This is a genomic window from Streptomyces sp. NPDC005435 (assembly GCF_040703155.1).
Lineage (GTDB): Bacteria > Actinomycetota > Actinomycetes > Streptomycetales > Streptomycetaceae > Streptomyces.
Genome location: NZ_JBEXEQ010000004.1, coordinates 1 through 230686, shown reverse-complemented (window position 1 = coordinate 230686; position 230686 = coordinate 1). Strand labels below are relative to the sequence as shown.

Below are 230686 nucleotides of genomic sequence, written 5' to 3'. Positions count from 1 at the left end.
GGTGGGCAGACCGGCCTTGGCGAAGAGGTCCTTGCGGTAGCAGACCGCCATCGGGCCGGTGTCGGTGCCGACGCCGATGAGCTTGCCGTCCTTGGTGGTGGCCTGGGCGAGCTTCCAGTCCAGCCACTGGGACTTGTCGACGTCCTTGCCGAGGTCGACGAACTTGTTCGCCTGCGTCTGCACGGCCTCGGTGATGTTGCCGACCTCGATGGCCTGGATGTCGTCCGTGCCGGCGCCCGCCTGCAGGCGCGTGAGCACCTTCGGCCAGTACACGTCGGTACGGGTCGTGACGTTCTCCTTGATGGAGATGTCCGGGTGGAGCTTCGTGTACTCGTCGTACAGGCCGGCCTGCTTGTAGCCGAAGACGCCGAAGGTGCCGACGGTCAGCGTGATCTTGCCGTTGCCGCCGTCGTCCGCGTTCGACGAGGTGTCGTCCGAGTCCTTGGAGCAGCCGGCCAGCAGCCCCGTGGTCAGCGCGGCGGCGGCCAATAGGGCCACCGTTCCGCGAGACCTGCGGATGCTCGTGCGCATTGCGTCCTCCTGTTGCCTGACGTGCCGACCCCCCGGCCAACTGCATGGAACTACTGCTGGAGCTGGGCCCGTTCGTACGCGCTGCGGCTCGGGCGGGGAACGTGCGGGATGTGTAGGTGTCAGGTACCGTGGGAGCGCTCCCACGAGTGATGTGTTGAAGGGTCGTCCGTCCGGCGCGGGGTGTCAAGGGAGTGCGCACGCCCAAGTCCCTTCAGTTATCGGGCTGTTAATTAGCGCGGTACGGCGAGGCGGAACAGACCCGGTGGCGGTGTCGCCGGGCACTGTTACATTCCAGGCCGGGGGCAACGTACGGGCCGCTGACGGGCGTTCGGGTGCGGATACGGGTACGGCGGGAAAGGCGGAGGCCATGGCGAGCCACGGAGCGCGGGGCGGCCGGAGCGGGGGGCGGCCCACGCTCGAAGAGGTGGCCGCGCGTGCCGGGGTGGGCCGGGGCACGGTCTCCCGGGTGATCAACGGCTCGCCCCGGGTCAGCGACGCGACCCGCGCCGCCGTCGAGGCCGCCGTCGAGGAGCTGGGCTACGTCCCCAACACCGCCGCCCGCGCGCTGGCCGCCAACCGCACCGACTCCATCGCGCTGGTCGTCCCCGAGCCGGAGACCCGCTTCTTCGCGGAGCCTTACTTCTCCGACATGCTGAGCGGGGTCGGCGCCGAACTGGCCGACACCGAATGGCAGTTGCTCCTGATCTTCGCGGGCAGCGACCGCAAGCGGCAGCGGCTCGCGGACTATCTCTCCGCCCATCGCGTGGACGGCGTCCTCCTGGTCTCCGTCCACGCCGACGACCCGCTCCCCGACCTCCTCGACCGCCTGGAGATCCCGGCCGTGATCAGCGGCCCCCGCTCGGCGGGCGAGACCCTCACCTCGGTCGACTCCGACAACTACGGCGGGGCCCGCTCGGCGGTCGCCCACCTCCTTGCCCGGGGCCGCCGCCGCATCGCCCACATCACCGGCCGGCCCGACGTGTACGGCGCGCAGCGACGGGTGGACGGCTACCGGGACGCGCTGCGGGAAGCGGGGGTGGGGGTGGACGAACTCCTCCTGGAACCCGGCGACTTCACCGAGGGCGGCGGCCGCCGCGCCATGACCGCCCTCCTGTCCCGCCGCCCCGGCCTGGACGCGGTCTTCGCCGGCTCCGACGTCACGGCGGCGGGCGCCCGCCAGGTCCTGCGCGAGGCGGGCCGCCGCATCCCCGAGGACGTGGCGCTGGTCGGCTACGACGACTCCGCCATCGCCCGCCACATGGACCCGCCCCTGACCAGCGTCCGCCAGCCGATCGAGGAGATGGGGCGGGCGATGATCGGGCTGCTCCTGGAGGAGATAGCGGACCGCCGTCCGGCGGCGGCGCGGGGGCTGGAGCGGCGGCATGTGGTGCTGCCGACCGAGCTGGTGGGCCGGGAGTCGGCGTAGCCGCGGAGTCCACCGGATGCGGCCGTCCCGTCAGGCTGTCCCGGGCTTACGGGCCAGCAGACAGGCGTGGGGCCGCTTCGCGCGTCCGCCGGGCTCCTGCTCCAGCCGGGCGGTGACGACGAGCCCGGCCCGCTGCAGCAGTTCGGCCACGCGGTCCAGGGGGAGGAGGTACGACTCGTAGGACACGGGACGGCCGTAGCCGTGGGTGGGCCGCAGCCGCTCGTCGCCGGTGTAGCCGCCCCAGAGCAGGTGTCCGCCGGGTGCGAGCGTGCGGTGGAACTCGGCGAACACCTCCGGCAGCCATCGCGGGGGCGTGTGATGGGTGGAGTACCAGGCCAGGATGCCGCCGAGCTCCCCGTCCCCCGTCTCCAGCGCGGTCATCGAGCCCTCGGTGAACCGCAGACACGGATAAGCCTGCCGGGCCAGCGCGACCATCTTCGGCGACAGATCCACCCCGAAGGCGGACACCCCCAGCCCGGCCAGATATGCCGTCACCTTCCCGGGACCGCACCCCAGATCCGCGACCGGCCCCGGCCCGGCCGCCCGCACCAGTTCGGCGAACCCCGCCAGCATCCCGCGCGACAGCGGGTCCAACTCGGCGGGCGACGGGACGAGTTCGGCGTAATCGGCGGCGACCGTGTCGTACGACTCGCGGACGGCGGTCAGAAAGGGGGGCTCGGCCATGCGGGCGACCTTAGACCGGCAACCGGCCGTCCCGCCGCATCTTCGGGACTCAGGGCTTCTCTGAAGTGGCCTGTGCGAGAAGGCCGTTGACGAAGGCACGGAGGGCTTCCGAGTAGGTGTCCCGGGCTGCCAGCTCCGGCCAGCGGTCGCCGACTTCGGAGAGGCGGGGGAGCCGGGCGGTGTCGATACCGCTGAAGAAGTCGGCCTCCTCGGTGAGTTGAGCATCATCCGGTCGCCGGTGGGCCGAGTGGGCGCGGACCAGGATCTCGCCCGCCGTGTAGTACCAGATGCTCCGGAAGAGGCCGACGGCCTGGTCGAGCGTGCACCCGCAGTCGACGGCCGCCGCCACGATCGTCTCGACCGCCTGGAGGGACGCGGGCCCGAGCCGGGCGAGGAAGCCGTCCACCGTGAGGATCTCGGCCGCCCACGGCCAGGCGGCGAGGGAGTCGTGGATCGCGGTCGCCGCCGCGATGATCCGCTCGCGCGGCTCGGCGGGGAGGTCGGGGCGCAGAGTCCGGTCCACGTGCTCGTTGAGGAGCTGGACCAACAGGTCTTCCCGGTCCCGGACATGGTGGTACAGCGTCGTCGTCCCGATGCCCAGCTCCGCCGCCAGTCTGCGCACGGTCAGCTTCTCCCAGCCGTCCCGCTCGATGACGCGGCGCGTCGCGTCCAGGATCTCGGCGCGGGAAGTGGCCGGGGGGCGGCCGCTGCGGCCGGGCGATGTGTTGCTTCGGGGCACCGCTCCATCATGCCGTTTCCCCCTTTGTGCTCGACAGCGGCGGCCGTGCGGAGTAATTTCGGAACATGTTCCAAAACCTCGGGGGAGCCGCGTTTCCGGCAGCATGGAGGAACTTGTGACGAAGACAGTCGGGGAGTCGGACGGGGCGGTCGACGTGGTCGACGGGGGAGTGGGGGCCGCCCGGCCGGGGCTCACCCTCGCCGCGGTGGCCGTGGTGCAGTTCATGGTGTCGCTCGACCTGTCGGTGGTGAACGTAGGACTGCCGGAGATCGCCGACGGGCTGAACTTCTCTGGTGTGGGCCTCACTTGGGTGATCCACGCCTACGCGCTCACCTTCGGCGGGCTGCTCCTGCTGGGCGGCAGGACGGCGGACCGGTACGGCCGCAAGCGGGTGCTGCTGGCGGGCCTCGCCCTGTTCGGCCTGGCGTCCTTGGCCGGCGGCTTCGCCGAGTCACCCGGTCAACTGGTCGCCGCCCGTGCCGTCCAGGGCATCGGAGCCGCCGCCCTCTCCCCGGCCGCGCTGGCCCTGCTGACCACGACGTTCCCCACGGGCCGCGCCCGCGTACGGGCCTTCGGCGTATGGAGCGCGATGAACGCGGCGGGCGGCGCGCTGGGCGTCCTGATCGGGGGCGTCCTCACGCAGTACGCGGGATGGCGCTGGGTGATGTTCGTGAACGTGCCGATGGCGGCGGGGGCGTTGCTGCTGTCGTGGCGGGGCGTCGGCGCGGACCGGGTACGGCCCGGCGGTGGCCGACCGGACATCCTCGGCGCCTTCCTGGTCACCTCGGGGATGCTGCTCCTGGTGTTCGGCGTCGTCCGCACCGACCGGTACGGCTGGGGCTCACCGGTGACGCTGACGACCCTGACGGCGGCGGTCGCGCTGCTGGCCGCCTTCCTCCAGGTCGAGCGCACCACGCGCCGCGAACCCCTGGTCCGGCTGGGCCTGTTCACGAACCGCTCGGTCCTCGGCGCGAACGCCTTCAACCTCCTGGCCGGTGCCGCGATGGCCTCCGCCTTCTACTTCATCTCCCTCTACCTGCAAGGCGTCCTCGGCCACGGCGCCGCCCGCACCGGCCTCGAATTCCTCCCGCTGGCCCTCGGCGTCATCACCGGCTCGGTCCTCGCGGTGAAGCTCGGCTACCGGCTCCTGCCCCGAACCCTCCTGGCCCTCGGCGGCACCCTGACGGCCGTGGCCTTCGCCTGGGCCGGCCTGATCACCCCGAACGGCTCCTTCACCACCGACATCCTCGGCCCGGCGATCCTCGCGGGCACCGGCTTCGGCTTCTGCCTGGCCCCGGTGGTCTCCCTGGCCACCGAAGGCGTGGCCTCTTCCGAGGCAGGCACCGCCTCCGCCCTCCTGAACAGCTCCCGCCAGATCGGAGCCTCCCTCGGCCTGACAGCCCTGGTCACGGCGGCGGCCCACCACACCGGGCCCGTGGTCACGGCCGAGAGCCTGACCGAGGGGTACGCGCTGGGGCTGCGGCTGGGGGCGGGGCTGCTGGCGGCGGGGGCCGTGGTGGCGGTGGGGGTGTTGCGGGGGCCTCGGGGCGAGTGACGGGATGCGCGGCGCGAAGGCCGTTTGCGCGGGTGAGGGGTGCCGGGCGTCGTTCGCCCGGCCGGATCGCCGCTCGGCCCATTGCTGCGGGCGACCCCAGGGCCTCCTACTCTCCCCCGTCGGCGGAACGGAGCAGGAAGTCGACGACGACGCAGCCGACCTGGCCGTCATCGGTGCGGCCGATCCAGACGGGGTAGTCCCCGTCGCCCCGGCCGGCGCGGAAGGCGATGACGTTCGGCTCGGACTCCGTGCCGGGCAGTTCGACGCTGAAGACGGATTCGCTGTCGAGGGCCATGAACACGTCCTCGTCCAGCCGGTCTTCGGGCACCGTCCCCGTCGCGTCCAGGAAAGCCGCTGTGCCGGTGTCCACGCCGACCCCGTAGAACTGGCCCTCCCTGAGCAGTCCGAGGTCCTCGTCGGGCCGGAGGACCATTTCCCACTCGCGGGGCGGGACGTCCAGGAACGTCACCCTGGCCGCGGCGACACCGGTCTGGCGTGCCGTGCGCACCAGCGACAGCGTGACCGGGAACTCGCCCGGTGGCACCGCGACGGCCCGGGGGTCCTCGTCGATCCAGCCGGGGTCCGAGATCACCAGCCGCCCCGACGTGATCCGCAGCAGGCCGGCGTCGACGGGCTCGACGACGGCGGGCCCTTCCAGGCTGTCGCATTCACCCGGACTGAACAGCTGCTCGATCTCGGTGGCGCGCAGCGGTCCCGACCCTTCGTCCACCGACACGTCGTTCAGGACCACGGTCGTGGCGGGCTCGTGGCCCTGCTGGGCGAGGAGCGGTACGAACACCTGCCAGTCGCCGAACTCCGGTACGGGACAGAGGAAGTCTTCGACGGGCGCCGGGAACGGTCCGGATGTGCCGGCGTGCGGTGGCTCCGCCGACGCTCCCCTCGGCCCGCCGGACTCGGACCTCACCTCGACCTGCCCGTCGGCCGAGACGGTCGTGGTCTCCTGAACGTCCCACGTCCCGGACGAGTGCTCCCGCTCGCCCGAGAACTGCCATCGGATGCTCCGGTGAGCCAGCAGCATCCCCGTGCCGTGCGGCTTGAGGTCGATCATCTGCATGCGCCAGGACCTGTCGTCGAACAGATACAGCCGCCACGTCCCGCGCGGCCAGCGTTCGACCAGTGCCAGCGGTCGCTCCTCCGCGGACAGCAGAACCGCGTAATACATCCCGGCGGCATGTCTGCGTGCCGCGACCGCGCTCGGCATCGGGTCCGGATGGGCCATTCCCACATGGGAACCCCACATCTCGCCGTACGACACATCAAGACCGTCGAATTTCACAGCAGCGCGTCTCCCCCCGTGGCACCAGCCACCCCCTGAGCAGCGGCACTCGACGGGTGCCCCCGCCGCATCACGCTGCCCTTCCGAAGCTTTGTGCCGTCAGTCTGCCACCGGGGTCTGACACGGGGGCCGCAGTGCCCAACCGCCGCAGATCGACCTCCACTTGGCGGCGTTCGAGCAGCTCCGCGCCATGGCCGTCCACAGCCCCGACGCCTAGCGGCTCTCCTCCACGTGCGTCAGCCTGTCGTCGGTCAGGTGCCAGTACCGCTGGTGGGGAGTCAGGCGCCAGGTTTCGGTGGCGGTGAGGCCCTGGGTGAGCCAGGCGTGGAGCTGGGGGAGGGCCTGGTCGCGGAGGAGGGTGCGGGTGGCGGCGCGGCGCGCGGCGGGGACGGTGTGGACGTCCACGTAGAAGCCGACCGACTCCGGGTGGACGCCGCCGCCGTAGGTGCGGGAGGCCGGGGCCACCCAGTAGGCGTCCAGGACCATGGTCCCGCTGTCGTGGCCGCTGAGGAAGCGCAGATCTTTGACATGGGCCATGAGCGGGCCCAGGTGCTCGGTGATGTCGGTCGTGGTCAGGGGCCAGGCGTGGCCGCGGGGCAGGCGGCGGTTTCGTGCGGACATGACAGGGAGGGTGGCAGAGAGGGTGCCCGGTGCGGAAACGACTTTGGGCCGATCCGTCGGAACGGATCGGCCCAAAGTCCATCAGGGTGAGTGACGGGACTTGAACCCGCGACATCCTGGACCACAACCAGGTGCTCTGCCAGCTGAGCTACACCCACCACGACCGGCGGTTGAACTTGTCGTTCCCCGACCGGCCGAGAAGAAGTCTACAGGGTTCTCGGGGGTGCTCGCGCACACGTTTCCGTGTGGGGGCTACGAGCGGGGCAGGACGTACTTCGCCGCGATCGTCTTCGCCGTCTCGGAGTCCGGTCCCGGCTGGGGGACGAAGACCGCCTCGCGGTAGTAGCGCAGCTCGGCGATGGACTCGCGGATGTCGGCGAGGGCGCGGTGGTTGCCGTTCTTCTCCGGGCTGTTGAAGTACGCCCTCGGGTACCAGCGCCGGGCCAGCTCCTTGATCGAGGAGACGTCCACGATGCGGTAGTGGAGGTGGCCCTCCAGCGTCGGCATGTCGCGCAGCAGGAAGCCGCGGTCGGTGCCGACGGAGTTGCCGCACAGCGGGGCCTTGCCCGGCTCCTTGACGTGCTCACGGATGTACGCGAGCACCTGCTCCTCGGCGTCGGCCAGCGTCGTGCCGCCGGCCAGCTCCTCCAGCAGACCGGACGCGGTGTGCATCTGGCGCACCACCTCCGGCATCGTCTCCAGCGCGGCCTCCGGCGGACGGATGACGATGTCCACGCCCTCGCCGAGCACGTTCAGCTCGGAGTCGGTGACGAGGGCGGCCACCTCGATGAGCGCGTCGTCGGACAGCGAGAGGCCGGTCATCTCGCAGTCGATCCACACCATGCGATCGTTCATGTGTCTCACCTTACGGTGACCCGACCCCACCTGAACCCGGCCGTGCGCGAGGTATGGGGGAGGGGAGGAGGCGTGTGACTTCCGCCTCCTCCCCTCCCCGACATCCCTACGGGAACCCGTACGGCATCCCCTACGGCATCCCGTGCGGGTCAGACCCCGCCCCGCGCCCCCGGCAGCAGACTCACCGCGCCCGCCGCGTGCCTGCGGCTCTGGAGCGGGACTCCCCCGTCACGCTCCGAGTGCAGTACGGCCGGCACCTGCCCGACCACGCCGTGCCCGGCCAGGCCGACCGGCGCCGCGCCGGACACACCGGACGGCGGCAGCGGTGACTCCTGCTCGACCGGACGCTCGCCCTGCGGCCTGCGGGCCCGGTAGGCGGCCCGGTAGGCGGCCGGGGACGAGCCGAGCTGGCGGCGGAAGTGCCCGCGCAGCGCGACCGGTGAGCGGAAGCCGCAGCGGCCCGCGACCTCGTCCACGGAGTAGTCCGAGGTCTCAAGCAGCCGCTGTGCCTGGAGCACCCGCTGGGTGATCAGCCACTGCAGCGGCGCACTGCCCGTGAGCGAGCGGAAACGCCGGTCGAACGTACGGCGGCTCATGTAGGCGCGTGCCGCCAGCGTCTCCACGTCGAACTGCTCGTGGAGGTGTTCCAGCGCCCAGGCGACGACCTCGGCCAGCGGGTCGGCGCCGATCTCCTCGGGTAAAGACCTGTCGAGATAGCGCTCCTGACCGCCACTGCGGCGCGGCGGGACCACCAGGCGCCGGGCGAGCGCGCCCGCCGCCTCGTTGCCGTGGTCCGTCCGCACGATGTGGAGACAGAGGTCGATCCCGGCCGCCGTCCCCGCGGAGGTCAGCACGTCGCCGTCGTCCACGAAGAGTTCCCGTGGATCGACGTGCACCGACGGATAGCGCTTGGCCAGCGTCGGCGCGTACATCCAGTGGGTGGTCGCCGGACGGCCGTCCAGCAGGCCGGCCGCGGCCAGGACGAACGCCCCGGTGCACAGGCCGACGATGCGGGCCCCCTCCTCGTGTGCGCGGCGGAGGGCGTCGAGCGCTTCCTCCGGCGGCGGGGAGGTGATCGAACGCCAGGCCGGCACGACGACCGTGCCCGCGCGGGAGATCGCCTCCAGGCCATGCGGCGCGGTGAGTTCCAGGCCCCCTGTGGTCCGCAGCGGGCCGTCCTCGCCCCCGCACACCAGCAGTCGGTAGCGCGGTACTCCGGCGTCCTGGCGGTCGATCCCGAACACCGAAAGCGGTATGGAACTCTCGAAGATGGGGCCGCCGCTGAACAGCAGCACCGCGACGATCTCCTTGCGGCGTCGCCCGGCGAGCTTCCGGGCTGCGGCATCCGGCGCTGCGGTGGAGTCGTGGCTCATACTGCTAAGCCCCCCTCGGTGGTCGCGGCTCCTCGGTTGTGTCGCTCCTGCACGTTTCCCCTCGGTCCTGCACGAGTCCCCCGCCGTAAGACAGTCAAGATCGAATCTACTGGCTGCCGTGGTCTGCCGGTGGCCAGTTCTCCACGTCACGCATTGTCGACATGACAACTTGGCGTGAAGCATTCGATCACGAAGGGTTGCACTCGTGGGCCGCGCAGGGAAGTACGCCTCGGCGTGGTGGCCAAACCGCATAGGGTGCGTGGGGTCTCGTGGACCCTGTTTGTGCAGGTGGAACGGGGGATGAGGGGTGGTTGCGCCCCCTCCGGAGCGATATTCAGAAGTTGGCTGAAAAGCAGCGTTCCGAGGTACGGAAACCGGTCAGTCAACCGGTGTCCGCCGTTCCGCTCCGGCCGAGGCGCGCTCGAAGTGGCGCAGCAGCGCCCAACAGGTTCCGGTCACGGCCGCGAGGCCCAGTCCCGCGCCGGCGGCGGTGACCGGCGGGGTGCCGCACCACAGCAGGACGACGGGCACGAGCAGACACCCGAACACACCCCAGCCGATCACGTCACGCACGGTGTCCGGCGCGGAGCGCGCGGCGCGCGGGGACGGCGGTGCGGCGGGGGGCCGGGCTGCGGGCATCGGGGCGCTCCCTGGGGGCTGCGGTTCAGGGGGTTCAACGCGGCCGCGTCCGCTCGGTCACCCCTGAATCCCGCACAAAACCGCGTGTACGGGGCAGCCACCATTGCGCCCCGGGCGCCGCTCGTGCATTCTCCGGGGAACCCCCTGGGGCACCCCGGAGGGCCGCTCACGGAGCGTGCGGGAGATCTGGGCCCGGGAGGAGTGCCGCCGTACCCTTGGGGGTATGGGCTTGGGAAGACGAATCCCGGACACAGCTCCGCCGCACGATGTCCCCCTCCCATAAAGGATCCCCACGCCGAGACAGCCATGGCCGGTCACGAATTCTTCGAACCCGCGGACCGCAAGCGGCCGGTTGCCGAACCGACGGCGGCCGACCCCCTGGCGGCGGAAGAGGCACGCCCTTCCCGCGATCCCGCCTTCCAGCACGGAGTGGTCGTCGGCTTCGACGGCTCCACCTCCAGTGAGCGCGCCCTCGCGTACGCGATCGGCGTGGCCCGGCGATCCGGCTCCGGCCTGATCATCGTCCATGTGGCCAACCGGCTGCCCACCACCGTGTGGGCGGGCTGCGAGCCGCCCGTCTTCGTCGACGTGCCCGACCACCGCACCGAGGTCCTCGGCCTCGAACTGGCCTGCGCGGAGCATCTCGCCGAGGTGCCCTGGATCCTGGTCGAGCGCGGCGGCGACATCTGCCATGAACTCGAGGAGGTCGGGCGGGAGTACGAGGCGGACGCGATCGTGGTCGGCTCGACCCACGGCCTGGTCGGCCGGCTCTTCGGCTCGGTGGCGGGACGGCTCGCCAAACGGGCCCGCCGTCCGGTGATCGTGATCCCCTGACGTCCCGTAAGGGGCGCGCCCCGAGGCGTACACGACCCAACGCGCCTGCCGGTGCGCCCGGTTGACCCTTGAACCAGGTGTCCGGAAGCCCCCGGCGGGGCATGTACCCCGCCGGGGGCTTCGGTGCGTGTCGCAAGCGCCGGCGGGTGACGGCCGCCGGCCGAGGGGGCGGCACGGAATGGACCCCCACGTGCGGCACGTAGGGGTCCGTTCTCCGAAGGGGGCGGGTGGACTACTCCACCGTCACCGACTTGGCCAGGTTGCGCGGCTTGTCGATGTCGCGGCCCAGGGCCTTCGCCGCGTGGTACGCGAGGAGCTGGAGCGGGATGCCCATGAGGATCGGGTCCAGCTCGTCCTCGTTCTTCGGGACGACGACCGTCTGGTCGGCCTTCTCCTGCGGCTGGTGGGCCACCGCGAGGATCTTGCCGCTGCGGGCCTTGATCTCCTCCAGGGCGGCGCGGTTCTTCTCCAGCAGGTCGTCGTCCGGGACGATCGCGACCGTCGGCAGGGCGGGCTCGATCAGGGCCAGCGGGCCGTGCTTGAGCTCGGAGGCGGGGTAGGCCTCGGCGTGGATGTAGGTGATCTCCTTGAGCTTCAGGGAGGCCTCACGCGCGACCGGGTAGCCCCGGACCCGGCCGATGAAGAGCATCGAGCGGCTCTCGGCGTACTCCTCGGCCAGCGCCTTGATCTCCTCCTCCTTCTTGAGGATTTCGGAGATCTGGGAGGGCAGCCTGCGCAGGCCCTCGATGATCCGCTTGCCGTCGCGCACCGACAGGTCGCGGGTGCGGCCGAGGTGCAGGGCGAGCAGCGCGAAGGCGACCGTGGTGTTGGTGAAGCACTTGGTGGAGACCACGCACACCTCGGGACCGGCGTGCACGTAGATGCCGCCGTCGGCCTCGCGGGCGATGGCGGAGCCGACCACGTTGACCACGCCGAGGACGCGGGCGCCCTTGCGCTTGAGCTCCTGCACGGCGGCCAGCACGTCGTACGTCTCACCGGACTGGGAGACCGCGACGTACAGCGTGTCGGGGTCCACGACCGCGTTGCGGTAGCGGAACTCGGAGGCCGGCTCGGCGTCGGCGGGGATGCGGGCCAGCTCCTCGATCATCTGGGCGCCGATCATGCCCGCGTGGTACGAGGTGCCGCAGCCGAGGATCTTCACGCGGCGGATGCGGCGCGCCTCGCGGGCGTCCAGGTTGAGGCCGCCGAGGTGCACGGTGGAGAAGCGGTCGTCGATGCGGCCGCGCAGCACGCGGTCCACGGCGTCGGCCTGCTCGTGGATCTCCTTGTGCATGTAGGTGTCGTGGCCGCCCATGTCGTACGAGGCGGCCTCCCACTCCACGGTGGTGGGCTCGGAGCTGGTCCGGGTGCCCTCGGTGGTGTAGGTGCGGAAGTCGTCGGCCTTCAGGGTGGCCATCTCGCCGTCGTCCAGGGTGACGACCTGGCGGGTGTGGGTGACCAGGGCGGCGATGTCCGAGGCGACGAACATCTCCTTCTCGCCGATGCCGAGCACGACCGGGGAGCCGTTGCGGGCCACCACGATGCGGTCGGGGAAGTCGGCGTGCATGACGGCGATGCCGTAGGTGCCCTCGACCACGCGGAGCGCCTCGCGGACCTTGTCCTCCAGCTTCTCGGCCGACGAGCGGGCGATCAGGTGGGTGAGGACCTCGGTGTCGGTGTCCGAGAGGAACTCGACGCCGTCCGCCTCCAGCTTGCGGCGCAGGTCGGAGGCGTTGTCGATGATGCCGTTGTGGACGACGGCGACCTTGTCGTCGGCCGACATGTGCGGGTGGGCGTTCACGTCGGAGGGGGCGCCGTGGGTGGCCCAGCGGGTGTGGGCGATGCCGGTGGTGCCCTTGAAGCGCGCGGGGACCTTGGCCTCCAGGTCACGCACCCGGCCCTTGGCCTTGACCATCTTCAGCGCGGCCGACTTGGGGGAGGAGACGACGATGCCCGCCGAGTCGTAGCCCCGGTACTCCAGGCGCTGGAGGCCCTCAAGGAGGAGGGGGGCGACGTCACGCTTACCGATGTATCCGACAATTCCGCACATATGAAGTCTTCCCTCACCCTGGTGTCGCTCAGCCGTAGACCATGCGGCGCAGTTGCCTGAGCGTCAGCTCCGGCGGCGCCACGGCCCGGTATTTCAGGTCCGCCTCGATCTGGTCGAAGATCGCCGTGTTCCGCAGGCCCTCGGCCTGCAGTTCGCGGTGGCGGCGACGGACGTACTCCTGGGTCGTCTCGTCGAAGTAGGCCAGCACGTCCTGGATCACCCGCAGCGCTTCGCCCCTGTTCAGCGGGGTGGAGCGCGTCAGATGATCGACAAGTTCCTCGTGCACCCGGTAGATCCTGGGGCACGATCGCGACTTTCGCAAGAATCTTGCCCGAAATCGGGCAAGCGCCTGTTGGGGATCCGATGGGGTGCTGTTGGCCGGGAATCCACCCGGCGTCCTGAGCGGCGTCGCCCGGGGACGGCACCTTCTGGTGACATGGACATTCCTCGTATGGGCGTACCCGAGAAGCTGGCCGGGCGCATGACCATGGCCGAGCAGCACGAATATCTGCGCACCAGGTTCTCCCGGCGGACCATGATCAGAGGCGGCGCCGTGACGGTGGGCACCGTCGTCGGCGGCGCCTTCGTCTCCGGCGCCACGGCCCAGGCGGCCGCCACGGCCCCGGCCACCGCCGCCGCGACGAGCGCCGCCCACCGCCCCGCCGAGACCGTCGACGGCGCCCTCGTCGCCCCCTTCGGACGCCATCTGGCCTGGGGCAACGACCCGCGCACCGAGGTCACCGTCTCCTGGCAGGTGCCCGTCGCCGTCAAACGGCCCTTCATCCGGATCGGCGCCCACCCCTGGGACCTCTCCCGCAAGATCCATGCCGAGGTCCGCACCCTCTACACCCCGGCCGGCGTCGGCGCGAGCGGCGACCACACCCAGTACTACGTCCACGCCAGGCTGACCCGTCTGCGCCCCGGCCAGACCTATTACTACGGCGTCGGCCACCAGGGCTTCGACCCCGCCGCGCCCCATCTGCTCGGCACCCTTGGCACCTTCACCACCGCCCCCGCCGGGAAGAAACCCTTCACCTTCACCGCCTTCGGCGACGAGGGCGTCGGCTACCACGGCCTGGCCAACAACGCCCTGATCCTCGGCCAGAACCCCGCCTTCCATCTGCACGCGGGCGACATCGCCTATGGCGACCCCTCCGGCGCCGGCAAGACCGCCGACACCGGCTTCGACTCGCGCACCTGGGACCAGTTCCTGCACCAGACCGAGTCCGTCGCCAAGCAGGTCCCCTGGATGCCCGCCTACGGCAACCACGACATGGAGGCCTGGTACTCGCCCAACGGCTACGGCGGCGAGGAGGCCCGCTGGACCCTGCCCGACAACGGCCCGGACCGCAGGAACCTCCCCGGCGTCTACTCCTTCGTCTACGGCAACACCGCCGTCATCTCGCTCGACGCCAACGACATCTCCTACGAGATCCCGGCCAACCTCGGCATCTCCGGCGGCACCCAGACCAAGTGGCTGGAAGCCCAGCTGAAGAAGTACCGCGCCGCGAAGGACGTGGACTTCGTCGTGGTCTTCTTCCACCACTGTGCCTACTGCACCTCCACCGCCCACGCCTCCGAGGGCGGGGTGCGCCAGGAGTGGGTGCCGCTGTTCGAGAAGTACACCGTGGACCTGGTCATCAACGGCCACAACCACCAGTACGAGCGCACCGACGTCATCAAGGGCGACAAGGTCGTCAAGAAGCTCCCCATCGGCGGCACCGCCTACCCGGAGACCGAGGGCGTCGTCTACGTCACGGCGGGCGCGGCCGGGCGCAGCCTGTACGCCTTCACCGCGCCCGACTCCTACGAGGGCCACGAGCACGAGGTCGAGTCCGTGGCCTCCTTCGTCAACCTCAAGGACGGCAAGCGCGACGAGTCCGTCACCTGGTCCCGGGTGCGCTACCTCGACTACTCCTTCCTGCGCGTGGACGTCACGCCCGCGCCGAAGGGGCACACGGCGAAGCTGACCGTCTCGGGCATCGCGGAGACCGGCAAGCGGATCGACCACTTCACGGTGGCGCGCAGGGCGAAGTAGTCCTTCGAGCGGCACGGAAACGGGCACCCCGGAGGACCGTACTCCGGGGTGCCCGTTCGTCTATATGTCCCTCAGAACTCCGCGAGCGGGTTCCGCAGGGTGCCGATGAGCTGGAGCGCGCCGGAGGGGTCGGCGAGGTCCACCATCTGCTTGTTGTTGCGCAACTGGAGCCGGTTCAGGCAGGACAGCGCGAACTCCGGCGCGAACATGTCGTACTGCGCGAACTTCTCCGCCAGCTGCGGGTTCGCCGCCTGGTACTCCCGGGTGACCTCCGCGACCGTGCCCCAGAACTCGTCCTCGGTCAGGATGCCCTCGGCGGCCAGGTTGGACGCCAGGAAGCGGAAGAAGCAGTCGAAGACGTCCGTGAAGATCGACAGCAGCTTCGTGTCCTCGGGCACCTCGACCCGGATGCGCCGGACCTCGGGCGGCAGTACCGCGGCCGGGTCCATGACGGCGATCTCCTCGGCGATGTCCTTGTACACCGCGCGCCGGACCGCGCCGTCCTGAAGGACCAGGATCACGTTCTCGCCGTGCGGCATGAACACCAGGTCGTAGGCGTAGAAGCTGTGCAGCAGCGGCACGTAGTACGCCCGCAGATAGCCGCGCAGCCACTCGACGGGCGCGAGCCCCGAGCGCTCGATCAGCGCGCCCGCGAACGTGGCGCCGTCCTCGTCGACGTGGAGCAGCGAGGCCATGGTCGCCAGCGACTCGCCCTCCGCCAGCCGCGCGACCGGGCTCTCGCGCCACAGCGCGGCCAGCATCTTGCGGTACGGCGAGTAGCGGTCGGTCGCCTGCTCGTACTCCAGGTGCCGGTAGCCGACGGCCGCCTGCTCGCGGATGATCGTCAGGCCCGTGTCCCGCAGGACCGGGTCGCTCTCGATCAGCTGCGCCAGCCAGTCGTTGATCGCCGGGGTGGCCTCCATGTACGCGGCCGAAAGCCCGCGCATGAAGCCCATGTTGAGGACGGACAGGGCCGTCTTCACATAGTGCTTCTCCGGGTGCGAGGTGTTGAAGAAGGTCCGGATGGACTGCTGGGCCAGATACTCGTCCTCGCCCTCGCCCAGGCACACCAGATGCCGGCGGGCCACCTCGGCGGCGAATGTCACGCTGAGCTTGTTCCACCACTGCCAGGGGTGGACCGGGATCAGCAGATAGTCGTCCGGGTCGAGACCCTGTCCGGTGAGGACGCCCCGGAACCGCTCCAGGGTGGCCTCGCCCAGCTCACGCCGGAAGAACTCCTCGTACTCGACGCCCGCCCCGGCCGTGAACGCGGCGCGCGAGCGGTGCGCGGCCAGCCAGACCAGCTTCAGCGGGCTCGCCGTCTCCGGCGCGTACGCCAGATACTCGTGCACGCCGAAGCCCAGCCGCCCGTTGTTCGCGACGAAGCACGGGTGGCCCTCGGTCATCCCGGTCTCGATCTCCTGGAACGAGCCGGCCGCCAGCTCCTTCGCGGTGACGCGGGGCTTGGCCAGCTTGTAGCAGGTGCCGGACAGGGTGGAGGAGATCTCCTCCAGGTACACCGGCAGGATCTCGTCGCTCAGGCCGAGCGACTCCTTGAACTCGATGAAGAAGTCCAGGGCGGCGAGCGGGAGTTCGGTGCCGTCGCGGTGCCGGGTGATCGAGTCCGCGTCGATCTGCCAGTGGTCCAGGCCCCGGCGGACGGCGGAGAAGCGGTACGAGGTCAGCTTGTCGTCCGAGCGGACGACGTACTCCTCGCCCTCCGCTTCGGGCGTGAACAGCTGCTCGTGGGCGAACTCGGAGAGGGCCTTGCGGATCAGCAGGCGGTTGGCCTGCTCCCAGCGCTCGGGGGAGAGGTGGGCGACGGAGTCGGCGAGGTTCACGCGGCCACCCCCGTCGCCGCCTCGAACCGCTCCCGCGTGCAGAAGCTCAGCAGGGCGCGCTTCTCGGGCTTCTCTATCTCGCGCTCGGCCTCGAAGCCGACGGCCTCGTTGAGCACGTGCACGGCCTTGTTCCGCACGTCCGGCTCGACGACCACGCGCCGGGTCGCCGGGTCCGCGAACAGGTGCGCCATCACGGCCGTGATCACCGACCGGGTGAACCCGTGCACGGGCGTGTCCGTGGGCGGCACCAGGAAGTGCATCCCGACGTCCCCCTCCTCGGGCTCGTACAGCCCGACCAGCTCCCGGTACACCGGGTCGTAGCTCTCCATCAGGAAGACCGGCACCCCGGCCTCGTCCAGACCGAGGAAGGCGTGGTGATGGGCGTCGGCCGCGATCTCCATGTAGGCACGCTCGACGTCCACGAGCCGCGCGTCCTGCATCATCCAGAACGCGGCCTTCGGGTCGGTGACCCAGCCGTGCACGAGGCTCGCGTCCTTCAGGGGGTCGAGCGGGCGGATGGTGAAGGTCATACGGCGAACTCCTGGAAAGCGATGGTCTTCTCCACCGGGTAGATCTCCCTGCCGAGCATCTCCCGGATGATGGAGGCGTTGCGGTAGGGGCCCATGCCCAGGTCGGGGCTGGTCACACTGTGGGTGTGGACGCCGGCGTTCTGGAGGAAGACGCCCCGGCCCGTCACGTCGATCGCGTAGTCGCGGCCGATGTCGAAGTTGCCGTGGGAGTCGTAACGCAGGCGGTCGCGGACGGGCTTGAGGAACTCCGGCTCGCGGTACTGATAGCCGGTGGCGAGGACCAGGCCGTCGCTCTCCAGCTCGAAGTCCTTGCCCTGCTCCTCCTGGCGGAAGCCGAGGGTGTAGCTGCCGTTCTCGTAACGGGCGCCGGTGAGCGAGGAGTTGGTGAGCAGACGGGTGGGGACCGGGCCGCCGAGGTTCTTCTGGTAGAGCAGGTCGAAGATGGCGTTGATCAGCTCGCCGTCGATGCCCTTGAACAGGCCCTTCTGCGCGGTGGCGAGCCGGTAGCGGGTGTCCTCCGGGAGCGCGTGGAAGTAGTCGATGTACTCCGGGGAGGTCATCTCCAGCGTGAGCTTGGTGTATTCCAGCGGGAAGAAGCGAGGGGAGCGGGTGACCCAGTTCAGCCGGTAGCCGTGGACGTCGATCTCGCTGAGCAGGTCGTAGTAGATCTCCGCCGCCGACTGGCCGCTGCCGACCAGGGTGATGCAACGCTTCTTCTGCAGCTCCGCCTTGTGCTGGAGATACCGGGAGTTGTGCAGGAAGTCGCCGCCGAGGTCCTGGCACGCCTCCGGGATGTACGGCGGGGTGCCGGTGCCGAGGACCAGGTGCCTGGCGCGGTAGGTGTCGCCGGCGTCGGTGTGCACGGCGTACACGCCGTCCTCGTAGGTGACTTCGGTGACCGTGGTGCTGAACCGCACGCTGGTCAGCTTGTTGGCGGCCCAGCGGCAGTAGTCGTCGTACTCGACCCGCAGCGGGTAGAAGTTCTCGCGTATGTAGAACGAGTACAGCCGGCCCTTCTCCTTCAGGTAGTTGAGGAAGGAGTACGGCGAGGTCGGGTCGGCCAGGGTGACCAGGTCCGACATGAACGGCGTCTGGAGGTGGGCGCCTTCGAGGAACATCCCGGCGTGCCACTCGAAGTCCGGCTTGGAGTCGAGGAAGACGCCGTTCAGCTCCTCGATCGGCTCGGTGAGGCAGGCCAGGCCGAGGTTGAAGGGGCCGAGGCCGATCCCCACGAAGTCAAGGACGGGGCTGGCTTCAGGAAGCGCGGTCAAGGGACTCTCCCAGGTACTGCTCGGCGTGGCCGGCGATCAGATCGAGGACGGCGGCGATGTCGGCCGCGGTGGTCTCGGGGTTGAGCAGGGTGAACTTCAGATAGTGGCGGCCGCCGACCTTGGTGCCCGCGACGACGGCGTCACCGGAGGCGAACAGGGCCTTGCGGGCGTAGAGGTTGGCGCGGTCGATCTCGGCCGGGTCGGTGACACCGGACGGGATGTAGCGGAAGACCAGGGTGGACAGGGTGGGCTCCACGACCACGTCGTAACGCGGGTCGGTGGCGAGCAGCTTCCAGCCCTCGCGGGCCAGTTCGCAGACCTCGTCGAAGAGTTCGCCGATGCCGTCGGCGCCCATCACGCGCAGCGTCATCCACAGCTTGAGCGCGTCGAAACGGCGCGTGGTCTGGAGGGACTTGTCGACCTGGTTGGGGATGCGCTCCTGGACCATGCGGCGCGGGTTGAGGTACTCCGCGTGGTAGGTGGCGTGGCGCAGGGTGGCCACGTCGCGCACCAGGAGCGCGGACGAACTCACCGGCTGGAAGAAGGACTTGTGGTAGTCCACGGTGACCGAATCGGCGCGCTCGATGCCGTTCAGGCGGTCGCGGTGCTTCAGCGAGGTGAGCAGTCCGCAGCCGTACGCGGCGTCGACGTGCATCCACACGCCGAACTGCTCGCACAGCTCCGCGATTTCGGGGAGCGGGTCGATGGAGCCGAAGTCGGTGGTGCCGGCGGTGGCGACGACGGCCATCGGGACCAGGCCGTCCTGGACGGCGCGCTCCAGCTCGTGGGCGAGCGCGACGGTGTGCATCCGCTTGTCGTGGTCGACGGGGATGGTGACGACCGCGTCGGGGCCGAGGCCGAGCAGTTTCGCGGACTTCTTCACGCTGAAGTGGCTCACCTCGGAGGTGAACACCCGCAGTTTGTCCAGGGATTCGGCCTTGGCCTCCTCGCGGGCGAGCAGCAGGGCCTGGAGGTTGGACTGGCTGCCGCCGGAGGTGAAGACTCCGTCGGCGTTCTCGCCGAGGCCGATGCGCTCGGTGGTCCAGTCGATCAGTTTCCGCTCGATGAGCGTGCCGCCGGCCGACTGGTCCCAGGTGTCCAGGGAGGAGTTGACGGCGGAGAGTACGGCCTCGCCGAGCACCGCCGGTATGACGACCGGGCAGTTGAGGTGGGCGAGGTAGCGGGGGTGGTGGAAGTAGACGGCGTCGCGGAGGTACAGCTCCTCCAGCTCGTCCAGGACGGCGGCGGTGTCGCCGAGGGGGCGGTCCAGGTCGACGGCGTCGATTCGGGGGGTGAGATCGTCGACGGTGACGCCGGTGAACGGACGTTCGGTGGTGGCGAGTTTGGCCGCCACCCGCTCTACTCCTTCGGTCACTGAGCGGCGGTAGTGCTCCGCCGTGAGGCCATTGAGCAGGTGCGAGCGCATGTGGGGGTCCTCCGAGGGGACTGTCCGTGCGGGAACTCTGGTGGGACGGGGGTACACGAGCGGGAGCGAAGTTCCGCGGACTTCGACTTAGGTAAGCCTAACCTGAGTTGCACTCGGGTGATCACGCCCCTCCCCGTGACGGCCGTCACTCAGTGCCTCGTGCGCGTCAAGTGCTGGACTGGCGTGGGCTGTTGAGCGCCGCTCATCGGCGGCACGGCCGTCCGGCCGGGAGGGGGAGGGGAAGGGTGCCCGTACTGAAGTCACCCCAAGAAGTGGACGCCTGGCTGGCGGAGGCCGGGTGGCATCCGGGGCGCCGGTGTGACGGCCTCGCCGCCGCGGAGGTGGCTCGCGCCGTGCGGGACTTCCGTGCGGACGGCGGCGGTCTCGACGTCATCGCGCCCGCTGTCGCGTTCCTGCGCGAACACGTGGGTCTGGTGGCGCCCCGGCACGCCGCCACCGGCGACAGGGTGGAGTTCAATCCCCGGCTCATGTACCGGGGCGCGGCGGAGGACGTCCAGGAGCTCGCCGGCGCGCTGGGGCGGAGACTCTTCCCGGTCGCGCACGACACGTACGACGGCGGAACGGTCCTCATGGACGAGGCGGGGCGGTTCTTCTATCTGCATCAGAGCGGCGAGTATTTCCTCGGCGACGACAAGTACGCGGCCCTGATTGGTTATTCGCGGGGACATCCGCTCGAACCCGCGGAGGATCACTGTGCCTGAGCGCATTTCCGGTGACCGCGCGGCAGCGGAGTCGGAATCGCCCGGCGAAGTCGGTGGGGACTTCGCCGGGCGCCCGGTGTGGTTCAGCAGGGGGTGCGGGCGCGTCAACGCCCGTACGCCGTCAGGAGGTTCAGCCGACCTTCTTCGCCGTCTCGATGGCCTTCGCGAGGTTCTCGAGGAGCGGGGCGCACTTGGCGTAGGACAGGATCGGCTCGGCGGAGCGCGGGATGACCTGGCCGGCCTTGACGGCGGGGAGCTTCTTCCAGGTGGCCTTGGTGATGTCGGCGGGCTGGAGGGCCGAGGAGCGGTCGTCCATCATGATGATGTCGGCCTTGTACTTGTCGACGTTCTCCCAGCTCAGGGTCTCGAACCAGCCGCCGGTGGCCTTCTTGGCGGACTCCGAGGGCTCGACGAAGTTCACGCCGAGGGACTTGAAGTACTCCAGGTCGGCGGAGAGGTTCGTGCCGGAGACGTAGAAGACGGTCGGGGCGGCGGAGCCGGCCATGACCTTGATCTCCGGGCGGGACTTCGCGGCCTTGCGCAGCCGCTCGGAGGCGGCCTCGAAGCGCTTCTTCGCCTCGGTCACCTTCGCGGCCTTCATGTCGGCGCCGAGCGACTCGGCCAGCTCCCACACGCGCTGCAGCGGCTGGGACAGCGGGCGGTCGAAGACGGAGATCGCGACGCTGGGCGCCAGCTTGGCGATCTTCGCGGCGGACGCCTGCGGCACGTACCACAGGGTGCCCTTGGCGTCGAAGGTCGTGGAGATGAGGACCTGGGGGCCGAAGGCGGCGTACTTCTCGATGTTGAACTGGTCCCAGACGTTGCCGAAGACCGTCAGCTTCTTGACGTCCAGGTCGCCGGCCTGCACATCGGCCTTGCCGTCCTTCGTCGTGGTCGGGCCGAAGACGCCGTCGACCTTGACGCCGTAGTCGTGCAGCGCGGCGGCGATGCCGGTGAAGGCGACGATCTTCGTCGGGACGCTGTCCAGCTTCACGGTGGTGCCGCGGTCGTCCTTGTAGCTCCACGAGCCGGACTTGCCGGGCTTGGCCTGCCCCTCGGAGCCACCGCTCTTGCCCTTGTCGTCCCCGCAGGCGGCAAGCGCGACGCCGAGCCCGAGAGCGCCGCCCGCGGCGAGCAGACCGCGACGAGTGAGGGTGGTACGCGTGTGGGACATGGATGTGACTGCTTTCGACCGGGGCTGATCGCCCGCCGGACTGGTTCGGGGCAAGGTTAGCCTAACCTTTCCCTTTGTCCAGGGGGTACGAGGGGCCTTCCGGTGCGGAAGTGATGCCTGAGGGACCGTCAGAACCTGTGATTCGTGACGACGGCGTTCCCGTAGACGTCGTAGACGGAGACGAGTCCGGCCGCGGAGTCCTTCCATGAGGCGAAGGCCTCGGCGATGGCGTCCGCCGTGCCCTGGGGGTCCGCCACCGGGGTGCGGCCGCCGCCGATGTCGGTGGACACATAGGCGTTGCCCGCCTGCGCGTCCCAGGTGCCGATGACGCGGTCCACGCGGGCGGCGGCGGACTTCTGCGCACCGGTGCCGTGTGCGGCGGCCCAGGCCCGGAACTCCCGCGCGTTCGCCTTCGAGCGCGCCCGGTCCTGATCGGCGGGCAGCTTCTCCGCGGCCCGCGTCGTGCCGTCCGGGTGCGCGGTGTCCTCCAGCACCGAGCAGCCGGTGCCGCCGGCCAGGAACGCGGCCAGGGCGAGGGCGGCGACCGCCCGCGAACGGGGGCGTGCGGGGCGCGTGGGGCGTGCGGGGTGAGGTGCCATATCTCCAACAGTAGGGGAACGGGAGGGAGTTGACGTGCCGGATGCCTCTGCGGACCCGCGCGTAGGTACGGGTACTCATGCGCGGTCCGCCGGCCGGCGGGACAGTGTCGGCAGGCGGCGCGGGAGCGCACGGGAACGGGAGGCGCGGGCATGTCGGGGTTCCGTAAGACCGTGTGGGGCACCATCGCCACGGTCGTCATGCTGGCCGGGTCCGCCTGTACGGCCGACCGCGCCACCAGCCCGGAGCAGGTGCGCAAGCTGGCCGGCGGTGCTGGGGCGGAGGAGGCCCGTCAGCGGACGGAGGCCGGGCTTCGGGCCACCGTGCGCGCGTACACGGACCACACCTCCCTCGCCCTCGGCCTGCTCGTCCTGCGGGACACGTGCGCGGGAGGGAAGGCCAGGCAGTGGCTCGACTCCAATGGCGACGACACCTACGAAGTGACCTGCGCGATGCAGGTCACCGCGTATTTCGGCGCCGACCCGAAACACATCGCCTCGGTCCTCGACGACGTCCTCACCGCCGGTGAGCGGCCCGGGTCGCCCATCCCGTTCACCCATCGCAGGAACGGAGCCGTCGTCGATTACTACCGGCATCGCGACGGAGACAACGGCACCGAACCCTCCAGGCTGGAGGACACCTGGCACTCCCTGTCCTGGGACACGCGGTTCCACGACAGGCCCCCCGCACGGGTCAGGGAGCCACAGCCGTGTTCTGCCGGCCATCCGCCGGTGACGCGGTGCGTGCGGGAGCCCGGCACGGCGACGGTGGCCGGCATCCGGAAGCGCCATGGCATGGTGTTCGAGCTTTCGCTCGTCGCTCCCGAATACTTCACAGTGCCCAGGAAATAAGGCACATGCCCGCGGTGCGTCAGCCGGCCAGCCCCAGTTCCCGGGCGATCAGCATGCGCTGGACTTCGCTCGTGCCCTCGCCGATCTCCAGGATTTTGGAGTCGCGCCACATGCGGGCGACCGGGTACTCGTTCATGAAGCCGTAGCCGCCGTGGATCTGGGTGGCGTCGCGGGCGTTGTCGACGGCGACCGTGGAGGAGTACAGCTTGGCGATGGCCGCCTCCTTCTTGAAGGGCTCACCGGCCACCAGCCGGGCCGCCGCGTCGCGCCAGGCGAGGCGGGCGGTGTGGGCCTTCATCTCCATGTCGGCCAGCTTGAACTGGATGGCCTGGTTGGCGCCGATGGGCCGGCCGAAGGCGTGCCGCTCCTTGGCGTACCGCACCGACTCGTCCACACAGCCCTGCGCGAGCCCGGTGCCGAGCGCGGCGATGGCGATGCGGCCCTCGTCCAGGATGCGCAGGAACTGGGCGTAGCCCCGGCCCTCCTCGCCGAGCAGGTTCGCGGCGGGGACGCGCACGTCCTGGAAGGACAGCTCGCGGGTGTCCGAGGCGTTCCAGCCGACCTTGGAGTACGGCGCGGCCACCGTGAAGCCGGGGGTGCCGGAGGGGACGATGATCGAGGAAATCAGCGGCTTGCCGTCGGGCTTGCGGCCGGTCACCGCCGTCACCGTGACCAACCCCGTGATGTCCGTGCCGGAGTTGGTGATGAAGCACTTGGTGCCGTTGATCACCCATTCGTTGGTGTCCGGGTCCAGGCGGGCCGTCGTACGGGTCGCGCCCGCGTCCGAGCCGCCGTCCGGCTCGGTCAGGCCGAACGCGCCCAGGATCTCGCCCGCGCACAGCCGGGGCAGCCACTCGGCCTTCTGCTCCTCGGTGCCGAACAGATGGACCGGCATGGCGCCCAGCGAGACGCCCGCCTCCAGGGTGATGGCCACGGAGGAGTCCACCCGGGCCAGCTCCTCCAGCGCGATGCCGAGCGCCAGATAGTCGCCGCCCATGCCGCCGTACTCCTCCGGGAACGGCAGCCCGAACAGGCCCATGCGGCCCATCTCGCGGACGATCTCGTACGGGAACTCGTGCCGCTCGTAGAAGTCGCCGATCTTCGGCGCGACGACGTCGTGCGCGAACTCCTCCACCGTGCGGCGGAGTTGCTCCAGCTCGGGGCTGAGACGGTAATCCATGATGATCACTGGTCCTTGTCGGGCTGAGTCGTCGGGCCGAGGGCGCGGACGGTGCGGGAGGGGCTCGGGCGGCCCAGCTGCTCGGCCATCCACACGCTGGTGGCGGTCAGACGGCCGAGATCGACCCCGGTCTCGATGCCGAGGCCGTGCAGCATCCAGACCAGGTCCTCGGTGGCGAGGTTCCCGGTGGCGGACTTGGCGTAGGGGCAGCCGCCCAGGCCCCCGGCGGAGGCGTCCACGGTGGTGACGCCGTGCTGGAGGGCGGCGAAGGTGTTGGCGAGCGCCTGGCCGTAGGTGTCGTGGAAGTGCACGCCGAGGGTGTTGGTCGGCACGCCCGACTCGTTGAGCAGGGCGAGCAGTTCGAGCACATGGCCCGGGGTGGCGACGCCGATGGTGTCGCCGAGGCTCAGCTCGTCGCAGCCCATGTCCATGAGCGCGGTGCACACCTTCACGACCTGGTGGAGCGGGACGGCGCCCTCCCAGGGGTCGCCGAAGCACATCGACACATAGCCGCGCACATGGGCGCCCGCGTCCTTGGCCTGCCGCACCACCGGCTCGAACACGGCCAGCGACTCGTCCACCGTGCGGTTGAGGTTGGCCTTGGCGAAGGACTCGGTGGCGCTGGCGAACACCGCGATACGGCGGGCGCCGAGCGCGAGGGCCCGGTCCAGTCCGCGCTGGTTGGGGACCAGCACCGGGAGGTCCGCGTCCAGCCCCGACACGAGCGGGAACAGCTCTTCCGCGTCGGCCAGTTGGGGCACCCACTTGGGGTGTACGAAGCTGGTCGCCTCGATGGTGGTCAGGCCCGCGTCGGCGAGCCTGCGCACGAACTCCGCCTTCACCGCCGTCGGTACGGCCGTCTTCTCGTTCTGCAGGCCGTCGCGCGCGCCCACCTCGTGGATGCGCACCCGGGCCGGGAGATCCGGCGCCGGTACGACCATGGGCAGCCCGTCGGTGCTCACTCCGCCGCCTCCTTCGGCTCGATGACCGCCAGGACCTGGTCCATGGCGACCGTGCTGCCGGGCGTCACGTCGAGTTCGGCGACCGTGCCCGCGTGCGGGGCGGAGACGACGTGCTCCATCTTCATCGCCTCCACCACCAGCAGGCTCTGCCCGGCCTCCACCTCGTCGCCCACGGCCACCTTCACCACGGTCACCGTGCCGGGCATCGGCGCGGTCAGCGAGTCGGCGCCCGCGTGCGCCGAGCGGGTGAGGGACGCGGCGACCGGGTCGTGGTCGCGCACCTGCCAGGCGTCGCCGTCGCGGCCGAGCCAGTCGGCGGCGCGGTGGAAGGTGTGGCGGACGCCGTCCAGCGTGACGGTCACGCGGTCGTCGGTGACCTCGGCGGCGCGGGCGACCTGAGTGACGGGTTCAAGTCCCGCGACACGCAGCGGGAACGCCACCGGCTTCGGAGTCCCGCTCAGCCGCCAGCCGTCCGGCACCGAGAAGGGGTCCGTCCAGCCGTCGCCCTTGGGACGCAGCTCCTCCAGGCGTACGGCGGCCGCCGCCTCGTACACCTCCTCCGGAACCCCGTCCGGCACCAGCTCGTCCACCAGCCGCTCCACAAGACCGGTGTCCAACTCGCCCGCCACCACCGCCGGATGCGCCAGCAGCCGCCGCAGGAACCCCGCGTTGGTCGGCACGCCGAGGGTGACCGTCTCCGCCAGGGCGCCGCGCAGCCTGCGCAGGGCCGTCGCGCGGTCGGGGCCGTAGGCGATCACCTTGGACAGCATCGGGTCGTACAGGCTGCCCACCTCCGTGCCCTCGGAGAGGCCGGAGTCCGTGCGGACTCCGTCGCCCTGCGGCTCGGCCAGCAGCAGGACCGTGCCGCCCGAGGGGAGGAAGCCGCGCGCGCCCTCTTTAATGGACACAGTCTCCGCGCAGACGCGCGCCTCCACCGCGTGCCCGGTGAGCGTCACGTCCTCCTGGGCGAAGCCCAGCGGCTCGCCGGCGGCGACCCGGAGCTGCCACTCGACCAGGTCCAGGCCTGTGACCAGCTCGGTGACCGGGTGCTCGACCTGGAGGCGGGTGTTCATCTCCATGAAGTAGTACGAGGACGGGTCGCCGCCCGGCACGATGAACTCCACCGTGCCCGCGCCCCGGTACCCGCACGAGCGGGCCGCCTGCACGGCCGCCTCGCCCATCGCGGCGCGGGTCGTCTCGTCGAGCAGGACGCTGGGCGCCTCCTCGATGACCTTCTGGTGGCGCCGCTGGAGCGAGCACTCGCGCTCGCCGAGGTGGACGACGTTGCCATGGCCGTCCGCGAGGACCTGGATCTCGATGTGCCGGGGGCGGTCGATCCACCGCTCCACCAGCAGGGTGTCGTCGCCGAAGGAGGCGCGGGCCTCGCGGCGGGCGGCCGCGATCTCCTCCTCCAGGGCGGAGACGTCCCGGACGAGACGCATCCCCTTGCCGCCGCCGCCCGCCGAGGGCTTGAGCAGCACCGGGGTGCCGATCTCCCGCGCGGCGTCGGCCAGTTGGGCGTCGGTCAGGCCGCTGCCGCTGGAGCCCGGCACGACCGGGACCCCGGCCGCCGCGACCGTCTCCTTGGCGCGGATCTTGTCGCCCATGAGGGCGATGGCGTCGGCGGACGGGCCGATGAAGACCAGGCCCGCCTGCTCGCAGGCGCGCGCGAAGGCCGCGTTCTCCGCGAGGAAGCCGTAGCCCGGGTGGACGGCCTGGGCGCCGGTGCGGGCGGCGGCCTCGATCAGCCGCTCCGCCGACAGATAGCTCTCCCCGGCGGGCGCCGGGCCGATCCGGACCGCCGTGTCGGCCTCCCGGACGTGCCGCGCGTCGGCGTCGGCGTCGGAGAAGACCGCCACCGAGCGCACGCCGAGCGCGCGGAGCGTACGGATGACCCGTACGGCGATCTCGCCCCGGTTGGCGACCAGCACTGTGTCGAACACGATTCCCCTCCCTCTCACATCCGGAAGACGCCGAACCGGGGTTCTCCCAGCGGCGCGTTGGCGCAGGCCGTCAGGGCGAGGCCCAGCACCTGGCGGGTTTCCAGCGGGTCGATCACGCCGTCGTCCCAGAGGCGGGCGGTGGCGTAGTACGCGCTGCCCTGGCCCTCGTACTGCGCGCGGATCGGCGCCTTGAAGGCGTCCTCGTCCTCGGCGGACCACTCCTCGCCGCGCGCCTCCAGTTGGTCGCGCTTGACCGTCGCCAGCACCGAGGCGGCCTGTTCGCCGCCCATGACGGAGATCTTGGCGCCGGGCCACATCCACAGGAAGCGGGGGGAGTAGGCGCGGCCGCACATCGAGTAGTTGCCCGCGCCGTACGAACCGCCGACGACCACCGTCAGCTTCGGTACGCGCGTGCAGGCGACCGCGGTGACCATCTTGGCGCCGTGCTTGGCGATGCCGCCCGCCTCGTAGTCCCTGCCGACCATGAAGCCCGAGATGTTCTGCAGGAACACCAGCGGGATGCCGCGCTGGTCGCACAGCTCGATGAAGTGGGCGCCCTTCTGGGCGGACTCGGAGAAGAGGATGCCGTTGTTGGCGACGATGCCGACGGGGTGACCATGGATGCGGGCGAAGCCGGTGACCAGGGTCTGGCCGAACTCGGACTTGAACTCGCTGAACCGCGAGCCGTCCACCACGCGCGCGATGATCTCGCGGACGTCGTAGGGGGTGCGAGAGTCGACCGGGACCGCGCCGTACAGCCCATGGGGGTCCACCTTGGGCTCCGCCGGTGCCGTGACCTCCCAGGGGGCGGTCTTGGGGGCGGGGAGCGTGGCGACGATGTTCCGCACGATCCTGAGGGCGTGCGCGTCGTCCTCCGCGAGGTGGTCGGTGACGCCGGAGACGCGGGAGTGGACCTCGCCGCCGCCCAGCTCCTCCGCCGTGACGACCTCGCCTGTGGCGGCCTTCACCAGCGGGGGGCCGCCGAGGAAGATCGTGCCCTGATTGCGGACGATGACCGCCTCGTCGCTCATCGCCGGGACGTACGCGCCGCCGGCCGTGCAGGAGCCGAGGACGGCCGCGATCTGCGGGATGCCTGCCGCCGACATGCGGGCCTGGTTGTAGAAGATCCGGCCGAAGTGGTCGCGGTCGGGGAAGACCTCGTCCTGCATGGGCAGGAAGGCGCCGCCGGAGTCCACCAGGTAGATACAGGGGAGGCGGTTGTCGAGGGCGACCTCCTGGGCGCGGAGGTGCTTCTTCACCGTCATCGGGTAGTACGTGCCGCCCTTGACCGTGGCGTCGTTGGCGACGATCACGCAGGTGCGGCCGCTGACCCGGCCGATGCCGGCGATCACCCCGGCGGCCGGGGCCTGCCCGTCGTACATCCCGTCGGCCGCGAGGGGGGCCAGCTCCAGGAAGGGGGAGCCGGGGTCGAGCAGTGTGTCCACCCGGTCCCTCGGCAGCAGCTTGCCGCGCGCGGTGTGCCGGGCGCGCGCCTTCTCGCCGCCGCCGAGGGCGGCCGCCGCGAGCTTGGCGCGCAGCTCCTCGCCGAGGGCGAGATGGGCCTGTTCATTGGCCCGCCAGGCCTCCGACGCGGGATCCGCCGCGCTCGTCAGCTCCGGTGCCTCGTGCATCCTGCGAACCCCTCACTTGTTAATGAGCGTTAACGCATCTGCTCTCAGGTTAACGACCGCTAACGTCGCTGTCTAGAATGAACCGCATGGCCAGCAGAACCGACGCCCCGACCCGGCGCCAGCAGATCCTCCGAGAGGCCGCGCGCCTGTTCGCCGAGCGCGGCTTCCACGGCGTCGGCGTGGACGAGATAGGAGCGGCGGTCGGCATCAGCGGCCCCGGTCTCTACCGGCACTTCCCCGGCAAGGACGCGATGCTCGCCGAGCTGCTCGTCGGCATCAGCGGCCAGCTGCTGACCGGCGCGCGCCGCCGTCTCTCCGAGGCCGACGGCGGGACGGACGCCTCGGCGGTGCTCGATTCGCTGGTCGAGGGCCACATCGACTTCGCCCTCGACGACCGCCCGCTGATCACCCTGCACGACCGCGAGCTGGACCGCCTCCGCGACAGCGACCGCAAGCTGGTCCGCCAGCTCCAGCGGCAGTACGTCGAGCTGTGGGTCGGCGTCGTCCGCGAGGTCTACCCGGCCCTCACCGAACCGGCCGCCCGCTCCGCCGTCCACTCCGTCTTCGGCCTCCTCAACTCCACCCCCCACCTGGGCCGCGCCGGCACGCTCCCTGGCCGGGGGGCCACGGCGGCACTGCTGCACCGGATGGCGCGGGGGGCGTTCGCGGCGGCGGGGTCTTGAGCGGGCCCGTAGCAGGGGGCATCTCAGTACGCTGACCTCATGGACTACGCGAAGATGCGCGCGATCGCCGAGGAACTGGGCGCCTACGCCGAGCGGCTCGAAGGAGCCTGGAGCGTCGAGATCGGTCCGTCCGGCCCGATACTGGCCATGATGTGCCCGTCGAAGCGCCACGAGGGCACGGTCCGCCGCATCTGCAAGCAGTTGGACGACCAGCTTCTCCGCACGCATCCCGGCTACATCTGCGCGAGCGGCCCCGAAATCGAACACCCCGCGATCGGCCGCATGCGCCTCCCGGACGCGGTCGTCATTCCCGAGGCCACCCTCGACGAGGAAGGTATCGCCGTCGATGCGACGCAGGTGCTGGGGGTCGTCGAGATCGTCTCTCCGTCGAACCCGACCAACGACTACGTCGAGAAGCTGGCCGACTACCCCGCCATGGGTATCGCCCACTACCTGATCGTCGACCCCCGCACCGGCACGATCGAGGTCCACTCCGACCTCTGTAAGGGCCGGTACGCCCGCAAGGACGCCTACATCTTCGGCGACACGGTCCCCTTCGGACCCTGGCTGATCGACACCGCCGACTTTCGGCGGTACGGCAAGGCCGGTAGCTGACCCTCGCCGTCGTCCGGGGTGGGCAAGCTCACCCTGGACGGGGCCTCGTACTCGCCGGTATCTTCGGTTGAGCAAGCGCTTAGACATGCCCTGTCATGCCGAGGTACGTGGAGGTGGCGGCGTGCGCCGTACGGTGTTCAACGAGGATCACGAGGCGTTCCGGGAGACCCTTCGGGCCTTCATCGAGGCCGAGGTCGTGCCCGTCTACGACGAGTGGTTCGCGGCCGGCCAGGCCCCCCGCGACTTCTACTACAAGCTCGGTGAGCTGGGCATCTTCGGCATCAACGTGCCCGAGGAGTTCGGCGGCGCGGGCATGGACAGCCACAAGTTCGAGGCCGTCCTCTACGAGGAGACCGCCCGCGCGGGCGTCCAGTTCGGCGGCTCCGGCGTGCATGTGCTGCTCGCCCTGCCGTACATCAGGATGCTGGCCACGGACGAGCAGAAGAAGCGGTTCCTGCCGAAGTTCGTCACCGGCGAGGAGATGTGGGCCATCGCGATGACGGAGCCCGGCACCGGCTCCGACCTCGCGGGCATGAAGACCACCGCCAAGCTCTCCGAGGACGGCACGCACTACGTCCTCAACGGCGCCAAGACCTTCATCACCGGCGGTGTGCACGCCGACAAGGTCATCGTCTGCGCCCGTACCTCCGCCCCGAAGGAGGACGACCGCCGGTTCGGCATCTCCCTCTTCGCCGTGGACACCAAGTCCGAGGGCTACTCGGTCGGCCGCAAGCTCGACAAGCTCGGCCTGAAGACCTCCGACACCGCCGAACTCGCCTTCGTGGACGTCAAGGTCCCCGTCGAGGACCTGCTCGGCGAGGAGAACAAGGGCTTCTCCTACCTCGGCCACAACCTCGCCTCCGAGCGCTGGGGCATCGCCTTCGGCGCCTACGCCCAGGCGAAGGCCGCCGTCCGCTTCGCCAAGCAGTACGTGCAGGACCGCACGGTCTTCGGCAAGCCGGTCGCCCACTTCCAGAACACCAAGTTCGAGCTGGCCGCCTGCCAGGCCGAGGTCGACGCCGCCGAGGCCGTCGCCGACCGCGCCACCGAGGCGCTGGACGCCGGTGAGCTGACCCCCGCCGAGGCCGCCTCCGCCAAGCTGTTCTGCACCGAGGTTGCCCACCGCGTGATCGACCGCTGCCTCCAGCTGCACGGCGGCTACGGCTACATGAACGAGTACCCGATCGCCCGCCTGTACGCGGACAATCGCGTCAACCGGATCTACGGCGGCACCAGCGAGATCATGAAGACGATCATCGCGAAGGACATGGGCCTGTAAGGCCCCCGCAATGACTGGCCGATACAACTACACGTCATGAGCCAGGCACTTCAGAACCTCCTCGATCTGCTCGACCTGGAGCGGATCGAGGAGGACATCTTCCGCGGGCGCTCCCGCTCCGCCGTCGTCCCCCGGGTCTTCGGCGGGCAGGTCGCCGCGCAGGCGCTCGTCGCGGCGGGCCGCACCGTGCCCGCCGACCGTCACGCGCACTCCCTGCACGCGTACTTCCTGCGCATGGGCGACCCCGGAGCGCCGATCGTCTACAGCGTCGACCGCATCCGCGACGGCCGCTCCTTCACCACCCGCCGCGTGGTCGCCGTCCAGCACGGCAAGCCGATCTTCCATCTCTCGGCGTCCTTCCAGACGTACGAGGAGGGTCTCGACCACCAGGCCCCGATGCCGCCGGCGCCCGACCCGGCCACGCTGCCCACCTCCCAGGGGCGGCTGCGCGGCTACGCCCATCTCGACCCCGAGGTGGTGGAGCGCTTCCTGGAGGCGCGCGAGGCGATCGACCTGCGGTACGTGGACGAGCCGCCGTACGGCGAGTTCGGCACCCCGCGCGAGCCGCACAGCCAGGTCTGGTTCCGCACCAACGGCAAGCTGGACGACGACCCGCTGCTGCACGTCGTCCTCGCGACCTACGTCTCCGACATGACCCTGCTCGACTCCGTGCTGCTCGCGCACGGGCGCGGAGGGTGGGCCGTCGGCGACGTGGTCGGGGCCTCCCTCGACCACGCGATGTGGTTCCACCGCCCCTTCCGCGCCGACGAGTGGCTGCTCTACGACCAGGAGTCACCGTCCGCGCACGGCGGCCGGGGCCTCGGCCAGGCCCGTATCTTCACCCGCGAGGGACAGCTCGCGATCTCGGTCGTCCAGGAGGGCGTCGTCCGCGTACCGCGCTGAAACGGCACCGTCAACAACCTTGCGACAAAGGGGACTTGACGGTGCTGTCAGATACATGGTTGCTCGAAGTGACGAGTGGCGCATGGGGTACTAGGCTCTATCAGTGAAAGCCGCAACGCACGGTTTGCCCGGCCGACGAGCTTCCGGACGCCCGGATCTCAGCCGCAGCACCCGGTGACGCACAGCGTACGGATGACTGACAGGCGTCGGCGGCTCCACATCGTGCCGCTCAGACATTGCGGTGACATCTGAAGACCGCGCCGCGTCTTCTCTCTTCGCGGCGACGGCCATCCACCTCGCCCCCAGCCTGGGGACACGCGAGAGACGATGGAGATGGAAGGTATTCCCATGCGATCACAGCGCACGAGGCGCCTCGTCGCGATGTCCGCCACCGGCCTGCTGCTGGCCGGAGGAGCCGCGATAGGCACCGCGGGCACCGCCTCTGCAGCCCCGTCCCACAACAACGACCGCGGCTCCTACAGCAACGACTGGGGCGGCAGGAACCACAACGGCTGGAACAACGGCTGGAACGACAACAACTGGGGCAACAACTGGGGCCGTCACCACCACGGCAACTGGTGGAACAACAACGACTGGGGCTGGGGTTACGGCCACGGCCACAACGGTTACGGTCACGGCGGCTACGGGCACGACGGCTATGGCCACGGCGGCTACGGCCACGGCGGTCATGGCGGTTACGGTCATGGCGGCGGCCATGGCGGTCACGGCGGCGGCCATGGCGGCGGTCACGGCGGCGGCCACGGACGCTGACTCATTCACCGCGATCTGAGCGCGATGTGCGGCCCTGGACGGGGCCGTGCATCGCGCTCGGCGCGTTACAGCCCCGCTTCTGCCAGCAGATACGCCGTCATCGGGTCGTAGAAGCGAGGGCTCACCACATGGTCGTCGAGCGGCACCGCGACCTGGAGGGTGCCCTCGGACTCGGCGAGGAAGAGCGCCGGGTCGTTGCAGTCGGCGTAGCCCACCGCGTCCACGCCGTGCTGCGCGGCGTAACCGGCCCAGCCGTGATCGGCCACCACGAGATCGGGCAGCGGGCGCCCGGCGCGCTCAAGTCCGGTGAGAATGGCGCGCATCGGCTCCCCGGAGTGGGTGTGCCAGAGGGTCGCGCCGTGCTCCAGGACGGCCACGTCCGCGAACTGCATGACGTACCCCTCCTCCGTCGTCAGCCCGTCGGGGATGACGGTGATCTCGCAGCCGGCGGCACGCAGCGCGGCGGCCGTGGCGCGGTGCACGTCGAGCAGGCCGCCCGGGTGACCGGTCGCGAACAGCACCCGCTGCCCGCCCTCGGCCGCCTTGCGCAGCCGGGCCGCCATGCGGTCCAGCGCGTCCACGGTCAGCTCGGGGTCGATGGTGTCCTGGCCGTAGCGGTGCCCGGGGTCGTCGTTCACACCGACGCGTTCGGCCATCACCGCGAGCACGTCCTGCTCGTCGGACCAGCGGTCGCCCAGCTCCAGACCGAGCCAGAAGTGACGGTCTCCGTTGGCGAGCCTGCGGTAGTGGGAGAGGTTGTTCTCGCGGGGTGTGGCGACGTCGCCCGCGATACGTGTTCTCACCAGATGCTCGACCAGCTCGGCGCGGCTGGGTGTCCCGGGTATCGGCATGCCCCCCATTGTGGGGCAGGCGGCCGGGTGCCGTCTCCGGCATCGGCCGAGCCCGCGGGGTGAGTTGATCACCTGACGGGGTTCAGCCCCGGCGCAGCGCGAACCACAGCTCCATCCGTACGTCCGGATCGTCCATATCGGCCCCGAGCAGGGCCGCGCAGCGGGCGATCCGCTGGCGCACGGTGTTGCGGTGGACGCCGAGCGCGACCGCCGTACGGTCCCAACTGCCGTGCAGCGAGAGCCAGGCGCGCAGTGTCTCGGCGAGCGCGGGTCCGGCGGCGAGCGGGGCGAGCAGGGCGCGGGCGTGTGCCTCGGCGTCCGCCGGGGGGACCAGGTCCGCGAGGGCCGGCCGGGCGCCGTGCCGCACCAGCGCGGTGCGGTTCGCCCGGGCGCGGGCCAGCGCGCGGGCCGCCTGCGCGTCGGCGGCCGGCCAGTCGGCCGGGTGCGCGGGCGCGCTCACCCCGAGCGTCCAGCCGGGCTGCGGCTCCGGCTCCCGCCCGCCGGGCACCAGTACCCGTACGACCTCGCCGGTGAGGTCCGTCAGCGGTGAGCCCAGCGCCGCCCCGAGCGCGGCGGCCGCCACCGCGTCCGGTGTCCGCTGCTCCGGCCGCGCGTGCACGACGACCCATGGCTCCCGCCCCGGCCCCAGCAACGGCACGACCTCCTCGGGCCCGGCCCCCAGCAGCAGCCGCACCAGCGCCGAGGACCGGTCCGCCCCGGCCCCGCTCTGGTGCTCCCCGCTCAGCAGCGACAGCAGCACGGCCGCGACGGACGCGATGGTGTGATCGCCTGCGGTGCGCCGCGCTGCCGCGACACCGAGCACGAACCCGCCGTTGCTGCCGAGGGCGTAGGCGGAGAGATGGGCGCCTTGGTGGGTGTCGGTGGCGGAGGTGGGGGTGGGGCGGTGGTGGGTCTCGCGGGTGGGGGTGGCGCCCGGCTGGGCGCCGGGGGCGGTCCGGGGCGTGGCTCCGGGCCTGGGGGCGGCGTCGGCTCCGGGTGGGGGGCCGGGGACGACGGGGGCCTTGTCGGCTCCGGGTGCGGGGCCGGGGCGCGTCCCGGGGCCGGGGCCTGCATCGGCTCTGGGCAGCAGTCCGGTCTCGGCTCCGGGTGTGCGGTCGGCCTCGGTCCCGGGCGCGTGGCCCGACACCGCTCCGGGTGTGCCCGTGGACCCCTCCGCAGTGGTCTCTCCGCCCGTGGACCGCTCCGCGCGGGTCTCCCCGCCCGTGGACTCCGCCGCGTGGGTGCCCCCGCGAGCCGTACCGGTGGCCGGGCGCTCCGCGCCGTCACCCTCCGGCGTTGCCGGGGCCTCCGGCGGACGTCCTCCCGTCGGCGTCTTCGGGCCCGGCAGCGGACGTACCCCTGGCGGCGTCTCCGGAGCCGCCGGCGCACGTACCCCCGGCGACGTCCCCGGCGGACGTACCCCCGGCGCCGGCAGCGGACGTACCACCGACGCCAGCCGGGCCAGCGCCTCCCGGGCCCCCGGGGTCGCCGGGAGGCGGCCCGCGGCGGCGATCGCCGTGCCGTCCGGGCCGTAGAGCACCGCGTGGCCCGCGAGGCGCTGGGCGAGCTGGCGGAGGACGGCGGGGACCGGGTCGGGGCGGGACGCGGCGGCGGCCAGGCTCTGCTGGGCCTCCGTGACGCGGCGGAGTTCGGCCAGGCGGGCCTGGGCCATCAGCTGCCAGACGGCGCGGGCGATACCGGAGAACGTCGTACGCGGGGGCACCTCCAGGAGGGGCAGGCCGTACGCCTCGCACGCCGCGACCAGCGCGCGCGGCACCGTGTCGTGCACCGGGGCGAGCCCGAAGCCGAGGGCGGCGCCGCCCGCCGCGACGATCCGGGAGACGTAGTCGTCGAAGTACGCCCCGGAGCCGGCCGCTTCCGGCACGTGAACCCCTGCCGTCAGCAGCAGCTCGCCGCCCAGGAGATAGGGGTACGGGTCCGCCATCTCCGAGGTGTGCGCCCAGTGGATCACCGTGTCCGGGTCCTCGGGGCCCGCGATCTGCCGCAGCCCCAGGTCCTCGCGCGCGAGCAGGGCGGAGAGCGGTACGGGCGGGGTCGGCGGCACGGTCGGCGGCACGGCCGGCGCGATCGGGTCCGTCATGATGTGCGATTCCTCCGTCCCGCCCCGTTCAAGTGGATGAAACGTACACTTCGCTGTCGCTTTCCGGCCACCTAATGTCGAGGCGGAACGGCAGCCGCGGGTACGGGCGGATGTCCCCGCGAAAAGCTGCCGTCGCACCCCCACGAAACCGCACGACACGCCACCGGACCGCGCGAAGGAGGGCCCCGCCCATGGCCGTCGACTACACAGTGATCGTCGTCTATCTCGTCGGAATGCTGGCCATGGGCTGGTGGGGAATGCGCCGGGCCAGGTCGAAGAGCGAGTTCCTGGTGGCCGGCCGCCGCCTGGGGCCCGTCATGTACTCCGGCACCATGGCCGCGATCGTCCTCGGCGGCGCGTCCACCATCGGCGGTGTCGGCCTCGGCTACCGCTACGGCCTCTCCGGCGCCTGGATGGTCTTCACCATCGGCCTCGGCCTGCTGGCCCTCTCGGTGTTCTTCTCGGCCCGCATCGCCCGCCTGAAGGTCTACACCGTCTCCGAGATGCTGGACCTGCGCTACGGCGGCCGGGCCGGAGTCATCTCCGGCGTGGTCATGTGGGCGTACACCCTCATGCTCGCGGTGACCTCCACCATCGCCTACGCCACGATCTTCGACGTGCTGTTCGACATGAACCGCACCCTCGCGATCGTCCTCGGCGGCTCGATCGTCGTCGCGTACTCCACCCTCGGCGGCATGTGGTCGATCACGCTCACCGACATGGTGCAGTTCGTGGTGAAGACCATCGGCGTCCTGCTCCTGCTGCTGCCCATCGCCGTGGTCAAGGCGGGCGGCTTCGCGGAGATGAAGGCCAAGCTCCCCACCACGTACTTCGACCCGCTGGGCATCGGCGGCGAGACGATCTTCACCTATGTGCTGATCTACACCTTCGGCATGCTGATCGGCCAGGACATCTGGCAGCGCGTGTTCACCGCCCGCGACGACCGCACCGCCAAGTGGGGCGGCACGGTGGCCGGCACCTACTGTCTGGCCTACGCCGTCGCGGGCTCGGTCATCGGCACCGCCGCCAAGGTCCTCTACCCGAAGCTCGCCAACCCGGACGACGCCTTCGCGACCATCGTCAAGGACGAACTCCCCGTCGGCGTACGGGGTCTGGTGCTGGCCGCCGCCCTCGCCGCCGTGATGTCCACCTCCTCCGGCGCGCTGATCGCCTGCGCGACCGTCGCGAACAACGACATCTGGTCCCGGCTGCGCGGCCTGGTCCGCCCCGGCGGCGAGGAGCACGACGAGGTCAGGGGCAACCGCGTCTTCATCCTGATCATGGGGCTCGCGGTGATCGGCACCGCCATCGCCCTGAACAACGTGGTCGAGGCGCTGACCGTCGCGTACAACCTGCTCGTCGGCGGTCTGCTCGTGCCCATCCTCGGCGGTCTGCTGTGGAAGCGCGGCACCGTGCAGGGCGCGCTGGCCTCCGTGATCGCCGGCGGCCTCGCGGTGATCGGCCTGATGGCGGCCTACGGCATCCTGGCCAACGAGCCCGTCTACTACGGCCTGCTCGCCTCCCTCGCCGCCTACGTCGTCGTCTCCCTGGCCACCAAGCCCACCGACGAACGCGTCCTCGCCGTCTGGCGCGACCGCCTCGCCGGAAAGTCCCCCGAACTCGCGTCCGAACCGGTCCCGGCTCACCAGTAGAGTCGTACGGAAAGCAGTACATGCGCGACGAAGCGCAAGGAAGAAGGCATTTCACGATGAGCAGCTCCGAGACGCCCCGCGGGCCCGTCGACTCCTCCCGCGTCCCGCGCTACGCGGGTCCCGCGACCTTCGCCCGGCTGCCCCGCCTGGACGAGGTCGGCCGCGCCGACGTCGCCGTGGTCGGCGTGCCGTTCGACTCCGGCGTCTCGTACCGGCCGGGCGCCCGCTTCGGCGGCAACGCCATCCGCGAGGCGTCCCGGCTGCTGCGCCCGTACAACCCCGCGCAGGACGCCTCCCCCTTCGCCCTCGCGCAGGTCGCGGACGGCGGCGACATCGCGGTGAACCCGTTCAACATCAACGAGGCCGTCGACACGATCGAGGCCGCCGCCGACGACCTGCTCGGCACCGGCGCCCGTCTGATGACCCTGGGCGGCGACCACACCATCGCGCTGCCGCTGCTGCGCAGTGTCGCCAAGAAGCACGGCCCGGTCGCGCTGCTCCACTTCGACGCGCACCTCGACACCTGGGACACCTACTTCGGCGCCGAGTACACCCACGGCACGCCGTTCCGCCGCGCGGTGGAGGAGGGCATCCTCGACACCTCCGCGCTCTCGCACGTGGGCACGCGCGGCCCGCTGTACGGCAAGCAGGACCTCACGGACGACGAGAAGATGGGCTTCGGCATCGTCACCTCGGCGGACGTCTACCGCCGGGGCGCCGACGAAATCGCCGACCAGCTGCGCCAGCGCATCGGGGACCGCCCGCTGTACATCTCCATCGACATCGACTGCCTCGACCCCGCCCACGCCCCCGGCACCGGCACCCCCGAGGCGGGCGGCATGACCTCCCGCGAGCTGCTGGAGATCCTGCGCGGGCTGGCCTCGTGCAACCTGGTCTCGGCGGACGTGGTCGAGGTCGCCCCGGCCTACGACCACGCCGAGATCACCTCGGTGGCCGCGTCCCACACCGCGTACGAACTGACCACCATCATGAGCCGTCAGATCGCGGCGGCCCGGAAGGACGCGTAAGCGCAGTGACTCACGACCACGACCTGGTGCTCCGCCCGACGCAGGCGCAGATCTCCGCCGCCCTGAACCCTCCTCCCGGGCGCAACGGCGGCGACCTGGTCGTGGAGACCCTGGCCGGGCTCGGCGCGACGACCGTCTTCGGGCTGCCCGGCCAGCACGCGCTCGGCATGTTCGACGCCCTGCGCCGCTCCTCCCTGCGCTACATCGGCCTCCGGGTGGAGAACAACGCGGGCTTCGCGGCCGACGCGTACGGCCGGATCACAGGGGAGGCGGCGCCGCTGCTGCTCTCCACCGGCCCGGGCGCGCTGACCTCGCTGGCCGCGCTCCAGGAGGCGGCGTCGGCGTCGGCGCCCGTCCTGGCGATCAGCAGCCAGATCCCGACGGCGGGGCTCGGCGGCGGCCGGCACGGCTATCTCCATGAACTCCCGGACCAGTCCGCCTCGTTCCGGGGCGTGGTCAAGTCGGTCCACACGGTCCGTACGCAGTCGCAGATCCCGTCCGCGATCGCGGAGGCGTGGCGCTCCGCGCTGACGGCCCCGCACGGCCCGGTGTGGGTGGAGATCCCGCAGGACGTGCTCCTCGCGGAGACCTCGCTGCCGGTGGTCACCGCCCCGGACGCGACCCCGGAGGAACTGGTCCCGCGCGTCGAACTCACGGCGGTGGCGGCGGACTTGCTGTCCCGCGCCCGGCGTCCCGCGATCATCGCGGGCGGGGGAGTCGTACGCTCCGACGCCTCGGGCAAGCTGCTTCAGCTCGCGGAGGCGCTGGACGCCCCCGTGGTGACGACCTTCGGCGGGAAGGGTGCCTTCCCCTGGGAACACCCGCTGTCGCTGCAGTCCTGGCTGGAGGACCGGCACATGACGGACCTCCTGGAGGACGCGGACGTCCTGCTGGTGGTGGGCTCGGGGCTGGGTGAACTCTCCTCGAACTACCACACGTTCAAGCCGCGCGGCCGGGTGATCCAGATCGAGGCGGACCTCGGCAAGCTGGAGTCCAACCATCCGGCGCTGGGCATCCACGCGGACGCCCGCCTCGCGCTCCAGGCGCTGCTTGAGACGGTGTCGCCGCGGACGGACGCGACGGCTGCGGACCGGGTGCGGGAGCTCCTGGAGAAGGTGGCGGCACGCCTCTCCTCCCAGGAACTCACCCTGGAACAGGACGTGTTGGCGTCGGTGCGGAAGGCGCTGCCTCCCGGCTCCCCGTCCTTCTGGGACATGACGATCCTCGCCTACTGGGCCTGGTCCGCCTTCGACCCCCGCGGGTCCAACACCATGCACTCCGCCCAGGGCGCCGGCGGCCTCGGCTACGGCTTCCCGGCGGCCCTCGGCGCCGCGGCCGCCGACCCCACCCGCCCGGTCCTCGCCGTCTCCGGCGACGGCGGCGCCCTGTACTCCATCGCGGAACTGGCCACGGCCCGCCAGTACGACCTCCCGGTCACCTGGCTCATCGTGGACGACGGCGGCTACGGCATCCTCCGCGAGTACATGACGGACGCCTTCGGCCAGGCGACGGCGACGGAACTGACCCGGCCCGACTACGTCGCCCTCGCGGAATCCTTCGGCGTCCCGGGCGTCCTGACCTCCCCCGAGACCCTGGAGGCGGACCTGTCGAAGGCGCTGGCCTCTCCGGGCCCCTCGGTGGTCGTCCTCCCGGCGCTGCTGCGGATGTTCGCGCCGACGCATCTGGACTGACCGGCGTCACGCCCCGGCCGCGTCGAGCAGCACCTCTGCCAGCTCGCGCGGCCGGGAGAACATCGGCCAGTGCCCGGTGTCCATCCGGACGAGGCGCCAGTGTCCGCCGGCCACCAACTCGGCAACCTCGTCGTCCAGTTCGTCCCCGGCGAGTTCGCACAGGACGTACGTCGCCCTCAGTTCGCCGAGCGGCCGGGTGAGCACGGCGGGCTCGGTCAGCGTGCGGCCCGGGTGAGGCGTGGCGTTGTCCACGATCCGCGCGACCTGCTCCTCGGTGAGGCCGTGTCCGTCGAAGTGGGAGGCGGGGGCGAGCGGCCAGAAGCCGTTGTTCCCGGCGAGGGACTTCTCCAGGGCCGCCCCGCCGTCCGGCCATTGAGAGGCGAACGACTTGCCGTCGGCCGGAACGCTGGAGTCGACGAACACGGTGTGCGCCAGCCGCTCCCCGATCCGCTCCGCGGCCTGCCCGACCGGGATACCGGCGTAGCTGTGCCCCACCAGGACGACATCGCGCAGACCGTGCCGTTCGACCTCGTCGACGATGTCCTGGACATGGGTCCGCTGCCCGGCCGCCGTGCCCTGCCGGTCGGCGAGGCCGGAGAGCGTCAACGGGTGCACCCCGTGCCCGGCCGCCCGCAGCCGCGGTACGACGTCGTCCCACGCCCAGGAGCCGAGGCGCGCGCCCGCGACCAGTACGAAGTTCGTCATGGGGGCACCGTAACGGGGGATCCCGGAGGCCGCCGGGGAATTACGGCGGGCCCCGGAAACCGACTTCGGCCGGCCGCCGGGCGAGTCCTACGATCAAGCCCATGACCAGCACCCCGCAGTCCTGCACCGTCCGCCACTTCTCCCAGTCCAACCCCGCGGGACCGGGCTGCGACAGCATGCCGGCCCTCCTGCGCCGACTGGCCGACTCCATAGAGGAGTTCGGCCCCGTCGAAGTCCAGGACGTCGTGCTCTCCTGGGAGATGACCGAACACGGCCCCTGGCGGTCGGGGACGGTTTATTTCCATCTGCCGGAGGACGGCTGAGCGGCCGGCGGAACACGGCCTAGGGGCGCCCGGAGTCGCCCCGGAGGAACACCGCGCTGCCGAGCACGCCCAGGAGGACGACGGCCGCGTTCACCGCGATCGCCGGCTTCAGGCCGGTCAGGACGGCGTGTGGGCCGGTGCCGGGCATCGCGCCGGTGGCGATCGCGCTCATCACCGGGGTGCCCATGGTGATGCCGATCTGCTGAGTCATGGTCGCGAGCCCGGTCGCCAGGCCCTGTTCGCCGTCGGCCAGACCCGACGTGGCGGTCACCATGAAGCCGACGATGACGAGCATGTTGCCGACACCGCCCGCGAAGGTGGCGGCGAGCAGCGGCCACAGGGACGCCTGAGTCGTGCCGAGGCCGAGCAGCGCGGCCGTGAACACCGCCTGGACGACTCCGCCGGCGATCAGCGTCCGCCGGCTGCCGATCCGCCCGATGACCCTCGGCGCGAGGGCGCCGCCCGTGACCGTACCGGCCCCCAGCACCCCGAAGGACAGCCCGGCCGCCAGCGGGGAGAAGCCCAGCACCCGCTGGAGGTACAGGGTCAGCAGGAAGACGAGGGAGGTCTCGGTGAGGAACGCGACGAGGCCGGCCAGGTTTCCCCAGGCGACGGTGCGCCGGCGGAGGATGCCCAGCGGTACGAGGGGTTCGGCCACCCGGCGTTCCACCGCGCCGAAGACGAGCAGGAGGGCGACTCCCGTTCCCAGGGCGCCCAGTGCGTACGGCGAACCCCAGCCGCGCTCGCCGGCCAGGGTGAGGCCCAGGACGACCGCCAGCAGACCGAGGGTGACGGTGAGGGCGCCCGGGAGGTCCAGCCGGGGGCGCTCGCCGCTGTCCCGCGACTCCCCGATGACCGCCGGGGCGACCAGCAGCACCGCGAGGGCGACGGGCACGTTGACGAAGAACGCCCACCGCCAGGACAGCAGGTCGGTGAGGACCCCGCCGAGGACCGCCCCGGTGGTGAACCCCGCCGACATCAAGGCGCCGTTGAGCCCGAGCGCCTTCTCCCGCAGCGGGCCCTCCGGGAACGAGGTCGTCAGCAGCGACAGCCCCGCCGGGGTGACGGCGGCGGTGGCCAGCCCTTGCAGCACGCGGGCCGCGAGCAGTACCCCGGGGCTGGTGGCGAGACCGCCCGCGAGGGAGGCGACGGCGAGTACGGCGAGGCCGCCGAGGAACAGCCTCCGTCGTCCGAAGAGGTCGGCCACGCGGCCGAAGAGCAGGGTGAAGCCTGCCGCGCAGAGCGCGAACGCGGTCCCGATCCACTGGAGTTGGCCGAGCGGGAAGCCGAGGCCCTGTCCGATCACCGGGAGCGCGACGTTCAGGATCGAGAAGTCCACGGCGAGCATGAACTGAGCGGCGAGGAGGAGGACGAGGACGAGACGGAGGCGGGGGGTGAGGGTGGTGGCCGTGGGGCGGGTCTCGGTGATCGGCATGGCGGGGTTCCCTTCGACGGGTCGACTGGGCCGGCTCGGCGAAGCCAGGCTTGTCGGCGGGGAAGGGGGCAGCCAGAACCCCGTTCCGGGCATTCACCGGGAGGGTGGTCATGACGTGACCACCCTCGGCGGGCGCCGTCCGGGCCGCCGGCGGCCATCATGGAAACCCCGAACCGTGGAGGCAGCGATGGACGCCCCGTCCGACCTGGGCGACTTCCTCAAGTCCCGCCGTGCCGCCCTGCGTCCGGAGGAGGTGGGCCTCACCCCGCTCCCGAACCGCCGCCGGGTGACCGGCCTGCGCCGGGAGGAACTGGCCATGCTCTCCGGCGTCAGCGTCACCCACTACACCCGCCTGGAACAGGGCCGCGCGGCCGGCGCCTCCGACTCCGTCCTGAACGCGATCGCCCGCACCCTGCGCCTCACCGAGGACGAGACGGCCCACCTGAAGGCGCTGGCGCGTCCCGTACGGTCCCGTAGTACGACCCCCGCCCGCCCGGAACAGGCGAGCGCGTCGGTACGCCAACTCCTCGCGTCGATGCGGGAGGTGCCGGCCCTGGCGCTGGACCGCCGTAACGACATCCTGGCCTGGAACACCGTTGGCCACGCCCTCCTGGCGCCCCACCTGCCCTTCGAGGCCCCCGCCGCCCGGGCCGGCCGCCCCAACCTGACCCGCATGCTCTTCCTGGACCCCGACTACCGCGCCCTGTACCGCGATTGGCCCGAGGAAGCGGTGCTGGCGGTGGCCTCCCTCCGTCAGCAGACCGCCCGCCACCCCGACGACCCCGGCCTCACCGACCTCGTCGGCCACCTCACCATCCACTCCGACGACTTCACGACCCACTGGAACCGCCACCCGGTCCGCACGTGCACCTCGGGCGTGAAACACCTGCGTCACCCCGTGGCGGGCGACCTGGACCTGGACTTCGAGACCCTGACGCTGCCGTCCCCGTCAGGCCACCGTCTGATCACCTACACGGCGAAGCCGCACTCGGACACGGCGGTCGCCCTCACCGTTCTCCTTGGGGACGCGCTCCCGGAGCGCCGGACGGGCGGAGCCGCTACCGGTCCGCAAGCAGTGGCGTCACGACATCCCTGACCTGTTCTTCCGTGACGCTGCCGGAGACGGACGCGGCTATGCGGCCCTGGCGGTCGAGGAACACCGTGTACGGGAGGCCGACTTGGCTGACCGTGCCGCGGGGGACGCGCAGTGCCTGTTTGCCGCCCTTGTCGATGAGGGTCGGGTAGTTCAGACGGTGCCCGCGGATGAAGGCGCGGGCGCCGGCCGCCTCGTCCCCGCCGTCCAGGCCGACGATCTGAAGACCCCGCTTGCCCAGGGCTTTCTGGATCCGGGCGAGTCCGGGTGCCTCGGCGCGGCAGGGCCCGCACCAGGATGCCCACGCGTTCAGCACCACGACCTTCCCCTTGAAGGCGTCCAGGCGCACCGGCCGGCCGTCGGCTCCGTCGCCCCGGAGCACGGGCATCGCCCGGCGGTGGGCCGCGGGCCAACTGCTGACGCCGTCCTTCACCGTCGCGTCATCGGCGGCGGAGTGGGGGCCGGCGCAGCCGGAGAGGAGGGCTGCCGCGCAGACGGCCGCCCAGGCCGCCCGTTTGATGGTCATGGGCCGTGAGTATGGCAAGCCGGTGGACCGCCCGGCGAAGGAAGTCGTCAACTTCCGAACACTCCCGTGCAACTTTCGCCCACTTCCGTGAGTCAACCGATGCATGAAAACCCGGACTCCACGTCGTACCGCAGCGGTCGTCGCCGCGCTCGGTGTCGGCATGCTCATGCCGGCCGTGGCCGCCACGCCGGCGTCCGCGGCCTCGGCCGTCAGCTGTACGTCGAACAAGGCGGGGCTCGCGGACAAGCTGAAGAAGGACATCACGGCGGCGCTCGCGAACCGGAAGAGCTCCGTGGCGCTCGGTGTGTACGACCGCTCGACGGGGACCACCTGCACGCTGCGGGCGACCAGCGCGTACGACTCGGCCAGCACCGTCAAGGTCACCGTGCTCGCCACGCTGCTCTGGGACGCCAAGAAGCACAACCGGTATCTCACCAGCACCGAGTCCTCGCTCGCCAAGGCGATGATCACGCAGTCGGACAACACCGCCACCAGCAAGCTGTGGAAGCAGCTCGGCGTGACCAAGGTCAAGGGCTTTCTGGCGGCCGCCGGGATGACCAAGACGACGCCGGGGGCGAACGGTTACTGGGGACTGACCCAGATCAACGTCACCGACGAGCAGAAGCTGCTCAAGCTGGTCACCGCCAAGAACAGCGTGCTGAGCGACAGTTCGCGGGCGTACATCCTCAAGCTCATGGGCCAGGTTGTCTCCTCCCAGCGCTGGGGCACCCCGGCCGGCGCCCCCTCCTCGGTCGCCGTGCACGTCAAGAACGGCTGGCTCCAGCGCGCGACCCACGGCTGGCGCGTCCACAGCCTCGGCACCTTCGACGGTGGCGGCCACGACTACATGATCACCGTGCTGACGCAGGACAACAGCACGATGAGCTACGGCGTCACCACCATCCAGAACGTCGCCAAGGCCATCCACAAGGACCTGGTCCCGACCGCGTCCAAGTCGGCCGTCTACGTCCCGACCAGCACCCCGCGCGAGGCCTTCGTGGCCACCCCGCCGCAGGGCTGACACCCCACCCGGGCCCGGCCCCCCGCCCCGGGGGGCCGGGCCCGTACTGTTCCCCCGTGCTCACCACGGCCGCGATCCTCGCCCAGTTCGACCGCTGCGCCGACGACGCCCTCTTCCCCGACCTCGACAACGGCTACTACCAGCCGGTCGACGCCCGCATGTCCCTGTTCCACGGCCCGGGCGGCTGGGCCATGGTCGTGGAACTGCTCGGCTACGTCCCCCGAGCCCGCCGGCTCACCGACGTCCTCCACGTCTTCGGCGACCGCCTCACCACCGGCGAACCCGGCTTCGGCAACGACGACTTCCTCGACCGGGACCTGCCCCTCGCCGAGCCGGCCGCCGGCCCGCCGCTCATCGACGCACTGCGCGCACGCGTGTCCACGGCCCGCCATCGCTACCTCGCCGACGACCGCGAACTCCGCGCCCGGCTCCCCGCCGGCCTCCCCCTCGTCCTCCGGCTGGACGAGTGGACCCACCCCACCGACCTCGGTGACACCCTCCCCAGCGATCACGAGACCTTCCGCCAGCTCGCCGAAGTCCTCGCCACCGGCGACCCCGGCCGCTACCGGCCCACCGCACCCCCGAACACCCACTGGTCGTTCTGGCCGCGCGCCGGAACGCTGTGACGGCGGGCAGCGGCACCTGGCGTTCAACGGCCGTACGACCAAACGACTTTGGGGCCCGCCGCCCCGACCCCTACCGTGACCCCCATGACCCCGCGCAAGAGAACCCGCCCCGTCCTCTCCGCCACCCTCGCCGCCGCGTTCTGTCTCGCGGCGGCCCCTGGAACAGCCGTGGCCAACTCGCCGCAGAATCATGCCTGTTCCCCCGCCGTCACCCTCGACCGCTTCTCCGACGCGCTCGACAAGACCACGTACGACGGCACGTACGTCGGCAACCTCTCCGCCCTCGCCGTGGACCGCGACGGGTCGCTCGCCGCGCTCGCGGACCGGTCCACGCTGTTCCGGCTGGACGCGAAGACGCTGCGGCCGGCCGAGGCGCTGCCGCTGGCCGACGAGAGCGGCAAGGAGCTGGACTCCGAGGGGCTGGTCGTGGACCGGGACGGCACCCGGCTGGTCACGTCCGAGACCGAGCCGTCCGTACGGCGGTACTCGCGCGCGGGGAAGATCCTGGAGCGGCTGCCCGTACCCGCCGAGCTGAACGTCGCCCCCGCCGGCCGCGCCACCGCCAACCAGACCTTCGAGGGCCTGACCCTGCTGCCCGGCGGCCGCACCCTGCTCGCGTCGATGGAGTACGCGCTCGCCGGGGACGACCCCGGCACCGTCCGCTTCCAGACGTGGACGCGGGGGCACGGAGGGTTCCGGCTCGGCGCGCAGTACGCGTACCGGACGGACAGCCCGGAACTGGGCGTGCCCGAGGTGCAGGCCACCCCCGACGGCCGCCTCCTCGTCCTGGAGCGCGGGTTCACGGCGGGCGTCGGCAACACCGTCCGGCTCTACCTCGCCGACCCGCGCCACGCCACGGACACCTCACGCGTCGAGCACCTCACCGGACAGCCCGGCGTACGCCTCCTGCGCAAGACCCCGCTCGCCGACATCGCCGACTGCCCCACACTCGGCGCGACCGCCCGCCAGCCCCAGCCCAATCCGCTGCTCGACAACATCGAGGGCATGACGGTCACCGGACGGGACGGAAGGGGCCGGCTGAAGGTGCTCCTGGTGAGTGACGACAACCAGAACCCGGCGCAGACGACCCGCTTCTACTACCTCCGGGTGCGGACGGCCGCTACTTGCTGAGGCTCCCGTCCGGGTTCCAGTCGTCCGGGATCTCCGAGGACAGCCCGAGCGCGCGGGCCCGGTCCATGATGTGGCGGCGGATCGTGTCGTGCGGGTCGCGGCGGCCCCGGCCCACCGCGTGGATCGCGCGGCGCAGATCCTCCGCGCCGTGCAGGTCCGCCGGGCGGACCGGATAACTGCCGTCCGGCAGCGCCCAGCCCTCGGCGGCGCTGTGCCGCCGGGCGGCGGCGTCCAGATCGGCGGCGTCCGGCGTACCGATGTTTCCCTGCTCCATACGTGCGCCTCCGGCGGTTCCGCGGGATTCCTGCACCGCGACGCATTCCAGCACAGATACGGATGCTCCGCCCACCGGATGCCCCCATCGGAGGCCCCCTGCCGGGCCGCGCCCCTGCCGGGCCGCGCCCCTGCCGGGCCGCGCCCCTGCCGGGCCGCGCCCCTGCCGGGCCGCCCCCCGCCGGGCGGCGGCGCCTCGATGCCGGCGGACGACAATCCCGTGCCGGGCCCCGTACCCGCCGGGCGGCACCGCCCTGCCGGCGGACGACACCGCCACACCGAGCCCGCCCCCAGCGGACGGCACGCCCGTGTCGGGCCACGCACCCGCCGATCGGCGCCGCCCTGCCGGGTCCCGCGCCCGCCGGGCCGCACCCTCATCCCGGCGGACGACACCCTCAGCCCCGCCCCACTCCCCTGTCCAACCGCCGGACGGCACCCCGTCCGGAATACCCCCCTTCCACCCCGCGTTTGTGCCTCACGGAAGATCAGGCGACAGACGGAGGACACCCGCGTGGGACCGCAACGGGGATGGGCACGGCGACTGGCGGGATACGCCTGGCGGTATCCGAAGGACGTCGTCCTCGCCCTCGGCTCCTCGCTCGCCGGAATGGCCGTGATGGCGGTCGTCCCGCTGATCACGAAGGTGATCATCGACGACGTGATCGGCGGCCACACCCGCTCGATGGCCCCCTGGGCCGGCGCCCTGATCGGTGCCGCGCTGCTGGTGTACGCGCTCACCTATGTCCGCCGCTACTACGGCGGCCGGGTCGCCCTGGACGTCCAGCACGATCTGCGGACCGAGATGTACCGCACGATCACCCGGCTCGACGGCCGCCGGCAGGACGAGCTGTCCACCGGGCAGGTCGTCGGAAGAGCGACCAGCGACCTCCAGCTGATCCAGGGCCTGCTGTTCATGCTCCCGATGACCGTCGGGAACGTCCTGCTGTTCCTGATCTCGCTCGGGATCATGGCCTGGCTGTCGCTGCCGCTCACCCTCGTCGCGCTCGCGGTCGGCCCCGCGCTCGGCTGGATCGCCCGGCGCAGCCGCAGCAGGCTGCACCCCGCCACCTGGTACGCGCAGGCGCAGGCCGCCGCCGTCGCCGGAGTGGTGGACGGCGCGGTCAGCGGCGTCCGCGTGGTGAAGGGGTTCGGGCAGGAGGAGCAGGAGACCGGGAAGCTGCGCGAGGTCGGCCGCAGGCTGTTCGCGGCGCGGCTGCGGACGATCCGGCTGAACAGCAAGTACACCCCCGCCCTCCAGGCCGTACCCGCCCTCGGCCAGGTCGCCATGCTCGCCCTCGGCGGCTGGCTCGCGGTGGGCGGCCACATCACGCTCGGCACGTTCGTCGCCTTCTCCACCTACCTGGCCCAGCTGGTCGGCCCGGTGCGGATGCTCGCCGTGGTGCTCACCGTCGGCCAGCAGGCCCGCGCGGGCACCGAGCGCGTCCTCGAACTGATCGACACCGAGCCGACCCTGAAGGACGGCACCAAGAACCTCCCGGCCGACGCCCCCGCCTCCGTCGAGTTCGACGACGTCTCCTTCGGCTACGACGCCGAGAGGCCCGTCCTCAAGGGGCTCAGCTTCGAGATCCGGCCGGGCGAGACCCTGGCCGTCGTCGGCACCTCCGGGTCCGGCAAGTCCACGCTCTCCCTGCTGCTGCCCCGCTTCTACGACGTGAGCCACGGCGCCGTCCTGGTCGGCGGCCACGACGTGCGCGAGCTGACGCTCGACTCGCTGCGCGCCGCGATCGGCCTGGTTCCGGAGGACTCCTTCCTGTTCTCCACCTCCGTCCGTGAGAACATCGCCTACGGCCGCCCCGACGCCACCCAGGAGGAGATCGAGGCCGCCGCGCGCGCCGCCCAGGCGCACGGGTTCATCAGCGAGCTGCCCGAGCGCTACGACACCAAGGTCGGCGAGCACGGCCTCACCCTCTCCGGGGGCCAGCGCCAGCGCGTCGCGCTCGCCCGCGCTCTGCTCACCGACCCCCGCCTGCTGGTCCTGGACGACGCGACCAGCGCCGTGGACGCCCGGGTGGAGCACGAGATCCACGAGGCGCTGAAACAGGTGATGGGGGGCCGTACGACCCTGCTCATCGCCCACCGCCGCTCCACCCTGAACCTCGCCGACCGCATCGCGGTCCTGGCGGACGGCCGCCTCGCGGACATCGGCACCGACGCCGAACTGCAGAAGCGCTCCCCGCTCTACCGCAGGCTGCTCACCGACCCCGACGAGCTGGGCGGCGTCTCCCCGGGCCACGCCCGCCCGGCCGAGCCGCGCGAGGACACCACCGTCCGCGAGGAGCTGGACGCCGAGTTCGACGCCGAGCGCGGTCTCACCCCGAGGCTGTGGACCGGCGACCGCGCACCCCGCGACCGCGCGCTCGCCGGTACCCCCGCCACCCCGGAACTCCTCGCCAAGGTCGAGGCGCTCCCTCCGGCCACCGACACCCCCGGCGTGGACGAGGCGCGCGCGGTCCGCCCCGAGGACTCCTACGGGCTGCGCCGTCTGCTGCACGGCTTCGGGCGCCCCCTGCTGATCAGCCTGCTGCTCGTCGCGGTCGACGCGGGCGCGGGCCTGCTGCTCCCGATCCTGATCCGGCACGGCATCGACCAGGGCGTCACCCGCGCGGCCCTCGGCGCGGTCTGGGCGGCCTCCCTGCTCGGCCTGTTCACGGTGCTGGTGCAGTGGGTCGCGCAGTACGGCGAGACCCGGATGACCGGCCGTACCGGCGAACGGGTGCTCTACGCGCTCCGCCTGAAGATCTTCACCCAGCTGCAGCGGCTCGGCCTCGACTACTACGAGCGCGAGCTGACCGGCCGCATCATGACCCGGATGACCACCGACGTGGACGCGCTGTCCACGTTCCTCCAGACGGGTCTGGTCACCGCGTTCGTCTCCGTCGTCACCTTCTTCGGGATCATGGGCACCCTGCTGGTGCTCGACCTCCGGCTCGCGCTGGTCGTCTTCGCCACGCTGCCCCCGCTGATCGTGGCCACCTTCTTCTTCCGCCGGGCGAGTGTGAAGGCGTACGAGCTGGCGCGTGAGCGGGTCTCGGTCGTCAACGCCGATCTCCAGGAGTCGGTGGCCGGGCTGCGGATCGTGCAGGCGTTCCGGCGCGAGGGCGACGGCGGGCGCCGGTTCGCCGCGCGCAGCGACAGCTACCGCCAGGCCCGCATCCGGGGCCAGTGGCTGATCTCCGTCTACTTCCCGTTCGTCCAGCTGCTGTCCTCGGTCGCGGCCGCCGCCGTGCTCATCGCGGGCGCCGGGCGGGTGGAGGCGGCCACGCTGACCACGGGCGCGCTGGTCGCCTATCTGCTCTACATCGACCTGTTCTTCGCCCCCGTCCAGCAGCTCTCCCAGGTCTTCGACGGCTACCAGCAGGCCACCGTCTCCCTCGGCCGTATCCAGGAGCTCCTGCGCGAGCCCGCCTCCACCGGTTCGGCCACCGAGCCCCTGGAGGTCCTCTCGCTGCGCGGCGACATCGCCTTCGAGGACGTGTCCTTCGCGTACGGCGACGAGGAGGAGGCGCTGACCGGCGTCGCCCTGACCGTCCCGGCCGGGCAGACGGTCGCCTTCGTCGGCGAGACCGGCGCGGGCAAGTCCACGCTGGTCAAGCTGGTCGCGCGGTTCTACGACCCGACCTCGGGCCGGGTCACCGTCGACGGCACCGATCTGCGCGCCCTGGACCTCACCTCGTACCGGCACCGGCTCGGGGTCGTGCCGCAGGAGGCGTACCTCTTCCCGGGCACGGTCCGCGACGCCATCGCCTACGGCCGTCCCGACGCCACCGACGCCGAGGTGGAGGCGGCGGCGCGGGCGGTCGGCGCGCACGAGATGATCGCCACGCTCGACGGCGGCTATCTGCACGAGGTCGCCGAGCGCGGCCGCAACCTCTCGGCCGGCCAGCGCCAGCTGATCGCGCTCGCCCGCGCCGAGCTGGTCGACCCCGACATCCTGCTGCTCGACGAGGCGACGGCCGCCCTGGACCTGGCCACCGAGGCCCAGGTCAACCAGGCCACCGACCGCCTCGCGGGCCGCCGTACGACCCTGGTGGTGGCCCACCGGCTGACCACGGCCGCCCGTGCCGACCGCGTGGTGGTCATGGACCACGGCCGGGTCGCGGAGGACGGCACCCACGACGAACTCCTGGCCCTGGACGGCCGGTACGCCCGGCTGTGGCGGACGTTCGTGGGGGAGGCGGAGCCGGAGGAGCCGGTGGGCGTGACGGGCTGAGCGCCGGGCTGAACCGGGCGCCCGGCGGACGCGGGACGGCGGGAGGCGCGCGGGGTGGAACGCGCGCCGGGGCGCCCGCGCCCCGCGCGTTTCGCTGACGGTCGTGCAACCATCCGGTACATCCCGCGCGTCCGTACACCAGTACGTACATCGACGGCGTATGTCCGGGACGCGGGGGAGGCACGGGAGTGGGCCGTGATGCGATACGCCGGCTGTCGGCGGTGGGCGTGGCCGTGCTGACGGCCCTCGGGGTGCTCCTCCTCGCCGCGCCCGGCGCGGGAGCCGCCCCGCGCGGCGACTGCCCCGGACGCGAGGTGCGCGCCCTGCCGTTCCGCACCGGCGTCGTCCGGCTCTACAAGCGCGAGGGCTACGTCTGCGCGGTCACCGTCGCCAAGGTCCCCGGCGCCCCGCGCGCGATGTCGGTCAGCCTCCAGGCGCGCGGCAACCGGCCGGTGACCGACAAGGGCCGTTACCGCCATCACGCGGGCCCGGTCACCGTGCACGCCGGACACCGCTGCGTCCGGGTGCGCGGCTCGGTGGGCGACGGCTCGGTCGGCTCCGGCTGGATTCTGTGCTGACCGGCTGACACGCTCAACACCCTCTGGTGTCACAGCAGTTGCTCGGATAACTTCCGGCGCACATGTGTCTCACAGGGGAGAGTCCAATGCGCAAGGCCCTCAGATGGCTGCTCGCGCTCACCGTGCTGCTCGGCACGCTGAGCGCGGCGGGCACCGCGGGGGCGGCCACCGCCGCACCCGCCGACATCAAGGACCGGCTGCTCGCCATACCCGGCATGAGCCTGATCGAGGAGAAGCCCTACCCCGGCTACCGCTTCTTCGTCCTCGACTTCACCCAGCCCGTGGACCACCGCCACCCGGCCCGCGGCACCTTCCAGCAGCGCATCACCGTGCTGCACAAGGACACCAGCCGCCCGACCGTCTTCTACACCGGCGGCTACAACGTCTCCACCACCCCGTCGCGCCGCGAACCCACCCAGATCGTGGACGGCAACCAAGTCTCGCTGGAATACCGCTACTTCACCCCCTCCCGCCCGGCCCCGGCCGACTGGTCCAAGCTCGACATCTGGCAGGCGGCGAGCGACCAACACCGCGTGTACCAGGCCCTGAAGAGCGTCTACTCCGCCAACTGGCTTGCCACCGGCGGCTCCAAGGGCGGCATGACGGCCACCTACTACGAGCGCTTCTACCCGCGCGACATGGCCGGCGTGGTCGCCTACGTCGCCCCCAACGACGTGGTGAACAACGAGGATTCGGCCTACGACCGCTTCTTCGAGCACGTCGGCACCAAGGAGTGCCGCGACCGGCTGAACGCCGTCCAGCGCGAGGCCCTGGTGCGCCGCGAGGCGCTGGAGAAGCGGTACGCGCGGTTCGCGGCCGACGGCGGCTACACCTTCACCACCGTCGGCTCCCTGGACAAGGCCTACGAGGCCGTCGTCCTCGACTACGTCTGGGGCTTCTGGCAGTACAACGGCCCCGACTGCGACGGCATCCCGGCCGACGCGGCGCACGCGAGCGACGACGCCATCTGGGACTCGGTGGACACGATCTCCGGCTTCTCCGCCTACACCGACCAGGGCCTGGAGCAGTACACCCCGTACTACTACCAGGCGGGCACCCAGCTCGGCTCGCCCACCATCCACTTCCCGCACATCGAGCGCCGGCTGATCCGTTACGGCTACCAGCCGCCGCGCAACTTCGTGCCGCGCTCCATCCCGATGCGCTTCCAGCCCGGCGCCATGCGGGACGTGGACACCTGGGTCCGCCACCACGCCCGTCACATGCTGTTCGTCTACGGCCAGAACGACCCGTGGGGCGCCGAGCGCTTCCGTCCCGGCGCGGGCGCCCGTGACTCCTACGTGTTCACCGCGCCCGGCATGAACCACGGCGCCAACGTGGCCGGACTGGTCGCCGACCAGCGCGCCCTGGCCACCGCCCGGATCCTCGACTGGGCCGGGGTCGCCACCACGGCGGTCCAGGACGACCCGGCGGCCGCGAAGCCGCTGGCCCGCTTCGACGCGCGGCTCGACGTACGCGACGTGGAGCGCGAGCCCGCGCTGCGCCCGTAGCCGGAAAAACGTTCCACAGGGCGCCGGCCGGGAGGGAACCGGCCGGCGCCCTCGTCCGTCCAAGGGGGGAACGCCGGACGAGTCCGTGGTGCGGTGTCGGCCGGGTCCGCAGACCAGGAACCGACATCACCCTCCCAAGCCGCACCGCGACCGGCGTCCCCGCCACCGGCGCGCCCCCCCTCCCATGCGCCGGTGGCGGCCCCTTCCCCGGCCCCTTTTCCCGGCCCTTTTCCCCCGCCCCGTCCACCGCGGCGACCCTCCCTGTGCGGTCCCTTGACGGAAAGAAACTTCCCGGATATTGGTGATTCCTCGGAAGTTTCCTTCAGTGACTCACCTTCGGAAGGGGCGCACGTGCCCGACACCCGCACGGCAAGCACGGGAAACACCGCACGGCCGTCCAGACGCGCCGTCCTCGCCGCCACCGCCGCCCTCACCGCGACGCTCGCCGCGCCCGCCCCGGCCGCCCACGCCGCCGCCACGCCGGACGACAAGACGCTCCGCGCGCTGATCGCCGGCATGACGCTGGAGGAGAAGGTCGGCCAGCTCTTCGTGATGCGGGTCTACGGCCACTCCGCCACCAAGCCCGACCAGGCGGACATCGACGCCAACCGCCAGGAGCTGGGCGTCTCCACCGCCGCCGAGCTGATCTCCACGTACCGCGTCGGCGGCATCATCTACTTCACCTGGGCCCACAACACCCGCGACCCGAAGCAGATCGCGGACCTGTCCAACGGCATCCAGAAGGCGTCCCTCGGCCTCAAGCGCGGGCTGCCCGTGCTCATCGCCACCGACCAGGAGCACGGCGCGGTGTGCCGGGTGGGCAAGCCCGCCACGCTCTTCCCGGGCGCCATGGCCGTCGCCGCCGGACGGTCCTACCACGACGCCCTCGCCCTCGGCCGTATCTCCGGCGCCGAGCTGCGCGCGATGGGCGTCAACCAGGACTACTCGCCCGACGCGGACGTGAACATCAACCCGGCCAACCCCGTCATCGGGGTGCGCTCCTTCGGCGCCGACCCGGCCCTCGCGGGGCTCATGGTCTCCGCCGAGGTGAAGGGCTATCAGACGGCCCGCGTCGCGGCGACCGCCAAGCACTTCCCCGGCCACGGCGACACCGCGACCGACAGCCACACCGGCTTCCCGGTCATCACCCACACCCGCGAGCAGTGGGAGAAGCTGGACGCGGTGCCCTTCCGGGCCGCCATCTCCGCGCACATCGACTCGATCATGACCGCGCACATCCAGTTCCCGGCCCTGGACCCCTCCGGCGACCCGGCCACCCTCTCCCACCCGATCGTCACCGGCATCCTGCGCGGCGACCTCGGCTACGACGGCGTGGTCATCACCGACTCCCTCGGCATGGAGGGCGTGCGCACCAAGTACGGCGACGACCGGGTGCCGGTGCTCGCCCTGAAGGCCGGCGTGGACCAGCTCCTCAACCCGCCCTCCATCGACGTGGCCTGGCACGCCGTACGGGACGCGGTGCGCGGGGGCGAGCTGACCGAGGCCCGCCTCGACGCATCCGTGCTGCGCATCCTGCGGATGAAGGCCCGCCTCGGCCTCTTCGACCACGCCTACACCACTCACGCCCGGGTGACCTCGGCCGTCGGCACCGCGTCCCACCGGGCGACGGCCGACCGCATCGCCGAGCGCACCACCACCCTGCTGGTCAACGAGGGCAAGGTGCTCCCGCTCGACCGCCGCCGCACCCCGCGCGTCCTGGTCGTCGGCGCCGACCCGGCCTCCCCGTCCGGCACCGACGGGCCGCCCACCGGCGTCATGGCCGCCGCCCTGAAGGAACTCGGCTTCACCACCACCGTCCTCGCCACCGGCACCGCCCCCTCCTCCGCGACCGTGGCCAAGGCGGTGACGGCGGCCGGGAAGGCGGACGCGGTGGTCGTCCTGACGTACAACCTCACCGCCACCGACCCCCAGCGCACCCTGGTCGAGAAGCTGCTCGCCACCAAGCGCCCGGTGGTCGCCGTGGCCGTCCGCAACCCCTACGACGTGGCCCAGCTGCCCGCCGTCAAGGCGTACCTGACGTCGTACGGCTGGACCGACGTCGAGGTGCGCGCCGCCGCCCGGGTCGTCGCGGGCAAGGTCGCCCCGCGCGGCAAGCTCCCGGTGCCGGTACAGCGGGCGGACGACCCGGCGCAGGTGCTGTACCCGCTCGGGCACGGGCTGACGTACTAGACATACGTCACGCACCGGGCAGGACACCCCCGAAGGGCGGAAAGCACCCCGGCCGACTGGCGCGGCGCCCGCGCGGCGCGTCACGCTGGGCGGGGTCTTCGGGGGGAGTGCGATGCGCGGGAACGGTGCCGTGGGCACGGCGACACGGCTGCCGTCCGCGTTGCTGCTGACGCTGGCGGGGCTGCTGTTCGTGACGGGCTGCCAGAGCGAGGCACCCTCGGCGGAGGTGCGCCCCTCGTCGGCGCCGCCCGCGCACACGGGCACCTTCCTGGCCAAGGGCGAGTGCAGCTCCTTCGGGCCCACCAGCTTCACCGAGGTGCCCTGCTCGGGGGAGCGGGCCGGTGCCCGCGTCGTCGCCCGCTACGACGGCCCGGTCACCGAAGGCCCGCCCTGCCCCCCGGCCACCGACTTCGTCCTGCACATCGGCGGCGGCCTGCCCGCGACCGGCCGCACCACCGCCCCCGCCGTCCCCCGCGGCTACGCCTGCATGCGCAACCTCCAGCCCCCGCACCCCGGCGACCCCGGCCGCGGCGGCGGCCCCCGCACCGTCCCCGGCGACTGCGTGTACGACTCCGGCGACGGCCAGGTCCGCGAGACCCCCTGCGACGGCTCGGGCCCCCACCCACCCTCCTACAAGGTCACGGACACCGTCCCCGCCCGCCCCGCCTGCCCCCCGTCCACCTCCCTGTACGTCCAGGTGGGCGGCCCGAATCCGGTGGGGTGCGCGCGGAGGCTGTGACGGGGCCGCCTTCTCGCGGGTGCGCGTACTACTTCGGGCAGGCGTCCTGGGTCACCTTGCCGCCCGAGTCGGCCGCGGTCGCCGGGTCCATCGACAGGCACTGGCCCGTCCAGTTGTTGATGAACATGTAGGCCGGCCGGTACCCGTTGGCGGTTCCGACCTTGGTCGGGATGATGTTCCACATCTGGTTGCCCGAGAACCAGCGGGACTCGCAGTCCCACCAGAACAGCTGGGTCCCGGCCGACGGCGGGGTGCCGTTGTTGTAGGGCACGGTCAGGCACTTGCCGTTGGCGGCCCTGATCCAGTAGTAGCCCTTGCCGTCGAAGGACGAGGGCAGCTCGGCGCCCCACTGGTGGCTGCTGGGCGGCGTCGACTGGCACGCGTGCTGGGTGACCAGACCGCCGGTCTTGGAGCTGTCGAACTCGGGGCCCCGCACCATGCAGCGGTTGTACTGCGTGTTGACGTACGTCTTGTCGGAGTTGACCAGCCAGATGGCCCGGTCACCGCCCTTGACCACGCTGTCGTCGTTGCGCGAGATGATGTCGCCCACCAGCGCCCAGCCGGGATAGTCCATCATCACGATGCCGAGCCGGCCGTTGCCGCCACCGCCGTTGAGGTACTGCATCAGCGCGTAGTTGACCCCGGTGGTGGCCCTGACACCGCCCGCGTACTCGTACGGGGACCGGGCGGGGGCCGTGGACGCGGAGGTGTACGTCACGTACAGCTGATCGCGGGGGCCGCCGACCGCCTGGTCGATGTTGGCTTTGACGTAGTTCCACTTCTCCTGGACGGTGGACGCGCCCCAGTGGTCCTCCTTGTGGTCGTTGAAGGTGCTGATCCCGAACTTGCCGCTGTCGTCGCCGATGTTGTCGAAGGCACCCAGCACCAGCTTGCCGCGGACCTGCGCGAGGCTGGGACCCGGCGCGCTCTTGGGCTGGTTGGTCGACGGGGTGTAGAAGAGGCCGGGGTAGTTCGCCACGTAGGTGGCGAATATCGACTCGATCCGCTGCGGGGTGATGTTCAGCCCGTCGTTGACACAGTCGGCGATGCCGGGGTCCGAGTAGGGGCACTCGGCCCGCAGCCGCATGACGACGGTCTCGCTCGGGTGCTGCTTGAGGAATGCCTGCGTCTTGCTCAGGACGTCGTCGAAGTTGGCCTTCTGGTAGACCACGCCGTGGTGGATCGCGAAGAAGTGGCTGTCGGTGACGCGGACCCGGATGTCGATGGCCCGGATGCCCGCCCGCAGCTGCGCCGCCAAGGTGTTCGCGCTGTCGCCGAAGTCCTCCTGGGTCTCCGTGAAGACGCCGCCGTGGATGGCGAGCGTCTCGTGGGTGCCGGGCAGGGACAGTGCCGCGAGCGAGGTGTCGCTCGCGATGTCCTTCATCCAGTCGGTCCGGTCGACCGACCCGATGCTCCGGTAGGCGTCGGCGTTGCCCGACCCGGCCGCCCCGGCGGTGGCGGGCGTGAGCAGGGCCGCGCTCAGGGCGAGACAGACCGTCGTCAGACGCGCCAGAAGGCGCGGCCGCCGGCGCGGTGGGGTGGTGGGGGACATGGGACTCCCGTTCGAGTTCGCTGGGTTGTCTTCAGCCAACTCGACGGGACGGGGCGGGACCACGAACTCCGACCCGCAAAAATAGGGGCACGCGTACTTTTGCCGGTCGGGTTCGTGGTGCGCGCTCGCGTCGCGGTGGGACCGCGCCGACCAGAGGGGACACGTTCGGCATGGACAGCGGCAGACCCGCCACCGGTGACTTCGGCGCGCGCTTACGCGGTCTGCGTACGAGCGCGGGCCTGAGCCAGGAAGAGCTGGCCCAGGCCGCGGGGGTGAGCGTGCGGGCGCTGTCGTACCTGGAGTGCGGACGCTCCCGGGGGCCGCAGCGCCGTACCGTCAAGGCCCTGGCCGCCGCGCTGCGCCTGGACGCCGACGGCGCCCGGGAACTGGAACACGCGGCGAACCTGGGACGCTCACGGCCGGCCTCGGGACGGCCCGGACAGGCCGGAGACGCGGGCGGGGGGAGCGGCGGGGGTGCCGGGCCCGCCGGGGATGCCGGTCCCGCCCGGAGTGCCGGGCATGCCCGGGCCGCGGGTGCCGGGCCGGAGGGGGGACCCGCCGAGGGGAGGGCCCCGCACCCAACCCCGCACCACACGCTCGCCCTGCCCCGGGACCTCCATGACTTCACCGCCCGCGGCCCAGTCCTCGCCCGGCTGCTGGCCCTGGCGGAGGAGAAGGACCCGGCCCGTCCGCCGGTCGCGCTGATCTGCGGTCAACCCGGCCTGGGTAAAACCGCGTTGGCCGTCCATGCCGCCCACACCCTCGCGCCGCGTTTCCCGGACGGCCGGTTCGCCGTCGACCTGCGCGGCATGGACCCGCGGCCCACCCCGCCGCGCGAGGCGCTCGCCCGGCTGCTGCGCGCCCTCGGCGTGCCCGACAGCGCCGTACCCGCCGGCACCGACGACCGCTCCGGCCTGCTGCGCTCCGTCCTCCACGACCGGCGCGCCCTGCTCCTGCTGGACAACGCCGCGGACGACGAGCAGGTCCGCCCCCTGCTTCCCGGCACCGGTGCCTCGCTCACCCTCGTCACCAGCAGGCACACCCTGCCCGGCCTCGAATCGGTCCACCGCGCCGAACTCGGGCTGCTACGCCGCGAGGAGGCGGTCGAGCTGCTCGTCCGCGTCATCGGCCCGGAGCGGGTCGAGCGGGAGCGCCAGGCCGCCCGCGATCTGGCGGAGCTGTGCGGGCACCTTCCGCTGGCCCTCCGTATCGCCGCGCAGCGCCTCGCCTCCCGTCCCGGCGAACGCATCGCCAAGCTCGTCGGACGGCTCACCGAGGAGGAAGACCGGCTGGACGCCCTGCAAGCCGGTTCGCTGCGGGTGCGGGCCGCCTTCGCCCTGTCCTACCGGCGGCTGAGCCCGGCCGACCGGCTCGTCCTCCGCCGCGCCGCGCTCGCGGACGGAGCCGACTTCAGCCCCGGAACCGCCGCGCTCCTCGCCGGTCTGCCGGCCCGTCAGGCCACCAGGAGCGCGGAACGCCTCGCCGACGCCGGACTGCTCCAGCCCCACCCCACCGCCGACCGCTACCGCTTCCACGACCTCCTCCGCCTGTTCGCCGGTGAACAACTGGCCGAGGACGACGACCCCGCGGACCTCTCCGCCGCCCGGGAACGGGCCGACCGCTGGATACTGCGCCGGGCCACCGCCACCGCGCTGCTCTTCGACGCCGACCACCGCCGCGGCCCGGCCGACGACGGCGACCCCGACCCGGCCACCGCGCCCGCCGGCCGCGAGCAGGCCCGGACCTGGCTGGAGGCCGAGCGCGCCCAGTGGCTCGCGGCCCTGGGCCGTACCCAGGCGGCCGGACACCACCGGCGGGTCCTCGACGCCGCCGAAGCCATGCACTGGTTCTCCGACCGCTGCGGGCACTGGGAACTGTGGGTGGAGGTGTTCCAGCGGGCCGTCGACTCCGCCCGCGCCCTGCGCAGCGGACGCGACGAGGCCGTCCACCTCAACTACCTCGCCTGGGCCTACAACACCTGCGTCTACGACCACACCGCCGCCCTGGCCACCGCGCAGGCCGCCCAGGAGGCGGCACATGGGGCCGGAGACCAGCTCCAGGTCGCCTGGGCACTGGGCTACGGAGCCGACGCGCTCCACCGGCTCGGACGGGCGGAGGAGTCCATCACCCGGCTCCGTACGGCGGCCGCGCTGCTGGCCGGCCAGACCTCGCCCCAGAGCCGCCTCGCCGAGCTCTCCACCCTCAACACCCTGGGCCGGCAGCTGCGCCAGAGCGGCCACGCGGACGAGGCCCTGACCGTGCACCGGCGCAGCGAGACCATCTGCCGGGCCGGAATGCCCGGGCAGCGGCCCGAACTGATCGGCCTGTACCTCGCCTCCAGCCGCCAGCACATCGGCAACGACCTGGCCGCCCTGCGCCGCTGGCCCGACGCCGAGGCCGCCCTGCGATACGCCGTGGTGCACTTCGAGGCGGCGCACATGCCGCCCTGGAGCGAACCGGCCCGGCTCGACCTCGGGATCGTCCTGCGCCGGCTCGGCCGTCACGACGAGGCCCGCGAGACCCTGGCGGCCGCTCATGACGGGCTCCGCCGGATGAACAATCCGCGCCAGGCCGAGGCCGCCGCCGAACTCCGCGAACTCGACGGGCCCACCGCTGCCTGTCGCACCCCACCGGTACCGTCAAACCATGGCGCAGCAGACGGGGACGGAGGGCGGCGGGCCGCGGCTCGCCATGCTGGAAGCGGTGCTGGAGCGGATCACGTACGCGCATGAGGAGACGGGGTACACCGTCGCGCGGGTCGACACCGGCCGGGGCGGCGGGGAGCTGCTCACGGTGGTGGGGGCGCTGCTCGGGGCGCAGGTGGGGGAGTCGCTGCGGATGGAGGGGCGCTGGGGCTCCCATCCGCAGTACGGCAGACAGTTCCACGTCGAGAACTACACGACCGTGCTGCCCGCCACCGTCCAGGGCATCCGGCGCTATCTCGGCTCCGGTCTGGTCAAGGGCATCGGACCGGTCTTCGCGGACCGGATCACCCGGCACTTCGGGCTCGACACGCTCAGGATCATCGAGGAGGAGCCCAAGCGGCTCATCGAGGTCCCCGGGCTCGGCCCCAAGCGCACCGGGAAGATCGCCGACGCCTGGGAGGAGCAGAAGGCGATCAAGGAGGTGATGCTCTTCCTCCAGACCGTCGAGGTGTCCACGTCCATCGCCGTGCGGATCTACAAGAAGTACGGCGACGCGTCGATCTCGGTGGTGAAGAACCAGCCCTACCGGCTCGCCGCCGACGTCTGGGGCATCGGCTTCCTCACCGCCGACAAGATCGCCCAGTCCGTGGGCATACTCCACGACAGCCCCGAACGCGTCAAGGCGGGCCTGCGGTACGCCCTGTCCCAGTCCACCGACCAGGGCCACTGCTACCTCCCCGAGGAACGCCTCATCGCGGACGCGGTCAAGCTCCTCCAGGTCGACACCGGACTGGTCATCGAGTGCCTGGCCGAACTCGCGGCGCCCGGCGAGGAGGGCGAGGAGCCCGGTGTCGTACGGGAGAAGGTCCCCGGGCCCGACGGGGGAGAGGAGGTCACCGCCGTCTACCTCGTCCCCTTCCACCGCGCCGAACTCTCCCTCGCCGCCCAGCTGTCGCGGCTCCTGCGCACCGGCGAGGACCGGATGCCCGCCTTCCGGGACGTGGCCTGGGACAAGGCGCTCGGCTGGCTGAAGTCCCGTACCGGAGCCGACCTCGCCCCCGAGCAGGAGGCCGCCGTACGGCTCGCGCTCACCGAGAAGGTCGCCGTGCTCACCGGCGGCCCCGGGTGCGGCAAGTCCTTCACCGTGCGCTCGATCGTGGAGCTGGCCCGCGCCAAGAAGGCCAGGGTCCTGCTCGCCGCCCCCACCGGACGCGCCGCCAAGCGCCTCGCGGAGCTGACCGGCACCGAGGCCTCCACCGTGCACCGGCTGCTGGAGCTGAGGCCCGGAGGCGACGCCGCCTACGACCCGCGAACGCCCGCTGGACGCCGACCTGGTGGTGGTGGACGAGGCGTCCATGCTGGACCTCCTGCTCGCCAACAAGCTGGTCAAGGCGGTGCCCCCGGGCGCCCATCTCCTCTTCGTCGGGGACGTGGACCAGCTGCCCAGCGTCGGCGCCGGAGAGGTGCTGCGCGATCTGCTCGCCGAGGGCGGCCCGGTGCCCGCCGTCCGGCTCACCCGGGTCTTCCGCCAGGCCCGGCAGTCCGGCGTGATCACCAACGCGCACCGGATCAACGCCGGGCAGCATCCGCTCACCGACGGCATGAAGGACTTCTTCCTCTTCGTGGAGGACGACACCGAGGAGGCGGGCCGGCTCACCGTGGACGTCGCCGCGCGCCGCGTCCCGGCCCGCTTCGGGCTCGACCCGCGCCGTGACGTGCAGGTGCTCGCGCCGATGCACCGGGGCCCGGCGGGCGCGGGCGCCCTCAACGGCCTGCTCCAGCAGGCGATCACGCCCGCGCGCCCCGGCCTCGCGGAGAAGCGGTTCGGCGGCCGGGTCTTCCGCGTCGGCGACAAGGTCACCCAGATTCGCAACAATTACGACAAGGGCGAGAACGGCGTCTTCAACGGCACCGTCGGCGTGGTCACCTCCCTCGACCTGGTCGAGCAGCGTCTGACGGTGCGTACCGACGAGGACGAGGAGGTGGCGTACGACTTCGACGAACTGGACGAGCTGGCCCACGCCTACGCCGTGACCATCCACCGTTCGCAGGGCAGTGAATACCCGGCGGTGGTGATCCCGGTCACCACCAGCGCCTGGACCATGCTCCAGCGCAACCTGCTCTACACGGCGGTCACCCGGGCCAAGCGGCTGGTCGTCCTGGTCGGCTCGCGCAAGGCGATCGGGCAGGCCGTACGCACCGTCTCGGCGGGACGGCGGTGCACCGCGCTGGACTTCCGGCTGGCCCCGGGAGCCGGCCCGCGGACCCGCCCGCGAAACACTCCTGGAAAAATGATCGATCAAATGAGTCACGAAGGTCACAGAGCACTTCCGCACGGTCCGCACAGGCGGCAGGATGTGCAGGTTGACGGCACTGAGTGCCGCCAACAGGCCAAGTGGCGACCCCGAGTGCACTCTCCTGAGCCAAATGGGGGATGGTAGAGACAGTCAGGGCACCTCGAAGATGAGGCACTAAGTCGGTGAGGGAAGACGTGAGCGACAACTCTGTAGTACTGCGGGTCGGCGACGGCGAGTACACCTATCCGGTGGTCGACAGCACCGTCGGTGACAAGGGCTTCGACATCGGGAAGCTCCGCGCCCAGACCGGTCTGGTTACCCTGGACAGCGGCTACGGCAACACGGCCGCGTACAAATCCGCCGTCACCTACCTCGACGGCGAGGCGGGCATCCTCCGCTACCGCGGCTACCCGATCGAGCAGCTGGCCGAGCGCTCCACCTTCCTTGAGGTGGCGTACCTGCTCATCAACGGCGAGCTGCCCACCGTCGACGAGCTGACGACGTTCAAGAACGACATCACGCGGCACACCCTGCTGCACGAGGACGTCAAGAACTTCTACCGGGGCTTCCCGCGCGACGCCCACCCGATGGCCATGCTGTCCTCGGTCGTCTCGGCGCTGTCCACCTTCTACCAGGACAGCCACAACCCGTTCGACGAGCAGCAGCGCGACCTCTCCACGATCCGGCTGCTCGCCAAGCTGCCGACGATCGCGGCGTACGCCTACAAGAAGTCGATCGGCCACCCGTTCGTCTACCCGCGCAACGACCTCGGCTACGTCGAGAACTTCCTGCGCATGACGTTCTCGGTGCCGGCGCAGGAGTACGAGCTGGACCCGGTCGTGGTCTCCGCGCTCGACAAGCTGCTGATCCTGCACGCGGACCACGAGCAGAACTGTTCGACCTCCACGGTGCGCCTGGTGGGCTCCTCGCAGGCCAACATGTTCGCCTCGATCTCCGCCGGCATCAACGCGCTGTGGGGCCCGCTGCACGGCGGCGCCAACCAGTCGGTCCTGGAGATGCTGGAGGACATCCAGGCCAACGGCGGCGACGTCGACTCCTTCATCCGCAAGGTGAAGAACAAGGAGGACGGCGTCCGTCTGATGGGCTTCGGCCACCGGGTGTACAAGTCCTTCGACCCGCGCGCCAAGATCATCAAGGCCGCCGCGCACGACGTCCTCTCCGCGCTCGGCAAGTCCGACGAGCTGCTGGACATCGCGCTGAAGCTGGAGGAGCACGCGCTCTCGGACGACTACTTCGTCTCGCGCAACCTCTACCCGAACGTCGACTTCTACACCGGCCTGATCTACCGCGCCATGGGCTTCCCGACCGAGATGTTCACGGTCCTGTTCGCCCTCGGCCGGCTCCCGGGCTGGATCGCCCAGTGGACGGAGATGATCAAGGAGCCCGGCTCCCGCATCGGCCGCCCGCGCCAGATCTACACGGGCATCGTCGAGCGCGACTTCATCCCGGTCGAGGAGCGCTGACCTCAGCGCCGTAAGACTGCGGTCTCCGGGGTGCCACGCGGCGCCCCGGAGGCGAACCGAGCCGGAAAAAAGCAAAGAAGAAGGCGCCCTGGCGCGTCGGTCCCCCCACGGGCCGACGTCCAGGGCGCCTTCCCATGCCCCGGTGCGGATTCCCCCCACGGGATCCGGGCCGGGCGCTCGGAGAGGCAGCGCCTGAATTCGCTGCCTGAGCACGACGGGCGAACCCACCGCGCTCCAGTGATGCATAAAACGGTTGCGGTCTGCCGGGACAGCGCACGCTGGGAGGGCCGCTCAAAGCTTCCCGGTGTACGTGCCCCGGCAACGCATCTCTGAGGCAGTCCCCCAAGACAACCCCAGATGCCAGCCGGCGCCCCCCAAGACGCTGGACTGACACCGCCAACTTAGACCTTCGAACCCCTTCGATGGTTACGTTCGCATCACTGTGATCTGCGTCTCTTGCATATGTCCCTTAGGTGCACAAGAGCCCCGATACGGCGATCGGGTGCCCAAGCGTAAGGATGATGCGCGAGGCTTGTGAAGAGCTTATGTGAGGCGCGGGCCCGACTCTAGGGGGACTCTTACTTCTCCCCGCCCGAACCCCCGGTAACCGGGGGGTATTTCAGGCAAAGCGACGCAGTCGCAGGCTGTTCGTGACGACGAACACGGACGAGAAGGCCATTGCGGCCCCCGCGATCATGGGGTTGAGCAGCCCCGCGGCGGCCAGCGGCAGCGCGGCGACGTTGTAGCCGAAGGCCCACACCAGGTTGCCCTTGATGGTGGCGAGGGTCCTGCGGGACAGCCGGATGGCGTCGGCGGCCACCCGCAGATCGCCGCGCACCAGGGTCAGATCGCCCGCCTCGATGGCCGCGTCGGTCCCGGTGCCCATGGCGAGTCCGAGGTCGGCGGCGGCGAGGGCGGCCGCGTCGTTGACGCCGTCACCGACCATGGCGACGGTCCGCCCCTCCCGCTGCAGGCGCCGTACCGCCTCCACCTTGTCCTCGGGGAGGACGTCCGCGATCACCTCGTCGATGCCGACCTCGCGCGCGACCGTCTCCGCGACCGTGCGGTTGTCGCCGGTGAGCAGGACCGGGGTGAGGCCGAGCGCGCGCAGCTCGCGCACCGCCTCGGCGCTGGTGTCCTTGACCGCGTCCGCGACGGCCAGCACCGCGCGGGAGCGCCCGTCCCAGCTGACCGCGACGGCCGTACGGCCCGCCTCCTCGGTCATGGCGCGGGCGGCGACCAGTTCCTCGAACAGCTTGTGGTCCAGGCGCCCCACGACCACGTCGTGGCCCTCCACACGGCCGCGTACGCCCCGCCCGGGCACGTTCTCGAAGTGCTCGACCGGCGGCAGCGTCCCGACCCGCTCCTCGGCTCCTGCGGCGATCGCGCGGGCGACGGGGTGCTCGGAGGCGTGCTCCAGGGCGCCGGCGAGCCGCAGGACCTCCTCCTCGTTCTCGCCGAAGGCGGTGTGCACCTCCTGGAGGGTCATCCGGCCGGTGGTGACGGTGCCGGTCTTGTCCAGCAGGACGGTGTCGACGCGGCGGGTGGACTCCAGGACCTCGGGGCCCTTGATGAGGATGCCGAGCTGGGCGCCCCGCCCGGTGCCGACCATCAGCGCGGTCGGGGTGGCGAGGCCCAGCGCGCAGGGGCAGGCGATGATCAGGACGGCGACGGCGGCGGTGAACGCCGCGGCGGTGTCCCCGGTGACGCCGAGCCAGACGCCGAAGGTGCCGAGCGCGATCAGGATGACGACGGGCACGAACACGGCGGAGATCCGGTCGGCGAGCCGCTGCACCTGGGCCTTGCCGTTCTGCGCGTCCTCCACCAGGCGGGCCATCCGGGCGAGCTGGGTGTCCGCGCCGACCCGGGTCGCCTCGACCACGAGCCGGCCGCCCGCGTTGACGGTCGCGCCGGTGACCTTGTCGCCGGGGCCCACGTCCACGGGGACGGACTCGCCGGTCAGCATGGAGGCGTCCACGGCGGAGACGCCCTCGGCCACGGTGCCGTCGGTGGCGATCTTCTCGCCGGGCCGTACGACGAACCGGTCGCCCACGGCCAGCGAGGACACCGGCACCCGCGTCTCGCGTCCTTCGCGGAGCACGGTCACGTCCTTGGCGCCCAGCTCCATCAGCGCCCGCAGCGCGGCCCCCGCACGGCGCTTGGAGCGGGCCTCCAGATAGCGGCCGAGCAGGATCAGCGCGATGACCCCGGAGGCAACCTCCAGATAGATGGAGGAGGCACCCTCGGCGCGCGAGACCGTGAAGCGGAAGGAGTCGTGCATCCCGGCCATGCCCGCGTCGCCGAAGAACAGCGCCCACAGCGACCAGCCGAACGCGGCCAGCGTGCCCACCGAGACCAGGGTGTCCATGGTGGCCGCGCCGTGCCGCAGATTGGTCCAGGCGGCCCGGTGGAAGGGCAGTCCGCCCCAGACGACGACGGGCGCGGCCAGCGTCAGTGAGAGCCACTGCCAGTTGGTGAACTGGAGCGCCGGGACCATGGCGAGCAGGACCACCGGGACGGCGAGGACGACGGAGACGAGCAGCCGCTGCCTGAGCGCGGCCGTCTCCGGGTCGCGCTCCTCGGCGGACTCGGACGCGGACTCGGGTTCCGGCTCCGGCGGCGGGGGCTCCTCGGCGGTGTACCCGGTCTTCACGACGGTGGCGATCAGGTCGGCGACCTTCACCCCGGGGCCGTAACTGACCTTGGCCTTCTCCGTGGCGTAGTTGACGGTGGCGCTCACGCCGTCCATGCGGTTGAGCTTCTTCTCCACCCGGGCGGCGCAGGACGCGCAGGTCATGCCGCCGACGAGCAGCTCGACCTGCGCGGTGGTGCCGTCCGCCTGCCGTGTCTCTTCGGTGGTGCTGGTCATGTCCGGACTCCAGACATCGGACCGGGCCGTACGGAATCCAGTATGAGCTGGTCGGTACGGCCCGGTCGGGGAAAGTGATCACCGGCCGCGCTCGGGGTGCGGGCCGGAGGCGTGACCGGTGCCGTCAGGCGCGGCCGGCCAGCTCGAAGCCGGCCTCGTCGACGGCGGCGCGGACGGCCTCCTCGTCGAGCGGGGCGGCGGAGACGACCGTGACCTCGCCCGTCGAGGCGACGGCCTTGACGGAGCTGACGCCGGGAATCTCGGAGATCTCGGCCGAGACGGAGCCCTCGCAGTGGCCGCAGCTCATGCCGCTCACCTGGTAGACGGCGGTGACGGAGCCCGGGGTGTCGGTCTGGGCGCTCATGTCGTTCTCCTCGTCGGATGTGCGTGGGGCGGGGCCGGTGTGGCCGGTGGGGTTCGCGGGGGGAACCTCACCTCTGTCAACACTATACCCCTAGGGGGTATTCCCCAAGGGCTCCCCGATGGTGGGTGAATCCTCCCGCACCCTATGCATACGCGCGCTTTGTCGCAGTACGGCGAACGCCCGCACACCGCCCCTCGGGGGACGGCGTACGGGCGTGCGCGGAACGGGGTGGTGACGGAGGCTCAGTCTCTGCGGCCGCGGTTGCCGGGCCGCGAGGCGACCCAGGCGCGCACCGTGTCGGCGTACCAGTAGGGCTTGCCGCCCTCCACGAGGTCGGGCGGGGGCAGCAGGCCGTGCTTGCGATAGGACCGCACGGTGTCCGGCTGCACCCGGATGTGCGCCGCGATCTCCTTGTAGGACCAGAGCCTTCGGTCGGTCATGAGTCGCACCTCCCTGCGCGCGCGCCGCGGGCACGGCCGGGGGCGGCCGTCGGGGGACCGGGCGCAGCGCTGGTGATCACAAGCCTGTGCCGACTCAACGACGCAGCGTGACCACCGGGAGGGGTTTGTGGGACGGGTGTGACGGAGAACCCGCGTATGCGCGACGTATGTGACAGGAGGGGCGTATTCGTGACGGAACCGCAGCCGATCAGTATGACGAGCGGCAGGCGTGGCGGGTTGACGCGGGCGCGGCCGGGGGGTCCCGGCGGGGGTCCGGCGTCAACCTCCCGCGTACGTCATACCCCGCACGAGCGCAGGAACGCCCGGGTCCGCCGCGCGATCGGCAGCGGGCGGTCCGGCTCGCACGGGTACATGTCCTGCTCGACGATCGCGAACAGGTCGGTGTCCAGGCGCGCGGCCGCCTCCAGGACCGGGCCGAGCGCGGGCACCCCGGCCGGCGGCTCGCACATCACGCCCCGCGCGACCGCCGGACCGAACGGCGTGCCCTCGGCGCGCACCTGGGCCAGGATCTCCGGGTCCACCTGCTTGAGGTGGAGATAGCCGAGCCGCTCGCCGTAGGTCTCGATCAGCTTGACGCTGTCGCCGCCGCAGTACGCGTAGTGCCCGGTGTCCAGGCAGAGCGAGACATCGGCGGGGTCGGTGCCGTCCAGGAAGCGGGTGACGTTCTCCTCGGTGTCGATGTGGGTGTCGGCGTGCGGGTGGACGGCGATCGTCAGGCCGTACCGCTCGCGCACCTCGCGGCCCAGGCGCTCGGTCAGCGAGGTCAGGTTCCGCCACTGCTCCGCCGTCAGTTCGGACGGCTCCAGCACCTCGCCGGTCTTGTCGTCGCGCCAGAAGGAGGGGATGACGACGAGATGGCGGGCGCCCGTGGCCCGGGTGAGGTCCGCGATGGCCGCGACGTGCTCCCAGGTCTTCTCCCACACCGCCGGGCCGTGGTGCAGCCCGGTGAAGACGGTCCCGGCGGACACCTTCAGACCGCGCCGGCCCGTCTCCTCGGCGAGCACGGCCGGGTCGGTCGGCAGATAGCCGTACGGGCCCAGCTCGATCCACTCGTACCCGGCGGCCGCGACCTCGTCGAGGAAGCGTTCCCAGGGCACCTGCCGGGGGTCGTCCGGGAACCACACACCCCAGGAGTCGGGGGCCGATCCGACGCGGATACGGGACAGTGGGGAAGTCGGCAGCGACGTCATGAGCGCCAGCGTGGGCGTCCGCCGGAAGGGGTGTCAATACCTCGTCCGAATGTCCGGACAAAACATTGACAGGGCTCACCGGACCGGACTAGAACACCGGGAAGAGACCCGGGACGAAGGGGAGCCGATGGCGTACGACCTGATCACCATGGGGCGGATCGGGGTGGACCTCTACCCGCTCCAGACCGGGGTCCCGCTCGACCGGGTGTCGTCCTTCGGCAAGTTCCTCGGCGGCTCGGCGACCAACGTCGCGGTCGCCGCCGCCCGGCTCGGACTGCGTACGGCCGTGATCACCCGCACCGGCGCCGACCCCTTCGGCGACTACCTCCACGAGGCGCTGCGCGGCTTCGGCGTGGACGACCGCTGGGTCACCCCGGTCCCCGGACTGCCCACCCCGGTCACCTTCTGCGAGGTCTTCCCGCCGGACGACTTCCCGCTCTACTTCTACCGGCAGCCCAAGGCCCCCGACCTGGAGATCCACCCCGGCGAACTCGACCTGGACGCGATCCGCGCGGCCCGCGTCTTCTGGGTCACCGGTACGGGCCTGAGCGAGGAGCCGAGCCGTACGGCCACCCTCGACGCCCTCGCGCATCGCGCCCGCGCCGGTGTCACCGTCTTCGACCTGGACTGGCGGCCGATGTTCTGGCGGGACCCCGACACCGCGCGCCCCTGCTACACCGAGGCCCTGCGGCACGCCACGGTGGCCGTCGGCAACCTGGACGAGGTGGAGATCGCCACCGGGACCCGCGAACCGCACGCCGCCGCCGAGGCGTTGCTGGCCGCCGGGGTGGAGCTGGCCGTGGTGAAGCAGGGGCCCAAGGGCGTCCTCGCGGTGCGCCGCGACGGGGAGAGCGCCGAGGTGCCCCCGCTGCCCGTCACCGTCCTCAACGGCCTCGGCGCCGGGGACGCGTTCGGGGGCTCGCTGTGCCACGGGCTGCTGGCGGGGTGGGACCTGGAGACGGTGATGCGGCACGCCAACGCCGCCGGGGCCATCGTCGCCTCGCGCCTGGAGTGCTCGTCCGCGATGCCGACCCCGGACGAGGTGGCCGCCGCGCTCGCCGCCGGAGCGGTGCGATGAGCGGGGGCCGGACCTTCGACGGCGTCCGGGTGGACGTCTCCACCCTCGTCCATCTGCGCACCCGGCACCCCGAGGCCATCGCCGAGGCCGCCGCCCGGCGCGTCCGGCGGCCGCTGCTGGGGGCCAGTGAGCGGCTGCTGATCGTCGCCGCCGACCATCCCGCGCGCGGTGCGCTCGGGGCCGGGGGCCGGGAGTTCGCCATGGCCAACCGGGCCGAGCTGCTGGGGCGGCTGTGTCTCGCGCTGTCCCGGCCGGGGGTGGACGGGGTCCTCGCCACCGCCGACATCCTGGACGACCTGCTGCTGCTCGGCGCCCTGGACGGCAAGGTCGTCATGGGCTCGATGAACCGGGGCGGACTCCAGGGCGCCAGCTTCGAGCTGGACGACCGCTTCACCGGGCACCGCCCCGAGGACATCGCGCGGCTGCGGTTCGACGCGGGCAAGCTGCTGCTGCGCGTCGACTACACCGACCCGGGCTCGCTGACCACCCTGGAGAGCGCGGCCCGCGCGGTGGACGCCATGGCGGAGCGCCGGCTCCCGGTGTTCGTCGAACCGTTCCTCAGCAGACGCGGCCTGGACGGACGGCTGCGCAACGATCTGTCCGCCGAGGCCGTCACCCGCTCGCTCGCCATCGCCTCCGGACTCGGCGGCTCCTCCGCCTACACCTGGCTCAAGGTGCCCGTCACCGAGAACCCCGACGACATGGCCGAGGTCATGGCCACCACCACGCTGCCCGCCGTGCTGCTCGGCGGCGAGGCCGGCGGCTCGCCGGAGGAGCAGGCCGCCGCCTACGAGAAGTGGCGCGGCGCGCTCCAACTGCCCACCGTGCGCGGCCTGGTGGTCGGCCGCTCGCTGCTGTACCCGGCGGACGGCGACGTGGCCGCCGCCGTGGACACCGCCGCCGGACTGCTGTGAGGGCCGCATGACGACCAGTGAAGGACTGCATCTGCCCGCCGGAGCCGCGGCGAGCGGCCCGTACGCGCTGGACATCGCCCCCGGCCGCCCCGGCTGGGCGCACACCGCCCTGCGCGTCGTCCACCTGGAACCCGGTGCCGCGCATACCTTCGACACCGGGGACGCGGAGTGGATCGTGCTGCCTCTACAGGGTGCATGTACCGTACAAATTGATGATGAGAAATACCTGATCCAGGGCCGGGAAAGCGTTTTCGCGCAGGTCACCGACTTCGCGTACGCACCCCGTGACGCCCGGGTCCAGATCGCCTCCGGCGCGGGAGGCCGCTTCGCCCTGGCAGGAGCGAAGTGCGAGCGACGACTCCCCGCCCGCTACGGCCCCGCGCCGGAGGTCCCCGTCGAAGAGCGCGGCAGCGGCACCTGCGCCCGCAGGGTGCGCAACTTCGCCGCCGCCGGCACCTTCGACTGCGACCGGCTCATCGCCGTCGAGGTGATCACCCCCGGCGGCAACTGGTCCTCGTACCCGCCGCACAAGCACGACGAGCACCTGCCCGGCGAGGAGTCCGAGCTGGAGGAGATCTACTACTTCGAGATCGAGGACGGCGGCCTCGGCTACCAGCGGGTCTTCCCCTCCCGCGAAGGCGGCGCCGACGTGCTCGCCGAGGTCCGCACGGGTGACGCGGTGCTCGTCCCGGACGGCTGGCACGGCCCGTCGATCGCCCAGCCCGGCCACGCCATGTACTACCTGAACGTGATGGCAGGCCCCGGCGCGACCCGCGAATGGCGCATCCGCTTTCACCCGGACCACACAGGGGGGTACCAGTGACCACCAGGCTCACGGTCGCGCAGGCGCTCGTCCGCTTCCTCGCCGCCCAGTACACCGAGCGCGACGGCGAACGACGACGGCTCATCGGCGCCACCTGGGGCATCTTCGGGCACGGCAACGTCGCCGGGATCGGCCAAGCCCTCGTCGAACACGGCGACTTGATGCCGTACCACCAGGGCCGCAACGAACAGGCCATGGTGCACGCGGCCGTCGGCTACGCCCGCCAGTCCAACCGTCTCTCCACCCACGCGGTGACGACCTCCATCGGCCCCGGCGCGACCAACCTCGTCACCGGCGCCGCCCTCGCCACCGTCAACCACCTCCCCGTCCTGCTCCTCCCCGGCGACGTGTTCGCGGGCCGCCCCGCCGACCCCGTCCTCCAGCAGCTCGAAGTCCCGTACGCGGGCGACGTGTCGGTGAACGACACCCTGCGCCCGGTCTCCCGCTACTTCGACCGGATCACCCGCCCCGAGGCCCTGATCCCGGCCGCGCTGGCAGCCGTACGGGTGCTCACCGACCCGGTGGAGACCGGCGCCGTCACCCTCGCGCTGCCGCAGGACGTGCAGGCGGAGGCGTACGACTGGCCGGAGGAGTTCTTCGCCGAACGGGTGTGGACCGTACGGCGGCCGGGGGCCGACCCGACCGAACTCGCCGAAGCGGTAAGGGCGGTCAGGCAGGCCCGGCGCCCTCTCGTGATCGCGGGCGGCGGGGTCCACCACAGCCGCGCCGAGGAGGCCCTCGCCGAGTTCGCCTCCGTCACCGGCATCCCGGTCGCCTCCACCCAGGCGGGCAAGGGGTCCCTGGCGTACGACCATCCGCAGGACGTGGGCGGCATCGGCCACACCGGCACCGCCACCGCCGACGAACTCGCCCGCGCCGCCGACCTGGTGATCGGCGTCGGCACCCGGTACACCGACTTCACCACCGCCTCCGGCACCCTCTTCGAGCAGCCGGGCGTGCGCTTCCTCAACCTCAACATCGCGCCCTACGACGGCCACAAGATGGCGGGGCTCCCGCTGGTCGCGGACGCCCGCAGCGGGCTCGGCGAGCTGACCGAGGCGCTTCAGATGCACGACCACCGGGTGCCGGACACCTATGTGGCCGCGTACACCGAGGGCAAGGCCCGCTGGGAGGCTCGCGTCGACGCCTGCTTCGCCGCCCCCGACCCGGACGCGGTACCGACCCAGCCGCAGGTCGTCGGCGCGCTCGACGCCCTGGTGGACGAGAGCGACATCATCGTCAACGCCGCCGGCTCCCTCCCCGGCGACCTGCACAAACTCTGGCGCGCCCGCTCCCGCGACCAGTACCACCTGGAGTACGGCTACTCCTGCATGGGCTACGAGATCCCGGCCGCCCTCGGCGTGAAGCTCGCCGCGCCGCACCGGAACGTCTGGGCGCTGGTGGGCGACGGGACGTATCTGATGATGCCGACCGAGATCGTCACCGCCGTGCAGGAGGGCGTGGCGCTCAAGATGGTGCTGATCCAGAACCACGGGTACGCGTCCATCGGCGGCCTGTCGGAGTCGGTCGGCGCCGAGCGCTTCGGCACCGCCTACCGCCACACCGCGCCCGACGGCACGTACACCGGTGCCCCGCTGCCCGTGGACCTCGCCGCCAACGCGGCGAGCCTCGGGATGCGGGTGCTGCGGGCGCGGACGGTGGGGGAGCTGCGGGCGGCCCTCGCCGAGGCGCGCGCCGCCGACACTCCCACATGTGTCTACGTCGAGACCGAAACGTCCGACAGTGTGTCGGGAGCGCCCCCGGCCGAGGCCTGGTGGGATGTTCCCGTGGCCGAGACCGCGACCAGGCCGTCCGCGGTCAAGGCCCGCGAGCTGTACGAACGGCACCGGTCGGCCCGCCGCCGCCCTCTGTGACAAGGAGCCCGAGGACATGACGAAGACCGTCAACCACTGGATCGGCGGCAAGACCGCCGAGGGCGCGTCCGGTACGTACGGCCCGGTCACCGACCCGGCCACCGGCGAGGTCACCACCCAGGTCGCCTTCGCCACGGTGGCGGAGGTGGACGCGGCGGTCGCCGCCGCCAAGGACGCCTTCGCGACCTGGCGCCACTCCTCGCTGGCCCAGCGCACCTCCATCCTCTTCACGTTCCGCGCCCTGCTGGACCAGCACCGCGACGAGATCGCCGCGCTGATCACCGCCGAGCACGGCAAGGTGCACTCCGACGCGCTCGGCGAGGTCGCGCGCGGGCTGGAGATCGTGGACCTGGCCTGCGGGATCACCGTGCAGCTCAAGGGCGAGCTGTCGACGCAGGTCGCGACCAACGTGGACGTGGCCTCGATCCGCCAGCCGCTCGGTGTCGTCGCGGGCATCACGCCGTTCAACTTCCCGGCCATGGTGCCGATGTGGATGTTCCCGATCGCCGTCGCGTGCGGGAACACCTTCGTGCTGAAGCCGTCCGAGAAGGATCCGTCGGTCTCGCTCAAGATCGCCGAGCTGCTGGCCGAGGCGGGGCTGCCGGACGGCGTGTTCAACGTCGTGCACGGCGACAAGGTGGCCGTCGACCGGCTCCTGGAGCACCCGGACGTCCAGGCGGTGTCGTTCGTCGGCTCGACCCCGATCGCCCGCTACATCCACACCACCGCCTCCGCCCACGGCAAGCGCGTCCAGGCGCTCGGCGGCGCCAAGAACCACATGCTGGTCCTGCCGGACGCCGACCTGGACGCGGCGGCGGACGCTGCGGTTTCGGCGGCTTACGGTTCCGCGGGCGAGCGCTGCATGGCCATCTCGGCGGTCGTCGCGGTCGGCGCCATCGGCGACGAGCTGGTGGAGAAGATCCGCGAGCGCGCCGAGAAGATCAAGATCGGCCCCGGCACCGACCCCGCCTCCGAGATGGGCCCGCTGATCACGGCGGCCCACCGCGACAAGGTGGCTTCCTACGTCTCCGGCGCCGCCGCCGAGGGCGCCGAGGTCGTGCTCGACGGCACCGGCTACACCGTCGAGGGCTACGAGGACGGCCACTGGATCGGCATCTCCCTGCTCGACAAGGTGCCGGTCACCGCCAAGGCGTACCAGGAGGAGATCTTCGGCCCGGTGCTGACCGTGCTGCGCGTGGACTCCTACGACGAGGGGATCGCGCTCATCAACGCCTCGCCCTTCGGCAACGGCACCGCGATCTTCACCCGCGACGGCGGCGCCGCCCGCCGCTTCCAGCTGGAGGTCGAGGCCGGCATGGTCGGCGTCAACGTGCCCATCCCGGTCCCCGTCGGCTACCACTCCTTCGGCGGCTGGAAGGACTCCCTCTTCGGCGACCACCACATCTACGGCAACGACGGCACGCACTTCTACACCCGGGGCAAGGTCGTCACCACCCGCTGGCCCGACCCCGCCGACGCCCCGGCGGGCGTGGACCTGGGCTTCCCGCGCAACCACTGAGCCGTAGCGCCGGCCGCTGAGCCGCAGCGCCGGCCACCGAGCCGTACCGCGTGACGGCCGGCCCCGGACGCCGGGGCCGGCCGTCCGAAAACCCTGTGGCCGCACGGCCGGTGGTGCCTATGCTGCCCCCGACGATCAGCGGGACCAGGGGAGGGTGCGGCATGCTCGGCAGGCTGTTCGGGGGCGGGGAGAGACCGGAGGCGAATCCGTACGCGGTGCCACGGCGCCGGATCGGCGCGTACCGGCTCGACGCACTCGGTGACACGCGGGTGCGCGCGGCGGTGCGGGGGGCCCGGGCCGGGGACTGGGGGACGGTCAAGGAGGCGCTGGCCCCCTTCGACCTCGGCCGCGACCACCAGGTCCTGGAGGAGCTGGCGGCCGTGAACGGCGTGCAGGACTGGATCGGCCGGGCCGCCGAGGAGGACGAGGAGCACCGGGCGACGGCCCTGCTGATCTCCGGGGCGCGGCATGTGAGCTGGGGGTGGGAGGCGCGCACCAGGGCGGATGCCGCGCAGGTCTCCCGGGAGCGGTGGCAGGTCTTCTTCGAGCGGCTGCGCATCGCCGAGGAACAGCTCCTGGAGGCCGCCGAGCTGCGGCCGGAGTGGATCACCCCGTGGCGCGTGCTCCTGAGGTCGGGGCGCGGCATGTCGCTCGGGCCCGTCGTCAACAGGGCCCGGCGCGACGCCGCCCTCCGCCGCGACCCGCTGGACCTGGAGACCCACAACGAGTGGGTGTCACAGCTGCAGCCCCGGTGGACCGGAAAGCCGGGCCAGGCCCTGGCGTTCGCGCGCAAGGCGTTCCACCGCGCACCGGAGGGCCACCGCCTCGGCTGCGTGCTCGCCACGGCCCACATCGAGGAGTGGGTGGAGTCCGGCGACAGGAACAGCCTCAAGGAATTCCACATCCAGACCGAGCTGCGGGAAGCCGCCCTGCACAGCATCCTCCACCCCGCGTACGAGCGGCGCCTCGGCTGGCAGGAGGACTTCAACGTCTTCGCCATGGCCCTGGCGCTGTCCAACGAGAGCGTCGTGGCCCCGCGCGTCTTCCGCGCGCTGGGCGGTGCGTACACCCGGTGGCCGTGGCGGTACATGGCGCAGCCGAGAAGGATGTACGCCTACTACCGCCGTCAGGCCTGAGCCGCGGTCCGCCGCCCACCGCTCCACCGCGCCCTCCGCCCGTCCGAACACCCCACCCGGGACTTTGTGATGACCCAGCACGACACCGCCGCCGACCGCACCTTCCAGGTGGACCTGCGCGGCCTGGTCGACCTCCTCTCCCACCACCTCTACTCCAGCCCCCGCGTCTATCTGCGCGAACTCCTGCAGAACGCGGTGGACGCGCTGACCGCCCGCCATGCCCTCCAACCCGGCGCATCCGCAAGCGAGTTCGGCATCCGGCTCTACGCCGACGGCTCCTCCGTACGCGTCGAGGACGACGGGGTCGGGCTCACCGAGGCCGATGTGCACACCTTCCTCGCCACGATCGGCCGCAGCAGCAAGCGCGCGGAGAAGATCGCCGAGCAACGCGCGGACTACATCGGCCAGTTCGGCATCGGACTGCTCTCCTGCTTCCTGGTCGCGGACGAGATCCACGTCCTGAGCCGCAGCGCCCGTACCCCCGGCGCCCCCGCCGTGGAGTGGCGCGGCCGGGGCGACGGCAGCTACACCGTCCGCACCCTGCCCGCCTCCGCCCGCACCCGGCCCGGCACCACCGTCACCCTGACCCCGCGCCCCGACGCCCGCGAGTGGACCCGGCCGGACCAAGTCCGGTCGCTCGCCGGGCACTTCGGCTCGCTGCTGCGCCACCCCGTCACCTTCGACGACGGCAGGGGCGACCCGGTGCCGGTCAACCCCGAGCCCGCGCCCTGGGCCCGTACCCACCCCACGCCGGGAGCCCGCAACCGCGCGCTGGCCGCCTACGGCGAGCAGGTCTTCGGGTTCACCCCGCTGGACACCATCGAGCTGGACCTGCCCGCCGTCGGCCTGAAGGGCATCGCGTGCGTGCTGCCCGAGGCGGTGCCCGCCGGGCGCCGGCACGGCCACCGCGTGCACGTGAAGGGCATGCTGCTGTCCGAGCAGGCCGCGGAGATCCTGCCCGAGTGGGCGTTCTTCGTGCGCTGCGTGGTCGACGCCGAGAGTCTGCGCCCGACCGCGTCGCGCGAGGCGCTGTACGAGGACGACACCCTCGCCGCCGTCCGCGACGCCCTCGCCGAGCGGCTGCGCGCCTGGCTCGCGCGGACCGCCGCCAGCGCCCCGGAGCTGCTCGGCCGCTTCCTCCAGGTCCACCACCTGGCCGTGAAGTCCCTCGCCGTGCACGACGACGAGATCCTGCGGATGCTGCTGCCCTGGCTGCCGTTCGAGACCACCGACGGCCACGCCACCCTGGACGAGTTCGCGCGCAGCCACCGCACCGTGCTCGTCACCTCCAGCGTGGAGGAGTTCCGGCAGGTCGCGGCCATCGCCTCGGCCGCCGGACTCGGCGTCGTCAACGGCGGTTACACCTACGACCGCGAACTGGTCCACCGGCTCCCCGAGATCAGGCCCGAGGTCACGGTCGCCGACCTCGACCCCGCGACCCTCACCGCCCACCTCGACCCCGTCGACCGCGAGACGGAACTCGCCGCCGCCTCCTACCTCGCCCAGGCCCGCGACGCCCTCGCCGTCTTCGACTGCGACGTCGCGCTGCGCACCTTCCAGCCCGCCGCCGCCCCCGCCCTCCTGATCGACAGCCGCGAGGCCCGCCACGAGCGCACCCGCTCCCAGCTCGCCCGCGAACAGGAGGGCGGCCTGTGGGGTGACATCCTCGGCCATCTGCGCCAGGAGGCCCCCCGCGCCCAGCTGATCCTCAACCAGCTCAACCCCCTGGTGCGCACCGCCGTCACCATCGACGAACCCGAACTGGCCCGCACCAGCGCCGAAGCCCTCTACGGCCAGGCCGCGATGCTGTCCCGGCGCCCGCTCCGCCCCGCCGAGTCGAGCCTCATCAACCGCTCCTTCCTCGACCTTCTCGCCCACGCCCTGCGCAAGGACAGCTGACGATGCCGACCGCACCCCAGACCACCGCCGAGCTGCTGCGGGCGCTGAAGGAGAACGGCGAGCGCCCCTACGGCCGCACCCGTACCGTCACCGCCGAGGAACTGGCCGAGGCCGCCGAGCAGTTCGCCGAGCCCCTGCCGCTCTTCCACGCCCTCCTGGAACTCCAGGAGGCCTACACCTACGGCGCCGAGCCCCGTAAGTCGCCCGTCGTCTTCGCCCGGCTGCTCAGCCTCTACGACGAGCAGCCCGACGCCTTCGACGCCCGCGCCCGCCACACGCTGTTCTGGCGGTTCAAGTGGGTCTCCAACGCCCTGCGCGCCCTGCCCGAGATCCCCCTCGCGAGCCTGCGCCAGTGGCTGACCGAGATGCGCGACCGCTACGAGAAGGCGGGGTACGGCCTCCAGCCGTACTACGCGCAGGCCTATCAGCTCGCCGTCCACACCGGCGAGGACGCCGGCCCCGCCCACGACCTGTGGGCGGCCCGCACCCGCACCGAGCTGAGCGACTGCGAGGCCTGCGAGATCTGCGAGCGGGCGCAGTACCACCTGGCCGACGGCCACGACGAGCGGGCGCTCGACACCTGGGACCCCGTCCTCGCCGGAAAGGAGTCCTGCCAGGAGGAACCGGCCCGCTCCATCTCGTACGCGCTGCTGCCCCTGCTGCGCACCGGCCGGACCGACCGGGCCCGCGCCCTGCACCTCGCCGGCTACCGCGCGTGCCGCCGCAACCCCTCGATGTCCGGCGAGGTCGGCCGCCACCTGGAGTTCTGCGCCCTCACCGGCAACGAGGCGCGCGGCCTGGAACTCCTCGCCGAGAACCGCGGCCTGTTCGAGGAGGTGGACTCGCCGCTGGACCAGTACGACTTCCTCACCGGCGTGGAGGTCCTCCTCCAGCGCGTCGAACTCCTCGGCCACGGCGAGCTGCCCGCCGCCGGATACCCCGGCCGCACCTGGACGGTGAGCGCCCTGCGCGCCGAGGTGCGCGACCGCGCCGACGGCCTCGCCGCCCGCTTCGACGCGCGCAACGGCACCACCGCCCACACCGACCGCCGCCGGACCCGCCTCGACCGCGCCCCGCTCCTGGACGCGCTGGAACTGACCCTGCGCACCCGCGCCCTGGACGAGGTGACCCCCACGGCGTCGGCCGCCGCACCCGCCACCCCCGAGGGCCTCCCCGAGTCACTGCCTGAACTCGTCCTGAAGGCAAGGGAGTTGGACGAGTTGGGGCACCCGAACGCCCGCGTGTACTGGACCCGGCTGCGCACCCTCGTCGCCGCCCCCGGCTACGTCCACCCCGACGACCCGGCCGTGGGCCCGCTCGCCCGGCTGCGCGCCGACCTGCTGGACCACGAGGCGGACCGGGCGGGCGCGAAGGACCGCCACGCCGCCGCCGCGCACCTCCACGAGGAGGCCGCCACCCTGTACGACGAGGCCGGCGAACCGGCCCACGCGACCCTCTCCCGCGCCACGGCCCTGCTGGCCCGCGCGGAGATCCGGCCGGGGGACGCCACCGGCTCGGCTGACGCCTCCGATCCGGCTGACGCCTCCGACTTGGCCGACGCTGCCGACCGGCCCGATGCCCCCGACCGGGCCGGCGCTGCCGACTCCGCTGACCGGGCCGATGCCCCCGACTCGGCCGACGCCACCGCCGCTGACGCCCCCGACTCGGCCGACGCCACCGCCGCTGACGCCCCCGACTCGGCCGACGCCACCGCCGCTGACGCCCCCGACCCGGCCGACGCCACCGACGCCGCTGACACCGCCGACTCGGCCGCCGTCACCGACCCGGCTGACGCCCCCGCCCCCGCCGACCCGGCCGACGCTCCCCACCCGGCCGCCGCCCCGGCCCCCGACCCCGCCGCGGCGAGGACCGCCGCGCTGACCCGCGCCCACGCGGCCGTGGTCCGTCTCCAAGAGGAGACGCCCGGGCTCGCCCCGTACCAGGAGGCCCGGCTGCTGCGGTTGCGGGCGACCCTGCTCGGTCTGCGGCTGCAGGCCTCGGGCAGCGAGGAGCACCTCGCGCCGCTGCGCGCCGAGGTGGACCTGCTGTACGCGTTCGCCGACCGGCACGGCATCGCCGGACAGGTCTCCGGCGCCCTGCTGCTGCGGGCCAGCACCCACGCCCTCACCGGCGACCTGCCCGCCGCCGTCGCCGAGACCGACGCCCTGCTCGACCGGCTCGGCAAGGACGGCCCCGCCTGGCACCCGCACCGCGTACTCGCCCTGCGCGGCCGCTTCCAGCTGGGCCTCTCCGACGCCCGGGCCGCCCACGAGAGCCTGGCCGAGGCGCTGCGCCTGGCCGCCGAGTGGCCCGCCGACACGGACGGCACCAGCCGCCTCCACGCCGATCTGGCCCAGGCGTGTCTGCGGCTCGGCCGCCACGAGGAGGCGCTGCGGCACCTGACCCGTTCGGCGGAGCTGGACCTGCGCGACGGCGACCGCACGGACGCGTTCCACACCTACACCGGCGTGGCCCGGCTCAGCCTCGACCTCGGCCGCGCAGAGGACTGCATCGCCCTGACCGACTCCCTGCTGAGGGAACCGGACGTCGTGGCCGGGGAGGTGAACGACCGGATCGTGGCCCAGCTGCGCCTGACCCGCGCCCACGCCCTGCACGCGGGCGGCGACCTCAAGGCCGCCACGGTCGAGTTCGTCCTCCTCGCGGCGGAGTCGGCCGGCTGGGAGGACGACCGGCACAGCCACGCGATGATCGCCGCCAAGACGGCCGTCCTGCTCGCCGAGGCCGGCGAGTTCGACCGCGCCCGCGAGGCCGCGGAGCAGGTCCGCGCCGTCCACGCCGAGGACCCGCGCCACGACCAGCTCAGTGGCGTCCTGCGCGAGATCGCCCGCCTCCAGGCCAAGCGCCGGGGCCCCGACGGCCTGCCCGACGCCCTCGCCCTGCTCGCCGACGCGGGCCGGCTCGCCGAGGAGGCCGCCGCCACCGGCCACCGGGGCCGGTTCCGCTCCCTGGAGACCGCGCTGGCCTACGAGTACGGCCGGGTCCACGCCTACGCCGGGGACAACGAGAACGCGCTGACCGCCCTGGAGCAGGCCATCGGCCTGCTCGGCGACCCGGGGGAGGACAAGGACCACGCCGGCGAGTGGGCCGAGTGCGTCCGGTTCGCCGGTGCCGTGGAGGGCCTCTTCCTGGAACGCCCCGCCCCCGCCCGCACCCGCCTCACGGCCGCCGCCGCCCGGCTGACCGCCCTCGGCCACACCGAGGAGGCGGCGGAACTGACCGACCTGGCGGCCCGGCTGGACACCGGGGACTGACCCCGGGCCGTACCCTCCCGGGCCCGGAAGCGGCCGAACCGCTTCCGGGCCCGGTTTTTTTTGGTACGGCACCTGCGGTTCCCGCACCGGTGACAAGCGGGGAACCACCCGCGAGATGTCCGCCCACGCCTCACCGAAAGCCGGATTCGCCTACGGATTCCGTTGCCGGACACCCATTGACGCGCCGGTTTTCGTCGGTGTTCGATGCGCGCCAGGAGCGAGAGACATGCCGTACGCCACGAACCGCCGGAGGCGATAGCGCTCCCTTCCGAGCCCGCACGAGTCGATCGGACCGCCGCATGACCGACACGCTCCGCCCCGCCGAGGACGCCGCCCCCGGGCAGCCGTCCGACAGCCCCCAGAAGCTCAAGCGTTCCATCGGCGTCGTCGGCGGCACCCTGCTGACGCTCTCCTGCGTGACCCCCGCCTCCACCCTCTTCGTCGTCGTCCCCGACCTCTTCGGCACCCTCGGCACCGCCACCGCGCTGACCATCGCCATCGGCTCACTGCTCTGTATCGCCGTGGCGTTCTGCTACGCCGAGCTGGGCACCCTCATCCCGAGCGCGGGCGGCGAGTACGCCATGGTCTCCACGCTGGCCGGACGGCTCACCGGCTGGCTCGTCTTCGTGCTCTCCCTGCTGGTCGTCATGATCGTGCCGCCCGTCATCGCGATCGGCACCGCCGACTACCTCGCCCCCGTCGTCCACCTGGACCCCTCGCTCACCGGCGCCGGCGTCATGCTGCTCGCCACCCTCGCCGGACTGCTCGACCTGCGCGCCAACGCCTGGATCACCGGCATCTTCCTGGTCCTGGAGGTCATCGCGGCCGCCGTCGTCGCCGTCCTCGGCTTCGCCCACGCGCACCGGGGGCTCGACAGCCTCGTCTCGATGCGGGTCGCGGGCGCCCACGGCCACACGGACACGGTGACCGGGGTCCTGGTCGTCTCCGGACTCGCCATCGCCCTCTTCGTCACCCAGGGCTTCTCGACCGCCGTCTACCTCTCCGAGGAACTGGAGCACCCGCGCCGCGACGTGGCCCGTACCGTCCTGGCCACCCTCGCCATCTCCACGGTGATCATCCTGGTGCCGGTCGCCGCCATCACCATGGGCGCCACCGACCTCAAGGAGCTGACCGGCGGCGACATCAGCGCCATGGTCACCGCCTGGTCCAACACGGCCGTCGGCACCTTCGTCAGCCTCTGCGTCGCCCTCGCCATCGTCAACGCGGGCATCGTGATGGTCATCCAGAACTCCCGCGTCCTGTTCGCCTCCGCCCGCGACAAGGCCTGGCCCACCCCGGTCAACAGCCTCTTCTCCAAGCTCGGCCGCTTCGGCTCCCCCTGGGTCGCCACCCTCGCCGTCGGCGTCCCCGGCGCGCTGTTCTGCTTCGTCGACCTCGACACCCTCTACGGCGTCACCGGCGTCTCCGTCACCGCCATGTACCTGCTCGTCGCCATCGCCGCCCTGCTGGGCCGCCGCGACCCCCACCGCCACACCCCCGCCTGGCGGATGCCGCTGTGGCCCGCGATGCCGATCCTGCTCATCGTCGTCCTCACCTACGTCCTCACCCAGCAGGACGTCAGCTACCTCTTGTGGACCGGCGGCATCACCGCCGTCGCCACCCTCTACTGGGCCCTCTACCTCCGCCCCCGCGCCGCCACCCACTGGCTCGTCTCCCTCCCCGAGGACACCCGCCCCTGAGCCGGGCGCCCCACCGCGTACCGCGCTCGCGGTACACCCGGCCGGACGCGTACTCCCCGGGGAGGGCCGGGGGTTCAGCCCGGCGGCGCCGTCCGCCGCCGCCCGGGGCCCGTACGGTGGGGACATGGATCTTCGAGTGCCCGTGGCGCGGCTCCTGAAGGGGCCGCGCCGGGCGGCCGCCGCCCTCGCCGCCGCCGTGCTCCTCGCGGCCGCCGGAACCTGGACGGCGACCGCCTCCGGCGACGACACCCCCCGCGTGCACCAGGTCAACCAGAAGCTGACCACCGCCGACGGCACCCGGCTGACCACCTCCTTCTTCACCGACGGCCGCCCCGGCCGCCGCCCCGCCGTCCTGCTCGCCCACGGCTTCGGCGGCAGCAAGAAGGACATGCGCGGCCAGGCCGAGGACCTGGCCCGGCACGGCTACGCGGTTCTCACCTGGTCCGCGCGCGGCTTCGGCCGCTCCACCGGCGAGATCGGCCTGAACGACCCGCAGCACGAGGTCAAGGACGTCTCCCAGCTCATCGACTGGCTCGCCAAGCGCCCCGAGGTCCGCCTCGACGCCCCCGGCGACCCCCGCGTCGGCATGGCCGGTGCCTCCTACGGCGGAGCCATCTCCCTGCTCGCCGCCGGGTACGACCACCGCGTCGACGCCATCGCCCCCGCCGTCACCTACTGGAACCTCGCCGACGCCCTGTTCCCCGACGGCGTGTTCAAGAAGCTGTGGGCCGGGGTCTTCTTCAGCTCCGGCGGCGGCTGCGACGACTTCGAGCCCGCCCTGTGCCGGATGTACCAGCGCGTCGCCCAGTCCGGCGTCCCGGACGCCGAGGCCCGCCGCCTCCTGGAGGAACGCTCCCCCTCCGCCGTCGCCGCCCGCATCAAGGTGCCCACCCTCCTCTTCCAGGGCCAGACCGACTCCCTGTTCACCCTCGCCCAGTCCGACGCGGCCGAACGGGCGATCAAGGCCAACGGCGCCCCCGTCAAGCTCGACTGGATCTCCGGCGGCCACGACGGCGGCGACAACGAGACCGACCGCGTCCGCGCCCGGATGCGCTCCTGGTTCGACCGCTACCTCAAGGACGAGAAGTCCACCGCCACCGGCCCCGCCTTCCGCGTCACCCGCACCGGCGGCGTCGACTCCACCGACGGCACCGTCCAGCTGCGCGGCGCGAGCGCGAGCGCCTACCCCGGCCTCCGCTCCCACCCGCACACCGTCAAGCTCACCGGCAAGACCCAGCACGTCGCCAACCCGGCCGGCGCGGGCCCGCCCGCCGTCTCCGCGCTGCCCGGCCTCGGCAGCCTGGCCCGGCTCTCCGCCCTCGGCAACGGCGTCTCCCTCGACTTCGACGGCCAGAACGCCCACTTCTCCTCCGCCCCGCTGCGCTCCACGCTCCGCGTCACCGGCTCGCCCACCGCACGCGTCCACGTGAAGTCCACCTCCGACGACGCGGTGCTCTTCGCCAAGCTCTACGACGTCGGCCCCGGCGGCACCCGCGTCCTGCCCTCCCAGCTGGTCACGCCCCTGCGCGTCACCGGCGCCCGCGCCGGCAAGGACGTCACGGTCACCCTCCCGGCCGTCGACCACGAGGTGCAGAAGGGCCACCGGCTCCGCCTGGTCCTCGCCTCCACCGACCTCGCCTACGCCTCCCCGACCGCCCCGGCGACCTACACCGTCTCGCTCAAGGGCGCCCTGAGCGTGCCCACCGCCCCCGGCGTCACCAGCGCCCGGACCCCGCTCCCCGCCTGGGTCTGGTGGCTGCCGCTCGCGGGCGCCGCCCTGGCCGCCGCCCTCCTGCTCACCGCCCGCCGCTCCGCCGGCGCCCCCGCCCCCGACCCGGAGCTGGCCGAAGTCCCGCTCGTGATCGGCGACTTGAGCAAGCGCTACGCGGGCTCCGCCGAGAGGTACGCCGTACGCGACCTGTCCTTCCGCGTCGAGAAGGGCCAGGTCCTCGGCCTGCTCGGCCCCAACGGCGCGGGCAAGACCACCACCCTGCGCATGCTGATGGGCCTCATCCGGCCCGACGCGGGCGAGATCCGCGTCTTCGGCCACGCCGTACGCCCCGGCGCCCCCGTCCTCTCCCGGGTCGGCGCCTTCGTGGAGGGCGCGGGCTTCCTGCCCCACCTGTCCGGGCGGGAGAACCTGGAGCTGTACTGGCGGGCCACCGGCCGCCCCGCCGAGGACGCCCACCTCGCCGAGGCCCTGGAGATCGCGGGCCTCGGCGACGCCCTGGACCGCGCGGTGCGCACCTACTCCCAGGGCATGCGCCAGCGCCTGGCCATCGCCCAGGCCATGCTCGGCCTGCCCGACCTGCTCATCCTGGACGAGCCCACCAACGGCCTCGACCCGCCCCAGATCCGCGAGATGCGCGAGGTGACGATCCGCTACGCGGCGGCCGGCCGCACGGTCATCGTCTCCAGCCATCTCCTCGCCGAGGTCGAGCAGTCCTGCACCCACCTCGTGGTGATGGACCGGGGCCGGCTCGTCCAGGCGGGCCCGGTCCGCGACATCATCGGCGCCGGCGACACCCTCCTGGTCGGCACCGGATCGCCGGTGCGCGAGCCGCTGGTGGAGAAGGTGGCCGCCCTGCCCGGCGTCGCCTCCGCCGTACGCACCGAGGACGGCATGCTCGTCCGCCTGGAGCCCGGCGCCACCGCCGAGGCCCTCGTCGTGGACCTGGTCCGCCTGGAGGTGCCCGTCGCCTCCGTCGGCCCGCACCGGCGCCTGGAAGACGCCTTCCTCACCCTGATCGGAGGCACCCCGTGAGCACGCTCACCCCGGGCGCGGACACGGCACCCGGCTACCGCCCCGTCCGCACCCTGCCCGTGCGCGTGGAGCTGATCCGCCAGCTCAAACGCCGCCGCACGCTGGTCATGGGCCTGCTGCTGACCGCGCTGCCGTTCGTGCTGCTCGGCGCCTTCGCCATCGGCGGCGAGCCCGGCGCCCGCAGCTCCCGGATCACCCTGATGGCCACGGCCACCGACTCCGGCGCCAACTTCGCCGCCGTCGCCCTGTTCGTCTCGGCGGGCTTCCTGCTGGTCATCCCGGTCGCCCTGTTCTGCGGCGACACGGTGGCCTCCGAGGCGAACTGGTCCTCGCTGCGCTATCTGCTCGCCGCGCCCGTGCCCCGGGTACGGCTGCTGTGGTCGAAGCTGGTCGTCGGGCTCGGGATGAGCCTGGCCGCGATGGTGCTGCTGCCCGCCGTCGCCCTCGTCGCGGGCACCGCCGCCTACGGCTGGGGCCCGCTGCGCATCCCCACCGGCGGCGCGCTGGAGCCGGGCGTCGCGGTCCAGCGCCTCGCGGTCGCGGTGGCGTACATCTTCGTGTCCCAACTGGTCACCGCGGCGCTCGCGTTCTGGCTCTCGACCCGTACGGACGCCCCGCTCGGCGCGGTCGGCGGCGCGGTGGGCCTGACCATCGTCGGCAACGTCCTGGACGCCGTCACCGCGCTCGGCGACTGGCGCGACTTCCTGCCCGCGCACTGGCAGTTCGCCTGGGCGGACGCGCTCCAGCCGCACGCCGAGTGGGCCGGGATGATCCAGGGCGCCTCGGTCTCGGTGTCCTGCGCCCTCGTCCTGTTCGCCCTGGCCTTCCGGGGGTTCGCCCGCAAGGACGTGGTGTCGTAGCGCACCGGCGGGGTGTCGCAAGGCACTTGGGCGGCCGGACGGCGAGGTGTCCGGGCACACGAAACGGCGGGCCACCGGGGAAACCGGTGGCCCGCCGTCGCGGTACGGGCTCGATCAGCGGTTGGCGGCGCCGTTGCCGGACAGGGCGGAGATGTCGTCCAGGATGTGCGAGAGCGGCTCGTCGCCCTTGGCCTGGGTGGAGTTCTCCACGCACTGCTGGTTCTGCGGCGAGGACAGGATCGGGATGTCCTGGACGCCGACGTTGACCAGGGCCAGCACCGACTGGGCGTTGAGCTTCGCGGGCAGGCCGATGCACGGCTTGTTCAGCGAGCCCTGGACCAGCGCGAGCTGCGGGCTCATGTCGCCGAAGGTGGCCGAGTTGCCGAACGACTGCGAGGCGCCGTTTCCGCTGAACGAGGTGGTGCCGTGGTCGTCACCGATGGCGAGGGCCTGCGGGGCGGCCACGCCCGCGAGACCGGCGACGGAGGCGGCGACAGCCGCGGTTGCCCACAGCTTCTTCATGTGCGTTCCCTTTCGAAAGGCGGACTCCGGGGAGGAGTTGCGTGATCGTCAACGGGGCGGCGGACACCGGGGTTGCGGTCTGTGCCCCTAACGGGGCAGCGCAGTGCGATGAGTTAACAAGCGCCCCCTCGTTCGTGGAGTCACGCCCAAGTGCCTTGACCCGCAAGCGAGTTCACCGGTGTCCGGACATGCCGACGGGCCGCCGATCGCTCGGCGGCCCGCCACGCGGGGCCCGCGAGGGGCCCCGGACATCCCCGGATCAGTGACTGATCAGTTGTTGCCGGCGCCGTTGCCGGACAGCGCGGAGATGTCGTCCAGGATGTGCGACAGCGGCTCGTCGCCCTTGGCCTGGGTCGAGTTCTCGACACACTGCTGGTTCTGCGGCGAGGACAGGATCGGGATGTCCTGCACGCCGACGTTGAGCAGACCCACCAGGGACTGGGCGTTGACCTTCGCGGGCAGACCGATGCAGGGCTTGTTCAGCGAGCCCTGGATGAGCGCCATCTGCGGGCTCATGTTGCCGTACGTGGCGGAGTTGCCGAACGCCTGCGAAGCACCGTTTCCGCTGAACGAGGTGGTGCCCGTGTCGTTGCCGATGGCCAGGGCCGGCGACGCGGCAGCGGCGGACGCACCGACAACGGAGGCGGCGACCGCGGCGGCGGCCAGAACCTTCTTGATCACTTGCGATTCCCTTCTGGAGAAACCCCGTCACCGGAGTGCCCGGCTCAACTGCCCCGCCTGCCGCGGGGTTCCTCCCGTTCACTCCGATGGCCCACACGGGATACGGCCGAAAGCCCGGTTTCCCAAGGGAAATCCGTATCCACTCCGTGCCGCGCCGAAATCCGATCGGGTGACATACCGCAACCATTCCGCCGCCCCGGGGTTGATGCCGGACAGGAACGTGCGTCTTGGCGTGGAGCCAGGGAAAGAGGAAAGCGAAATGCTGAAGAAGGCAATGGCCGCGGCCGCGGTCGCCGCGTCCTTCATCGGGGTGTCGGCGGCTGCCGCCCCCCAGGCTCTCGCCATCGGAAACGACACCGGCACCACGTCGCTGAGCGGCAACGGCGCCTCGGAGGCGTTCGGCAACAACGTCACCGGCGGCAACCTCAGCCCGCAGGCCACCCTGGTCCAGAGCTCGCTGAACAAGCTCTGCGTCGGCCTGCCCGTCAAGGCGGACGTCCAGTCGGTCCTCGCGCTGGTCAACGTCGGTGTCCAGGACATCCCGGTGCTGTCCTCGCCGCAGAACCAGCAGTGCGCGGAGAACTCCACCCAGGCGAAGAACGACGAGCCGCTCTCCCACCTGGTGGAGGACATCTCGGTCCTCGCGGGCAACGGCGTCGGCAACAACTGACGCCCACCGGGCCGGTTCGCCGGCCCGCACCGAAGGCCGCTCCCTTCCGGGGGCGGCCTTCGCCGTTTCCCGCGATATTCCGCGATTTCCGCCCCCGTCGAATCCTCCCCGACTCCGCCAACCTGTCAATTCCGTGGAGGCGTTCGAGTGAATTGAGGGGCGGCGCGCGTTCCATGGTTTCCTCGGCTGTCTATCCCTCGTTTCACAGCCTGCCGGTCATGGTGCGAGCCGTTCAAGCTGTGCTCGCTCGGTTTCGGCCGACATAAGGACATGACCGCAGAGAAGGGAAACACCATGAAGAAGACCGCTGCTGTCGTCGTCGGCGCCATCCTGGCCCTGGGCGGGGCGGCCCCCGCCTTCGCCGACGCCGGTGCCGAGGGTGCGGCCGTCGGTTCGCCGGGTGTCCTGTCGGGCAACGTCGTCCAGATCCCGGTCCACGTTCCGATCAACGTCTGCGGCAACTCGGTCAACGTCATCGCGCTGCTGAACCCGGCGTTCGGCAACGCCTGCGTCAACGGCTGACGCCACCGCCGCAAGGCACCAGCCGCACGGCTGCGTTCAGGCCGGCCCCGGACCGTCGATCCCTTCGAATCTGCGTTCCGGGGCCGGCCTTCCCACTTCTTCGAGCAGGAAGACCACGAGAGTGAGACAGACCCTCAGCAAGGGCATCGTCGTGGCCGCCGCCGCGGCCGCGACCGGCGTGCTGTCCTTGTACGGCAGTCAGGCGCTCGCCGATTCGGGAGCGCCGGGCGCGGGACAGCGCTCGCCCGGCGCACTGTCCGGCAACACCCTTCACGTACCGGTCCACGTCCCGGTCACCATCTGCGGCAACACCGTCGACGTCTCCGCCGCGCTGGACCCGGCCCTCGCCGAGTCCTGCGTCACCGGCAAGAGCGCCGGCCACCACGGCTCCTACGGTGCCGACGACTCCGACGACTCGGACGACTCCGGCTACGGCTCCGGCGGCCACACCACCCCGCCGCCCGCCTACGGCCACGCGACCACCGCGCCCGCGACGACACCGCCCGCGTCGTACGGCCACGACGAGACGACCGCTCCCGCCTCGTACGGTGACGACGACGAGGACGAGACCACCCCGCCGTCCTACGGCCACCACCAGACGAAACCGCCCGCGTCGTACGGTGATGACGACGAGGACGAGACGACGCCGCCGCCCGCCTACGGCGGCGACGACGAGACCAAGCCCCCCGCTTCCTACGGGGACGACGACGAGACGACCGCGCCGCCCGCGTACGGCGGCCACGAGACCAAGCCGCCGTCCTACGGGGACGACGACGAGACCACTCCGCCCTCGTACGGCGACGACGACGAGACCACGCCGCCGCCCTACGGCGGTGAGGAGACCACGCCTCCGCCGCACCACAGCACTCCGCCGCCCTACGGTGGCGAGGAGACCACTCCGCCTCCGTACGGCGGTGAGGAATCCACGCCTCCGCCGCACCACAGCACTCCGCCGCCCTACGGTGGCGAGGAGAGCACACCGCCTCCGCACACGCACCCGCCGCACACCTCGCCCCCGCCCCACACTCCGCCGCCGCACACGCACCCGCCGCACACGCCTCCGCCCCACGGCGGGCACCACCACCCGCACAAGCCGTCCCTTCCGCACACCGGTGGACAGGAGAAGCTCCTGATCGGCGCCTCGGCCGCCGGTGCCGTGCTGATCGCGGCCGGTGCGGTGCTGTTCCGGCGAGGCCGGGCAGCCTCCCGTCGGTAGTGCGCCGGGTGCCGGACCCGAGCGCCCGGCACACCGGCGGCACGCGGCGCCGTACCGCCACGGCGCCGTACCGAATCCTTCAGCGCCGGAGATCCTCCGGGGCCCCGCCACGCCGTCCCGGCAGGTTCCGGCCAGCCTGCCGGCCCCTTTGTGTGACCGGCGCCGTTCACCCGGGTGGCGGGGGACGGCCACCTGAAAGCCCCGCCGCGCTGGCGCGGACCCGCTTCCTGTGACTGGGTGTCAGGTACGGCGAGCGCAGAGACGAGAGGGGCGGTCATGGACGCACCGCGACGACGTGTCCGGCTGACGGCGGCCGTGGCCGCGGTCACCGCCTCGGCGGCGCTGCTGACCGGTTCCGGGTTCGCGACGGGAAAGGCCCCGGTGAGCGCGCGGGCGCCCGCCTTCGGGGCCTTCCTCGACTCCGGTCCGCTCGGTGTCGCCCGCATCGCCGAGCTGAGCCGCTGGCTCGGCGGGACCGAGCTGAAGGTCGCCCACACCTATCTGCCCGGCGGCCGCTGGAGCGACATCGAGGGCGACCCCGCCTTCCTGGCCCCCTGGGCCCACTGGCGCCGCGCCGAGGCCGACCGCACGCTCGTGCTCAACGTGCCGCTCCAGGAGCACAACGAGGAGCATCTTTCCGACGCGCGGGTACGGCAGCTGCTGCGACAGGGCGCGGACGGCGACTTCGACCAGCACTTCCGCACCCTGGCCCAGCACTTGGTGGAGGCGAAGGTCACGGACACCGTGCTCGTGCTCGGCTGGGAGATGAACGGCATCACCTACACCCACCGCTGCGGGCCCGACCCCGGGGCGTGGAAGGCGTACTGGAACCGGATCGTCACCGCCATGCGGTCGGTCCCCGGCCAGCGCTTCCGCTTCGACTTCGCACCCAGCCGGGGCCGCGACGCCGTCCCGTGGACCGAGTGCTACCCCGGTGACGACACCGTGGACATCGTCGGCATGGACTCCTACGACCAGCCGAGCGGCCTCTCCTTCGACGAGCAGGTGAGCGAGCCGTACGGCCTCCAGGCGCACGTGGACTTCGCCCGCGCCCACGGCAAGCCCGTCTCGTACCCGGAGTGGGGGCTCTTCCGCAACGGCGACAACGCCGCGTACATGCGGCGGATGCTCGCCTGGTTCGACGAGCACCGGCCGGTGTACAACACGCTCACGGACTACTGCCCGCACGGCGTCTGGCAGTGCTCGGCCAACCCGAGGGCGGCGGCGGTGTACCGGGCGGCGCTGTCGGGCGGGGCGGGGGAGCCGACGACGGGCGTCACGCCGACACCGACGCCGAGTGCTGCGCCGACGCCGACCCCGACGCCGAGTGGCACGCCGACACCCACGCCCACGGAGACGCCGAGCCCCTCGCCGTCTCCCACCGGGTCTCCGGCGCCGTCCCCCGACCCCGGACTCCCGGACGGCTGCGCGCCGTTGCTGCCGGACAGCTGGGTCCAGGAGTGGCTGGGGGAGGGGTTCTGTCTGCCGGCGACCCGGTGGCGGGGGATGCGCTAGCCGCGCCGGAGGTCCTGCCAGCGGTGCAGGACCTCCTTGCCGTGCCGCCGGGCCGCCACGTCGTACAGCGCGGCCGACAGCAGCGGGGCGGTGCGGCGGCGGGCCAGGAGGAGGCGGACGCTGGGGACGGGGTCGGGGCGCCAGTGGTGCTTGTACGGCTCGTCGCCGCGCATGAGGCTCAGGGTGCGGTGCGCGCCCGTACCGGCGTGGGCGGCGCAGGCGTCCAGGAGCATCACCGCGACGTCCGCGCGCAGGTCGCGCAGTTTCGGGTGGGCGCCGTAGAGGTAGCCGCCCGCGAGGCCGGGGGAGAGCAGGGTGACGTCGACGGCGACCACCTCCGTGCCGAGCAGGAACTCGGTCACCACCGCGTCCCCGGAGCGCGCCATCGCGCCCACCGCGCGCAGCAGGTGCGCGCCGAAGCGGGGCCGCAGATGCTCGGCCGTCACCTTGCGCCCGGCCCACTGCAGCCGGTGCAGCTCCAGGAGGCGGCGCAGCGCGCGGTCGGTGTCGTGGGGGCCGGCGACCCGGCGGGTGATGCCCAGCGCGGCCAGTTTGCGGAGCTTGGCGCGCACCCGCTGGGCCTTCTTCGACGGCAGCCGGCCGATCAGGTCGGCCATCGGGGCGGCGGGCAGTTCCAGGCACAGGGAGTCGGGCACCCGGCGGCGCGGTCCGGGCCAGCGGTCGTAGATCCGCTCGGCGGCGCCGCCGGGCCGTACCTCGCGCAGGTCGATCAGCGCGGTGCGGGCGGCGAGGGAGAGTTCGCGGGTGAGGGCGTCGGCGGCGCGGCCGTCGTCGGCGTCGTCGAGGAGGAGGTCGCCGTAGTCGCTGATCGCGCCGCCGAGCGGGACCAGCGCGGTGAGCGGGCTGCGGACCAGGGTCAGCGGGGCGGCGGCGACCAGGTCGGGGCCCGAGCGCACGAGGAGCAGCCGCAGCCGTCCGGGGCGGCCGTAGGAGCGCCACCAGGAGTGCAGCCAGGCGTGGCTCTGGAACGGGGTGGCGGTGGCGCACCGGCGGTGGAGCCGGGTCCAGGCCGGGGCGAGCGCGGCGAAGGCGCCGGGGTCGGTGACCAGTTCGGTGGTGAGCGCGGGACGGACGGTGCGGGCGGGGCGCGCCGCGTAGGTGGCCGTCACAGCAGGCCGGCGGCGTCGGCGGTGGCCGGGGCGGGCAGTGTGGCCGGGCGGCCGGGTTCCGGTTCGGGCCGGCGGCGCGGCCGGACCAGCAGGGCGAGGCCGCCGAGCAGTCCGCCCGCGCTCGCCCCGACCAGCCCCGTCACGGCGGCCGAGGGCGAACTCGGCTCGGTGGGCGCGACCGCGCGCGCGAACCGGCGCAGTTCCACATGGGTGTCGGCCGCCGCCGCGCCCGCCTGCGCGGTGAGCGCGTCCGCGACCGCGTTGGCCATGGCGGCGGCTTGCGCCGGGCGGGTGGAGGTGGCGGAGACGGCGACCATGGGGGCGTCCGGCGAGGTGGCCGTGCGCACGCTCTCCCGCAGGGTGCCGGTGTCCGTCCCCGCCTTCGCCTGCGCGGCGGCGAGCACGGCGGGCTGGGTGGCGATACGGCCGTACGCCTGGGCGAAGCCGAGCGCCGAGCCGGTGTCGGACCGCTCGGCGGGCACGGCGACGACATAGCTGGTCGCGGTGTAGGCGGGCGGCTTCACCAGGCCGTACGCGCCGCCGGACAGCCCGCCCGCGACGACCCCGGCCGCCACCAGCGACCAGGACGGCAGGCGGGGGAAGCGGGGACGCCGGTGTGGGTTCTCGGTCATGAGGGGCTGCCTCCCAGAGGGGTGCGGGACGAGGGGACGAGTGCCGCCGCGTAGACGTCCATCAGCCGGGCGGCGCTGCGGGTGACGCAGTAGTGGCGGGCGGCCTCCGGCGCGGTGCGCGGGCCGGGTCCGGCGGCGCGGACCCCGGCGAGCGCGGCGGCGTACGCCTCGGGGTCGCAGGGGATGCGCACGGCGTCCGGGGCGGCCCCGGACGGCAGGTCCTCGACGGCCGGGCAGGAGGAGTGGCGCACCGGCAGCCCGGCCGCCAGCGCCTCCACGACCGCCAGCCCGAACGCCTCCTCGGGGGACGGCGAGGCCAGCACGTCCATCGCGGAGGTCAGCGCGGGCAGATCCAGGCCGTCCGACTCATGGGCCAGATAAGGCCGTTCACCGGCGAACACCACCCGCTCGGCGACCCCCGCCTCCTCGGCACGGCGCCGCAGTCCGCCCTCCTCGGGGCCGCCGCCGACCAACAACAACCGTGTGTCGCGCGGGAGTTGAGCGAGGGCCTGGACAAGGACGTCGAAGCGCTTGCCCGGGGCCAGCCTGCCGATGCCGCCGACGACGAACGCGTCCTCCGGAAGGCCGAGTTGGGCCCGGGCGTGCTTCCGTGCGGCCGGGTCGTAACGGAAGCGGGCGAGGTCGATGCCGTTCGGTACGACCGCGATACGCGGCTCGGGGACGCCCCAACGGGTCAGCCGGTCGGCGACAGTCGGGGACACCGCGACCGTGGCCCGGCCGAGCCGCTCCCCGGCCAGATACAGCGCGCGCACACCGGAATCGAGCGGACGGCCTTCCATCTGTGTCTCGCCCAGGGAGTGTTCGGTCGCCACGATCGCGCGCACCCCGGCCAGCCGGGCCGCCAGCCGGCCGTAGAGGCAGGCCCGGTAGAGGTGGGTGTGCACCAGGTCGTAGCGGCCGCGCCGGATCAGGCGGGCCAGCCGGGGGAGCGCGGCCAGGTCGCGGTTGCCGGCCATGGCGAGGTCGGTCACCCGGACCCCGTCGGCACGCAGCCCGGCGGCCACCGGGCCGGGGTTGGTCAGCGTCACCACGTCGCACTCGACGGGCAAGTGACGCAGCATGAGCCGGAGTTGCTGCTCCGCGCCGCCCACGCCGAGCCCCGTGATGATGTGCAGCGCCCTCATCGCGGGCCCGGCACGGGACGGCGGCGCAGGCGGTGCAGCCGGTACTTCAGGAACAGCCGGGCGGCGCTGTCGCGCTCCCCGATGTGCACCCGGGGGAGCGCGTACGGTCCGGTCAGCGGGCCCGGGTCGATCGCGCAGGCGTACGCGTAACCGGCGGCGCGCACCGCGTCCCGCACCCGGCGGTCCACGGTGCCGTACGGGTAGCAGAAGCCGGCCGGGCTGCCGGTCAACTCGGCGAGGAGCGCGCGGCTTTGGGTGATCTCCGCGGCCAGGGTGCGGTCGTCGGCGCGGGTGAGGTCGAGGTGGGTCAGGCCGTGCGAGCCGATCTCCATCCCGGCGCGTTGGGCCTCGCGTACGGCGTCTGCGGTGAGCAGCGGTTTGCACGGGCCGGGGCGGTCCCAGGAGTTGTCGCCGCCGAGCCTGCCGGGCAGCACGAACAGGGTGGCCGTGCACTCCCAACGGGCCAGCACCGGAAGGGCGCCGGTGAGGAAGTCGGCGTACCCGTCGTCGAAGGTGAGGCCCACCAGACCGCGCCCGGCGCCCCGGGCCCGGGCGGCCAGCAGCTCGGCCACGCTCACCCCGCGCAGCCCCCGTCTGCGCAGCCACCGCAGCTGCCGCTCCAGCCGGGCGGGTGTGACGGTGACGCGGTACGGGTCGTCGGAGCGGTCGCCGACCGAGTGGTACATGGCGATCCACGGCGCCGGGCCGGGTCTGGCCCGGCCCGGGGAGCGGTGGCGGGGCAGGGACGCGGACTCAACGGAAGACGGCATGGGCGAGCCTCCGGGTGTGGGTGCGGACGGAACGGAGGGCGGGCGCGAGGCCCGGGGCGCCCGGGGGCAGGCCGAGCAGCGCGAACACGGCGGCGACGGTGACGGACCCCGCCGCGAGCCCGGTGAGCGCGCCGCCGGGCAGGCTCGCGGCGAACGCCCCGGCGGGCGCGGCCACGGCGGCCCCGCGCAGCGGACGGCTGAGCTCGGCCAGCACCCGCCGGACCCGGACCGGCACCCCGCGCCGCGCACCACGCCGCCGCGCGCGCATCCCGCCGAGCAGCAGGGCGGCGGTGAGCGTGATGCCGCTGGCGTTGGCGGCGGCGATCCCGGTCACGCCCCAGCGGCCGACCGCCGCCGCGCCGATCCAGGCGGTGACCGCGACCCCGCCGGCGATGGCGCCGACCGGATACCAGGCCGCGCGGCCCGCCGAGAAGTAGGAGCGGACCAGGACACCGGTCAGCGTCTGGCCGAGCAGACCGGCCGCGTACACCCGCATCACGCCCGCCGTCGCCGCCGTGTCCCCGGCGGTGAACGCGCCGCGCTGGAAGAGCAGTTGGACGATCTGCGGGGCGCACGCCAGCACCGCCGCCGTGCCGAGCAGCACCAGCGTGGCGGCGACCGCGAGGTCCCGCTCCACCCGGACCCGGGCCCGCTCGGTGTCGCCCTCGGCCAGCGCCCGCGCCACCACCGGGAAGGTGACCGTGCACAGCATCATCGACATGGTCATCGGAATCTGGGCGATCTTCTGGGCGTAGTTGAGATGCGAGATCGCCCCCGACGGCAGCCCCGAGGCGAGGAACCGCTCGATCAGCACCTGCGACTGACGGCACAGCGCGAACAGCAGCACAGTGGCCATCAGTTGAAGGTCGACGCGCTGGGCCGGAGGGGCCGGGCAGGGCTCGGCGGACAGGGACGGCTCGGTCTCCCGAGTACGTAAGCGCCGTACCAGGAAAGGCAGTTGGAGCAGCACCATCAGAACTCCGCCCAGCGCCACCCCGAACGCGGCCGAGCGCACGCCCCAGGCACCCCCGAGCGCGAACATCGCCGTCACGATGCCGGTGTTGTAGGCGACGTAGATCGCCGCCGGGGCCAGGAAGCCGCGGTGGGCGCGCAGGGCGGCGCTGCAGTATCCGGCGAGACCGAAGCTGAGCACACAGGTCGCGGTGAGCCGGGTGCAGTCCACGGCGAGCGCGGGGTCGGGCAGCCCGGGCGCCAGCAGCTCGACCAGTCCGGGCGCGGCCGTGGCGAGCAGCGCGCCCACCACCGTGAGGGCCAGTGCGAGGCGGGGCAGCGTACCGGCGACGAGCGCGCGCACCGGATCGCCCGGCGCCCCGCGCGCCCGGCGGGCCAGCGCCAAGCTGAACGCCGGGATCAGCGCGAACGCCAGCCCGTCCTCGATGAGCAGCGTGGCCGCGAACTCCGGCACGGTCCAGGCGACCAGGAACGCGTCGGTGTCCCGCCCGGCCCCGAACAGCCGCGCCAGCGACTGGTCCCGGACAAGCCCGAGCACGGCGCCCGCCGCCGAGAGGGAGGCGGTGAGGAGGGCGGCACGGGCGAGGAAACGGGGGGTGGTGGCGGGGGGTTCCGGCACGGGGGTGGCGGGGGCTGCCGGCGCCGGGGTGGCGGTGGGCTCCTGCACCGGGGTGGCGGGAGGCTCCGGCACCGGAGTGGCGGTGGGCTCCGGCACCGACGTGGCCGGAGGGGCCGGGTACGTCTCCGGTACGGGCTCCGGCAGCGGCGTGATGGTCACAGGACCCCCGCCTCCCGTGCCACCGGAACGCGTCCCGCGAGTCCCGCCCCGCTCCCAGCGGCGCGCCCCCGCTCCGCCCCGCCCGCCAGCGCCCACCATGCCACCAGCCCCAGCGCCACCGCCGTCAGCACGGTGGAGGGGCCCCCGATGTCGGCGTACCCGAAGTCCACCAGCAGCCAGACCAGCAGCCCGCAGCCGATGACGCCGTACTCCCGGCCCCCGCGCGCCCGGGTCGCCCGCAGCCTCCGCACCCCGAGCACCAGCAGCGCCAGCCAGGAGCCCGCGAGGCAGAGCAGGCCGGTCAGGCCCTGTTCGCCGAGGACGAGGAGGTACATGTTGTGCGGGGAGAGCAGCGGCTGCCGGCGGAAGCCCGCGCCCGCGCCCGCCGTGTCGCTGCCGGAGGACAGCGCCAGCGAGGCGTGTCCGTCGCGGTACTCCGGGAAGCCCTTCAACCCCACGCCGGTCAGCGGGTGTTCGCGCCACATGCCGGTCGCCGCCGCCCACATGGTGTACCGGTCGGTCACCGACTGGTCCGGCGCGTCCGCCACCCGCGTGATGCTGTCCAGCCGCTCCTGGAGCATCGCCGTACCCACCCCGAAGCCGCCCACCAGCACCACCCCGGCCGCCAGCGCGACCGCGCCCACCTTCAGCGCCCGGCGCGGCCCGGACAGCAGCAGCTGCACGGTCAGCGTCAGGGCGGTCGCGATCCAGGCACCCCGGCTGAAGGACAGCGCGAGCGGCACCGACAGAACGAGGGCGCAGCAGCCGGCGACCGCCCGCTCGCGAACGGGAGTCGAAGCAGTGGCCGACCCCCCGCCCAGCGCCACCCCCACCGCGCAGATCAGTCCGAACGACACCACCGTCGCCATCCCCATCACGTCCTGCGCCCCGAAGGTGCCGACCGCGCGGATGTCCTCGCCCTGGTAGGACGCGCCGGTCCCCGTGAGGTACTGCCGCACCCCGACCGCCCCCTCCCACAGCGCGAGCCCGATCAACGCCCAGACCAGCAGCCGGACATCGCGCCGGTCGCGGACGAGGAGCAGCACGGCCGCCGGGACCAGGACGAAGATCTGCAGGTAGCGGCCGAGGCCCGCGAGCCCCGCGCCGGAGGAGACCGCGCCCATCGCGGCCAGCGCCGTCCCGGCCACCGGCAGCCCGAGCACCACCGCGGCCGCAGGGGACAGCGGGCGCCGCCGCTCGCGCAGCAGCCGCAGGACGCAGTACCCGACGACCAGCGCGGAGGCCGCGTCGGCCGGTCCGGCGCCGCCGTCGCCCGACGGGGGAAGCGCCAGGAGCGCCACCACGGCGAGCACGGGCAGCACCGGACGGCGCCACAGCCACAGGGCGGGGCTCATCGTCAGCTCCCCGTGGAACGCACGAGCACCGCCGCCGTGCGCAGCAGGATGCAGACGTCCTGCCACAGCGACCAGGTGTCGATGTACGCGTTGTCGAAGCGGGCCCGGTCCTCGATCGAGGTGTCCCCGCGCAACCCGCTGACCTGCGCGAGCCCGGTGACCCCCGCCCGCATCCGGTGCCGGGCCGCGTAGCCGGGGTACAGCTGGCTGAACCGCGCGACGAAGAAGGGGCGTTCGGGGCGCGGTCCGACCAGGCTCATGTCGCCCCGGAAGACGTTCCACAGCTGGAGCAGCTCGTCCAGCGAGGTCCGGCGCAGGAAACGGCAGAAGGCGCTCATCTCCGGCTCGCCCGCCACACTCCAGCGCGTCGCGGACTCGCGCGCGTCGGCCGGGCGGTAGGTGCGGAACTTCAGCAGGGTGAAGGGACGCCCGTCCTTGCCGATCCGCTCCTGCCGGAACACCACGCCCGGCCCCTCGGTCAGCCGCAGCACCGCCGCGCACACCAGCAGCAGCGGACCGCACAGCACGAGCAGCGCGCCCGAGACCGTCACGTCCACCAGCCGCTTGGCCAGGCTGTCAGGGCGCCGCGCGCCCGCGTCGAGACGCCGTACGGCGAACCCGGCCAGCCGCTCGCGCACGCCGTACGCCGGTCCGTCCGCCGCCACCTCCCACACCGCGCAGCCCGACTCGGCGAGCGCCCGCAGCAGCGGGGCCCGTTCGGCGCGGGTCGCCGGGCCGACGACGAGGACGGTACGCACCCCGTTCTGGAGCAAGGCACGCTCCACCTGCTCCTCACCGGTCAGCACCGGCAGGCCGTCGCTGCCGTCCGCCCGGTCCGCGACCACACCGACCGGCAGCACCCCGCAGCGCGGGTGCCTGAGCAGCGCGGCCGCCACCCGCTGGGCGGTCGCAGCGGGGCCGACCACCAGGGCCGACCCCGGCCGCCGCAGCCGGGCCGCCGTGCGCCGGGCCCGCACCACGCCCCGGCCCGCGCAGGCCACCGCCGAGTGCAGCGCCCAGCCGAGCAGCAGGGTGGGCACGGTCAGCGCGTCGGCCGGTTCACGGGCCGCGACGAGCGCGGCGAGCGCCAGCCAGCAGACCGCGATCCGGCCGCAGACGGCGGGCAGTCCGTCCGGCACCCCGGACACCGGGTGCGCCGGCCGGGGCCGCAGCAGCAGGGCGCCGCACAGCAGCGCGGCGACCAGCAGCGGGCGGTGCGTGGCCGTGTCCAGCGCGGCGGCGCCCGCCAGCGCCCCGGCGAGGTCGGCGGCGAGCAGCGGCAGGGGCGAGGCGGCCCGGGCGGGCGGCCGCCGCAGCGGCAGCCGGAGGCCGCGCGCGGCACGGGCCCGTACGAGCGGAACCTGGTCCCGGGCCCGCGGGGCGGGGGCGGTGCTTTCCGTGGTCACGAGAGAAGGGACTCCCTGTGCTCGCAGGGCACGGGCGGCCGGGCGCCGAGGAGTTCGCGGTAGAGGTCCGCGATCCGCCCGGCGGTGTGCCGCACGTCGTGGGTGGACAGGACGTGGCGGCGCCCGGCCTCGCCGAACTCCGCGCGCAGCGGCGCGTCGCTCAGCAGCCCGGCGACGGCGGCGGCCAGCGCGCCCGGGTCCTCGGACGGCACCAGACAGAGCCCGGCCGACGCGGGCGGCAGGCTCTCCCGCGCGCCGTCCACGTCGGCGAGCACCACGGGCCGCCCGCAGGCCAGCGCCTCCAGCGGGGCGAGCGCCATGCCCTCCCAGCGCGAGGGCAGCACCACCAGATCGGCGGCCCGGTACCAGGGCCGTACGTCACGCACCGCGCCCGGGAACAGCACGCCCGGGCCCGCCGCCGCGCGCAGCGCCGCCCGGTCGGGGCCGTCGCCGACCAGCGCCAGCCGGGCGCCGGGCACCTCGGCCCGCACCCGCTCCCAGGCGCGCAGCAGCACGTCCTGCCCCTTCTGACGGCACAGGCGTCCGACACAGACGACGAGGGGCGCGGTGCCGAGGTCCACCCCCGACTCCGCCGACAGCGCGGCGCGCGCGGTCCCGGCCGGGGAGGGGCAGAAGCGCACCGGGTCCACCCCGTTGGGGATCACGGCGTACGAGGCACGCACCCCGGCGCGCAGGCCCCGCTCGCGCTCCGCCTCGCTGACGCACACCACACGGTCGGCCCAGCGGGCCCCCAGCCGCTCCCAGCGCCGGGCCAGCAGACCGGTGAGCCCGTCGGCCGCCTCGAACGACCAGGCGTGCGGCTGGAACACGGTCGGAATCCGGCCGCGCAGGGCGAGCCGGGCGGCCAGGCCGGCCTTCGCGCTGTGCGCGTGCACCAGGCCGGGCCGCGCCTGCGCTATCAGACGCCGAAGCCGCCGCACCTCGCCCCGCAGCCCGGGACCGGGCGACCGCACGGCCGTCCACTCCCACACCTCGGCCCCCAACTCGCGTGCTCCGGTGGCGAGTTCACTGTCCGGGCAGCCGACGGACACCCGCAGTCCCGTGGCGAGCTGGGCCCGTACGAGGTCCAGGACGACCCGGGCGACACCGCCGTCGACGGGTTGCGCGAGGTGCAGGACGCGGGGCCGGGAGTCGGGGGCTGGCTGATGCATTCGCGGACTACCTCGCTCGGGGAAGGGGGGCGCTCGGGGCTGCGGCCGCAGCGGGGGGCGCCAGGGGTCGGGGACGGGAGCGCGCCGCGCTGCCGGGCGCCCCTCGCGGAGCGGAAGCCACCGGTCCTCGTCGCGTCCCCGAGGGGAACGAGAGGAAAGCCCCGCTGGTCACCGCCGTGCGGCCGGGCGTGATCGAGACCCGACGGGTGCGGGCAGCGCCCCTCGGGCAACAGCCGTATCCACCGCTCGACCCGGGGCAGTACGGACCCCGTCGTGCCGGTCGTGCGCTCCACTACGCCATTCGGGGGAGAAAGCGGGTCGCGCCCGCGCCCGGCGCACGACCGCGCCCGGGGGAGGGCGCACGCGGCCCGCCCTTCTCCCATGGCCCTTCCGGGGCCGGAAATCGAGTCGGCGATCGAGTCATCAATAAGGCGAATCAGGACAACTCTGCCGGATCGGCGAGAGCACCCCGCACGCACTTCACTCCTTTGGCGGCACAACCCCCGGGGATGCCACGCGTTGACACTGCGTCGGGCACCCCGCCCGGACTTTTGTCTCGATTTGCAAGGAGCACTTCTCCATGTCGCGTATCGCCAAGGGCCTGGTCCTGACCTCCGCCGCCGTCGCGGCCGTCGCCGGCGGTGCCGGTGTGGCTGCCGCCGACGCCGGAGCGAGCGGCGTCGCCGCCGGCTCCCCCGGTGTCCTGTCGGGCAACGTCATCCAGGTCCCGGTCCACATCCCGGTCAACGTCTGCGGCAACACCATCGACGTCATCGGCCTGCTGAACCCGGCCTTCGGCAACACCTGCGTCAACGACTGACCTCACGGCGCACCCCTTCGGCCGGCCGTCCGCCCGCGCATCGACCGCGGGCGGGCGGCCGGTTTCAGTGAGTTGCCGTAGAGAGGAACCAAGATGAAGTCCCTGAAGGCCGCCGCCGTGCTCGCCGGTTCCGTCGCCCTCGCCGGCGCCGCCGCGCCCGCGTTCGCCTACACCGGCGATCTGACCCCCTCCAGCCTCAACGGCGCCGTCGACCAGGTCGCCAAGGGCGGTCTGACCGTGCGCGACGTGATGCCGCTCCAGCACCAGTCGAACGCCCTCGACACGGAGAACAAGGCGTCCGCCCTGAACACCGTCAACGGCGCCACGGCCGCGCTCAACCAGCCCGACCAGCTGCTCGGCGGCCTGCCCCTCAAGGGCTGACCCGCCCGCCCCGGGCGCGAGGCGAGGGGGCCGGTCCCGTACGGGCGGCGACCGGCCCCTGGTGTGCCCCGGGGGTGTGAGGCGACCGGGTGCGGACCCGCTTCCCTCGTTCGTGTGGAGCGCCCCGGAGAGATCCCCCCAAAGAGTGAGAAGCCGCCCGGACCCCGCTCTTTCCGTCGATAAGGTCGCGCGGTGACCTCAACCTCAAGCGACGCCCCCGCCTTCCGCGGCACCGACCTCGGCACCCTGGTCCTGCTGGCCTGGAGCGGCGAGGCCCCCGACGGCTACGACATGCCGTACCTGCTGGCCTACTCCCTCGGCGACGCGCCCGGCGGCCCGCTCGTCACCGCCGCCGCGGTCCACCAGCTGCTCACGCTCAACGGCCTGTCCGTCGGCGACGGGGTGACCGACGGCTCCACCCGGCCCAGCCTCCCCGTCACCCTGCTCGTCGAGGCCGGCCAGGCCGTCGTCAACATGCCGCAGCTCGTCGCCCAGGCCGACGCGCCCCCGGAGTGGCTCGCCGCCGTCGCCCAGCGCGGCTACGCCTACCTCGTCTTCACCACCCGCGCCTGGCCCCAGGGCCGCCCCGGGATGCCCGTCACCCCGGCCGCGCTCGCCGCCTTCGCCGGAGCCGACGAGACCCTGCACGCGGCCGCGCACGTCATGCTCCCGGCCCGCACCCTGCGCGGCTGATGACCCGGACCCGGGCGGGCGGCCGGGCCCCCGGAGTACTGCTCGTGCTCACCGGGGCGGCCGGACTGCTCGCCTCCTGGGTCATCACCCTGGACGAGTTCAAGCTGCTCAAGGACCCGTCCTTCACCCCCGGCTGCAGCCTCAACCCGGTCGTCTCCTGCGGCAGCGTGATGAAGAGCGCCCAGGCGTCCGTCTTCGGCTTCCCCAACCCGATGCTGGGCCTGGTCGCCTACGCCGCCGTGGTCTGCGTGGGCACCGGTCTGCTGGCCGGTGCCCGCTTCCCCGGCTGGTACTGGCTGACGTTCTGGGCCGGGTGCCTGTTCGGCGTCGGGTTCGTCTCCTGGCTCCAGTTCGAGTCGCTGTACCGCGTCGACGCGTTGTGCCTGTGGTGCTGTCTGGCCTGGGCGGCGACGATCGTCCTCTTCTGGTACGTCACCTCGCTCACCGTCCGGCACGGCTTCCTGCCCGCGCCGGGCCCGGTCCGGACCTTCTTCACCGACTTCACCTGGCTCGTCACGCTGCTCCACCTCGGTGTCGTCGGCGTCCTCGTCCTCACCCGCTGGTGGGACTTCTGGACCGGCTGACCGGGGCCGTCCTACCCGGATGGCCCTGCGGCGGTGACTACGCGCGGCCCGCGCCGGTTACCGGTACCGACATCCGATCCGCGACGAGGAGTTGAGACATGGCTGTCGGTGCCGATGGTGCGGCGGTGGGGGCGGGAACGCCGGCCGGAGGGGGCGCGGTGAGAACGACACGGCGGGAGCTGGCCCGGGGGCTGCTGGCCTCCGCCGCCGCGCTCGCCCTGGCCCCGGTGGTCGCCGCCTCCCGGCCACTGCCCCCGGGCGACCCCTCCGACACCGCCTTCGACGAGACCTACCGGGGCCGCCACATCCAGGGCTACGCCGTCCCCACCCTCACCCGCCGCAGCGGCGAGGGCGACTGGCAGATCACCGTGGACGGCAGCCCGCTGCACCTCATGCGGCGCGCGGACGGCACCTGGATGAGCATGGTCGACCACTACACGTCGTACCCCACGCCCCTGGCGGCGACCCGCGCGGCCGTCGACGAGCTGGGCCCCGGGCGGCACGTGCGGAATCTGGCGCCGGGTCCGGCCGGCGGGATGCGGCACGCGGGCGGCGGCACGGTCCGCCCGGGCGGGATGATGGACGAGATGGCGGGGGGCACGCATGGCGTACACGCGTAAGAACGTCACGGCCCTCACCGCGACCGAGCGCCGCCGGTTCGTCAACGCGCTCCTCGAGGTGAAACGGCGCGGCGAGTACGACGAGTTCGTGCGCACCCACATCGACTACTACACCTCCGACGGCGAGAAGGGCCTGCGCGCGGCCCACATGTGCCCCTCCTTCCTGCCCTGGCACCGCAGGTTCCTCCTCGACCTGGAGACCGCGCTGCGCCGCGTCGACTCCTCGGTGACCCTGCCGTACTGGGACTGGACCCGGGACCGCGCCACCACCGCCGCGCCCTGGACGGCGGACCTGCTCGGCGGCAACGGACGGCGCTCCGACCGGCAGGTGACGACCGGTCCGTTCGCCTACGGGGCCGGGCACTGGACCCTCAAGGTGAACGTCACCGACGGCAAGGCCCTCACCCGCGACCTCGGCCGCGCCGCCAACCCCATCCAGCTGCCGACGAAGAGCGAACTCCAGTCGGCCCTGGACGACCCGGTCTACGACGCCTCCCCCTGGGACTCCACCGCCACCCGGGGCTTCCGCAACAAACTGGAGGGCTGGGGGACCGGCAGCGGCAGCGTCTCCTGGCGCAACCACAACCGGGTGCACCGCTGGGTCGGCGGCGACATGCTCGGCGGCGCCTCCGTCAACGACCCGGTGTTCTGGCTGCACCACGCCTTCATCGACTACCAGTGGTACCGCTGGCAGCGCGCCCACACCAGTCACCGCTACCTCCCCGCGAACCCGCCCGGCGCGGGCGACAAGCAGCAGGGCAGGATCGTCGCCCGCTTCCAGAAACTCCCGCCGTGGAACGTCACGCCGGACTCGCTGGAGGACGTGAGCGGGATCTACCGGTACGCCTGAGGCCGCGGGGGCGGAACACAGGGAAGAGCCCCGGCGCTCGGAGTGCCGGGGCTCTGTGGTGACGCGCGGGGGTGACTCAGCCGCCGTAGCCGGAGTCGCCGTAGCCCTCGGGGGCCTCGGGGGCGACCGGGGTGGTGGGCGGGGTCTGCTCGCCGACGTTGGCGCAGGTGTTGCCGAACGCCGGGTTCAGCAGGCCGACCACGTTGACGCTGTTCCCGCACAGGTTGACGGGGATGTTGATCGGGGCCTGGATCACGTTGCCGGACAGCACGCCCGGCGAACCGACCGCGGCACCCTGGGCCCCCGCGTCGGCCAGCGCCAGGCCGGCCCCGCCGACCAGCACGGCACCGGTGCCGAGGGCGACGACGGCTGCCTTCGCGATGCGAGACATCACGTTCTCCTTTTGTTGCTCGGGTTGTTGCTCGGGGGAGTGCGGCCGGCGGGTCTGGCCCAGCCGCCGCACTTCCCGTTCAACGGCCCCGGCCGGGGGTGGTCACGGGCGGCCCGGAAGAGATCCCCCTTTTGCGGCGAAACGGGTCAAGGGGGTGCTTGTGGGCGCCTGTTCCGGTCCCCGGCTCAGGGAAGCCGGCGTACGGGCGAGCCCGCGAGGTACGCCTCGCCGGCGGGCGGCGGCTCGACGTCGAAGACCCGAGCCCGAGCAGCCCCGGCCGGGCCCCGTGCGGATCGTCCCCGAGGGCGTCGTCGCCCTGGACGTGCTCCCGCGACACGACGACGCCCCCCGTCCCTGGAGCCCGGATCATGTGTGCCGAGCGGGGGACGCGGCACCGCTCACGTACTCGTACGCCCCTGAGTACCCGCACTCTGTTCGACACCGCTCCGAACGGAAACGCTGGGGTCATGAGCAGATCATGGAAGTCCCTCGTCCCCGAGCCGCTGACGACCCTCGCCCTGGCCGCGCTCTCGATCGCCCTCTGGGCCGCCTGGCTCGGCTGGGACCAGCACTACGACGCGCACCCGGACGGCTCGGTCAGCGGCCCGTACGAACCCTGGCAGGTCGTCGGCCTGGTCCTGACCCTGCTGGTGCCGGTGTGCTGGGCGGCGTCCCGCCGGCGCTCCCGCGCCGCGATCGTCGGCGTCCCGCTCGGCCTGGCCATCGCCGCGTTCTACGACTGGTCGGACGACGCCAGCGGGCTCTTCGGGGTCGGGGTGCTGCTGGTGCTGGTGGGGAGTGTGGCCGCGACGACAGTGGTCTCTGCGGTGATCGGCTCGATGCGGCACCCCGGCAGGACTCGCACCCGCGGATAAGCGCCTAGAAAATAGACCGCTATTTCTGGCGATATGGTCGTCGTGTCCGGGGCGAATGATGCTCGCGTCGACAGATCGTCGCTGAGTGTGTGCGTTACTGTGCGAGTGATGTCAAGAAAGCGGCCAGGAACAGAGCCAATGACAGGAAAGGTCCCATGGCCTCGGGAAGTCCAAGTGTGGTGTGTTTTTGGAGGGCTATACCATCGTCCTCGACGGATGCATCTCTGTGTTTCGTAAGCTCTTCTGCGACAGCGTCTCTCTGACGCTTTCCCATTAGTGCGGCACTAAATGCCACGACCGGTATGCGGCGTTGCCCGGACACGCCCAGCGTGAGTGCCGTCCGGCCCTCCAGTACGGTGATTGTGTGATACGGGATCAAATATAGGGTATATATATTATTGATGCGGAAGTAGTTTTTTTCAAATGAGACATAAGGGTTGATGTTTATTCGCCATATCATGTAAAGAACAAATGGAGCGGGTGCCAGGGCGGCCAGGCGTCCCCCCCATGTCCACGTTCCGCCCGGGTCGGACTGGAGCGTGGCTTGAAGTGCGAGCACCGCCGCCTGGGCAATGCCGGCCAGCACCACCTTTCTGGTCCTTCTTATTTTCTTCATTTAAGCCGTCTCCGTCTCTTCTGTTTGTGTCTGGGTGACAGAATTCCCGCCCGCCCCGACCTCGGGGCGGGCGGGAATTCTGTTCGCTATGGCCTGCCTACGGCTTGAAAAGCGGCTTTGTCAGGATGCCTATCAGGGTTCGTCGGCCTGATGTGTAGTGTTCCTGAATGGTGTTGGATATTTGCTCGCCCAGCTTGGGTGCTATGTAGGGCGCGACGATTGCCGCTGACGCCCCCCAGAGGCCAACCCCGTCGTGAATGCAGCTCAGGCCGCTTCCGTAGGTGGGGTTGCAGGAGTCGTAAGCCTGTAGTGCTGCCGACGCAAGGCCCACCATTGAACCGATCTTCGCTACTGCTTCCATGAGCTCTGCCGGGCCGGCAGCGCATTCGCCGATTGTGGCTGCTACGCAGAGGGTCGCACCAGCTGACGCAGCCGCGTTCGTATTTTCACCGATGTCGCCAGCGATCTCGATGGCATTGCGGTGGTCGTGGATGAATTTCGTCACTGCCCAAGGTGCATCGGGGATGCACTTCGATGGCGAGCTGCTCTGGCTCAGGCAGTCCTTGAATTCCCGCGCCGTTTCGAGCTTCTCCGGGTCGATGTCATTGGCCAAGAACTGGTTCCAGCTGCCGTAGGACTTCTTGTAGCCGAGCCCGGTGTCGGAGTCGGTCAGCCAGTTGTACGTCGGCTTGTCGACCTTTCCGAGCCCCTTGATGTGCAGACTGCTGCTGTCGGTCTTGGTGTAGGCCCCGGAACCGTGGGTGCATGAGCCGTTGTGACAGCTTCCGGCGCTCGGTGTGCTGGGATCGATCGGGCCGTCCGTGATGATTTCACGGTGTTTGCCAGTGATGTTTCCCTTCGGAGTGCCAACACCGCAGACATCGGCGAAGCAAAGGCCCGATGGATCGGTGAACGCCACGGGGTTGTTGATCGCGTACGAGTAGGCGTTGAGATTCTGTGGGAGGTACGGCGTCGTAATCGCGTCGGGGCTGATGAATCTTCCCAGACTCGCGTCGTACATCCGCGCTCCGAGGACGGAGAGGCCGGTGGAATCGTCCTCACTATCGCCCAGGAAACCTCGGTCCAATCCTGCTGGCAGGTCGCCGCCGGTGGCGCGGCTCTGGCCGAATGGTGTGTACCGGCGGCGGGTGATGACTCCGCCCATGGTGATCAGCAGGGAGGTGGACGCCTGGGTGTCGCTGAGAAGCCAGGTCAGCTTACCGTTGGTGGTTCCATCCGCTTCTCGCATCGCGAGCGCCGTGTCGGCTGCAGAGTAGAAGCGGGTGGCTTTGACGCTGCCACCGACGGCCTTGTGGAGCTCATGCCCATCAAGGTAGAGCACGTTCTCCGTCGGCGAGGTGCGCAGGAGGATGTTCCCTGCGCTGTCATAGACGTACGTGCTGGTCTGGTCACCTCCCGTCTTCTTCTGGGTGATGCTCGCGACACGGTGCTGAGGTGTCCATTGGAGCGTGGACGTCACCCCGGAGACGGTGCGGCTCGTCATTTGCCCGGCACCGTTGTAGGCGAACGTGTCGCTGCCGGCAGCTGTCATGGCATGAGGTCGCGGCTGGCCCGCGGTGTAGGTGGACTCGTCCGCGCTGTAGCCGGGGTAGTGGTAGTCCTTGGTCGCGGAACCACTGGAAGTGGTGTCGGTGACGGACTGTATGTTGCCCAGCTGATCGTATGTGTACGACTTCTGGTACGGGTCGGGCGCGGCGAAGTCTGACTTCGGCGTCGTGGTGCAGGCTGTCGCCTTAGTCGTCCACGCCGCCGTCAGGCGGCTCAGATCGTCATAGTTGAAACACTCCTGTTGGCTGACCGTATTGTCGCGAGCTGCCGTGATCTGCCCCGCGTCGTTCCGAGTAAACGTGTCGTCTTGAGCCTTGGTTGTCACACCGTTGGTGGAAGCATTGGTCGTGATGTTCTTGAGCCAGCCGGTTCCGTTGGCGTCGTCATACGTGTAGGCCCGGGTGACCGAAGCGCTGGTGCCCACGGTGCCGATTGAACGGTTGGCCAGACGACCGTAATTGTCGTACCCCGTGCCGGCCAGGTAGGTGCCGAGGCCACTGGTGACCTTATTGATCCTGCCCTGGGCAGTGTATGAGGTTGTCACCTTCTCGGCTGGCAGGCCGCCGATAGCGGGGTAGTCGAGTGCGGTGATGTGATCGGCGGTGTCGTAGGTGTAGCCGATGGTGTACGTGCCGTCGAGGCCGGTTCCGTCAGCGGGGACGATCAGTGACGTGGATGTTGCACGTCCGCGAGCGTCGTAGCCGTTCACACGCGAAACGTAGGCTTTGCCGCCGGAGTAGCTGGTCGATGCCGCGGGCAGCCCGAGGCCGTTGGTGGCAGTGTCGTAGGAGACGTCGGTCAGGACGGTGGTGCCCTGCTCGGTTCTCGTCGGGCGGTTGAGGGCGTCGTACTCGTAAGTCAGCTGTGTGTTGGCACCGTCTGTAGCCGTGGACAGGTTGCCGTTGGAGTCGTAGGTCGAGGACGAACTCCCGGTGTCCGGGTCCTGCTCGGTGAGACGTTCGCCTGCCCAGTTGTAGGTGTAGTGAGTCGTGTTGTTGAGCGCGTCGTGGATGTACTTCAGTTGTCCGCTACGCGTGTACTCGTAGGTAGTGGAGTAGGCCGAAGCACCGTTGTGTTCAACCACCTGCACGGTCTGGTCGTAGACGTCTGAGTAGGAATCACTCGCGCCTCCCTTGGGCGGCACGACGGTCTTCTTGTCGGCGCCGGTATAGATGGTCGCCGTCTTGCCCGATGTCTGGGCGACGCCGTTGACCTGTATTTGGGAGAGCGTGGTGCGTCCGGCCCAGTCGACTTGCAAATCGTTGTAGGACGGGATGGCGGAAACAGCCGGGTTCACCAACCCCGAACCAGTGGTGCCGGAGTTGTAGAACGGGGAGGAAGTTCCGGCGACATTGCCGGAAGAGTCGTAACGGGTGGTTGTCACCGTGCGTCCGGTGCCGGACGGCGCGGGCACCTGTGTCTCGCGTGTGCGACCGAGGCCGTCGGTGTACGACACGGCGAGGTCATAGGTCGAACCGGACTGCAGTACCTGTGACGTGGTCTTCAGCGGCCCGCCGGTGGCGACGTCGGGCGTGCCGCTCGAGGTGTCGGCGACAGGGATGCTGTAGGCGAACTTCATGGACGGATTGCCGTCAGGGTAGTTCGCGGACTCGGTCGGCTGGAACACCTGCGAGAGGCGTCCGGCCGCGTCGTAGACGATCCGTGTGGTGTTGCCGTTGGCGTCGACGGTCTTCCAAGGCTGTCCGAAGTACCGCGATGTGTAGGTGGTGGACGTCATGGCCGTTCCCGGTCCGGTGCCGTCCGGGTCGGGTGTGGTGGTGGTGATGCCGTCGATGGGCCAGGAAGTGGCCGGGTTGTAGGCGGTGGTGGTCAGGTTGCCCTTGCCGTCCCACGACTTCAGCACGCGCCCGGCATTGTCGTAGGAAGACCTGACGTTGCGGTAGTTGCCGGCGTCGGTGTAGGTGCGGACTTCGGTGGCGTTACCGTCGGTCAGGGCCGTGTTGTTGTCGGTGAAGGACGTTGCGCCGTCGTAGAAGGTGACGGTGCGCCGGTCCTGGTGCAGGGTGTCCTGGCCGTTGGCCTGGTCCTGCGCCTGGGTGCTGCAGCCGACGGAGTAGTGCCGCATGTCGTCCTGGTAGACCATCCACCGCTGGGTTCCGGTGGAGTCCAGGGTGTCGGTGTTGTAGGCGCGGCCGAACTCGGTGCACTGGTTGTCGGAGATGCCGGTTTCGCCGCCGTCGTCGGTCCGCATGGGCAGACCGAAGGTGGTGGAGGCCGCCTCGGTGTCGTCGTACTCGTTCTGCACCACGTGCTCACGCCACGTCGCCAGGTCGGCGGTGGAGGTGTGGACCTTGTCGTAGGTGCGGGTCTCGTCCTCGCGGACGAACCGGGCGTCGGGGAGACCGGTGTACTGGGCGGTGTCGTGCACCCAGTACTCGTGCCACACGCGCTGCTGCGAGGTGTCGCTGTCGTCGCGCGCGGAGGTCTCCAGCGTTTGTCCCGCCAGCCACGGCGAGTCCGTCCAGGTCTTGTTCTCGGAATCGGTGACGCTCACCGAACGCGTCTTGGACGAGTCCGTCTTCGAAGTCCGGTCACCGTCCAGACCACGGTAGAGCCAGCTGTAGGTGGAGTGCTTGTTCGACCCGGCACCGGTTGTGACCAGCACCTTTCCATAGCCACGCCACTCCGACCAGGATTCGTCGGAGTCCTTCACCAGCGGGTCGGCGGTGAAACGCCAGCCCGGCGCGCCGTCGTACTCGTACGTCGTCGTCATCGCCGGATCGCCGTCGGCGAGGTCACCGGGATCGACCTCGACCTTGGTCACGACGAACTTCTTGAACCAGCCCGTCTTCGCGTTCGTCGCACCTTCGGGCGTCCACTTCTGCCAGAAGCACTCGTAGTGGTTGTCCGACTCTGTGGGCAGGTTCGAGGCGTCGCACTCGCGGGATATCGTGCCGCCTTCGTCCGTGGCATGACCGTACGTCACCAAAACGGTTGATCCCGTGTCGGTGGTGACCTGATTGACGCGACGGAAGTTGAGCTCCGCGTCGCCGACCAGGTTGTCCTGCCACTCACCGTTGAAATTCAGCGTCGGCAGCGTGATGTCGTCACCCGAATACCCACGCCGCTGGATGTAGTCCAGCCACAACTGGCCGTCGACCGAGCCGGACGGGTTCATCAGTGCGTGCCGCAGCTGGTACTGCATCACCAGATCCCACGACGCGGCGTCATTGTCCCGCACGTATGTCTTGACGTCCCACAGCATCTTGCGCTCAAAGAACGTCGGATAGTACGTCTTGCCAGCACAGGCAGAATCATCCGACGAACCGTCACACATGAGGTCGACCGGAACGTCCGGATACGAGGACGGGCTGGAGCCGATCGTCGGGCAGTCTGGAGCGGTGTTGTCCAGCGGATCCTTCTCCGCCATTCGCTCCACACACCGATTGTAGTAGCTGAACTCCACCTTCGCTGGCAGCTGCGCACCGCTGATCTGCGAGGACCAGCCGTACTCGATCCGCGTCAGATAGCTCGCCGCGTCGTACTTGCGCGCCTTGTCCGCCGCGGCCACCGACCGGTAGTAGTTGGTCTCCGTGTCGTAGAAGTAGGCAGATTCGACCTCGTTGGCCGTCACGACCCGGTCCAGCTGCCAGCGCCAGGTCTGCTGGCACGGCTGGGGGAACTGGTCGTGGCACGGCTCGCCCGTGTCGTTGCCGACCACCGGCACCCGCAGGGCCGAGTTCGTGGCAGCACCCGTGCGCTGGGACTTGCCCCAGCCGAAGTAGTAACGCGTGCCGTCCTGCTGGGAGATGACCCAGTAGTCCTGCGACCAGTCACTGGAGTCGTGCGTCAGCCTCTGGACCCGCCAGCCCGGATCGTCCTTCAGGTGGTACGAGCCGCTGCCGTTGTTGTCCTGGATCAGCTCGCTGCTGACGCCGTCGAGGTCGATGGTGTACACCGCACCAGACGGCTCCCCCGAGGGACTGGGTGAAGCCCAGCACAGGTCACCGATGGTCGGCAGACCATCATCCGCGCAGTTCCTGTACTTCCGCTCGATGAACCCGCCCGCGTTCATCTCCCAGCCCATGCCCACAACAGAGGCCTGGTTGTTCGACGCCGACGTACGTCCGTCGATCGACTGCGAGTTGTAGTTGAAGGAGACATCCGGGGCATCCCCCACCGGGGGAGCCGGCACCTGGAGCGGCACCGAATAGGTGAAGGCGCCGGAGCCGGTGGAGACGTCCCACTTGCCGGTCGGCGACAGGGTGCTCGCCCGGTAGTCACCCGCGTCCGACGACGAGCCGGCCGCCAGCGTGTAGACCGCGCCGCCCGACGTTGCAGTCGCTGCCGGCGTGCTGGTCGCGTACGACATTGTGGACAGACCCGGGGCAGCGTCCCCCTTCGGAGCCGCAGCGGCCTCCACCGTCGCCGTCAGCTTCCCGGCCTTGGTGTCATTGACCGCGTCGACGTACTCGCCCTTGCGGCACCGCTTCGCTTTGGGAGTCGTGGCCGCGCAGGCGGGCAGCTTCAGCAATCGCAGTCGCCCGGCGAAGTCACCACCGTACGCCTTGGCGAAACCCGAGTAGTCGATCGAGATGTCCGCCGGACCCTGTGACGTGCCGCCATCCCGTCGCAGTACCCGCACGGCGAGCCCGAGACCACCAGCCGCCTCGGCCTTGCGATGGTCCAGGATCTGCAAGTCCACTTTCGACGGGCTGATTCCACGCTTACCGACTGCCGACTTCTTACCTTTGGCAGCTTTCTTAGTGTCACTTTGTGTTTTGATCCGGTGAACCGACACCACGGACACTTTGTTCGCGTTCGCTCCGGCCCCGGCCAGATTCACCGTCTTACGCCCGGCCTTCGGCCAAGATACGCCGGGAGCCTTGGACATGCCGTGCTCCGCCGTCGGCAGTGCAGGGACGTCCAACTTCCGTGCCGGTACATTTGGTTCGTGATGAAGTGGCACCGCTGCTGCCACGGATGGGGTGAACGCCACCGCCGATATCAGCCCTGCCAGCAAACTTTTGCTGGCCAAGGCAGCAAAAGTTCGTGAACTCAGACGTCTCACGAGACTCCTCAACTGCGAATCGAAGACATTGACGCCACGTCTCCCTCAGTGCATGGGCCCCATGTGATCGGCGCTTTGCATCACACGACGTCCCAGGTGAGAGAGTTGTGTGAAGTAAGTAAATGATCAAGGAATCGCCATGTCCAGGCCAATGGGACATGCATGGGGCCCGCTTGGGGATCTCTTGAAGCGTTGAAGCGACGAGTTCGCAGGGTGAGATGGTGCAATTCGTCCACACGTCCTGCGGTTCCGCCGGTGGGAGTCGCAATTGCGGGGCGTTGCGATGAATCCGTGGGTTGCATGCCTGATTTCCGAGGGAAGTGCTGGCGCGCTTTCGCCCGGCTCGCGTCCGACCGTGTTTGCCGGGCAGGGCTGCGCGTCGCGCGTCGCCCTGCCCGGCGGATCGAAAGGTGATGTGGTCAGGAGCCGTCGGCGTGGACGGCGTAGACGTAGCGCTTGCCGTCGTACTCGGTCGTGTTCCAGATCACGGACTTGCTGAAGGCCCAGCCGGAGGCGCCGCTGCTGTGGTAGCTGAGGTCCTCGCAGCCGATGGCCAGGTCGCAGACGGCGGTCGTCGTGTTGTCGCCGGAGTTGAAGGCGCGCAGGGTGCCTCCCGTGGTCTTGCCGGCGCTCACGGAGAGGTAGTGCTTGCCGCCGCGGGTGACCACGCCCTGGATCTTCTCCTGGTTCACGGTGACGGCCTCGGTCGAGGTGAGCGAGCGCAGTTGCCGGTCGGTGTAGTCGAGGTCCCAGCGGACGATCTTGGGAGTGGTGGTGCCGACGCCCGTGCCGTTGAAGTCCCCGTCGGTGTAGTCGACGGTGCCGGCGTACGAGTACTCGCCCACGACCAGGCTGTCGGGGGTGCTGGCGCGGTCGAGGCCGATGGTCGTGTAGCGAAGATACGTTCCGGCGTTGTCGTAGGCGTGGCTCTGCGGCAGGACGTACTTGTACCCGTAGCCGTAGTAGGAACCGTCGGTGTGCAGTCCGCAGACCTCGGTCTCGGTGGTGGGGACCTGGAAGAGGGTGTTCAGGTCGAACACCCTCATCCCCTTGAAGGTGTCGACGAAGTACAGCAGGTTGCCGTACCACATGATGCCGCCGGCGTGCTTGCGCAGCGGGTTGAAGGAGTACTCGCCGGTGCTGGTGAGGACGGGCTCCACCAGCAGTACGTGCCGGTAGGTCGGCGCGGCGGCGTTGCTGTAGTCGATGAAGGTGAGCCGGGCGCCCTTGTCCGTCAGGCTGGGGTCGCCGTCGAAGTACCACGAGACGAGGACGACCTTGTTCGACCCGCCGTCCGGGTACAGGCCGTTGCCGTAGGCGTCCGCGCTCGTGGTGACGCCCTGCGGCGTCCAGTAGGTGACGGCCTGGTCGGCGCTGTCCCAGGCGAACCCCGTCTGGAACGCCTTGGCCGAGTTGGGCGCGCTGGTCAGATGTATGGCGTCGCGATTGGTGTCGGCTATGACGGCGGTGGCGTCCACCTTGGGCAGCTTGCCCGCCAGACCGGCCGTCAGATCGGCGAACTCGCCATGGCTGTTGGAGGAACGGGCGGCGAGGGTGAACTGCCCCGCGTCGATGGTGGCCGCGGCGGCGGGCGTCGAGGAGAGCAGGGTGCCGGCGGTGGCGAGGAAGGGGGTGGCGGCCATGCCCTTGAGGATGGCTCTGCGTGTCATAGTCACGGACCGCAAAATATGATCTTCGAACACTTGCCACAAGTACGGTTGTTCGAAAAGGGGTTGTGGTGTCGCCCCGCCGCCGCTGAGGTCAGCGGAAGAGCTCCGGCACCGGACAGCGCTCCAACGCCTCACCCGGCCGGTCCGCCCAGCCCCACCAGACATGCCGATCGGCACACCGCCACAACGACCGACAGCCCTGCCGTGAGGAATGACGCCGGTCAGCCGCGCTGTCCCTCGGACGATCGCGGCGGGGTCACGGTTCGGCCCGTAGGGCGACCGCGCCTTCAATTGTGGCTCCGCCGTGTGATCAGATCGGCTCGCACCAGCAGGTAAGCGGCTCGGGGAGGAGCCGCGGGGGGAAAGGAAACCGTGATGCCCGCCGTCGCCAGAGAGACGACACAGTCATGCCCGGAATGCGGCACGGAGATCCACGGCGACAGCCGGTTCGCCCTCTGGTGCGCCGCCTGCGACTGGAACGTGGACCCCGAGGAGCCGCGGCCGGACACGGGACGTCTGGAGAGAGCCGAACGCGCCCTGGCCCGACGGCATGGCGAGCAACTGCTCGCGGAGATGCTGAGCGGACGGGATTCGCGCCCCCGGCGTGACGCCTCGGCGCTGGCGGCCATCGCGCTCGCTCTGACCGTGCACGGCGCCACCCTCGCGCTCGCCGTCGGAGGCGTCTGGTGCGTCGTCGCCGGCTGGGGCGGCGCCGGCGTGGTGGCGGGGCTGGTGCTCCTGGTGCTGGCCTGGGCGCTCGCCCCGCGGGTCTCCCGCCTCCCCGACGACCGGCCCGTGCTGTTCCGCGCCGACGCGCCCGAACTCTTCGCCCTGGTGGACGAGGTGGCACAGACGGTCGGCACCCGAAGTGTGCACGCGATCGCCGTGGAGGGGAGCACCAACGCCTACGTCAGGACGTACGGTGTGCGCGGCCGGCGGCTGCTGACGCTGGGCATGCCATTGTGGGAGGTCCTCACGCCCGAGGAGCGGATCGCGCTGCTCGGCCATGAGCTGGGCCACTACGCCAACGGCGACACGCGCAACACCCTGGTGGTGGGCACGGCGCTGCGCACCCTGTCCCTCTGGTACGGCACTCTCCAGCCGATTTCGCGCCCGTCCCCGATCGAGCTGGCTGTCAACGCCCTCTACGTGGTGCCGCGCCTGCTGGTCCATGGGCTGCTGGTGCTGCTCGTCCGGCTGACGTCGCAGGCCAAGACGCGGGCCGAGTACCTGGCCGACCGGCTGGCCGCCCGCACCGCTTCCACCCAGGCGGCGGTGGGTCTCATGGACCGGTTGCTCATCGTCGAGGCGCTCGACGTCCTGCTGCGCAGCGAGGCCAACCGGGCCGCCCTCGGCGGTTCGAGGGCGGCCCGGGAGGTCAGGGCCCGGGCCGACGAACTGTGGGGTCTGCTCACCACGTACGCCGCGTCCATTCCGGAACACGAGTACGAACGGCAGCGGCGCGCCGGAGCCCGGCGCGGGCACCAGGTCGACTCCACCCACCCGCCGACCCACCTCCGACGCGCCTGCCTGCTCGCCGGAGACCCCGAGCCGGCCACCGTGCTCCCGCAGACCCACCGCACCGCCCTGATCGCCACGGAACTCGCCCCGGCCCGCACGGAGGTGGCCCGCCGCCTGCTGCGCGACGGCGTCGAGGACTGAGCCCCTCACACGCCGCCTCCGGGGCGTCATCACGCCCCGACAGGACTCGAACCTGCGGCCAAGCGCTTAGAAAGCGCTTGGCGTGTTCGCCCAAGGTCGTTCGCTGATCTGCGTTCTAGCCCGTTCCGCTGACTGCTCGTCGCCTGCCATCGACACGCATTCGACACGACCCGGAGCCGATTCACGGCCGCCGGTAGGCCGAAGGGTCGACACCCGCTTCCGGCTTCCTGCTCAAGGACACGTAGACGGGATTCTCAAGGTCTCCCACCTGCATGAGGGCGAAGAGGTCAAGGTCATGGTTCGCGAACCTGTGGAGGTACTGGAGGAACAGCTCCAACTCGTCGTCCGACAGCCGCTCATCGTGCCGCTCATTGCGCATGCGATCACGATACGAGTGCAGGGGCCGTGAGCTGACGCGGAGCTGTCCTGCTAGCGGTTGATGGGGATCTCGTAGACGATCTCGCAGTGCGCGGCCGGCACGACGATGTCCGCCGTCTCCACGGGCCGCCCTTGGTCGCTGTAGTACGTCCGCCTGATGTGCGTGACGAGCGCGGCCTTCTGGATGCCGAGTAGCGACGCCTCCTCGGCGGTCGCCTGCCTCGGCTCCGGCTGTTCCACGGCGTGGCTGACGGTGATGCCGATCGCTGCCATGCGGTTCACGACCCCGGCGCCCGCGTGCGGCCCTCCCTCGGGAAGGACGACGAGGGTGCCGGCGGTGAGGTCGTACGGCTCCCAGCTCGTGGACAGTTGCACGGGCCTGCCGTCCGCGAGGAACTCGTAAGTCGTCCGCACGCACAACGCGCCCTCGTCGACCCCCAGCCGCGCCGCGATGTCCGCGGGGGCCGGCACCTTGGCGTCCGTCCGACTCTCCCAGTCGCCCTGCCTGCCGACGGCCTTCATGTCCGCCCGGAACGGCGAGCCACTGGGCTGCTCCCGCGCCGAAGACCGTACGACCCGCACACGCCGCCGGGGCTCGGCGACGTACGTGCCTGAACCGGCGCGACCCTCCAGCACTCCCTGGGAGATCAGCAACTCCTGCGCCCGGCGCACCACGTTCTCGCCCACGCCGCACTCCTGGCCGATCTGAGCACGGGACGGCAGACGGTCTCCCGGCTCCCACACACGTTCCGCGATCCGGCGCCTCAGCTCATCGGCGATGCGGAGGTACGGCGGTTGCTCAGACATATGGAAAATCTAGTCCCCTAGCCCTAATCGCCGGTGACGGAGGCTGCCCTGCACCCGCTTCGGGAGTTAGCGCGGAGGCCATCGCCGCCCGGCTGCCCCCCTCGGATTTCTCACGCGAGTGGAGGAACACTCCCGGCACACGACGGTCGAAGCGGAGATGCCGAACAAGGTCTCCGCCGAGACATGGCGGGCGGCTCTGGACCCGGCCTCCGCGGCCGATCAACTCGGCCTCCGCGCCATCAGCTTGAACGCCCGCACCCTCTGAGCGGTCGTACGCAAAGTGGTCCTCACGACGGGCGATGTCGGGGGACCGGGCCATCAGCGATAGGAGCTGAGCAGCGTGCTCGACCGTATCTGCCGCGCCCTTTCTCTAGCCAGGGTGCGGACCTTGACCAAGGGCAGGCATCGCTGCCTCTTACGGTCCTCCGACCCATCGGCCGAAGCCTTCTCCCTCGCGCCGACCCTCATCTTGCGTCAACCCTCCGCACTGACAGCCTGTCTGGCCCCGCTTGCGGGTTGGGACTCCCGCCGTGAATGGGCCAGGCACCTTGCTCGAAGACCTGTTGATCCCAAAGCAACTTGGGTGGGAGTCGAACCTTGGGCTTGTGTGCCTCTCACCTGCTGCAAGTGTCCGCAGGTGTTTGCACTCGTCCGCCGCTGTGCCCTGTCGGCGCTTATGGCACAGGAGCATGTGATCCGTGGCTCTGCACCACTGGGCAGTGGCGGTCATTACGGTCGCGTCATGGCCCGAGAAGGGCGTTGCGGGACATGATCGGCTGCTGTGATTGCTGTACTTCGTTGCTGTACCCCCAGCCAGCTAGGGCAGCAGTGCCAAAAGTTCGACACAAAGCCGATCTGTAGCTCAGTCGACGATAGGTCAGCCGCGACGATGGGCGCGCCGATCGGGCCGGCGCGCGTGTGTCTCGCTGCACCGTAATCGGGCCTCAGCCACGTTGTCTGATGTCGTCCGTCAGAGCAAGATGTGACAGCGGAACCATCCTGGGGGCATTGGGAATTGGGCATTGGCCTCTTCGTCCTGAGGCAACCTGGGAGGGTGTGTTGTCGGGTGCTCATGAGGCTCCCACCTACGCTAATTGTCAGCAGGTGTCCGTGGTTCTCGCCGATGTACGTCGACGTTGTCAAGCAGTAAGGTGCACGAACCAATTCGGTTCTCCCGTCGCCCACGAGGTTCATGTCATCCATGGTGGTGAAACGAATCTCGCATCTGCTCCCTCGCACCAGCTCCATTCCAATTGGCGCCCGAACCCGCCAGACGGGGCACCAGAGGTGAGTAATGCACCATCTTCCGGTACGACATCGACCACGCGCCGTTTTCCTGCCTGGACGACCTCAATCTTCAACCACCATGAGCACCAGGTGACTTCAGCTCGGCCAGTGATCAACAGAGACTGTGACTCGCCAGGGGCAAGCGGGATGACGTTGTCGTCGAAGAACGGGCGATTTCCGGACCGTGCCAGGTGCCCGATCGAGTCCTCGTAGGAGGCTTGCCAGGCTTCAGGGATGCACTCATCAAGAAGGAAATCCAATACGACAGCTCCCGCCGTGCCCGCAGGCGGGTACCTGACCCATACAGCGCTGAAGGGCGCGCCTACCAGCTCCTTGTGGACTTTGATGTTGGTGATCGTGAGTGGTTGTTCTGTCCGGTTCTCTACCAACAGCTTGACTGTCGTCGCTTTGAAATCGGCGGCACCCCGTTGGCGCAGCAGCCTGTACATGGGGAGGTAAGTACGCGTGTCCTGAGGTACGTGCTGTGGCAACGCATCATCTGATGGCAAGGCCATCTCCCAGGCCTTGGGTACGAGTATTTCTCCCGCGACAGTTAGCGGGCTACCGCGCTTCACCCAGCGCCGAAGGAACACGCCAACCCCGATGATCGCTGCGATAACCAGGGGGCCAACGATGCCTTCGATCACGGAAGCGCTCCTCAGATCCAGCCCATCGAAGCACTGCCTGTGTCGCTATGGGCGAGAGTAGGGTCGACGACTGTAGTCAGTCTGCCACCGTCGGTGGTTATCGTGTGCTTTGAGGAACTCAGGACGGCCCAGTGTCGGCATTATGGTGATCACCGTCGTGATCGAGTCGACCACCCTCACCGCCAGCAGTCAGAGCGCCCCGGCCCCGCCGGCATCTGCCGCCCCCGCGCCCGGCCGCCCGGTCGTCCGCTCACACCCGGCGCCGGCCTCGCCATGGCCAGCGGTGGTACGGCTGTGGTCCTGATCCTCGGCGCCGTCCTCGTCTCGCTGCTCCTGGCGGTCGCCCTCACCGAAGCCTCGGTCGCAGTCTGTGCGGTCGTCCTGCGTTCCCTGCTCGCCTCGGACGCCAAGCGTCGCTGATCGGCTCCGGTATCAGAATCTGGTGGCAGCCGGACGGCCCAGGACTCTTCCCGTGATCGTCAGAGGGGCGGGGCCTCATTACGCCCACCCAAACCGCCCCTGACCAGCAAAAAGCCCTCCCCGCAGGGAGGGCCAGCAGACGCGCCCCCGGCAGGACTCGAACCTGCGGCCAAGCGCTTAGAAGGCGCCTGCTCTATCCACTGAGCTACGGGGGCCCGATGCGGGTCAAGGATAAAGCTGACTGGATCCCGACCCTGTCGCCTCGCCTCCGTGGCTCGGTGTGGAGGTTCGGTGAAGCGGTCCTGATAATCGCAGGCGGGTACGAATCGTGCATCGCTTTTGCGCCCCGACGCGCCGGGTGTTGTGCACTCGTTATGCCTGGACTGTGCCGGTGCCCCAGTCGTCCCGTCCGTCCGTTCTGTTCTGTCGGCGCGCAGACGTATCCATATGCTTCAGAATTCCCTCAAAATTGGGCATTCTTCACATGTGGTGACCTTGGACGTACGGCCCCAGCTGCTCGACACACTCTCCGCCCTGCGCGACCGTGTCGCCGCGGCCCGCTTTCCGCTGCCCCTCGCGGGAGCACCGCGCGTGCGCGCCAACCGCGACGAGCTCCTCGCACAGCTCGACGACTACCTCGTACCCCGGCTGCGCTCGCCCGAAGCGCCGCTGCTCGCCGTCGTGGGCGGCTCGACCGGCACCGGAAAATCGACCCTCGTCAACTCCCTCGTCGGGCGCCGGGTCAGTGAGGCGGGCGTACTGCGGCCGACCACCCGGACCCCCGTCCTCGTCTGCCATCCGGAGGATCACCACTGGTTCAGCGGGATGCGCGTCCTGCCCGACCTCACCCGCGGCCCGCTGCCCCAGCAGGACCGGCACCAGGACCGGCACCAGGACTCCCGTGACGAGCACCCCGCGCGCGTACTCCGCGTCGAGACCGCCGAAAGCATCCCCCGCGGGCTCGCCCTCCTCGACGCCCCCGACGTCGACTCCCTGGTGGCCGAGAACCGCGTCCTCGCCGCCGAGCTGATCTGCGCCGCCGACGTATGGATCATGGTCACCACGGCCGCCCGCTACGCCGACGCCATCCCCTGGCATCTGCTGCGCACCGCCAAGGAGTACGACGCCACCCTGGTGACCGTCCTGGACCGGGTGCCGCACCAGGTCGTCGCCGAGGTCTCCCGCCAGTACGGCGCCCTGCTCAACAAGGCCGGGCTCGGCGACGTACCCCGCTTCACGGTGCCCGAGCTGCCCGAGTCGGCCTGGGGCGGCGGGCTGCTGCCCGCCTCCGCCGTCGCGCCCCTGCGCGCCTGGCTGCTGCACCACTCCCAGGACCCCGCCGCGCGCCGCCAGGTCCTCGCCCGTACCGCGCACGGCCTCCTCGACTCGCTCAAGTCCCGGATGCCCGAGCTGGCCGGGGCCGCCGCCGCGCAGTACGCGGCCGCCCTCCGGCTCACCTCCGCCGTCGACCACGCCTACGACAGCGAGCACGCGCGCGTACGCGGACGCGTCGGCTCCGGGGCCGCCCTCGCCGGCGACGCCCTCAAACGCTGGCGCGCCTTCCCCCTCGACTGCACCGCGGGCGAACTCCTCGACGCCCTGGCCGAGAGCCTGGCCGAGCTGCTGCTGTGCGCGGTGACCGCCGCCGACGAGCGGACACGCGAGGCCTGGCGCCGCGAGCCCGCCGCCCGGGCCCCCGAGCTGACCGCCCACGACCCCGCCCCGGAGCCCCCCGAGCACCGCATCGGCCTCGCCGTACGGCGCTGGCGGCGCGAGCTGGAGGAGTACGCCGAGGACGAGGTGCGCGAGCTGGAGAAGGGCGCCGCCGTCGACGCCGAGGCCGCAGCCGCGCTGGTCGCCACCGCCGTACTCGGCGGACACCGCGCGCGTACGGCGGGGGAGCGGCTCGCCGAGCGGATCGGCCCCCATGGCGCGCTGCGGCTGCGCGACCGGGCGGGGCGCCTGCTCACCGAGCACGTCGACCGCGTCCTGCACACCGAGCGCGAACGCCGTCTCGCCCCCCTCGACGCCCTGGACGTCCACGCCGAATCGCAGGCCGAACTCATCGCCGCGCTGTCCGTACTGCAGAAGGAGAGGTGACCGGTGACCGCCGTCGCCGACCAGAACCACACGGATCGCAGGGACCACTCGGACGGCACGGGGCCGCCGGATCACGGGGACCGCCCGCCGCGCCCGACGGGCCGTACGGAACACGCCGGGGGCGCCGTGGCGAGCGGGTACGTCCCTCAGCCCGCGCCGGAGGCGGGGCGCCCTGGCGGCAGCGGTACGGAGGCCGAGGGCGCCGGACACGCGCGCGTACCGGCCGCGTCGTCCGGTACCGACGAGAGCGGCGGGCCCCCCGCCGACCCCTGGGACGACGGCCTCATCGCCCGCCGCGCCACCGACAGCGCCGCCCCCGAGGAAGAACGCTCCCCGCTCGACGCCCCCGCCCGCGGCGGCTCCGCCGCCCCCGGCACCCTGCCCCTCGCCTACGACGGCGCCCTGCGCTCCCGCCTGGACGCGCTGCGCGAACTCGTCGGCCTCTCCCGTGCGCGCCTGGACAACCACACGCTCGCCGAGGCCGCCCGCGTCCTGGACGAGGCGTCCGCGCGGCGCAGACTCTCCGGGCAGCACACCGTCGTCGCCATCGCGGGCGCGACCGGCAGTGGCAAGTCGCAGCTGTTCAACTCGCTGGCCGGGGTGCCGATCTCCGAGACGGGCGTACGCCGTCCGACCACCTCCTCGCCCATCGCGTGCAGCTGGAGCGACGGCGCCGCCGCGCTCATCGACCGGCTCGGCATCCCGGGACGGCTGCGCCGCCGCCCGGTGCCGGGTCCGGAGGGCGAGGCGCCGCTGACCGGCCTGGTGCTCGTGGACCTGCCCGACCACGACTCGGCGGCCGTACAGCACCGCGACCAGGTGGACCGCATCCTCAAGCTGGTCGACGCGGTGATCTGGGTGGTGGACCCCGAGAAGTACGCCGACGCGGCCCTGCACGAGCGCTATCTGCGGCCGATGGCCGGACACGCCGAGGTGATGTTCGTCGTCCTCAACCAGGTGGACCGGCTGCCCGGCGAGGCCGCCGAGCAGATCCTGGACGACCTGCGCCGGCTCCTGGACGAGGACGGCGTCGCGCTCGGCGAGCACGGCGAACCGGGCGCCACGGTCCTCGCCCTGTCCGCGCTCACCGGCGACGGACTCGGTGAACTGCGCGGCGCGCTCGGCAAGTTCGTGGCGGAGCGCGGCGCGGCCGCCCGGCGGGTCTCGGCCGACGTGGACGCCGCCGCGACCGGGCTGCGGCCGGTGTACGCCGCCGGGCAGGGCGTCGAACTCGCCGAGGACGCGCGCGAGGAGTTCGCCGACCGGCTCGCGGACGCCGTGGGTGCCACGGCCGCCGGTGACGCCGCCGAGCGGGCCTGGCTGCGCAACGCCAACCGCGCCTGCGGCACGCCATGGCTGCGGCTGTGGCGCTGGTACCACGACCGGGGCGGCCCGCCGACCGGCAAACTCCCGGTACGTCCCGCCGCCGACACGGAGGCCACCGCCCGTCAGCGCGTCGAACAGGCGGTCCGTACGGTGTCCGACCGCGCCTCGGCCGGGCTGCCCGGGCCGTGGGCGCAGGCGGTGCGCGAGGCGGCCGTACGCGGGTCGCAGGGGCTGTCGGAGTCGCTGGACGAGCTGGCGGCGGGGGCGGGGCTGCCGCCGGGACGCCCGCCCCGGCCCGGGTGGTGGCCGGTGGCGGTGCTCGCGCAGGCGGCGATGACGCTGCTCCAGGTCGTCGGCGGGCTGTGGCTCGCGGGGCAGATCGCCGGGGTGCTGGCGCCCAATCTGTGGGTTCCGGTGCTGCTGATGCTGTGCGGGATCGTCGGCGGGCCGCTCGTGGAGTGGAGCTGCCGGCTGGCGGCGCGGGGGCCCGCGCGGCGGTACGGCCAGGAGGCGGAGCGACGGCTGCGGGAGGCGGCGGCGAGCTGCGGACGGGCCCGGGTGCTGGATCCGGTGGCGGCGGAGCTGCTGCGGTACCGGGAGGTGCGGGAGCAGTACGGGAAGGTGATGCGGGCGGGGGTGGGGTGAGTTCTTCCGCTGTTCGAGCCCGCCTGCGGTTCGTGCTCGCCCGCCGTTCGCGCCGTCGCCGGGAAGCCCCGTCACCCACTCGGGTGGCGGGGTTTTCCACAGGCCGGGAGGTGGTCCACAGGGCCCGGCGGGGGCGGCGGAACGGGTGCAGTCTGGTCGCACGCAGGCCGTACGGGAAGGGCTCGTACGGCGGGACGGCCCGGCGTCGTGGCGCCGGGTGAGGAGGGGTTCGCGATGAACGAGACCGTGGTGTGTGTGGTGGGTAACGTGGCGACGCAGCCGCTGTACCGGGACATGGCGACGGGACCGTCGGCCCGGTTCCGGCTCGCGGTGACCTCGCGCTACTGGGACCGGGAGAAGAGCGCCTGGACGGACGGCCACACCAACTTCTTCACGGTGTGGGCCAACCGGCAGCTCGCGGTCAACGTGGCCGCGTCGGTGGAGGTGGGGCAACCGGTGGTGGTGCAGGGCAGGTTGAAGGTGCGTTCGGAGACACGGGAGGGGCAGCAGAGCTGGGCGTCGGCGGACATCGACGCGGTGGCGATCGGGCACGACCTGGCGCGGGGTACGGCGGCGTTCCGGCGTGCCGCCCGGCCGGACGCGCCACCTCGCGCGACGCGTCCGGAACCGGAGTGGGAGACACCGCCGCCGGAGGAGGAGAGCGGGCAAAGTCCCGTCGAGACAGTGGGGGTGACGTGATGTCAGCCCGGCTGGGCTGATGGTTTGTCAGCCCCGAGGGCTCGCCCGGTACGGAGCCGCGGCTTATCGACGGATGGGTGCCGAACGGGTCGAACACGCGGAACACCCGCTTCCCACCCTTACCGACCGGTGGATTTGTCGACAAGCCCGGTTCGTTCTCAACGTCCGCGATAACGATTGCGGCTCGGAACGGCCTCCGGCGCCTGGACCCGGCGAGTGGGGCCCGCGTTGATCCATAGGATGCCGGGCGTGGCCCCTCGGGGCAGCCGATTTCTGCTGGTGGGACCGTCCCCCACGTCCAACGGGTCCTGCTCGAAGGGGAATTCTGTGCTTGGTGCGTTCTCTGGGATAACCCGGTCCGCCGTGCCCGCCCGTGTCGGTGCGGTGGCCCTGGTCTCCGGCCTGGCGGCGGTGGGTGTGCTGTCCGGCGCCGGTACGGCCCTGGCCGACGAGTCTCCGCAGACTCAGGGCGGGGCGACGGCCACGATCAACGGCCTCAAGACGTACGGCGAGGCCGTGATCCACGAGGACGGTACGGATCTGACGGTCCCCGCGGGCCTGTTCGAGATGTCCGTCGACGGCGGCGGCACCCTCCAGACGTACTGCGTCGACCTGCACAACCCGACCCAGCGGGACGCGCACTACCAGGAGACCCCCTGGAGCGGCACCTCGCTGGGCGCCAACAAGGACGCCGGGCGCATCCGCTGGATCCTGCAGAACTCCTACCCCCAGGTCAACGACCTCGCCGCACTCGCCCGCAGGGCCGGGGCGAGCGGGCTGACCGAGCAGGACGCGGCGGCCGGCACCCAGGTGGCCATCTGGCGCTACTCGGACGGCGCGAAGGTCGACGCCGTGAACCCGGACGCCGAGAAGCTCGCGGACTACCTCCAGAAGAGCGCCCGGAACACCGCCGAGCCGCAGTCCTCCCTGACCCTGAACCCGTCCTCCGTCTCCGGGAACTCCGGTGGCCTGCTCGGACCGGTGACCGTGCACACCAACGGCGGCACCGTGACGGTGACCCCGCCCGCGGACGCGGCCGCTGCCGGAGTACGGATCACCGACAAGACCGGCAAGGTGATCACCTCGGCGCGGGACGGCAGCCGGCTGTACTTCGACGTCCCCGAGGGCACGCCGGACGGCTCCGCCCAGCTGACCCTCCAGGCCTCCACCACCGTGCCGGTGGGCCGCGCCTTCGCCTCCGACTCCCGCAGCCAGACCCAGATCCTGGCCGGCTCCAGCGAGTCCACGGTCTCCGCGACCGCGACCGCCACCTGGGCCGCCGAGGGCGCCATCCCGGCGGTCTCGGCCCGCACGAACTGCGCCAAGGGAGGCGTGGACGTCACCGTCGCCGACAAGGGCGACCAGCCGTTCACCTTCGAGCTGATGGGCGAGCAGCACACGGTGGCCGCCGGCACCGTGACCACGGTGTCCGTCCCCCTCCAGGAGGACCGCGCCTACGACTTCACCCTCACCGGCCCCAACGGCTTCAGCCGCCGCTTCACCGGCGTCCTCGACTGCAAGACCCAGGGCGTCATCACCACCAAGTCCGCCCAGACCCTGAGCGACCCCACCCCCGTGGCCCTCCCCGCCGACACCCCGGCCGGCACGGACCTCGCGGCGACGGGCGGCTCGGCGGTCACCCCGCTGATCGCGGGAGTGGCGATCGGGCTCGTGGTGATCGGCGGAGCGGTACTGGTGATCCTGCGCGGGCGGGAGGCGCAGGCGGGGGAGTGACGGGGCGCGTACGTCCCCGGGCTCTCCAGCCGTTCCGCCCATGCCCGAGATCACCCCGCAGACCCCGCTCACCCCGGCCCGGGCCCGTGCCCTGCTCGCGATGCTCCCCGCCGGGACGGAGATCGAGCCGGGCCTGACGGACCGGGAACTCGACGCCGTCGAGTCCCACTGGGGCTTCCGCTTCGCCCCGGAACACCGGACGCTGCTGAGCGCGGGTCTGCCGACGGGCCCGGGCTGGCCCGACTGGCGGGACGGCGCACCGGAGGACCTGGCGGAACGCCTGGCGTGGCCGGTGGAGGGCGTGCTGTCCGACGTGGAGTGCGACGCGTACTGGCACACCGGCTGGGGCCCGCGTCCGGAGGCATCCGGGCAGGCCCGGGAGGTGGCCGCCGCCCACCTCACCGAGGTCCCCCGCATGATCCCGGTCCACAGCCACCGTTATCTGCCGGGTGACCCGGACCGTGTGGGCGCCCCCGTACTGTCGATGTACCAGACGGACATCGTCTGCTACGGCGGCGACCTGGCCGGCTACTTCCACAACGAGTTCGGCGGTCTCATGCCGACCCGGGAGGACCAGGAGCGCGCCAGGCAGGCGGCGATTCCGTTCTGGTCGGGCTTGGTGGGGTGACGGCACCGTCCCCCTCTTCCGGGATGCTGGAGGCATGCGTGCCTCTCGTCTGATTCGTATGGCGCTGCTCGTGCAGTCGCGGCCCGGTGTGAGCGCTGCCGAGATCGCCCGGGAGCTGGAGGTTTCCGAGCGGACGGTGATCCGGGACGCGCAGGCGTTGCAGGACGCGGGGGTGCCGGTCCGGGCCGAGCGGGGGCGTGGGGGCGGGTACCGGCTGGCGCCGGGGCACCGGACGCGGCTGACCACGCTGCATCCCAGTGAGGCGGAGACGCTGTTCCTGTCCGGTCTGCCGACCGCGCTGCGGGACCTCGGGCTGGCGGGGGCGGCGGACGCGGCCCGGCTGAAGCTGTCGGCGACCCTGTTGCCGTCGCTGCGGGAGGCGGCCGAGTCGTCGGTGCGGCGGTTCCATCTGGACGCGCCGGCGTGGTTCCGGGAGCCGTCGGTACCGGAGTCGCTGCCGGAGCTGGCCCGGGCCGTGTGGTCGGACCGTACGGTCGAGCTGGCGTACGCGCGGCCGGGGCGGGACGGGGCGGCGCCGGACACGGTGACGCGGCTGCTGGAGCCGTACGGGCTCGTGCTGAAGGCGGGGGTCTGGTACGTCGTGGGGCGCGTGCCGGGGGAGGGGCGGGGCCGGGACGGTGCCTGGCGTACGTACCGCGTCGACCGCGTGACGGCGCTGGACCTGGCCCTCGGCCTCGACGAACCCTTCGTCCGCGATGCGTCCTTCGACCTGGCCGCGCACTGGCGGGCCCAGGCCGCCGGGTTCGCCCGGGCCCTGCTGCGGACGACCGTCACCGTGCGCGTGACGGAGCGGGGGCTGCGCCGGCTGCCCGCCGTGGTGGACGCGGCAGGTGTCGGTGAGGCGCTGGGCTCCGCGAGCGCGCCCGACGACGCCGGGCGGGTCACGCTCGACCTGCCGGTGGAGGCGGAGGACGTCGCCTTCGCCCAACTGGCCGAGCTGGGCGCGGAGGTGGAGGTGCTGGCCCCGGCGGGCCTGCGCGCCCGCTTCCGTGAGCGGGCGCGGGCGCTGGCCGAGCTGTACGGCGTGGATGTGGACGATCAGCGGTAGTCGTCCGGGGTGCCGGGCTGCCCGCGGAACTTGACCTCGTCGAAGTACGCCCACGCGTCCGGCCGGCTGCCGTCCACGTCCCGTACGCCGTAGACCTTGGCGAGTTCCGCGCTGGAGGTGGACTCGCGGTTCCAGCGGGCCGCCCGCTCCGGGTCGGCGGCGAGGGCGGCGACCGCGCGGGCGAGGTAGTACGGCGACTCGGCGACGGCGAAGTCCGGCTCCTTCGCCGCGGCGTCGCGCCAGTTCTCCTCGCTCACGCCGAAGTGGGCGAGCATCTGCTCGGAGCGCAGGAAGCCCGGCGTCACCGCGACCGCCGTACCCCCGTACGCCGCCAGCTCCTCGCCCAGCCCGAAGGCGATCCGGATCGGGGCGGTTTTCGCGAGGTCGTAGTAGAGGTTGTCGCGGTAGCGGCGGTTGAACTCCGCCGTGCCGTCGGTGACCTCCACCAGCAGCGGCGCGTCCGAGCGGATCAGCAGCGGGAGCGCGAGCGCCGCCGTGATCACATGCGACCGCACCCCCAGCTCCAGAATCCGCAGCCCGTCCGCGAGCGGCGTCTCCCAGCTCTTCTTCCCGAACACCGAACCGACGAGCAGATGCTCGCCGCCCCAGAGGTCGTTGACGAGGATGTCCAGCCGCCCCTGCTCCCGGTCGATCCGCTCGACGAGGGCCCGTACCTGGTCCTCCTCCAGATGATCGGTGGGGACGGCGATCCCGGCGCCCCCGGCCGCGCCGACCAGCTCCGCGGTCTCCTCGATGGTCTCCGTCGCCCTGCCGACCTCGCTGACGCGGTCGCGCGTGGTGCGGCCGGTGACGTAGACGGTGGCCCCGGCGCGGCCCAACTCCACGGCAAGCGCGCGGCCGGCACCTCGGGTGGCTCCGGCGACGAGGGCGATGCGGTGGGTGAGGGGGCGGGCGGTGTCCTGGGTGGTGGTGTCGTTCTCCATGCCCACCACGGTGCACGCCAAAGGTGACAGTTCACGTCACCTTTTTCGGCGGTGCCGGATTCCCGTGGTGCCCGAGCCAGGGAACCGGCGGGAGGGGGGCGGTACGCCGGCGCTACCGGGGTCCCGGGGCCGAAGCCCGGGGACCTTTCCATTCCCGCCCCCATGGCCGCCGGGGTCCTCACCGGACGCCGGAGGACACCTGGCCACCGACAGTGACAGAAGAGGCACCTTCGGCAGCGGCAAAGCCGCAGGTCACAACCCCCGGTCGATACGCGTTTCCGCGGAAGCCTTGCCGTACGGCAAGATGGGAGGTACTGCCCACTGCCAGATTTCAAGCTGCCGGACGGTTTCTCTTGGCTGAGTACATCTACACCATGCGCAAGGCGCGCAAAGCGCACGGCGACAAGGTGATCCTCGACGACGTCACCCTGAGCTTCCTCCCGGGGGCGAAGATCGGTGTCGTCGGACCGAACGGCGCGGGCAAGTCGACCGTCCTGCAGATCATGGCGGGACTGCAGCAGCCGTCGAACGGTGACGCCTTCCTGTCGCCCGGCTACAGCGTCGGCATCCTGCTCCAGGAGCCCCCGCTGAACGAGGAGAAGACGGTCCTGGAGAACGTCCAGGACGGCGTCGCCGGGATCAAGGGCAAGCTCGACCGGTTCAACGAGATCGCCGAGCTGATGGCGACCGACTACTCCGACGCGCTGCTCGACGAGATGGGCAAGCTCCAGGAGGAGCTGGACCACGCCAACGCCTGGGACCTCGACGCCCAGCTGGAGCAGGCCATGGACGCGCTGGGCTGCCCGCCCGGCGACTGGAAGGTCACCAAGCTCTCCGGTGGCGAGAAGCGCCGCGTCGCGCTCTGCAAGCTGCTCCTGGAGCAGCCCGACCTGCTGCTCCTCGACGAGCCCACCAACCACCTCGACGCCGAGTCGGTGAACTGGCTGGAGCAGCACCTGGCCAAGTACCCGGGCACCGTCGTGGCCATCACCCACGACCGGTACTTCCTGGACAACGTCGCCGAGTGGATCCTCGAACTCGACCGCGGCCGCGCCTACCCGTACGAGGGCAACTACTCCACCTACCTGGAGACCAAGCAGACGCGTCTGAAGGTCGAGGGCCAGAAGGACGCCAAGCGCGCCAAGCGGCTCAAGGAAGAGCTGGAGTGGGTGCGGTCCAACGCCAAGGGGCGTCAGGCCAAGTCCAAGGCCCGTCTCGCGCGGTACGAGGAGATGGCGGCCGAGGCCGACAAGATGCGGAAGCTGGACTTCGAGGAGATCCAGATCCCGCCGGGCCCGCGTCTGGGCAACATCGTGGTCGAGGTCAACGACCTCAACAAGGCGTTCGGCGAGAAGGTCCTCGTCGACGACCTGAGCTTCACGCTGCCGCGCAACGGCATCGTCGGCATCATCGGCCCGAACGGCGCCGGCAAGACCACGCTGTTCAAGATGATCCAGGGTCTGGAGACCCCGGACTCCGGCGACATCAAGGTCGGCGACACCGTCAAGATCTCGTACGTCGACCAGAGCCGCGAGAACATCGACCCCAAGAAGACGCTGTGGGAGGTCGTGTCCGACGGCCTCGACTACATCAACGTCGGCCAGGTCGAGATGCCGTCCCGCGCGTACGTGTCGGCCTTCGGCTTCAAGGGCCCGGACCAGCAGAAGCCCGCGGGCGTGCTGTCCGGCGGTGAGCGCAACCGCCTCAACCTCGCGCTCACCCTCAAGCAGGGCGGCAACCTGCTGCTCCTCGACGAGCCCACCAACGACCTGGACGTCGAGACGCTGTCCTCGCTGGAGAACGCGCTCCTGGAGTTCCCCGGCTGCGCCGTGGTCGTCTCCCACGACCGCTGGTTCCTGGACCGAGTGGCCACGCACATCCTCGCGTACGAGGGCGACTCCAAGTGGTTCTGGTTCGAGGGCAACTTCGAGTCGTACGAGAAGAACAAGATCGAGCGGCTCGGTGCCGACGCCGCCCGCCCGCACCGCGCCACCTACAAGAAGCTGACCCGGGGCTGATCACACCTTGCGCCACATCTACCGCTGCCCGCTGCGCTGGGCGGACATGGACGCGTACGGCCACGTCAACAACGTGGTGTTCCTCCGCTATCTGGAGGAGGCCCGTATCGACTTCCTGTTCCGCCCGGACAAGGACTTCCAGCAGGGGTCGGTCGTGGCGCGACACGAGATCGACTACAAGCGGCAGCTCGTCCACCGGCACGCGCCGGTCGACATCGAGCTGTGGGTCACCGAGATCAGGGCCGCGTCCTTCACCCTCACCTACGAGGTGAAGGACGACGATCTCGTCTACGTCCGGGCGTCCACCGTGATCGTCCCGTTCGACTTCGAGGCCCAGCGGCCGCGCCGGATCACCGCCGAGGAGCGCGAGTTCCTCGGCGAGTACACCGACGACGGCGGCAAAACCGGCGCGGCCGGCGAGGAGGAGGCCGTCGCCGCATGACGGTGCTCCACCTCGCCGACGAGAGGGAGGCGGCGGATCTCGGCGCCTTCCTCTCCCGGCTGCTCCATTACGACCGTGGAGCGGCGGTACGCCTCCAGGCGGCCGGTACGGCGCTCGCCGTGTTCGGCCGGCCGCCGTCCTTCGAGGTGCTCGCCATCCGCGCGGCGCGGCTCGCCAAGCCGTACGAGGACGGGCTCGACGTCACCCTCGACGCGACCGTCTCCGCGGGTGAGCTGCTGGAGGCCCTGGACGACCGGGCGGCCACCGCGGCCGTACCCACCGCCGTCACGGGCCCGCCGTGGGCCGGGGTGCTGCCGCCGCGCGGCGGCTGGCGGCCCGAGCCGGGGCTGCCCGCCCCGGAGGAACTGCGCCGTACCGTCGGTCAGTCGGTCGCGGAGTTCCGCGCCCGCACCGAGGAACTGGCCCCCGAGGCGCGCACCCGCGCCGAACTGGACCGTACGGGGCGGGAGATCTGGTCCCGCGAGATCGGTACGACCCGGCTGCCGCTGCGCGCCGTGCACGCGGCGCACTCGCTCGGCTTCCTGCGCCCCGGCACCGGCGTGGAAGACGTCGTCCTGCTGTCCTCGGGCACCTGGCTGAGGCTGCGCACGCCGTACGGCTCGGTCGCCGTGCGCGGGGCGGGACTTGGGGCGCTCGGCGTCAGCGTGCGCTGACCACTCCCGTTGTCAGCCCTCGGTGTTCACCATCGAAGCGGCCGCGTACGTCAGGTAGTTCCACAGCGTCCGCTCGTGCTCCTCGGAGAGCCCCAGCTCGTCCACGGCCACGCGCATGTGCTTCAGCCAGGCGTCGTGCGCGGCGCGGTCCACGGCGAAGGGCGCGTGCCGCATGCGCAGGCGGGGATGCCCCCGGTTCTCGCTGTAGGTGGTCGGTCCGCCCCAGTACTGCATGAGGAAGAGCGTCAGCCGCTCCTCGGCCGGCCCGAGGTCCTCCTCCGGGTACATCGGCTTGAGCAGCGGGTCCTCCGCGACACCCTCGTAGAAGCGGTGGACGAGCCGCCGAAACGTCTCCTCCCCGCCGACCTGCTCATAGAAGGTCTGCTCCTGAAGCGTGCCACGCCGGATCTCTTTCACCCGTCCATGGTCTCAGACGGGGGGACCGAGGACCTGGGTCGTAGGACCCCTGCCCGGTGCCGTGGGGCTACGACGCGTCCGGGTCGGTGGGGCGCGTACGCCGCCGCCGGTCCAGTTCGGTGTAGCGGGCGCGCATCGCGTCGCTGGCCGCGGGACCGGCGCTGAAGACGTACGCCTCGCTGTCGTCGAGGCGCTTGCCGGTGCGGGCGTCGACCACGACCGGGTCGGACTCCTCGCCGGTCTCGGCGTCGATGAGGATCATGGAGCGGTCCTCGGGGTCGAGGTGACGGTTGCCCCAGGCGGCGAGGGCGACGATCACGGGGCGCAGGGAGCGGCCGAGGTCGGTGAGGACGTACTCGTGGCGGACGGGGTTCGTCTGGTACGGGCGCCGCTCCAGGAGGCCGTCGCCGACCAGGGTCTTCAGCCGGGCGGTGAGCATGCTGGTGGAGATGCCGAGGCTCTGCTGGAACTGGTCGAAGCGGGTGTAGCCGTCGAAGGCGTCATGAAGGATCAGCAGCGTCCACCACTCGCCGACGTGCCGCACCGTGGTCGACAGCGGGCACTCGCGGTCCTCCAGCCTGATCCGGTTCGGCATGGCACTCTCCCTGGTTACTGCTAAAGTCGAAGTTACTTGCTTCTATTTTAGCAGTGACCGGGTGACCGGTACCGAGCCATGTCGTCATGTCCCTGTCTGTGAGGCGCTCCCATGACCGAGAACCCCGACGCCGTCGAGCTGCCGGAGGTCGTCCGGCGTTATCTGCGGGCGCACGACGCGCACGACGTCCCCGCCGCCCTGGCCGCGTTCACGCCCCAGGCCGTTGTCGCGGACGACGGGCAGACCTACGAGGGCACCGTCGCCATCGCGCGCTGGCTGGAGCGGGCCGGCTCCGAGTACACGTACACGACCACGCTTGTCGGTGCCGAGAGCGAGGGACTCGACCGCTACACCGTCGTCCAGCACCTCGAAGGCGACTTCCCCGGCGGCACCGTCGACCTGCGCTACCGCTTCGCCCTCGACGGCGGGCTGATCAGCCGGCTCGACATCGCCCCCTGACGACGACCGGATTCGAGGAAGCATGAAGACCTGGTTCATCACCGGCGGGACCCCCGGCGGCTTCGGCATGGCCTACGCCGACGCCGCCCTCGAACGCGGCGACAACGTCGTCCTCACCGCCCGCCGCCCCAAACTCCTGGCCGACTGGGCCGCCCACCACGGCGACCGGGCGCTCGTCCTCCCCCTGGACGTCACCGACACCGAGCAGATCCGCGACGCCGTCCGCACGGCGGAGGATCACTTCGGCGGCATCGACGTACTGGTCAACAACGCGGGGCGCGGCTGGTACGGCTCCGTCGAAGGCACGCCCGAGGCCGACGTCCGGCGCTCCTTCGAGCTGAACTTCTTCTCCGTCACGGAGATCCTCCGCGCCGTCCTTCCGGGCATGCGGGCGCGTCGCAGCGGTTGGATCGTCACCATGTCCTCCGTCGCCGGACTGCGGGGCGTCCCCGGATTCGGCTACTACAGCGCCGCGAAGTTCGCCGTCGAGGGCCTGACGGAAGCGCTGCGCGAGGAGCTGGCGCCGTTCGGCATCCACGTCCTCGCCGTCGAACCGGGGGCCTTCCGGACCCACGCGTACGCCTCCTTCGCCGACGAGTCGGTGTCCGAGTCGGTCGACGCGTATCTGCCGTTCGTCGAGTCGGTCCGTACGGCGATGATCGAGCAGGACGGGCGGCAGCCGGGGGATCCGGAGCGGGGGGTGCGGGCTGTCCTGGACGCGATGGACCGGGAGGAGCCTCCGCGGCGGATCGTGCTGGGGGCGGGGGGTTATGAGGCGGTCCACGGGCAACTGGTGGGAATGGTGGAGGAGTTGCGGGTCTACGAGGCGGCTTCGCGGGGTGCGGACTTTCCGCCTGGGGAATAGCCGCGGAGACGGGTGAGTGTGAGTGAGCCCGGGCTCGACCGGCATCTGTACGGTGCCGAAGTAGCATGCGCCGCCGAAACCCCGAGACCGGGCACGGACACCCGCACGCCCCCGCCGAAGTCCGCCCCGCCCTGGCGGTAGCCGGCCGGCATCCGCGCGGGCGGATGGCGAGTTGCCCGCTGGAGAGGTCCCGGATTCACGGGTGGACGAGGGGGCCTGCTTCTTCTTCCGGGTCGGTCTGGGGGACGAGGGTACGTATGTGTCCGGCAGCTTCGGCGCCTGGACGCTGGAGTGTGCCTGAGCGGTGGGTACGTGCCTGACGCGTTCCTCGCCCGCAGCTGATCACCGTTGATGTGCGAAGGGGCCCCGGATTTCTCCGGGGCCCCTTTGGTCGCGTGCCGGTTCAGCCTCGGCGGATCGTGATCGTTGTCCACGCGCCCACGTGGACGCGGTCGCCGTCCTGGAGGGGGACCGGGACGAAGGGCTGGATGGGTTCGTCGCCGCCGTTGACCGTGGTGCCGTTGGTGGAGTTCTGGTCGACTACCGCCCAGGTGCCGTCCGGCTGTTGGACCAGGACCGCGTGCTGGTGGGAGACGCCGGGGTCCTCCGGGGGGACCGAGAGGTCGATGTCGGGGGTGTCGCCGGTGGAGTGGCGGCGGCGGCCGATGGTGAGCTGGTTGCCGGTGAGGGGGCGCTGCTGCTCGGGGGAGTAGGCGGGGAGGTTGAGGCCTGCCGCCTCCGGGCCGGAGCGCTGCATCATCGCCATGAAGTACTCGCGGTCCGGGCCGATGGTCGCCGTCCACGTGGCCGGGCCCTGCTGGTAGCCCGAGGGGGGCTGCTGCGAACCCTGCTGCGGGTAGCCGTAGCCGCCGGACGGGCCGTTCGGCGCCGGGGACGACGACGGCGGGGAGATTACCCAGTCGTCGGCGGCGCCGCCGAAGGACGGGCCGCCGTTGTTCGGGCGGCCGCCGCCTTCCTGCGGGTAGCCGTAGCCGCCCGGGGGCGGCGGGGTCTGCCGGGACGGGGCGCCGCCGAACGCGGAGGGCGCCTGGCCGGGGACACCGGGGGCACCGGGGGTGCCGGGGAAGCCGGAGGGGTCGCGGCCGTAGGGGGGCTGGGCTCCGCCGGCCTGCGTGCCGGGCTGCCCCCGGTCGAAGCCGGAGGGGCCACCCGGGCCACCCGGGCCACCGGGACCGCCCTGGCCGCCCGGGCCCGAGGGCTCGCGGCCGAACGGCGGCTGGCCGGCAGGTCCACCCGGTCCACCCGGTCCACCCGGTCCGCCCTGGCCGCCGGGGCCGCCGGGGCCACCCTGCTCACGGCCGCCGCCGAACGGCGAAGGGCCGCCGCCCTGGCCACCCTGGCCCGGCCGCTCCCGTTCGAACATCGACGGGCGTCCCTGGCCGCCAGGACCACCGGCAGGAGCGCCGGGTCCGCCCTGGCCCCCGCCGAACCCCTGCGGCGGCCCGCCCGGACGGCCGCCGCCGAACCCCGACGGACCCCCCGCCGTCTGCGGAGGCGTCGCCGGGCCGCCGCCGCGCGCGGCGCCGAACGGGGTCGGGCCCGAGGGCTCGTTGTCGAAGGGGGGTATCGGCTCGGCCGGGCGGTTGACCTGGGAGGGGCGGGAGCCCTGGTACTCGTAGCCGTCACCGCCGCCGTAGGAGGCGCTCGGCGGCTGGAAGCGGGGCTGCTGACGGCCCGCGCCGGGCGGGGACGCCGGGGTGTACGAGGTGGCCGTGTTGGTGAGGAAGTTCCACCGGCACTCCTCGCAGAACGGCGCGCCGCCCTCGCGGGGCGTACGGCACTGCGGGCACAGCTCCGGGTTTCCGGACGGCGCGGGGCCGCGGCCCTCGGCGCGCGGCGGCGGGAAGCCGTAGCCGCCGGAGGACGGCGGCGGGGGCGGGGGTACGGCACCGGCCATGCGGTGACCGCACACCTCGCACCAGTCGTCGGCACCCGACTGGTGTCCGTTCGGGCAGGTCGGCATGTCGGTGCTACCCCTTCTCCTGAGGCACTTGTTTCTGCAGGGTCACTTCTTCACGCGGACGGTCTTGGTGGACCGCGTTTCGAGGGTCATCTCGTCGGCCTCGGTGACCTTCGCTTTCAACCGCACAGTACCTGTCGAGGCGTCCACCACGTCCACCACCTTCGCAAGCAGTTTCGCAGTATCCGCGTTCCCCGACACCCGCGCGAGCTGAACCGCACGCCCCAGTTTGGCCGTTGCTCCGTCCATATCGCCCGCTTTGCGGAGGTCTATCCCCTGCTGGATGACCTGCGCCAGTTCGGCCTGACCCGTGTAGTGGGCGACTTGGGGATTGATGGCGGTGGAGGCGGTCAAGTCGTCGGTCCACACGGCCCGTACGAGCCCCTGCGCGCCCAGGTTCTGTGCCGTGCCCCCAGGTTGGGGGACCACCAGGGATACCCGCGCGGCCAGCATCTCGTGGCCGAGTCCGGCCGCCGGGACCGTCACGCACAGGTGGTAGTCGCGGGACTCGTCGCCCCAGGAGCCGGTCGGATAGTCCCCGGCGCGCGGGCCGGCCTCCGTGCGGCGGCCGGTCAACTCCTCCACCGAGGGGGCCACTTGCTTGAGGTACGAGACGACGGCGCCGGCCGGGGTCCACACCCGCAGGGCGACGTCGGCGACCTCCTTGCCCATCGTCTTCTCCATCATCGCGGTGAAGTCACCGGCCAGATGGGCCGGATCGGCCACGATGTCGGCGCTGCCGAGCAGGGCCGAGGCGATGGCTGTGACTTCTTTCACTTCCCAGTCGGTGCCCACCCCGCGGGCGTCGCAGGTGAAGCGTCCGGCGCACGCCTCCAGAGTGGCCCGCAGCGCCTCGGGCGCCTCGTGCTCGTTGCGCCCGTCGGTGAGCAGGACGCCGTGCCGGATCTCCACGTCCGCCGAGGCGAGCAGCCGGTCGGCCAGGCGCAGCCAGGACCCGATGGCCGTACCGCCGCCTGCCGTGAGACGGCGCAGCGCCCGCTTGGCCTGCTCGCGGGTGGTGGCGTCGGCCACCGCGAGGCGCCCACCGCCCGGGTAGGCCTCGCGGGCGACGTGCGTGCCGTCGATCACCGCGAAACGGGTGCCGTCGCGCAGGGCGTCCAGGGCGGCGGCCGTGGCGTCGCGGGCGTTGCGCAGTTTGGCGGGCGGGTAGTCCATGGAGCCGGAGCAGTCCACCATGAGCACGACGGCGGCCGAGGGGCCCCGGCCCGTACCGGCTCCCGACGCCGGCCCGGCCGCCCCGGCAACCCCGGCCACCCCGGCCGCCCCGGCGACCCCAGTCGTCCCGGACACCGTGCCGCCGCCCGTCGCCGTCACCGTCACGACGGCGTGGACCTCGCGGCCGTCCTCCGGCAGGAACTCGTTCTGGTAGACCTCCACCGAGAACGCCGGCCCCGCCGGTTTCGCGAAATTGGCCATGCTGCTTCACATCCCCCAAGAAGCACCCCGCCGAGGCGGGGCGGTGCGTGGGCCGCGATCCCGGTCCCCTCCGGTCTTGCGGCTGCTTCCCCGTGCGCGGCCGCCCCACGGCGCGCGGTGGTCGCCGCGCGCGAACGGCCTCAGGCCGATCCTGCCCCCGGAGCGGGCGCGGGGAACGGTACGACGGCCACTGTTACGTTGTCGTGCCCGCCGCCGTCCAGCGCGTGCCCGACGAGCACCCGCGCGGCGTGCAGCGGACGCTCCGCCGCGTCCGGCGGCACGATGCGGGCCAGCTCCTCGGCCGTCTCGGCGTAGTTCCACAGGCCGTCGGTGCAGACGATCACCACGCCGGCCCGGTCGGGCTTGAACGACGCGGTGTGCGGCTCCAGTTCGTAGGCGTCGGCGCCGAGCCAGCCGGTGATCGCGTGGGCGCGCTCGTCGGCGTAGGCCTCGGCCTCGTTCATCAGTCCGGCCGCGACCATCTGCGCGGCCCAGGAGTCGTCCTCGGTGAGGCGGGCCGGGGCGGCGGTGCGGTCGTCGGGCACCCAGTAGGCGCGGCTGTCGCCGACCCAGCCGACGACCAGCAGCCCGGAGGTGACGACCGAGGCGACGATGGTGCAGGCCGGGGCGTTCTGGTGCGGGGTGTGCTCGCGGGCCTCGTCGGGCTCCCCGGCGAGCGCGTCCACGGCCTGCGCGGCGGTGACGATCGCCTCGTGCATGGCCTGCTGCGGATGCGTGCCGCGCGGCAGGGCCGCGAGCAGGCTGTCGCCGGCCGCGCGCGAGGCGGCCATGGAGGCCTCGTCGGGGCGGGTCGCGGAGGAGACGCCGTCGCAGACGACGGCGACGGAGGCGGGCGCGCCGTCGGGCAGCGCGGTGTGCGCGACGGCGAAGGCGTCCTCGTTGCGGTGGTGGCGCAGACCCCGGTCGCTGACGGCGGCCAGCGGGCCCGACTCCCGTTCCATGTGGTCGCGTTCGCGGGGCTGGGCGTGGCCGCAGTTCTCGCAGTAGCCGTCGCCGTCCACCCGGCCGGCCCGGCAGGCCACGCAGACCGGCGCGGGCTCGGCCGGACCGGAAGAGGGCTCGGCCGGACCGGAAGAGCGCTCGCCGCGCGGGTCCGGCGCCTGGAGCGCGTACTCCTCCGGCTCGCTGGGCCGGTCCAGGCGTACGCCCCCGGAGGCCGCCTCGGGCCCCGGCAGCGGCGCGCCGCCGGAGTCGGTGCCGGGCACGTCGGTGGCGCGGTGCGTCCTCGGCTCGGCGCTGTCCGGTCCCGGCGGCTCGGGGTCGGGCCAGTCCACGCCGGCGGCGCCCGCCATGGCGAGCGTCGGCTCGTCCCCGGGCGGCACCTGGGAGAGGTCGTAACCGCAGGCACCGCAGAAGAGGTCGCCGGGTTCGAGCGGCTCCGCGCAGCTCGGGCACTTCGGCAGTGCGGCCTGCTGGGGCATCTGTGACATTCGCCTACACCCACGTCCGGGGGCGGTAACGGTTGGCCCGTTCCACCAGTTCGATCCTCTCCTCGCCGCCGGGCGCCAGCCGGGCCAGCGTGCGGTACGCGCGTTCCAGACCGAACCGGAGACCCCGTTCGTCCAGACCGCTGCCGAGCAGCACCCGTCCGCCCGGGGCGGGCGAACCGGCGCCCCTGCCCTGGGAGAGTATCCAGTCCAGGGCGCAGCCGAGGACTTCCGCCGACAACCGCTCGCGCCGCGCCGGGTCCAGGCCGTACGCGTCCAGCGCCTCGATCTGGCCCGCCGCGGCGGTCAGATCGTCCAGGAACGGTACGTCACCCGGGCTCGCCGTGCGCTGTCTGAGCCGGGCCCGTACGGCCGCGACCCGGGCGGCGGTGTAGTGGATGGACGACTCCGGCACCGACTCCAGGGTGTCCACCGCGCCGGTGCGGTCCCCGGCGGCGAGCCGCACCCGGGCGAGTCCGAACGCGGCGCTGACGAAGCCCGGGTCGGTCGCCCACACCAGCCGGTAGTACTCGGCGGCGTTGTCCAGCTGGCCCAGCACCTCCGCGCACAGGCCGAGCGCCAGCTTGGGCGCGGGTTCGCCGGGGAAGGCGTCGTAGACCGCGTCGAAGGCGAGGGCGGCGTGCGCGAGGTCGCCGGTGGCAAGCGCGGTCACACCCCGGTACCAGACCACCCGCCAGTCGTCAGGGCGCTCCGCCTCCAGGCGGGCCAGGGTGGTCAACGCGGCCTCGGAGTCGCCGAGTTCGAGCCGGGCCCGGACGCGTCGCAGTCGGGTCTCCACGGTCTGCGCGGGGGCCGCGTCCAGGGCGGCGAGGAGTTCGCCCGGGGCGGTGGCGGTCAGGCCCGCGAGGAACCCGGCGTCCGGGTCGTTCGGGTCGACCAGCGGGACCGGCAGCGCGAGCGCGGCGGCGGCCGTGTCCACCGCCCTGACCAGTGCCGGGGGCGGAGCCGAGGACGTACGGTCCGGGCCGCGCGTGCCGAGGCGGGACACCTCGCCGTCCAGCACCGGGAACAACTCGGTGTCCGTGACCCGCACTTCGGGCCCGAACAGGGTCGACAGGGCGGGCCGGGGCTGCCCGGTCTGGAGCGCGACCACCTCGCGCAGCACCCCGGTGAGCTGCTCGGCCATCTCCTGAGCGGAGGCGAACCGGCGGGCCGGGTCGGGGTCGGTCGCGCGGACCAGGAAGCGGTAGAAGGACTCGTAGCGCCGGAACACCTCGATGGTGTCGGGGTCGGGCAGCGAGTCGGCGTAGACGGTCGTGTAGCCCTGGAAGTCGAAGGTGAGGACGGCCAGGGTGCGGCCCACCGTGTACAGGTCGCTGGCCGGGGAGGGGCCGACGTCCGCGACCTCGGGGGCCTGATAGCCCACCGTGCCGTAGATCGCGGACTCCTCGTCGTCGATCCGGCGCACCGCGCCCATGTCGATCAGCTTGAGCTGGTCCTCGGTCTGGATGGCGTTGTCGACCTTGAAGTCGCAGTACAGCAGGTTGCGGCTGTGCAGATGGCCGAGCGCCTCCAGGGCCTCGATGCCGTACGCGCACGCCTGCTCCACCGGGAGCGGGTCGCGGCGCCCCTCGGGCGTGCGGCGGGCGTTGGCGATCTCCTTCAGGGACTTGCCGCCGACGTACTCCATGACGATGTAGCCGTCCAGGGAGCCGGTGCGCTGGTCCAGGTGCTCGACGAAGTTGTAGATGCGCACGATGCCGGCGTGCTCGATCTCCGCGAGGAACCGGCGCTCGGAGATCGCCGCCTCCATCGCGTCCTGGTCGCCGGTGTCGAGGAGGCCCTTGAGCACCACCCAGCGGTCGGAGACGGCCCGGTCGACGGCGAGGTAGATCCAGCCGAGCCCGCCGTGCGCGAGACAGCCCGCCACCTCGTACTGCCCGTGCACGATGTCCCCGCCGCGCAGCTTCGGCACGAAGGAGTACGGGTGGCCGCACTTGGTGCAGAAACCCTCCGTGCGGCCCGGACGCTCCCCGCGCGCCCTGCCGACCGGCGCCCCGCAGTCCGAGCGGGAGCAGTACCGCTTGCGCTCGGGCACCTGCGGGTTCTCCAGCACCATCGCGCGTGGGTCGGGCCTGGGCACCTGCGGCACCGCGACGAGACCGGCGCCGAGCCGTCCCCGCCCGGACGGGCCCGAGGACGCGCCCGAACTGCGCACCGACACCGAACGCCCGGTGGCGCGGCCCGAGGAGGCGCGGGAGAGCCGCCCCGACACCGAGCGGTGCGAGCGGGAGGACTGCGAGGAGGTGCGGGCGCTGCGCGAACTGCCGCTCTCCGCAGGGCCGGTGGCCTCCCGGGTCGCGGCGGAACCCGTCACCGGGACCGCCGCCGGGGCCACCACGGGCGTCACCATGGGGGTCACCGCCGGCGTCACCGCCGGGGCGACCACGGGTGCCAGACCGCAGGTGTCGCAGTACAGCTCCCCGCCGCCCACGTCCTCGTACGTGCCCGCGCAGTCCGGGCGCTGGCACGCGTGCCGTTCCTCGCTCACCGCTCGTCCCCCTGTCCGTCCGTGGGCCCGTGCTCCGGCACCTTCGGCGCGGTGAGCAGTTCGGCCGCCATGTGCTGGTAGCGCAGCACCGCCTGCTCGGCCACGCGCAGATCGCAGGGCGCGCTCCACAGCATGCGGCGGGCCGCGTCGTACCGCTCGATCAGCAGCGGGTCCTCGGCCAGACCGTGCCGGGCGACCTTCGCGCGGTAGGCGTCGAGCCGGCCGCGCAGCTCGGCGCGGACCGCGAGCGGCGCGGTCACGGCGGTCAACGACTCGCGGGCGCGCAGCAGTTCGTCCTCCGCCCGCTGCTCCAGGGACTCCAGGAGCGGGGAGAGCCGGTGCCAGCGGGCCTGCCTGCGGTACTCCGCCGCCGTCGCCAGCTGCTCCTGGAGCACGGTCGGCGGGCCGCTCACCACCGGTACCTCGGTCGCCGCGATCTTCGCCAGGACCTCGCCGCGCGCGGTGCGCGCCTCGGCCAGCGTGCGGTCGGCGCGCAGCAGTATGTCCCGCAGCCGGATCAGCCGCTCCTCGGCGTCCTGGCGGACGGTCAGCACCGCGTCGATCTCCCGGCGCACGTCCTCAAGGGCGCGTGCCTCGCGGTCGTAGACCGTGGTGTCCGGGCGGCCGCCGCCGGGCGCCGAACTCCCCTGCGCGGGCGTCCAGTAGGCGAGCGGGTCGCTGATCACCCGGGCGCGCAGCGCGGTCAGCGTGGCCGTGATGCCCTCCAGGTCGTCACCGGCCGGGTGTTCACCGGGGCGCACCCCGACGGAGTGGGCGAGCGAGCGGGTGCGGTGGAGTTCGGCGGCGAGTAAATCTATGCGGGCGGGCAGCGCCGACCACACCGCGTCGGCGGCGACCACCACGTCCAGGGAGGACGCGTACAGCTCGTTCATCCGGCCGACCAGCGCGGACAGCGTGTAGCTCTCGCTGAGCCTGCCGCTGCCGGCCGGGAGCGCGGAGCCCGCCAGGGTCACCGCGTCGCCGCGCAGCAGCCCGGTCAGCTCCACCAGGTCCTCACGGCTGGACCAACGGCGCCGGGAGCGGATCTCGCGGGCCCGGCGCAGCGCGGCCGTGTACGCGTCGAAGCAGGCCCACAGCACGCTGATGGCCTCCTCCGCGGCCGTCCAGCGCTCCTTGGTGACACCGGTCAGCTCGGCGCCCTCCAGGAGTCTGCGGCCCGCGTGGTCCTGGAGCGCGAGCAGCGAGGTCTCGATCGCCTCGTGCTCCTGGCCGAGCCGCGCCAGCGCACGGTCCACCTCGTCCCGGTCCATCACCGGCCCGGCGGGGTCCGTGACGCCCATCGATCACCTCTCGCTGTCCAGTCGGCGCTGTCTTCCTGCCCGGTCCGCTCAGCTCTCACCCCGGTACTCCGGCGTGGGCGGGCGGTACGGCTTCGCGTCCTCGCCCAGTGTCGCCGACAGCCACTTGTCGTACGACGCCTGCCAGCCGTCGGAACGGTAGTCCGCGAGCACGCGGTTGACGCGGCCCACCAGGTCCCCCGCGTCCTTGTTCATGGCCACGCCGTAGTACTCGGTCGTGAAGGCGGGGCCCTTGAGTTCGAGCGTCGGGTCCTGGGCGGCCTGGCTCGCGGCGAGCGCGCCGTCGGTGATCACCGCGTCCGCCTCGCCGAGTTGGAGCCGGACCAGGCAGTCCAGCTGGTTGGGTACGGCCTCGGCGACGACCGCCTTCACCGCCCCCGACTTCACGTCCTGCTCCAGCTTCTTGCGCGCGGTCGAGCCCGCCGCCGTGCACACCCGCCGGCCCGCGAGGTCCCGATACCCCTTCACCGGCGAGGACTTGGGGGCCAGCACCTGCTGCCCAGTCCTGAAGTACGGCGCGGAGAACGCGACGTCCTTCAGCCGCTCGCAGCTGATCGTCATCGTGCGCACCACCATGTCCACCCGGCCCTCCTGGAGCGCCGCGATGCGCCGGCTGGTCGGGATCGCCTTGAACTGCACGGCGTCCGGGTCGCCCACGATGTCCTCGGCGATCCGGTGCACCAGGTCGATGTCGAAGCCCTCCAGCTCCGCGCCCGGGTTGTTCGGATTGCGGTAGCCCCAGCGGTAGCTGTTCTGGTCCACGCCGACGACCAGCTTGCGCTTGCCGGGACGGGCCCGTATCGCGTCGATGGTCTTCCCGCTCGCCTTCGACGGCGGCAGCGACCGGTCCTGCGCCTTCGCGTCCACGCAGTCGGAGGCGCGCGCCTGGCTGCCCTCCGCCACCGGGCCCACCGACGTCACCGGGCCGGGCTCCGGCTGCGCCTGGGTGCGCGGGAGCAGCAGCACGAAGGCGAGGGCGAAGGCACACAGCACCGCCATCGCGCCGACCCCGCCCCAGCCGCGCAGCCGGGTGCCGGCCCCGCCCCAGCCGCGTGGCCGGGCGCCTCCTCCTGCCGCGTCCATGTTCCGGCCCCCTGTCACCTGTACTCCGAAAGCCTGCGCCCGATGCCGAGCACCGCACCGGCCGCGCCGAGCACACCGAGGGCGGCGGCGCCCGCGGGCAGCCCGGTCATCGCGTCGCGGCCGTCCCCGGCCGCGCGCTCGAACTCCGTCTGCTCGTGGCCGATGGCGCGGCCGAGGTTCTCGTCCACGCCGTCGAAACACTCGCCGGTGGTGCCCTTGGCGCCGATCACCATGGCCAGCGCCTGCTGGTAGTCGCCCCGGTCGTCCTCGTCGTGGGCGTCGGCGTGCCGCTTCTTCCACTCCGTCATGTTCCGGGTGGCCGCCGCGACCGGCCGCGCGCCCGCCGGGTCGTCGGCGAGGGAGCCGGCCCGCTTCAGGCTGCCGCCCAGCTTGGCCAGCTCCTGGTCGAAGCCGTAGTAGTACGTGTCGTACACCGTGCCGTCGACCTCGGTCGTCTCGGCGCCGCGCGCCACCAGGCCCAGGTTCTCGTTGCCGCGCGCCTTCAGGGCGGCGATCTGGGCGCTGTGCAGGACGTTCAGGGAGCGCACGCCGTGCTTGTAGGAGCCGTTCAGACCGGCGCGGGCGACGGTGTGGCCGACGAGCAGCCACAGCAGCACCACCGTGGTGGCGGCGGTGGCGGCGACCAGGCCCTGGTTCAGGACGCGGTTGGTGCGCCGGTACTCGCGGTGCTGCGCCCAGGCGAGCGCGCCGAGCGCGAGGACGCCGAGGGCGATGGCCGCCCACGGGTACGGGGTCGCGTCGCCGTAGTCGGCGGCCAGCCGCTGGTTCTCCTTGGTGTACAGGTCCTCGGCGGCCGGCAGCATGTCCTGCTGCATCTTCTCGTTGGCGTAGCGCAGATAGGCGCCGCCGACCGGATAGCCCTGCCGGTTGTAGACCCGGGCGCGCTCGATCAGGCCCTTGTACTCGGGCAGCAGCCGGTTCAGCTTGGCGATGGCCGTCGCCGCGGGGGAGTCCGGCTCGGAGTTGCCGGCGGCCTTGACCAGACCGGCGGCGGCCCGGCTGATGTCCTTCTCGTACCGGTCCCGGGTCTCCGGCGTCTCCTGCCCGCCCGCCAGAAAACCGCTGGAGACCGTGGTGTTGGCGTCCGCGAGGGAGCGGTAGACCGAGGCGGCCCCGGAGCTGAGCGGCTGGCTGCCGTGCAGCACGTCGTCGGCGGCGGCCGCGCGCTCCCCGCTCTGCCACGCGGTGACCGCGCCGAACGCCACGACCAGCAGGGCGAGTACGGCCCCGATGACCCGCAGCCGCCCCGGCTCGGTGGTCGCGGCGGACCGCAGCCGCTCGGCGCCCTCGGCGAACGCGGTACGGCGGGCGGCGGGTTCGGGTACGGCGGCGGGACGGGCGCCCGGGGCGCGGCCGGTCTGGGTCGGGACGACGGATGGAGCGGCGGGTGGGACGGCCATGGCGGGTTGCGTGAGCGCGCCGGGCTGCGCGGCCGCGACGGCCTGTGCGGGCACGGCGGGCTGCGCGGGCACGGCGGAGCCTGCCGTCGGCGGTGTGCTGCTCCTCGGCGGTTGTGTCACCCGACCTCCCCCATGGTCATCGTTCGCCGCCCAGTATCACCGCCCGCACCGACTTCCGCACCAGCGTTCGCCGCATCTCGCCCGGACGACGGCATGTCACGGACCGCCCAGGAGCACGAACTGTCCAGGAACACGCCCGGTCAATCCTGATCGGTTCCCTCCAGGGTGGTGAACAGGGCTGGTTCGTCGTGGTGTTGGGCTCAGGCGCGGTCCGACTCCCAGTGCGCGCGGGCGCGTTCCCCGGCCTGCGGGGGCGCCTCCAGGTGATCCAGGGCGAGCAGGGCCGCGCCCAGGATCGGGGCGGCGCGGATCGGGCGTGGACCGGCTTGCGGGGCGCGGGAGTTGAGGTGGTCGCGTACGGCGTCGTCCAGGAGCGTGTGACCGGCCGTCAGGACGCTGCCGCCGAGCACGACCGGCGTGGGCTCCCCGAGGAGGTCCAGGCGGGTCAGCGCGACCGTGGCCAGCACCGCGACCTCCTCCGCGAGCCGCTCGACCAGCGAGCGGGCCACCGCGTCACCCCGGGCGGCCGTCTCGAAGAGGACCGGCGTCAGCTCGTACCGTCGCGCCGAAGGGAGGTGTCCCCGGTGCAGGGCCTCGATCAGGGCGTACATCGAGTCCAGGCCGAAGTGCGCCGGGAGCGTGCGGGACAGCTCGGTCGGTCCGCCCCGGCCGTCCTCGGCGCGGGCCGCGTGCCACAGCGCCTCCTCCGCCAGGCCCCAGCCGCCGCCCCAGTCGCCGGAGAGCCGGCCGAGGGCCGGGAAGCGGGCGGTGCGGCCGTCGGGGCGCATCCCCACGCAGTTGATACCCGCCCCGCACACCACCGCCACGCCCCGGGGCTCGGCGACCCCGGCGCGCAGGACGGCGAAGGTGTCGTTGCGGACGGTGACGGAGGGGCTCCAGGCGCGGGTGCCCAGCGCGGCCGCCAACTCGGCCTCCTCCACCGGGAGATCGGCGTTGGCGAGGCAGGCCGAGACATGGGAGACGGTCGTGAGGCCCGCCTCCGCCAGGGCCCGTTCGACCGGTTCGGCCAGGGCGTCGAGGGCCCGCTCCAGGCCCACGGCCGGGGGCCGGAAGCCGCCGCCGCGTGCCGTGGCCAGCACCTCGCCCTCCGCCGTGAGCACGGCCACGTCCGTCTTGCTGTTGCCCGCGTCCACGGCGAGCGCGGTGCCGGTCACGCCCATGGCAGGTGCTCCCGGTTGTGGGCGAGGAGGCGGTCGGTGAGGGTGTCGGCGTACGCGTACTGGCCGACCAGCGGGTGCGCGAGCAGCGCCCGGAACACCCGCTCCCGTCCGCCGCGCAGGGCCGCCTCCAGGGCCAGGTCCTCGTACGCCGTCACGCTCGCCATCAGCCCCGCGAACAGCGGGTCGACCTCCGGGACCGGCAGCGGCACCGCCCCCTTCGGGCCCACCGCCGCCGGGACCTCGATCACCGCGTCGTCGGGGAGGAAGGGCAGCGTGCCCGCGTTCGGCGTGTTGACCACCTGGTACGGGCTGCCGCCGCCGGTGAGCAGGGCGGCCGTGAGGTCCACCGCCGCCTCGGAGTAGTAGGCGCCGCCCCGCTTCGCGAGCAGTGCGGGTTTCTCGTCCAGTGCCGGGTCGGCGTACATCGCCAGCAGCTCGCGCTCCATGGCGGCGACCTCGGCCGCGCGGGAGGGCTTGGCGCGCAGCTCGTCCACGACCTCGTCGTGCGCGTAGTAGTAGCGCAGGTAGTACGACGGGACGACGCCCAGGCGGTCGAGGAGGGCGCGGGGGAGCCGGAGGTGGGCGGCGACGGCTTCCCCGTGTTCGGCCAGCAGCCGGGGGAGTATGTCGGGGCCCTCGGGGCCGCCGAGGCGGACGGCGGTCTCCCAGGTGAGGTGGTTCAGGCCCACGTGGCCGAGGTGGACCTCGCCGGGCGCGGTGCCGAGCAGCGCGGCGAATGTGCGCTGGAGTCCGATGGCCACGTTGCACAGGCCGGCCGCGCGGTGGCCCGCCTTCAGCAGGGCGCGGGTGACGATGCCGACCGGGTTGGTGAAGTCCACGATCCAGGCGCCGGGGCTGACCCGCCGTACCCGTTCGGCGATGTCCAGCACCACCGGGACCGTGCGCAGCGCCTTGGCGAGGCCGCCCGCGCCGGTCGTCTCCTGGCCGACGCAGCCGCACTCCAGCGGCCAGGTCTCGTCCTGGTTCCGGGCCGCCTGGCCGCCGACGCGCAGCTGGAGCAGGACGGCGTCGGCGCCCTCGGCCCCCGCTTCCAGGCCGGCGGTGGCGGTGACGCGGGCGGGGTGGCCGTAGCGGGCGAGGATGCGGCGGGAGACGGCCGCCACCGGCTCCAGGCGCTCGGGGGCGGGGTCGACCAGGACCAGTTCCTCGACGGGCAGCGTGTCGCGCAGCCGCGCGAGGCCGTCGGCGAGTTCGGGGGTGTAGGTCGAGCCTCCGCCGACCACGGTGAGCTTCACGGGCGACTCCCTCGCGTTGCCGTTGCCGGGGGTGATCGGCGCGAACGTAGGCCGTGGCGCGTGGGGCCGTCAACGGAGCGCGCCCCCGGTCGGACGGGACCGGGGGCGCGCTGGGGGGCTCGGGGCTACTTCGACGTCGTCGGCTTCGGCGTGACGATGGGGGTGGTCGCCAGGGACTGCGGGGAGGTCGGGCTCGCGTAGGCCGAGGGGGCGGCCATCGTGGCGGACGGGTCGGGGGCGGGGGCCGCCTCGGCGTCCTCCAGGGCCGTCGCGCCGCCCACGATCGGGATGCTCGCCCGGTCGAAGGCCCGCTTGATCCGCCAGCGCAGCTCGCGCTCCACGTTGACCGACTTGCCCGGCATGGTCTTGGCGGAGATCCGGATCACCATGGAGTCGATCAGCACGCTGTCCAGGCCGAGGACCTCGATCGGGCTCCACAGCAGCTCGTTCCAGGGCTCTTCCTTGGCCATCTTCTCGGCGACCTCGTCCAGGACCGACTTGACCTTGTCCAGGTCCTCGTCGGAGCGGACGGTGACGTCCACGTTGGCCGTGGCCCAGCCCTGGGAGAGGTTGCCGATGCGCTTGACCTCGCCGTTGCGGACGTACCAGATCTCGCCGTTGGCACCGCGCAGCTTGGTCACGCGCAGGCCGACCTCGACGACCTCGCCGATGGCCACGCCCGCGTCGATCGTGTCGCCGACGCCGTACTGGTCCTCCAGGATCATGAAGACGCCGGAGAGGAAGTCCGTGACCAGGTTGCGGGCGCCGAAACCGATCGCGACGCCCGCGACACCGGCCGAGGCCAGCAGCGGGGCGAGGTTGATCTTGAAGGTGGAGAGCACCATCAGGGCGGCCGTGCCGAGGATCACGAAGCTGGCGACCGAGCGCAGCACCGAGCCGATGGCGGCGGAGCGCTGACGGCGGCGCTCGTTGTTGACCAGGAGGCCGCCCAGCGCGGTGTGGTCCACCGCCTGCACGGTGCGGTTCATCCGCTCGATCAGCTTGGTGATCGCCCGCCGCACGACCGCGCGCAGCGCCACGGCGATGACGATGATCAGCACGATTTGCAGGCCCATCGCGAGCCAGGTCGACCAGTTCTGCTCCACCCAGCTCGCGGCGTTGGTCGCGCTCTGCTGGGCGTCCTGGAGCGACGGTACGGCCGGGTCCGAGCCCGAGGGCGAGGGAGACGGGGACGCTCCGGCGGCCAGTAGGGCGACGGGCAAGGACACGGCTGGTACCTCCATGGTGCTGCGCGGTCCGCCCCGGCCGGATCGTCCGAGATCACGAAAAGGTCACCGGGGGGACAGAACCACCACACTAACGGGGCATTGTGCGCGCCTCCGCCGTTTCGTACAGGAGCACCCCCTCCCACCTGGGCCTTAACCAGCCATGATCGTCCGGGGGTCCTCGGGTGTGGTCGAAAACACTCCCGGCCCGTTACCGGCACATGGTGGCGCTTCCACCAGCCATGAGGGGAGACTGGCTCCAGATCGTCCCGGCGCGAGCCACGCGCCGCCGACGCCCAAGGAGGCACCCGTGCCGCATGTCCTGGTCCTCAACGCGTCGTACGAGCCGCTCGGCGTCGTACCGCTCCGCCGCGCGCTCGTCCTCGTCCTGGAGAACAAGGCCGTCTCCCTGGAGGAATCCGGCGCCTTCCTGCACAGCGCGACCGTCACAGTCCCCGCACCCAGCGTGGTCCGGCTCAAGCGATTCGTCCGGGTGCCCTACCGGGGCCCGGTTCCCCTGACCCGGCGGGCCCTGTTCGCCCGGGACGGCGGCCGGTGCATGTACTGCGGTGGTGTCGCGACCAGCGTCGACCACGTCATCCCGCGCTCGCGCGGGGGCAAGCACGTCTGGGACAACGTGGTGGCCTCCTGCCGCCGCTGCAACCACGTCAAGGCCGACCGCCACCTGGTCGAACTCGGCTGGCGCCTGCGCCACAAACCCGCCCCGCCCACCGGTCTGGCCTGGCGCATCATCGGCACCGGCCACAGAGACCCGCGCTGGCTGCCCTACTTGCAGCCCTACGGCGCGGACGACGCCCTGGCCCGGATCGACGGCATCTCCGCCTGACGATCCGGGCCGTTGCGCGTCCGCGCGAGGGCGGGGTACGGGAGTGACCCGCGGGACCCCGTTATCCGGTTGCGCTGGGGCGGCGGAGGGACTCAAGTACAGGGGCGCCGCTCGCGGTGGGCGGGAGACGGACGAAGGGGAGCCCATGACGGAGAACAGCGGGACGGTCCCGGCGGACTGGCCGGAGGACGGCTGGCCGCCCGGTACCCGGGTGCGGGTGATCAAGGACCCCGACTGGGACGGCCCGTACCCGGTGGAGTTCTCCGGCACGGTAGCCGGGACGCGGGTGCCCTTCCCGGTGCGCGACGGCCGCGGTCGCGAGGGCGAGCTCGTCTACGTGGTGCGGTTCGACGAGCCGCAGTACGACAGCCACGGTCTCGGCCCCTACCGGGGCGGCGAGGTCTGGGGCCGCCATCTGGTGGCCGAGGACACCGCCTGAGGCGCCGCGCGGTCCGGTCACGCCGTGCGGGGGCTCTCCGCGCGGGGGCCGTACACCGTGTACAGGACCGTGCCCGCCACGAAGGCCGTCAGCGCCGCCGCCCAGGCGGCCGGCTGGGGGCCCGGCTGGACCGGCCACGCCCAGAGCGCGACCCCGCGGCCCCGGGCTCCCGAGGAGGCGAGGTAGACGGCGGAGACGTAGGCGAAGGCGGGGAGCCAGCTGAGGCGGGCGCCGAGGAACACCGCCGCCAGGGCGGTGAGACCCGTACAGCCCAGGACGTTGCGGATGACGGCGGGCGGCCCGAAGGTCTGGGTGTGGCCCAGTACCGTCACCGTGAGCAGGAGGGCCGCCAGGGCCGTCAGCGAGCCCAGCCAGACCAGGCGCCGGGGCCACCAGGGGCGTACGGCCGTGCGGTCCAGTTCGTCCGACGGGGTGTGCAGGCTCGTGCCGATCACGGCGGAGGCCAGCAGCGGGGCCAGCGCCACCAGCGGCACCCGGCGGTAGGGGTCCAGGTAGGCGTCGATGAGACCGGCCGCCCAGACCGCGAAGACCGTCGTCGCCACGAGGGCCGCCACGGTCACGGGGAGCGAGCGGGAGCGGGCGTAGAGGCGGAAACCGTGGGTGCTCACAGGGCGGGCACCCCCTTCAGCTCGCAGTCGTGCCGCGCGGCGAAGTACGCCGACAGCCACGCCCGGCGGTGCTCCTCGTCCATCCCGGCCAGCTTCGCCCGGGCGGCGAGGCGGGCGCGGAGAGCGGCGCGGTGGGAGGCGTCGTTCTTGGCGTCCAGCCGGTCGAAGATGTCCTGCTCCGGGCTCGGCGCCAGATACGCCGACACGGCGTCGTCCGCGAGCGACACCCGCGCCGGCGGGTTGTGGCAGTCGTCGCGCCCCTGCATCAGCGAGACCGCCTCCCACGCGTAGCGCTTCGGCTCGGTCATCCGCCCCCGTACGACCGACGAGCCGAACGGCGTGATCATCGGCAACTCCGTCTCGTCGGCGTGCGGATCGCCCGCGTGGTCCTCCCAGCGCACCGGAAGGTTCCGTACGCCCCGCAGCTTGCCCGTGACGCCGGACAGGGCGTCGCTCACCTGCGGAAGCAGCCGCCCGTACCGGGCGCTCACGCACACCGCCGGGGTCACCGAGGTGTCGCACGCCTGGCGCCCGGCGTACGGGTCGGGCTGCCACAGACCGCTCCCGGTGTGCAGGAGCAGCGCGCCGCAGGCCGCGGCGGCGGTCAGCGGCAGCAGGGCCGTCACCCGGCGCCGTGCCGCGTACACCAGCGTCAGGGCGGCGGCCAGCCCCAGCGTCCAGCCGGCCATCGCGAGCGGCTGCCACCACACCGGCTCGTGGGTGGGCCAGATGTACGCGGCGGGGCTGAGGGAACTCACGGAGCCGTGGGAGCCCGCCACCCCCAGCAGCACATACCCCGCGATCGCGACGACGGGGGCCGCCAGGACCGTGGGGACGGCCCGGCCGGCCACGTGACCGACCAGCACGGCCGCCACCAGGGCCGTCGCGTCGCCCGGCAGCGAGGCGAGGTGGGGATGGTCGCCCATGGAGTACGGCCAGGTGGCGAGCGAGGCGGCGGCGAAGGCGAGGAGGTAGCCGAGGACCACCCAGACGGCCGACGGCAGGGCCGCCGCCAGCAGCCGGGTCAGCGGCGGCCGTACGGCCGTCCCCCACAGCTCCGCGGTACGGCGCCGCCGCTCCCGGCCGCCCTGCCAGCAGCCCGCCGCGGCGGCCATCGGCAGGGTGATCAGCTGGGCGGTGTGCAGCACCCGGGCGGTCTCGGCCCAGGCGCCCTGCCAGTTGTCCGGAGCGGCGACCAGCATGGACACGAGGGTCAGCAGTGCGGCGAGCCCCGCCAGTGGGGCGAAGCCGCGTATCGCCTCGGCGCGCAGCGGATGCGGCGCCTTGGCCTTCGGCGGTGCGGGTCTGGTCGTCGTGACGGTCATCGCGCCGACTCCTTCGCCGCCGGGGCGCCGTGCGCGCGGTGGGTACGGAGCGCGGCCGTGTAGCCCCGCTCGATCGGATGGTCGCCGGGGCCGTCCGAGGTCTCGCCGAGCAGGGTGAGTTCCCGGGGCGTGCCCCGGTAGGCGACCCGGCCCCGGTCGAGGAGGGTGACCTCGGTGCAGGCGGCGGCCACGTCCTCCACCAGGTGGGTGGAGACGACCACCGTCGCGGAGGCGCCGAGCGTGCGCAGCAACTCGCGGAACTCCACCCGCTGTTCGGGGTCGAGACCGGCGGTCGGCTCGTCCAGGAGCAGCACGGCGGGGTCGTTGACGACGGCCTGGGCTATGCCGACGCGGCGGATCATGCCGCCGGACAGCGTCTTGATCCTCGCGTCCATCCGGTCCGCGAGGCCGACCCGCTCCACCGCCCGCTCCACCGCCTCGGGGACGCGGTCGGCGGGCATCTCCTTCAGCCAGGCCACGTACGCCACGAACTCGCGCACGGTGAAGCCGGGGTAGTAGCCGAACTCCTGCGGGAGATAACCCAGTCGGCGCCGGATCGCGGTCCGGCCGCGCGGGTCGGCGCTGTCCTCGCCGAGCATCTCCACGCGGCCGCCGGAGGGCCGTGCGACGGTGGCGAGCACCCGGATCAGCGACGTCTTGCCGGCGCCGTTCGGACCGAGCAGACCGTGCACACCGGTGCCCAGCTCCAGGTCGACGGAGTCGAGGGCGACCGTTTTGCGGTGCTCCACGCGCAGTCCGGCCGCGCGGATGGCGGGCGGGGTTTCGGAAGGGACGTACAACGGGGCTCCAGGTGTCGGGAGTTGAGGGGGGTTGCCGCGTGGCCGGGTTCAGCGGCGGGGCAGGCGGTCGTACGCCGGGCGGCGGGCCGCGAGGAGGACGGCGCCGAGGACGGCCGCCGCACCCCACGCGCCCTGGGTCGCCGCGCCGTCCAGACAGCGCGAGACCTGCCCGGCCAGCCGGTCGGCGACCTCGGCCTCCGGGGCGCCGGGCAGGGGGGCGAGGACGGCGCACAGCCAGCCGCCCCCCGTGATCCCGGCCGCCGTACGGCAGCCGGTGAAGGAGGCGAGCGCCAGGGTGGCCAGCGACAGCGCGAGTCCCGGCAGCAGCCAGGCGGCGGCCGCCGGGGCGCCGGAGGCGGGCAGCAGCAGACCCGTAAGGGTCAGCAGCGGCAGGCTGACGGCGAGTACGGCGGCGGTACGGGTCAGGGCCAGGCGCAGTCCGCCGGCCGGGCTGGCGGCGGTGATCTCGTACAGCGGGTCGGCGTGCGGGCCGTAGGACAGCGCGACCCCGGCCACCGGCAGCACCGGCGCGATGGCCAGCAGCACCGCCCTGGCCTGCGTGAACCCGCCGCCGAGGCCGAGCAGCATCGCCCCGACGGCCACCCCGAGCACGGCGGGCAGCCAGGCACCGCGCACGGCGGGGCCGGCGGCCCAGAGGAGGCGGGCGAGGCGGGGGAGTCGGGTGGAGCGGGGGGCCCTTAGGGGGTGGTGGCCCGGGGTTTTCCCGGTGGGGATCTCCCGTAGGGGAGCGGTGGTGGGAGCCGGGGTCGGAGCCGGAGTTGGGGCTGGAGCTGAGGCCGGTGCCGCTGCCAGTACCGCCGCCCGTACGTCCCCCAGCACCGCCCCCGCCGCCGTCGCCCGTACCGCCCCCGACACCCGTGCCGCGCACCCCGCGCAGCGCTCCACGTGCTTCTCCAGGGACCAGGCGTCGGACTCCGGAAGGGTGCCGTCGGCGTAGCGGGCGGCGAGGGCGCCGGTGATGTGCCAGCCGGCCGCGTGGTGCTTCGTCATGCCGTGCCTCCCAGCGGGGACGGGTTCAACTGGGCGAGTGCGTCCCGCAGTTCGGCGCGGGCGCGCCGGGCGCGGGACTTGACGGTGCCCTCGGGTATGCCGAGCAGCCGGGCCGCCTCGCGGGTGCTGAGCCCGTCCACGACGGTCGCCCGCAGCACCTCGCGCAGCTCGGGGGAGATCCGGTCGAGCGCGGTGCCGACATCGCCGTACTCCAGGCCTGCCAGCACGCGGTCCTCGGCGGACGGCGTGGCAGCGGCGGTGTACGGCGTCGCGGAACCGTCCTCCAGCGGGGGTCCGGCGAGGCGCGTGGCGCGCTCCTGCGCCCGCCGCGCGTCCACCAGCCGCCGCGCCGCGATGGTCCACAGCCAGCCGCCGGTCTCCTGGCCCCGGTGCCCGGCGGCCGAGCGCCACACGGTGACGAAGGTGTCCTGGAGGACCTCCCGCACGGTCTCGGGGTCGGCGCAGCGGCGCGACAGACGGGCGTGCAGCCAGCCGGCGTGCCGGTCGTACAGCTCGGCCATCGCCGCCGGATCGCCTCCGGCGACGGCCCGCAGCAGTGCGGCGTCGTCCGTGGCGCCCTTCTCCCGGTGGCCCCCCATGGGGCGGAACAGTCTCACACCCCCTCTATCGACGGCCGGTGCGGCGATGGATCACTCCGTTCCGGCCCGGCGCGCGGAACGTCCGTACACCCGCGCGCCGGAGTGCGGTGGGAGTGTCGCCGCCGGGACGGGGTAGGGCTGCGGTAATCCGGCACAAACCCGTACCGAATCCGGCGCGGTGCCGTACCGGGGCCCGGTCGCCGGGTTCCGGTCCGGACCCGTACCGGAGAACCCGTACCGACCGCCAGGAGGCATCCGTGGCCGCACCGGCTCACCCGACCCTGCCCGCCCAGTGGAAACGCTCGCCGGAGACGGTGTCCCGGCCCGGCGCCGGCCCGCGAGCCTTCAGCGCGGAGAGCGCCTGCGTCGAGACCCCGCTCACCAGCGAACCCCCACTGCCGGACGCGGCCCCCCTGACCAGCGAACCCCCCCTCGCGGACACCACCCCCCTGACCGGGTCCGACTGCCCGATCGCCGACTGCGTGGGGCACTAGGTGGCAGCGGCGCAGGACGACGCGAAGCGGGGCCGTCCCGGCGGGGGAGCGGTGGGGGGTGACTCCGAGTGGAGCGGTCCGGGTGGGGGAGCGGGGCGGGGTGACTCCGAGTGCGGCCCGGCCGTAGGGGATGACCCCGAGCGGAGTGGCACCGCGCGGAACGGGTCCGGCCGAGCCGTAGGGGACGACCCGGGGCTGGGTCGCGCTGCGATGGAGGGTTCCGGTCCGGGCGGGGCTGGGCAGGAGAGCGCCGGGCTGAGCGGAGCCGCAGGAGACGGCCCGCGCCGCGCGATGCCGGACGGCCCCGGGCCGGGCAGCGCCGGGCAGGAGGGTGCCGAGTCGAATGGCGCCGTAGGGGACGACCCGGGGCTGAGTCGCGCTGCGGCGGATGGTTCCGGTCCGGGCAGCGCCGGGCGGCAGGGCGCCGGGCCGAGCGGAGCCGTAGCCGAGTCGAGCGGCCCCGTAGGGGACGGCCCTGAGTCGAGGCGAGCCGCGCGAGGCGGCCCCGAGCCGGGGCGCGCCGCCCAGGACGACCCCCACCTGGACCGGCTCGCCGGGCTGCACGGGGTCGCCACCTCCTACAGCCCCTCCCCGGACCGTACGGTCGCGGTGCCCGCCACCGCCGTGGTCGCCGCGCTGGCCGCCCTCGGGGTGGACGCGGCGGGGCCCGAAGCGGTCCGCGCCGCGCTGGACGCGCGGGAGCGCGAGCTGAGCGAACGCCTGCTGCCGCCAACGGTGGTCCGCTGGACGAGCACCCCGGGTCAGCCGTCCGGCGCCCCGGATCAGCGCTCCGGCGCCCCGGGTCAGCGGCCCGGCACCCCAAGCCAGCCACCCGGCCCCCCGGCCGAGCGGGCGGACACCCCCGTGGAGGGGCGGCATGCGCCGGCCGGACAGCCGGGCACCCCCGAGGAGCGGCCCGGCGCCCCGGGCCAGCCGTCCGGCGCCCCGGGCCAGCCGTCCGGCGCCCCGGGTCAGCGCTCCGGCACCCTGGGGCAGCCGCCCGGCACCCCAAGCCAGCCACCCGGCCCCCCGGCCGAGCCGTCGGCCCCGTCGGCCCCGCCGGACGCCCCGACAGTCACCCCGGACCAGTCCGGCCCGCCCGACCCCTTCGCCGCCCTGCCCCCCGGCACCCGCCTCCACATCACCACCGAGCAGGGCGACACCCGCGACGCCGTCGACGGCCTGCCCCCCGGCGTCCACCGGGTGACCGCCACCGCCCCCGACGGCCGTACCGCAGACGCCCACCTCATCGTCGCCCCCGAGCGCCTGCCCACCCCCACCACCCGGTCCTACGGCCTTCTCGCCCAGCTCTACTCCGTCCTCTCGCACCGTTCCTGGGGCATGGGCGACCTCGGGGACCTCGCCGAGCTGGCCGGCTGGGCGGGACGCGCGGCCGGGGCCGGGTTCGTGCAGGTCAACCCGTTGCACGCGGCCGTACCCGGCGCGGGCGCACCGACCGACCCGTCCCCGTACCGCCCCTCCTCGCGCCGTTTCCCCGATCCGGTGCATCTGCGCCCCGAGGCCATCCCGGAGTACGCCTACGCCGACCACCACCGCCTGGCCGCCCTGCGCGAGCGGGCCGAGCGGCTGCGCGCCGACGTGCTCGACAAGGGCGCCCTCATCGACCGCGACGCGGTGTGGGAGCTGAAGCGGGAGGCCCTGGAGCTGGTCGCGCGGGTTCCGCTGGGGCCGGGCCGGCAGACGGCGTACGACGCCTTCCGCGCCGAGGAGGGCCAGGCGCTGGAGGACCACGCGACCTGGTACGCCCTGGCGGAGCGGCACGGCCCCGACTGGCGCTCCTGGCCGCCCGCGCTGCGCGACCCCCGCTCGGAGGAGACCGCGCGGGCCCGCGCCGAACTGGCGCCCCGGGTCGAGTTCCACACCCGGCTCGCCTGGCTCACCGACCAGCAGCTGCGCGCCGCCCAGCGGGCCGCGCGCGAGGCCGGGATGCCCGTCGGGATCGTGCACGACCTGGCCGTGGGTGTACACCCGCAGGGCGCCGACGCCTGGGCGCAGCAGGACCACTTCGCCGCCGGGATGTCGGTCGGCGCCCCGCCGGACGCCTTCAACGCGCGCGGCCAGGACTGGGGCCTGCCGCCCTGGCGCCCCGACCGCCTCGCCGTCTCGGGCCACGCGCCGTACCGCCGGCTCCTGCGCGCCCTGTTCCGCTACGCGGGCGCGGTCCGCATCGACCATGTGATGGGCCTGTTCCGGCTGTGGTGGGTGCCCGAGGGCAGCCCGCCCACCGAGGGCACCTACGTCCGCTACGACGCCGACGCCATGCTCGCCCTCCTCGCCCTGGAGGCCTCCCGCGCCGGGGCCCTGGTGATCGGCGAGGACCTCGGCACGGTCGAGCCGGGCGTGCGCGAGACGCTGCGGCGGCACGGGGTGCTCGGCACCTCGGTGCTGTGGTTCGAGCGCGACTGGGAGGGGGACGGCCGCCCGCTGCCCCCCGAGCGATGGCGCTCGGACTGCTTGGCCACGGCCACCACCCACGACCTGCCGCCCACCGCCTCCCGGCTCACCGGCGAGCACGTCGACCTGCGCGACCGGCTCGGCCTGCTCACCCGCCCCGCCGCCGACGAGCGCGCGGAGGCGGTCGCGGACACCGCGGAATGGCTCGCCCTGCTCGGCAGCCTCGGCCTGCTCGACAGCCCGGCCGCCGGGCCGCCCGGCACCGACGAGGCGGCCGAGATCGAGGGCTTCCACCGCTTCCTGCTGCGCACCCCGGCCCGGATGATCGGCGTCTGGCTCCCCGACGGCATCGGCGACCGCCGCCCGCAGAACCTGCCGGGCACCTGGGACGAGTACCCCAACTGGCGCCTGCCGGTCTCCGACGCGGCGGGCGCTCCGGTGGCCCTGGAGACCCTCACGGCCTCCCCCCGGCTGCGGGCGCTCCTGGAGGTGGTGCGGGCGGGTCTCGCGGCGCCGGGGAGGTGAGCGGGGCGTGCGTACGGCACCCCGGGCGCGCGGGCCCGGGGGCCGTTCGCTAGTTTGGGACCGTGGACAAGAAGAACGCCCTGCGCGCCGGTGCTCTGGCGGCCGGCACGACGCTGATGATGCTGCTCATGTCGTCCCCCGCGCTCGCGCTCACCCGCGACGACGGTGACGACCCCGGCCCCGGTCTGAGCGTCATCGACACCGTCGGCCTCTACGTGCTGCTCCCGATCGGCCTGTTCGTCGTCATCGCCGGACTGGTCGTCATGCTGGACAAGTCGAAGTCCAAGGGCGCCACCTCGTCCAAGTCGTCCGCCAAGGCCTGACGGACCGCATCCGCTCTCCGAGGGCGCCGCTCCTCCCGTCCGCGTACGGGAGGGGACGGCGCCCTCGGTGTTCCCGGCGGTGTTCCCGGCGGTGTTCGCGCCGGTGTTTCCGGCGGGGCCGGGACGGGCAGCCGTATGCCGCCCGGCGCGGCACGCGGCACGCCGTACGGGCGTCACCCGGCGCTCCGAGGAGGCCTCCATGGACACGGATCCGAACGCCCGCGGAGTCGTCGTGGTGGGCGCCGGCCCCACAGGGCTGCTCCTCGCCGGTGACCTCGCGACGGCCGGAATCCCGGTCACCGTCCTCGAAAAACGCCCCCACCGTGTCAACAACCTCTCCCGCGCCTTCGCCGTACACGCCCGCACCCTCGAACAGCTCGACGCGCGCGGCCTCGCCGACGAACTCGAAGCGGCCGGACAGCCCCTGACCCGGCTCGGCTTCTTCGGCCGCCTGAAGATCGACCTGTCCGGCCTCCCCTCGCGCTTCCGGCACGTCCTGGTGATCCCGCAGTACGAGGTCGAACGCGCCCTGGAGCGGCGCGCGGTGGCGGCCGGCGCGGCCTTCCGGTACGAGACGGAGGTGACCGGTCTCACCCAGGACGCGGGCGGCGTCACGGTCCTGGCGAGTCGCCCGGACGGCGGTACCGAGCGGCTGCGCGCGGCCTACGTGGTGGGCACGGACGGGATGCGCAGCACGGTACGGCGCGCGATCGGGCTGCCCTTCCCCGGCCGCTCGGTGATCCGCTCGGTGGTCCTCGCGGACGTACTCCTCGCCGAGGAACCCCCCTCGCTGCTCACCGCCAACGCCGTCGGCGACGCCTTCGCCTTCCTCGCGCCCTTCGGCGACGGCTACTACCGCGCGATCGGCTGGCACCGGCGGCACGACGTGCCCGACGACGCGCCCGTGGACCTCGCGGAAATCAAGGAGATCACCCGCCTCGCCCTCGGCCACGACTACGGCATGCACGACCCCCGCTGGCTGTCCCGCTTCCACAGCGACGAACGCCAGGCGCCGTCGTACCGGGTGGGCCGGGTCTTCCTGGCGGGCGACGCGGCCCATGTGCACACCCCGGCGGGCGGCCAGGGCATGAACACCGGACTCCAGGACGCGGCCAACCTGAGCTGGAAACTGGCGGCGGTCCTGCACGGCCAGGCGTCCCCCGCCCTCCTCGACACCTACCAGTCCGAACGCCACCCCGTCGGCCGCGCGGTCCTGCGCAGCAGCGGCGGCATCATCCGGCTGGCGATGGCGAAACACCCCTGGTCCCTGGCGGCCCGCGAAGCCCTCGCGACCCTCCTGTCCGCGTGCCCGCCCCTGCGCCACAAGGTGACGTCCCAGATCACCGGCCTCGGCTACCGCTACCCCGCCCCCCGCGGCGCCCACCCCCTGACCGGCCGCCGGGCCCCGGACATCGCCCTCGCGGGGAACACGCGGCTGTACGAGGCGCTGCGCGACGGGCACTTCGTGCTGATCACGCCGGGGGAGTACGAGGGGGCGCGTCCGGCGAACCTGACGACGGCCCGGTGGCGCGGCGACCGCCGTACGGCGTTGCTCGTACGCCCTGACGGGTATGTGGCCTGGGCGTCGGACGACGCGGAGCCGGGGGAGACCGAGCGGGCGGTGCGGGAGCACGTGGGCCCGGCGTGATCGTGCTTACCGCCGGCTTCGCTCCCGCCGGGTGAGGACGGCGACCGTACGCTCGCACCAGTCACGGTTGCCCTCCTCGAAGGCGAGGCCGCGCAGACAGGTGAGGTACGGCCCGACGCGCTCGCCGTGGAGCAGGAAGTCCGCTTCGCTCTTGTCGCCACGCAGGTTCCGCAGCAGCTTGCCGAAGAGGTCGATCTTGGCCTGGGCGAAGGTGGCGCGCTCCCGGAGCCGGGCGATCAGGGCGGTGGTGTCGACGTGGTCGGCGGCCTGGACCTTGACGAGCAGGTCGTCCCGTACGAAGGCCGGCTTGTCGGACGCCCCCGCGAACTCCTCCAGCTCCGCGAGCCCGGTGTCCGTGACCTGGAACAGCCGCTTGTTCGGCCGCCCCTCCTGCACGACCTCCCGCCCCACGACGAGCCCGGCCTGCTCCAGCCGGTTCAGCTCGGCGTAGAGCTGCTGGGGCTGCGCGTACCAGAAGTTGGCCACGCCGACGTCGAACGCCTTGGCGAGCTGATAGCCGCTGAGTTCGCCGTCGAGGAGCGCGGCGAGCACCGCGTGCCGTAGTGCCATGGAGGCTTCTCCCGTCCGTCGCCCCTGTCCACCGACCGTGCGGTCATGCTACTCATATTCATGAGTACTCACATTCATGACTATGAAGGAGTCGTCCATGAACACCGCCGACCGTTTCCGCACCGCCGTCGAGAAGGGCGACGTCGCCGCCCTGGACGACCTCTTCACCGACGACATCCGCTTCTACAGCCCGGTCAAGTTCACCCCCTTCGAGGGCAAGCCCCTGGTCCTCGGCCTCTTCGGCGTTCTCCTGCGCACCTTCGAGAACTTCCGCTACATCGGCGACCACACGGGCACGGCGGAAGCGCACACGGACCCCACCCCGACCCCCTCATCGGTCCTCCTCTTCCGCGCCGAGGTGAACGGCCGCGAGATCCACGGCATAGACCTCCTCCACTTCGCCTCCGACGGCCGCATCAAGGAGTTCACGGTGATGGTCCGCCCCCTGTCGGCGGTCCAGACGCTCAGCGAGGCGGTATTGGCGGGCCTGGTGGCGGACGGTCTGGTCCCGGCGCGGCCGTAACCGTCACCCGGTCCGCATCTCGTACCGCAGCCGCTGCCGCCGGGCCGGCATGACCATCAGGTCCGCCTGAACGGGGCGCCCGCCGTCGTCCCAGGTGACCCGGCTCAGCAGGAGAACGGGCTCGTCCGGCGCCATCCCCAGCACCTCGCACTCCTCGGCGCCGGGCATCCGGGCGGTGACGTCCTCGCGCACCCGGACGCCCCGGTGCCCGAGCCGGGCGAGCAGCGTGACGGCCCCACCGGGAATCCTCCCCCGCTCGGCGAGCGGGGTGCCGCGGGCGATGTCGGCGGGGTAGTAGCTGTCCGTCAACTCGCAGGGCACACCGTCGAGTTCGATGACCCGGCGCCGCACGACGACAGCCTCCCCCGGGGACACCCCCAGCAGCCCGGCCACCTCCTCCGAAGCCGCCACCTCCCCCGCGTACACAACCCGCTGCCCACCCTTCCCACCCCGAGCCGCCGCCTCCGCCCCCCACGCCTCCGCCTGCCCCTGCTCCCGAGGCGTCAGATACGGCATCGAGCTACTGACCCAACCGCTGTCGCTCACGGGGTCCTCCTGGGTGGGGTGGTCTTCGGACATCTCCATGGTGCGGCCGAGACCGAGGGCGATCCGGGATGGGCCACGGCGGTGCGACGGCGCTCGGCCCCGACGACAACGGGCGCCCGGCCGAGAAGCCGGGCGCCCGTCATACACAACCGCAGGGCGGGTTACGCCGAAGCCGCCGCGTCCGCCGCCTGCGCCCGAAGCGCTCGCTCGATGCCCGCGCGGGACTCCGAGACCAGGCGGCGCAGGGCCGCGTTCGGGGTGGCGGACTCCAGCCAGGCGTCGGTCTTGGCGAGGGTCTCGTCCGAGACCTGGATCGCCGGGTACAGGCCGACCGCGATCTGCTGGGCCATCTCGTGGGAGCGGGAGTCCCAGGCGTCCTTGAGGATCTCGAAGTAGCGGTCCGTGTAGGGGGCGAGGAGTTCGCGCTGGTCGGTCTGGACGAAGCCGCCGATCACCGCTTCCTGCACCGCGTTCGGGAGCTTGTCGGACTCCACCACCGAGGCCCAGGCCTCCGCCTTCGCCTCGGAGGTCGGGCGGGAGGCACGGGCCGTCGCCGCGTGGCGCTCGCCGGCGGCGGTGCGGTCGCGGTCGTACTCCGCCGCGATCTCCGCCTCGTCGAAGCGGCCGACGGCCGCCAGCCGCTGGACGAAGGCCCAGCGCAGCTCGGTGTCGACGACCAGGCCCTCGACGGTCTGGGTGCCCTCCAGGAGGGAGTCCAGCAGGTCCAGCTGCTCAGGGGTGCGGGCCGTCGCCGCGAACGCGCGGGCCCAGGCCAGCTGGTGGTCGCTGCCCGGCTGGGCGGTGCGCAGATGGGTCAGGGTCGCCTCGGTCCAGCGGGTGAGCAGGGCCTCGCGGGCGGCCGGGTCGGCGTAGAGGTCGACGGCCAGCTTCACCTGCCGCTGGAGCGACTGCACGACACCGATGTCGGACTCCTTGCCGATGCCGGAGAGCACCAGGGAAAGGTAGTCGCGGGTGGCGAGTTCGCCGTCGCGGGTCATGTCCCAGGCCGAGGCCCAGCACAGCGCGCGCGGCAGCGACTCCGCGAAGTCGCCGAGGTGCTCGGTGACGAAGCCGAGCGAGTCCTCGTCCAGGCGGACCTTGGCGTACGACAGGTCGTCGTCGTTGAGCAGGACCACCGAGGGGCGGCGCACACCGGACAGCTCGGGCACGGCCGTCAGCTCGCCGTCCACGTCCAGCTCGACGCGCTTCACGCGCACCAGCTTGCCCGCGTCGTCCAGGTCGTACAGGCCGATCGCGATGCGGTGCGGCCGCAGCGTCGGCTCGCCCTTGGCGCCGGCGGGCAGCGCGGGCGCCTCCTGGCGGACGGCGAAGGAGGTGATGACACCGTCGGCGTCGGTCTCGATCTCCGGGCGCAGCACGTTGATGCCCGCCGTCTCCAGCCACTTCTTCGACCAGGTCTTCAGGTCGCGCCCGGAGATCTCCTCCAGCGCGCCCAGCAGGTCGGACAGGCGCGTGTTGCCGAACGCGTGCCGCTTGAAGTACGCCTGCACGCCGTTGAAGAACTCGTCCTCACCGACGTACGCCACGAGCTGCTTGAGCACCGAGGCGCCCTTGGCGTACGTGATGCCGTCGAAGTTGACCAGCACGTCGTCCAGGTCGCGGATGTCCGCCATGATCGGGTGCGTGGACGGCAGCTGGTCCTGCCGGTACGCCCACGTCTTCATCGAGTTGGCGAACGTGGTCCACGAGTGCGGCCACCGCGAGCCCGGCGCGGACGCCTGGCAGGCGATCGAGGTGAAGGTGGCGAACGACTCGTTCAGCCACAGGTCGTTCCACCACTCCATGGTGACCAGGTCGCCGAACCACATGTGGGCCAGCTCGTGCAGGATGGTCTCCGCGCGCATCTCGTACGCCGCGTCGGTCACCTTGGACCGGAAGACGTACTGGTCGCGGATGGTCACCGCGCCCGCGTTCTCCATCGCGCCCGCGTTGAACTCCGGTACGAACAGCTGGTCGTACTTCTTGAAGGGGTACGCGTAGTCGAACTTCTCCTGGAACCAGTCGAAACCCTGCCGCGTCACCTCGAAGATCGCGTCCGAGTCCAGGTACTCCGCGAGCGAGGGACGGCAGTAGATGCCGAGCGGCACGGACTGCCCGTCCTTCTCGTACACGCTGTGCACCGAGTGGTACGGGCCCACGATCAGCGCCGTGATGTACGACGAGATGCGCGGGGTCGGCTCGAAGACCCAGACGTTGTCCTTGGGCTCCGGGGTGGGGGAGTTGGAGATGACCGTCCAGCCCTCGGGCGCCTTCACGGTGAACTGGAAGGTCGCCTTGAGGTCCGGCTGCTCGAAGGAGGCGAACACCCGCCGTGCGTCCGGCACCTCGAACTGCGTGTACAGATACGCCTGTTCGTCCACCGGGTCCACGAACCGGTGCAGTCCCTCACCGGTGTTGGTGTAGGCGCAGTCCGCGACCACCCGCAGGACGTTACGGCCCTGGAGCAGCCCGGGCAGCGCGATCCGCGAGTCCTTGAAGACCTCCGCCGGGTCCAGCGCGTCCCCGTTCAGCGTCACCTCGTGCACGGCCGGGGCGACCAGGTCGATGAAGGACTCGACGTCGTTCTCCGCGACATCGAAGCGCACGGTGGTGACGGACCGGTAGGTCCCTCCCTCCTGCGCGCCGGACAGGTCGAGATCGATCTCGTACGAGTCAACGGTGAGCAGCTGCGCCCGCTGCCGCGCCTCTTCGCGAGTCAGGTTTGTGCCAGGCACGCGGTCATCTCCTCGTTATGTGTGGGTTGCGCCATCCTTCCACGCAACTTCCGCGAACGCGATGTCCATATCCCGCCGGTCACCGGCCCGCCCGGCGACGAGCCTGGGGAGCATGACGACCCACACGACGCCCCCTCATGTCCCGCGCGCCATCACGGAGCCGGTGCTCGCCGCACTGCGTACGGCGGACGACGCGGGCCGCCCGCTCACCATCGTCGAAGACCCCGAGGGCGGCGCCCCGCTCCGCTGCTGTCTGCGCCGCAGCGCGGCCGGGGAACGGATCGCCCTGGTGTCGTACGCGCCCCTGCGCCGCTGGGCCGCCGAGACCGGCGCCGCACCGGGGGCGTACGACGAGCAGGGGCCGGTGTTCATCCACACCGAACCGTGCGGCGGTCCGCAGTCCGAGGCGCTCGCCTTCACCCGGGCCCACCGGGTGCTGCGCCGCTACTCCCGGGACGGTCACCTCCTGGGCGGTCGGCTGGTCACGCCGCCCGAGGACTTCGAGGGCGCCCTCACGGAGGCGTTCGCCGACCCCGAGGTGGCGCTCGTGCACGTCAGGGCGGTGGAGTACGGCTGCTTCCTGTACGAGGTGCGCAGGCCGTAGGGGATGTCAGGGGCGCGCGTCACTCCGGGCGCGCGCCCCTGATGCCGGGCAGGTCAGCCCTTCAGCTCCGCCGCCACCAGCTCCGCGATCTGGACCGCGTTCAGCGCGGCGCCCTTGCGGAGGTTGTCGTTGGAGAGGAAGAGGGCGAGGCCGTGGTCCACCGTCTCGTCGGCGCGGATGCGGCCGACGTAGGAGGCGTCCCGGCCGGCGGCCTGGAGGGGGGTGGGGATGTCGGAGAGGATCACGCCCGGGGCGTCCGCCAGCAGCTCGGTGGCGCGCTCGGGGGGGAGCGGGCGGGCGAAACGGGCGTTGACCTGGAGCGAGTGGCCGGAGAAGACGGGCACGCGGACACAGGTGCCGGAGACCTTCAGGTCCGGAATCTCCAGGATCTTGCGGGACTCGTGGCGGAGCTTCTGCTCCTCGTCGGTCTCGTTCAGGCCGTCGTCCACGATCGAGCCCGCCAGCGGGAGCACGTTGAAGGCGATCGGGCGCTTGTAGACCTGCGGCTCGGGGAAGTCGACCGCCTCGCCGTCGTGGGTCAGCTTGTCGGCGTCGGCCACGACCTTCTGCGCCTGGCCGTGCAGCTCGGCCACGCCCGCGAGGCCCGAGCCGGACACCGCCTGGTAGGTCGCGACGACCAGCGCCTCCAGGCCGGCCTCCGCGTGCAGCACCTTCAGGACCGGCATCGCGGCCATCGTGGTGCAGTTCGGGTTGGCGATGATGCCCTTGGGGCGGTCCGCGATCGCGTGCGGGTTCACCTCGGAGACGACCAGCGGCACCTCGGGGTCCTTGCGCCACGCCGAGGAGTTGTCGATCACGACGGCGCCCTGCGCGGCGACCTTCTCGGCCAGCGCCTTCGAGGTCGCGCCGCCCGCCGAGAAGAGGACGATGTCCAGGCCGGAGTAGTCGGCGGTCGCCGCGTCCTCCACCGTCACACCGTCCAGCACGGTCCCGGCCGAGCGGGCGGAGGCGAACAGACGCAGCTCGGAGACCGGGAACTCCCGCTCCTTGAGGATGCTGCGCATGACCGTGCCGACCTGACCGGTGGCTCCGACGATTCCGACCCTCACGGCGACTCCCTTGGTTCTGGCTGTCTCTTGCTGCTGTGCCACATCGGTGACCGGGGCTTTTCCATCATGCGGCCGACCCCGGCCCCTCTGTCCAATTCTTTGCCCGGCTTCGCCCGGCCTGTCCGAGGGGTGGGACACGGGCACGGAGGCCACCGGTTCCCGCCGACCCTGCCCGCGCCCGCCCCGGCCACACGGCGGTGTGACGTACGCCTCGGCCGTGTGACGTACGCCTCCGGGGGCGCGGCCGAACGTTTCCCGCCCCTCCCGCGTCGTAGGGGCGGACGCGTTGAGGGGGTGGCTGGTGCTGCGCGGAAGAGCGCGCCGTGGCCAGGGGGCGTACGCCGGTGCGGAGAGCGCCGGCGACGACCCGCTGGACGCGGCACAGGAACGCCGGGTGCGGGCGGTGCTCGCGCTCGGCGGGGTGCCGCAGTCGGACCTGCCGGACGGGGTGCAGCAGGTCCGGCTGCGGCTGCTGGAGCGGGCCGCGAGCGGGCGCGAGGCGCCCCGGGACGTCTCGGCGTGGGCGGCGGTCGTCGCCTCCAACCTCGCCATGGACTGGCACCGGGCCAGACGCCGCCAGGAACGCCTGGGCGAGCGCCTGGTCGCCCTGCGCCCGCCGGAGCAGCTCCCCTCGGGCGAGGAGAGCAGCCTGCTCTCCCTCGCCGTCGCCCAGGGCCTGGACGAGCTCCCGGACGCCCAGCGCCAGGTGGTCGTCCTGCGCTTCTTCGCCGACCTGCCGGTACGGGCCATCGCCACCGAGCTGGGCGTACCCGAGGGCACGGTCAAGAGCAGGCTGCACACGGCGGTACGGGCCCTGCGCGCCCGCCTGCACGAGGACGAGGTGGTGTGACATGACCGCCGGACACAAGGACGACGCGGGCACGGGTGACGCGGGTACGGACGGCGTGGGTCCGGGCGCGTACGGCGGCCTGGACGCCCTGATGGCAGCGATCACCGGTGAGGAGCCCCCCGCGGCGGTCCGCCGGGACGCCCGCTTCCGGCGCGAGCACCGCGCGGCCGAGGCGGACGTGGCCGTACTGCGGCGGGAGCTGACCCGGATCGCCGAGACCCTGACCGGGGACGGGCCGGGCGGGACCGCCCCCGGGCCGGCCGCGGAAGGCTCCGGCCCCGCCGATTCCGGTCCTGCCAACCCCGGACCCACCGACTCCAGGCCCGCCGACCCAGGCCCCGCCGGAAAGGCGCCCGGAGCGGCGGTCCTCCACACCGCCCCGGCCCGCCCGGCACCTCGCCCCCGCCGCCTGCGCACCGCCCTCCTCGCCCTCGCCGCCTCCGCCGCCCTCGGCCTCTTCGGCGTCGGCGTCTCCTGGATGGCGGCCCAGGGCGGTGGTGAGCGGGGCGGAGCGAGCGCGGACTCCGCCGCCTCGGGGGCCAAGCTGACCCCGGAGGGGGTGATCGCCTGTGCCCGGGCCGTCGCCGAGGGCACGGTCGAACGGGTCGAACGGGCCGGTGGGGGAGGGCAGTTCACCGTCTTCCTCAAGGTGGACCGCTTCTACAAGTCGCCGGGCGGCGGCCGCGACGAGCTGACGTTCACGGTCCACGACACCGGGGCGCCCCGCTACTACCGCACCGGCGTCCGGCTGCTCGTCCTGGTGCCCGGCTCCGCCGCCGGCGACCCGCAGACCTACCGCGCGGGCGACCCGCCCCCCGAGAGGGACGGCTCCCGGGACGCCCTGGAGTGGGGCCGCGCCTGGGTGGGCAAAGCGCTGCCGGGCTCGCGCCACCTGTCGTGCCCCGGCGGCTGAACCCGCGCGGCCGAACCCGCGAGGGCCGGACACGCCGGAGGGGCGGACACCCGGAAAGTGCCCGCCCCTCCGCTCACGTCACCCCGTTACGGCGTGACGGAGCCGATCTTCACACTGCCGCTGCCCGCGACCGTGCCGTGCCCGTTCACCAGCCGGACCCGGCCGAAGAACTCCCGCCCGGCCGGCGGCTCGGCGAGCGCCGTGACCTGCCCGGTGACGGTGGCCGAGGCGCCGCTCGCGAGCTTCACCGGGGCGTCCGGGACCGTCACGGTGCCCAGCGTCGCGGCGAAGAACAGGTCCCGGTAGTCGTACTCGGTCGTGCCCGAGGGCACCGCGTACCCGGCGACCTTGATCGTGTACGTCCCGGCGGCCGGCGACGGCACCGAGACCGCCTCCTCCGAGTCGCCGTCGGCGGACTGGGCGACCTGCTTGCCGCTCGCGTCGTACACCGTGAGGTCCAGGTCGGCCGACTGGTCCGAGACGTTGCCGATGGCCACGTCCAGGGACTCGGCGCCCTCCGGGACCGTCACCGTGGTGGTCCGGGTCTCGCCCTCCTTGATCGAGGGGCGGGAGGACTCGGCGGAGCCCAGGGGACCGCCGACGAGCTTGCCGTCCAGCGCGGCGTACTTGTTGGTGACCTTCCAGGTGGCGGCGGCGGGAACGCCCGCCTTGGCCTCGGGCACCGTCACGGTCTCCGGGTCGAAGACCGCGCCGAGGACGGAGACGTCCAGCTTGTAGGGGTTGTCGAGCAGCGGCGAGGTGCGCCGGGCCTCGACCTCGACCTCCCAGACACCGGGCTGCGGGTCGGCGTAGGAACGCACGTCGGGCTTGCAGCCGTTGCCGTCGAGGTAGTTGTTGTAGCAGTACGGCGTGCTGGTGTTGTCCACCGGAGTGCCGTAGGGGTGGATCGCGATGAACCGGGTCTGGCTGCCCGCCTTCAGGCCGCCGATCGCGACCTCCAGCGCCTTGGCGCCGGCGGGGACGGTCAGGAAGTAGGACCGGGTGCTGTTGCGCTGCACCGAGCCGGTCAGGGAGCGGGTGGAGTCCACCGGGCTCGCCACCACGACCGTGCCGAGGATCTGCTTGTCGACGCCCTCGGTGAACGGGTCGTCCACTTCGAGGATCGCGCTCTTCAGCCCGGCCGACCTCGGGGCCGCCTGCACCTTGACGGTGACCGGCTGGTTCAGCGGGAGCCGCACCAGGGGGCTGCCGAGGACGCGGAAGGTGTGCTCCGGGTCGTTGACGAAGCGCAGCGCGTGCCAGACCGCGCGGTCCGGGCCGGTGGTGCGGGTGACCGTGATGTCGTACGTCCTGCGCTGGCCGCTCTTCAGACCGCCCTCGCGGTCGTAGAGGCCGGTGCCGTAGCCGGGGGTCTTCAGGGCGCCGTCGAGCGCGGTGTCGACCGGGGCCTTGACCGTGTACTCGTGCGCGGACGCGCCGTCGCGGATGGAGTCCCAGGCGTCCACGACGTCGATCAGGCCCGCGCCCTCCTCGTACGCCTGCGCGCCCTTGATGTGGTGCGCGGTCGAGGTGAGCGCGGTGCGCAGCACGGCCGGGGTGAGCGTGAGGTGCTTCTGCTGGGCGGCGCTGAGCAGCAGCGCGCTCGCGCCCGCGGCCTGCGGGGAGGCCATCGAGGTGCCCTGGAGCATCGAGTACCCGGCGGGCAGGGTGTAGCCCGCCTCGGCGACCGGGGAACCGGGCAGCCAGGTCTGGGTGGTGTTGATCGCGGCGCCGGGCGCGGTCAGGGTCGGCGTGAAGCCGCCGTCCTCACGCGGGCCGCGCGAGGAGAACGGCATCAGGGCGTACGGGGTCGTCACCGCCGAGCCGTAGTTCGCGGCCCAGGTCTCCTTGGAGATGGCCGCGCCGACCGAGATGACCTTGTCGGCGAGGCCGGGGTCGCCGATGGTGTTGGCGCCGGGGCCCGAGTTGCCCGCCGAGATGACCAGCTGGACGCCGTAGTCGTCGATGAGCCGGGTGTAGAGCGCGGCGCGCGCGTTGGCGCCGTCGTTGAGTGCGGGCAGGCCGCCGATGGACATGTTGACGATGTCCACGCCCCGCTTGGTCACCAGGTCGATCATGCCCTCGGTGAGCGCGATGTTGGTGCAGCCGCCGGACCAGGTGCAGGCGCGCGAGGAGACGATCTTCGCGCCGGGGGCGGCGCCGCTCATCCTGCCGCCGAACAGGCCGTTGGCGGCCGTGATGCCCGCGACATGGGTGCCGTGCTCGGACTCGATCACGCCGATGTTGACGTAATCGGCCGTGGCGCCCGAGGAGTTGTAGACGACGTCCTTGCGGATCTCGACCACGAACGGGATGCGCTCGACGACGTCCGTCTTCGGGTCGTCGGTGCCGAAGTAGCCGATCTGGTAGCCGTCCTTGTACGGCTTCATCGGCGGGTTGTTTCCGAAGTCCTGGTCGTCGTCGGTGTCGACGCGGACCGTGCCGGTGGCCGGGTCGTACAGCACGCCCCAGGCGTCGGTGGTGTCGCCGTCGCGGTTGAGGTCGCCCTGCATGTCGCCGCCGGTGGTGGCGGACTCGTACAGGTAGTTGAACTTGTAGGAGCCCGCGGGCGCCTTGAAGGTCTCGGCGGTGCCGCCGGAGGGGGTGACCGAGAAGGAGGGGCCCGAGACGGCCGTCGTCATCCGCCGCCAGGTGCCGTCGCCGTCGCTCACCGGGTCGGTCGCGGTCACCCAGTCGACGATCTTGCGCTCGCCGGTGGTGGTCTTCTGCAGTGCCGGGTGGCCGAGGTCCACGCCGGAGTCGAGGATGCCGATGGTGACACCCCGGCCGTCGGCCTTGGGGTGCTCCTTGACGAAGTCGACGGCACCGGTCTCGAAGGACGGGTTGTACGGGTTCTTCGCCGGGGTCTTGGCGTTCGGCGCCGGGTAAGTGATGGCCGTACGACCGGACTTGGCGCCCTTGGCGGTGTCCGCGCCCGGGGCCGGGTCGTCCAGCGGGATCTCCTGGCGCAGGTCGATCGCCTGCACCGAGGACAGCTCGGCGGCGGCCGCGATGGCCGAACTCGCCTTGGCCGTGGGGACGGTGGCGCGGACGTAGCCGACCTTGTCGTAGGTGCGGCCGACCGTGCCGCCGCTGACCGCGTCCAGCTCGTCCGCGACGCGCGCGGTCTGGCCCGGCGTGGTCGCGATCATCATGGTGATGTTCTTGACGCCCTCGGCGCGGGCGTCGGCGAGCAGCGCCGCGTCGTCCGAACCGAGCTTGTCGGGACCGGACTTGGGCTCGGACGCGGGCGCGGTGGCCGGGGCGGACGGAGCGCCGGCGGCGAGGGCGAGCGGCAGGGGCCCGGCCGCGCAGAGCGCGGCGACCACGCCCACCGTGAAGGCCGTACGGGCCAGCCGTCTCGGACCGGGTATCGGATCGCGCTCGGGGGTGTGGGTCATCGGCATCCCTTGTGAGGTGAGGAGTCCTGTGCCGGACGAGCGCACAGCCTTTACCAAGGGACCGAATTTTTGGGTTCGTTGACCGAATCGAAATCAATGTATGGGGAAAACCCGCGATGCTCCGGAGCGATAAGGGTCGCGTTACCGGCGGAATGCGACCGACTCCCTTTCCGTGAAGCTCAGTTCTCCTTGCTGCGGGCGTAATGCCGGTGCGCCTTCGCGCGGTTGCCGCACACCGCCATGGAGCACCAGCGCCGGGTGCCGTTGCGGGAGGTGTCGAAGAAGCGCAGGACGCAGCTCTCGTGCGCGCAGACCCGGATACGGTCGGGGGCCCGTGCGATCAGGCGCAGATAGCTGCGGGCGGCCAGCCAGGCAGGACCCCAGGACGGGTCCGTGAACTCCGGCTCCTCGCCGGGCCCTTCGGGGGTCAGCCGGACCCGTACCCGGCCGTGTGCGAGCAGCGCGTCCAGGAGCGGCGCGCCCCGCTCCGGCGGCCCGTCCACCGCGACGGCCAGCGCCTCGCGCGCCTCGCGCAGATGCCGCAGTGTGCGCTCGTCGGCCGGGTACGCCTCCGCGAGCCCGTTGGACGCCAGCCACACCGCCAGCCCGTCCGTGCCGTCGAGCAGGTCCCGGGGGGCGCCGTCGTTGTTCCACCGGCTGTTGAGCAGGTCGAGCGCGAGCGGCTCGCCGGTGAGCGGGCGGGGGTCGGGCGTGGCGGGCATGGGAACTCCTCTCACTAACCACTCAAGCGTATGTGACCGGTTGACGCGGGCCGATCTAACCTCCTAACGTGGATGACGAAGGTTAGACATCCTCGGCCGGACGGCCCCGGCCGAACGGCCCGAAAGAGGCAGCCATGACTCTGCGCACCGGCCACACCGGCCTGAACGTCACCGACCTCGACCGCTCGCTCGCCTTCTACCGGGACACCCTCGGTCTCGTCCCGCTCGCCGAGAGCGAGCACGACGGACGGCGGTACGCGTTCCTCGGCTTCCACGAGGGGGAGGGCCCCGTCCTCACCCTCTGGCAGCAGGCCGCCGGGCCGTACGAGAGCGGGCGCGCCGGGCTGCACCACCTCGCCTTCGAGGCGGAGTCCATGGACCGGGTCCGGGAGTACGAGTCGGCGCTCAGGGCGGCCGGGGCCGAGTTCGCCCACGCCTCGGTGGTCGCCCACCGCGAGGGCGCCGCGTCGGGCGGGATCTTCTTCCACGACCCCGACGGCACCCGCCTGGAGATCTACGCCGAGAAGGGCGCCGAGGACGCCCCCGCACCGGACGCCTCCGCTCCGGCCTGCGGTTTCTTCTAGCCATGGGCGCCCACAGCGTGTACCACGCGGGCTCGCGCGCCGTGCAGGAACAGGCGGGCGAGCGCGAGCGCGCCGACCACGTCGGCCGCTCCCTCGGCCAGGACATCAAGCCGGTCGCCGCCGCCTTCCTCGGGCTCCAGCCCCTGCTGATCGTCGGCGCCGCCGACCCCGGCACCGGACGGGTCTGGGCCTCCGCGCTCTCCGGCGAACCCGGCTTCGCCCGCGTCACCGGACCCCGGCAGCTGTCCGTCACCCCGGGCCTGCCCCCGGCCGACCCGCTCACCACGGCCCTCGCCACCCCCGGCACCCCCGTCGGCACCATCGCCCTCGACCCGCGTACCCGCCGCCGGATGCGCCTGAACGGTCGGCTCCGGCCCACGGCACGGGGGTTCGCGGTGGAGGCGGACCAGGTGTTCTCCAACTGCCCCAAGTACATCCAGCGCAGGGAGACGTACGAGCGCGTCGAGCCACCCGGTCAGGCGGCCCCCGTACGGCACGGTCGACTCGACGAGGCGGCGGCCCGGTTCATCGCCGCCGCCGACACCTTCTTCCTCGCCACCGTCCACCCCGGCGGCGCCGACACCAGCCACCGGGGCGGCAACCCCGGTTTCGTACGGGTGGACTCGCCGAGCGAACTGAGCTGGCGCGACTACCCGGGCAACGCCATGTTCCTCACCCTCGGCAACCTCCGCGCCGACCCGCGCGCCGGACTCCTCTTCCTGGACTGGGCGACCGGCACCACCCTCCAGCTCACCGGCGAGGCGCGCACCGAGTTCGGCGCGGACGGTGAGCGCACCGTGCGCTTCACCGTCGCCGAGGCGATCAGCACCCCGGCGGCCGTCCCGCTGCGCTGGAGCGCGCCCGGGTATTCCCCGGCCAACCCGGAGCCGCCGCGCTAACGTCCCCGTATGCGACGGAAGTTGAGGGTGGCGGCCTACGCCGTGTGCGTCCGGGACGGACAGCTCCTGCTCGCCCGCTCACCCGCCCCCGACGGCACCCCCGAGTGGGTGCTGCCCGGCGGCGGCATGGAGTCCGGCGAGGACCCGTACGACACCGTGCGCCGCGAGGTCACCGAGGAGACCGGCTACCGCGTCGAGGTGACCGGCCTCCTCGGCGCGGACTCCCTCCGGCTGACCCTCCCGGGCCGCCCCTTCGGCCGCGCGACCCCCTACCACGCGCTGCGGCTGGTCTACGAGGGCCGCATCGCCGGCGGCGAACTCCGCAACGAGGTGAACGGCTCCACCGACCTGGCCGCCTGGCACGACCTCACCGCCGTACCCGCCCTGAAACGGGTACCCCTCATCGACATCGCCCTGCGGCTGTGGCGGGAGCGGCCGCCGACCGGGCATCTGGAGGCGGAGCGGCCGCCGACCGGGCATCTGGAGGCGGGGCATCCGGCGGCGGGGCCGGAAGCGGAGGCGGCCGGGTAGCTGCGCGTAGGGCGATCGGCGTCAGCCGTTGCGGCCGCGTTCACTCCTGTTTCACCCCCGGTGCCAAACATCCGGAACGAGCGGCCCGTTCGCCTCGGCGGCGGTCCGCGACGACCGCCGACGCACCCGGGGAGACCGCGCATGCCGCGCTCACGCTCTGCCGCCCGCCCCGAACCGGGCCTCCACCGCCGTTCCCTGCTGTCCGCCGCCGGAGCCGTCTCGCTCTCCGCCGGCTTCGGCTATGTCCTGCGCCCCACCGAGAGCGAGGCCGCCACCGTCACCCCCGCCGCGACGACGGCCCCCACAGCGACGGCCCCCGCGACAACGCCCCCCGCGCCCGCCCCCGTCGCCCCCTACACCCAGGGCACCACCCTCGCCTCCGTCGCCACCCCCCGGGGCACCGGCCCGGGCTACCGCCGCCTCGGCGACGGACCCGGCTGGCCCCGTGTGGTACGCGCCGAACTCGCCGCGCCCCAGACCGGCCGCGCGGACCGCCGTACCGCCCTCGCCGCGTTCGTGCAGTTCACCGATCTGCATCTGACCGACGTCCAGCACCCGCTGCGCCTGGAGTTCCTGCGCGCCTGCGACCCGCACGGCTGGCGCCCGCAGGAGGCGCTGACCGTCGCCGGCGCCGTGTCCCTGGTCGAGCGGGTCAACGCGCTGCGCGGCGGCCCCGTCACCGGCACCCCGCTCGGGTTCGTGATGACCACCGGGGACAACACCGACAACAACTCCCGCACCGAGCTCGACTGGTTCATGAAGGTGATGAGCGGTGGCCGCATCACCCCCAACTCCGGCGACCCCCGGCACTACGAGGGCGTGCAGAACTCCGGGCTCGGCCTCTACTGGCAGCCCGGCTCCACCGTCCGCGACGGCGACAAGGCGCTCGGCTTCCCGCACCTGTCCGGCTTCCTGGCCGCCGCGATCCGCGAGGTGCGCAGCCCCGGCCTCGCCGTCCCCTGGTACGCCACGGTCGGCAACCACGACCTCCTGCCCTCCGGGTGCTACGGCTCCCACGCCGACCCGTATCTGGTGGCGGCGGCCATGGGCACCCGCAAGCTCATGACGGCCACCCGCGCCGAGGCCGGGAAGGTCCAGGCCGCCATCAAGGGCGCGACGGACCCCCGGGGCACCTACTACCGCGACTTCCTCAAGGCCCACACCCGCTCCACGCGCTCGGTCACCCCCGACGAGCGGCGCGCCCCCTACACCCCCACCGGCTATCTGAAGGCGCTCCTGGACCCCGCCCACCAGGGCCACGGCCCGGCCGGCCACGGCTACACGGCGGCCAACCTCGACGCGGGCACCCGGTACTACGCCTTCCGCATCGCCGACGGCGTGCTCGGCATCAGCCTCGACACCACCGACTCCGGCGGCTTCTACGAGGGCTCCGTCGGCACCGCCCAGCTCACCTGGCTGAAGGACACGCTCAAGGCGCACACGGACGACCACGTGATCGTCTTCAGCCACCACACCAGCACCACCATGACCAACACCCGCCCCGACCCCGCCCGCCCCGGCGAACGCCGCCACGACGGCGCCGAACTGGTCTCGGTGCTCGGCGCCCACCCCCATGTGCTGGCCTGGGTCAACGGCCACATCCACAAGAACGTCGTCACCCCGCACCAGGGCGCGCACGGCTCCTTCTGGGAGATCTCCACCGCCTCGCACATCGACCACCCCCACCTGGCCCGCGTCATCGAGCTGGCGGACAACGGCGACGGCACGCTCTCGCTGTTCACCACCCTCGTCGAGGCGGCGGCCCCGCACCGCACCGACTTCGCCGATCTCTCCCAGACCGGCCTCGCCGCCCTCTACCGCGAGCTGTCGTTCAACGCCCCCGGCGCCCGCACGGACCTCGCGGGCAAGAGCACCGACCGCAACACCGAACTGCTGATCAAGAAGCCCTGACGGCGGGACCTAGCGGGGCAGCACCACGACGTACGCGGCGGGATCGCGGTCGCCCGCCGCCATCAGGGCGGTCCGCACCACCGCCGCCTGCTGCTCCGCCGACTCCCGCAGCCTGCGCGGGGTGACGTGCACGACCGTGATCCCCAGCCGCTCCAGGTGCTCCCGCTTGCGCGCGTACCGTGCCCACCGCTCGCCCTCGTCCTGGTGCGGGGCCCGGGTGTCCAGCTCCACCGCCACCGCCTGCTCGGGCCAGTAGGCGTCCACCCCGCCCAGCTGGGGACCGCCGGGCAGCCGCAGGTCCACGTTCCACACCGGGTCGGGCAGGCCGTGCTCGCCCACGAGCCGGTACAGCCGGTCCTCGGCGGCCGCCCGGCCCTCGGCCACCAGCGACTCCACCGCGTCCACCACATACGACCGCGCCAGCAGCCGCGCCTGGTTCAACTCCCGCACCAGCGCGGCCGGTTCGCAGTGTCCCTCGCGCACCGCCTCGGTCAGCAGCAGCCGTACGGCGTCCGCGTCCGTCAGCCGGGCCACCGCGTCGGCCAGCGCGCGCCGCACCGGCGCCACCGGCACCCCGGAAACGGCCTGGGCGACGGGCAGTTCGGCCGTGCGCCGCACCCGGACGTACCCGGCCGAGCGCAGCCGGCGCAGCCTCGGCACCAGCACGTCCACCCGGTCCAGGGCGGCGAGCGGCGGCGCGGCCGCGAAGCCGTACAGGGCGAGTGCGGCCAGACCGGTGATCATCGCCTCCGGGTACGGCGAGCGGTGCGGGGCGCCGGCCGTCGGCTGGGCCGGGACGCCCGGGGTGGACTCGCGCGAGGCGTACAGCAGGGCGCCGTGCAGCCGCTCCTCGCTGGTGGGGCCGCCGGAGTGGAGCAGGACGACGTTCGGCAGCAGCAGCCGCCAGGGGCCCCCGTCCCGGCAGCGCTCGTTCAGCTCGGCGGTCGTCACACCGTGCGAGCGCAGCTGGGCCGCCGACAGCACACGGCGGTGCACCTCGGAGAGGTGCCGGAGGGGGCGGGGGGAGAGTGGGGTGTTGTGCGTCATGTCCAACGGAATGCCCGACCCCCGTCCCGCCTGTAACCCGTGTTACACGCTCGTCGAGGAATGCGGACAACACGGTACTAAAGGACGGGTGTTCGGATGCCGAGTAGGCAGCGAAAACCCCTGGTCCGTTCGGGGGAGGACCAGGGGTTACGGGTGCGCGTGCCCGGATTCGGTAACGGTCACCGAGCGGCCAAGCTCAGGCCAAGGATCAGTGCCCCTCGGCCTTCGCGTCGCAGGCCTGGGCGCGCAGCGTGCGGGCCAGGTCGTCGCGCGCCTCCAGCACCAGGCGGCGCAGCGCCGGGGCCGCGTCCGCGTGCTCCGCGAGCCAGGCGTCCGTCGCGTCCAGCGTCTCCTGACGGTCCTGGTAGGCGGGGAAGAGCCCGCTCACGATGTCCATGCCGATCTGGATGGACCGCTCGCGCCAGATCCGGTCGATGACGGCGAAGTACTTCTGGGCGTACGGCGACGTCAGCCGGCGCTGCGAGGGCTGGGAGAAGCCCGCGATCGTCGCCCCGACCAGCGCGTTCGACAGCCGGTCGGACTCCACGACCTGCGCCCACGCCTGCGCCTTGACCGCCTCCGAGGGCCGGGCCGCCAGGCAGCGGACCTGGTGCCGCTTGCCGGAGGCGGTGTCGTCGCGGGACAGCTCGGCGACGAGCAGCTCCTCGTCGGCCACCCCGTGCGCGGCCAGCGGCTCCAGGAACGCCCAGCGCAGCTCCTGGTCCACGGTGAGGCCCTCGACGGTCTCGGTGCCGTCGAGCAGCGCCTTCAGCAGCGCCAGATCGGCGGGCGCGGCCGCGACCGACGCGAAGAACCGGGCCCAGGCCAGCTGGTGTTCACTGCCCGGCTCCGCCGCCCGCAGCTCGTCGAGCGCGCCCCGCGCCAGCAGGTCGCCGCCGGTCTCCCGCCACTCGGGCGCCGCGTACCGCTCCAGGGCCGTGCCCGCCCACGCGTGCAGCATCTGGAGCACGCCGATGTCGGACTCGCGGCCCGCGAACCGCAGCACCAGCTGGAGGAAGTCCCGCGCGGGCAGCAGCGCGTCCCGGGTCATGTTCCACAGCGCGGACCAGACGAGCGCGCGGGCCAGCGGGTCGGACAGCGCGCCCAGGTGCTCGCGCAGGGTCGCGAGCGAGGTCTCGTCGAAGCGGATCTTGCAGTAGGTCAGGTCGTCGTCGTTGACCAGGACGAGGTCGGGGGCCTCGGCGCCGGCGAGTTCGGCGACGACGGTACGCGGACCCTCGACGTCGGTCTCCACGCTCGCGTAACGCTCCAGCACACCTTCGCCGTCGAGCCGGTACAGCCCCACCCGCACCCGGTGCGGCCGCAGTTCGGGGTGCGACTCCGGGGCCTCCTGCACCACGGCCAGCTCCGCGATCCGGCCCTCGTCGTCCAACAGCACCTGCGGGGTGAGGGAGTTGACCCCGGCCGTCTGCAGCCAGGCCGCCGACCACGCCGTCATGTCCCGGCCGCTGGTCTCCGCGAGCACCGAAAGCAGGTCGCCCAGGCGGGTGTTGCCATAGGCATTGCGCTTGAAGTAGCGGCGGGCGCCCTCCAGGAAGGCGTCCTGCCCGACGTACGCCACCAGCTGCTTGAGCACCGAGGCGCCCTTGGCGTAGGTGATCCCGTCGAAGTTGAGCTTGGCGTCCTGGAGGTCGCGGATGTCGGCCGTGATCGGATGCGTGGAGGGCAGCTGGTCGGCGCGGTAGGCCCAGGCCTTGCGGCGGTTGGCGAAGGTCGTCCAGGCGTCCTTGAACCGGGTCGCGCCCACGTTCGCGAAGGTGCCCATGAAGTCCGCGAAGGACTCCTTCAGCCACAGGTCGTCCCACCACACCATGGTGACCAGGTCGCCGAACCACATGTGCGCCATCTCGTGCAGGATGACGTTGGCCCGCGCCTCGTACGACGTCTGCGTCACCTTGCCGCGGAAGATGTACTCCTCGCGGAAGGTCACCAGGCCCGGGTTCTCCATCGCCCCGAGGTTGTACTCGGGCACGAACGCCTGGTCGTACTTCCCGAAGGGGTACGGGTAGTCGAAGTTCTCGTGGAAGAAGTCCAGGCCCTGCTTGGTGATCAGGAAGACGTCGTCGGCGTCGAAGTAGGGCGCGAGACCCTTGCGGCACATCGCGCCGAGCGGGATCTCCAGCTTGGTCCCGTCCTCCAGGACGCGCTCGTAGGAGTCGGTGACGTAGTGGTACGGCCCCGCCACCACGCAGGTGATGTACGTCGAGATGGGCTTGGTCTCCGCGAACTTCCAGACGCCGTCCACGAGTTCACCGGCGCCGTTGCTCCACACCCGCCAGCCCTCGGGGGCTTGCACCTCGAAGCGGTAGGGCGCCTTCAGGTCGGGCTGCTCGAAGTTGGCGAACACCCGCCGGGCGTCGGCCGGTTCGTACTGCGTGTAGAGGTAGACCTCGCCGTCCTCGGGGTCCACGAAGCGGTGCATGCCCTCGCCGGTGCGGGAGTAGGCGCACTGCGCGTCCACGGTCAGCTCGTTCTCGGCGGCCAGGTCCGTCAGCAGCACCCGGGAGCCGTCGAAGACCTCGGCCGGGTCCAGGTCACGGCCGTTGAGCGTCACCGCGTTCACCGACGGGGCGATCAGGTCCGCGAAGGTGGAGGCGCCCGGCTCGGCGCAGCCGAAGCGGATCGTCGTCACCGAGCGGAAGGTGCGCGGGCCGCCGGTGTCCTCGGCGCCGCCGACGGCGGAGCGCAGGTCGAGCGACACGTCGTACCCGTCGACGGACAGCAGCGCGGCCCGCTCGCGGGCCTCGTCGCGGGACAGATTCTCACCGGGCACGGCGGCACTCCCTTGTGATCGCGGAAAATCAGGCACCGAACGGCACGATCCTGCCATGCGGCCCCGAGGCGTGGCATCGGGGAATTGCGCGGGCGGAGGCGATGTTGGCGCCGGTAAAGACCGTTTCGCTAGGAGAGACATGTCCGAGACCGCGACCACGTCGGGCAAGACCCCGGTGGACTTCTGGTTCGACCCGCTCTGCCCCTGGGCCTGGATGACCTCCCGCTGGGTGCTGGAGGTGGAGAAGGTCCGCGACATCGAGGTCCGCTGGCACATCATGAGCCTCGCCGTCCTCAACGAGGACCGCATCGACGAGCTGCCCGAGGAGTACCGGGACATGCTCGCCACCAAGGCCTGGCAGCCGGTCCGGGTGGTCACCGCCGCCTGGCAGAAGTACGGCGCCGACGTCCTCGGCCCGCTGTACACCGCGCTCGGCACCCGCATCCACAACGAGGGCCAGGGTCCGACCCGCGAGGCCGTCGAGGGCGCGCTCGCCGAGGCCGGTCTGCCCGCCGGCCTCATCGACTACTTCGACCAGACCGACTTCGAGTTCGACGCCGAGCTGCGCGCCTCCCACAAGGAGGGCATCGAGAAGGTCGGCCAGGAGGTCGGCACCCCGGTCATCGCGGTCCCCGGCCCCGACGGCGAGCAGATCGCCTTCTTCGGCCCCGTCGTCACCCCCGCCCCGAAGGGCGAGCAGGCGGCCCGCCTGTGGGACGGCACCGTCGCGGTCGCCTCGGTCCCCGGCTTCTACGAGCTGAAGCGGACCCGGACCCAGGGGCCGGACTTCAGCAACCTGTAGGCACGAACCCGTACGTACGGCAGGGCCCCCGCGGGCATGACTTCGCGGGGGCCCTGCCTTTTCCGCCCGCCCGCGTGAAGGGTGAGAAGACGATCACGAGGCGGGAAGCTCGGCGGACTTCAGTGGTCCACGGGGGTTCAGGGGGCCAGCAGCAGCACGTCCGCCCGCTCCTTGGCGGCCGCGTACCGCCGGGCCACGTCCTGCCAGTTCACGACCTGCCACATGGCCTCGATGAAGTCGACCTTCTGGTTCCTGTACTGGAGGTAGAAGGCGTGCTCCCAGGCGTCGAAGACCAGCACCGGCGTCGAGCCCTGGCCGACGTTGCCCTGGTGGTCGTAGACCTGCTCCACGATCAGCCGGCCGCTCAGCGGCTCGTACGCCAGCACGCCCCAGCCGGAGCCCTGGGTGGTGGCCGACGCCTTGGTCAGCTGGGCCTTGAAGGCGGCGAAGGAGCCGAAGGACTCCGTGATCGCGTCGGCCAGTTCGCCCACGCCGTCCTGGGCCAGCGGCTCGCCGCCGCCGTCCTTCGGGCCGGTCATGTTCTGCCAGTAGATGCTGTGCAGGATGTGCCCGGAGAGGTGGAAGGCCAGGTTCTTCTCCAGGCCGTTGACCGAGCCCCAGGCGTCCTTGTCCCGCGCCTCGGCGAGCTGCTCCAGGGTGTCGTTGGCGCCCTTCACATAGGCCGCGTGGTGCTTGTCGTGGTGCAGCTCGATGATCTCGGGGCTGATCACGGGGGCGAGCGCGGCGTAGTCGTAGGGCAGTTCGGGCAGCGTGTAGACGGGCATGGACGGGTCCCCTCCGAGACTTATTGCAAAAGACTTGCAACTACACGCTAGCAACAAGAAGCCGCCGGGGGACAGGCAGGGCATGACAAAGGCCCCCGCGTGTCGTTCGCGGGGGCCTCTGTTCTTACGGGGGCTTCAGCGCCTGGCGCGGGCCCGCTGCCAGGCGTAGCCGCCCGCCGCCAGGGCCAGCGTCAGGCCGCCCGTGGAGTACAGCTGGGCCCGGGTGTCCGGCTGCCGGGCCATCAGCACCAGGATGACGACCATGCCGAGCAGGGCGGCCCAGGTCAGCCAGGGGAAGCCCCACATCCGGACGGCGGGCGGCTCGGCGCCGGCGCGTTCGGCGCGGCGGCGCAGGATCAGCTGGGAGGCGCCGACGAACATCCAGACGACCAGGATCACCGCGCCGATCATGTTCAGCAGCCACATGAACACGTCGTCCGGGCGCCAGTAGCTGAGCAGCACGCACGCGAAACCGAACACCGAGGAGACCAGGACCGCGATCCGGGGCACCCCGCCGGTCACCTTCGCCAGCGCCTTCGGGCCCAGCCCCCGGCCGACCAGGGAGTGCAGCATGCGCGAGGAGCCATAGATGTTGGCGTTCATCGCGGAGAGCAGGGCGGCGAGGACCACCACGTCCATGACGCGGCCCGCGCCGGGGATGCCGAGGCTGTCGAGGGCGGCGACGTAGGGGCCGCGCGCCACGACCTCGGGGGAGTTCCACGGGACGAGGGTGACGACCACGGCCATCGAGCCGATGTAGAAGAGCGCGATCCGCCACATCGTGGTGCGCACGGCGGTGGCCACGCCCCGCACCGGGTCCTCCGACTCGGCCGCCGCGATGGTCACCGTCTCCAGGCCGCCGTACGCGAACACCGACGCGAGCAGGCCGAGGACCAGGCCCTGGGCGCCGTTCGGCAGGAAGTGGGTGAGGTGGGAGGCGCCGGGGGAGTGGGTGCCGGGCAGCACGCCCGCGATGGCCAGCACGCCGAGCACCAGGAACAGCACGATCGCGCCGACCTTCAGCGCGGCGAACCAGAACTCGAACTCGCCGAAGTTCTTCACCGCCGCCAGGTTCGCGCCGCAGAACACCACCATGAACAGCGCGACCCAGGCCCACTGCGGAGTGCCGGGCAGCCAGCCGCTGACGATCTTCCCGGCGCCGATGCCCTCCAGGCCGACGACCGTGCACTGCATGATCCAGAACGACCAGCCGACCGTGAACCCGGCCCAGGGGCCGATCGCCCGCTCGGCGTGCGCGGAGAAGGAACCCGAGGACGGGTACGCCGCCGACAGCTCGCCCAGCATCCGCATCACCAGCAGCACGAGGAGGCCGGAGAGGGCGTACGCGACGACGATGGAGGGCCCCGCGGCGGCGATGCCCGCGCCGGAGCCGACGAAGAGGCCCGCGCCGATGACTCCGCCGAGGGCGATCATGGAGAGGTGGCGCTGCTTGAGGCCGGAGGCGAGGGGGGCGCCCTGTTCCCGCTGTCGTGGCGGTTGCTGCGTGGTGGTGCTGGGCATGGGGCGGGGCTCGTCCAGTCCGGTAGTCCGACGATGGGTAAAAAACTCCACCAGTCTGGGCGGTTCCCGGGAGCGGGCGCGGGAAGTGCCCACGATACGGACAAATCGCTTACGGAATGTATACGTCCACTTACCTGGGTGGCCGGGACCACCCGCGCGGGGTGACGGGCGTCACGCCGATCCCGGTGTAACCGGCATCCTTTGTCCGGAGCCCACCAAGCGCCTGTTCATGCCTTTGTCGAGCGCGGACGGTGATCGGGGGTTGGCCGCCGGTATAGCGTCGATGAGTTGTCACCTGCCCACACACCCGCGGAGTCCCCATGAGCACCGCCAGCGTCACCGCTCGCCCCGGCGCAGTCCTCGCCGACCTCATCCCTGCGTCCCGCGTGCGCGACGCCGCCCTCGTGCTCGGCGGCGCCGTCCTCACCGGTCTCGCGGCCCAGATCGCCGTCCCGGTGCCGGGCTCCCCGGTCCCGGTGACCGGCCAGACCTTCGCCGCGCTGCTCGTCGGCACGGCGCTCGGCGCCCGCCGCGGCGTCCTCTCCCTCGCGCTGTACGCGGTCGCGGGCGTCATCGGCGTGCCGTGGTTCGCGGGCGGTGCCTCCGGCGCCGGCGCGGTCTCCTTCGGCTACGTCCTCGGCATGATCCTCGCCTCCGCCGCCGTCGGCGCCCTGGCCCGCCGGGGCGCGGACCGCTCCCCGCTGCGCATGGCGGGCACGATGCTCCTCGGCGAGGCGATCATCTACGCGATCGGCGTCCCGTACCTCGCCCTCGCGGCCCACATGCCCCTCACCCAGGCCATCGCCGCCGGCCTCACCCCCTTCCTCATCGGCGACGCCCTGAAGGCCGCCCTGGCGATGGGCCTCCTCCCGACGGCGTGGAAGCTCACCGCCAAGCGCTGACAGCCCCTCTCCGAGAGGGCCCGCCACATCGACTCCCCGGTCGGCATGGCGGGCCTTTTCCATACACCGGCCCGCCCGGCTCGCCGCCCCCACCCCTGCCGTGACCCGTTCCCCGGCCCCTGACGCCATCGACGTACGGGTTTTCGGTCCTGTGGGGGAGTGGGTGGAGCGCTGGGTACGGGTTTTCGGTCCTGTGGGGGAGTGGGTGGAGCGCTGGGTACGGGTTTTCGGTCCTGTGGGGGAGTGGGTGGAGCGCCGGGTACGGGGCTCCGGTCCTGTGGGGGAGCGGGTGGATTGCCGGGTACGGGCTTCCGGCCTTATGTGGGAGCGGGTGGATCGCCGGGTACGGGGTTCCGGCCCTATGCGGGAGCGGGCGGACCGTCGCGCCCTGCCCCCGACCGGACCGTGGCCGTGCGGCCCCGGCTCCAGGGGTCCCGCCGTCGCCGCCGGCAGGCGGAGCGCCTCCGGTCCCGTGTGACGGCGGACGGACGGTCGCCCCTGTGTCCGCGGACCTACGCCCCGCCCCCCGGGCCCGTCCCGGCTGCCCGCCCTCGCCTCCAGCTCGGCCTTCAGGGCGCGCCGGTCCCCTGGCAGCCCCTGGCGCCGGCGGCTCGGGGAGGCGCTGGTCCGGTGCGGTGGCGGGCGGACCGTCGCTCGCGGGTCTACGGTCTTGGGCGTCGCCCACCCGGAGCCGCCCAGGTCGTCCCGCCCGGCTCTGACCTTCAGGGCCTTGGGCCCTGGCTCTTTGCGGCACCCTTGGCGCTACCGGCGGGCCGACCGCCTTCGGCATGGTGTCCCGACATCCTGGCCGCGCCTCCTGGCCCTGGCCGCACGGCAATGCCTCCCGCGCCTCCTGGCCTCGGCTCCGCGTGGCCGTGCCCTCTGGCCTTCGCCCCGTGTTCGGCCCCTGCCGCCCCCCGGCGTGGTTCTGCGCCCAGTTCTGCCCCAGGCTGCGGCCCCGGTCCCGCGCCGGTCCCGCCCCTGGGCCCTCCCCTCGGCTCCTGGTCCCCTGCCGTCCGGCCTCGCCCCCCGTCGATCGGTTCCGGGTTTTGGACAGTCGAGCCTCCGGAGGTCCCCAGCACTCGGCCCCCGGTCCCCGGCACTCGGCCCCTGGCACTCGGCCCCGGCCCCCTGGCACTCGGCCCCCGGCCCCCGGCACTCGGCCCCCGGCCCCCCAACACTCGGCCCCCCGGCCCCTCGGCCCCCCGGCCCCTCGGCCCCCGGCCCCCCGGCCCCTCGGCCCCCGGCCCCCCGGCCCCTCGGCCCCCGGCCCCTCGGCCCCCGGCCCCCCGGCCCCCCGGCACTCGGCCCCCCGGCCCCCGGCACTCGGCCCCCGGCCCCCGGCCCCCGGCACTCGGCCCCTCGGCCCCCGGCCCCCCGGCCCCCGGCCCCCGGCCCCCGGCCCCCGGCACTCCGCCCCCGGCCCTCCGTCGATCGGTTCCGGGCCTGGGCAGTCGAGCCTCCGGAGGTCCCCGGCACTCGGCCCCCGGCCCCCGTCGATCGGTTCCGCCCCCCGGCACTCGGCCCCCGGCCCCCCCCGTCGATCGGTTCCGGGCCTGGACGGCCGAGCCTCTGGAGGTCCCCGGAACCCGGCCCCGCCGATCGGTTCCGGGGCTGGACAGTCGAGCCTCCGGAGGCACCCGGCACCCGGCCCCCGGCTCCCCGTCGATCGGTTCCGGGCCTGGACAGTCGAGCCTCCGGAGGTCCCCCGTCCCCGGCCCCGGCCTCCGCGCCGCAAGTCCTGGCCCCGCCGAGAACCCGGACCCCCGGCCAGCCCCAAAACGCACACCGGGCGCGGTGAGGAAGGGTTCCTCACCGCGCCCGGTGTTCAAGGGGTCGGAGATCAGGCCGTCGGGACCTTCTCCGGGTCCTCCTGGCCGGAGGCCACCGCCTCGGCGGCGGGGGCCGGGCGGCCGGCGGTCAGCTTCTCCTTGAGCAGGGCGATGATGATCACGATCGCCGCGACGCCCAGGGAGAGGAGGACCGTCACGCGGCCGCTGCTCTCACCCTTCGTGTCGGTGAGCATGTAGCCGAGGACGAAGACGATCAGCGCGGCCGTCGCCCAGGTGAGGTACGGGTACAGCCACATCTTCACGACGAGCTTCTCCGGCGCCTCGCGCTGGATGATCTTCCGCATGCGCAGCTGCGAGAAGCAGATGACCAGCCAGACGAAGAGCGCGACCGCACCGCTGGAGTTGACCAGGAAGAGGAAGACCGTCTTCGGGTAGGCGTAGTTGAAGAAGACCGCGAGGAAGCCGAACGCCACGGACGCGAGGATCGCCGCCATCGGCACACCACGCGAGTTGGTGCGGGCGAACGCCTTCGGCGCGTCACCGCGGTCGCCGAGCGAGAACGCCATCCGGGACGCGGTGTACAGACCCGAGTTGAGGCAGGACAGCACCGAGGTCAGCACGATGAACTGCATGATCTGGTCGGCGTGCGGGATGCCCAGGGAGCCGAGCGCCGCGACGTACGAGCCGTCCTTCGCGATCGACGGGTCGTTCCACGGCAGCAGCGAGACCACGACGAGGATCGAGCCCAGGTAGAAGACACCGATACGCCAGATGATGCTGTTGGTCGACTTGGTGACCGCGCGCTGCGGGTCCTCGGACTCGCCGGCCGCCAGCGTGGCGATCTCGCTGCCCATGAAGGAGAACACGACCAGCAGCACACCGGTGAGGATCGCGCCCGGACCGTGCGGCAGGAAACCACCGTGCGCGGTCAGGTTCGACAGCCCGGCCTTCTCGCTGTGCACGCCCGGCAGCACACCGAACACCGCCAGCGCGCCGATCACGATGAACGCGCCGATCGCGACGACCTTGATCCCGGCGAACCAGAACTCGAACTCGCCGTAGGAGCCGACGGAGACCAGGTTCGTGGCCGTCAGCACGGCCATCACGATCAGGGCCCAGCCCCATTGCGGCACCGCCGGTATCCACCCGTGCAGGATGCCCGCGCCGGCCGTCGCCTCGACGGCGAGGACGACGACCCAGAAGAACCAGTAGAGCCAGCCGATCGAGAAGCCCGCCCAGCGGCCCAGCGCCCGGTCGGCGTGCGCCGAGAAGGAGCCGGAGGTCGGGTTCGCCGCCGACATCTCGCCGAGCATCCGCATCACGAGCACGACGAGCGTGCCGACGAGGGCATAGGACAGCAGAATGCCGGGGCCCGCCGTGGCGATACCGGAACTGGAGCCGACGAACAGTCCGGCACCGATCACGCCACCGATCGCGATCATCGACAGATGGCGGTTCTTGAGTCCTGCTTGAAGTCCCGAACCAGGGGTCATGGACGGATTTCCTTTGCGCCTGTGGTGCATTTCCCGTACGACCCGTGGGGGTCGCGTGAAACGACGGAGTACGGGGCCTCGCACGAGCGGTGTGCGAGGCGGTTCAGTGAATCCGAGGGAAACGAATTCGGGAACCTCTGAATCCGGATTGTTACTTGAGGTTTTCTTGAGCTTCTATGGTGTGGCTCACATATCCCCTACCGAACCCGGAGCTGCTGCCCGGAATCGGGCGTGTCACACTCGGTACATGCGCGTGTATCTCGGCTCCGACCATGCGGGCTACGAACTCAAGAACCACCTCGTCGACTGGCTGAAGGCGGCGGGGCACGAGCCCGTCGACTGCGGGCCCCACATCTACGACGCCCAGGACGACTACCCGCCCTTCTGCCTCCGGGCCGCGGAGCGCACGGCGGCCGACCCGGGCGCCCTCGGCATCGTGATCGGCGGCTCCGGCAACGGCGAGCAGATCGCCGCCAACAAGGTCAAGGGGGTGCGCGCCGCCCTCGCCTGGAGCGAGGAGACCGCCGCCCTCGGCCGCCAGCACAACAACGCCAACGTCGTCGCGGTCGGCGCGCGGATGCACTCCGAGGAGGAGGCGACCAAGTTCGTCGAGGTGTTCCTCAACACCCCCTTCTCCGGTGACGAGCGTCACATGCGCCGCATCGACATGCTGACCACCTACGAGAACACCGGCGAGCTGCCCCCCATCCCGGCTCACCACCCCCAGTCGTAAACACCGGGCCCCGCCCCGCCGTACCCACCGCCCGCCGCGCCCGCACCCCGGACGCGGCGGGCGGCCCGGTACGGGGACCGGGCACAGCCCCGCAGCACCCCCAGGAAGGACGCCCCGGCCGTGCCAGAAGGGCACACCATCCACCGCCTCGCGCAGGACTGCGCCGAGCGCTTCGAAGGCACCAGCCCCCGGGTCAGCAGTCCCCAGGGCAAGTTCGCCGACGCCGCCGCCCTGCTCGACGGCGCCGAACTGACCTCCACCGAGGCCCACGGCAAGCACCTCTTCCTCGGCTTCCGCGACACCGACTGGATCCACATCCACCTCGGCCTCTTCGGCAAGGTCGCCCACGGCCCCACCCCCGCGCCGCCGCCCACCGACACCGTCCGGCTGCGCCTGGCCGGCGACACCGGGTACCTGGACCTGCGCGGCCCCACCACCTGCGCCCTGATCACCGACGACGAGAAGCGCGCGGTGGAGGCCCGGCTCGGCCCCGACCCGCTGCGCGCCGACGCCGACCCGGCCGCCGCCTACGCCCGCGTCCGCCGCAGCCGTACGACGATCGCCGCACTGCTCATGGACCAGAAGGTCATCGCGGGCGTCGGGAACGTCTACCGCGCCGAGGTCCTCTTCCGGCACGGCATCGACCCCTACCGCGCCGGCAAGGACATCGCCCCCGCCGAGTGGGACGCCATCTGGGCCGACCTCGTGGACCTCATGCGCGAGGGCGTGCGCACCAACCGCATCGACACCGTGCGCCCCGAACACACCCCCGAGGCCATGGGCCGCCCGCCCCGCGTCGACGACCATGGCGGCGAGGTCTACGTCTACCGCCGGGCCACCCTGCCCTGTCACATCTGCGCCACCGAGGTCCGCACCGCGGGGCTCGCCGCCCGCAACCTCTTCTGGTGCCCCACCTGCCAGAAGGGCTGACCAACCCGCCCGCGCGCCGGGCCCGTTGGTGACGGAACGGCCAATTTCCGCCGGGTGGCAGCGCGAACGCGCTCCGTACCGTTCACTGTGTAGTTGAAACGCCAATGTGTAGTTGAAATGCCAAGTGGAGCCTCGCACGGGGGACAAGTGGGACCTCCCGTGCCAAGCGGCTGGTCCGATGGATAGGGTCGCGAACTGATGGCAGCAGGAGAGCGGCGCGCGAAGGCCGAGACGTTCACGGCCCGGTGCAAGATGCAGTGGCACCGGGTCCGGGTCGCGCTGCGCCGAAGTGCCGTGGACTACTTCCGCGGTGACGGCCCCGACTGGATCGCCCTCGTCGGCCTCCTCGTCACCATCCCCGTCCTCATGGCGATGACCCTGGGCAACGCGGTCTGGTGCTCACCGGCCACCCTGGTCCTGCCCATCGTCGCGGGCGGCCTGGTCCTGCGCCCGGCCAGCCTCCTCGGGCTCTATGCCGCGGCCGCCGCCGCCCTCATCGTGGAGTCCGTGAGCCTCGGCCCGTACACCGAGGGCCCCTCCAGGGTCACCCCCGGCGTCGTCCTCGTCGTCGCCGCGTGCGGCTTCTTCGGGCTGCTCACCGCGCAGTTCCGCAGCCGCGTCGGCGTGCCCTGGCGGCGCGGCGGCACCATGCTCTTCGACCTGCGCGAACGCATCCGCGCCCAGAGCGAACTGCCCAAACTCCCGCGCGGCTGGCACCACGAGATGGCGCTGCGCCCGGCCGGCGGCCAGTCCTTCTCCGGCGACTTCGTCGTCGCCGCCCGCACCAACGGCGGGCGCACCCTGGAGGTCGTCCTCACCGACGTCTCCGGCAAGGGCATGGACGCGGGCTCCCGCGCCCTGCTTCTGTCCGGCGCCTTCGGCGGCCTCATCGGCTCCCTGCCCCCGCACGCCTTCCTCACCGCCGCCAACGGCTACCTCCTGCGCCAGGACTGGGACGAGGGCTTCGCCACCTCCATCCACCTCGTCCTCGACCTGGACTCCGGGGACTACGAGCTCTACTCCGCCGGCCACCCGCCCGGCCTCCAGCTCTGCGCGGGCAACGGCCGCTGGGAGGAGAAGGCCGCCGAGGGCCCCCTCCTCGGGGTGTACGACGGCGCCCAGTTCGACTCCGTGAAGGGCTCGCTGCGCCCCGGCGACGTGCTGATGCTCTTCACCGACGGCCTGGTGGAGACCTCCGACCGCGACATCGTCGAGGGCATCGACCGCCTCACCGGAGAGGCCGACCGCTATGTGGCGGGCGGCTTCCACGGCGCCGCCTGGCACCTCATCGAGGCCGTCGCCAAGGACGTCAACGACGACCGCGCCCTGCTGCTCATCTGCCGCGAAGCGGCGGCCACTTCACGCTGACCGCCCGCCGCGCCGGTGGAACACTGGCCCGATGGACGACGAGCTGCTCACCCCGGCCCAGGTCGAGACCCTGGCCCGCGCCGCCCACGCCCGCCAGACCGACAAGGCGGGCCGCCCCTACGCCGAACACCTCGCGGCCGTCGCCGAGGGCGTACGGGAAGGCGGCGGGGACGACGAACAGATCGCCGCGGCCTGGCTCCACGACGCGGTCGAGGACGACGCGCTGAGCGAGGAATGGCTGACCGCGGCCGCCCTGACCCCCCGCACGAAGGCGATCGTACGAGCCCTCACCAGGCGCCCCGGCGAGCCGCCCGAGGCGTACGCGGACCGCATCCTCGCCACCCCCGGCGCCCTCCTGGTCAAGCGCGCCGACCTCGCGCACAACGCCGACCCGGCCCGGCTCGCCGTCCTGGACGAGGCGACCCGGAAACGACTGACCGAGAAGTACACGCGGATGCGCGCGCTTCTCGGTCAGGGCGAAAGCGGTGAAGCGGAAGAGCGGTGAGGCGGAAGAGCCGTGAGACGGAAGAGCCGTGACGCGGATCAGACGTCGGCGGTCTTGCGGCGCGGAGCCGCGGGCTTCGCGGGCTGTTCGGCCGCCTGCCGCTCGCGCGCCCGCCGCGCCGGGTCCTGCCTGAACGCCCACTCCATCTTCGGCTCCATCACACACCGGAACACCCGCTGGACCGGCTTGGTGCACAGCGCGGTGACGACGGCCGCCGCGAGGACGGTCACCGCGATCTCGCCCAGCGGGCGGTGCAGCCAGGCGTGGTCGTACCAGCCCCGGTAGTCGGCCAGCCGGATCAGGAAGCCGTGCAGCAGATAGCCGTACAGCGTGCCCGCGCCGAGCGCCGTGAACCACAGCCTGCGCCCCGGCACCCAGGAGAGGAAGCAGGCCGTCAGCAGGGTCGAACAGGCCAGGATGCCCAGCGTCATCACCGGGCCGCACCACCATGGCGCGCCCAGTTCCTGCGCCGAGTCGCGGTGGTAGAACCACGCGCCGTCCATGCGCGGGACCGCCCAGTAGGAGAACGCCAGGGCCGCCGCGAACACCGGCAGCGCGGCGATCCGCACCGGCCAGCGCCGCACCATCCGGAAGTGCTCCGGCTTCAGACACAGGCCGAGCACGAAGTACGGCAGGAACTGCAGCACGCGCTGGAGGTCGAGGTCGTCGCCGATGGACGGGCTCACCGAGGCGAGCATCGCGATACCGATCGCCACCGGCAGCGGCCACCGGACCAGCTTCCACAGCGGTGTGGTCAGCCGCCATATGAACAGCGCCACCAGGAACCACGTCATGTAGAACGGGTCGAGCAGACTGATGTCGTCGTGCGAGCCCGAGAACTGGTTGCGGAAGAGCGAGTACGCCGTCTCGAAGACCACGTAGGGCACGACGACACCCGTGACCAGCCGCTTGAGCCGGTCGGGCCGCATGTCGAAACTGCGGGAGAAGTAGCCGGAGATGATGATGAACGCCGGCATGTGGAACGCGTAGACGAAGCTGTAGAGCGCCTGGACCGTCCGGCTGCCGCTCTCCAGCCCCTCCCAGGAGTGCCCCATCGCCACGAGCACGATCGCCAGGTACTTGGCGTTGTCGTAGAACGAATCACGCCGGCGGGCCGGTCTGTCCGTCTTCGTCTTGCCGAGCTGCTCGCTCATCGGGGTACGGGGACCGGGCACTTTGCCGGCCGGCGACTGGGCCGGGGGCAGTGGCCTGCGGTTCTGGCCTAGGGACGGGGCGGCGTCAAACATCTCTGGCACCCTAGCGTCGAGTATGCGAATACGTAAAACCACCGAGGTCATTCCTGGTTATCGCCCTCGCATACCCCGTGATTCGCATAACTTGCCTGTCCCGGCGGCGTGATGGCAGGCACATTCATGGCGTTCGTTCACCCGTGATGTCCCGATTCATCCGGACTAAAGGGGTCATTCGCCGTCACTGTGACGGCAATTGGAAATACCTGCGCGCGAGATGTGTGGATGCCGAAACGACCTCGCGTGATTAATCGCGCGGGTGATCGTGGAAGACGCACGGAGAGTGCCGGGCGGGTGGGTGCGGGACGCGACCGAAATCGCGCGTGTCGCGGGCCCGTTGCCGGCCGAACTTCCGACGATGTGTCACGAGCCGCATGGAGAGGCCCTGTTGGTGGCACGATGGTTCTGGCGGAGGTGCGCAGGGCGGTACCTCCGGTCCCGGAGCGCCGACCGACCGAGGGTGTGATCAGTTGTGGCCATTTCACTGTCTGTGGTGCTGCTGTTGGCGATCATCCTTGTGGTGCTGATCCGGGGAGGGAACATCAAGGCCGGCCCGGCCATCGTGGCGATCCTCTTCGGCTTCTTCCTCGCCTCGACCGGCATGGCGCCGTCCATCAGCCGCTTCATGAACTCGATAGCGGAGACGATCAACTCAATCAGCTTCTGAAACGCGTCAGGGCCGGTCCGGAGGACGATGCCTCCGGTCCGGCCCTGAGCCGTGTGGAGCGGGCGACGGGAATCGAACCCGCGTAGCTAGTTTGGAAGACTAGGGCTCTACCATTGAGCTACGCCCGCGAGAGCGCGCCACCGGTCGGTGACCGCGGCACTGGAGGCATCGTAGCGGGTCCGCCGACGCGGAGGCCAACGTGCCGCCCGGCGCGACCGCCCGCGCGCGTCGTCCTTTTTATGCGGGCGCCCCAGGTGGCCGGGGCATGTACCCTACGTCTCGCACCAGACGGGGTGTGGCGCAGCTTGGTAGCGCGTCCGCTTTGGGAGCGGAAGGCCGTGGGTTCAAATCCCGCCACCCCGACCACGGCTCACGGCGTTGTGATGATCGCCTTTTGGGGCGCTGACCGGCTGCGGTTACTATGCAAGCTGCGCGCCCGTGTGCCCGGCCTCATGGCTTACGTACTCCTCCGGGCGGCTATCCGCCGGGCCTCGCTGGCTCCGGCAGAACCCAAGAAGTCAGCCACAAGGAGACCGAACCGTGAAGAGCGCCGTGGAGACCCTGAACCCGACCCGGGTTCGGCTCACTGTCGAGGTGCCCTTCGAGGAGCTCAAGGACAGCCTCGACGCGGCGTACAAGAAGATCAACCAGCAGGTCACGGTGAAGGGCTTCCGCAAGGGCAAGATCCCGGCCCGGGTCATCGACCAGCGGTTCGGTCGTGGCGCCGTGCTGGAGGAGGCCGTCAACGACGCGCTCCCGAAGTTCTACACCGAGGCGGTCAACGAGGCCGAGCTCAGCCCGCTGGGCCAGCCCGAGGTCGACATCACCGAGCTGAAGGACGGCGAGACGCTGAACTTCACCGCCGAGGTCGACATCCGTCCCGCCCTGGAGATCCCGGACTACTCCGGTATCGAGGTCGAGGTCGACGCCATCGAGGTCACCGACGAGGACGTCGAGAAGTCGGTCGAGCAGCTCCGTGAGCGCTTCGCCTCCACCTCCCCGGTCGAGCGCGCCGCCGAGGACGGTGACGTGGTCACCATCGACCTGGAGGCCAAGGTCGACGGCGAGGTGCTGGAGGACGGCGTCGCCGAGGGTGTTTCCTACACCATCGGCTCGGGCGAGCTGCTCGACGGCATCGACGAGGCCGTCAAGGGCCTGTCCGCCGGCGAGGAGGCCACCTTCACCTCCGAGCTGAAGGGCGGCTCCGCCGCCGGCCGCGAGGCCGAGGTCACCGTCAAGGTCACCCAGGTCGCCGCCCGCGAACTGCCGGAGCTGGACGACGAGTTCGCGCAGCTGGCGTCCGAGTTCGACACCCTGGACGAGCTGAAGGCCGACAGCCGCAAGCGCCTGGCCAACATGAAGCAGTACGACCAGGCCACCCAGGCCCAGGAGCGCGTGCTGGAGAAGCTCCTCGAGCTGGTCGAGGTCCCGGTCCCCGAGAAGCTGCTCGAGGACGAGGTCAACACCCGCAAGCACAACCTGGAGCACCACCAGCTCGGCCAGATGGGCCTGACCCTCGACAAGTACCTGGAGATCCAGGGCAAGACCGCCGAGGAGTTCGACACCGAGACCCGCGAGGCCGCGGTCAAGGGCATCAAGACCCAGTTCGTCCTGGACGAGCTGGTGAAGAAGGAGAACCTGGGCGTCAACCAGGAGGAGCTCACCGAGCACCTCATGCGCCGCGCCGCCTCCTCCGGCATGTCCCCCGACCAGTTCGCCCAGGCCGTCGTCGAGGGCGGCCAGGTTCCGCTGCTCGTCGGCGAGGTCGCCCGCGGCAAGGCCCTGGCCGTCGTGGTCGAGGCCGCCACGGTGAAGGACACCAACGGCGAGGTCATCGACCTGGACGACGAGGACGACGAGGAGACGACCGAGGTCGCCGAGACGGTCGAGGAGACCGAGGAGGCCTGAGCCTCACGGCACCTCTGACAACGAAGGGCTCCCTGGGACTGCTCCCAGGGGGCCCTTCTACGTTGGCGCCCACACGGGCCGACCTGTTTTTGTTTTCTGGGGGCGCGGGGAACTGCGCGACAAGCCACGAGGCACCCGCACCCCACAACGCACCCGCACCCCCCATCCCACTACGCCGGAGGCGAACACCCGCTTCTCCGGGATTCCCCCGGGGGACCAGAGCGTTAGGGTCCATGAATACGGGGCGCGGGGGAGCACCCCCGCCAAACCCCGGCAGGACTACGTGAGACGGCCCGGCGCCGTCGTAAGACGAGCAGGTGGATACGTGACGAATCTGATGCCCTCCGCCGCCGGCGAGCCTTCTATCGGCGGTGGCCTCGGCGACCAGGTCTACAACCGGCTGCTGGGCGAGCGGATCATCTTCCTCGGCCAGCAGGTCGACGACGACATCGCCAACAAGATCACCGCTCAGCTGCTCCTTCTCGCGGCCGACCCCGAGAAGGACATCTACCTCTACATCAACAGCCCCGGCGGCTCGGTGACGGCCGGCATGGCGATCTACGACACCATGCAGTACATCCCGAACGACGTGGTCACGATCGCGATGGGCATGGCGGCCTCCATGGGCCAGTTCCTGCTCACCGGCGGCGCCGCGGGCAAGCGCTTCGCGCTGCCGCACGCGGACATCATGATGCACCAGGGTTCGGCGGGCCTCGGCGGTACGGTCTCGGACATCAAGATCCAGGCCGAATACCTGCTGCGCACCAAGAAGCGCATGTCCGAGCTGACCGCCCAGCACTCCGGCCAGACGGTCGAGGCGATCATCCGCGACGGCGACCGCGACCGCTGGTTCACCCCGGAGGAGGCCAAGGAGTACGGTCTCATCGACGAGATCATCACGCACGCCTCGGGTGTTCCGGGTGGCGGCGGCACCGGCGCCTGACCGGCCCGGCCGCGCCACGCACCGCCACCACCGAAAGCCCCAGAACGCCACCAGGACGGTGAACACCCCATGAGCAACTTCCCCGGCGCCGCCAGCGGTATGTACGAGGGCCCCCGCCCCGACAGCCGTTACATCATTCCCCGTTTCGTCGAGCGCACCTCCCAGGGCGTCCGCGAGTACGACCCGTACGCGAAGCTCTTCGAAGAGCGCGTGATCTTCCTCGGTGTCCAGATCGACGACGCGTCCGCCAACGACGTCATGGCGCAGCTGCTGTGCCTGGAGTCGATGGACCCCGACCGCGACATCTCGATCTACATCAACAGCCCCGGCGGTGACATGACGGCCCTCACGGCCATCTACGACACCATGCAGTTCGTGAAGCCGGACATCCAGACGGTGTGCATGGGCCAGGCGGCCTCCGCCGCGGCGATCCTGCTGGCCGCCGGCACCCCGGGCAAGCGCATGGCGCTGCCGAACTCCCGTGTGCTGATCCACCAGCCGGCCGGTTCCACGGGCCGTGGCCAGCTCTCCGACCTGGAGATCATCGCCAAGGAGTTCACCCGGATGCGTGAGCAGCTGGAGGACATGCTGGCCAAGCACACCAAGCGGCCGATCGAGAAGATTCGCGAGGACATCGAGCGCGACAAGATCCTCACGGCCGAGGAGGCGCTGGAGTACGGCCTCGTCGACCAGATCATCTCCACCCGCAAGATGAACAACGAGGCGGTCCGCTGACCGCGGCCGTGTGTTTCTGGGCCGCTTTGGCAGGGTCCACGTCAAAGTGAACCCTGCCAAGGGGGCCCCGAACACGGCCCCGGGCAAGGTACCGTCGGACATAAGGCAGCACCAGGAGCCGCAGGGCCGTTAGCGTCCAGGCGTCTCCCAGGCGAAGGGGAAGCACACCGTGGCACGCATCGGTGACGGCGGCGATCTGCTCAAGTGCTCGTTCTGCGGCAAGAGCCAGAAGCAGGTCAAGAAGCTCATCGCAGGGCCCGGTGTGTACATCTGCGACGAGTGCATCGATCTCTGCAACGAGATCATCGAGGAAGAGCTCGCGGAGACCAGCGAGGTGCGCTGGGAGGAGCTGCCCAAGCCCCGCGAGATCTACGAGTTCCTCGAGGGCTACGTGGTCGGCCAGGAGGCCGCCAAGAAGGCCCTCTCGGTCGCGGTGTACAACCACTACAAGCGGGTCCAGGCCGGTGAGAACGGCGGCGCACAGGGCCGCGAGGACGCCATCGAGCTGGCGAAGTCCAACATCCTCCTGCTCGGCCCCACGGGCTCGGGCAAGACCCTCCTCGCGCAGACCCTGGCCCGGATGCTGAACGTCCCCTTCGCGATCGCGGACGCCACCGCGCTCACCGAGGCGGGATACGTCGGCGAGGACGTCGAGAACATCCTCCTGAAGCTCATCCAGGCGGCCGACTACGACGTCAAGAAGGCCGAGACCGGGATCATCTACATCGACGAGATCGACAAGGTGGCCCGCAAGAGCGAGAACCCCTCGATCACGCGCGACGTGAGCGGCGAGGGCGTCCAGCAGGCCCTGCTGAAGATCCTGGAGGGCACCACCGCCTCCGTCCCGCCGCAGGGCGGCCGCAAGCACCCGCACCAGGAGTTCATCCAGATCGACACGACGAACGTGCTGTTCATCGTGGGCGGTGCCTTCGCGGGCCTGGAGAAGATCATCGAGGCGCGGGCGGGTGCCAAGGGCATCGGCTTCGGCGCCACGATCCGCTCCAAGCGCGAGCTGGCCGCCAAGGACATCTTCGAGGACATCATGCCCGAGGACCTGGTGAAGTTCGGGATGATCCCCGAGTTCATCGGCCGTCTCCCGGTCATCACCTCGGTGCACAACCTCGACCGCGAGGCCCTGCTCAAGATCCTCGTCGAGCCGCGCAACGCCCTGGTCAAGCAGTACCAGCGCCTCTTCGAACTCGACGGTGTGGAGCTGGACTTCGAGCGCGAGGCGCTGGAGGCCATCGCGGACCAGGCCATCCTCCGCCAGACCGGCGCGCGCGGTCTGCGCGCCATCATGGAGGAGGTGCTGATGTCGGTGATGTACGAGGTGCCGTCCCGCAAGGACGTGGCCCGCGTCGTCATCACGGCCGACGTCGTCCACTCCAACGTGAACCCGACCCTCATCCCCCGCGACTCCCGGGGCCGGGGCCAGGGCGAGCAGAAGACCGCCTGACACGCGGCACACGGCAGACGAAGGGCCCCCGTCCGGTGAGGACGGGGGCCCCTTTCGTACGAGCCCCGAGGCCGCGGCCCGTCAGGCCGCGACGCGGATCTCCTTGCGCAGCCGCGCCACCAGAGCGGCGTCCGCGTCCAGGTCACTGGGACGGCCCGCCGCGAGCGTGGCGATGTCCATCGGCATCACGAAGCCGATCGTGCTGTGGTCGCCCCACACACAGACCGAGACCGTCATCTGCGCGGGCATCCCCTTGGCGGTGCTGTTGGTGGCCACCTTGGCGTGCTGGCACTTGAGCACCGCGTCCCCGAGCGCGGCGGGCTTGAACGCCTCCGGCTCGCCCACCAGCGTGTACTTGTTCGCCTCGTCCTTGTTCCCCTGGTCCTTCAGATACGCGAACATCGAGTCCACGGTCTTCTCCGGGTCGGCGATCGTGCCGTAGACCCCGCCGAACTCCATGAGCTTCTTGCTCAGCGGGTTCGTCTCGTCCCCGGCCGCGTACTCGGCCGTCACGTCCTTCGGGTCCTGCACGCCCCAGGTCTCGGCGTCCTTCAGGTCGTCCTGGGTCATGGCGCCCGCGTCGCTCTTGCCCTTGCGGTACTCGGAGAGCACCCGCGAGGGCGTCACCAGCTTGTGCGGGCCGTCGTCCGCGACCGGACCGCTCTTGTCGTCCCCGCCGCTGAACGCGAAGAACGCGCCCACCACCACGGCGACCGCCACCACGGCCGCCCCGACGATCAGCCCCGTCTTCTTCTTGCCCCCCGCAGGCACCGGCGCCTGCGGAGCCCCGTAGGACGGCGGGCCGTAGGGCGGCTGCTGGCCGTACGGGTTCGGCGGCTGCTGCCCGTAGGGGTTCTGCTGTGGCGGCACGCCCTGCTGCGGGTACGCGTAGCCCGGCTGCGGGGCCCCGGGCGGGGGCGGCGGGGGCGGTACCGGGGCCCCGCCCTGCGGGGGATAGCCGTAGCCGGGGGCGGGCGGCTGCTGTCCGTAGGGGCCCGGCTGGGCGTACGGGCCCGGCTGCCCGGCCGGCGGGCCGTACGGGCCCGGCTGCTGGGGCGGTCCGCCGTACGGGCCCGGCTGGTTGCTGCTCATTCCTCGGTTCCCCTCCACACGCTCCTGTGTCCCCGCCATCCTGGCCCAGCCGTGACAGGGGCACGGCACCGGGGGCCGCACCGTTACAGAACAAACGCGTTTCGGGAGCACCCTCCGGCACCTCTAAACTGACCCCCGTGACCGAGAACGCTCAGCAGCAGCCATCAGCGCCCGACACCGAACTGCCGACCCAGTACGCGCCGGCCGATGTAGAGGGGCCGCTGTACGAGCGCTGGGTAGAGCGGGGCTACTTCGAGGCGGACGCGAAGAGCGACAAGCCGCCCTTCACCGTCGTCATCCCCCCGCCCAACGTCACCGGCAGCCTCCACCTGGGCCACGCCTTCGAGCACACCATCATCGACGCCCTGACCCGCCGCAAGCGCATGCAGGGCTTCGAGACCCTGTGGCAGCCCGGCATGGACCACGCCGGCATCGCCACGCAGAACGTCGTCGAGCGCGAGCTCGGCAAGGAGGGCAAGTCCCGCCACGACCTGGGCCGCGAGGCGTTCGTCGACCGCGTCTGGCAGTGGAAGGACGAGTCCGGCGGCCAGATCTCCGGCCAGATGCGCCGCCTCGGCGACGGCGTCGCCTGGTCCCGCGAGCGCTTCACCATGGACGAGGGCCTGTCGAAGTCCGTCCAGACCATCTTCAAGCGCCTCTACGACGACGAGCTGATCTACCGCGCCGAGCGCATCATCAACTGGTGCCCGCGCTGCCTGACCGCGATCTCCGACATCGAGGTCGAGTACCAGGACGACGACGGCGAGCTCGTCTCCATGACGTACGGCGAGGGCGACGAGACGATCGTCGTCGCCACCACCCGCGCCGAGACGATGCTCGGTGACACGGCCGTCGCCGTCCACCCCGAGGACGAGCGCTACCAGCACCTCATCGGCAAGCTCATCAGGCTCCCGCTGACCGACCGCTCCATCCCGGTCGTCGCCGACGAGCACGTCGACCCCGAGTTCGGCACCGGCGCCGTCAAGGTGACCCCGGCGCACGACCCGAACGACTTCGAGATCGGCCAGCGGCACGACCTGCCGTCCATCACCGTCATGGACGAGCACGCCGTCATCACCACCCCCGGCCCCTTCCAGGGCCTGGACCGCCTGGAGGCCCGCTCCGCCATCGTCGCCGCCCTGCGCGCCGAGGGCCGGATCGTCGCCGAGAAGCGGCCGTACGTCCACTCGGTGGGCCACTGCTCGCGCTGCAAGACCACCATCGAGCCGCGCCTGTCGATGCAGTGGTGGGTCAAGGTCGGCCCGCTCGCCCAGGCCGCCGGTGACGCGGTCCGCGACGGCAAGGTCAAGATCCACCCGCAGGAGATGGAGAAGCGGTACTTCGACTGGGTCGACAACCTCCACGACTGGTGCATCTCGCGCCAGCTGTGGTGGGGCCACCGCATCCCGGTCTGGTACGGCCCGGACGGCGAGGTCGTCTGCGTCGGCCCCGACGAGCAGCCGCCCGCCGGCGAGGGCTGGCACCAGGACAGCGACGTCCTCGACACCTGGTTCTCCTCCGGCCTGTGGCCCTTCTCCACCCTGGGCTGGCCCGAGCAGACCGAGTCGCTCGCGAAGTTCTACCCGAACTCCGTCCTGGTCACCGGCTACGACATCCTCTTCTTCTGGGTCGCCCGGATGATGATGTTCGGCCTCTACGCGATGGACGGCACCCCGCCGTTCCACACCATCGCCCTGCACGGCATGGTCCGCGACCAGTTCGGCAAGAAGATGTCGAAGTCCTTCGGGAACGTCGTCAACCCGTTGGACTGGATGGACAAGTACGGCTCCGACGCCCTGCGCTTCACCCTCGCGCGCGGCGCCAACCCCGGCGTCGACGTGCCGATCGGCGAGGACTGGGTCCAGGGCTCGCGGAACTTCGCCAACAAGATCTGGAACGCGACCCGCTTCGCGCTGATGAACGGCGCGACGGTCGAGGGCCCGCTGCCGGACGCGTCCGCGATGTCCGCCACGGACCGCTGGATCCTCTCCCGCCTCAACTCGGTGGTCGCCGAGGTCGACGCGCTCTACGAGGACTACCAGTTCGCCAAGCTCTCGGACGCGCTGTTCCACTTCGCGTGGGACGAGGTCTTCGACTGGTACGTCGAGCTGTCCAAGACCACCTTCCAGGCGGGCGGCGAGGCGGCCGAGGTCTCCAAGCGGGTCCTCGGTGAGGTCCTCGACGTCACGCTCAAGCTGCTGCACCCGGTGGTCCCGTTCGTCACGGAGACGCTGTGGACGACGCTGACGGGCGGGGAGTCGCTGGTCATCGCCGAGTGGCCGACGGACTCCGGCTTCCGTGACGTCGCCGCCGAGCGGGAGATCGAGTCCCTCCAGGCCGTCGTCACCGAGGTCCGCCGCTTCCGCGCCGACCAGGGGCTCCAGTCCGGCCAGCGGGTGCCCGCGCGGCTCACGCTGGACGGTACGGCGTTCGCTCCGCACGAGGCGGCGATCCGGCAGCTCCTCCGTCTCCAGCCCGAGGGTGATTCCTTCACGGCCACGGCCACCCTGCCGGTCGCCGGAGCCGAGGTCGCGCTCGACCTCTCCGGCACGATCGACATCGCGGCCGAGCGCAAGCGGCTGTCCAAGGACCTCGCCGCCGCCGAGAAGGAGAAGGCCCAGGCGACGGCCAAGCTCGGCAACGAGGCGTTCCTGGCCAAGGCGCCGGACGCCGTGGTCGACAAGATCCGCCTCCGCCTCGCCAAGGCGGAGGAAGACATGACCCGCCTCCAGTCCCAGCTGTCCCGCCTGCCGCAGGCGTAAGCGCGAGCGCGTTAGGGAGGCCCCCGGTGCTGTGGTCGGCGCCGGGGGCTTCCGCTTGCCCGCGCGTGCGGGGCCGCTGCGCCCACCCGTGCCGCCCCAGCGGCACGACTGCCCGCAGCGACGGGGGGGGCTTATCAGCGCGGCTCGGCTGCAACCCCCTAGGGGCGCGGGGAACTGCGCGAACGGCCACGACGGCCCCGCAGCGGGCCACCGGCGGGACCACCCACGGCGAGGTCTTTCAGGGGCGCGGGGAACTGCGCGACAAGCCACGACGCGGCCGCAGCGCACCACCGGCGGGACCACCACGCGCAACCACCCCACCGCTCCGTAAACTGACCCCGTGAGCGACGAGCAGCCCGGTAACGAAAGCCCCGACCCCTTCGAAGAGATCATCGCGGAGGAGACCGACCGCGACCCCGACCTCGCCGTGATCGAGGCGGGCAGCCGCACCCTGCGTACCCAGGGCGGCCCCCCGCAGGCGGACGTGCCGGCCCGCCCCGAGGACCCCGCACTCGACCGCGCCCTGCGCGAGGTGGAGACGGAGCTGGCGAGCCGCTGGGGCGAGACCAAGCTGGAGCCCTCCGTCACCCGCATCGCCGCCCTGATGGACGTACTCGGCGAGCCCCAGCGCACGTACCCCTCCATCCACATCACCGGCACCAACGGCAAGACCTCCACCGCCCGCATGATCGAGGCCCTGCTCGGCGCCTTCGAACTGCGCACCGGCCGCTACACCAGCCCCCACGTGCAGTCCGTGACCGAGCGCATCAGCCTGGACGGCGCCCCGATCAGCGCCGAGCGGTTCATCGAGACGTACCAGGACATCAAGCCGTACATCGAGATGGTGGACGCCTCCCAGGAGTACCGGCTGTCCTTCTTCGAGGTGCTGACCGGCATGGCGTACGCCGCGTTCGCGGACGCCCCCGTGGACGTCGCCGTCGTCGAGGTCGGCATGGGCGGCAGCTGGGACGCGACGAACGTGATCGACGGCGACGTCGCCGTGATCACCCCCATCGGCCTGGACCACACCGACCGGCTGGGGGAGACCCCCGAGCAGATCGCCGTCGAGAAGTCCGGGATCATCAAGCCGGACGCGACCGTGATCATGGCGCAGCAGCCGGTGGACGCGGCGCAGGTGCTGCTGAAGAAGGCCGTCGAGGAGAACGCCACCGTGGCCCGCGAGGGCCTGGAGTTCGGCGTGGTGGACCGCCAGGTCGCCGTCGGCGGCCAGCTGGTCACCCTGCGCGGCCTGGGCGGCGAGTACCCGGAGGTCTACCTCCCGCTGCACGGCGCCCACCAGGCGCACAACGCGGCCGTGGCCCTCGCCGCCGTGGAGGCGTTCTTCGGCGTCGGCGCCGAGCGCGCGCAGCCGCTGGACATCGACACCGTGCGCAAGGCGTTCGCGTCCGTCTCCAGCCCGGGCCGCCTGGAGATCGTCCGCCGCTCCCCGACCGTCGTGCTGGACGCGGCCCACAACCCGGCCGGCGCCGAGGCCGCCGCCGAGGCGGTGCGCGAGGCGTTCGACTTCAGCCGGCTCATCGGCGTGGTCGGCGCGAGCGCGGACAAGAACGTGCGCGGACTCCTGGAGGCGTTCGAGCCGCTCTTCGCGGAGGTCGTCATCACGCAGAACTCCAGCCACCGCGCCATGGACGCGGACCAGCTGGCCGCCGTCGCCGTCGAGGTGTTCGGCGAGGACCGCGTCCAGGTCGAGCCGCAGCTGCCGGAGGCTCTGGAGGCGGCGATCACGCTGGCCGAGGAGGAGGGCGAGTTCTCGGGCGGCGGTGTGCTCGTCACCGGTTCGGTCATCACGGTGGGCGAGGCGCGCCTGCTGCTCGGGAAGGGCTGAGAGGTTCCGTCGTGCGTACGCTCTGTTCATCGACGCTGATCGGTGAGTTCTTCATCATCGGTTTCGCGGGCCTGGTCGCCATGAAGGACCCCTCGCTCGCCATGTCCACCGTGTGGCTGGTGTGCGGGATCGCCATGGCCCTGTCCGTGCTGCTGTGCGGCATGGTGACCCGCCCCGGCGGCGTCGCCCTCGGCTGGGCCCTCCAGCTCGCGCTGATCGTCTCGGGCGTCTTCGTGCCGATGATGTACATCATGGGCGCGGTCTTCGCCGCCCTGTGGTGGGCGTCGGTGCACTACGGCCGGAAGGTGGACGAAGCCAAGGCACGCTTCGCGGCGGAGCGGGCAGCGGCGCAGTAGGACGCTGTCAGTGCCGGGTGCTTCACTGGCCCTGCGTGGCACCCGGACGCTCCCCGCCCACGCGGGGATGGCCCCGGCTTTCCCTTGTGCTCGCCGTATTGGGGCTCGTGGTCCCCGCAGCGGCGGGGTTTTTCGGGCACGGTCCGGGTGCCGGGCGCGTAGCGGCAACCGGTAGCCTCAGGGCAGTCGTTTCGACCCCTCACCTGCAAGGAGCCGCACCCCATGACCCAGCGCACTCTCGTCCTCCTGAAGCCGGACGCCGTCCGTCGTGGTCTGGTTGGCGAGATCATCGGCCGTATCGAGCGCAAGGCCGACTGGCGGATCGCCGCGCTGGAGCTGCGGACCCTGGACCGCGGCATCCTGGAGCAGCACTACGCCGAGCACGTGGGCCGTCCGTTCTACGAGCCGCTGGTCGAGTTCATGTCCTCCGGTCCCGTCGTCGCGCTGATCGTCGAGGGTGAGCGGGTCATCGAGGGGGTGCGGCAGCTCGCCGGTCCGACGGACCCGATCGCCGCGGCCCCCGGTTCCATCCGCGGCGACTACGGCGTGATCGTCCGCGAGAACCTGATCCACGCGTCCGACTCCGAGGAGTCGGCCGAGCGCGAGGTGAAGATCTTCTTCCCGGGCCGTGACTGACCGGTGCCCGGCGGCCCGTACGGGCCACGCCGTGCGGAGTTTCCGAGAAATTTTCTGAGGGTTCGTCAGATCGGCCGGAGGCCCGCACCTGGGACGGCCGTACGATTTCGGCCGTCCCTCGGCATATGCGTTGCCGATCGGGGGAACGTGTGCCCCCGATGGGCCGTCTCCACAAGCGGGGCGCCGCGTCATCTGCTGACAATGGCGAAGACCCTCGCGCGATGTCCGTGAAGGCGCGTCTACGATGGAACCCTTCACGTCACCGCACCCACCTCGCCTCCCTGAAAAGCCCTCAAAAGCTCGTGGGAAGGCCAGACGAATCCTGATGGGGAACTCAATGTCGTTCATCGGCCGTGACATGGCTGTCGACCTCGGGACCGCCAACACGCTGGTGTACGTCAGGGGTCGCGGGATCGTACTCAACGAGCCGTCCGTCGTCGCCATCAACACCAACACCGGTGGCATCCTCGCGGTCGGTGCCGAAGCCAAGAAGATGATCGGCCGGACGCCGGGCAACATCGTCGCCGTGCGCCCGCTGAAGGACGGCGTCATCGCCGACTTCGAGATCACCGAGCGGATGCTCCGCTACTTCATCCTGAAGATCCACAAGCGGCGGTATCTCGCCCGTCCGCGCGTCGTCGTGTGCGTGCCCTCGGGCATCACCGGCGTCGAGCGCCGCGCCGTCATCGAGGCGTCCTCGCAGGCCGGCGCGCGCCAGGTGCACATCATCGAGGAGCCCATGGCGGCCGCCATCGGCTCCGGCCTGCCGGTCCACGAGGCCACGGGCAACATGGTGGTGGACATCGGCGGCGGCACCACGGAGGTCGCGGTCATCTCGCTCGGCGGCATCGTCACCGCGCAGTCCATCCGCGTCGCGGGCGACGAACTGGACAACGCGATCATCCAGTACATCAAGAAGGAGTACAGCCTTCTGCTGGGTGAGCGCACGGCCGAGCAGATCAAGATCACGATCGGTTCGGCGTACGACCTCGACACCGACGAGCACACCGAAGTCCGGGGCCGGGACCTGGTGTCCGGCCTGCCCAAGACCGTCGTCATCTCCGCCGCGGAGGTGCGCAAGGCGATCGAGGAGCCGGTCAACGCGATCGTCGACGCCGTCAAGACGACCCTGGACAAGTGCCCGCCGGAGCTGTCCGGCGACATCATGGACCGGGGCATCGTCCTGACCGGCGGCGGCGCCCTGCTGCGCGGGCTCGACGAACGGCTGCGCCGCGAGACCGGAATGCCGATCCACATCGCCGAGGACCCGCTCGACAGCGTCGCGCTGGGCTCCGGCAAGTGCGTCGAGGAGTTCGAGGCACTGCAGCAGGTTCTGGACGCGCAGCCGCGCAGATGACGTAACACTTCGATTCCGCCGTACGAGACGTTCTTCGCTCGTGCGGCGGATCGTTGATATAGAGGCATAAGCTCCCGCAAACGGACCGCTCGGATTGGCGCTTCCTTTCGTGTTGGCGTTTTTCCGGCAGTCCTCGAATTCCTATTAGAGGAAGGCACGGCCGCCGCACGTGAGGGACACGAAAGAGAGCCGGCTGCTCCTGGTCCTGCTGATCGCCATCGCGTTCGCACTGATCACGGTGGACATCCGCGGGGGCCGGAACTCGCCGGTCGACGGCGCCCGGCACGCAGCGGCCGCGGCGTTCGGCCCGATCGAGAACGGGCTGTCCTCCGCGGTCGATCCGGTCGGCGAGGCCGTCTCCGCCGTCCGTGACTCCGGCACCCGCCACGACCGCCTGGCCACGCTGGAGAAGGAGAACGCGGCCCTCAAGGCCAAGCTCGGCAGCGACGACCGCAACCGCAGCCGCCTGAACCAGCTCGACCGGATGCTGAAGATCGCCGGCGAGGGCCAGTACGGCATCAAGGGCGCCCAGGTCATCGCCATAGGAGCGGCCCAGGGCTTCTCCTGGACCATCACCATCGACGCCGGCGCCAACGACGGCATCCGGCGCGACATGACGGTGCTCAACGGCGACGGCCTGGTCGGCCGCGTCACCACCGTCGGCCCCGACACCGCCACCGTGCTGCTCGCCAACGACCCCGACTTCACCGTCGGCACCCGCATGGAGGGCAGCGACGAACTCGGCTTCGCCTCCGGACAGGGCGACCGCCCGCTGCGCGTCGAACTCCTCAACGGCAAGGCCGAGGTGAAGAAGGGCGACCGTCTGGTCACCTTCGGCTCCCAGGCCGACAAGCCGTTCGTGCCGGGCGTGCCGGTCGGCGTGGTCTCCCGCGTGGACCCCTCCGGCGGCGGTCTGACCCGCACCCTGTACGTCACGCCGTACGTCGGCTTCAGCAAGCTCGACATCGTCGGCGTCGTCGTCTCCGGGCCCAAGAAGGACCCGCGCGACGAGGTACTGCCCAGCAAGCCCAAGCCGGTCCCGACGCCGACCGTGACGGTGACGGTCACCCCCTCGGCCGACGCGCCCGAATCCACCGACGACCAGCAGCAGTAGGAGCCGAACCGTCATGCGCCTCAATCGCATCCTGCTCGCCGCCGCACTGGTCGTCGTCGCCCTGGTGATCCAGGTGAGCGTCCTCGCCCGGCTGCATCTGCCCGGCGCCGTGCCCGACCTGCTGCTCCTCACCGTCGTCGGCCTCGCCATGGTCTACGGCCATGTCGGCGGCGCCCTCGTCGGCTTCGGCGCGGGACTCCTCGCCGACCTCGCCCCGCCCGCCGACCACGCGGCCGGGCGCTACGCGCTCGTGCTCTGCGTCATCGGCTACTGCGCCGGGCTCGTCCGGCCGGAGAACGGCCGGCTGAAGTCCGCGACCGGCCCGATGGCCGTCGTGGTCGCCGCCGCCGTCGGCTCCACGCTGCTCTACGCGGGCGTCGGCGCCCTCGTCGGGGACACCGCCGCCCGCCATGTCGGCCTGACCGGGCTGCTGTTCTCCGCCGCGCTCTACGACCTGCTGCTCGCGCCGTTCGTCGTCCCCGGCGTCATGTGGCTGGCCCGCCGCACCGACAACGACCCGCTCACCGAGAACGGACCGTCCGTCAAGGCCGGGAACATCTCCTCGGGCTGGCTCTCCTCCGGCACCGGCCTGCGGGTCGGCGGCGGGCGCTCCGGCCTCGGCAGCCTCAAGGCCAAGGCCCGCACCCGCTCCGCCCGCGTCGGACGCATCAAGGGGGTCAAGCGGCTGTGACAGCGGGCGGATTCACCCGAAAGAGTCAGCTCTGGGGGAACGGGCCGGCACCGGCCCCGCGTTCATCGTTCGTACGCACACACGTTCACGTACGCGTCCACGCATCCGCGTCCGCGCACTGAGAGGGGGAGCAGCCGCAGTGACCAACATTCCCGAGACCGGACGGACCCCACGCGTCCAGATCCGCCTCGTCGTCATCCAGATCCTCGTCCTCTCCCTGCTCGGCACCCTCGGCGGACGCCTGTGGTACCTCCAGATCCGCGAAGGCGCCGAGTACCAGCGCGAGGCCTCCGGCAACCACGTCCAGCAGGTCGTCGACCCCGCCGTGCGCGGTGACATCCTCGACGCCCGCGGCGTCCCCCTCGCGGACAACGAGACGCGCCTGGTCGTCTCCGCCTCCCGCACCGACCTCCTCAAGCAGAAGGACGACGGCAAGGCGGTCCTCGCCAAGCTCGCCGGCGTGCTCGGTCTGAAGGCCGAGGACGTCGAGCAGAAGGTCCGCCTCTGCGACGCGAAGACCCCCCAGCCCTGCTGGAACGGCTCGCCGTACCAGCCGATCCCGATCACCGACGAGGCCACCCCCAAGCAGGCCCTCCAGATCCGCGAGCGCGCCGAGGACTTCCCCGGCATCACCGCCGAACCCGAGGCCGTGCGGCGGTACGGCGGCCCCGGCAAGTCCAACACCTCCCAGGTCCTCGGCTACCTCTCGCCCGTCACCGACGACGAGATCCAGAAGGCCAAGGACACCGACTCGCCGTATCTGCGCTCCGACATGGTGGGCCGCTCCGGCCTGGAGCGGCAGTACGACAAGGAACTGCGCGGCAAGGCCGGCGTCACCCGCTACGAGGTGGACAACCTCGGCCGGGTCATCGGCAAGGCCAAGGCCGACCCCGCCGAGGCCGGTTCCAACCTGGTCACCAGCATCGACTCCCGCGTCCAGCGCGTCGCGGAGTACGAACTGGACAAGGCCATGAAGGTCGCCCGCCAGCAGTTCGACAAGATCACCGGCACCAACTACAAGGCCGACTCCGGCGCCGTGGTCGTCATGGAGGCCAAGACCGGCCGCATCGTCGCCATGGCCTCCGCCCCCACCTACGACCCCAACGTCTGGGTGGGCGGCATCTCCGCCAAGGACTACAAGGCCCTCACCGGCAAGAACAGCGACTACCCGCTGCTCAACCGGGCCATCCAGGGCCAGGCCGCACCGGGCTCCACCTTCAAGGTGATCTCCACCGCCGCCGCGGTCGAGGCGGGCTACGACTTCGACGGCCGCTACCCGTGCACGAGTTCGTACTCCGTCGGCAGCCAGGTCTTCAAGAACTTCGAGGGCGAGAACTTCGGCCCGATCTCGCTCGGCCGCGCCCTGGAGGTCTCCTGCGACACCGTCTTCTACGGCCTCGCGGACCGGGAGTGGAAGCGCGACGGCGGCATCAACCCCAAGAAGGGCCAGCCGAAGGACTTCTTCTACAAGGCCGCCCACCAGTTCGGCCTCGGCAAGGAGACCGGCATCGACCTCCCCAACGAGGTCACGGGCCGTGTCCCCGACCGCCAGTGGAAGCTCGACTACTGGAAGGCCAACAAGGACGCCTGGTGCAAGTCCGGCAAGAAGGACGGCTCCTACGTCGAGAAGATCGCGTACGAGAACTGCCTCGAAGGCAACAAGATGCGCGAGGGTGACTCGATCAACTACTCCATCGGCCAGGGCGACACCCTCGTCACGCCGATCCAGGAGGCGCGGATCTACGGCGCGGTCGCCAACGGCGGCACGATGTACCAGCCGACCATCGGCAAGGCGATCATCAGCCCCGACGGCAGGACGGTCACGCCGATCAAGCCGAAGAAGACCGGTCGGCTGCCCGTCAGCAAGGCCACCCTCAAGGGCATGGACGACGCGTTCGCGGGCGTCATCACCCGCGGTACCGCCGCCTGGAAGTTCGGCGGCTGGCCGCAGGACAAGATCCCGCTGCACGCCAAGACCGGTACCGCCGAGGTCTACGGCAAGCAGACCACCTCCTGGCTGGCCACCTACTCCAAGGACTACACGGTGATCATGACGATTGCCCAGGCCGGTACGGGTTCCGGAGCCTCCGGTGAGGCCGTGCGCAACATCTACAGCGCGCTCTACGGCGTCGCGGGCGACGGCTCCATCGACAAGAAGAAGGCCCTGCTGCCCGAGCCGCAGAAGGCCCTGCCGAAGGTCCGCGCCGACGGCACCGTCGTCGCCCCCAAGATCATCGGCGACCCGGCCAAGGACGTCGAGGCCGCCCAGAAGAACAACGCCACCAACGACGACGACCAGCCCGCGGCCACCGCGCCCACCGACAACACCAACAGCAACACCCGCAGGCGGCCCCGCCGGAGGGGAAGCCGGAGGACGCGCACATGACCGGCACCAACAGCTTCTCCGTCTCCGGCTACGGCCCCGAGCGGGCCGGCTGGACGAGGCTCCTCGCCCGCGACTCCGTCACCCGGCGCCTCGACTGGCCGATACTGCTCGCGGCCATGGCGCTGTCCCTGATCGGCTCCCTGCTGGTCTTCTCCGCGACCCGCAACCGCACGGAGATCAACCAGGGCGACCCGTACTACTTCCTGCTCCGGCACCTGATGAACCTCGGCATCGGGCTCGCCCTGATGATCGCCACCGTCTGGCTGGGCCACCGCGCCCTGCGCAACGCCGTGCCGGTCCTCTACGGCGTCTCGCTGCTCGGGGTGCTGCTCGTCCTCACCCCGCTCGGCGCCACCATCAACGGCAGCCGCAACTGGATCGTGTTCGGCGGGGGCTTCTCGCTCCAGCCCGCCGAGTTCGTGAAGGTCACGATCATCCTGGGCATGGCCATGCTGCTCGCGGCGCGGGTCGACGCGGGCGACAAGCCGTACCCCGACCACCGCACCGTCCTGCAGGCGCTCGGCCTGGCCGCCGTGCCGATCATGATCGTGCTGCTCATGCCCGACCTCGGCACGGTCCTCGCCATGGTGGCCATCATCCTGGGCGTGCTGCTCGCCTCCGGCGCCTCCAACCGCTGGATCTTCGGCCTGCTCCTGACCGGTGTCCTCGGCTGCGTCGCCATCTGGCAGCTGCATATCCTGGACGAGTACCAGATCAACCGCTTCGCCGCCTTCGCCAACCCCGACCTCGACCCGGCGGGTGTCGGCTACAACACCAACCAGGCCCGCATCGCCATCGGCTCCGGCGGCCTGACCGGCGCGGGCCTCTTCCACGGCTCGCAGACCACCGGCCAGTTCGTGCCCGAGCAGCAGACCGACTTCGTCTTCACGGTCGCGGGCGAGGAGCTGGGCTTCCTGGGCGCCGGCCTGATAATCCTTCTCCTCGGCGTCATCCTGTGGCGGGCCTGCCGTATCGCCCTGGACTCGACCGAGCTGTACGGCACGATCGTGGCCGCCGGCATCGTCGCCTGGTTCGCCTTCCAGTCCTTCGAGAACATCGGCATGACCCTCGGCATCATGCCGGTCACCGGTCTGCCACTCCCGTTCGTCTCGTACGGAGGCTCGTCGATGTTCGCGGTCTGGATCGCGGTGGGGCTGCTGCAGTCGATTCGGGTACAGCGGCCGATGTCGGCGTAGTGCCTCCGGCGGTTCGACGGGGGACCACGGCGGGGACTCACGGCCGGGGGCCACGGTCGGGGTTCATGGTTGGGGTCCACTAGCGGGGCTCACGGCTGGGGTTCGTGGCCGGGGTCTGCGAGCGGGTCCGACGAGTGGGGCCCACGGCCGGGTTCATGGTCGGGGTTCGTGGCCCGGGCCCACGAGCAGGGTCGACGAGCGGGTCCACGAGCGGGGCTCATGGCCGGGGTCCGCGAGCGGCGCCCACGGCTGGGGTCCACGAGCGGGGCTCACGGCCGGGGTCTGCGAGCGGGGCCGATGAGCGGGGGCCACGGCTGGGGTCCACGAGCGGGGCCCACGGCCGGGGTTCATGGCCGGGGTCCACGGTCGGGGTTCGTGGCCGGGGTCTGCGAGCGGGGCCGACGAGCGGCGCCCACGAGTGGGGTCGACGGGTGTGGCTCACGGGCGGGTCCGCGAGCGGGGGCCATGGCCGGGATTCGTGGCCCGGTCCGCGAGCGGCGCCTACGGCTGGGGTCCACGAGTGGGGTTCACGGTCGGGGTTCGTGGCCGGGGTCTGCGAGGCGGGGCCGACGAGCGGCGCCCCCGAGTGGGATTCACGAGCGGGGCTCATGGCCAGGGTTCATGGCCGGGGTCTGCGAGCGGGGCCGACGAGCGGCGCCATCGAGCGGGGCTCATGGGCGGGGTCCATGGCCGGGGTTCGCTGTCAGGGCTCGGTCGGCTTCAGGGGTGTGGCGGAGGGGTGGGAGGTCTGCTTCCGTTCCTTCGGGGTGTTCGGGGGCTGGATGTCGGTCGTGGGGGCGTTCTAGATTCGGGGCATGGCGGATGTGACGCGGGAAGTGGAGCGGAAGTACGAGGGCGGAGACGGCGGCTTTCCCGAGGTGACCGGGACCGCCGGGGTGGCCCGGGTCGTGGACCGGGGGCTGGCCGAGCTGGACGCCACCTACTACGACACCCCCGACGAACGGCTCGCCGCCGCCTCCCTCACCCTGCGCCGCCGCACCGGGGGATCGGACGCCGGGTGGCATGTGAAGTTCCCCGTGGCGCCCGGGGTCCGCGACGAGATCAGGGCGCCGCTGTCGGACACCGTGCCCGAGGAGATCGCCGCGCTGGTCCGCTCCCGGGTCCGGGGTGCCGGACTGGTCCCCGTGCTCCGGCTCCGCAGCGTCCGCCACGTCCTCGACCTGCTCGACGCCGAGGACACCCTGCTGGCCGAGGCGAGCACCGACACCGTGACCGCCGAGCGGCTCAACCGGGCGGGCGGCACCGCCCACTGGACCGAGACCGAGGTCGAACTCGCCGACGGCGGCGACCCCGCCCTGCTGGACCGCATCGAGAAGCGGCTGCGCGCGGCCGGGCTGAAGCCGTCGAAGTCGCCGTCCAAGCTGGCCCGCGCCCTGGAGGAGACCGGCGGGCGCGCGAGCAGCGGCGGTACGCCCGCCGCCCCCGTGACGGCCGGCGACCACGTCCTCGCCTACCTGCGGGAACAGCGCGAGGCGATCCTCTCCGGCGATCCCGCCGTCCGCCGCGACCTGCCCGACGCCGTGCACCGGATGCGGGTGGCGACCCGCCGGGCCCGTTCCGCCCTGCGCGGCTTCCGCGACGTGCTCGACCCCGCCGCCACCGCCCCGCTCGCGGCCGAGCTGAAGTGGCTCGCCGGGGAGCTGGGCCTCGACCGGGACCAGGAGGTGCTGGCGGAACGCCTGACCGCCGACCTCGCCGGCCTCCCCGACGACCTGGTCACCGGACCCGTGCGCGAGCGCCTGACCGGCTGGGCCGGCGCCCGCCACCACAGCACCCGGGCCCACCTCATCGGCGTACTCGACTCCGCGCGCTACCTCGCCCTGCTCGACACCCTGGACGCTCTCCTCGCCGACCCGCCCCTGCTGAAGCGGGCCGCGCGCAAGCCGGGCAAGACCCTGGCCAAGGCCCTGCGCAAGGACTTCGCCAAGCTCTCCCGGCTGGTGGACACCGCCCTGGAGCTGCCGCCCGGCGAGGAACGCGACCGTACGCTGCACGAGGCCCGCAAGAAGGCCAAGCGCACCCGCTACGGCGCGGAGGCGGCCGCAGACGCCCTCGGCGCCCCGGCCCGCGCCCTCGTCAAGTCCATGAAGTCCCTCACCACCCTCCTCGGTGAACACCAGGACGCGGTCATGGCCCGCCACACCCTGCGCGAGCTGGCGGCGGTGGCGCACGGGGCGGGGGAGAGCGGGTTTCCCTACGGGGTGCTGTACGGGCGGGAGGAGCGGCGGGCGGAGCGGGTGGAGGGGGAGCTGCCGGGGCGGTGGCGGACCGTGACCGAACGCGTGGCCGGTCGTTTGATCTGACGCACGGCCTCCCCGCGCATGCGGGGGTGATCCGCCGTGAGAGTCCTGCGAAGTCCGGTGGGCTCTGTGGTCCCCGCAGCTGCGGGGGTGTGCCGATCGCCGTGCAGGGGGTGGTCCGTAGCGGGTTACGCTTGAGGACCACCCCCATCAGCTCACGAAAGTACCCCGCGATGTCTGTCGAGTCGGTCTTCCCGCAGCTCGAAGCCTTGCTCCCGCATGTGCAGAAGCCGATCCAGTACGTCGGCGGAGAGCTCAACTCCACGGTCAAGCCCTGGGACGCCGCTGAGGTGCGCTGGGCCCTCATGTACCCGGACGCGTACGAGGTCGGTCTGCCCAACCAGGGCGTCATGATCCTCTACGAGGTGCTGAACGAGCAGGAGGGCGTGCTCGCCGAGCGCACGTACAGCGTGTGGCCGGACCTTGAGGCCCTGATGCGCGAGCACGGCGTGCCGCAGTTCACGGTCGACAGCCACCGGCCGCTGCGTGCCTTCGACGTGTTCGGCCTGTCCTTCTCCACCGAGCTGGGCTACACCAACATGCTCACCGCCCTGGACCTGGCGGGCATCCCGCTGGAGTCCAAGGACCGTACGCTCGACGACCCGATCGTCCTCGCGGGCGGCCACGCGGCGTTCAACCCCGAGCCGATCGCGGACTTCATCGACGCGGCGATCATCGGTGACGGCGAGCAGGCCGTGCTGGACATGACGGAGATCATCCGCAAGTGGAAGGCGGAGGGCCGCCCGGGTGGCCGCGAGGAGGTGCTGCTGCGCCTGGCGAAGACCGGCTCGGTGTACATCCCGGCCTTCTACGACGTGGAGTACCTGCCCGACGGCCGTATCGCCCGCGTCGTCCCCAACCGCTCGGGTGTGCCGTGGCGCGTGTCGAAGCACACCGTCATGGACCTGGACGAGTGGCCGTACCCCAAGCAGCCGCTGGTGCCGCTGGCCGAGACGGTCCACGAGCGCATGTCGGTGGAGATCTTCCGCGGCTGCACGCGTGGCTGCCGGTTCTGCCAGGCGGGCATGATCACGCGCCCGGTGCGCGAGCGCTCGATCACGGGCATCGGCGACATGGTCGAGAAGGGGCTGAACGCGACCGGCTTCGAGGAGGTCGGCCTCCTCTCCCTCTCCTCCGCCGACCACTCCGAGATCGGTGACATCGCCAAGGGCCTCGCGGACCGCTACGAGGACGACAAGGTCGGCCTCTCGCTGCCCTCGACCCGTGTCGACGCGTTCAACGTGGACCTGGCCAACGAGTTGACCCGCAACGGCCGCCGTTCCGGTCTCACCTTCGCCCCCGAGGGCGGCTCCGAGCGCATGCGCAAGGTCATCAACAAGATGGTCTCGGAGGAGGATCTGATCCGCACCGTCGCCACCGCGTACGGCAACGGCTGGCGGCAGGTGAAGCTGTACTTCATGTGCGGTCTGCCGACGGAGACCGACGAGGACGTCCTGCAGATCGCCGACATGGCGACGCACGTCATCCAGAAGGGCCGTGAGGTCTCCGGCTCGGGCGACATCCGCTGCACGGTGTCGATCGGCGGCTTCGTCCCGAAGCCCCACACCCCCTTCCAGTGGGCCCCGCAGCTCTCCGCCGAGGAGACGGACGCGCGCCTGCAGAAGCTCCGCGACAAGATCCGGGGCGACAAGAAGTACGGCCGCTCCATCGGCTTCCGCTACCACGACGGCAAGCCCGGCATCGTCGAGGGCCTGCTCTCCCGCGGCGACCGCCGCACCGGCGCCGTCATCCGCGCGGTCTACGAGGACGGCGGCCGCTTCGACGGCTGGCGCGAGCACTTCTCCTACGACCGCTGGATGGCCTGCGCCGACAAGGCGCTCGCCGACTTCGGTATCGACGTCGACTGGTACACCACCCGCGAGCGCACCTACGAGGAGGTCCTCCCCTGGGACCACCTCGACTCCGGTCTCGACAAGGACTGGCTGTGGGAGGACTGGCAGGACGCCCTCGACGAGACCGAGGTCGAGGACTGCCGCTGGACCCCCTGCTTCGACTGCGGCGTCTGCCCCCAGATGGACACCCACATCCAGATCGGCCCCACCGGCAAGAAGCTGCTGCCGCTCACGGTCAAGAAGTAGCCCCGACGAAGCGCCTCGGCCGTCCACTGGACGACCGAGGCGCTTCGGCATACCTGAGCCGGACCACGCCGAAGCCCTCCGCGGGCTCACAGCGAAGGTGGGCGAGCAGATTCCTCACTGCGCCCGGTGCACGCCACCTCCAAGGCCGGCCAGCTGCTGCCGCGTTCGACACAGACTGGTCGTTATCGACGGCAAGTCGCATCTAAGCCGTGAAGATCATAATGTGCGGTTGGAGTGTCGAAGTTCCACATCTCTTTGCTTTCCCTCATGAAAAAGATGATGCGAACAGTAGGTGGGGAATATGGACACCATGGCTTTCTGGGCTCGTTGAACAACATGCTTGTCCATCCCCGCATGGGTCCGTATGATGATCATGAAGGTGATCGTTGATCGGGCGTATTGATTCCCTGTTCTTGTAATATCTTGGAGGAATAGTGGGTCCCAGGGTTAAGGCTGTCGCTGTTGTGGCGACTGTTCTGGCTTCATTGAGTGTGAGCACTGCGGCGTATGCTGCTTCGACTTCTACGAGTCTCAGCAACGGAACGCTGTCCTTTACTGCTGATAACGGACGTAACGTCAGCGGTAACAGTAGTCTGTTCTACTCGACGGTGAAGTATTCGAAGAGTGGGGGCAGTGCCGTCTCGGTCACTCTTGAGGTCGACGCGGTCAGTGCCACGTACGATTCCCCCACCTACACCGTTTCGAGCGGTAATTCGGCAAGCTACAGCTTTGGGGGCCACGCGGTTCCCTCGGGCTGCCGTGTGACCGGTGGAATGTATGTCAGTGGTCAGGGATATTTCTGGACTCCGTCGCTCAATCCGTGCTGAAAATCGTAGCGGGCTAACTGGGTGAGGCGTTGTCTCCGGCGTGGTCACGTGATGTGCCGGGGTGCGACGCGTTGTTGCTTGAGGGTTGAGGGCTCCAAATGGAATCCTCAACCCTCGACTTTTGTGAGGGAATTCTCGTGATTGAAGCATCCGTCAGGGCCGTGCCTGGCCTTGTGCCGGTCTTTCTGGTGCTTGCGGCCGTCGTGGGTGCGGGAGCGGTGAAATTTGCCCGGGTGAAATGTCTGCCGGTGGTGCCGGCGGCGCTCTCGGCCGTGTCGCTGATCGGGGCTCTGGTGGTCACTTTGCTTCCGGGTGAGGCCGGCGATGCCGTGACGGAGCTGACCTGTAACGCGGGTATGCCGCTCGGTGACGTGCTCGGGACGTCGTCGGGCCGGCTGAACCTGCTTCTGTTTCTCCCCTTCTGCTTCTTCGGTGTGCTCTCCGCTCGTCGGCCCGTCGGTGTGCTCGGCTGTGGAATCGCCCTCGTTTTCACGGTCGAACTCTTCCAGGCTGTGTTTGCGTTGGGGCGGAGCTGTAGCTACTCCGACATCAAAGCCAATGCCTCAGGGGTCGTCATCGGTACGATTCTGGGAACGATCTGGGTATGGGTGGGCACCCGCAAGGTGCCCTTCGGCCGGCGTGACGGGATGGTCGGTGCGGGCGTCCTGGTCGTCAGCTCTTGCGTCGCGTTCGCCGTCTTCGGTTTCTGGATCACCATCAACAAGGTCGACACGGAATCGATCGGAGTCACCGCGGACCAGGGCCGGTGGGCTCGGAGCGTGGCCGAGAAAATCGATGGGCCGGGTGTCAAGGTTGTGCAGATGCAGCTCCGGAAAGAGACATCCGGGCCTTCTTCCGTCATATATCTGACGACCGATAAATCGCGCCTCATGCTGCTCTGGCCCGATCGCAAGATCCAGTTGTTGTTCGAGAATGCCAATCAGGACGACTACGGGTCTCTCGGGAAGTCGGATATTCGTCAGGCCGGCGAGGATTTCGCTCGTAAGTGGTATCCGGACGAGGTCGCCGGAAGCAAGGAGACCCTGGACCTCGTCGGCAAGGGCAGTGGGCCGTATGTTCTCAGTTACCGGCGCTATGCCGACAAGGTCATGATGCCCATGCGTCTGGATATCACGGTGTCCTCGGCGGGGCGCATTATGGCGGCAAACTGTAGGCCGACTCGTGATCCCGAACTTCCTGCCGTGAAGATTGACAAAAAGTCCGCACAGGAGCGGGCTGTGAGAAATTCCGGGTCCAAAGCGGCCGGATCGACTTTCTTGATCGCGCAGGAAGTGAATGCCGTGTGGCGTCCCGTCTGGTTGGTGAATCTCATCAAGCAGGGCGAACAAGAACCTTCCGGTGCCGTGGCCTTCATCGATGCGGTCACCGGCCGGCAAGTCGTCGGGGACCAGCAGGGCAGTGGCTGGTCCATGGGGTCGTGACCTCGTCGGGTCCAAGTGGATGTGCGAGGCCCGGTTCGGCGGTTAGAGTCGTCCGGTTACGTCCGGTTGGGGGCAGCCGGAGTTGGGGCGGGGGCGCCCGTGTGCGGGGAGGCTTGTGGGGGATGAGTCGTCGCTCTTCTGGTCTGGCGGGGGTCTGGGCGGAGGCGCAGCGCCAGCAGCAGCGTCAACGTGAGGACGAGGCGCGGCGGGAGAGGGAGCGGGAACGGCAGGACCGGGCCCGGGAGCGGGAGGCCGCGCAGAGCCGGCGGGAGTTCCGGCAGGCCGAGGCGCGGCGGCGCACGGAGGAGCTGGAGGCCCGGGTGGCCGTGCTGCGGGGGCTGCTGGCCGCCGGGTGCGCGGTGCCGGGGTTCCGGGTGGCGCGGTTGCTGCGTGCCGAGGAGGCCGAGCCGTTCGATCCGGGGCCGCTCGGCCGGCCGGTGCGGATGCCCGACCGGGAGCAGTACCGGGCGGCGCGCGGCGGCTGGACGGCGGCGCAGCGGGCGCAGGCGGAGGCCGACGCGCACACCCGGTTCGAGCACGCCTGGTTCGCCGCGCAGGCGGCCGAGTCCCGGCGCAAGCTCCAACTGGCCGTGCGGCAAAGGGAGTACGAGCAGTACACCTCGGCCGCGCTCGCCGAGGTGCGGCGGCACAACGCCGGGGTCGCGGAGGCCGCCGAGAGTGTGCGGCGGGGCGAACCCGAGGCGGTGGTCGCGTACTTCGGCGCGGCGCTGCGCGCGTCCACCGCGTGGCCCGGCGGTTTCCCGTGCGTGCCGCGCGCGGCGTACGACGCGGTGGCCCGGCAGCTGGTGCTGGACTGGGAGTTGCCGGGGTTCGCCGTGGTGCCGGAGGTCAAGTCGGTGCGGTACATGCCCACGTCGGACCAGGAGAAGGAGACCCCGCGCCCGGTGGGGCAGCGGCGGACGCTGTACCGCGAGGTGCTCGCGCAGTGTCTCCTCCTCGCGGCCCAACAGGTCTTCGCTGCCGACGAGTTCGACGCGCTGGACTCCGTGGCGGTCAACGGTGTCGTCGACGACCACGACCCGGCGACCGGCCGACAGGCGCTGATCTGTCTGGCGACGGTCATGGCGCCGAAGGCCGCGTTCGCCGGTCTGCACCTGACCCAGGTCGATCCGGTCAGCTGTCTGACGGAGGCGCTGCGGGGCCGGCTGTCGGCGCGTCCGGACCAGTTGGCGACGGTACGGCCCGGTCGCCGGCCGGAGGAGGTGTGCGCGCCCGGGAGCGCGCCGTCGGGCGGTGGCGAGGAGCCGGACCTTTATGAGATGGACCCGCTCGACTTCGAGTCGCTGGTGGCGGAGCTGTTCCGGGCCATGGGCATGGAGGCGGTGACGACGGAGCGGTCGGGGGACGGCGGGGTGGACGTGCACGCCGTCGACCCGGCTCCGATCCGGGGCGGGCAGATCGTCGTGCAGGTCAAGCGGTACCGGGGCACGGTGCCGCCGACGGCGGTGCGGGATCTGTACGGGACCGTGCAGGACACCGGCGCGAACAAGGGCGTCCTCGTCACCACCTCGGGTTTCGGCTCCGGCTCGCACGCCTTCGCGCAGGGCAAGCCGCTGGAGCTGATCGCGGGTCCCGAACTGGTCGACCTGCTGCACCGCCACGGGCTGCGCGGCAGGCTCGGTGAGCGTGAGCGTGAGCGCGGGCGCGCCCGCACGGCCCCGCCCGCCGCCGTACCGCCCGGCGACTACAACGTGCTGGGCATGTCCTGGTCCGGCGATGTGGTGCTGGACGTGTGCGCGCTGGTCTGCGCGGGCGGCCGGGCGCTCGGCGACGACCACTTGGTGTTCTTCAACAACCCCGCCACCCCGGACGGTTCGGTCCGTTCGGTGCCGGCCCCGCCGCCGGACAAGGCGGCCGTGCGGGTCTCGTTCGACGCGCTGCCCGCCGGGGCCGACCGGCTGGTCCTGGTCGCGGCGGCCGATCCGGAGGCCGACCCGCACGCCGACCTCTCGGGGTTCGCGGACCCCGTGATCCGCCTCCTGGACCCCGCCCTGGCCGAACTGGGCCGCCTGGAGGTCTCCGCGGGCCGCCCCGGCGAGACGGCCCTGGTCCTCGGCTCCTTCCGGCGCCGTCCGAGCGGCGACTGGGACTTCGTGCCGGGCGGCCGGGGCTACCCGGGCGGTCTGGCCGAGCTGCTCGCGGACCACGGGATCGCGGTGGAGTGAGCGCTCCGGGCCCCGGCGCGCGCGGAAGGGCTCGCCGGAGTCCCCGGCGGCCCCTTCCGTGAAACTGACGGCACGTCAGGCGGCAGGCGCGTACTTCGGATTGGGGCCGTACTCGTTCGGCTCCGGCCGCCCCTCCTGGGCCAGGAAGACCAGCAGGATGATCCAGCCGATGAAGGGGATCAGGGCGACGAGGACCAGCCAGCCGGAGCGGTCGGTGTCGTGGAGGCGGCGGACGGCGACGCCGAGGCCGGGCAGGAAGAGGGCCAGGCTGTAGAGCCAGCTGATGACCAGGGTTCCGATCGAGCGGCCGATGATCCACAGCACTATCGCGATGATCAGGTTGACCAGGAAGAACATCCAGTATTCCTGCCGCCGTGCGCGGCCGGTGAAGACGGCGTACTTCTTCAGGACGTCGACGTACCAGTGCATACTCGCCCCCCAGCGAAGTTCTGGTTCCGGGCTCCATGGAAGCAGTGGCCGGGATTGATCGCCATAGTCCGGCGTGTCCGGATCAATTCGGTGTCGTGATCGATGTCCGGTCTCAGGTGCGCGCCGGAGTGCCGAGCCGCGCGTCGAGCCAGTTGAAGATCCGCTGCTCGAACAGCGCGCGTCCCAGCGGCTCGCAGTGCAGATGCGCCCCCTCCTCCTCGGTGAAGCGCACCAGCCACTTGGGTCCGGGCAGCGCGTCGTAGAGCCGCTGGGAGGCGCCGGGCCAGAAGTGCTCGCCCTCGGGGTCGGTGATCAGCAGCGGGGTGGTGATCCGGTCGAGGACGTGGGTGAGGTCGTAGCGGGCGACCTCGGTCAGCAGGGCGTACGGCGTGTCGATGCCGTAGGGGCGGGCCCGCCACCGCCACATCGCGGCCAGCGACGGGTTCTGCTCCAGGGCCTCCCCGATGATGGCGTCGAAGGCGTCCCGGTCCCCGGACTCCCACAGTCCGCGCAGATCGGGGCCGAGGTGCTGCCACCAGCTGTCGGACACCCGGACCACCCCCGGGTCGGCGACGGCGGCGGCGAGGCGCTGTTCGAAGGCGAGCGCGCGCGGCACCCAGTAGCCGCCCTGGCTGATCCCGGCCAGGGCCAGCCGGCGCGGGTCCACGCCGGGGCGGAGCAGCAGGTGGTCGACGACCGGGGTGATGACGTTCTCCCAGTCGGGCCGGAAGGTCACCCCGCGTTCGAAGAGCATCGACTGCTGGCCGGGGCCGTCGAAGAGCAGGACGCGGTAGCCGCGTTCCACGGCGGGCGCGCCGAGCAGGGTCCAGGCGGCGGTCAGCGGGCCGTCGCTGCCGTTGTTGACGATCAGGGTCGGCAGCGGGGTCTCGTCGTCCGTGCCGGGCGGGCTGATCAGATACCCGGGCAGCGTCGTGTCCTCGTAGGGGATCGCGACCCGCTCGGCGGGCGGGTCGCAGGCGTGCAGAAAGCGGTCCAGGCAGGCCCGGTGCTCCGCGAACACCTCGGCGGCCCGCTTCCCGCCGTCCTGGAGGGCGTCGGCGGCGACCAGCGCGGTGCCGAAGTAGCCCGCCGCCCGCAGCCAGGCGGCGCGGGCGCTGAGCGGATGCCCCATGGCCGCGCAGCGGTCGGCGTCCTCGCCGACCCGGTGCCCCAGTTCCGTCCAGGCGTCGAACCACGCCGCGCCGTCCTTGTCGGCCACCCCGGCGGCGGTCGTCAGCACCTCGCCCGCGTCGGCGCCGCGCCGCCACACCGCGCCGAGGGCGAGCAGGACCTCGTAGTTGAACTGGTCGTTCTCGTTGAAGCGGTAGCTCATGGAGGCTGCTCCCGGGACAGACCGTGCCGACCCCCGCGCGTCCGGACCCATCTCCACGGTAGGGGCCGGGCGGGCCGCACGCACTCGGGCGGCGCGTGTGCGGTCCGCCGCACGCGGCGCGACCATGAAAGGGGGAAACGCGAGCCACCGGAGGAACCCCATGGTCCAGCAGACGGCGACGAAGGCCCCCGCCAAGAAGCCCGTCGGCACGGGCAGCGTGTTCCTCTCCTTCGCCCCCTGGATCATCTTCGGCGTGGTCGCGAGCCCCAGCACCTGGGAGTACGCGGCGCTCGCCGCGCTGGTCGCCTCGCTCCTGCTGGCCGCGCAGGACCTGCTGCACGGCCGGATTCGCGTCCTCGACGTGACGGGCATCGTCTTCTTCGCCGTGCTCGCGGTCCTCGCGCTCGCCCTCGGCCGCGACCAGCTGCTGTGGGTGGAGACGTACGCCCAGGTCATCTCCAACGGCGTGGTCGCCGTCGTGGCGCTCGGCTCGCTGTTCGGCGACCCGTTCACCGCGCAGTACGCGCGCGAGTCGACGCCACGTCAGTACTGGGACTCGCCCGTCTTCAAACACATCAACCGGGTGCTGACGGCGGTGTGGGGCCTCGCCTTCGTCCTGATGACGCTCTTCACCTGGCTGGCGATCCGCTTCCCCGGCCAGGACGACTGGTTCAACTGGGTCGTACCGATCGCGCTGCTGGTGGGAGCCGTGCGTTTCACCCAGTGGTACCCGGACCGGTACAAGGCGGGCCGTACCGCCGCCGCGGAAGGCTGACGCGGAGGCATCCATGGAGGCCGCTTCTGCGTCTGTAGGGGCATGGACCTGGACAAGCCGCCCGCCGCGCCCGCGTACTCCGAGGGCTGCCTCGCCGTCGCGATCCGCGTGCCGGTGCGAATCGTGGTGCTCGTGCTCGTGGTGCCGGTACGGCTGGTGTGGGACGCCCTCACCGTCGCCGGCCGCTTTCTGACGGACACAGTGCTGCGCCCGCTGGGCCGTGCGCTGCTGTGGCTCGGCCGGGCGCTGTTCGTGTGGCCGTGGGTGGCGCTGTGGCGGTGGGTGGTGGTCCCGGCCGGCCAGGGGCTCGGCTTCCTCGGACACGTCCTCCTGGTGGTGCCCGCGCGGTGGCTGTACGCACGCGTGCTCGCGCCGCTCGGCCGGGGGACCGCGTGGCTCGCCGGGGCGGTCGGCGCGGGGCTGGCGTGGCTGGGACACCACCTGGTCGTCGTTCCGGCGCGGTGGGTCTTCGGCCGGGTGCTCGCCCCCGCCGGCCGCGCGGTCGGCCTCGCCCTGTACTGGACGGCGCGTGTGCTGTTCGTGCTGCCCGCGCTCTGGCTGTGGGCCCGGGTGCTCGTACCGGCCGGGCACGGGCTGTCCTGGCTCGCGGACGTGGTCGTCACCGGGGTCGGCACCGCCCTGTACTGGACCGGGCGCCTCCTGCTGGTGCTGCCCGCGCGCTGGCTGTGGCGCCACGTCCTCGCGCCCGTCGGCCGGGTGCTGGCCGTCGTCGCGCGGGAGGTCGCGGACGCCCTCGGGCACGCCTGGCGGATCGCCGGACGCGTCTCGCTGGTGGTCGGACGCGCGCTCGGCACACTCTTCCGGTGGATCTTCGTGGAACCGGTCCGCTGGGTGTACCGCACCGTCCTGACCCCCGTCGGACACGTCGTACGCGACCACGTCCTGCGGCCCGCCGCCGAGGTCGCGCGCGCCGTGGGACAGGCCTCGCGGCAGGCTCTGGCCGCCGCCCGCGACAGCGTCCGCCAGGCGCGTATGGACCTGCGCCGGATGCTGTTCGGCGACTCCCGGCAGCCGGTCGCGGTGGACCGGCGGGAACCTCACGAGCGCGGCACACGTACTCTTGGTAGCAGTACGACCGCACTCACGAAGGACTAGGACACTGGGCAAGCGACAGCCCGAAGGCCCACCGCCCGCACCCGCGGTGCAGCGCATCCGACTGCGCTACACCAAGCGCGGCCGCCTCCGGTTCACCAGCCACCGCGACTTCCAGCGCGCCTTCGAGCGCGCGCTGCGCCGCGCCGAGGTGCCCATGGCGTACTCGGCGGGGTTCACGCCGCACCCGAAGGTGTCGTACGCCAATGCCGCACCCACCGGCACGGGCAGTGAGGCGGAGTACCTCGAAATCGCCCTGACCGCGGCGCGTGACCCCGAGACCCTGCGGGGCCTGCTCGACGGGTCGATGCCCGCCGGGCTGGACATCACCGACGCGGTGGAGGCCCACACCTCCGGCCTCGCCGACCGGCTCGCCGCCTCCCTGTGGGAGCTGCGGCTGGACGGCGTGGAACCGGCGGAGGCCCAGCGCGCGGCCGAGGCCTTCCGCGCGGCCGAGACGGTCGAGGTGCAGCGCATGGCCAAGAACGGCGTGCGCACCTTCGACTGCCGTTCCGCCGTCGCCGCGCTGGAAGTCGTGGAGACGCAGCCGCAGGCTGATAGGCCGGAAGACCGGCCCTGTGCGATACTGCGGCTGGTTGTTCGGCACGTGACGCCTGCCGTACGACCCGACGACGTCCTGTCCGGTCTCCGCGCCGTGGCCGACCTGGCGCCGCCGGTCCCCGCAGCGGTGACCAGGCTGGCGCAGGGGCCTTTCGATGAAGAGACCGGCACGGTGACCGACCCGCTCGCGCCCGACCGCGAGGCAGCCCAGGCCAAGGAGGCCGCACCGGCTGCCGCCGCGACGGCGGCGATGCCGGAAGGTTCCGTGTAGGACACACGCCGTAGCGCCGCCCTCGTACTCGGGAGCCACCTGGGTCGGGCAGCGCACCGACCAGAAGACTTTCGCCAGGCCGTACCGACAAGGCGTACGGAACCGGCGAGACAGGACACAGAGTGCTCCCGTGCGGCGCCCGCGCCCCGGACGGCGGCCATCGCGCATCGCGCGGGCCGCGGACGTCAACGGCGGACGGCCCGAAGAGGCCGGCGCCGGACCAGGCGCGGCGCCCGGGAGCCTGACGGGAGAAATGCCCGCATGCTCGAACCGACCGAGCCCAACGAGGGCTCCGAACCGAACACCCCGAGCGACACCCTGCCCCCGCGCAGGCGTCGCCGTGCCGCCTCCCGGCCGGCGGGTTCGCCCACCGCCGCCGAGGCCCCCACCGAAACCGTCACGGCCCCCACCAGGGCCGATGAGCCCGCGGAGCCGTCACCGGCCGCCGCCGAAGAGGCCGCGCCCGCCCGCCCGCGCCGCCGTGCGACCCGCCGCGCCTCCGCGCCCGCCGGAACCCCGGCCGCCGCCGAGACCGTAGAGACGGTCGTACCGGCGGAGACGACGGCCGCGCAGGCCGCGACCGCAGAACCGGCCGAGGTCACCGAGACCCCCGCGCCGCGCCGTACCCGCCGCCGGGCCTCCGCGCCCGCCGGTGCCCCCGCCGCCTCCGCTCCGGCCGAGGAGAAGAACGACGACGAGGTGAGCGTGGACAGCGAGAACGCGGACGTCGAGAACGCGGACGTCGAGAACGCCGAGGACGAGAAGACCGAGGAGCCGGCCGCCGAGGCGCCCGCTCCCCGTACGCGCCGCCGTGCCACGCGCCGCGCCTCCGCGCCCGCCGGTGCTCCGGCCGCCGCCGAGACCGCGCCCGCCGAAGCTCCGGCCGCCGGGAAGAACGAGGCGAAGAGCGTGGAGGAGGCCCCCGCCGAGGCGGAGCCCCGTCCGCGCCGTCGCGCCACGCGCCGCTCGTCCGCGCCCGCCACCGCCGCCGAGACCGCGGCCGAGGCTCCGGCCGCCGTGGAGGCCCCCGCCGCTGCCGCTGCCCCGGCCGAGGAGACGCCCGCCGCCGAGGCGGAGGCCGCTCCCCGTGCGCGTCGCCGCGCCACCCGCCGGGCGTCCGCGCCCGCCGGTGCCCCGGTGACCGCCGAGGCCGGCGAGTCCGCCGAGACCGCCGCCGCCCCTGCCCCCGCCGCCGAGCAGAGCCCCGAGGCCGAGGAGGCCCCCCGCAGGGGCCGCCGCCGTGCCGCCGAGGCGCCCGCCGCCGAGGCCGAGACGTCCGCCGAGAACGGCCCGCGCCGTCGTCGCCGCGTCGTCCGCCAGGCCGCGGGCGGGTTCTCCGCGCCCGCGCCCGCCGAGGGCACCGAGTCCGACTCCCCGCGCAAGCCGGCCCGCCCCGCCGTGGCCGTCTTCCGGGCGCCGGTGTTCACCGAGCCGAGGTTCCAGACCCCGCAGCGGGCCGCCGCCGAAGCCGCCGCCGAGGCCGCCGAGGCGGAGGAGAGCGCGCGGCCGGAGGAGACCGAGCAGCCCGAGCGGGCCGAGCAGTCCGGTCGCGCCGAGGCGTACGACGAGCGCGCCGAGTCCGGCTCGCGCCGCCGTCGCCGTCGCCGCAACGCCCCCGCCGAGGAGACCCGCCCGGCCGTGGAGGCCGAGACCGAGGCCGAGGAGCCGGAGGAGGCCGACGAGGCCGCCGAGGGCCTGGCCGAGGGCGATGACGCCGAGGGCTCCGAGGAGTCCGGTTCGCGCCGCCGTCGCCGCCGGGGCGGCCGCCGCCGTCGCCGCGGTGACGCCCTGGAGGGCGAGGAGGGCACGGACGGCGAGGATGACGACCTGGCCGCCGAGCAGGCCGCGCAGGACGCCGAGGACACCGCCGAGCAGGAGGAAGAGGACGAGGAGGAGGCGCACGAGGCCGCGGGCTCCAGCTCCAGCCGCCGGCGCCGCCGCCGTCGCCGCCGTGCCGGTGACTCCGGCGAGGCGGGCGAGGCCTCCACCCCCGACGACCCCGAGCGCACCGTCGTCAAGGTCCGCGAACCCCGCAAGGCCGCCGAGCCGTCCGACGAGGTCCAGTCCATCAAGGGCTCGACCCGTCTGGAGGCCAAGAAGCAGCGCCGCCGCGAGGGCCGCGAGCAGGGCCGCCGCCGCGTCCCGATCATCACCGAGGCCGAGTTCCTGGCCCGCCGCGAGGCCGTCGAGCGCGTCATGGTCGTGCGCCAGCACGGCGAGCGCACCCAGATCGGCGTCCTGGAGGACGGGGTGCTCGTCGAGCACTACGTCAACAAGGAGCAGTCCACCTCGTACGTCGGCAACGTCTACCTGGGCAAGGTCCAGAACGTGCTGCCGTCCATGGAGGCCGCCTTCATCGACATCGGCAAGGGACGCAACGCCGTCCTGTACGCCGGTGAGGTCAACTTCGAGGCGCTCGGCATGGCCAACGGGCCGCGCCGCATCGAGTCCGCCCTCAAGTCCGGCCAGTCGGTCCTGGTCCAGGTGACCAAGGACCCGATCGGCCACAAGGGCGCCCGTCTCACCAGCCAGGTCTCCCTGCCGGGCCGCTACCTCGTGTACGTCCCCGAGGGCTCGATGACCGGCATCAGCCGCAAGCTGCCCGACACCGAGCGGGCCCGGCTGAAGACCATCCTCAAGAAGATCGTCCCCGAGGACGCGGGCGTCATCGTGCGCACCGCCGCCGAGGGCGCGAGCGAGGACGAGCTGCGCCGTGACGTCGAGAGGCTCCAGGCGCAGTGGGAGGAGATCAAGAAGAAGGCGAAGACGGGCAACGCCCCGACGCTGCTGTACGGCGAGCCGGACATGACCGTCCGCGTCGTGCGCGACATCTTCAACGAGGACTTCTCCAAGGTCATCGTCAGCGGTGACGAGGCGTGGGAGACGATCCACGGCTACGTCTCGCACGTCGCCCCCGACCTCGCCGACCGCCTCCAGAGGTGGACCAGCGAGACGGACGTCTTCGCCACGTACCGCATCGATGAGCAGCTCGCCAAGGCGCTGGACCGCAAGGTCTGGCTGCCCAGCGGCGGTTCGCTGGTGATCGACCGGACCGAGGCGATGGTCGTCGTCGACGTCAACACCGGCAAGTTCACCGGCCAGGGCGGCAACCTGGAGGAGACGGTCACCAGGAACAACCTGGAGGCGGCCGAGGAGATCGTGCGCCAGCTGCGGCTGCGCGACCTCGGCGGCATCATCGTGATCGACTTCATCGACATGGTCCTGGAGTCCAACCGCGACCTGGTGCTGCGCCGCCTCCTGGAGTGCCTGGGCCGCGACCGGACCAAGCACCAGGTGGCCGAGGTGACCTCGCTGGGCCTGGTCCAGATGACCCGCAAGCGGGTCGGCCAGGGCCTCCTGGAGTCCTTCTCCGAGTCCTGCGTCCACTGCAACGGCCGCGGTGTCATCGTCCACATGGAGCAGCCCACGTACGCCGGTGGCGGCGGTGGCGGCAAGCGCAAGAAGCGCGGCAAGGGCGGCGACGCCCACACCCACGAGCACGAGGGTGCCGCGGTCGCCGTGGCCGTCGAGACCCCGGAGGTGACCGAGACGGCCGCCGAGGTGGCCGCCGAGGCCGCCGAGCCGCTCGCGCTGCCCGCGCCGGAGTTCGTCCCGGACGAGGAGCTGTACAGCAGCATCGCCGAGGCGGAGGCCGCGGCGGGCCGTGGCCGCTCGCGCCGCCGTACGAGCCGCAGGGCCGCCGGCGCGCCGAAGGCCGACAGCGGCCGCGCCGAGACCGGCCGGGCCAAGGGCGGCCGGGCCGCGCGTGCCGAGGCTCCGGTGGACCGCACCGAGTCCGTCACCGAGGCCGAGCGCGCCGTACGTCCGGAGCGGGCCGCCGAGGCGCAGGCCGCGCCGGCCGCCGCCGAGGACCCGGTGGTGACGCAGGAGGTCGTGACCGAGGCGCCCGCCGCCCAGGAGCCCGTGGCCGAGGAGGCCGCGCCCCAGGGCCGTACGCGCCGCCGGGTCACCCGCAAGGTGTCGGCGCCCGCCGGTTCGCCGGCCGGGGCCGAGACGGCCGTCGTGACCGTCGCGGAGTCCGCGCCGGTGGCCGAGCCGGAGCCGGCGGCCGCCGAGGAGGCGCCCGCGCCCGCCGAGGCCGAGAGCGCCGCCCCGGCGCGTCCGCGCCGCCGCGCGGTCCGCAGGGCCACCGCCTCCACCGCGTCCGAGGACACGGCCGTCGTGGTCGTCCCGTCGGCCGCCACGGAGCCGGAGCCGGCTTCCGAGGAGCCGGGCGAGGCGGAGGAGGCCGCGCCGGCCAAGAAGACCGCCCGCAAGGCGGCCAAGAAGGCCCCGGCGAAGAAGACGGCCGCGAAGAAGACCACGGCCGCCAAGAAGACGACGGCCAAGAAGACGACGACCGCGAAGACGACGGCCAAGAAGGCGGCCAAGACCGCCAAGACGGCCGCCGCCAAGTCCACGGCGAAGAAGACCACCACGGTTTCCGCGCCCGACGACGAGAGCTGACGTCTCCCGCCGCGGGGTTGTGGGGGTGGGTGATGCGGGGGGCCACCAGCCCCCCAGAGCCGGCGCGAC

At 72.0% G+C, this 230686-nt stretch carries 184 protein-coding genes, 4 tRNA genes and 2 pseudogenes (1 of these 190 cut by a window edge); 106 read left to right on the top strand and 84 right to left on the bottom strand.

Going from position 1 to position 230686, the window contains the following annotated elements:
- Positions 1-531, bottom strand: the beginning of a protein-coding gene (locus AB0898_RS07385; RefSeq protein ID WP_366801854.1) for an ABC transporter substrate-binding protein. Its footprint begins 789 nt before the window's first position; 531 of the gene's 1320 nt are visible here — the first part of the coding sequence; the start codon lies at positions 529-531; its stop codon lies beyond the left edge, outside the window.
- A 367-nt stretch (positions 532-898) separates the two neighbouring features.
- On the opposite strand from AB0898_RS07385, the gene AB0898_RS07380 reads away from it, so the two are divergent.
- Positions 899-1957, top strand: coding sequence for a LacI family DNA-binding transcriptional regulator (locus AB0898_RS07380; RefSeq protein ID WP_366801853.1), 1059 nt, complete (start codon positions 899-901; stop codon positions 1955-1957).
- A gap of 30 nt (positions 1958-1987) precedes the next feature.
- Here the strand turns inward: AB0898_RS07380 and AB0898_RS07375 are convergent, their stop codons facing one another.
- Positions 1988-2641 (bottom strand): methyltransferase domain-containing protein, encoded by a 654-nt coding sequence (locus tag AB0898_RS07375; RefSeq protein WP_366801852.1) that lies wholly within the window; start codon positions 2639-2641, stop codon positions 1988-1990.
- Between the two features lie 49 nt (positions 2642-2690).
- Positions 2691-3380, bottom strand: coding sequence for a TetR/AcrR family transcriptional regulator (locus AB0898_RS07370; protein ID WP_366801851.1), 690 nt, complete (start codon positions 3378-3380; stop codon positions 2691-2693).
- A gap of 115 nt (positions 3381-3495) precedes the next feature.
- On the opposite strand from AB0898_RS07370, the gene AB0898_RS07365 reads away from it, so the two are divergent.
- A complete protein-coding gene (locus AB0898_RS07365; protein ID WP_366801850.1) occupies positions 3496-4935 on the top strand; it encodes an MFS transporter in 1440 nt (479 codons plus the stop codon).
- Positions 4936-5041: 106 nt separating this feature from the next.
- On the opposite strand, the gene AB0898_RS07360 is transcribed toward AB0898_RS07365, so the two are convergent.
- The 6 genes from AB0898_RS07360 to AB0898_RS07335 form a co-directional block, all read right to left on the bottom strand.
- The gene (locus AB0898_RS07360) at positions 5042-6175 is read right to left on the bottom strand and encodes a DUF4241 domain-containing protein (protein WP_366801849.1); all 1134 of its coding nucleotides are present in this window, start codon (positions 6173-6175) and stop codon (positions 5042-5044) included.
- A gap of 270 nt (positions 6176-6445) precedes the next feature.
- Positions 6446-6853 (bottom strand): hypothetical protein, encoded by a 408-nt coding sequence (locus tag AB0898_RS07355; RefSeq protein WP_366801848.1) that lies wholly within the window; start codon positions 6851-6853, stop codon positions 6446-6448.
- A gap of 85 nt (positions 6854-6938) precedes the next feature.
- A tRNA-His gene (locus AB0898_RS07350) sits at positions 6939-7011 on the bottom strand.
- A gap of 94 nt (positions 7012-7105) precedes the next feature.
- On the bottom strand, positions 7106-7708 hold the full coding sequence (gene orn / locus AB0898_RS07345; RefSeq protein ID WP_366801847.1) for an oligoribonuclease: 603 nt from the start codon (positions 7706-7708) through the stop codon (positions 7106-7108).
- A 149-nt stretch (positions 7709-7857) separates the two neighbouring features.
- Entirely contained in the window at positions 7858-9081 is a 1224-nt protein-coding gene (locus AB0898_RS07340) for a helix-turn-helix domain-containing protein (protein ID WP_366801846.1), read from the bottom strand.
- Between the two features lie 378 nt (positions 9082-9459).
- A complete protein-coding gene (locus tag AB0898_RS07335; protein ID WP_366801845.1) occupies positions 9460-9720 on the bottom strand; it encodes a hypothetical protein in 261 nt (86 codons plus the stop codon).
- A gap of 306 nt (positions 9721-10026) precedes the next feature.
- Between AB0898_RS07335 and AB0898_RS07330 the strand changes: the two genes are divergently transcribed.
- Positions 10027-10554 carry a universal stress protein gene (locus tag AB0898_RS07330; RefSeq protein ID WP_366801844.1) on the top strand — a complete coding sequence of 176 codons (528 nt, stop codon included), beginning with the start codon at positions 10027-10029 and terminating at the stop codon, positions 10552-10554.
- A gap of 232 nt (positions 10555-10786) precedes the next feature.
- Here the strand turns inward: AB0898_RS07330 and glmS are convergent, their stop codons facing one another.
- Both glmS and AB0898_RS07320 read right to left on the bottom strand, forming a co-directional pair.
- Complete coding sequence (glmS, locus tag AB0898_RS07325) at positions 10787-12604, bottom strand: glutamine--fructose-6-phosphate transaminase (isomerizing) (RefSeq protein ID WP_366801842.1); 1818 nt, start codon at positions 12602-12604, stop codon at positions 10787-10789.
- A gap of 28 nt (positions 12605-12632) precedes the next feature.
- Positions 12633-12890 carry a hypothetical protein gene (locus AB0898_RS07320; RefSeq protein WP_366801841.1) on the bottom strand — a complete coding sequence of 86 codons (258 nt, stop codon included), beginning with the start codon at positions 12888-12890 and terminating at the stop codon, positions 12633-12635.
- Positions 12891-13055: 165 nt separating this feature from the next.
- Between AB0898_RS07320 and AB0898_RS07315 the strand changes: the two genes are divergently transcribed.
- Entirely contained in the window at positions 13056-14642 is a 1587-nt protein-coding gene (locus AB0898_RS07315; RefSeq protein WP_366801928.1) for a metallophosphoesterase family protein, read from the top strand.
- A gap of 71 nt (positions 14643-14713) precedes the next feature.
- Here the strand turns inward: AB0898_RS07315 and AB0898_RS07310 are convergent, their stop codons facing one another.
- Genes AB0898_RS07310 through desA form a run of 4 tightly spaced genes read right to left on the bottom strand, consistent with a single transcriptional unit; the run spans position 14714 to position 19710 of the window.
- On the bottom strand, positions 14714-16483 hold the full coding sequence (locus AB0898_RS07310; RefSeq protein WP_366801840.1) for an IucA/IucC family siderophore biosynthesis protein: 1770 nt from the start codon (positions 16481-16483) through the stop codon (positions 14714-14716).
- Positions 16480-17013 (bottom strand): GNAT family N-acetyltransferase, encoded by a 534-nt coding sequence (locus tag AB0898_RS07305; protein WP_366801839.1) that lies wholly within the window; start codon positions 17011-17013, stop codon positions 16480-16482. Before AB0898_RS07305 ends, AB0898_RS07310 begins: the two co-directional genes overlap by 4 nt.
- Positions 17010-18284 (bottom strand): lysine N(6)-hydroxylase/L-ornithine N(5)-oxygenase family protein, encoded by a 1275-nt coding sequence (locus tag AB0898_RS07300; protein WP_366801838.1) that lies wholly within the window; start codon positions 18282-18284, stop codon positions 17010-17012. Before AB0898_RS07300 ends, AB0898_RS07305 begins: the two co-directional genes overlap by 4 nt.
- Positions 18268-19710: a lysine decarboxylase DesA gene (desA, locus tag AB0898_RS07295; RefSeq protein WP_366801837.1), complete on the bottom strand. Its 1443-nt coding sequence runs from the start codon at positions 19708-19710 to the stop codon at positions 18268-18270. The genes AB0898_RS07300 and desA overlap by 17 nt, the downstream gene beginning before the upstream one ends.
- 245 nt (positions 19711-19955) lie before the next feature.
- On the opposite strand from desA, the gene AB0898_RS07290 reads away from it, so the two are divergent.
- Entirely contained in the window at positions 19956-20432 is a 477-nt protein-coding gene (locus tag AB0898_RS07290) for an SUKH-3 domain-containing protein (RefSeq protein WP_366801836.1), read from the top strand.
- A 130-nt stretch (positions 20433-20562) separates the two neighbouring features.
- On the opposite strand, the gene AB0898_RS07285 is transcribed toward AB0898_RS07290, so the two are convergent.
- Together AB0898_RS07285 and AB0898_RS07280 are read right to left on the bottom strand one after the other, a co-directional pair.
- Positions 20563-21606: an ABC transporter substrate-binding protein gene (locus AB0898_RS07285; RefSeq protein WP_366801835.1), complete on the bottom strand. Its 1044-nt coding sequence runs from the start codon at positions 21604-21606 to the stop codon at positions 20563-20565.
- 128 nt (positions 21607-21734) lie between these two features.
- A complete protein-coding gene (locus AB0898_RS07280) occupies positions 21735-22205 on the bottom strand; it encodes a hypothetical protein (RefSeq protein WP_366801834.1) in 471 nt (156 codons plus the stop codon).
- A gap of 150 nt (positions 22206-22355) precedes the next feature.
- On the opposite strand from AB0898_RS07280, the gene AB0898_RS07275 reads away from it, so the two are divergent.
- Entirely contained in the window at positions 22356-23054 is a 699-nt protein-coding gene (locus tag AB0898_RS07275; RefSeq protein ID WP_366801833.1) for a hypothetical protein, read from the top strand.
- A gap of 19 nt (positions 23055-23073) precedes the next feature.
- On the opposite strand, the gene AB0898_RS07270 is transcribed toward AB0898_RS07275, so the two are convergent.
- The 4 genes from AB0898_RS07270 to AB0898_RS07255 are packed head-to-tail and all read right to left on the bottom strand — an operon-like array spanning position 23074 to position 28770.
- Positions 23074-24234 (bottom strand): acyl-CoA dehydrogenase family protein, encoded by a 1161-nt coding sequence (locus tag AB0898_RS07270; protein ID WP_366801832.1) that lies wholly within the window; start codon positions 24232-24234, stop codon positions 23074-23076.
- Between the two features lie 5 nt (positions 24235-24239).
- Positions 24240-25196, bottom strand: coding sequence for a hydroxymethylglutaryl-CoA lyase (locus AB0898_RS07265; RefSeq protein WP_366801831.1), 957 nt, complete (start codon positions 25194-25196; stop codon positions 24240-24242).
- On the bottom strand, positions 25193-27139 hold the full coding sequence (locus tag AB0898_RS07260) for a biotin carboxylase N-terminal domain-containing protein (RefSeq protein WP_366801830.1): 1947 nt from the start codon (positions 27137-27139) through the stop codon (positions 25193-25195). The genes AB0898_RS07265 and AB0898_RS07260 overlap by 4 nt, the downstream gene beginning before the upstream one ends.
- 14 nt (positions 27140-27153) lie before the next feature.
- Positions 27154-28770, bottom strand: a complete 1617-nt coding sequence (locus tag AB0898_RS07255) for a carboxyl transferase domain-containing protein (protein ID WP_366801829.1) — start codon at positions 28768-28770, stop codon at positions 27154-27156.
- An 86-nt stretch (positions 28771-28856) separates the two neighbouring features.
- On the opposite strand from AB0898_RS07255, the gene AB0898_RS07250 reads away from it, so the two are divergent.
- From AB0898_RS07250 to AB0898_RS07230, 5 genes are all read left to right on the top strand, one after another.
- Positions 28857-29453, top strand: a complete 597-nt coding sequence (locus AB0898_RS07250) for a TetR/AcrR family transcriptional regulator (protein WP_366801828.1) — start codon at positions 28857-28859, stop codon at positions 29451-29453.
- Between the two features lie 39 nt (positions 29454-29492).
- Positions 29493-30068 (top strand): Uma2 family endonuclease, encoded by a 576-nt coding sequence (locus AB0898_RS07245; RefSeq protein WP_366801827.1) that lies wholly within the window; start codon positions 29493-29495, stop codon positions 30066-30068.
- Positions 30069-30189: 121 nt separating this feature from the next.
- Positions 30190-31347, top strand: a complete 1158-nt coding sequence (locus AB0898_RS07240; RefSeq protein WP_361106857.1) for an acyl-CoA dehydrogenase family protein — start codon at positions 30190-30192, stop codon at positions 31345-31347.
- A gap of 36 nt (positions 31348-31383) precedes the next feature.
- Positions 31384-32250 carry an acyl-CoA thioesterase II gene (tesB, locus tag AB0898_RS07235; protein ID WP_366801826.1) on the top strand — a complete coding sequence of 289 codons (867 nt, stop codon included), beginning with the start codon at positions 31384-31386 and terminating at the stop codon, positions 32248-32250.
- A 348-nt stretch (positions 32251-32598) separates the two neighbouring features.
- Entirely contained in the window at positions 32599-33021 is a 423-nt protein-coding gene (locus AB0898_RS07230) for a hypothetical protein (protein WP_366801825.1), read from the top strand.
- Between the two features lie 65 nt (positions 33022-33086).
- On the opposite strand, the gene AB0898_RS07225 is transcribed toward AB0898_RS07230, so the two are convergent.
- Both AB0898_RS07225 and AB0898_RS07220 read right to left on the bottom strand, forming a co-directional pair.
- Complete coding sequence (locus AB0898_RS07225; RefSeq protein WP_366801824.1) at positions 33087-33872, bottom strand: phosphatase; 786 nt, start codon at positions 33870-33872, stop codon at positions 33087-33089.
- A gap of 82 nt (positions 33873-33954) precedes the next feature.
- Entirely contained in the window at positions 33955-35973 is a 2019-nt protein-coding gene (locus AB0898_RS07220; RefSeq protein WP_366801823.1) for a PucR family transcriptional regulator ligand-binding domain-containing protein, read from the bottom strand.
- A 191-nt stretch (positions 35974-36164) separates the two neighbouring features.
- Here AB0898_RS07220 and AB0898_RS07215 point away from each other — a divergent pair, with 191 nt between their 5' ends.
- Genes AB0898_RS07215 through AB0898_RS07205 form a run of 3 tightly spaced genes read left to right on the top strand, consistent with a single transcriptional unit; the run spans position 36165 to position 40344 of the window.
- Complete coding sequence (locus AB0898_RS07215) at positions 36165-37625, top strand: sodium:solute symporter (RefSeq protein WP_366801822.1); 1461 nt, start codon at positions 36165-36167, stop codon at positions 37623-37625.
- 56 nt (positions 37626-37681) lie between these two features.
- Positions 37682-38653 (top strand): agmatinase, encoded by a 972-nt coding sequence (speB, locus tag AB0898_RS07210; RefSeq protein WP_366801821.1) that lies wholly within the window; start codon positions 37682-37684, stop codon positions 38651-38653.
- Between the two features lie 5 nt (positions 38654-38658).
- Entirely contained in the window at positions 38659-40344 is a 1686-nt protein-coding gene (locus tag AB0898_RS07205; protein WP_366801820.1) for a thiamine pyrophosphate-binding protein, read from the top strand.
- A 6-nt stretch (positions 40345-40350) separates the two neighbouring features.
- On the opposite strand, the gene AB0898_RS07200 is transcribed toward AB0898_RS07205, so the two are convergent.
- Positions 40351-41049, bottom strand: a complete 699-nt coding sequence (locus AB0898_RS07200) for an alpha/beta hydrolase (protein ID WP_366801819.1) — start codon at positions 41047-41049, stop codon at positions 40351-40353.
- A 101-nt stretch (positions 41050-41150) separates the two neighbouring features.
- On the opposite strand from AB0898_RS07200, the gene AB0898_RS07195 reads away from it, so the two are divergent.
- On the top strand, positions 41151-41372 hold the full coding sequence (locus AB0898_RS07195) for a hypothetical protein (RefSeq protein ID WP_366801818.1): 222 nt from the start codon (positions 41151-41153) through the stop codon (positions 41370-41372).
- A 19-nt stretch (positions 41373-41391) separates the two neighbouring features.
- Here the strand turns inward: AB0898_RS07195 and AB0898_RS07190 are convergent, their stop codons facing one another.
- Positions 41392-42807, bottom strand: a complete 1416-nt coding sequence (locus AB0898_RS07190; protein ID WP_366801817.1) for an MFS transporter — start codon at positions 42805-42807, stop codon at positions 41392-41394.
- Between the two features lie 187 nt (positions 42808-42994).
- On the opposite strand from AB0898_RS07190, the gene AB0898_RS07185 reads away from it, so the two are divergent.
- Positions 42995-43903 (top strand): helix-turn-helix transcriptional regulator, encoded by a 909-nt coding sequence (locus AB0898_RS07185; protein WP_366801816.1) that lies wholly within the window; start codon positions 42995-42997, stop codon positions 43901-43903.
- Here the strand turns inward: AB0898_RS07185 and AB0898_RS07180 are convergent.
- Positions 43866-44426: a TlpA disulfide reductase family protein gene (locus AB0898_RS07180; protein WP_366801815.1), complete on the bottom strand. Its 561-nt coding sequence runs from the start codon at positions 44424-44426 to the stop codon at positions 43866-43868. The genes AB0898_RS07185 and AB0898_RS07180 overlap by 38 nt on opposite strands.
- A gap of 160 nt (positions 44427-44586) precedes the next feature.
- On the opposite strand from AB0898_RS07180, the gene AB0898_RS07175 reads away from it, so the two are divergent.
- The 3 genes from AB0898_RS07175 to AB0898_RS07165 all read left to right on the top strand — a co-directional run bounded on the left by AB0898_RS07175 (position 44587) and on the right by AB0898_RS07165 (position 47204).
- A complete protein-coding gene (locus AB0898_RS07175; protein WP_366801927.1) occupies positions 44587-45447 on the top strand; it encodes a serine hydrolase in 861 nt (286 codons plus the stop codon).
- A gap of 56 nt (positions 45448-45503) precedes the next feature.
- Complete coding sequence (locus AB0898_RS07170; protein ID WP_366801814.1) at positions 45504-46073, top strand: DUF7003 family protein; 570 nt, start codon at positions 45504-45506, stop codon at positions 46071-46073.
- An 84-nt stretch (positions 46074-46157) separates the two neighbouring features.
- Complete coding sequence (locus AB0898_RS07165) at positions 46158-47204, top strand: esterase-like activity of phytase family protein (RefSeq protein WP_366801813.1); 1047 nt, start codon at positions 46158-46160, stop codon at positions 47202-47204.
- Here AB0898_RS07165 and AB0898_RS07160 read toward each other — a convergent pair.
- Complete coding sequence (locus tag AB0898_RS07160; protein WP_366801812.1) at positions 47194-47478, bottom strand: hypothetical protein; 285 nt, start codon at positions 47476-47478, stop codon at positions 47194-47196. The two genes, AB0898_RS07165 and AB0898_RS07160, sit on opposite strands and share 11 nt — an antisense overlap.
- A 510-nt stretch (positions 47479-47988) precedes the next feature.
- On the opposite strand from AB0898_RS07160, the gene AB0898_RS07155 reads away from it, so the two are divergent.
- The 5 genes from AB0898_RS07155 (at position 47989) to AB0898_RS07135 (ending at position 56723) form a co-directional block, all read left to right on the top strand.
- Entirely contained in the window at positions 47989-51708 is a 3720-nt protein-coding gene (locus tag AB0898_RS07155) for an ABC transporter ATP-binding protein (protein WP_366801811.1), read from the top strand.
- Between the two features lie 188 nt (positions 51709-51896).
- Complete coding sequence (locus tag AB0898_RS07150) at positions 51897-52286, top strand: hypothetical protein (protein ID WP_366801810.1); 390 nt, start codon at positions 51897-51899, stop codon at positions 52284-52286.
- A gap of 86 nt (positions 52287-52372) precedes the next feature.
- Positions 52373-53794, top strand: a complete 1422-nt coding sequence (locus AB0898_RS07145) for a S28 family serine protease (RefSeq protein ID WP_366801809.1) — start codon at positions 52373-52375, stop codon at positions 53792-53794.
- Positions 53795-54145: 351 nt separating this feature from the next.
- The gene (locus tag AB0898_RS07140) at positions 54146-55984 is read left to right on the top strand and encodes a glycoside hydrolase family 3 protein (RefSeq protein WP_366801808.1); all 1839 of its coding nucleotides are present in this window, start codon (positions 54146-54148) and stop codon (positions 55982-55984) included.
- Between the two features lie 112 nt (positions 55985-56096).
- Positions 56097-56723, top strand: a complete 627-nt coding sequence (locus AB0898_RS07135; protein ID WP_366801807.1) for a hypothetical protein — start codon at positions 56097-56099, stop codon at positions 56721-56723.
- Positions 56724-56751: 28 nt separating this feature from the next.
- Here the strand turns inward: AB0898_RS07135 and AB0898_RS07130 are convergent, their stop codons facing one another.
- Positions 56752-58275, bottom strand: a complete 1524-nt coding sequence (locus AB0898_RS07130; protein ID WP_366801806.1) for a phosphatidylinositol-specific phospholipase C domain-containing protein — start codon at positions 58273-58275, stop codon at positions 56752-56754.
- 170 nt (positions 58276-58445) lie between these two features.
- Here AB0898_RS07130 and AB0898_RS07125 point away from each other — a divergent pair, with 170 nt between their 5' ends.
- From AB0898_RS07125 to AB0898_RS07115, 3 genes and pseudogenes are all read left to right on the top strand, one after another.
- Positions 58446-61007, top strand: coding sequence for a helix-turn-helix domain-containing protein (locus AB0898_RS07125; RefSeq protein ID WP_366801805.1), 2562 nt, complete (start codon positions 58446-58448; stop codon positions 61005-61007).
- A pseudogene (locus AB0898_RS07120) lies at positions 60922-63169 on the top strand (ATP-dependent RecD-like DNA helicase); the annotation flags it as partial. The gene AB0898_RS07125 and the pseudogene AB0898_RS07120, both read left to right, overlap by 86 nt.
- A 242-nt stretch (positions 63170-63411) precedes the next feature.
- Positions 63412-64701 carry a citrate synthase gene (locus AB0898_RS07115; RefSeq protein ID WP_366801804.1) on the top strand — a complete coding sequence of 430 codons (1290 nt, stop codon included), beginning with the start codon at positions 63412-63414 and terminating at the stop codon, positions 64699-64701.
- Positions 64702-65320: 619 nt separating this feature from the next.
- On the opposite strand, the gene AB0898_RS07110 is transcribed toward AB0898_RS07115, so the two are convergent.
- From AB0898_RS07110 to AB0898_RS07095, 4 genes are all read right to left on the bottom strand, one after another.
- On the bottom strand, positions 65321-67570 hold the full coding sequence (locus AB0898_RS07110) for a heavy metal translocating P-type ATPase (protein ID WP_366801803.1): 2250 nt from the start codon (positions 67568-67570) through the stop codon (positions 65321-65323).
- Positions 67571-67694: 124 nt separating this feature from the next.
- A complete protein-coding gene (locus tag AB0898_RS07105; RefSeq protein WP_018545007.1) occupies positions 67695-67934 on the bottom strand; it encodes a heavy-metal-associated domain-containing protein in 240 nt (79 codons plus the stop codon).
- Between the two features lie 242 nt (positions 67935-68176).
- Positions 68177-68374 (bottom strand): AlpA family transcriptional regulator, encoded by a 198-nt coding sequence (locus AB0898_RS07100; RefSeq protein ID WP_018545008.1) that lies wholly within the window; start codon positions 68372-68374, stop codon positions 68177-68179.
- A 296-nt stretch (positions 68375-68670) separates the two neighbouring features.
- The gene (locus AB0898_RS07095) at positions 68671-69585 is read right to left on the bottom strand and encodes a sugar phosphate isomerase/epimerase (protein WP_366801802.1); all 915 of its coding nucleotides are present in this window, start codon (positions 69583-69585) and stop codon (positions 68671-68673) included.
- Positions 69586-69712: 127 nt separating this feature from the next.
- Here AB0898_RS07095 and iolC point away from each other — a divergent pair, with 127 nt between their 5' ends.
- The 11 genes from iolC to AB0898_RS07040 all read left to right on the top strand — a co-directional run bounded on the left by iolC (position 69713) and on the right by AB0898_RS07040 (position 87424).
- Complete coding sequence (gene iolC, locus AB0898_RS07090) at positions 69713-70663, top strand: 5-dehydro-2-deoxygluconokinase (protein ID WP_366801801.1); 951 nt, start codon at positions 69713-69715, stop codon at positions 70661-70663.
- On the top strand, positions 70660-71577 hold the full coding sequence (locus AB0898_RS07085) for a deoxyribose-phosphate aldolase (protein ID WP_366801800.1): 918 nt from the start codon (positions 70660-70662) through the stop codon (positions 71575-71577). Before iolC ends, AB0898_RS07085 begins: the two co-directional genes overlap by 4 nt.
- A 7-nt stretch (positions 71578-71584) precedes the next feature.
- On the top strand, positions 71585-72400 hold the full coding sequence (iolB, locus tag AB0898_RS07080; protein ID WP_366801799.1) for a 5-deoxy-glucuronate isomerase: 816 nt from the start codon (positions 71585-71587) through the stop codon (positions 72398-72400).
- Positions 72355-74274 carry a 3D-(3,5/4)-trihydroxycyclohexane-1,2-dione acylhydrolase (decyclizing) gene (gene iolD / locus AB0898_RS07075; RefSeq protein ID WP_366801798.1) on the top strand — a complete coding sequence of 640 codons (1920 nt, stop codon included), beginning with the start codon at positions 72355-72357 and terminating at the stop codon, positions 74272-74274. Before iolB ends, iolD begins: the two co-directional genes overlap by 46 nt.
- A 16-nt stretch (positions 74275-74290) precedes the next feature.
- Positions 74291-75793 (top strand): CoA-acylating methylmalonate-semialdehyde dehydrogenase, encoded by a 1503-nt coding sequence (gene mmsA, locus AB0898_RS07070; RefSeq protein ID WP_366801797.1) that lies wholly within the window; start codon positions 74291-74293, stop codon positions 75791-75793.
- 161 nt (positions 75794-75954) lie between these two features.
- Positions 75955-76929 carry a hypothetical protein gene (locus AB0898_RS07065; protein WP_366801796.1) on the top strand — a complete coding sequence of 325 codons (975 nt, stop codon included), beginning with the start codon at positions 75955-75957 and terminating at the stop codon, positions 76927-76929.
- 69 nt (positions 76930-76998) lie between these two features.
- On the top strand, positions 76999-78828 hold the full coding sequence (locus AB0898_RS07060; RefSeq protein ID WP_366801795.1) for an HSP90 family protein: 1830 nt from the start codon (positions 76999-77001) through the stop codon (positions 78826-78828).
- 2 nt (positions 78829-78830) lie between these two features.
- Positions 78831-82100, top strand: coding sequence for a hypothetical protein (locus tag AB0898_RS07055; protein ID WP_366801794.1), 3270 nt, complete (start codon positions 78831-78833; stop codon positions 82098-82100).
- A gap of 299 nt (positions 82101-82399) precedes the next feature.
- Positions 82400-83800 carry an APC family permease gene (locus AB0898_RS07050; RefSeq protein WP_366801793.1) on the top strand — a complete coding sequence of 467 codons (1401 nt, stop codon included), beginning with the start codon at positions 82400-82402 and terminating at the stop codon, positions 83798-83800.
- Positions 83801-83924: 124 nt separating this feature from the next.
- On the top strand, positions 83925-86564 hold the full coding sequence (locus AB0898_RS07045) for a CocE/NonD family hydrolase (protein ID WP_366801792.1): 2640 nt from the start codon (positions 83925-83927) through the stop codon (positions 86562-86564).
- A complete protein-coding gene (locus AB0898_RS07040) occupies positions 86561-87424 on the top strand; it encodes an ABC transporter permease (RefSeq protein WP_366801791.1) in 864 nt (287 codons plus the stop codon). Before AB0898_RS07045 ends, AB0898_RS07040 begins: the two co-directional genes overlap by 4 nt.
- A gap of 114 nt (positions 87425-87538) precedes the next feature.
- On the opposite strand, the gene AB0898_RS07035 is transcribed toward AB0898_RS07040, so the two are convergent.
- Together AB0898_RS07035 and AB0898_RS07030 are read right to left on the bottom strand one after the other, a co-directional pair.
- Entirely contained in the window at positions 87539-87946 is a 408-nt protein-coding gene (locus AB0898_RS07035) for a rodlin (protein ID WP_366801790.1), read from the bottom strand.
- Between the two features lie 270 nt (positions 87947-88216).
- Positions 88217-88627, bottom strand: a complete 411-nt coding sequence (locus AB0898_RS07030; RefSeq protein ID WP_366801789.1) for a rodlin — start codon at positions 88625-88627, stop codon at positions 88217-88219.
- A 259-nt stretch (positions 88628-88886) separates the two neighbouring features.
- On the opposite strand from AB0898_RS07030, the gene AB0898_RS07025 reads away from it, so the two are divergent.
- The 4 genes from AB0898_RS07025 to AB0898_RS07010 all read left to right on the top strand — a co-directional run bounded on the left by AB0898_RS07025 (position 88887) and on the right by AB0898_RS07010 (position 92550).
- Complete coding sequence (locus tag AB0898_RS07025) at positions 88887-89297, top strand: rodlin (RefSeq protein WP_366801788.1); 411 nt, start codon at positions 88887-88889, stop codon at positions 89295-89297.
- Positions 89298-89591: 294 nt separating this feature from the next.
- Positions 89592-89819 (top strand): chaplin, encoded by a 228-nt coding sequence (locus AB0898_RS07020; RefSeq protein WP_199585860.1) that lies wholly within the window; start codon positions 89592-89594, stop codon positions 89817-89819.
- 121 nt (positions 89820-89940) lie between these two features.
- Positions 89941-91035, top strand: coding sequence for a chaplin family protein (locus AB0898_RS07015; protein ID WP_366801786.1), 1095 nt, complete (start codon positions 89941-89943; stop codon positions 91033-91035).
- Positions 91036-91311: 276 nt separating this feature from the next.
- Positions 91312-92550: a glycosyl hydrolase gene (locus AB0898_RS07010; protein WP_366801785.1), complete on the top strand. Its 1239-nt coding sequence runs from the start codon at positions 91312-91314 to the stop codon at positions 92548-92550.
- Here the strand turns inward: AB0898_RS07010 and AB0898_RS07005 are convergent.
- From AB0898_RS07005 to AB0898_RS06970, 8 genes are read right to left on the bottom strand one after another with little or no spacing between them, the layout of a single operon-like run.
- Positions 92547-93680: a GNAT family N-acetyltransferase gene (locus AB0898_RS07005; protein ID WP_366801784.1), complete on the bottom strand. Its 1134-nt coding sequence runs from the start codon at positions 93678-93680 to the stop codon at positions 92547-92549. The two genes, AB0898_RS07010 and AB0898_RS07005, sit on opposite strands and share 4 nt — an antisense overlap.
- Positions 93677-94312: a lipopolysaccharide biosynthesis protein gene (locus AB0898_RS07000; protein WP_366801783.1), complete on the bottom strand. Its 636-nt coding sequence runs from the start codon at positions 94310-94312 to the stop codon at positions 93677-93679. Before AB0898_RS07000 ends, AB0898_RS07005 begins: the two co-directional genes overlap by 4 nt.
- Positions 94309-95457 carry a glycosyltransferase gene (locus tag AB0898_RS06995; RefSeq protein WP_366801782.1) on the bottom strand — a complete coding sequence of 383 codons (1149 nt, stop codon included), beginning with the start codon at positions 95455-95457 and terminating at the stop codon, positions 94309-94311. The genes AB0898_RS07000 and AB0898_RS06995 overlap by 4 nt, the downstream gene beginning before the upstream one ends.
- Positions 95454-96227, bottom strand: a complete 774-nt coding sequence (locus AB0898_RS06990; RefSeq protein WP_366801781.1) for a polysaccharide deacetylase family protein — start codon at positions 96225-96227, stop codon at positions 95454-95456. Before AB0898_RS06990 ends, AB0898_RS06995 begins: the two co-directional genes overlap by 4 nt.
- Complete coding sequence (locus AB0898_RS06985) at positions 96211-97977, bottom strand: lipid II flippase MurJ (protein WP_366801780.1); 1767 nt, start codon at positions 97975-97977, stop codon at positions 96211-96213. Before AB0898_RS06985 ends, AB0898_RS06990 begins: the two co-directional genes overlap by 17 nt.
- On the bottom strand, positions 97974-99332 hold the full coding sequence (locus AB0898_RS06980) for an O-antigen ligase family protein (RefSeq protein ID WP_366801779.1): 1359 nt from the start codon (positions 99330-99332) through the stop codon (positions 97974-97976). The genes AB0898_RS06985 and AB0898_RS06980 overlap by 4 nt, the downstream gene beginning before the upstream one ends.
- A 2-nt stretch (positions 99333-99334) precedes the next feature.
- Positions 99335-100738: an exopolysaccharide biosynthesis polyprenyl glycosylphosphotransferase gene (locus tag AB0898_RS06975; RefSeq protein ID WP_366801778.1), complete on the bottom strand. Its 1404-nt coding sequence runs from the start codon at positions 100736-100738 to the stop codon at positions 99335-99337.
- Positions 100735-101910 carry a glycosyltransferase gene (locus tag AB0898_RS06970; protein ID WP_366801777.1) on the bottom strand — a complete coding sequence of 392 codons (1176 nt, stop codon included), beginning with the start codon at positions 101908-101910 and terminating at the stop codon, positions 100735-100737. Before AB0898_RS06970 ends, AB0898_RS06975 begins: the two co-directional genes overlap by 4 nt.
- Before the next feature lie 580 nt (positions 101911-102490).
- On the opposite strand from AB0898_RS06970, the gene AB0898_RS06965 reads away from it, so the two are divergent.
- From AB0898_RS06965 to AB0898_RS06940, 6 genes are all read left to right on the top strand, one after another.
- On the top strand, positions 102491-102730 hold the full coding sequence (locus AB0898_RS06965) for a chaplin (RefSeq protein ID WP_018545032.1): 240 nt from the start codon (positions 102491-102493) through the stop codon (positions 102728-102730).
- A gap of 93 nt (positions 102731-102823) precedes the next feature.
- A complete protein-coding gene (locus AB0898_RS06960; protein WP_366801776.1) occupies positions 102824-103111 on the top strand; it encodes a hypothetical protein in 288 nt (95 codons plus the stop codon).
- Positions 103112-103303: 192 nt separating this feature from the next.
- The gene (locus AB0898_RS06955) at positions 103304-103804 is read left to right on the top strand and encodes a DUF5949 family protein (RefSeq protein WP_366801775.1); all 501 of its coding nucleotides are present in this window, start codon (positions 103304-103306) and stop codon (positions 103802-103804) included.
- Positions 103804-104388 (top strand): vitamin K epoxide reductase family protein, encoded by a 585-nt coding sequence (locus tag AB0898_RS06950; protein WP_366801774.1) that lies wholly within the window; start codon positions 103804-103806, stop codon positions 104386-104388. Before AB0898_RS06955 ends, AB0898_RS06950 begins: the two co-directional genes overlap by 1 nt.
- A 98-nt stretch (positions 104389-104486) precedes the next feature.
- The gene (locus AB0898_RS06945; protein ID WP_366801773.1) at positions 104487-105008 is read left to right on the top strand and encodes a tyrosinase family oxidase copper chaperone; all 522 of its coding nucleotides are present in this window, start codon (positions 104487-104489) and stop codon (positions 105006-105008) included.
- On the top strand, positions 104992-105858 hold the full coding sequence (locus tag AB0898_RS06940; protein ID WP_366801772.1) for a tyrosinase family protein: 867 nt from the start codon (positions 104992-104994) through the stop codon (positions 105856-105858). Before AB0898_RS06945 ends, AB0898_RS06940 begins: the two co-directional genes overlap by 17 nt.
- Before the next feature lie 76 nt (positions 105859-105934).
- Here AB0898_RS06940 and AB0898_RS06935 read toward each other — a convergent pair whose 3' ends face one another.
- The gene (locus tag AB0898_RS06935) at positions 105935-106249 is read right to left on the bottom strand and encodes a chaplin (RefSeq protein WP_366801771.1); all 315 of its coding nucleotides are present in this window, start codon (positions 106247-106249) and stop codon (positions 105935-105937) included.
- Positions 106250-106716: 467 nt separating this feature from the next.
- Between AB0898_RS06935 and AB0898_RS06930 the strand changes: the two genes are divergently transcribed.
- Entirely contained in the window at positions 106717-107124 is a 408-nt protein-coding gene (locus tag AB0898_RS06930) for a hypothetical protein (RefSeq protein WP_366801770.1), read from the top strand.
- Positions 107125-107218: 94 nt separating this feature from the next.
- Here the strand turns inward: AB0898_RS06930 and AB0898_RS06925 are convergent, their stop codons facing one another.
- From AB0898_RS06925 to AB0898_RS06915, 3 genes are all read right to left on the bottom strand, one after another.
- The gene (locus tag AB0898_RS06925) at positions 107219-107713 is read right to left on the bottom strand and encodes a hypothetical protein (RefSeq protein ID WP_366801769.1); all 495 of its coding nucleotides are present in this window, start codon (positions 107711-107713) and stop codon (positions 107219-107221) included.
- Positions 107714-107837: 124 nt separating this feature from the next.
- Positions 107838-114164 (bottom strand): RHS repeat-associated core domain-containing protein, encoded by a 6327-nt coding sequence (locus AB0898_RS06920; RefSeq protein WP_366801768.1) that lies wholly within the window; start codon positions 114162-114164, stop codon positions 107838-107840.
- A 596-nt stretch (positions 114165-114760) separates the two neighbouring features.
- Positions 114761-116017 carry a hypothetical protein gene (locus tag AB0898_RS06915; protein WP_366801767.1) on the bottom strand — a complete coding sequence of 419 codons (1257 nt, stop codon included), beginning with the start codon at positions 116015-116017 and terminating at the stop codon, positions 114761-114763.
- 369 nt (positions 116018-116386) lie between these two features.
- Here AB0898_RS06915 and AB0898_RS06910 point away from each other — a divergent pair, with 369 nt between their 5' ends.
- The gene (locus AB0898_RS06910; RefSeq protein WP_366801766.1) at positions 116387-117673 is read left to right on the top strand and encodes a M48 family metallopeptidase; all 1287 of its coding nucleotides are present in this window, start codon (positions 116387-116389) and stop codon (positions 117671-117673) included.
- 181 nt (positions 117674-117854) lie between these two features.
- Here AB0898_RS06910 and AB0898_RS06905 read toward each other — a convergent pair whose 3' ends face one another.
- Together AB0898_RS06905 and AB0898_RS06900 are read right to left on the bottom strand one after the other, a co-directional pair.
- On the bottom strand, positions 117855-118052 hold the full coding sequence (locus AB0898_RS06905) for a hypothetical protein (RefSeq protein WP_366801765.1): 198 nt from the start codon (positions 118050-118052) through the stop codon (positions 117855-117857).
- Positions 118053-118102: 50 nt separating this feature from the next.
- Positions 118103-118858 carry a GntR family transcriptional regulator gene (locus AB0898_RS06900; RefSeq protein WP_366801764.1) on the bottom strand — a complete coding sequence of 252 codons (756 nt, stop codon included), beginning with the start codon at positions 118856-118858 and terminating at the stop codon, positions 118103-118105.
- Positions 118859-118976: 118 nt separating this feature from the next.
- On the opposite strand from AB0898_RS06900, the gene AB0898_RS31850 reads away from it, so the two are divergent.
- A complete protein-coding gene (locus tag AB0898_RS31850; protein ID WP_407078296.1) occupies positions 118977-119123 on the top strand; it encodes a hypothetical protein in 147 nt (48 codons plus the stop codon).
- Between the two features lie 925 nt (positions 119124-120048).
- Here AB0898_RS31850 and AB0898_RS06890 read toward each other — a convergent pair.
- Positions 120049-120792: a hypothetical protein gene (locus AB0898_RS06890; protein WP_366801763.1), complete on the bottom strand. Its 744-nt coding sequence runs from the start codon at positions 120790-120792 to the stop codon at positions 120049-120051.
- A gap of 142 nt (positions 120793-120934) precedes the next feature.
- Here AB0898_RS06890 and AB0898_RS06885 point away from each other — a divergent pair.
- Positions 120935-121212, top strand: a pseudogene (locus AB0898_RS06885) (SpdD-like protein).
- A 142-nt stretch (positions 121213-121354) separates the two neighbouring features.
- On the opposite strand, the gene AB0898_RS06880 reads toward AB0898_RS06885, so the two are convergent.
- Positions 121355-121427 (bottom strand) — tRNA-Arg (locus AB0898_RS06880).
- A 271-nt stretch (positions 121428-121698) separates the two neighbouring features.
- Between AB0898_RS06880 and AB0898_RS06875 the strand changes: the two genes are divergently transcribed.
- The 6 genes from AB0898_RS06875 (at position 121699) to AB0898_RS06850 (ending at position 129413) form a co-directional block, all read left to right on the top strand.
- Entirely contained in the window at positions 121699-123312 is a 1614-nt protein-coding gene (locus AB0898_RS06875; RefSeq protein WP_366801762.1) for a dynamin family protein, read from the top strand.
- 3 nt (positions 123313-123315) lie between these two features.
- Entirely contained in the window at positions 123316-125283 is a 1968-nt protein-coding gene (locus tag AB0898_RS06870; RefSeq protein ID WP_366801761.1) for a GTPase, read from the top strand.
- 234 nt (positions 125284-125517) lie between these two features.
- On the top strand, positions 125518-125982 hold the full coding sequence (locus AB0898_RS06865) for a single-stranded DNA-binding protein (protein WP_366801760.1): 465 nt from the start codon (positions 125518-125520) through the stop codon (positions 125980-125982).
- A 384-nt stretch (positions 125983-126366) separates the two neighbouring features.
- Positions 126367-127716, top strand: a complete 1350-nt coding sequence (locus AB0898_RS06860) for a TQXA domain-containing protein (protein WP_407078300.1) — start codon at positions 126367-126369, stop codon at positions 127714-127716.
- Positions 127717-127756: 40 nt separating this feature from the next.
- On the top strand, positions 127757-128344 hold the full coding sequence (locus AB0898_RS06855) for a hypothetical protein (protein ID WP_366801758.1): 588 nt from the start codon (positions 127757-127759) through the stop codon (positions 128342-128344).
- A 34-nt stretch (positions 128345-128378) separates the two neighbouring features.
- Complete coding sequence (locus AB0898_RS06850; protein WP_366801757.1) at positions 128379-129413, top strand: WYL domain-containing protein; 1035 nt, start codon at positions 128379-128381, stop codon at positions 129411-129413.
- On the opposite strand, the gene AB0898_RS06845 is transcribed toward AB0898_RS06850, so the two are convergent.
- Positions 129404-130357, bottom strand: a complete 954-nt coding sequence (locus AB0898_RS06845; protein WP_366801756.1) for an SDR family oxidoreductase — start codon at positions 130355-130357, stop codon at positions 129404-129406. The two genes, AB0898_RS06850 and AB0898_RS06845, sit on opposite strands and share 10 nt — an antisense overlap.
- A gap of 353 nt (positions 130358-130710) precedes the next feature.
- On the opposite strand from AB0898_RS06845, the gene ettA reads away from it, so the two are divergent.
- The 3 genes from ettA to AB0898_RS06830 are packed head-to-tail and all read left to right on the top strand — an operon-like array spanning position 130711 to position 133491.
- The gene (gene ettA / locus AB0898_RS06840) at positions 130711-132375 is read left to right on the top strand and encodes an energy-dependent translational throttle protein EttA (RefSeq protein WP_366801755.1); all 1665 of its coding nucleotides are present in this window, start codon (positions 130711-130713) and stop codon (positions 132373-132375) included.
- A 7-nt stretch (positions 132376-132382) separates the two neighbouring features.
- Positions 132383-132817 carry a thioesterase family protein gene (locus AB0898_RS06835; protein WP_366801754.1) on the top strand — a complete coding sequence of 145 codons (435 nt, stop codon included), beginning with the start codon at positions 132383-132385 and terminating at the stop codon, positions 132815-132817.
- Positions 132814-133491, top strand: a complete 678-nt coding sequence (locus AB0898_RS06830; protein WP_366801753.1) for a hypothetical protein — start codon at positions 132814-132816, stop codon at positions 133489-133491. Before AB0898_RS06835 ends, AB0898_RS06830 begins: the two co-directional genes overlap by 4 nt.
- A gap of 12 nt (positions 133492-133503) precedes the next feature.
- Here the strand turns inward: AB0898_RS06830 and AB0898_RS06825 are convergent, their stop codons facing one another.
- Together AB0898_RS06825 and AB0898_RS06820 are read right to left on the bottom strand one after the other, a co-directional pair.
- Complete coding sequence (locus AB0898_RS06825; RefSeq protein WP_366801752.1) at positions 133504-133908, bottom strand: globin; 405 nt, start codon at positions 133906-133908, stop codon at positions 133504-133506.
- 67 nt (positions 133909-133975) lie between these two features.
- Positions 133976-134503 carry a helix-turn-helix domain-containing protein gene (locus tag AB0898_RS06820; protein WP_366801751.1) on the bottom strand — a complete coding sequence of 176 codons (528 nt, stop codon included), beginning with the start codon at positions 134501-134503 and terminating at the stop codon, positions 133976-133978.
- 111 nt (positions 134504-134614) lie between these two features.
- Here AB0898_RS06820 and AB0898_RS06815 point away from each other — a divergent pair, with 111 nt between their 5' ends.
- Complete coding sequence (locus AB0898_RS06815; RefSeq protein ID WP_366801750.1) at positions 134615-134962, top strand: nuclear transport factor 2 family protein; 348 nt, start codon at positions 134615-134617, stop codon at positions 134960-134962.
- 22 nt (positions 134963-134984) lie between these two features.
- Entirely contained in the window at positions 134985-135827 is an 843-nt protein-coding gene (locus AB0898_RS06810; RefSeq protein ID WP_366801749.1) for an SDR family NAD(P)-dependent oxidoreductase, read from the top strand.
- Between the two features lie 403 nt (positions 135828-136230).
- On the opposite strand, the gene AB0898_RS06805 is transcribed toward AB0898_RS06810, so the two are convergent.
- The 10 genes from AB0898_RS06805 to AB0898_RS06760 form a co-directional block, all read right to left on the bottom strand.
- Complete coding sequence (locus AB0898_RS06805) at positions 136231-137811, bottom strand: FHA domain-containing protein (protein ID WP_366801748.1); 1581 nt, start codon at positions 137809-137811, stop codon at positions 136231-136233.
- Between the two features lie 42 nt (positions 137812-137853).
- The gene (locus AB0898_RS06800) at positions 137854-139245 is read right to left on the bottom strand and encodes a VWA domain-containing protein (RefSeq protein WP_366801747.1); all 1392 of its coding nucleotides are present in this window, start codon (positions 139243-139245) and stop codon (positions 137854-137856) included.
- A 140-nt stretch (positions 139246-139385) separates the two neighbouring features.
- Positions 139386-140696, bottom strand: a complete 1311-nt coding sequence (locus AB0898_RS06795) for a protein phosphatase 2C domain-containing protein (RefSeq protein WP_366801746.1) — start codon at positions 140694-140696, stop codon at positions 139386-139388.
- Between the two features lie 4 nt (positions 140697-140700).
- Entirely contained in the window at positions 140701-143205 is a 2505-nt protein-coding gene (locus AB0898_RS06790; protein ID WP_366801745.1) for a tetratricopeptide repeat protein, read from the bottom strand.
- Positions 143202-144506: a hypothetical protein gene (locus AB0898_RS06785; RefSeq protein ID WP_366801744.1), complete on the bottom strand. Its 1305-nt coding sequence runs from the start codon at positions 144504-144506 to the stop codon at positions 143202-143204. The genes AB0898_RS06790 and AB0898_RS06785 overlap by 4 nt, the downstream gene beginning before the upstream one ends.
- Positions 144507-144554: 48 nt before the next feature.
- Positions 144555-145607, bottom strand: coding sequence for a glutamate ABC transporter substrate-binding protein (locus tag AB0898_RS06780; protein ID WP_366801743.1), 1053 nt, complete (start codon positions 145605-145607; stop codon positions 144555-144557).
- Positions 145608-145621: 14 nt separating this feature from the next.
- The gene (locus AB0898_RS06775) at positions 145622-147148 is read right to left on the bottom strand and encodes a hypothetical protein (protein WP_407078295.1); all 1527 of its coding nucleotides are present in this window, start codon (positions 147146-147148) and stop codon (positions 145622-145624) included.
- 200 nt (positions 147149-147348) lie between these two features.
- On the bottom strand, positions 147349-148329 hold the full coding sequence (locus tag AB0898_RS06770; RefSeq protein WP_366801742.1) for a BadF/BadG/BcrA/BcrD ATPase family protein: 981 nt from the start codon (positions 148327-148329) through the stop codon (positions 147349-147351).
- Positions 148320-149585 carry a 6-phospho-beta-glucosidase gene (locus tag AB0898_RS06765; RefSeq protein WP_366801741.1) on the bottom strand — a complete coding sequence of 422 codons (1266 nt, stop codon included), beginning with the start codon at positions 149583-149585 and terminating at the stop codon, positions 148320-148322. Before AB0898_RS06765 ends, AB0898_RS06770 begins: the two co-directional genes overlap by 10 nt.
- A gap of 125 nt (positions 149586-149710) precedes the next feature.
- Complete coding sequence (locus AB0898_RS06760; protein WP_366801740.1) at positions 149711-150829, bottom strand: mechanosensitive ion channel family protein; 1119 nt, start codon at positions 150827-150829, stop codon at positions 149711-149713.
- 292 nt (positions 150830-151121) lie between these two features.
- Here AB0898_RS06760 and AB0898_RS06755 point away from each other — a divergent pair, with 292 nt between their 5' ends.
- Positions 151122-151658: an HNH endonuclease gene (locus AB0898_RS06755; RefSeq protein ID WP_018545075.1), complete on the top strand. Its 537-nt coding sequence runs from the start codon at positions 151122-151124 to the stop codon at positions 151656-151658.
- 145 nt (positions 151659-151803) lie between these two features.
- The gene (locus tag AB0898_RS06750; RefSeq protein WP_366801739.1) at positions 151804-152097 is read left to right on the top strand and encodes a ferrous iron transport protein A; all 294 of its coding nucleotides are present in this window, start codon (positions 151804-151806) and stop codon (positions 152095-152097) included.
- Between the two features lie 17 nt (positions 152098-152114).
- Here the strand turns inward: AB0898_RS06750 and AB0898_RS06745 are convergent, their stop codons facing one another.
- Genes AB0898_RS06745 through AB0898_RS06725 form a run of 5 tightly spaced genes read right to left on the bottom strand, consistent with a single transcriptional unit; the run spans position 152115 to position 156461 of the window.
- The gene (locus AB0898_RS06745; RefSeq protein WP_366801738.1) at positions 152115-152726 is read right to left on the bottom strand and encodes a hypothetical protein; all 612 of its coding nucleotides are present in this window, start codon (positions 152724-152726) and stop codon (positions 152115-152117) included.
- Positions 152723-154051: a hypothetical protein gene (locus AB0898_RS06740; protein WP_366801737.1), complete on the bottom strand. Its 1329-nt coding sequence runs from the start codon at positions 154049-154051 to the stop codon at positions 152723-152725. Before AB0898_RS06740 ends, AB0898_RS06745 begins: the two co-directional genes overlap by 4 nt.
- On the bottom strand, positions 154048-154851 hold the full coding sequence (locus tag AB0898_RS06735) for an ABC transporter ATP-binding protein (RefSeq protein WP_366801736.1): 804 nt from the start codon (positions 154849-154851) through the stop codon (positions 154048-154050). The genes AB0898_RS06740 and AB0898_RS06735 overlap by 4 nt, the downstream gene beginning before the upstream one ends.
- Before the next feature lie 48 nt (positions 154852-154899).
- Positions 154900-155862, bottom strand: a complete 963-nt coding sequence (locus AB0898_RS06730; protein ID WP_366801735.1) for a zf-HC2 domain-containing protein — start codon at positions 155860-155862, stop codon at positions 154900-154902.
- Complete coding sequence (locus AB0898_RS06725; protein ID WP_366801925.1) at positions 155859-156461, bottom strand: RNA polymerase sigma factor; 603 nt, start codon at positions 156459-156461, stop codon at positions 155859-155861. The genes AB0898_RS06730 and AB0898_RS06725 overlap by 4 nt, the downstream gene beginning before the upstream one ends.
- 257 nt (positions 156462-156718) lie before the next feature.
- On the opposite strand from AB0898_RS06725, the gene AB0898_RS06720 reads away from it, so the two are divergent.
- From AB0898_RS06720 to AB0898_RS06705, 4 genes are all read left to right on the top strand, one after another.
- Complete coding sequence (locus AB0898_RS06720) at positions 156719-156955, top strand: hypothetical protein (protein WP_407078294.1); 237 nt, start codon at positions 156719-156721, stop codon at positions 156953-156955.
- Positions 156956-157564: 609 nt separating this feature from the next.
- Positions 157565-159895, top strand: a complete 2331-nt coding sequence (gene malQ, locus AB0898_RS06715) for a 4-alpha-glucanotransferase (protein WP_407078293.1) — start codon at positions 157565-157567, stop codon at positions 159893-159895.
- A gap of 62 nt (positions 159896-159957) precedes the next feature.
- Positions 159958-160218: a hypothetical protein gene (locus tag AB0898_RS06710; RefSeq protein WP_366801734.1), complete on the top strand. Its 261-nt coding sequence runs from the start codon at positions 159958-159960 to the stop codon at positions 160216-160218.
- Between the two features lie 199 nt (positions 160219-160417).
- Positions 160418-161866, top strand: coding sequence for an FAD-dependent monooxygenase (locus tag AB0898_RS06705; RefSeq protein WP_366801733.1), 1449 nt, complete (start codon positions 160418-160420; stop codon positions 161864-161866).
- A gap of 6 nt (positions 161867-161872) precedes the next feature.
- On the opposite strand, the gene AB0898_RS06700 is transcribed toward AB0898_RS06705, so the two are convergent.
- Positions 161873-162436, bottom strand: coding sequence for a PadR family transcriptional regulator (locus AB0898_RS06700; RefSeq protein WP_366801732.1), 564 nt, complete (start codon positions 162434-162436; stop codon positions 161873-161875).
- A 97-nt stretch (positions 162437-162533) separates the two neighbouring features.
- Between AB0898_RS06700 and AB0898_RS06695 the strand changes: the two genes are divergently transcribed.
- Entirely contained in the window at positions 162534-162959 is a 426-nt protein-coding gene (locus AB0898_RS06695; protein ID WP_366801731.1) for a nuclear transport factor 2 family protein, read from the top strand.
- 3 nt (positions 162960-162962) lie between these two features.
- On the opposite strand, the gene AB0898_RS06690 is transcribed toward AB0898_RS06695, so the two are convergent.
- On the bottom strand, positions 162963-163505 hold the full coding sequence (locus AB0898_RS06690; RefSeq protein ID WP_366801730.1) for a UTRA domain-containing protein: 543 nt from the start codon (positions 163503-163505) through the stop codon (positions 162963-162965).
- Between the two features lie 161 nt (positions 163506-163666).
- A complete protein-coding gene (gene pepN, locus AB0898_RS06685; RefSeq protein ID WP_366801729.1) occupies positions 163667-166240 on the bottom strand; it encodes an aminopeptidase N in 2574 nt (857 codons plus the stop codon).
- Between the two features lie 112 nt (positions 166241-166352).
- Here pepN (AB0898_RS06685) and AB0898_RS06680 point away from each other — a divergent pair, with 112 nt between their 5' ends.
- Entirely contained in the window at positions 166353-166844 is a 492-nt protein-coding gene (locus tag AB0898_RS06680) for a DUF1203 domain-containing protein (protein WP_366801728.1), read from the top strand.
- 53 nt (positions 166845-166897) lie between these two features.
- On the opposite strand, the gene AB0898_RS06675 is transcribed toward AB0898_RS06680, so the two are convergent.
- Complete coding sequence (locus AB0898_RS06675) at positions 166898-167914, bottom strand: aspartate-semialdehyde dehydrogenase (RefSeq protein WP_366801727.1); 1017 nt, start codon at positions 167912-167914, stop codon at positions 166898-166900.
- A 301-nt stretch (positions 167915-168215) separates the two neighbouring features.
- On the opposite strand from AB0898_RS06675, the gene AB0898_RS06670 reads away from it, so the two are divergent.
- Both AB0898_RS06670 and AB0898_RS06665 read left to right on the top strand, forming a co-directional pair.
- Complete coding sequence (locus AB0898_RS06670; RefSeq protein ID WP_366801726.1) at positions 168216-168764, top strand: sigma-70 family RNA polymerase sigma factor; 549 nt, start codon at positions 168216-168218, stop codon at positions 168762-168764.
- A gap of 1 nt (position 168765) precedes the next feature.
- Positions 168766-169677: a hypothetical protein gene (locus tag AB0898_RS06665; protein ID WP_366801725.1), complete on the top strand. Its 912-nt coding sequence runs from the start codon at positions 168766-168768 to the stop codon at positions 169675-169677.
- 86 nt (positions 169678-169763) lie between these two features.
- Here AB0898_RS06665 and AB0898_RS06660 read toward each other — a convergent pair whose 3' ends face one another.
- Both AB0898_RS06660 and AB0898_RS06655 read right to left on the bottom strand, forming a co-directional pair.
- A complete protein-coding gene (locus AB0898_RS06660; protein WP_366801724.1) occupies positions 169764-173078 on the bottom strand; it encodes a S8 family serine peptidase in 3315 nt (1104 codons plus the stop codon).
- Positions 173079-173257: 179 nt separating this feature from the next.
- A complete protein-coding gene (locus AB0898_RS06655) occupies positions 173258-173800 on the bottom strand; it encodes a CGNR zinc finger domain-containing protein (RefSeq protein ID WP_366801723.1) in 543 nt (180 codons plus the stop codon).
- Positions 173801-173934: 134 nt separating this feature from the next.
- Here AB0898_RS06655 and AB0898_RS06650 point away from each other — a divergent pair, with 134 nt between their 5' ends.
- From AB0898_RS06650 to AB0898_RS06635, 4 genes are all read left to right on the top strand, one after another.
- Positions 173935-174384: a VOC family protein gene (locus AB0898_RS06650; protein ID WP_366801722.1), complete on the top strand. Its 450-nt coding sequence runs from the start codon at positions 173935-173937 to the stop codon at positions 174382-174384.
- Between the two features lie 2 nt (positions 174385-174386).
- Positions 174387-175283, top strand: a complete 897-nt coding sequence (locus tag AB0898_RS06645; protein WP_366801721.1) for a pyridoxamine 5'-phosphate oxidase family protein — start codon at positions 174387-174389, stop codon at positions 175281-175283.
- A 9-nt stretch (positions 175284-175292) separates the two neighbouring features.
- Positions 175293-175814 (top strand): NUDIX hydrolase, encoded by a 522-nt coding sequence (locus AB0898_RS06640; RefSeq protein WP_366801720.1) that lies wholly within the window; start codon positions 175293-175295, stop codon positions 175812-175814.
- Between the two features lie 141 nt (positions 175815-175955).
- Complete coding sequence (locus tag AB0898_RS06635) at positions 175956-177725, top strand: TIGR03767 family metallophosphoesterase (protein ID WP_366801719.1); 1770 nt, start codon at positions 175956-175958, stop codon at positions 177723-177725.
- Between the two features lie 9 nt (positions 177726-177734).
- On the opposite strand, the gene AB0898_RS06630 is transcribed toward AB0898_RS06635, so the two are convergent.
- Positions 177735-178772 (bottom strand): hypothetical protein, encoded by a 1038-nt coding sequence (locus AB0898_RS06630; protein ID WP_366801718.1) that lies wholly within the window; start codon positions 178770-178772, stop codon positions 177735-177737.
- Positions 178773-178980: 208 nt separating this feature from the next.
- Positions 178981-181566 carry an aminopeptidase N gene (gene pepN, locus AB0898_RS06625; protein WP_366801717.1) on the bottom strand — a complete coding sequence of 862 codons (2586 nt, stop codon included), beginning with the start codon at positions 181564-181566 and terminating at the stop codon, positions 178981-178983.
- Between the two features lie 139 nt (positions 181567-181705).
- On the opposite strand from pepN (AB0898_RS06625), the gene AB0898_RS06620 reads away from it, so the two are divergent.
- Entirely contained in the window at positions 181706-182368 is a 663-nt protein-coding gene (locus AB0898_RS06620) for a DsbA family protein (protein WP_366801716.1), read from the top strand.
- Positions 182369-182505: 137 nt separating this feature from the next.
- Here AB0898_RS06620 and AB0898_RS06615 read toward each other — a convergent pair whose 3' ends face one another.
- A complete protein-coding gene (locus AB0898_RS06615; protein WP_366801715.1) occupies positions 182506-183153 on the bottom strand; it encodes a superoxide dismutase in 648 nt (215 codons plus the stop codon).
- Between the two features lie 135 nt (positions 183154-183288).
- Positions 183289-184674: an amino acid permease gene (locus AB0898_RS06610; RefSeq protein ID WP_366801714.1), complete on the bottom strand. Its 1386-nt coding sequence runs from the start codon at positions 184672-184674 to the stop codon at positions 183289-183291.
- 320 nt (positions 184675-184994) lie between these two features.
- Between AB0898_RS06610 and AB0898_RS06605 the strand changes: the two genes are divergently transcribed.
- Positions 184995-185576, top strand: coding sequence for a biotin transporter BioY (locus AB0898_RS06605; protein WP_366801713.1), 582 nt, complete (start codon positions 184995-184997; stop codon positions 185574-185576).
- A 1843-nt stretch (positions 185577-187419) separates the two neighbouring features.
- On the opposite strand, the gene AB0898_RS06600 is transcribed toward AB0898_RS06605, so the two are convergent.
- Positions 187420-188862, bottom strand: coding sequence for an amino acid permease (locus AB0898_RS06600; protein ID WP_366801712.1), 1443 nt, complete (start codon positions 188860-188862; stop codon positions 187420-187422).
- Between the two features lie 247 nt (positions 188863-189109).
- On the opposite strand from AB0898_RS06600, the gene AB0898_RS06595 reads away from it, so the two are divergent.
- The 4 genes from AB0898_RS06595 (at position 189110) to AB0898_RS06580 (ending at position 192398) form a co-directional block, all read left to right on the top strand.
- Entirely contained in the window at positions 189110-189595 is a 486-nt protein-coding gene (locus tag AB0898_RS06595; protein WP_366801711.1) for a ribose-5-phosphate isomerase, read from the top strand.
- A gap of 120 nt (positions 189596-189715) precedes the next feature.
- Positions 189716-190525 (top strand): DNA-formamidopyrimidine glycosylase family protein, encoded by an 810-nt coding sequence (locus tag AB0898_RS06590; RefSeq protein WP_366801710.1) that lies wholly within the window; start codon positions 189716-189718, stop codon positions 190523-190525.
- 198 nt (positions 190526-190723) lie between these two features.
- The gene (locus AB0898_RS06585; RefSeq protein WP_366801709.1) at positions 190724-191893 is read left to right on the top strand and encodes a PP2C family protein-serine/threonine phosphatase; all 1170 of its coding nucleotides are present in this window, start codon (positions 190724-190726) and stop codon (positions 191891-191893) included.
- Between the two features lie 31 nt (positions 191894-191924).
- A complete protein-coding gene (locus tag AB0898_RS06580; RefSeq protein ID WP_366801708.1) occupies positions 191925-192398 on the top strand; it encodes an HD domain-containing protein in 474 nt (157 codons plus the stop codon).
- A gap of 38 nt (positions 192399-192436) precedes the next feature.
- Here AB0898_RS06580 and AB0898_RS06575 read toward each other — a convergent pair whose 3' ends face one another.
- Positions 192437-193552 (bottom strand): acyltransferase family protein, encoded by a 1116-nt coding sequence (locus tag AB0898_RS06575; RefSeq protein ID WP_366801707.1) that lies wholly within the window; start codon positions 193550-193552, stop codon positions 192437-192439.
- A 568-nt stretch (positions 193553-194120) separates the two neighbouring features.
- Here AB0898_RS06575 and AB0898_RS06570 point away from each other — a divergent pair.
- Positions 194121-194315, top strand: coding sequence for a hypothetical protein (locus tag AB0898_RS06570; RefSeq protein ID WP_018545110.1), 195 nt, complete (start codon positions 194121-194123; stop codon positions 194313-194315).
- A 54-nt stretch (positions 194316-194369) separates the two neighbouring features.
- Here the strand turns inward: AB0898_RS06570 and AB0898_RS06565 are convergent.
- Positions 194370-194443, bottom strand: a tRNA-Gly gene (locus tag AB0898_RS06565).
- A gap of 161 nt (positions 194444-194604) precedes the next feature.
- Here AB0898_RS06565 and AB0898_RS06560 point away from each other — a divergent pair.
- From AB0898_RS06560 to clpX, 5 genes are all read left to right on the top strand, one after another.
- Positions 194605-194681: transfer RNA gene (locus AB0898_RS06560), tRNA-Pro, on the top strand.
- A 174-nt stretch (positions 194682-194855) separates the two neighbouring features.
- Complete coding sequence (gene tig, locus AB0898_RS06555; protein WP_366801706.1) at positions 194856-196223, top strand: trigger factor; 1368 nt, start codon at positions 194856-194858, stop codon at positions 196221-196223.
- A gap of 337 nt (positions 196224-196560) precedes the next feature.
- On the top strand, positions 196561-197166 hold the full coding sequence (locus AB0898_RS06550) for an ATP-dependent Clp protease proteolytic subunit (RefSeq protein WP_161183448.1): 606 nt from the start codon (positions 196561-196563) through the stop codon (positions 197164-197166).
- Between the two features lie 69 nt (positions 197167-197235).
- A complete protein-coding gene (locus AB0898_RS06545) occupies positions 197236-197901 on the top strand; it encodes an ATP-dependent Clp protease proteolytic subunit (protein WP_366801705.1) in 666 nt (221 codons plus the stop codon).
- Between the two features lie 169 nt (positions 197902-198070).
- Positions 198071-199357 (top strand): ATP-dependent Clp protease ATP-binding subunit ClpX, encoded by a 1287-nt coding sequence (gene clpX / locus AB0898_RS06540; protein ID WP_018545114.1) that lies wholly within the window; start codon positions 198071-198073, stop codon positions 199355-199357.
- An 81-nt stretch (positions 199358-199438) separates the two neighbouring features.
- Here the strand turns inward: clpX and AB0898_RS06535 are convergent, their stop codons facing one another.
- Positions 199439-200449 carry a hypothetical protein gene (locus AB0898_RS06535; RefSeq protein ID WP_366801704.1) on the bottom strand — a complete coding sequence of 337 codons (1011 nt, stop codon included), beginning with the start codon at positions 200447-200449 and terminating at the stop codon, positions 199439-199441.
- Positions 200450-200586: 137 nt separating this feature from the next.
- On the opposite strand from AB0898_RS06535, the gene AB0898_RS06530 reads away from it, so the two are divergent.
- From AB0898_RS06530 to AB0898_RS06470, 13 genes are all read left to right on the top strand, one after another.
- Positions 200587-203211 carry a valine--tRNA ligase gene (locus tag AB0898_RS06530; RefSeq protein ID WP_366801703.1) on the top strand — a complete coding sequence of 875 codons (2625 nt, stop codon included), beginning with the start codon at positions 200587-200589 and terminating at the stop codon, positions 203209-203211.
- 340 nt (positions 203212-203551) lie between these two features.
- Positions 203552-205057, top strand: a complete 1506-nt coding sequence (locus AB0898_RS06525; RefSeq protein ID WP_366801702.1) for a folylpolyglutamate synthase/dihydrofolate synthase family protein — start codon at positions 203552-203554, stop codon at positions 205055-205057.
- A gap of 11 nt (positions 205058-205068) precedes the next feature.
- A complete protein-coding gene (locus tag AB0898_RS06520; RefSeq protein WP_366801701.1) occupies positions 205069-205413 on the top strand; it encodes a DUF4233 domain-containing protein in 345 nt (114 codons plus the stop codon).
- Between the two features lie 222 nt (positions 205414-205635).
- Positions 205636-206049 (top strand): nucleoside-diphosphate kinase, encoded by a 414-nt coding sequence (ndk, locus tag AB0898_RS06515; protein WP_366801699.1) that lies wholly within the window; start codon positions 205636-205638, stop codon positions 206047-206049.
- A gap of 337 nt (positions 206050-206386) precedes the next feature.
- Positions 206387-207406 (top strand): rod shape-determining protein, encoded by a 1020-nt coding sequence (locus tag AB0898_RS06510; protein WP_014672705.1) that lies wholly within the window; start codon positions 206387-206389, stop codon positions 207404-207406.
- A gap of 169 nt (positions 207407-207575) precedes the next feature.
- Positions 207576-208520, top strand: a complete 945-nt coding sequence (gene mreC / locus AB0898_RS06505; RefSeq protein WP_366801698.1) for a rod shape-determining protein MreC — start codon at positions 207576-207578, stop codon at positions 208518-208520.
- Positions 208521-208533: 13 nt separating this feature from the next.
- Complete coding sequence (mreD, locus tag AB0898_RS06500) at positions 208534-209211, top strand: rod shape-determining protein MreD (RefSeq protein WP_366801697.1); 678 nt, start codon at positions 208534-208536, stop codon at positions 209209-209211.
- A gap of 139 nt (positions 209212-209350) precedes the next feature.
- Positions 209351-211597 carry a penicillin-binding protein 2 gene (gene mrdA / locus AB0898_RS06495; RefSeq protein ID WP_366801696.1) on the top strand — a complete coding sequence of 749 codons (2247 nt, stop codon included), beginning with the start codon at positions 209351-209353 and terminating at the stop codon, positions 211595-211597.
- Positions 211594-212793, top strand: coding sequence for a rod shape-determining protein RodA (gene rodA, locus AB0898_RS06490; protein ID WP_366801695.1), 1200 nt, complete (start codon positions 211594-211596; stop codon positions 212791-212793). The genes mrdA and rodA overlap by 4 nt, the downstream gene beginning before the upstream one ends.
- 815 nt (positions 212794-213608) lie before the next feature.
- The gene (locus AB0898_RS06485; RefSeq protein ID WP_366801694.1) at positions 213609-215117 is read left to right on the top strand and encodes a CYTH and CHAD domain-containing protein; all 1509 of its coding nucleotides are present in this window, start codon (positions 213609-213611) and stop codon (positions 215115-215117) included.
- A gap of 170 nt (positions 215118-215287) precedes the next feature.
- Positions 215288-217213 carry a TIGR03960 family B12-binding radical SAM protein gene (locus AB0898_RS06480; RefSeq protein WP_366801693.1) on the top strand — a complete coding sequence of 642 codons (1926 nt, stop codon included), beginning with the start codon at positions 215288-215290 and terminating at the stop codon, positions 217211-217213.
- A gap of 964 nt (positions 217214-218177) precedes the next feature.
- Positions 218178-219482 carry a VanZ family protein gene (locus AB0898_RS06475; RefSeq protein ID WP_366801692.1) on the top strand — a complete coding sequence of 435 codons (1305 nt, stop codon included), beginning with the start codon at positions 218178-218180 and terminating at the stop codon, positions 219480-219482.
- Between the two features lie 122 nt (positions 219483-219604).
- Entirely contained in the window at positions 219605-221668 is a 2064-nt protein-coding gene (locus AB0898_RS06470) for a restriction endonuclease (protein WP_366801691.1), read from the top strand.
- 75 nt (positions 221669-221743) lie between these two features.
- Here the strand turns inward: AB0898_RS06470 and AB0898_RS06465 are convergent, their stop codons facing one another.
- Both AB0898_RS06465 and AB0898_RS06460 read right to left on the bottom strand, forming a co-directional pair.
- On the bottom strand, positions 221744-222097 hold the full coding sequence (locus tag AB0898_RS06465; protein ID WP_366801690.1) for a DUF805 domain-containing protein: 354 nt from the start codon (positions 222095-222097) through the stop codon (positions 221744-221746).
- Positions 222098-222209: 112 nt separating this feature from the next.
- Complete coding sequence (locus AB0898_RS06460) at positions 222210-223430, bottom strand: dipeptidyl aminopeptidase (RefSeq protein ID WP_366801689.1); 1221 nt, start codon at positions 223428-223430, stop codon at positions 222210-222212.
- Between the two features lie 160 nt (positions 223431-223590).
- On the opposite strand from AB0898_RS06460, the gene AB0898_RS06455 reads away from it, so the two are divergent.
- From AB0898_RS06455 to AB0898_RS06440, 4 genes are all read left to right on the top strand, one after another.
- Complete coding sequence (locus AB0898_RS06455; protein WP_366801688.1) at positions 223591-224205, top strand: hypothetical protein; 615 nt, start codon at positions 223591-223593, stop codon at positions 224203-224205.
- 42 nt (positions 224206-224247) lie between these two features.
- The gene (locus AB0898_RS06450; RefSeq protein ID WP_366801687.1) at positions 224248-225321 is read left to right on the top strand and encodes a hypothetical protein; all 1074 of its coding nucleotides are present in this window, start codon (positions 224248-224250) and stop codon (positions 225319-225321) included.
- 46 nt (positions 225322-225367) lie between these two features.
- Positions 225368-226150, top strand: a complete 783-nt coding sequence (locus AB0898_RS06445; RefSeq protein WP_366801686.1) for a TIGR03936 family radical SAM-associated protein — start codon at positions 225368-225370, stop codon at positions 226148-226150.
- Positions 226151-226411: 261 nt separating this feature from the next.
- The gene (locus AB0898_RS06440; protein WP_366801685.1) at positions 226412-230617 is read left to right on the top strand and encodes an Rne/Rng family ribonuclease; all 4206 of its coding nucleotides are present in this window, start codon (positions 226412-226414) and stop codon (positions 230615-230617) included.
- Positions 230618-230686: the final 69 nt, after the last annotated feature.

Coding starts and splice junctions, on each gene's coding strand:
- AB0898_RS07220 (WP_366801823.1), bottom strand. CDS start 35,973: ATGACGGACCCGATCGCGCCGGCCGTGCCGCCGACCGTGCCGCCGACC.
- AB0898_RS06740 (WP_366801737.1), bottom strand. CDS start 154,051: ATGACCGTCACGACGACCAGACCCGCACCGCCGAAGGCCAAGGCGCCG.
- AB0898_RS07360 (WP_366801849.1), bottom strand. CDS start 6,175: ATGGCCCATCCGGACCCGATGCCGAGCGCGGTCGCGGCACGCAGACAT.
- AB0898_RS06960 (WP_366801776.1), top strand. CDS start 102,824: ATGAAGTCCCTGAAGGCCGCCGCCGTGCTCGCCGGTTCCGTCGCCCTC.
- AB0898_RS06650 (WP_366801722.1), top strand. CDS start 173,935: ATGACTCTGCGCACCGGCCACACCGGCCTGAACGTCACCGACCTCGAC.
- AB0898_RS07230 (WP_366801825.1), top strand. CDS start 32,599: ATGCGATCACAGCGCACGAGGCGCCTCGTCGCGATGTCCGCCACCGGC.
- AB0898_RS06620 (WP_366801716.1), top strand. CDS start 181,706: ATGTCCGAGACCGCGACCACGTCGGGCAAGACCCCGGTGGACTTCTGG.
- AB0898_RS07315 (WP_366801928.1), top strand. CDS start 13,056: ATGGGCGTACCCGAGAAGCTGGCCGGGCGCATGACCATGGCCGAGCAG.
- AB0898_RS06820 (WP_366801751.1), bottom strand. CDS start 134,503: ATGCCGAACCGGATCAGGCTGGAGGACCGCGAGTGCCCGCTGTCGACC.
- iolB (WP_366801799.1), top strand. CDS start 71,585: ATGACGACCAGTGAAGGACTGCATCTGCCCGCCGGAGCCGCGGCGAGC.
- AB0898_RS07050 (WP_366801793.1), top strand. CDS start 82,400: ATGACCGACACGCTCCGCCCCGCCGAGGACGCCGCCCCCGGGCAGCCG.
- AB0898_RS07135 (WP_366801807.1), top strand. CDS start 56,097: ATGCGCGGGAACGGTGCCGTGGGCACGGCGACACGGCTGCCGTCCGCG.
- AB0898_RS06930 (WP_366801770.1), top strand. CDS start 106,717: ATGAGCAGATCATGGAAGTCCCTCGTCCCCGAGCCGCTGACGACCCTC.
- AB0898_RS06665 (WP_366801725.1), top strand. CDS start 168,766: ATGACCGCCGGACACAAGGACGACGCGGGCACGGGTGACGCGGGTACG.
- AB0898_RS06845 (WP_366801756.1), bottom strand. CDS start 130,357: ATGGAGAACGACACCACCACCCAGGACACCGCCCGCCCCCTCACCCAC.
- AB0898_RS07180 (WP_366801815.1), bottom strand. CDS start 44,426: ATGACCATCAAACGGGCGGCCTGGGCGGCCGTCTGCGCGGCAGCCCTC.
- AB0898_RS06440 (WP_366801685.1), top strand. CDS start 226,412: ATGCTCGAACCGACCGAGCCCAACGAGGGCTCCGAACCGAACACCCCG.
- AB0898_RS06945 (WP_366801773.1), top strand. CDS start 104,487: ATGGCTGTCGGTGCCGATGGTGCGGCGGTGGGGGCGGGAACGCCGGCC.
- AB0898_RS06480 (WP_366801693.1), top strand. CDS start 215,288: ATGTCTGTCGAGTCGGTCTTCCCGCAGCTCGAAGCCTTGCTCCCGCAT.
- mmsA (WP_366801797.1), top strand. CDS start 74,291: ATGACGAAGACCGTCAACCACTGGATCGGCGGCAAGACCGCCGAGGGC.
- AB0898_RS06635 (WP_366801719.1), top strand. CDS start 175,956: ATGCCGCGCTCACGCTCTGCCGCCCGCCCCGAACCGGGCCTCCACCGC.
- AB0898_RS06995 (WP_366801782.1), bottom strand. CDS start 95,457: ATGAGGGCGCTGCACATCATCACGGGGCTCGGCGTGGGCGGCGCGGAG.
- AB0898_RS07215 (WP_366801822.1), top strand. CDS start 36,165: ATGGCCGTCGACTACACAGTGATCGTCGTCTATCTCGTCGGAATGCTG.
- AB0898_RS06450 (WP_366801687.1), top strand. CDS start 224,248: ATGGACCTGGACAAGCCGCCCGCCGCGCCCGCGTACTCCGAGGGCTGC.
- AB0898_RS07055 (WP_366801794.1), top strand. CDS start 78,831: ATGCCGACCGCACCCCAGACCACCGCCGAGCTGCTGCGGGCGCTGAAG.
- glmS (WP_366801842.1), bottom strand. CDS start 12,604: ATGTGCGGAATTGTCGGATACATCGGTAAGCGTGACGTCGCCCCCCTC.
- AB0898_RS06465 (WP_366801690.1), bottom strand. CDS start 222,097: ATGCACTGGTACGTCGACGTCCTGAAGAAGTACGCCGTCTTCACCGGC.
- AB0898_RS06700 (WP_366801732.1), bottom strand. CDS start 162,436: ATGGCACTACGGCACGCGGTGCTCGCCGCGCTCCTCGACGGCGAACTC.
- AB0898_RS07065 (WP_366801796.1), top strand. CDS start 75,955: ATGCTCGGCAGGCTGTTCGGGGGCGGGGAGAGACCGGAGGCGAATCCG.
- AB0898_RS06575 (WP_366801707.1), bottom strand. CDS start 193,552: ATGAGCGAGCAGCTCGGCAAGACGAAGACGGACAGACCGGCCCGCCGG.
- AB0898_RS06905 (WP_366801765.1), bottom strand. CDS start 118,052: ATGCGCAATGAGCGGCACGATGAGCGGCTGTCGGACGACGAGTTGGAG.
- iolD (WP_366801798.1), top strand. CDS start 72,355: ATGGCGCATCCGCTTTCACCCGGACCACACAGGGGGGTACCAGTGACC.
- AB0898_RS07255 (WP_366801829.1), bottom strand. CDS start 28,770: ATGCACGAGGCACCGGAGCTGACGAGCGCGGCGGATCCCGCGTCGGAG.
- AB0898_RS07025 (WP_366801788.1), top strand. CDS start 88,887: ATGCTGAAGAAGGCAATGGCCGCGGCCGCGGTCGCCGCGTCCTTCATC.
- AB0898_RS07160 (WP_366801812.1), bottom strand. CDS start 47,478: ATGGAGCAGGGAAACATCGGTACGCCGGACGCCGCCGATCTGGACGCC.
- AB0898_RS06600 (WP_366801712.1), bottom strand. CDS start 188,862: ATGACCCCTGGTTCGGGACTTCAAGCAGGACTCAAGAACCGCCATCTG.
- AB0898_RS07275 (WP_366801833.1), top strand. CDS start 22,356: ATGTCGGGGTTCCGTAAGACCGTGTGGGGCACCATCGCCACGGTCGTC.
- AB0898_RS06950 (WP_366801774.1), top strand. CDS start 103,804: ATGACCCGGACCCGGGCGGGCGGCCGGGCCCCCGGAGTACTGCTCGTG.
- AB0898_RS06810 (WP_366801749.1), top strand. CDS start 134,985: ATGAAGACCTGGTTCATCACCGGCGGGACCCCCGGCGGCTTCGGCATG.
- AB0898_RS07250 (WP_366801828.1), top strand. CDS start 28,857: ATGGCCAGCAGAACCGACGCCCCGACCCGGCGCCAGCAGATCCTCCGA.
- speB (WP_366801821.1), top strand. CDS start 37,682: ATGAGCAGCTCCGAGACGCCCCGCGGGCCCGTCGACTCCTCCCGCGTC.
- rodA (WP_366801695.1), top strand. CDS start 211,594: ATGACCGGCACCAACAGCTTCTCCGTCTCCGGCTACGGCCCCGAGCGG.
- AB0898_RS07165 (WP_366801813.1), top strand. CDS start 46,158: ATGACCCCGCGCAAGAGAACCCGCCCCGTCCTCTCCGCCACCCTCGCC.
- AB0898_RS06630 (WP_366801718.1), bottom strand. CDS start 178,772: ATGACGCACAACACCCCACTCTCCCCCCGCCCCCTCCGGCACCTCTCC.
- AB0898_RS06940 (WP_366801772.1), top strand. CDS start 104,992: ATGGCGTACACGCGTAAGAACGTCACGGCCCTCACCGCGACCGAGCGC.
- mreD (WP_366801697.1), top strand. CDS start 208,534: ATGCGCCTCAATCGCATCCTGCTCGCCGCCGCACTGGTCGTCGTCGCC.
- AB0898_RS06730 (WP_366801735.1), bottom strand. CDS start 155,862: ATGACGAAGCACCACGCGGCCGGCTGGCACATCACCGGCGCCCTCGCC.
- AB0898_RS07085 (WP_366801800.1), top strand. CDS start 70,660: ATGAGCGGGGGCCGGACCTTCGACGGCGTCCGGGTGGACGTCTCCACC.
- AB0898_RS07125 (WP_366801805.1), top strand. CDS start 58,446: ATGGACAGCGGCAGACCCGCCACCGGTGACTTCGGCGCGCGCTTACGC.
- AB0898_RS06610 (WP_366801714.1), bottom strand. CDS start 184,674: ATGCCCAGCACCACCACGCAGCAACCGCCACGACAGCGGGAACAGGGC.
- AB0898_RS06900 (WP_366801764.1), bottom strand. CDS start 118,858: ATGTCTGAGCAACCGCCGTACCTCCGCATCGCCGATGAGCTGAGGCGC.
- AB0898_RS06580 (WP_366801708.1), top strand. CDS start 191,925: ATGGACGACGAGCTGCTCACCCCGGCCCAGGTCGAGACCCTGGCCCGC.
- AB0898_RS06485 (WP_366801694.1), top strand. CDS start 213,609: ATGGCGGATGTGACGCGGGAAGTGGAGCGGAAGTACGAGGGCGGAGAC.
- AB0898_RS06795 (WP_366801746.1), bottom strand. CDS start 140,696: ATGTCACAGATGCCCCAGCAGGCCGCACTGCCGAAGTGCCCGAGCTGC.
- AB0898_RS06855 (WP_366801758.1), top strand. CDS start 127,757: ATGCCCGAGATCACCCCGCAGACCCCGCTCACCCCGGCCCGGGCCCGT.
- AB0898_RS06510 (WP_014672705.1), top strand. CDS start 206,387: ATGTCGTTCATCGGCCGTGACATGGCTGTCGACCTCGGGACCGCCAAC.
- AB0898_RS06980 (WP_366801779.1), bottom strand. CDS start 99,332: ATGAGCCCCGCCCTGTGGCTGTGGCGCCGTCCGGTGCTGCCCGTGCTC.
- AB0898_RS06545 (WP_366801705.1), top strand. CDS start 197,236: ATGAGCAACTTCCCCGGCGCCGCCAGCGGTATGTACGAGGGCCCCCGC.
- AB0898_RS07305 (WP_366801839.1), bottom strand. CDS start 17,013: ATGACCTTCACCATCCGCCCGCTCGACCCCCTGAAGGACGCGAGCCTC.
- AB0898_RS06850 (WP_366801757.1), top strand. CDS start 128,379: ATGCGTGCCTCTCGTCTGATTCGTATGGCGCTGCTCGTGCAGTCGCGG.
- AB0898_RS07045 (WP_366801792.1), top strand. CDS start 83,925: ATGGATCTTCGAGTGCCCGTGGCGCGGCTCCTGAAGGGGCCGCGCCGG.
- AB0898_RS06830 (WP_366801753.1), top strand. CDS start 132,814: ATGACGGTGCTCCACCTCGCCGACGAGAGGGAGGCGGCGGATCTCGGC.
- AB0898_RS06595 (WP_366801711.1), top strand. CDS start 189,110: ATGCGCGTGTATCTCGGCTCCGACCATGCGGGCTACGAACTCAAGAAC.
- AB0898_RS06460 (WP_366801689.1), bottom strand. CDS start 223,430: ATGAGCTACCGCTTCAACGAGAACGACCAGTTCAACTACGAGGTCCTG.
- AB0898_RS06770 (WP_366801742.1), bottom strand. CDS start 148,329: ATGGGCGTGACCGGCACCGCGCTCGCCGTGGACGCGGGCAACAGCAAG.
- AB0898_RS07000 (WP_366801783.1), bottom strand. CDS start 94,312: ATGACCGAGAACCCACACCGGCGTCCCCGCTTCCCCCGCCTGCCGTCC.
- AB0898_RS07130 (WP_366801806.1), bottom strand. CDS start 58,275: ATGTCCCCCACCACCCCACCGCGCCGGCGGCCGCGCCTTCTGGCGCGT.
- AB0898_RS06640 (WP_366801720.1), top strand. CDS start 175,293: ATGCGACGGAAGTTGAGGGTGGCGGCCTACGCCGTGTGCGTCCGGGAC.
- AB0898_RS07095 (WP_366801802.1), bottom strand. CDS start 69,585: ATGACGTCGCTGCCGACTTCCCCACTGTCCCGTATCCGCGTCGGATCG.
- AB0898_RS07185 (WP_366801816.1), top strand. CDS start 42,995: ATGGACGCCCCGTCCGACCTGGGCGACTTCCTCAAGTCCCGCCGTGCC.
- AB0898_RS06705 (WP_366801733.1), top strand. CDS start 160,418: ATGGACACGGATCCGAACGCCCGCGGAGTCGTCGTGGTGGGCGCCGGC.
- iolC (WP_366801801.1), top strand. CDS start 69,713: ATGGCGTACGACCTGATCACCATGGGGCGGATCGGGGTGGACCTCTAC.
- AB0898_RS07020 (WP_199585860.1), top strand. CDS start 89,592: ATGAAGAAGACCGCTGCTGTCGTCGTCGGCGCCATCCTGGCCCTGGGC.
- AB0898_RS07105 (WP_018545007.1), bottom strand. CDS start 67,934: ATGAGCGCCCAGACCGACACCCCGGGCTCCGTCACCGCCGTCTACCAG.
- AB0898_RS06585 (WP_366801709.1), top strand. CDS start 190,724: ATGGCAGCAGGAGAGCGGCGCGCGAAGGCCGAGACGTTCACGGCCCGG.
- AB0898_RS07285 (WP_366801835.1), bottom strand. CDS start 21,606: ATGTCCCACACGCGTACCACCCTCACTCGTCGCGGTCTGCTCGCCGCG.
- AB0898_RS06990 (WP_366801781.1), bottom strand. CDS start 96,227: ATGCCGTCTTCCGTTGAGTCCGCGTCCCTGCCCCGCCACCGCTCCCCG.
- AB0898_RS07245 (WP_366801827.1), top strand. CDS start 29,493: ATGGACTACGCGAAGATGCGCGCGATCGCCGAGGAACTGGGCGCCTAC.
- AB0898_RS06800 (WP_366801747.1), bottom strand. CDS start 139,245: ATGGCCAATTTCGCGAAACCGGCGGGGCCGGCGTTCTCGGTGGAGGTC.
- AB0898_RS06455 (WP_366801688.1), top strand. CDS start 223,591: ATGGTCCAGCAGACGGCGACGAAGGCCCCCGCCAAGAAGCCCGTCGGC.
- AB0898_RS07175 (WP_366801927.1), top strand. CDS start 44,587: ATGCTCATGCCGGCCGTGGCCGCCACGCCGGCGTCCGCGGCCTCGGCC.
- AB0898_RS07060 (WP_366801795.1), top strand. CDS start 76,999: ATGACCCAGCACGACACCGCCGCCGACCGCACCTTCCAGGTGGACCTG.
- AB0898_RS06695 (WP_366801731.1), top strand. CDS start 162,534: ATGAACACCGCCGACCGTTTCCGCACCGCCGTCGAGAAGGGCGACGTC.
- AB0898_RS07375 (WP_366801852.1), bottom strand. CDS start 2,641: ATGGCCGAGCCCCCCTTTCTGACCGCCGTCCGCGAGTCGTACGACACG.
- AB0898_RS06935 (WP_366801771.1), bottom strand. CDS start 106,249: ATGTCTCGCATCGCGAAGGCAGCCGTCGTCGCCCTCGGCACCGGTGCC.
- AB0898_RS06815 (WP_366801750.1), top strand. CDS start 134,615: ATGACCGAGAACCCCGACGCCGTCGAGCTGCCGGAGGTCGTCCGGCGT.
- AB0898_RS06920 (WP_366801768.1), bottom strand. CDS start 114,164: ATGTCCAAGGCTCCCGGCGTATCTTGGCCGAAGGCCGGGCGTAAGACG.
- AB0898_RS07225 (WP_366801824.1), bottom strand. CDS start 33,872: ATGCCGATACCCGGGACACCCAGCCGCGCCGAGCTGGTCGAGCATCTG.
- desA (WP_366801837.1), bottom strand. CDS start 19,710: ATGCGCTCGCACCTGCTCAATGGCCTCACGGCGGAGCACTACCGCCGC.
- AB0898_RS07355 (WP_366801848.1), bottom strand. CDS start 6,853: ATGTCCGCACGAAACCGCCGCCTGCCCCGCGGCCACGCCTGGCCCCTG.
- AB0898_RS06750 (WP_366801739.1), top strand. CDS start 151,804: ATGACGGAGAACAGCGGGACGGTCCCGGCGGACTGGCCGGAGGACGGC.
- AB0898_RS07335 (WP_366801845.1), bottom strand. CDS start 9,720: ATGCCCGCAGCCCGGCCCCCCGCCGCACCGCCGTCCCCGCGCGCCGCG.
- AB0898_RS06805 (WP_366801748.1), bottom strand. CDS start 137,811: ATGCCGACCTGCCCGAACGGACACCAGTCGGGTGCCGACGACTGGTGC.
- AB0898_RS07270 (WP_366801832.1), bottom strand. CDS start 24,234: ATGGATTACCGTCTCAGCCCCGAGCTGGAGCAACTCCGCCGCACGGTG.
- AB0898_RS07110 (WP_366801803.1), bottom strand. CDS start 67,570: ATGACCAGCACCACCGAAGAGACACGGCAGGCGGACGGCACCACCGCG.
- AB0898_RS06615 (WP_366801715.1), bottom strand. CDS start 183,153: ATGCCCGTCTACACGCTGCCCGAACTGCCCTACGACTACGCCGCGCTC.
- AB0898_RS07035 (WP_366801790.1), bottom strand. CDS start 87,946: ATGAAGAAGCTGTGGGCAACCGCGGCTGTCGCCGCCTCCGTCGCCGGT.
- AB0898_RS06965 (WP_018545032.1), top strand. CDS start 102,491: ATGTCGCGTATCGCCAAGGGCCTGGTCCTGACCTCCGCCGCCGTCGCG.
- AB0898_RS06470 (WP_366801691.1), top strand. CDS start 219,605: ATGAGTCGTCGCTCTTCTGGTCTGGCGGGGGTCTGGGCGGAGGCGCAG.
- AB0898_RS06910 (WP_366801766.1), top strand. CDS start 116,387: ATGCCCGCCGTCGCCAGAGAGACGACACAGTCATGCCCGGAATGCGGC.
- AB0898_RS06785 (WP_366801744.1), bottom strand. CDS start 144,506: ATGGGCGTCACGGACCCCGCCGGGCCGGTGATGGACCGGGACGAGGTG.
- AB0898_RS06660 (WP_366801724.1), bottom strand. CDS start 173,078: ATGACCCACACCCCCGAGCGCGATCCGATACCCGGTCCGAGACGGCTG.
- AB0898_RS07190 (WP_366801817.1), bottom strand. CDS start 42,807: ATGCCGATCACCGAGACCCGCCCCACGGCCACCACCCTCACCCCCCGC.
- AB0898_RS07010 (WP_366801785.1), top strand. CDS start 91,312: ATGGACGCACCGCGACGACGTGTCCGGCTGACGGCGGCCGTGGCCGCG.
- AB0898_RS06535 (WP_366801704.1), bottom strand. CDS start 200,449: ATGAGCAGCAACCAGCCGGGCCCGTACGGCGGACCGCCCCAGCAGCCG.
- orn (WP_366801847.1), bottom strand. CDS start 7,708: ATGAACGATCGCATGGTGTGGATCGACTGCGAGATGACCGGCCTCTCG.
- AB0898_RS06605 (WP_366801713.1), top strand. CDS start 184,995: ATGAGCACCGCCAGCGTCACCGCTCGCCCCGGCGCAGTCCTCGCCGAC.
- AB0898_RS06655 (WP_366801723.1), bottom strand. CDS start 173,800: ATGCCCGCCACGCCCGACCCCCGCCCGCTCACCGGCGAGCCGCTCGCG.
- AB0898_RS07200 (WP_366801819.1), bottom strand. CDS start 41,049: ATGACGAACTTCGTACTGGTCGCGGGCGCGCGCCTCGGCTCCTGGGCG.
- AB0898_RS06970 (WP_366801777.1), bottom strand. CDS start 101,910: ATGCATCAGCCAGCCCCCGACTCCCGGCCCCGCGTCCTGCACCTCGCG.
- AB0898_RS07100 (WP_018545008.1), bottom strand. CDS start 68,374: ATGACCGACCGAAGGCTCTGGTCCTACAAGGAGATCGCGGCGCACATC.
- AB0898_RS06780 (WP_366801743.1), bottom strand. CDS start 145,607: ATGGACGCGGCAGGAGGAGGCGCCCGGCCACGCGGCTGGGGCGGGGCC.
- AB0898_RS06725 (WP_366801925.1), bottom strand. CDS start 156,461: ATGGGGGGCCACCGGGAGAAGGGCGCCACGGACGACGCCGCACTGCTG.
- AB0898_RS06550 (WP_161183448.1), top strand. CDS start 196,561: ATGCCCTCCGCCGCCGGCGAGCCTTCTATCGGCGGTGGCCTCGGCGAC.
- AB0898_RS07340 (WP_366801846.1), bottom strand. CDS start 9,081: ATGAGCCACGACTCCACCGCAGCGCCGGATGCCGCAGCCCGGAAGCTC.
- AB0898_RS07330 (WP_366801844.1), top strand. CDS start 10,027: ATGGCCGGTCACGAATTCTTCGAACCCGCGGACCGCAAGCGGCCGGTT.
- AB0898_RS07380 (WP_366801853.1), top strand. CDS start 899: ATGGCGAGCCACGGAGCGCGGGGCGGCCGGAGCGGGGGGCGGCCCACG.
- AB0898_RS06680 (WP_366801728.1), top strand. CDS start 166,353: ATGACGACCCACACGACGCCCCCTCATGTCCCGCGCGCCATCACGGAG.
- AB0898_RS06865 (WP_366801760.1), top strand. CDS start 125,518: ATGAACGAGACCGTGGTGTGTGTGGTGGGTAACGTGGCGACGCAGCCG.
- AB0898_RS07280 (WP_366801834.1), bottom strand. CDS start 22,205: ATGGCACCTCACCCCGCACGCCCCACGCGCCCCGCACGCCCCCGTTCG.
- AB0898_RS07145 (WP_366801809.1), top strand. CDS start 52,373: ATGCGCAAGGCCCTCAGATGGCTGCTCGCGCTCACCGTGCTGCTCGGC.
- AB0898_RS06645 (WP_366801721.1), top strand. CDS start 174,387: ATGGGCGCCCACAGCGTGTACCACGCGGGCTCGCGCGCCGTGCAGGAA.
- AB0898_RS07195 (WP_366801818.1), top strand. CDS start 41,151: ATGACCAGCACCCCGCAGTCCTGCACCGTCCGCCACTTCTCCCAGTCC.
- ndk (WP_366801699.1), top strand. CDS start 205,636: ATGACCCAGCGCACTCTCGTCCTCCTGAAGCCGGACGCCGTCCGTCGT.
- tesB (WP_366801826.1), top strand. CDS start 31,384: ATGAGCCAGGCACTTCAGAACCTCCTCGATCTGCTCGACCTGGAGCGG.
- AB0898_RS06760 (WP_366801740.1), bottom strand. CDS start 150,829: ATGGAGGTACCAGCCGTGTCCTTGCCCGTCGCCCTACTGGCCGCCGGA.